Source organism: Streptomyces sp. NBC_00536, from assembly GCF_036346295.1.
In the GTDB taxonomy this organism is placed as follows: domain Bacteria; phylum Actinomycetota; class Actinomycetes; order Streptomycetales; family Streptomycetaceae; genus Streptomyces.
In genome coordinates this window covers 7,202,896-7,433,581 of sequence record NZ_CP107819.1, presented here as the reverse complement: position 1 = coordinate 7,433,581, position 230,686 = coordinate 7,202,896, and the positions used below count along the sequence as shown (strand labels likewise).

Below are 230,686 nucleotides of genomic sequence, written 5' to 3'. Positions count from 1 at the left end.
ATCGCCCTGCTCGTGTACCGGGAGGGCGGTTCCGTGACCCTCGACGTGGTGGGGTTCGCACTGACCCTGGCGGGGGTCGCGTACTCGATCCGCCGGTGGGCCGCGAGGGAGCGCCGGGCCCGCAGGATCCGCCGGGAGCACGCCCCGCGCCGATAGCTCCCGACCGCCGTCGCCGTCGCTCCGGCGGTCCCCCGGACCGCCGGACGCCTCGCCGAACGACAACTGCCTCCGCGCGCCCCTGTTTTCCACACCTTCAGGTGACGGCGCGCGATCCACTTCCTCTCTAACATGGTCAGTTGTGACCGGCACAACTCTTGGGGCAGGGTTGAGGGGGACGGATGCACCACGGTGTGCGCACGCCGAGCGTCGCGCGGATCTACGACCGGTTGCTCGGCGGGGTCGACAACCATCCCGTGGACCAGAAGGTCTGCGAAGACCTGCTCGGCATCGCACCCGGCTCCCGCACCCTCGCCCTCGCCAGCCGGGCCTTCCTGCGCCGCGCGGTCCGCGTCCTCGCCCGTGACTACGGCATCCGGCAGTTCCTGGAGCACGGTTGCGGCCTGCCCGCCCGGGACAATGTGCACGAGGTCGCCCAGACCGTCGCCCCCGGGTCCCGCGTGGTCTACATCGACAACGACCCGCTGGTCCTGGCCCACGCCCGGGCCCGGCTGGTCGAGAACCCGTGGACCGCCGTGGTGTCGGCCGACGTCCGCGACACCGCGGCCGTCTTCGCCGCTCCGGAGGTCCGCGGGCTGATCCGGCCCGGCGAACCCACGGCCGCCCTGTTCGTGGCCGTCTCCCAGTGCCTGCCCGACCAGGACGTCCTGCCCATGCTGGAGCGGGTCAAGGAGCGGCTGGCGCCGGGCAGCTTCCTGGTGGTGTGCCAGTACACGAGCCGGTGCCCCGAGGTCCGCGACCGGGTGACCTCGCTGATCAGGGATGCCACGCTCGGCGGCTGGGGCCGGGTGCGCGAGGAGCACGAGGTCCGCGGTTTCCTGCACGGGCTGGAGATCATCGAGCCCGGGCTGGGGGACGTCGCCGACTGGCGCCCGGATCCGGTCCGCCCGGCGCTCCCCCGCGCCACCGACCTGATCGCGTGGGGCGGGGTGGGGCGGATCGTCTGAGTCAGTCCCCGGCCGGGGCCGTTCCCGGCGGGTCCGAGGCCTCCGCCTTGGCCGCGTACTCCCGGATCCGCTCGTCGAGGAAGTCGACGCTCTCCTGCCACGGCAGGGCGCGTTCCATCAGGTGGTCCATGACCTCGCGGTAGCGCCTGACGCGGGCGGGGGCCGTCACATAGTCCGCGCTCTCCAACTGCTCGACGTACACCAGCTCGGCCGGGCCGCCGTCCACGAACTGCAGGTGGGTGACCGGGAATCCGGGGGCCGTGCCGACCTCGTTGTGGTCGAAGCGCAGGATCCGGATGTGCGCGTCGGTGGACCCGTCCGAAGCGAAGCTCTTCAGGTGCCGCATCTGGTCGCGCATCACCCGCGGGCCGCCGACGGGCCGGTACAGCACGCTCTCGTCCAGGATCATGATGAGTTCGGGGCGGTGCGGGCGGTTCAACAGCCGCTGGCGCTCCTCGCGCACCCGTACGTGCCGGCTGATCTCCACCGGGTCCGCCTCCGTGGCCAGGCCCACGAGCACCCGGGCGTACTCCTTGGTCTGCAACAGCCCGGGGACCACGTGGGTTTCGTAGGCGCAGATCCGTTTCGCCTGTGCCTCCAGCGAGATGAGCCTGCGCAGGAAGTCGGGGGTCAGGTCCTCGTACTTGCGCCCGCGCCGCTCCAGCCGTACCTGGTCGAGGAGTTCGTGGATCTCGTCGTACTCGTCAGCAGGCAGGCCGTAGTGGCGCACCAGGTCCCAGACGTCATTGGTCTTGGCCGGGCTCTCGCCCCGTTCGAGTCTGCTGAGCTTCGACGCGGACCCCCGGATGAGGGCCGCCGCGTCCACGAGGGACAGCTGCTGGTCCTCCCGCAGTCTCCGCAGCCGCTCGCCCAGCAGCCGTGAGGCGGGGCCCCGTTCGGCCGGGGCCCCGGCGGCGGGTGGACCGGGGGGCGCGGGGGTGGTGACCCCGCGCGGTGGTCGCGGACGACCGGACATGCGAGCTCCTTGCTGACTGAAAAGCGCCATCAGCGGCCCAGTCTGGATCTCGCATGCCCGTTTCATCAAGCATTGGCCAGGAATTTACCCTAGGCATCCGCTCCGTGCAGGTGATCGAACTCCCCGGCGCCCGCTCCCGCCACGAACGCCGTCATCTCGTCCCGGGTGAACACCAGGGCCGGGCCGCCGGGGAACCTCGAATTGCGCACCGCGAAATCACCTCCCGGCAGCGCCGCCACCTCCACGCAGTTCCCGATCCCGCTGCTCGCGCTGCTCTTCACCCAGCGCACCGATGTGATGCCGTCCGCCGCCATGCCGTTCTCGAATCCCACGGGCCACCTCTTTCCGAATCCCATGACCGACACTCCCTCCATCCCATATGCAATTGCATGTGAGTGGATTCAGGGACGAGCGTAGTCAGCGACCCCCGCGAAGTAAGTCCCCCTAAAGGGTGTCCCGGCGTCGGGCAGGGTGACCCGGACCCCGTAAAATGTGATGAATGCGCCAGCCGACCGACCCCTCCGCCCGTGATTCCTTCGTTCGCGTGCGCGGTGCCCGGGAGCACAATCTGCGCGGGGTCGATGTGGACATCCCCCGTGACGCCCTGACCGTCTTCACCGGAGTGTCCGGATCCGGGAAGAGTTCGCTCGCCTTCGGGACCCTGTACGCCGAGGCGCAGCGCCGGTACTTCGAGTCCGTGGCGCCGTACGCCCGTCGGCTCATCCACCAGATCGGCGCCCCGAAGGTGGACTCCGTGACCGGGCTGCCGCCCGCCGTCTCCCTGGAGCAGCGGCGCTCCACGCCCGGTTCCCGCTCGTCCGTCGGGACGGTGACCCTGCTGTCCAACTCCCTGCGGATGCTGTACTCCAGGGCCGGCAGCTATCCGCCGGGCGCGCCGTCGCTCGACTCGGACGCCTTCTCCCCCAATACGGCGGCCGGCGCGTGTCCCTCCTGTCACGGGCTCGGGCGCGTCCACCGCACCAGCGAGGAACTCCTGGTGCCCGACTCCGGTCTGTCGATCCGTCAGGGTGCGATCGCCGCCTGGCCGGGGGCCTGGCAGGGCAAGAACCTGCGGGACATCCTGGAGGTGCTGGGCCACGACGTGGACCGGCCGTGGCGGGAGCTGCCTGCGAAGGACCGCGAGTGGATCCTGTTCACCGAGGAGCAGCCGGTGGTCACCGTGCACCCGGTGCGGGACGCGGACCGGATCCAACGCCCCTACCAGGGCACGTACATGAGCGCGCGGCACTATGTCATGAAGACCTTCGGCAGCACGAAGAGCGCCACGCTGCGGGCGCGGGCCGAGAAGTTCCTCGCCGATTCCCCCTGCCCGGTCTGTGCGGGCAGCAGGCTGCGCCCGGAGGCGCTCGCCGTGACCTTCGCGGGCCGGACGATCGCGGAGCTGGCGGCGCTGGCGCTGACCGACCTGGACGCCGTACTGGCCTCCGCTCCCCCGGCCGGTGAGGCGGCCCGGGTACTGGCCGCGGACCTGCGGTCGCGGATCGGCCCGGTCACCGAGCTGGGCCTGGGGTACCTGAGCCTGGACCGCACCGCGCCGACCCTGTCGGCGGGCGAGCTGCAGCGGCTGCGGCTGGCGACGCAGCTGCGGTCCGGGCTGTTCGGGGTGGTGTACGTACTGGACGAGCCGTCGGCGGGGCTGCATCCGGCCGACACCGAGGCGCTGCTCGGCGTACTGGACCGGCTCAAGGAGGCGGGGAACACCGTCTTCGTGGTGGAGCACCACCTGGACGTGGTGCGCCACGCGGACTGGCTGGTGGACGTCGGGCCGCTGGCCGGGGAGCACGGCGGCCGGGTGCTGTACAGCGGGCCGCCGCGGGCACTGGCCGGAGTACCGGATTCGGCCACCGCGCGGTTCCTGGCCGGTCCGGCAGGTCCGGCCGAGGGGGCCGGGCGGGCGGAGCGGGCGCCGCGTGCGGCGACCGGCGAGGTACGCCTGTCCGGGGTCACACGGCACAACCTGCGGGACCTGTCGGCCGCGTTCCCGCTGGGGGTGTTCACGGCGGTCACCGGAGTCTCCGGATCGGGCAAGTCCACCCTGGTCGGCCAGGTTTTGGCGGACACGGTCCGGGAGCGGATCGCGGCGGCGGAGCCGGACTTTGCGGTCCGGCGGCTGGTGGAGGTCGACCAGAAGCCGATCGGCCGGACCCCGCGGTCCAATCTGGCCACCTACACGGGTCTGTTCGACGCGGTCCGCGCGCTGTTCACGGCCACCCCGCAGGCGCGGGCGCGCGGCTGGAAGGCGGGCCGGTTCTCCTTCAACGTGGCGGGCGGGCGCTGCGAGACCTGTCAGGGCGAGGGTTTCGTCTCGGTGGAGCTGCTCTTCCTGCCCAGTACGTACGCCCCGTGTCCGGCGTGCGCGGGCGCCCGCTACAACGACGAGACCCTCCAGGTGCGGCACGCGGGCCTGAACATCGCGGAGGTGCTGGGGCTGACGGTGGAGGCCGCGGCGGTCTTCTTCGCGGAGGTCCCGGCGGCCGACCGTGCGCTGCGCGCGCTGGCGGACATCGGCCTGGGCTACCTGCGGCTCGGGCAGCCCGCGACGGAGCTCTCGGGCGGCGAGGCGCAGCGGATCAAGCTGGCGAACGAGCTGCAGCGGGTGCGCCGGGACCACACCCTGTACCTGCTGGACGAGCCGACGACCGGGCTGCATCCGGCCGATGTGGAGGTGCTGCTGGACCGGCTGCACGGGCTGGTGGACGCCGGGCATTCGGTGGTGGTCGTGGAGCACGACATGGCGGTGGTGGCGGGCGCGGACTGGGTGATCGACCTGGGTCCGGGCGGCGGCGCGGACGGCGGCCGGGTGGTGGCGGCCGGCCCGCCGGACCGGGTGGCCCGGTCCGGGGAGGGGCGTACGGCGGCCTATCTTGAACGGGCTATGCGTCCCCGGTGAGCAGGTGTTGCGGGAGTTCGCGGAAGCTCCACTCCCCCTTGCGGCGGTCCAGGAGCCACACGAGGTCGTAGCGGTCGGGCCAGCCCGCCGGGATGCCGAGCACCCGGTCGGCGCCGAGGGCGTGGACCAGGCGCGGGATGCCGGTGTGTTCCCAGCAGATGAGGACGGGGGCGCGGGCGGCGAGCGCGGCGCGGGCCAGGTCCGCTTCGCGGCCGACGGCGAGGTCGGCCCGTACGGGCGTGCGCAGCGCCCCGGCCAGTGGGGCCACGGTCTGGCGGGACCTGGCGGGGCCGGCCGGGCCGGGCGCGAAGATCACCGCGGGCCGGGGCAGGGCGGCCCCCGGGGTGGGCGGGAAGAGCTGGGACAGGGCCTCGGCACGGCGGCGGCCGCGGCCGGCGAGGGATCCCGCGTCGTCGTTGCCCTCGTCGTCCTCACCGGTGTCCCCGGCGTACGGTTTCTCGGCGTGCCGGATCACCATGATCAGGGCGTCATGGGCGGGCGGCTGCGGTCCCGGGGCGGGGGCGGCCGGGCGCTCGTCGGCGGCGCAGCCTGCCAGGAACAGCGGGGCGATCGGGGTGAGTGCGGCGAGCACGGTCCGGCGCCGTGGTCCGAGGCCTCTTGGTGCTTCTGCCATGCCGGACACTGTCACCCATGACGGTTCCCGGTCACGTGTACGGCACGGCCCGCGCCGCCGCGGTCAGCCGATCGGCGCAGGCTCCGGTGCCGCTCCCCCGCTGAGCGGGCATGAACGCGCACTTCTCGTAGGGCGAGACGACCGGGAAGTACGCCTCCAGGAACGCGGTGACCGCCCGGTGCTGTTCCTCGGGCGACAGCTGCGTACCGCAGTCGTCGGCGAGGCAGAAGGCGTCGGTGCGGCGGTCGTGGACCAGTTCCGGCAGCCGTTCGATCTCCTCCGGGCGGTCGGTGGAGACGTAGGCGAGGGCCAGTTCCCCTTCGACGGCCCGGCCTTCGGCGAGCGCGAGGTGCGCGGCCAGGGTGATCGGGGCGAGGTCCGTGGCGCTGCGGAAGGCCGAGCGGCTGGTGGCGGCGAGGCGTCCGGGGAGCCGTTCCTCGGCCTGGGCGAAGAGGGAGCGGCTCATCGGGTACGGCGCGTGGGCCAGGATGCGCGGGTAGGTGCGGCGGGCGACTTCCTCGACGGCGCGGCGGGTGGCCCGCTGCGAGGCGGTGAACACGTCGTCGCGGATGTCCGGCGAGCTGGGCGGGACGGCCCGGGTGTCGTGGAAGACCTTGGGCAGCCCGGAGGGGAGGAAGTAGCTCTGCGGCTGCTGCGGACGGCCGAGGAAGATGTCGTCGTTGAAGTAGAGGTAGTGCTCGGCGAGGCCGGGTATGCGGTGCAGCTGCGTCTCGATGGCGTGCGAGTTGAAGACCGGCAGCGAGCCGGGGTCGGCGAACAGCTCGCGGTGGGAGACGACGGTGACCTGCGGGTGGTCGGTGGCCAGCCAGGTCGGCACCTGGTCGTCGGTGACGAGGAAGATCCGGCGGATCCAGGGGGCGTGCGCGGCGATGGAGCGCAGGCAGTAGCGCAGTTCGCCGCGGTCGCGGTAGCGGTGGTCGGCGTCGTCGACCGCGGGGACCCCCGTCGCACCGGCGGCGCCGGACCCGGCACGGCGGGTGTCTTCGGCGTACTCGGCCTGGGCCCGGTCCCTGCGGCGGCGCCAGACGGGGTCGTCGGCGTCCACCCAGGTGATCACGGCGTCGATCGGGAAGTCGATGTCGTCGGGGAAGCGCCGGGCGAGGGCGTCCACGACCGGGTACTCGCGGTCGCCGACGCGGCGCGTGAGGGTGGCCGCGAGCGAGGGCACCCACCAGCCGAAGGGGGTTTCGCGGATGGAGGCGACTCCGCCGGAGCCGGACTCCGGCGGATCCCAGAACTCCAGGTCGCAGCCGTGGTCGGCGCCGAGGTAGAGGGTGCGCCCGGAGGTCACCACGGGCTGGTGCAGGCGGACGCCCTTGACCTTGTGGTACGGGTCCTCCTCGTCGGCGGCCGCGTCGTGGCGGCGCTCGGCCTCCTGGGCGGCGACGGCCGCGGGGAGGGCCTCGGCGAGGGTGACGGCGAGGGTTCCGCCCTCGCCGAGCAGCTCGGCGTAGACCGGCCGTCCGGTGAAGGCTTCCGCGCACGCGGCGAGCGCGGTCGCCCGGGCGCCGGGTGCGATGGCGACGCGGTGCAGGAGTCCGCCGTCGGGGACCAGCCCGTAGCCGATCCCGGCGCCTTCGAGGGCCTCGGCCGCGGCCCGGAGGTTCGCGGCGCGCAGGTCGGCGGGCATCAGGTCGTCCCGTACGAGGGCCAGCCTGCCCCGGTAGCGGACGGCGCCCTCGCTCTTCGCGAGGACGGCCAGCAGCTCTTCCTCGCGGTCGGGAGGGCGCGGGTCCGGCGTCCCGGTGGGCGCGGCGTCGAGCCGTTCGCGCTCCGTGCGCCCGGGCTGACCGGGGACGCGGGCGGACGGCCGCAGGACCCGGGCGAGCCGGTGGAGGCCGGTCCAGCGCAGGCGTCTGCGGAATCCGCTCATGCCGCTCATGGTCACACCTCGGGGGTCGCGATCGTTTTTACCCTCGGCCGTGAACGGCAGTTCCGCCCAGGTCAACATCACAATATGCCGGGATGGCTGAATGTTGAACAGGACCTTGGACCTTTGGCGGTCCGTACAAGTCGATGCAGGTCACAGGCCCCTCACAGGAATCCGCGACCGGTCCGTCGACAAACCGGACTTTCCCGAAACGATCCTCGGAAAAGCCCGGCGTCGAATGTCCGGAGGCCCTCAGCGACCGCCCTTGCGGACGGCCCGGAGCCATTCCTTGTTCATCGCCGCGATCGACGGCAGCGGGATGCCCTTGGGGCAGGCGGTGGCGCACTCGCCGGTGAGGGTGCAGCCGCCGAACCCCTCGCCGTCCATCCGGGCCACCATGTCCAGCACCCGGGTCTCCCGCTCCGGCGAACCCTGCGGGAGCACGCCCAGATGGTTGACCTTGGCCGCGGTGAAGAGCATCGCCGAGCCGTTGGGGCAGGCGGCCACGCACGCGCCGCAGCCGATGCACTCGGCGTTCTCGAAGGCGTGGTCGGCGACGGGCTTGGGCACTGCCGTGGCGTGCGCCTCGGGCGCGGCTCCGGTCGGGGCGGTGATGTAACCGCCCGCCTGGATGATCCGGTCGAAGGCGCTCCGGTCCACCACCAGGTCACGGACCACGGGGAAGGCCGCGGCCCGCCAGGGCTCGACGTCGATGGTGTCGCCGTCGGCGAAGGAACGCATGTGGAGCTGACAGGTGGTGGTGCGTTCCGGTCCGTGCGCGTCGCCGTTGATGACGAGGCTGCACGCGCCGCAGATGCCCTCGCGGCAGTCGTGGTCGAAGGCGACCGGGTCCTCACCGCGCAGGATGAGGTCCTCGTTGAGGGTGTCGAGCATCTCCAGGAAGGACATGTCCTCCGAGATGCCGTCGACCTCGTAGGCCGCCATGGCGCCGGGGGCGTCGGCGTGCTGCTGGCGCCAGACGCGCAGGGTGAGCTTCATGCGTAGCTCCGCTGGGTGGGGTGGACGTACTCGAAGACGAGGTCTTCCCTGTGCAGGACGGGGGCGGCTCCGGTCCCGGTGAACTCCCAGGCGGCGGCGTACGAGAACTCCTCGTCGCGCCGCTCGGCCTCGCCGTCCGGAGTCTGGGACTCGACGCGGAAGTGGCCGCCGCAGGACTCGGCGCGGTGCAGTGCGTCGAGGCACATCAGCTCGGCCAGTTCCAGGTAGTCGACGACCCGGTTGGCCTTCTCCAGGGTCTGGTTGAACTGCTCGCCGCTGCCCGGGACCTTGATCCGCCGCCAGAATTCCTCGCGGATCTCCGGGAGCCGGGCGAGGGCCTTGCGCAGGCCCTCCTCGGTGCGGGCCATGCCGCAGTACTCCCACATCAGTTCGCCGATCTCCCGGTGGAAGGAGTCGGGGGTGCGGTCGCCGTCGACCGCGAGGAGCCGCTCGATGCGGTCCCTGGTCTCCCGTACGGCGGCCACGGCCTCGGGGTGGGTGTCGTCCAGGGCATCGGTACGGGGATGGCGGGCGAGGTAGTCGTTGATGGTGGACGGCAGGACGAAGTAGCCGTCGGCGAGGCCCTGCATGAGGGCGGAGGCGCCGAGCCGGTTGGCCCCGTGGTCGGAGAAGTTGGCCTCGCCGATGGCGAAGAGGCCCGGGACCGTGGTCGCCAGGTCGTAGTCGACCCAGAGTCCGCCCATCGTGTAGTGCACGGCGGGGTAGATCCGCATGGGGACCTCGTACGGGTTCTCCGCGGTGATCCGCTCGTACATCTCGAAGAGGTTGCCGTACTTCTCCGCCACCTTGTCCTTGCCCATGCGGCGGATGGCGTCGGCGAAGTCGAGGTAGACCCCCTGGCCGCCCGGACCCACGCCGCGGCCCTCGTCGCAGACGTTCTTGGCGGCGCGGGAGGCGATGTCCCGGGGCACGAGGTTCCCGAAGGACGGGTAGATCCGCTCCAGGTAGTAGTCGCGCTCCTCCTCGGGGATCCGTGCGGCGGGACGGGTGTCGCCGTGCGCCTTGGGCACCCAGATCCGGCCGTCGTTGCGCAGCGACTCGCTCATCAGGGTCAGCTTCGACTGGTGGTCGCCGGTGCGCGGGATGCAGGTGGGGTGGATCTGGGTGAAACACGGGTTGGCGAAGTGGGCGCCGCGGCGGTGGGCCCGCCAGATCGCGGTCGCGTTGGAGTTCATGGCGTTGGTGGAGAGGTAGAAGACGTTGCCGTAGCCGCCGGTGGCGAGGACGACGGCGTCGGCGAAGTGGGTCGAGATCTCCCCGGTGACCAGGTCGCGGGCCACGATGCCGCGCGCCTTGCCGTCGACCACGACGAGGTCCAGCATCTCGGTGCGGGCGTGCATCTCGACGTTTCCGGCCGCGATCTGCCGCGAGAGGGCCTGGTAGGCGCCGAGCAGCAGCTGCTGGCCGGTCTGGCCGCGGGCGTAGAAGGTCCGGGAGACCTGGACCCCGCCGAAGGAACGGGTGTCGAGGAGGCCGCCGTACTCGCGGGCGAAGGGGACGCCCTGGGCCACGCACTGGTCGATGATCTCCACGGAGATCTGGGCCAGCCGGTGCACGTTGGACTCGCGGGCGCGGAAGTCGCCGCCCTTGACCGTGTCGTAGAAGAGGCGGTGTACGGAGTCGCCGTCGTTGCGGTAGTTCTTCGCGGCGTTGATACCGCCCTGCGCGGCGATGGAGTGGGCCCGGCGCGGGGAGTCCGAGAAGCAGAACTGGACGACGTGGTAGCCCTGTTCGGCGAGGGTGGCACCGGCCGCGCCGCCCGCGAGGCCCGTACCGACGACGATGACGGTGTGCTTGCGGCGGTTGGCCGGATTGACCAGCTTGGCCTCGAAGCGGCGGCGGTCCCAGCGGTCGGCGACCGGGCCGGCCGGGGCCTTGGCGTCGGCGACCGGGGCGCCGGTGCGGTAGTCGGCGTAGGTGGTCGTGGCGTCTTCGGCGGCCGCGAGGCTACCGGTGGTCGCGGCGTCTTCGGTGGTCGTGGTGTCTTCGGTGTTCATGGTCAGCCCACCAATCCGGTCATGACGGAGACGGGGACGGAGACGAATCCCGCGAAGAGGACGAGGGCCAACAGGTTGGCGAGGGCCTTGAGCGCCCGGTCGCGGCGGGCGTTGCCCGCTCCGAGGGTCTGGGCCGCGCTCCAGAACCCGTGCCGGACGTGGAGGGCGAGGGCGGCCATCGCGGTGATGTAGATGACGTTGCCGTACCAGGTGGAGAAGGTCGCGACGACGTTCTCGTACGGATGCCCCTCCAGCGCCCGCTCGTTGACCGTGAGGGTGGTCAGGTCGAGGATGTGCCAGACGATGAACAGGCCGAGGATCACCCCGCCCCAGCGCATCGTGCGGGTCGCGTAACTGGCGCGCCGCCGCTTGTGGGCGTACTTGACGGGGCGCGCCCTGATGTCGCGGCGGCTCAGCTGGTAGGCGGAGACGGCGTGCGCGACGACGGCCGCGAGCAGGACGATCCGGGCGATCCACAGTCCCCAGTGGCTGTGCAGGACGGGCGCTCCCATGTGGCGCAGCCAGGCCGCGTAGCCGTTGAACTCCCCGGCCCCGAAGAAGATCTTCAGGTTGCCGAGCATGTGGACGACGAGGTACGCGAGCATGATCAGCCCGGACACCGCCATGACGGTCTTCTTGCCGACGGAGGAGTCCCAGAGCGTGCGCGTGGTGGACGGCCGTCGGCCCGTCCGCGTTGCCAGAGCCATGGGTCCAGACGTTAGGGACCAAGGACCTCAAAGGTCCAAGACATGATGAGGCTCATCTTGATAGGTGGCGACTATCAGGTGGTCTAAGCTGGGACGATGCAATTCCAGCAGCTCGTGTACTTCGTGGCCGTGGCCGAGACCCGGCACTTCACGCGGGCGGCGGAGCGGGTGCACGTCGCCCAGCCGTCGCTCTCCCAGCAGATCAAGGCCCTGGAGCGGGAGCTGGGGGCGGAGCTGTTCAGCCGGGCGCGGGGCAACATCGCGCTGACGGACGCGGGCGAGACCCTGCTGCCGCTCGCGCGGCGGATCCTGGCGGACGCGGACACGGCCCGGCTGGAAGTGCAGGAACTGGCGCAGCTGCGGCGCGGACGGGTGCGACTGGGGGCCACGCCGAGCGTGTGCACGGGCCTGCTGCCGGACGTCCTGCGCGCCTTCCACACCGCGCACCCGGGGATCGAGCTGCTGATCGAGGAGAGCGGCTCGCTGGACCTGGTGCGCGAACTGGCCCGTGGGGCCCTGGACCTGGCCCTGGTCACGCTGCCGCTGCCGCCGTCGGCGCCCGCGCTCACGACGGTCGAGCTGCTGACGGAGGACCTGGTGGTGGTCTCCTCGGCGGAGCTGCCGCCCCCGGGCGATGGCGGGCCGCTGCGGATCCGGGATCTGCGGCAGGAGCCGATGGTGATGTTCCGGCACGGCTACGACCTGCGGGAACTGACGGTGGCCGCCTGCCGGGCCGAGGGGTTCGAGCCGGTGTTCACCGTCGAAGGCGGTGAGATGGACGCGGTGCTCGGGTTCGTCCGGGCCGGGCTGGGGATCGCGGTGGTACCGGCGATGGTCGTCGACCATGCGGGTCAGGGGCTGCGCACCACCGCGCTGGCGGGCTCACCCCTGCGCCGGACGATCGCCCTGGCCCACCGCACGGACGTGGCCCCGCCGCGCGCGGCCCGGGAGCTGAAGCGGATCCTGGTGGGCTGAGGCGGATCCCGGTGGACTGAGGCGGATCCTGGTGGACTGAGGCGAATCCCGGTGGACTGAGGCGGATCCTGGTGGACTGAGGCGGATCCTGGTGGACTGAGGCGAATCCCGGTGGGCCGAGGCGGGGGCCGGGCGGCGGTCAGGGGAAATCGGGCTGCCCGGGGCCGGATCGCGCCCGTAGTGTCCCCGCATGAGCACCCCTTCACGTCCGATTGCCGAGCCACCCGTTCCGTCGTATCCGCCCAAGCCCGCACCGGGCGACCGCATCGCCGTCATCTCCCCCTCCTCCGGCCTGCCGGGGATCCTTCCGCTCCCCTACGAGTTGGGGCTGGCGCGGCTGCGGGAGGAGTTCGCGCTGGAGCCGGTGGAGTATCCGGCGACCCGGAAGATGGGCTCCACACCCCGGGAGCGCGCCGACGACATCCACGCCGCGTTCGCCGATCCGACCGCCAAGGCGGTGATGGCGAGCATCGGGGGCGATGACCAGCTCACCGTCCTGCCGCTGCTGGACCGGGAGTTGATCCGCGCCCACCCGAAGCCGTTCTTCGGGTTCAGCGACAACACCTGCCTGCTGCTCTTCCTGCGGAACCTCGGCATCGTGGCCTACCACGGCGCCTGCGTGATGACCGAGCTCGGGCGGCCGTACGCGCTCCACCCGGTGACCGCCGCTTCGATCCGGGCGGCCCTTTTCACCTCCGGCCCCCATGAACTCCGGCCCGCCGCACGCTTCCGGGACACCGACCGCGACTGGGCCGATCCCGCCACCTTCGAGGCCGAGCCCGAGGACCGTGCCGGGGCCGGCTGGATCTGGCACCGGCCGGACCGAGTGGCCGAGGGGCGGGCGTGGGGCGGCAATCTGGAGATCCTCTCCTGGCTGCTGATGGCCGACCGGGAGGTCGCGGCGGCGCCGGAGGCGGCCGAGGGCGGCGTGCTGTTCCTGGAGACGTCCGAGGAAATGCCCCGGGCGGAGGAGGTGTTCCGGATCCTGCGCTGCATGGGTGAGCGCGGACTGCTCGCCCGGTTCTCCGCTCTGATGATGGGCCGCGCGAAGGCGTGGTCCTTCGACCAGCCCCACGACATCGAGGGCAGGCTGCGGTACGCCGAGGAGCAGCGGGAGGCCGTACTGCGGGCGCTGAAGACCTACGCCCCGGACCTGATGGCCGTCTTCGACGTGGACTTGGGGCACACGGATCCCCAGGTGGTGATTCCGTACGGCGGGGTCGTGCGGGTGGACGGCCCCGCACGGCGGATCACCGTGACCTACTGATCCGTTCCGGAGGGGGTGGAGGTCGGGGCGGGGGTCGGGGCGGGGGTCGGGGCGAGCGGGGTGCGGCCGGGCAGGGTGCGGTTCAGCCCCTCGGCCAGCATGGCGAAGGCCGCGTCGGCATCGGCCACCGCGGCCGGGAGCGCCTCGGCCGCGCTCTGCCCGGCGTCCATGCGGAGCCAGTTCGCGCGCCCCAGCTCACGGCGGGCGGTCACCAGATACAGGGCGGCCAGCCGGGCCGGGAGCGACGGCGCCCCTACCGCTCCCGTCGCCACTGGTCCCGCTTCCACTTCCGCTTGCACTGCTCCTCGTGATTCCGCTTCCGTCTCCGCCTCCGCCTCCGCCGCCAGTACGGCGGCGAGCAGTTCCACCTCGCGCGCCGTGTAGTTGGCCAGGCGCGCTTCGAGGCTCGCGGTCGAGTAGAGCAGCCGCTGGAAGACGACGACGTTCGGGTGATCGCAGAGGCCGGTGATCGGGTCGTGGGCGGCGAGGCCCGCGATGAAGTGGGCGTGCAGGGCTTCGACCGGCGTCTGCCCGGCGGGCCGCTCGCGCACGACACGTGCCGCCTCGTCCTGGTGATCGGCGAAGCGGTCCAGCAGCAGGTCCTCCTTGCTCGGGTAGTACCGGAACAGGGTGGGCTTGGAGACCTCCGCGGCGGCGGCGACGTCCGCGACCGAGACGGCGTCGAAGCCGCGCTCCAGGAACAGCTCCAGCGCGGTCGCGGCGAGCAGCTGCCGCGTGCGCTGCTTCTTGGCCTCGCGCAGACCGGTCGCTTGGGGGGCACTCGTGTTGTCCATGCCCACAGGCTAGCAGATATTTCGCAACCAAGTTATTTTTGTGACCGGGTTGCTTTTTCTGCGAACGGCCGCTTCACTGGAGTCACGCCGACAGCAGCGACCAGACCGACGAAGGAATCTCCGATGACGGACGTAGTGGACGTAGCAGATGTAGCGGACGTGGCAGACACAGCGGACGCGGCAGACGCAGTGGACGTACTGATCGTGGGCTCCGGGCCGACGGGCCTCACCCTCGCCTGTGACCTGGTCCGCCGGGGCGCCCGGGTAAGGGTGATCGACCGGCGGTCCACACCGCACCGAGAGTCGCGTGGCAAGAGCCTGCACCTCGGCAGCCTCGAAATCTTCGAGACCCTCGGGGTCGCCGATCGGATGACCTCCACGGGCGGCACCGGCCTGGTCTTCCGCAAGTACTTCGACGGGGAGCACATCAACGACACCCCCCGCGACGGCTCCTCGGTCTTCATAGGCCAATGGCAGATCGAGGAGATCCTGCGCGACCGGCTGGCCGAGTCCGGTGTCCTGGTCGAATACGACGCCGAAGTCGAGGCCGTGGGCCAGGACGCCGCCGGGGCGTGGGCGACCCTCACGGACGGGCGGACGCTGCGGGCCGCCTATCTGGCCGGCTGCGACGGGGGAGGCTCCACCGTCCGCAAAATGCTGGGCATCCGCTTCGACGGACGCACCGACGACGAGCAGGCGATGGTCATCGGAGACGTGACGGCGGCCGGGCTGAGCCGGGACCACTGGCACCAGTGGTTCACCTCGGACGGCGGGGCGATGATGCTCTGCCCGATACCGGGGACGGAGGTCTTCCAGTTGCAGGCCTCACCGGAGACGGACCACCGGGGCGAGCGGGTGGCCCCTTCCCTCGAAAGCTTCCAGCGGCTCTTCGACCGGCACGCCCGGATGCCGGGGATCCGGCTGGCCGAGGTGACGTGGGCCTCGGCCTGGCGGGTCAACGTGCGGATGGCCGACCGGATGCGGCAGGGCCGCTGCTTCCTCGCCGGAGACGCGGCACACGTCCACCCGATAGCCGGCGGGCTCGGCATGAACACCGGCATCCAGGACGCCGCCACCCTCGCCCGTGTCCTCGGCGCCGCCCTGGCGGACCCCGGCGCGGAGCACATCCTGGAGACCTACGAAGCCGAACGGCTCCCGGCCGCGGCCCACTTGCTGGCCGACACCTCCGCCCGCCAGGCACGCGTCCTGGCAGCCGTCCGCGAGCCCGGCCGCGGCATCGAAGCGGGGCTCGACTGACCCCGTACCGCCGGACCGAACCCGAACCCCGACCCGTTTCTGGAGCTCGGAGGCGCGGCGCCTGATTCCCGACCTGGCCGACCAGGACGGCGCCCGGTCGGTGGCGGTGGCGCGTCGAGGGGCACTCCCCCGTGCGGGGGAGCCTGATCGTTCGCGGGGACGACGCCCTGTCGTCGGGGCTCGGCGACGGTGGAGTCGTGACGACGATCGAGCATTCATTGGACAGGCCGGTACGTCCGGCCACGAGCCGGCCGCTCCGCCTCCGTATGGGCAGGTGGCCCGGGTTTGCCGCTGGGGCGTGGGGAGTTCTGTTCGCGGTACCCAGTTTCATCTGGGCTCTGGGCAGCACCTTCGGCGCGCGGTCCACGGTGGCTCCGTCGCTGGTGAAGCTTGCCGAGGACCGGGTGACGTGGTTCCTGGCCGTCTTGTGGGTGACCGGTTTGCTGAAGCTCTTCGGGGCGTTGGTCGGCATCGGCCTGACGCGGCGCCGCGGCACGTGGACGGGCCGGCTCACGGTGTTCTGTGGCGCCGGCGCGACGGTGCTCCTCATCTGGCACGGCTGCCTGTTCGTCGTCCACGGGGTGCTGGTGGAGGCCGGAGCACGCGTCGTCGCGCCGGATCTGGCCGGGCTGACCCACTGGTACCTCTACCTGTGGGGACCCTGGTTCATCACCGGCGGCCTGGCCTTCGCCGCGGCCACCACCCGCTATGTCCGCCGATACGACGCCCGACCCGAGGTGCGGCTCTACGGCTGCGCGGGGGCCCTGGGCGCGCTGTTCCTGTCCGTTGCCTCGGTCGTCACCGGGATCGGCTGACCGCCTAGGGCGTGTTTTAAAAGTAGCGCCGGGCGCCCGGAGGGCGCGGCCCGCGGCGTCTGGCGCCGTGCATCGCAAGGCGGAGGATCGCCCGCCTACTGGACGTAATCGGGCGTTCCGACAACGCAGCGAGGCGCGGTGCCAGGCGTCGCGGGCCAGGCGGAACTTTTAAAACACGCCCTAGCCCGGGGTGGGGACGGCGTCGCGGAGGGAGAGGGCGTGGATGCGGTCGGGGGCGCCGGGGCGGGCGTAGTACCAGCCTTGGGCCGTGTCGCAGCCGAGGGCGCGGAGTTGGGCCGCCTGGACGCCGGTTTCTACTCCCTCGACCGTCACGGCCAGTTCGAGGCTGTGGGCCAGGGCGACGATGCCCTCCACGATCTTCACGTCGACCGGGTTCGCGGGTTCCTGCTGCATGCCCTGCGTGAAGGAGCGGTCCAGTTTCAGGACGCTCACCGGGAGACGGCGCAGGTTCGCCAGGTTCGAGTAGCCGGTGCCGAAGTCGTCGAGGGCGATGTCCACGCCGAGCGCGGCGAGCCGCCGCAGCGGTTCGAGGAGTTCGTCATCGGCGCCGATCAGGGCCGACTCGGTGACCTCCAGGCACAGCGCGCCGGGGGCCAGGCCGGAGTTCTCCAGCACCGCCACCGTGTCGGCGACCAGGCCGGGGTGGTGGAGCTGGGTCGGTGAGAGGTTGACGTTGATGCGCAGGGCGGAACCGCCGTGTTCGCGCTGCCAGTTGCGGGCCTGGCGGACCGCCTCTTCCAGGACCCAGCGGCCGAGCGGCACGATCAGGCCGGTCCGTTCGGCGAGCGGGATGAACCGGTCCGGTCCGAGCACCCCGTACTGCGGGTGCGACCAGCGCACCAGGGCCTCGGCACCGTGCACGCTGCCGTCGTGCATGTGCACCAGCGGCTGGTACTCGATGAAGAACTCACCGCGTTCCAGGGCGGCGGGCAGCGCGTTGGTCAGGCCGTGCCGGGTGATCGCCCGGGCGTCCGCCTCCTCGTCGGCGAACTCGAAGCGGTTGCCCCCGGCCGCCTTCGCCCGGTACATCGTGATGTCGGCGCTGCGCAGCACCTCGGCCGCGGTCCGCGAGCCCGCCGGACCCTCCACGATGCCGATGCTGCCCCGGACCGTCAGCTCGCGGCCCTCCAGGCGGATCGGGGTGGCGAGGACGGACAGGATCCGCATCGCCAGGTCGGTCACCTTCTCCTCGGTCTCCGGTCCGGTGGTCAGCGCCACGAACTCGTCGCCGCCCAGCCGGGCGACGACCTCCCCGGGCCCGGTGGCGCAGCTCTGCAGCCGGTCCGCGACCTCCACCAGCAGCCGGTCGCCCGCCGAGTGGCCGAGGCTGTCGTTGACCGTCTTGAAGCCGTCCAGGTCGAGGTAGCACAGGCCGAAGCGGGCGCCCCCCGCCCCGCCCAGTGCCTTCTCCAACCGTTCGAAGAAGAGGGTCCGGTTGGGCAGTCCGGTCAGTGCGTCGTGGGTGGCCTCGTAGCGCAGCCGCAGGTTCAGCAGCCGCCGTTCGGTGGTGTCCTCCATCAGGGCCAGCTGGTACTGCGGCGTGCCCTCGGCGTCCCGCAGCAGGGACACCGTCAGGTTCGTCCACAGGACGGTCCCGTCGTGCCGGTAGTACGGCTTCTCCACGCGGTAGCTCTCGCGTTCGCCGCGCACCAGCTCCCCGTACATCCGCCACACGTGGGGGGTGTCGTCCGGGTGGCTCCACTCGTTCACGTTGCGGCTGCGGACGTGCCCCTCCAGGCCGCCGAACATCTGCAGCAGCGTGTCATTGACCTCCAGGACGTTGCCCTGGAGGTCCGCGATGCCGATGCCGATCGCCGCGCCTTCGAAGACCGCGCGGAAGCGCGCCTCGCTGGCGTGCAGGGCCTGCTGGGCGTCGATCCGGGCGGTCAGCGCGGACCGGGCGATGGCCTCCTGCTCCTTGAGCGTGCGCTCCCGCAGCGCCCGGGCGAAGCCCGCCGCGATCCCGTGCTGGAGCCGGGCGCACCGGGCCCGGTACTCCTCGGACTCGTCCACCCCGCTGCCGTCCGGGCCGCAGTACAGGACAAGGTAGGCCTCGACCACGCCGAGGGTGCCCGCCAGTGCCTCGGGGTCGGTGCAGTGCACGGCGACGAGTTCGGTGCCGACGCGCTGGCCGACGGACGCGTCGAAGGGCCGGGCGTGCAGGGCCTCGGCCAGGGTGCGGGCGAGCGGCACGAGATGGCGTTCGAACTCCACCCGGGTGAGCGAGGTGGCGGTGACCGGGAAGATGGCCCGGCTCCAGATGGTCGCGAACCGCCCGATGCGGTCCTCCGGATCGGCGGGCAGCCCCGCGGCCGGTGCGGTCGGCGCCGCCGCCGTCACCGCACGGGGAGCCGCCGTCGCGGGAACGGGAACGGACGCAGGAACGGGAACGGGCGCCGGTACGGATGCGGGTGCGGGCGCGGGTACGCCCGCACCCGGCGCGGCCGTCGCCGGTGCCACCGCGTCCGCCTGCCCCGCCGTCTGTGCCGGGAGTCTCACGCCTTGCGTCCCACGCCCGCGAAGCCCGAGAAGGCGTACGGATCTTCCTGGACCTCGCCGTCCTGCGGGCCTTCCGGCCGCCACTCGGGCATGGAGACGAGCCCGGGCTCCACCCACTCCAACCCGTCGAAGAAGCCCGCGATCTCCGCACCGCTGCGCATGACCAGCGGGTTGCGGATGTCCCGGTAGACGCCGACGGCCCCGCCCGCGACCTCCTCCGCGACCGGAACCCCCTCGTACGAGGCGTGCGTGAGGACCAGCAGGCTGCCGGGGGCCAGCGCGTCGCGCAGCTCGGCGACGGCGGCGTACGGCTCGTCCGCGTCCTCCAGGAAGTGCAGGACCGCGACCAGGAGCAGGGCCACCGGCCGGTTCAGGTCGAGCAGCCCGGTCACCTCGGGGCTCGCCAGGATGTCCGCCGGCTTGCGCAGGTCGGCGGCGGCGATGCCGGTGCGTTCGGTGCCGGCCAGGACGGCCTGGCTGTGCGCGACGGCGACCGGGTCGTGGTCGACGTACACGACGCGGGCCTCGTCGCTGGCGGCCTGGGCGATCTCGTGGACGTTGCCGAAGGTCGGGATGCCGGACCCGATGTCGAGGAACTGGGTGACGCCCTGGGAGACGGCGTACCGGACGGCGCGGCGCATGAATGCCCGGTTGGCCTGCATGATCTTGGGGAGCCCCGGGATGAATTCCATGGCCCGGCGGGCGGCCTGGCGGTCGACCTCGAAATTGTGGGAGCCGCCGAGGTAGTAATCGTAGATGCGGGACACGCTCGGCACCGATATGTCGATGCCTGGCGGGGCCCAGGCGGGTCGCTCCATCGGGGTCTCCAAGCGTAGTCCGTCGGTGTCCGGGCGTCTCGGACAGCTGTCCGAGCCGAATGTACTGATCATTGCCCAACGGAGCGAGCGAAAGCGGAAATTGGCGGTCCGTTCTTCGTCACACACCAAACACACCAGGAGCCCCGTCCGCCGGGAATGATCGAAACCGACAAATACCTTTTGGGAATTGATCGACGCTCGATCGGACACCACCGTCCAGTGGCTCAAACCTCTACGGTCCCAACTCCGCCCGTTCGGAGGAACGGAGGCTGGTGCGGGAGTGCCGGAGGGCACGCGGCCCCATGCTCCCCGGGTGAACAGACCCTGTGCCCGGCGCCTGCTGGCGGTCCCGGTGCTGGTGTGGGCGGCGCTGTCCGCCACACCCGCCGTGGCCGATAGCCGCGCCCACGCGATGCCCGGCCCGGACGACGGCAGGACCGTCGTCGAGCTGGTCGCGGCAGCCCGGAGCGAGAGCCTCCGCGGTGGTGGCGGGGGTTCCCGGGGTGGCGGACATCACGACGACGACCACGACGGCCACGGCGGGAACCACTGCGGCCACCACGGCGGGCACCACTGCCTGCCGTGGCCCCCGCCCTGTCCGCCACCCCCGCCCCCGCCCCCGCCCCCGCCGTGCCCGACGCCCACCCCTGCTCCGACGCCCACACCGACACCGCCGAAACCCGAACCCACGCCCACGCCGCCCCCGAAGCCCACCCCGCCCGCGCCTCCCGCGCCGGCGCCCGAGCCCCCGCCGCCACCGCCCGCGCCCCCGAAACCGGCGCCGCCCGCGCCCCGGGTGTACCGGGCTCCCGCGCCGCCGCCCCCGCCCGCGCCGCCGCCTCCGCCGGCCCCGGTGGTGGCGCCGCCCGCGAAGAAGCCGGTGCCCAGGCCCGCTTACCACGCGCAGGCCCGTAAACCGGTGGCGCACCACATCTCACCGGTCACCTTCACCCTGCTCACGGCGGCCCCCGCCGTGCTCGCCATCGTCGCGCTGCGCTCGCGCTGACCCCGGCCCGGTGCGTTGACCGTTTCTTCGGCCCGCTGTGTCGGCCCTCTTCGTTGACCCGATTCGTTTCTTGTGGGAGTTGCCTTGTCGGAATGGCTCGTCCTGTCCCTCGCGATGGCAGCGGCCTGCGCCGTCGTCTTAACCATCGCTTTCTTCAACCACCGGCGGATCGGTGAGGACGACGATCCCAACGAGACCCCCGACGTCATCGAGTACATGACGATGATGATCGGGGTGATCTACGCGATCGTGCTGGGCCTGGCGATCGCGGGTGTCTGGGAGGGCCGCGGGGCCGCCCAGGAGTACGTGCGCCAGGAGGCCCAGGCGCTGCACGAGGTGAGCATCCGCTCCGAGGTCTATCCCGCGCCGGTGCGCACCAAGATCCGCGCCGACGTCGACGCCTACGTGTCCCTGGTGGTCACGAAGGAGTGGAAGGAGATGGCCGACAGCGGGGACGTCTCGGACGAGGGCGGCAAGCTGCTCGACCGGATCCGCCGGGACGTGACCGACTACACGCCGCAGACCGACCACGAGGGGCAGGCCTACCAGCCGCTGGTGGACCAGGTCGGGGCCGTGGACGACGCCCGCAGCGCGCGGCTGCAGAGCGCCGGGGCCACCATGCCGGGGGTGGTCTGGTTCGGCCTGATCGCGGGAGCGCTGGTGACCGTGGGGCTGATCTTCACCTTGCAGATCCGGCGGTCCTTCCGGGAGATGCTGCTCGCCGGGCTGTTCAGCGCGCTGATCGCGTTCCTGCTGTTCCTCATCTGGGACTTCGACGCGCCGTTCAGCCGGGGGGTCTCGGCCACGGCCGAGCCGTTCTTCCAGCAGTTCCCGCACCTGGGGCTCGGCGGCGACTGATCCGGCGGCGCGGCGCCGAAGGCCCACCCGCCCGGGGTTCCGGCAAACCGGGGGCGGGCCCTCCGTCCCCGGTTCGGCGTACCGGGATGCCCCATTCGCCCGTTCCTGATCGCGGGTCACCGCGGGCGCACCTAGCGTGGCGGACATCGAGGCGCACGACCCCCCACGTGCGGAAACCGTTCCGCAGCTGCTCCTCGGGGATCCGGAGAAGAACCATGGGCGCGATACGTACGTCAGTCACCGCTCTCCTCGTCGCCGGGGCCGCGGGCACCGTCCTCGCGCTCGGTGCGTCCTGCGCCGTCGCGGCGGGGGCCCAGCCGGTCACCTCGTTCGGGTTCGCCGTCGCCCCCTCGACGGTCGCGCCCGGCGGTTCGGTCGTGCTCTCGGTCACCGGCTGTACGGCGGCGAGCACCACCGTCTCCTCCGGCATCTTCGACACCGTGAGCGTGCCGAAGGGCAAGACCGTACGGGTCACGGTGGACCGGGACGCCCGGCGCGGGGCCCGTTACTCCGTCAACTTCACCTGCAACAACGAGACCGGTTCCACCGATCTCACCATCGCGGGCGGGACGAGCACCCCCACCACGAGGTCCACAGCCGCGTCGCGCGGTGTGCGCGGCGGTCTCGGTGGCAGCGTCGCCGGGATGGACACGGGCGAACTGGCCGCGGGCGCGGGTCTCCTCCTGGCCGCGGCCGCCGGGACCGGGTACGCGGTCCGGCGCCGTACGAACGCCCGCGGGCACTGAGCCCCGTATCGACTGTCGACCATCGACCGCCGGTCGCCCCGAGTCCTGGCCAGGACTCGGGGCGACCGGCGGTTCACGGGCTGCTGGGCACGACCGGGGAGGCTGCCGGTCAGACCCGCCCGTGGACCGGGCGGCGGCGGCGCATCACGTGGATGCCCGCGCCGAGGGCGGCCGTGCCCACGAGGCCCGCGCCGATGGCGGTCTCGGTGGCGGACGGGCCGATGGAGCCGCCGAGTCCGCCCTGCGCGCCCCGGCCCTCCAGGATCCGGAAGCGCTGGGTGGCGACGAGGCTGTTGTCGTGGCACTTGACCGAGAGGTTCTGGTCCCCGGTCCGGGCGTTGTGCCGGATGTGCACGGTGGCGAAGGCCGGGGACCCGCCCGACAGGTTCGCCTGCTCGAAGTTGCCGGGCGACCAGACCGTGCCGCCGCGGGTGCAGCCCTCCGCCTTGACCTCCATCGAGGCGCCCGGGTGCACCGAGTACGGGGAGACCGAGACGTTTCTCGGCCCGCCGCCGGGCCCGCCGCCGCCGGGTCCGCCGGCCGGGCCGCCGGCCGGCTCGTTGCTGCTCGCACTGGCGAACGGAGTGGCGAGTCCGACGACGGCGATGACCGCCGCGGTCATGGTGAGAGCGCGAGAAGCACGCATGATGGAACCTCCAGCGGGAAGCGCCCCGGAGCGGTGGTCGCCCGGGATCATCGACGAGAACGCCTCCCATGACGAACCCTCGGCCCGGTCCGCAACCAGCGCATTTCCGCCTTTGGGCCGCCCGGTTGAGCGACACGCCGAGGCGACGGGGGCTCATCTGACGGATCCGCAGGTCACGACCCGTCAGGCATTTATGTGACGATTACCTGGATGGGCGCATCCCGTACGGCCCCCCGCCCCGGCCCGGCCGGGGTCCGCCACCCGTTCGCGCCTCCCCCCTCGCCGTCCTGCGCGCACAGCCTTAGCGTGCGTGAAGCAGGGCGTACGAAGCAGTGCATGTGGGGTGGGAACGGAACGCGGGTCGGGACCCCCGCGTCGGGAAGGGAGAACCATGGGCTGGGACGAGACCGTTCCGTCGCGAAGACGCTCACCGTGGGGAGTGCTCGCCCTCGTCATGCTCACCGGCCTCGCCATGGTCCGGAACGGGGCGGAGTTCGAGGACGGACCGCCCCAGCCGGCCGCCGCGGCGGCCGTCGGGGTGCGCCCCGGGCAGCCGCAGCCCGCGCCGAGCACGCCCGTAACGGGGCAGGTGCCGGAGCAGCAGCCGGACCAGACGGCGCAGCAGCTGCCGGAGCAGCCGCCCGGGCCGCCGCCGGAGCCGCTGGAGCACTCCTCGGTGCAGCGGGTGCGGATCCCGTCGATCAAGGTGGACGCGCCGGTGATGACGGTCGGGCTGGACGCGGAGGGCTGGATCGACGCCCCGCCGCCGCAGGACCCGAACCTGGCGGGCTGGTACCTCAACGGCATCTCGCCCGGCCAGCGGGGCTCGGCGGTGATCGTGGGGCACGTGGACAACGCGAAGGGCCCGGCGGTCTTCTACGGGCTGGGCGCGCTGCAGAAGGGCAACCGGATCGAGGTGCAGCGCTACGACGGGCGCACGGCGGTGTTCGAGGTGTACGGCGTGGAGGTCTTCGCCAAGGACTCCTTCCCCGGAGCCCGGGTGTACGGGGACACCGGCCAGCCGGAACTCCGGGTGATCACCTGTGGCGGCGGTTATTCGAAGGCCCGCGGCTACGACGGCAACGTGGTCGTCTTCGCCCGGATGGTGGAGACGCGCTGAGCCGGCGCCCGCACCGGGCCGGCCGGGCCCGCGGTCCCGCTGAGGGAACGTATCTTCAGTGGGACCGCAGGCCCGGCAGGGTCATCCGGTAGCCGCGGGCCAGGAGTTGGGGCAGGTATTCGCCCAGCGCCTGGACGCTCTGCGTCCGGTTGCCGCCCGCGTCGTGCGAGAGCACGATCACCCCGGGAGCGGCCCCCTTGAGCACCCGCGAGACGATCGTGGGGGTGCCCGGCTCGGTCCAGTCCAGCGTGTCCACGGTCCAGGCGAGCGGCTCCATCCCCAGCTCCGCGCCGATCTCGAAGGCGGCCCGGTTCCACGCGCCGTACGGCGCCCGGAACCACTGCGGCGCCTCCCCCGTGACCTGCTGTACGACCTCGCTCGTGCGGCCGATCTCGGAGGCGAGGCCGGGCCGGGTGAGCGTCGGGATGAGCGGGTGGGTCCAGGTGTGGTTGCCGATGACGTGCCCCTCGTCGGCCATCCGCCGGATCAGGTCCCGGTTGTCGGTGGCCATCTCCCCGCAGACGAAGAACATCGCGCGGACCCCGTACCGGGCGAGGGTGTCCAGGATCCCGGGGGTGTAGCGGGGGTCGGGGCCGTCGTCGAAGGTGAGCACCATCTGGCTGCCGACGGCCGGGGCGCCGGGCGCGCCGGAGAGTTCCAGGATGGGACGGGTGCGGACGGCGGGCTTGGCCCGCTGGTACCGGGGCGGCGCGTCGGCGGTCATCGGGCTCAGCCGGTACGCGTTCGAGGGCGCGCCCTGCCGGTTCGGCGCGGGGGCTCCGGGCGCCCCCGCGCCGCCACCCGCGCCGGGAGCGCCGGGCCGGGCGGGATCCGCGGCCTCCTCCTCGCCGAGCAGGCCGGAGGCCGCGGCGGCGATTCCGAGGAAGACGGCGGAACGCAGGAGCACGCGTCGCCCTACTGTCGGCTCGTCAGTTTTCATTACTACTACGTATCAACGACACCGCCGCGGAGGGCCGGAGACGCGGACGCGCCACCGGCGCCCTCACCCGATCAGCTCTGGCGCACCAGCGGGAACGGAAGCGTCTCGCGGATCGTCAGACCGGTGAGGAACATGACGAGCCGGTCCACCCCGATGCCCAGCCCGCCGGTGGGCGGCATGGCGTACTCCAGCGCGTCCAGGAAGTCGTTGTCGATCTCCATCGCCTCCGGGTCGCCGCCCGCCGCCAGCAGCGACTGGGCGGTGAGCCTGCGCCGCTGCTCGACCGGGTCGGTCAGCTCCGAGTAGGCGGTGCCCAGCTCGGTGCCGAAGGCGACCAGGTCCCAGCGCTCCGCGAGCCGGGGGTCCTTGCGGTGCTGGCGGGTGAGCGGCGAGACGTCCGTCGGGAAGTCCTTGTAGAAGGTGGGGAGCAGGGTCCGCTCCTCGACCAGCCGCTCGTACATCTCCAGGACCACGTCACCGCGGGTGTTCTCCGGGGTGTGCGGCACTCCGGCACGGTCGCAGTGGCGGCGCAGCGTCTCCTCCCCGGTGTCCGCGTCCACCTCTTCGCCGAGCGCCTCGCTGATCGCCCCGTACATCGTCTTCACGGGCCAGGCGCCGGAGATGTCGTGGACGACGAGCGTCCCGTCGGGTCCCGCCTTGTGCGCGATCGGGGAGCCGAAGGCGGCGGTCGCGGCGCCCTGGATCAGTTCCCGGGTCAGGTCGAGCATGACGTCGTAGTCGGCGAAGGCCTGGTAGGCCTCCAGCATCGTGAACTCGGGGTTGTGCTTGTAGGAGACCCCTTCGTTGCGGAAGGTGCGGCCCATCTCGAAGACCTTCTCCATCCCGCCGACGCACAGCCGCTTGAGGTACAGCTCGGGCGCGATGCGCAGGTAGAGGTCCATGTCGTAGGCGTTGATGTGGGTGCGGAACGGGCGGGCGTTGGCGCCGCCGTGGATCTGCTGGAGCATCGGGGTCTCGACCTCCAGGTAGCCGCGCTCCAGCAGTCCCTGGCGCAGTGCCTGCACGGCGGTCGAGCGGGCCCGTACGACCTCGCGCGCCTCGGGGCTGGCCACCAGGTCCAGGTAGCGCCGCCGGACCCGGGCCTCGGGGTCGGCCAGGCCCTTGCGCTTGTCGGGCAGCGGGCGCAGGCACTTGCCGGTGAGCTGCCAGGAGCCCACGACGACGGAGAGTTCGCCGTTGCGGCTGCTGCCGATCTCGCCGCTCGCGACGACGTGGTCACCGAAGTCCACCTGGGTGGTGAAGGTGCCGAGCACCTCGGTCCCGGCCTCGTCGCGGGTGAACATCAGCTGGACGTCCCCGGTCCAGTCGCGGAGCACCGCGAAGACCACCCCGCCGAGGTCGCGCACGACCATCACGCGTCCGGCGACGGTGACCTGTTCGCCGGTGCGGGCGCCGGGCGGGTAGCCGGGGTGCGCGGCACGCAGCTGCGCCACGGTGTGGGTGCGCTGGCGGATGCCGACCGGGTAGGGGTCGGTGCCGCCGGCCCGGATCCGCTCCAGTTTGCGGTGCCGGACCCGGACCTGTTCGGGCAGCTTCTCGGCGCTGTCCCGGGTGTCCTCGCCCACGGTGTCGAGGTTCAGGGAGGCGATCGAGGGCAGCCCCGCGGTGGTGGCGGGGGCCGTCACCCCCTTGGGGTGCCCGTTGCCCCACAGGGTGCGCAGGCTCGGTACGGAGACGAACCCCTCGGCGATGCCGGAGGCCAGGCTGACCCGGGCGAGGGAGCCCGCGTCCTGGTAGCAGAGGAAGCGCGGGTACCACTCGGGGCCGTATTTGACGTTCGACCGGTACAGGGCCTCCAGCTGCCACCACTTGGAGAAGAACAGCAGGAGCTTGCGCCACAGCTTCAGGATGGGGCCCGCGCCGATCCGGCCGCCCTCCTCGAAGGCGGAGCGGAAGACGGCGAAGTTGAGGGAGATCCGGCGGACGCCCAGTTTCGGGGCGGCCGCGCACAGTTCGGCGACCATGAACTCCATGACGCCGTTGGGCGCGGCGCGGTCACGGCGCATCAGGTCGAGGGAGATGCCGTCCTTGCCCCAGGGGACGAAGGACAGCAGGGCGATGAGTTCGCCCTGTGCGTCGAAGGCCTCGACGAGCAGGCAGTCCCCGTCGGTGGGGTCGCCGAGCCGGTCCAGCGCCATGGAGAAGCCGCGCTCGGTCTCGGTGTCGCGCCACTTGTCCGCGCGGTCGACGATCCGCTGCATCTCCTCCTCGGTGAGGGCGGAGTGGCGGCGGATGACGGTGGAGGCGCCGGTGCGCCGGACCCGGTTGACGGCCTGGCGGGTGACGCGCATGTCGCGGCCGTCGAGGTCGAAGTGGGCGACGTTCAAGATCGCCTCGTCGCCGAGCTGGAGGGCGCTGAGCCCGGAGCGGGCGAAGGCGGTCGCGCCCTCCTCGGAGGCTCCCATCACGGCGGGCTGCCAGCCGTGGCGGCGGGCCACGGCGAGCCAGGAGTCGATGGCCGGGGTCCAGGCGCCGGGGTCGCCGACCGGGTCGCCGCTGGCCAGGCAGACGCCCGCCTCGACGCGGTAGGTGACGGCGGCCTTGCCGCTGGGGGCGAAGACGACGGCCTTGTCGCGGCGGGTGGCGAAGTAGCCGAGGGAGTCATTGCGGCCGTAGGCGCCGAGCAGGGCCCGGATGCGCGGTTCCTCGTCGCCGTGCAGGGCGGCGGTCATGCGCTGGGAGCGGAAGAGGGTGGAGGCGGCGTTCAGCAGGGCGACGGCGCCGAAGAGGCCGAGCAGGAAGTAGAGGGGCCGGGGCGGGTGGCCGTCGAACTGGCGGGCTGAGAAGAGCCCGCCGAAGACCTGTTTGGCGGCCCAGTCCAGCCGCTGCCCCTCCGGCAGGCTGCCGGGGAAGATCGCGACGAGCCCCCAGCCGACGAAGACGGCGGCGAGCAGCCCGAGGCCGAGGACGAGCAGGGCGCGCCACAGGGCGCCGGGCCGGGAGGCGGCGTAGAACTCCTGGCGGGCGGCGATCAGCAGGACCATCGCGGCGATGGCGATGACGCCCGAGACGATGGCGACCCAGTAGTCCCCGTCCACGAGGATGAGGACGTCGACCAGGATCAGCAGGGCCAGATAGGTGACGACGATCCACCAGGCGACCTTCTTGCGGGTGCCGAGGGCCGCGGCGAGCAGGAAGAGGAAGACGGCGTAGGCGAGGTTCTCGCTGACCGGGACGACGAACATGTCGAGGAAGCGGACCACGGGCCGCAGCAGCTTCCGCAGCGTCGGGGACAGCGCCAGTACGGCGCACACCAGGCCGAGCGTTCCGAAGAACGCGCCGAATCCGTCGGGCACCCGGTTCAGGAAGCGGTTCCGGGTCCCGCGGGTCTCCTCCACGGTGGCACTCATGGTTCGCACTGTAGGGAGGCGCGCGCCGGTCCGCGCGCCGAACGCACTAACCTCTGTGGGGTGACAGAGCACGTGAGCACGGGGTTCGAGCGGGGTACCGACGGTCCGAAGGTGATCCTCGCCGGGGTTGACGGATCCGATTCGTCACTGCGGGCGGCCGCCTACGCGGCGGGGCTGGCCCGGCGCCAGAACGCCCTCCTGGCGCTGGTCTACGTCCAGCCGGTGATCCCGGCCGGGGCGGCCATGGGCGCGCCGGTGGCCGGCACGACCGAGGAGATCGCGGAGGGGATCGTCGCCGAGATCCGGGAGTCCGCGGAGCGCCTGAAGGGCATCTTCGAGGTGCGCTGGCAGTTCCACACCTTCCGCGGGGACCCGTACGCGGGGCTGGTGAGCGCCGCCGAGGAGCTGACCGCGGACGCGGTGGTGGTCGGCGCCTCCGAGCAGGCCGGGCACCGGATCATCGGGTCCGTGGCGGTCCGGCTGGTCAAGGCGGGGCGCTGGCCGGTGACGGTGGTCCCGTAGCGGGAGGCGCCGGATGGCCGGGTCGCCGGTGGCGTCACCGCCGGCGCCGTGCCGGACCCGCCGGTGTCACTTTCCGAGCGTCAGACCGTCCTTGGCCGCGCCGCGGCTGAGCACGGCCTCGCTGATGGCCTCCTCGGCGCTCTTGTACCCCTCGTGGTCGGGGTCCTTGGCCAGGCCCGCCGGGAGGTTGACGACCCTGCCCGCCGCGAGGTCCATCATCTGCGGGACGTACTCGGCCTTGGTGACCCGCCAGGGCTGCCCGGGCGCGGCGGGGGGAGCGAAGGTGAAACGGCCGATCGAGCCGTAGTTGCCGCGCAGGTCGCGGGCGCCCTCGTCGTTGAACATCTCTCCCGCGACCTGGTCCCCCATGCCGTAGATGATCCAGGTGCCGTTGACCTTCTCGTACGCCTGCGGGATGTGCGCGTGCGTGCCGAGGATCATGTCGATGTCGGGCCGGCCGCCGCTCGTCGAGGCGGTGAGCGCCTTGCCGAGCGTGAGCTGGCGCTCGTCGGGCGCGGTCTGCCATTCGGTGCCCCAGTGCAGGCTGACCAGCACCACGTCCGCGCCCGCCTTCCGGGCCGCCCGGGCGTCGGCGACGATCTTCTCCTGTTCCATCAGGTTGACCGCCCAGGGCTGTCCTTCGGGCATCGGGTGGTCGTTGGTGTCGTAGGTGTAGGCGAGGTGCGCTACCTTGGCGCCGCCCGCCGCGTACGTCGTCACGGTGGCCGCCTCGGCGGCCGTCCGGGCCGAACCGGCGTGTTTCAGGCCCGCCTTGTCGAAGGTGTCCAGGGTCCGCTTCAGCCCGTCGGCTCCGTCGTCCAGGGTGTGGTTCGAGGCGGTCGAGCACCCGTCGTACCCGGCGTCCTTGAGTCCCTCGGCCACCTGCGGCGGGGAGACGAAGTCCGGGTATCCCGTGAAGGGACCGCCCTCCTCGCCGTAGACGGTTTCGCTGTGACAGAGCGCCAGGTCGGCGGCGGAGACCAGGTCCTTGACGCCCGAGAACATCGGTTTGAAGTCGTAGCCGCCGCCCCCGGTGGCGGCGGCGCTGATGATCGAGGTGTGCGGGAGCACGTCGCCGCTCGCGACCAGGGTGAAGCCCTTGCCGGCGGTCGGCGTGGTGCCGGGGGACGCCTTGGTCGCCGTGCTGCCCGTGCTTCCCGTGCCTCCCGTGCGCCCCGTGGTTCCTTTGGTTCCCGTGGGTCCTTTGGTCCCGCCGGTGTCCGGTGAGCCGGAGCAGCCCGCCGCGGCCGCGGCGGAGAGCAGGACGGCCGACAGGACCGCTACGGCCCGCCGCGTGCGCTTGGTCATCTGGTCCGGCTCCCATTCATAGGACAATCCGATGACCTGAATCCTTGAGTGCGGGCGTCACAAGTCAAGGAACGGCTCCGCCGGTCGCACCCGCAGTCACTCTCATGGCGGCGCCGCCCCGCCCCACGACGGCCTGCCGTTCACCGCGCCGTTCGACCGTTCACCGCCGAAGGGGGCCGCCCACCGGACGGCCCGGGTGCTTGGGCGCAGCGGCGCCACCCGATGGTTCCCGGGCGGCCCACCGCAGGTCAGGGTGGTGGTGTCGATCCGCACCCACCCCGGAAGGAGCCATCGGTGCCCCCCTCCCCCACCCTCTGCCGCACCGACCCCGAGGCGCTCGCCGCACTCCAGCGCGAGCACGGACGGGCTCTGTTCGGATTCCTCCTCGGCCTCTGCAACGGCGACGCGCAGCGCGCCGAGGACCTGGTGCAGGAAACCCTGGTGCGCGCCTGGCAGCACCCCGAGGTGCTGGAGAGCCCCCACGCCTCCATGCGGCCCTGGCTGTTCACGGTGGGGCGGCGGCTCGCGATCGACGCGCGCCGGGCCCGGCTCTCGCGCCCCCAGGAGGTCGAGCCGGAGGGCCTGGACCAGACGCCCGCGCCCCGGGACGGGGTCTCCCGCTCGGTCACCGCGATCGACGTCCGCCGGGCGGTGGGCAGTCTGGGCCCGGAACACCGCGAGGTGCTGATGCAGGTCTACTTCCGCGACCGCTCGGTCGCGGAGGCCGCCGAGGAACTCGGCATACCGGCCGGAACCGTCAAGTCCCGTACGCACTACGCGTTGCGGGCCCTGCGCAAGGGTCTCCAGGGGTACGGGTACGGGCTCGGCGCGTGAGGCCGCGCGCGGCCCCGGCCGAAGGCCCTGACCGAAGGCCCCGGCTCGCGAACTGGCCGAGAACCGCTCAAGGTATGACCGAAGTGGACGCACAGCGCATCCAATTCGCTGTTGGACCCTCCAAGTTGAGTAAACATCGCCCGTCCTGCGAGGCTCGGAGGGAAGGCTCTGACCGACGGCGGGAAGCTCGACACGCGGGAGAAGGTGGAACGGTGCAGCCCGAGGGTATGAACGGCACCAGTGACGGCGGGCTCGCGGTGCCCATGGCGTGGCTCTACGCCGAGTACATCGCGGACGAACTGCTGCGCACGGGACGGCTGATCCCGGTCAGCACCCTGGAATTCCGGGCCGGGCGGGACACCCTGGCCCTGACGATCTACCTCTCCGACGCCGCCGGTGAACTGTCCGGGATCCGGGTGGTCTCGCAGCTCGACGAGTGGCTCTCCCTGACGGCCTACGGTCATCCCTGGCGGGACTGGGTGCAGACCAGGTTCCTCCAGCTGGGCGAGGAGGCCCGGGAGCGCGGCGCGGGCGAGGATCCGGACCTGGAGCTGGCCCGGGACGCCTGGAGCTGGCTGGAGCGGACCGAACTGTTCGCCACCAACCTCGACCCGGGAGGGCACGGCCAGGAGGACGCTCCGCCGGAGCTGGACGAGAACGCCCGGGTGTGGACCCCGGCCTGGCAACTGGGCCTGCCCCTGGGGCATCTGGCGATGCACCTGTTCTGAAGGTGGGGCGAGCGGGCCGGTCGGTCGGGCCGGGTGGTCAGGCCGGGTGGTCAGGCCGGGTGGTCCGGGCTCACCGGTTCCGTGACCAGCCCGGTGAAGTCGGCCTCGTTGCGTTCGGCGCGTCCCACGTACCGGCGGGCGATCAGCCACATCACCGGGTACACCACCACCCCGAGCCCCACCCACACCAGCGGACCCGAGTCGGCGTGCGGCAGGGTGAACAGCAGGGGCAGCGTCCCGACCAGCGCCAGCAGCGCCGCGAGGGCGGCCAGCGCGGCCCTCAACTGGCTGCGCATCAAGGCGCGGACGTAGGTGGCCCCGAGCGAGGTCTGCTGGGAGATCTCCGAGCGCGCCGGAGTGTGCGCGGGCGGCCGTCCGCGCCCGCCGCGGGCCACACCGGTGACCGTCTCCCGGCGCGATCCGGGCCGGGCCGCCGGCTGCCGGGGCTGCTGCTCCTCGTCGGACATGGTCCGGCCAGTCTAGGGGGTGTCTGGTGGATCTCCGCGGCGTCGCGACGCCCGGCACGCCCTCTCGCTGCACCGGCCGAAAGCCCACGTACAACCAGTACGCGGACTCCCGGCCGGCACACCGAGAGCACGCGCCGGACGCCGCTCCTTCCCCACGGAGATCCACCAGACACCCCCTAGGCGGCTACTTCAACAGGCGGGAGAGGCGCCGGTCGGCGAGCGGCTTGCCCTGGGTCTGGCACGTGGCGCAGTACTGGAGCGAGGAGTCGGCGAAGGACACCGAGCGGATGGTGTCCCCGCACACCGGGCACGCCTCGCCGGTCCGCCCGTGCACCCGCAGCCCGCTCTTCTTCTCCGCCTTCAGGCTCCCGGCGGCCACGCCGTGCGTGCGCGCGAGCGCCTCGCGCAGGGTCGCCCGGACCGCCTCGTAGAGGTGGGACACCTCGGTCTCGTCGAGGGAGGAGGCGAGTTTGAAGGGCGACATGCGGGCATGGTGCAGGATTTCGTCGCTGTACGCGTTCCCGATCCCGGCCAGCACGCTCTGGTCGCGCAGGAACCCCTTCAACTGGCGCCGCTCGTCCGCGAGCAGCGCCGCGAACTCGGCCCTCCCGAAGCCCTCGGCCAGCGGGTCCGGTCCGAGCCGGGCGATGCCGGGGACCTCCCCCGGGTCGTGGACGACGTACACCGCGAGCCGCTTCTGGGTGCCCGCCTCGGTGAGGTCGAAGCCGCCCCCGCCCCGGAGCACGACGCGCAGCGCGAGCGGGCTCTTGCCGCCGGGCTTGGGGGGCCGCTCGGGGAAGGTGTCGTGCCAGCGCAGCCAGCCGGCCCGGGCGAGGTGGGTGACGAGGTACAGCTCGCCGATCCGCAGCGCGAGGAACTTGCCGCGGCGGCCGGTGGCTCCCGCGGGCTGCCCTTCGAGGGCGGTGAGCGGAGGATCGTAGGTCTTGAGCATGCTCACATTGAGCGGGAGGACGCGCTCCACCACCCGCCCGGTCAGGTGCTCGTCGAGGAACTCCCTCAGGGCCTCGACCTCCGGCAGCTCCGGCACCCTCCCAGGGTGCCGGGCCCTCAGCCGAAACGCGAGCCGGGGACCGGTCCCGGTGAGCCCATGTGGTCGCGGGCGCCGCCGAGCCAGCCGGGGGCCACCGCGGCGGCGTAGGCCCGGAAGGCCTCGTCCGGGTCGGCCGGGGTCTCCCCGTCGCCCTCGTCCGGCTCGGTGTCGGCGCCGATGATCTCGCGGGCGATGTCCGCCTCGGGGCGCTCGTCCGCGGGCCGGTCGCCGTGCGCCGCCCAGGGGGCGATGACGTACTGGCACAGGAGCCCGCTGGAGTCGGCGCTCACCGGCGGCGGGTCGGTCCAGCAGGTGAGGTGTTCGTGCAGGACCTGGCCGGTGGCCCGGGTGCGCAGGGTGCGCACCACGTCGGGGTCGCAGGCGTTCAGGTCGTAGGCGACGACGACCGTGTCCCCGCGGTCCGGTGCGTAGGGCACGACGGGCAGCCCGAGCACCCCGGCGGCGGCCAGGCCGAGGATCCGGTCGGCGCGGCCGGGGAGCAGCGAGACCGTCGTCGGGCGCTGCCCGGCGGCGGCCAGGGCGAGCGCGAGGCGGTCGAGGCCGCGCCGGGCCAGGGCGTGGCTGTCGCCGAGGAAGGCGTAGCGGCCGGTCATCCCCGCGCCGTAGCCGTACGGGGACAGCGTGCCCAGCAGTGCGCCGGTGAGCGCGAAGTGCCAGCCGCGCAGGTCCCGGCCGTCGAGCGGACCGGCCGCGCGGGCCAGTTCGGCGCGGCCCAGCATGCGACGCTGGCGCCCGTGGGCGCCGAGCCAGGTCTCGTCCTCGGGGGCGGGCAGCCGGATCGCGGCGGCGCGGGCGCCCTCGAAGTCCCCCGCGCACAGGGTGTTGTGGACCAGCAGGTAGGTCTCGGGCCAGGCGGGCAGGCGCTCGCCCCGCGCGGCGAGCAGGGCGGCGGCCTCGGCGTGCCGGTGACCGTCTTCGAGGGCGGAGACCAGTTCGGCGAGGAGCTTGCGGGAATCGGGCAGCAGCGCGAGCGCGTGGCGCAGCGGGGCGACGGCGAGGAAGGACACGCCGCGCTCCACGCAGGCGTAGCCGAAGTCGTAGAGCGCCTGGGGGTCCCGGGGGTTCTTGGCGGCGGTCTTCGCGGCCCGGGCGAGGTCGGCGAATCCGGCGGCGTCGGCGAGTTCCCGGGTGGCCTTGGCGAGATCGGCGGGTGAGGCGGTCTCGGCGTGGGGCCGCAGGGCCCGGAGCGCTCCGGGCAGATCTCCGGCCTTCAGCGACCGGCGGACGTCGTGCGTGGCGGTAGTCATCGCGTCGATCCTGCGTCACCGCCGCCGGGCGCCGCAATGGACTTTGGGGGCGCCGGGCGCCGGTGCGCGTTCCGGTTGCGCCTCCGTTCCGGGTTCCGTTTCCGCTGCTGCTGCTGCGGTCACGTCATCACGAACTCGCACCACACGCATTTGCCGCCGCCCCGGGACTCCACGCCCCAGACGTCCGCCAGCCGGTCCACCAGCATCAGCCCGCGGCCCGAGACCCCCGAGTCGCCCGCCTCCCGGCGGCGCGGGAGGGCGCTGGAGCGGTCCTCGACCTCGACGCGGATGCGGCGTTCGGGGCCGGTCAGGACGCGCAGGGTGACGATCGCCGGGCCGTCGGTGTGCATGAGGGCGTTCACGATCAGTTCGTCCGCGACGAGTTCGATCTCGTCGCCCCGACCCCGGGCGCCCCAGGCCCGGACGGCCGCGCCGATCATGTGCCGGGCGGAGACGAGGCCTTCGGGGTCGCCGGGGGCCACGTGCTGCTGGAGGCGGCCGCCGGCCTGCGGGGCGTCCTCGGCCTGGCGGCGCAGCAGCAGGAGGGCCACGTCGTCGTCGCCCCGCTCTTCGGCGACCTCGACCAGCCGGTCGGCGAGCAGCTGGAGGTCGGCCGGGCCGGAGCGGACCATGGCGGTGAGGTGCTGGATCCCATCGTCGAGGTCGGCGCCGGGCTGTTCGACCAGGCCGTCGGTGCACAGGAGAAGCGTTTCCCCGGGGTCCAGTTCCACCGTGGTCACCGGATACTCCAGGCGGCCGAACTCCGCCGAGAGGCCGAGCGGCATCCCGCCCTCCACCGGGAGCCTGCGGCAGTCCCCGTCGCGCGTGCGCAGCAGCGGGTCGAGGTGCCCGGCGCGGACCAGCTGGAGGACCCCGGTGGACAGGTCGGCCTCGACGTAGGTGCAGGTCGCGAAGCGGTCGGTGTCGAGTTCGTGGAGGAAGACGGAGGCCCGGGCGATCACGGTGGCGGGCGCGTGCCCTTCGGCGGCGTAGGCCCGCAGCACGATGCGGAGCTGGCCCATCACGGCCGCCGCGTGGGTGTCGTGTCCCTGGACGTCGCCGATGACGGCGCCGACCCGGCCCCCGGGCAGCGGGATGACGTCGTACCAGTCGCCGCCGATGTCGCGGCCCATCCGGGCGGAGCGGTAGCGCACCGCGATCTGCGCGCCGGGGACGGCCGGGATCCGGCGCGGCAGCATGGCCTGCTGGAGGCCCTCGGCGAGGTCGTGTTCCTGTTCGAGGAGCATCGCGCGCTGGAGGCTCTGGGCGATGCTGCTGCCGAGGGCGACGAGCAGGTTCCGTTCGTCCTGGGTGAAGCCGTCCTTGTCCTGGTAGAGGAGGCCGATCGCGCCGATCGGGCGGGCCTGGGCGATCAGCGGCAGATAGGCGGCGGCCGAGATCCGCATGTAGGAGATCTTCGACCACAGCTCCGGGTAGGACGTGGCGAATTCCTCCTGCGAGTCGATGAACCTCGGCTGGAGCGAGCGGACCACCTCGCTCATCGGGTAGTCCTCGTCGATGCGGGTGTACCGGGTGCCGGGGACGAAGCTGCCCTCGGGGCCCTCGGCGACCAGGTGGATGCGGCCCGCCTCGACCAGCCCCATCACCATGCCCATGGTCCCGAGGCGTTCCAGGCCGTGCGCGTCGCTGAGCGCGTCGATGACGTCCTGCACGGTGCGCGCGTGGGCGAGGGCCGCGGTGGTGCCCTCGACCACGGAGGTCTGGCGGCGGCGTTCCTCGTCCAGCCCGAGGCGTTCGGCGGAGTGGCTCAGCTCCTCGGTCGCGTCCCGGACGATGCCGATGATGCGGTACGGGCGCCCGTCCGCGTCGCGCATCACGCGGCCCTGGGTGTGGGTCCAGCGGAGCCGGCCGTCGCGGCAGCGGATGCGGAAGTAGGCGCCGTAGCTCTCCACCCCGCTCTTGAGGGCGCTGGAGACGAGCGCGTCGAGCCGGACGGCCTCGGCGGGCGGGACCCGGGGCGAGAGGGACTCGGGCCGCTCGTCGTAGTCCGCGGGGAGGGTGTCGAAGACGTCGAGGGCGGGCGCGTCCATGTGCATGAGTCCGGTGACCAGGTCCCAGTCGAAGCTGCCCATGCGGTTCAGGGTGAGCGACCGGTCCGGGTGCGCGGGCCAGTCGTCCGGCAGCGATACGGTGCTCGGCACCGGTCCACCATGACACACGGGCGGGTCAGACGCTCTCCAAGGAGTAGCCCGGATCCGGGGTGAAGTGCTGCCCGGGGACGGCGTAGGGGTCAGGGGGGTCGGTGGGGACCGTCGGGTCCGTGCGGTCACCGGGAGGCAGCGGGCTGGCGGGGTCGAGGGGACCGTAGGGGTCGTACGGGCTCACGCTCGGCCCGTCGGGACCGGGCGGCAGGTCCGGCGGGACGTCGGCGGGCGGGGGCTCGGCCAGCGGCGGAGCGGTGGGCCGCGGCGCGGTGGGCGGGGCGGGCTGGTCGGGCCGGTTCGGGGTGTTCGGGGTGTTCGGGGCGGTGTCCCGGGGCGGGGGCGGGACCGTGGCGGGCCCGGAGGGCGGGCAGTCGCCCGGGACGGGGGGCGGCGGCACCGCGGGCGGCTTGCCGGACGGTTTCGTCGACGGCTTCCCGGACGGTTTCGTCGACGGAGGGTCGGTGCGGGCCAGGCTGTTGGGGTCCCGGGTGGCGCAGGGCTGCGACGGTGCGGCGGGGTCGGCCGGGCCCGCCGGCTCGGCGGGCGCGATCCCGTCGGCCGGGTCGAAGGGGGGCGGCACCTGGGGGCTCTTGTCCTGGGCCCCGTCATCGCCGGTCTTGCGCTCGATCCAGGTGTTGTCGCCGAGGTTCGCGATGACGAAGCTGTCGATGACCTGGACGGTCGGTTCGATGACGATGACCTGGTGGGGGTCGTAGCCGGGCCACTGGTCGCCCTTGAGGACGGGGGCGCCGTTGGCGGCGCGCGGGGACTGGAGCGGGTTGCCGCAGGCGCAGCGGACCCTGGGCATGCCGTGGCTGTCGACGAGGACGGCGGTGCCGGCCTGGAGGACCGACTGGAAGCCGGTGGCGCGGCCGTCCTTGAAGCCGTGGCCGGTCACCCGGGTGTCGGCGCGCAGCACCATGGGGGTCAGGCCGCGCAGGAACTCGGGGATCTTCGGCCGTTCGATGCCGGAGGCCTCGGCGAAGGCCTTCGCCTTGGCGTCGTCGGAGGTGAGGTGGCCGACCTGGCGTTCGACGTCGCAGCTGCCGAGCCGCTGGGTGCCGCCGTAGAGGCCGGGGGTGGCGCCGCCGACGGTCCGGATGCCCTCGCCGGTGGCGTTGGGGAGGGGTGGTTGCAGCGGTGCGGACTCCGCCGTCGCGGTGGAGGCGCCGAAGGGGTCGGGGCCCGGGGCGGCGACCGGCAGGAGCTGGACGTCCTGGCTCTCGGGAGCGGCGGCGGGGGCGGCCGAGCCGTTCGCGGGGCCGCCGCAGGCCGCGGCGAGCAGGCCGAGGGCGGCGAGGAGGGCGGCGCCCGCCGGGGCGTGCCGGCGGGCCGGCCGTGCGGGGGCCCGGTGCGGCGAAGGGTCCGGCGGAGGGTGCGGTGCGTGCCGGTCGGTCCCACCCGTCTGATGCGTCAGACCCGTCTGATGCGTCCGGCCCGTCAGATCCGTCAGATCCGTCACGAAGTTCTCCCTGTCGGCCCCTGGTGTGCCCGGTTGCTCCCCTCTTGTCTGACGCATGTCCGGGGGCGCCGCAAGCGGAGCGTCACGATGGAGCACGCTGCGCGACCGGTCGGCGGCGCCGGGACGCCTCGGGTCTCACGCGGTCTTGAACATGTTCAAGGGAACCCCTAGGCTCACCACCGTGAGTTGAACGCGTTCAAAGCGTTCGCCGCACGGGGGGAGGGCTGTCCAGGGTGACGATACTGGTGAACCTCATCGTCACCCTGGGCATGCTCTACGTCGTGCCCGCCGGACTGCGCCTCATCGACCCGGCCCGGCTGCGCACGACCGCCCGGCTCTGGCCCCTGCTCGCCGCCCCCGGCGCCCTCTCCCTCTGGCTGCCCCGCGGCGCGGGCGCGGGCACGCTCGCCGCGCTCTACGCGATCGCCACCGTGGCGCTCGCCCTGCACGCCCCGGTCCGGCTGCGGCGCACCCGCTCGCTCGCGCCGCCCGAGATCGCGGTGCTCACCGCGCTCGTCACCCCCGGCGTCGCCGGGGCCGCGCTGGTCGCCGAACGGACGGGGCACCGGCTCTTCGGCTTCGACCTGGAGATCCTGGCCCTGACGGTGCCGCACTTCCACTTCGCCGGATTCACCGCGGCCCTGGTCGCGGGGCTCGTGTGCCGGGCCGCCGCGCCCGGGCCGTGGGCGCGCTGGGCGGCGTACAGCGTCCCGGGCGGAACCCTGCTGGTGCTCGCCGGGTACTTCGTGGACGACTGGGCGGAACTCGCCGGGGCGGTCGTCCTCACCTCGGGGATGTGGGCGGTGGCCCTGCTGACCTGGCGGGAGATCCGGCCCGCCGCGCGCGACCGGGTCACCCGGGCGCTGCTCGCCGGTTCGGCCGCCGTCCTCGGCATCACCATGCTGCTCGCCCTGTGGTGGGCGCTGGGCGAGGCGAGCGGCCTCGTCCACCCCACCCTGACCTGGATGGCCGCGACCCACGGCCTCGGAAACGCCCTCGGCTTCGCACTGTGCTCGGTGCTGGCCTGGCGCCGCCTGAAGGAGAACACCTCGTGAAGGAGAACGCCTCATGACCCGCATCATCAGCGAGGGCGCCCACCGGCCGCGGGGCGCGGCCGAACGGCCGGGCCGGGTCAGCTATCCCGACCGCGGGGCGACCCGGTTGCGGCCGCTGCCCGCCGGGTACCACCATCTGGAGCACCGGGTCCGGGTCGGCCACGGCCGGGCCGCCTTCGAGACGGCGGGCGCCGCCGTCGTCACCTTCCGCCTGCACCGCGCCACGGGGATGCGGATCCGGGCCGGGCACGGGGTCGTCCGGCCGGGCGGCCGGGTCGAGGTCGGCATCGGGTTCGGGCCGCTGCGGATCGACGCTCCGTGCGAGGTGATCTGGACGGCCTTCGAACCGGGCCGGGTGGGCTTCGCCTACGGAACCCTGGACGGGCATCCCGAATGCGGCGAGGAATCGTTCCTGGTGGAGCTGGCCGAGGACGGCTCGGTCTGGTTCTCGGTCACCGCCTTCAGCCGCCCGGCCGCCTGGTACACCCGGCTCGCCGGTCCGCTGATCCCGGTGCTCCAGCTCGGCTACGCCCGGCTGCTGGGCCGCACCCTGCGCGCCCTGGTGGCGCGCGGCTGACACCGCCGCGGCCGATACTGGAGGCGATGGACTGGTTCACGGCGCCCGGCTACTGGCTCGGCCGGCTGGTCTTCCAGCGGGCCCTGGCGGGCGTCTACGTCCTCGCCTTCGCCGGGGCCGCCCTGCAGTTCCGGGCGCTGATCGGCGCCCACGGCATGCTCCCGGTCCCGCGCTACGTCCGCCACCTCACCTTCCGGGAGGCGCCCAGCCTGTTCCAACTGCGCTACTCCGACCGGCTCTTCGCCTGCTGCGCCTGGTCCGGTGCGGCGCTGGCGGCGGCGCTCGCGGCGGGTGCGGGGGACGCCGTACCCCTGGGCGCGGCGATGGCGATGTGGGCGCTGCTGTGGGCGCTGTACCTGTCCGTCGTGAACGTCGGGCAGACCTGGTACGCCTTCGGCTGGGAGTCGCTGCTGCTGGAGGTGGGGTTCCTCGCGGTGTTCCTGGGCAATGCCCGGGTGGGACCGCCGGTGCTCGTGCTGTGGCTGCTGCGCTGGGTGGTCTTCCGGGTGGAGTTCGGGGCGGGGCTGATCAAGATGCGCGGCGATCCGTGCTGGCGGCGGCTGACCTGCCTGTACTTCCATCACGAGACGCAGCCGATGCCGGGGCCGCTGAGCTGGTTCTTCCACCGGCTGCCGCGGCCGGTGCACCGGGTGGAGTGCGCCGCGAACCACGTCACCCAACTGCTGGTGCCCGTCCTGCTGTTCACTCCGCAGCCGGTGGCGTCCGTGGCGGCGGGGGTGATCGCCGGGACCCAGCTGTGGCTGGTGCTGTCGGGCAACTTCGCCTGGCTGAACTGGGTGACGATCGCGGCCGCACTCTCCGCCGTGGACTTCACCGCGCTCGCGGGCCCGCCGCCCGCCGCCGCGGCGCGCCCGGCCCCGCTCTGGTACGTGGTGCTCGTGTGTGCGCTCACCGCGCTGGTGCTGGTGCTCAGCAGGCATCCGGTCCGCAACCTGCTCTCGCGGCGCCAGGTGATGAACCGCTCCTTCGACGCGCTCCATCTGGTCAACAGCTACGGGGCGTTCGGGACCGTCGGGCGGATCCGCGACGAGGTGGTGGTGGAGGGGACCGCCGACCCGGTGCCGCGCGCGGACGGCGACTGGCGGGAGTACGGATTCAAGGGCAAACCGGGCGATCCACGCCGGATCCCGCGCCAGTTCGCCCCGTACCACCTGCGACTCGACTGGCTGATGTGGTTCGCCGCGCTCTCCCCCGGCTACGCGCGGGGCTGGTTCGGCCCGTTCGTGGAGCGGCTGCTGGCGGGCGACCGGGACACGCTCCGGCTGATCCGCCACAACCCCTTCCCGGACCGGCCGCCCCGCTATGTCCGCGCCCGGGTGTACCGCTACCGGTTCACCACCTGGCGGGAGCTGCGCGCGACGGGCGCGTGGTGGCACCGCAGGCTGGTGGGCGAGTACCTCCCGCCCACCCGCCTGGGGGGTGCCCGGTCAGAGCCCGAGTAGCTCGGCCTCGCGCTCCGCCGTGATGCCCTTCTGCGGGCGGTCGGGCCGGTGCGGGGCGACTCCGCCGAGCGAGCGGAGCCAGGCCCAGGTGTCGGCGGTCGTCTCCTCGATCGGCCGACAGGTGAGCCCCGCCGCCAGGGCCTTGGAAACGTCCGCGCCGAACAGGTAGTCGCACAGCTCGCCCGGGGGCAGCCAGATCGGCAGCTCCGTCCAAGGCTCGATACCGGCCTTGACGATCACCGCCGGGTCGGTCCAGCGCTGCTCGACGCGGCCGCCGGTGGCGGCGGCGCAGGCATCCAGGAGGCTGCCCATGGTGGCGTGCCCGAGCGGGGAGACCAGGTCGTAGGGACCACCCAGTCCGGCCGCTGCGGCGTCCAGGGTCCAGCGCGCGAGGTCGCGGACATCGATGTACTGGAGGGCGAGGTCGCGCGGGCCGGGGGCGAGCAGCGGGCCGCCGCGGGCGACGCGGTTCAGCCACCAGGGCAGCCGCCCGACGTTTTCGTACGGGCCGATGATCAGCCCGGCGCGCACCAGCAGGGCATGGTCCTCGCCGAAGGCACCGAGGGCGGCCAGCTCGCCGCCCCGCTTGTCCTCGGCGTAGTCGGTGGCCTCCGCGTCGGGCGAGCCCTCGACCAGCGGGGCGTCCTCGCCGAGGCCGGCGGGCGACGGGTAGGTGTAGACGGACCGGCTGGATATGTACGTGTAGTGCCGGACCCGGCCGTGCAGCAGCCGGGCCGCGTCCCGCACCGCGGTGGGGGCGTGGCTCCAGGTGTCGACGACCAGGTCCCACTCCCCCGTGGCGAGGGCCGCGAGCCCGTCGGGCTCCAGACGGTCGCCGTGCAGGGAGACGGCTCCGGGCGGCGGGGCGTGCCGCCCCCGGTGGAAGACGGTGACGTCCCAGCCCCGCTCCAGGGCGTCCTCGGTGATCGCCCGGCCCACGAATTCGGTCCCGCCCAGCATCAGCAGCTTCATACCGGTCAGCCTGCCGGGCGGACCGGGCCGCGGGAAGCGGTGATCGCCGACAGCGATGACGCTGTCGGCGTACGCGGTTCGGGAACCCCGCGCCCCCGTGAGGCGATCGGCGCGGACGGTCAGCGGGCGTCCGGCGCGCGCACCGTGCCCCCGCCACCGGATCGGCGCGGGGGCACGGCGGAGCCTGCGGTCAGTCGATGCCGGGCAGGATGTGCGGTTCCGCCAGGTCCTCTTCGTACCCGGCGAGCCGGATCGGTGCGGACCTGGCCCACACCTCCAGGCTTCCCAGCTCATCCGAGCGGGTGCGGGAGCGGTAGTCCGTCCGCTCCATCAGCCCCTGGTCACGCTTGGTCAGTTCTGGTGTCACCGCGCACTCCTTTGTGTCGCGTAACCCGGCGGGCGTACCGCTGCCGGGCAGGGAAAAGGACATCCGGACGCGGTGGCGCCATGGTTCTCGATACGGAGCGTGGCCCTGGTGGGGCCGTCCGTGTGCTTCAGGGTACACATATGAGCGGGACCCCGCTCGATGGAAAGGTAAAATCCGCTTTCGACCTCTTGATTTCCCCCGGAATTCAGGACGCCGTATGCCGGTGTGCCGTATGGGGCTGATCTGCTCGGCGGGACTCGACGGGAGCCGTGCCTCGCGCACGGCGGCCGTGCGCAGACGGAGGGAGCCGTGGTGGAGGGGTCCGGAACGCCGGTGATGATCGGCAGTGTCGACGAGCTGATGGAGCTGCTGCGCGCCTGCCGCGGGGCCTGGGACGCGCCCGACCGCGGCGGCGATCCGGTCGATCTGCACGATCACGGACTGCAGACGGCGGCGCTGCTGCGCCGCTCGCACCCCTCCGACAAGGAACTGCAGGTCGCGGGCCTGGTGCATGACCTCGGGCACCTGCTGCGCCCGGGGGACTTCGCCGGTCACGCCGGCCTCGCCGCCGAAGCCCTGCGGCCGCTGCTCGGCGACCGGGTGGCCCGGCTGGTACGGCTGCACGTCCCCGCGCAGCGGCACGGGGAGCCCGGGGGCCGGTACGAGGAGACCGGGAACCGGTACGAGGCACCCGGGGCCGGGCCGGACGCGGCGGACGCCGTCACGCTGCGGCAGGCCGACGACGCGGGCAAGGTCGTCGGCCTGGACGCCGGGGTGATGGAGGACTGGCGGCCGGTCCTGGAGCTGGTGGCCGCCGGGGCGTACTACCAGTTGCCGGGCGCGTAGTCCTTGAGGAAGACGCCGAACAGGTCCTCGCCGGCCTCGCCGCGGACGATCGGGTCGTAGACCCGGGCCGCGCCGTCGACCAGGTCGAGCGGGGCGTGGAAGCCCTCCTCCGCGAGCCGGACCTTGTCCGGGTGCGGGCGCTCGTCGGTGATCCAGCCGGTGTCGACCGCGGTCATCAGGATCTGGTCCTTCTGGAACATCTCCTGGGCGCTGGTGCGCGTCAGCATGTTCAGCGCGGCCTTCGCCATGTTGGTGTGCGGGTGGCCGGCGCCCTTGTAGCCGCGGCTGAAGACGCCTTCCATCGCGGAGACGTTGACCACGTAGCGGCGCTCGGCGGCGGCCGCGGCCATGGCCGGGCGCAGCTTGCTGATCAGGATGAACGGCGCGGTGGAGTTGCACAGCTGGACTTCGAGCAGCTCGATCGGGTCCACCTCGGACACCGTCTGGATCCAGCTGTTGGTGTCGTGCAGGTCGGGGACCAGGCCGCCCGCGTCGATCGCGGTGCCGGCGGCGATCCGCTCCAGTGAAGCCGAACCGGAGACCAGCGCCAGCTCGGTCACGTCCTGGGCGGTGAGCTTCTCGCCCTGGCCGGTGGGCAGGGCGGCGACCCGGTCGACGGTTCCGCTGCCGAAGGTGCCGATGACCTCGGAGGCGGGCAGCTCACCGGCGGGCAGCGGGGCGTTCTCGGCGGCGACCAGCTCGCTGTAGGCGCCGGGGGAACGGCGCACGGTCTGCGCGGCGTTGTTGATCAGGATGTCGAGGGGACCCTCGCCGGCGACCGAATCGGCGAGCGCGACGACCTGGGCCGGGTCGCGCAGGTCGATGCCGACGATCTTCAGGCGGTGCAGCCACTCGTGGCTGTCGGGCATCGCCTTGAAGCGGCGGACCGCGTCGTTCGGGAAGCGGGTGGTGATGGTGGTGTGGGCGCCGTCGCGCAGCAGCCGCAGCGCGATGTACATGCCGATCTTGGCGCGGCCGCCGGTGAGCAGGGCGCGGCGGCCGGTGAGGTCGGTACGGGCGTCGCGGCGCGCGCGGTTGAAGGCGGCGCAGTCCTGGCAGAGCTGGTGGTAGAAGGCGTCGACCTCGACGTAGCGCGTCTTGCAGACGTAGCAGGAGCGCGGGCGCTGGAGTATTCCGGCGACCGGGCCCTTGGTCGCGGCGCTCAGGGCGTTGCCCTGGGTCTCGTCATCGATGCGGTCGGCGGAGCCGGTCGCGGTCGCCTCGGTGACGGCCTTGTCGTTGGCCGTCTTGGCGGCGCGGCGGTCCTGGCGGCGGCGCTGCTTGACCGTGCGGTAGATACCTGCGGTGGCACGGCGTACGGTGACGGCGTCGGGGTGGTCGACGTCGAGCTTGTCCAGCTCGTCGAGCACGGCGAGGCAGACGGCCAGGCGCTCGGGGTCGATGCCCGGGCCGTACGTCCGGATCTCTTCGATGTCTTCGGTCATCGTCATGGCCGTTGCCGTTCCTCGATCAACTCGTCCGCGTCCGCGTGCCGCGAACTCCCCAAAAGCAGAACTGTACGGATCCGACACGCCCGGAACCAAACCCGCTCCGGGGCACCTCACACGCAGCGGTCGGATCATCACGTTATGTACGTCGAGGCGGCGAATGGGGCGTCCCTCCACGGGGTGAGGGAGGGCTCCTCCACTACTCGTGAACTACACCTTTGCTAGGCGTGTACTACTCCAGGAGTACAGGCGATCACCACCTGTGGGACGAGGAATACTCAAGCCGGACCAGGCATTGTGGCCCTCATGAGTGCCCTAGCCCTGTCAGTCCTCCTCTGCCTGATCTCCGCGCTCGCCTACGCGGCCGGCGCGATCGTGCAGGAGCGGGTGGCGGAAAGCAGCCCCGGGCGGCCGTACGCGCCGCTCGCCAGGGGCGGATGGTGGCTGGCCGTGGGACTGAACGGACTCGGCGCGCTGCTGCACGTGGTGGCGCTGGCGTACGGTCCGCTCAGCCTGGTGCAGCCGCTCGGCGCACTCACGATCGTCTTCGCGCTGCCGATGGCCGCCGCCTTCGTGGGCCGCCGGGCCGGCCGGGCCGCCTGGCGCGGTGCGGTGCTGGCCACGGTGGGTCTGGCCGGGCTGCTGTCCCTCACCGGCGGTGACGGGCGCGACGGGCAGACCCTGTCGGGCGGGGAGCGCACCCTGCTGCTGGCGGTGACGGCCGGACTGTCGGCGTTCCTGTTCCTCGCCGCCCGCCGGGTCCGGCGGCCGGTGCTGCGCAGCGTGCTGCTGGCGACCGCGGCCGGTACGGCCTTCGGCATGGGCTCGGTGTTCACGAAGTCGGTGGCGGAAGGTTTCGAGCAGGGCGCGGGCGCGCTGCTCGGCCAGGTGCCGGAGCTGGCCTCGATCGCCGCGCTCGCGGCCGCCGGACTGGTGCTGTCCCAGGCGGCCTACCGGGGCGCCGGGCTGACCGCGCCGCTGGCCACGGTGACCGTGGTCAATCCGGTGGTCGCGGCGAGCGTCGGCATCACGCTGTTCGGCGAGGGCTTCCGCTACGGCTCCCTCGGCACGCTCGGCGCGCTGCTGAGCGCCGCGGTCGCGGCGGCCGGCCTGGTCCTGCTCACGGCCGTGCCGCCGCGCCTGCGGGTGTCATCCGCCGCCGCTGCCGCGGCGCCCTCAGATGCTGACCCCGTGCCCGCGCAGGTAGGCGAGCGGGTCGATGTCGGTGCCGTAACCGGGCCCCGTCCGGATCTCGAAGTGCAGGTGTGGTCCGGTGGTGTTGCCGGTCGAGCCGGAGCGGCCGATCCGCGCTCCCCCGCTCACCTGCTGACCGGCTTTGACCCCGAGGGCCGACAGGTGGGCGTACTGCGAGTACCGGCCGTCGGTGTGCCGGATCACGACCTGGTAGCCGTAGGCGCCGGCCCAGCCCGCCGAAACGACCTCGCCGGGAGCGACGGCCTTGACGGAGGTGCCGGTCGCCACCGGGAAGTCGACGCCCGTGTGGTAGCCGCTGGACCATGAGGAACCCGCGACGTGGTAGGCCGTGCCCAGTTCCGCTTCGACGGGCGCGGTGAATCCGCCCGAGGCCGGGGCGGGCTTCGGCTTGGCCGCCGCCGGTTCGACGGGCTTGACCGGGTCGGCGGTGCGCGGCGGCTTCTCGGGCGAGGGAGTGGGTTTGGGCGTGGGTGTGGGCGCGGGAGCCGGGGTGGCCGCGGGCGGCGGCGGGACCGGGGGCTTCGGCGTGACGGGCGCGGCGGTGATCCGCAGGGTGAGCCGCTGGCCCGGGAAGATCAGGTCGGGATCGCTTCCGACGGTGGCCCGGTTGGTCTCGTAGAGCGCCTGCCAGCCGCCTTCGACGTGCTGGCCCCGCGCGATCGCCGAGAGCGAGTCGCCCGGCGCGACGACGTACGGGTTGGGCAGGACGGTCGTCCCCGTCGGGGTGGGCCCGGCGGGCTTGGGCGCCTGCGGCGCGGGGGTCTGCGGCGCGGGGGTCTGCGCGGCCTGTGTCTTCGAGGGCTGCGCGACCTGCGTCTTCGGCGTCTGCGCGGCCTGTGTTTTCGGGGTCTGCGCCAGGGGGGTCACCGCGGGTTTCGCGCCGCCCCGGCTGAGGCCCGCCTCCTTGGAGCAGACCGGCCAGGCCTGCGGTCCCTGCGAGCCCAGCACCTTCTCGGCGACCGCGATCTGCTGGTCCCTGGTGGCCAGGTCGGCCCGGGCGGCGTAGGCCGTACCGCCGAAGGCCCGCCAGGTGCTCTGGCTGAACTGGAGCCCGCCGTAGTAGCCGTTTCCGGTGTTGATGTGCCAGTTGTTCGTGGACTCGCAGGCGGCGACCTTGTTCCACGTGTCGACGGTGGCGGCGTGGGCGGCGCCGGCGCCGATGAAGGGCAGCGCGATTCCGGCGCCGCCCGCGGTCACCACCAGCGAGGCCCGGTTGATGGTGCTCGGCTGGTACCGGCGGTGCCGGCCCCGTACGCCCATGGGAGCCCCCTTGAAGACATCAGGAACCGCACAACCTAACGCTGCGACCGGGCCATGACAAGGGGCGCAACAGGGCGCGCGGCAAAGGGTGTTGAGCCGCTCTCCGCGTGTGGGAGATCGATGAGCGGGTGTCCCGGGGTAGCGTCGGCCTCCTCCGTACCCAACGGGGCGCCGCAAGGTCTCCCCGGCACACCGAGGCACACCAGGAGCGCGACGATGAGCAGCACCGCCCAGATCGGCGTCACCGGGCTCGCGGTGATGGGCAGCAACCTCGCCCGGAACTTCGCCCGCAACGGCTACACCACCGCGGTCCACAACCGCACCGTCTCGAAGACCCGCGCCCTGGTCGAGGAATTCGGCCACGAGGGCACCTTCATCGCCGCCGAGTCGGCGAAGGAGTTCGTCGACGCGCTGGAGCGCCCCCGGCGCCTCATCATCATGGTGAAGGCCGGCGAGCCCACCGACGCCGTGATCCGCGAGTTCGCGCCGCTGCTGGAGCGGGGCGACGTCATCATCGACGGCGGCAACGCGCACTTCGAGGACACCCGGCGCCGCGAGCGCGAACTGCGCGAGCAGGGCATCCACTTCGTGGGCGTGGGCATCTCGGGCGGCGAGGAGGGCGCACTGCTCGGCCCGAGCATCATGCCCGGCGGCTCGCCCGAGTCGTGGGACGCCCTCGGCCCGATGCTGGAGAAGATCTCCGCGAAGGCCGCCGACGGCACGCCGTGCACCTCGCACGTGGGCCCCGACGGCGCGGGCCACTTCGTGAAGATGGTGCACAACGGCATCGAGTACGCCGACATGCAGCTGATCGCGGAGGCCTACCACCTGCTGCGCGAGGTGGCCGGGTACTCCCCCGCCCGGATCGCGGAGACCTTCCGCGCGTGGAACCGGGGCCGCCTGGACTCCTACCTGATCGAGATCACGGCGGAGGTGCTGGCGCACACGGACGCGGCGACCGGCCGCCCGTACGTCGACATCGTGGCCGATGCCGCCGAGCAGAAGGGCACCGGTCGCTGGACCGTGCAGATCGCCCTTGACCTGGGGGTTCCCGTCTCCGGGATCGCCGAGGCCGTCTTCGCTCGGGCCGTCTCCGGCCACGCGGACCTGCGCGCGGCGGCACGGACGCTGGGCGGCCCGGTGGCCTCGGCGCTGCCCGCGGCGGAGGCCGACGCGTTCGCGGCCCGGGTGGAGCAGGCGCTGTACGCGTCCAAGATCGTCTCGTACACCCAGGGGTTCCACCAGATCCAGGCCGGCAGCGAGGAGTACGGCTGGGGCGTGGACCCGGGCGCGGTGGCCTCGCTGTGGCGCGGCGGCTGCATCATCCGGGCCGCCTTCCTGGACCGGATCCGGGCCGCCTACGACGCCCGGCCCGAGCTGCCGAGCCTGCTGGCCGACGAGCGGTTCGCCGAGGAGATCGGCGCCGCACAGGACGACTGGCGCGAGGTCCTGGCCACCGCCGTCCGCCAGGGCATTCCGGTACCGGCCTTCGCGGCCTCGCTGTCGTACTACGACGCGCTGCGCGCGGACCGGCTCCCGGCGGCCCTGACCCAGGGCCAGCGGGACTACTTCGGGGCGCACACCTACCGGCGCACCGACCGCGAGGGCTCGTTCCACACCCTCTGGAGCGGCGACCGCTCCGAGGTCCGCACCGACGTTTAGCGGCCCGGCCCGGGCGCCCGGCTCAGCTGAGGGGTCCGGGCTGCGGGAGCGGCGAGGGCCCCGGCGGCGGCGGAACCGGGTCGGGCTCGGGCACCGGTCCGGGCACGGGCGGCGTGGGCCGGGGCATGGGCGCCGGGTCGGGCCCTCCCGGTTCCGGCGCTCCCGGGTCCGGCCTGCCCGGATCGGGGACCCCCGGGTCGGGCCAGGGGGTCGGGAACGGATCCGGGACACCGGGCTCCGGGACGGGCTGCGACCCGGACGGTACGCCCGGCACCGGGTCCGGCTCGGGCTCCGGCACGGGGTCCGGCTCCGGTACCGGTCCGGGCGGGTGGTTCTCCGTGTGCGGCTTGTCTTCTGCATGCGGCCGGTTCTCCGCATTGCACACCATGAGCGTGTTTCGCACCATGAACCCCACTTTCCCCCGATCCCGGCCCCTATGCCCGCCGGAGCGCTCCCACCGCCGCCGCGAGGCCGACCGAGGGGCTGGACAGCAGCGGGATGTCCGTCGTGGCCCGCTCCACCGCGCCCGCCATCGAGACCTGGGCCAGCACGATCACGTCCGCGCCGGTCACCGCGTCCGCCGCCGCGGCCACCAGGCCGAGGCAGCCCGCGTCGTCGCCCGCTTCGAACCGCTCCCAGGCCCCCGGCACCACCTGCGGCCGCAGCGACAGGGACGCCGCGTACCCGGGGCGTGCCCGGTCCAGGGCGTCGGCCTCTTCCCGGAGCAGGGCCAGGGTCGGGGCGAGGGTGCTCTCCACGGTGGCCAGGACCGCGATGCGGGGGCCCGTACGGACGGCGGCCGCGGCCATCGGCCGGTCGACCCGCAGCACCTGGCGGCCCAGCGCCGGGCCGAGGTCCTCCGCGACCGCGCCGATGGTCGAACAGGTGCAGAGCACGGCGCCGTCCCCGCTCCCCTGCCCGGCCAGCAGGGATTCGATCTCCCCGGCCACCGCCGCCGGGCCCGCCACCCGGGCCCGGGCCAGCAGCCCGGGCACGACCAGGTGCCGGAGCGCGGTTCCCGGGTGGTGCCGGTCCCGCAGCGCGTCGAAGACCGGGACGTGCACCGGGGAGGTGTGCAGCAGGGTCAGCCCGTCAGCGGCGCAAGCGGCGTCCGGGGCGTCCGGGGCATCCGGGGCGCTCACCACAGCGCCGAGTCGGAGTCCAGCTGCCGCTTCGCCGCGGCCACGACCTCGGCCGCCGGCTGCGGCGCCTCCTCGGGGTGACGGGCGGCCCAGCTCGCCGCGTACGGGCAGAGCGGAACCACGGCGACCTGCTCGGCGGCCGCGATGCCGTAGAAGGTACGGACGAGGTCCCCGGCGATCCCCTTGCCCTCGTGGCCCGGCTCGACCACGGTGTGCACCGCGACGAGGGCGCCCGCGCCCGGCCCGGGGCCAAGGACGAAGTAGGCGATCACGCCGACCGGCTCCGCGCCCTCGTACGCCTCCAGGCGCCCGGCGGCCCGGTCGTCCCTGATCTCGATCGCCATGCCCATCACCCTCTCGCCCTGTCTTTCCCGCGCCGTCTTCCCGCGCAGTCTTCCCACGCAGTCTTCCCGCGCCGTGGATTCAGATCGCGACCGCGTGCGGGCTGCGCCGCTGGTCCGTCCCCGGTACGGGGGCGGCGGGATCCGCGCCCAGTTCGACGATCCGGTTGTCCGCGTCGACGTGCACCACCCGCGGCACGAACGCGCGCGCCTCGGCGTCCTCGAACTGCCCGTAGCTGATGAGGATGACCAGGTCACCGGGGTGCACCAGATGGGCGGCGGCGCCGTTGATCCCGATCACGCCGGATCCGCGCTCGCCCTCGATGACATACGTCTCCAGCCGGGCGCCGTTGTCGATGTCGACGATGTGCACCAGCTCCCCGGGCAGCAGATCCGCCGCCTCCATGAGATCGGCGTCGATGGTCACGGACCCGACGTAGTGCAGATCGGCCTGCGTGACGGTGGCCCGGTGGATCTTGGACTTGAACAGAGTGCGCAGCACTGTGGACTCCTCGAAGACGGCTCCCTGCCTGCTTTCTGCAGGTCAAGGGCGGTCTTCACTGTACATCGGCACGCGTCAGATCGAAGATTATCGGGAACATCGATCCCCTCTGACGAGAAGGCTCCTTACCTGCACTTCCATGCGAACCAGCCTGTCGTGACGCCGCCGACCAGGCGTCCAATCGGTCAGCCACTCTGGAACGCTTGAGGACTGATCTCCCGGTCAGGACCGCACCGCCGCAATGGCCGCGGCAGGGGCCGACGGCCGGACGCGGGCTCACCCGTCACCGGCTCACGGTCACCCTGGCCGATCTCGAGTCTTCGGGTGGCGGTCTTGAAGACCTTGCGCAGATCGGCGACGCTGGAGAAGGCTGCCGACAGTGACCCAAAGGCAAGACCAGTGCGCTCGGCCAGGAGGCGGGCGATGGTGGTCTTTCCGCAGCCGGGCGGGCCCCCACAACAGTGGAGACCAGGCGCCGTCCGGCCACCATGCGGCCGAGCGGGGCATCCGGGGCCAGGAGATGGTCCTGGCCGACCACGTCGCCGAGACGTACGCGGGCGCAGCCGATCGGCCGGCGGGCGCGGCGGCTCGTCGCCGAACAGGGGCAGCGCGGGTTCGGTGTGGGTCATCGGATGCCCTGGCTCAGCGGGGCATTCTTGGGCGGTGGGCCGTGGACGAGGTCGTAGGAGTTGCTGACCAGGTACTCGATCAGGTCGGCCGTGATGTCGGGGCCCGCGCCGACCGAGACCCAGTGCGCCTTGCTGAGATAGCGGCCCGGCACGATGCTCTCGTAGCGCATACACAGCGAACTGCCCTGGTCCGGATCGCACTTGACGGTGATGATCTGGTCGGCAGGCTCGTCGGGGGCATCGGTGACGATCAGGAACACTTTGCCCGCCGTCTTGTAGACGTCGAGCTTCGGGGTGAAGGGGCGGTCGTGGCTGACGTCCGGGAGGCCGGTGGCCGTGCGGCGCGCGGTCCGCTGGATCCGGCACCGGTGAGGGTCACCGCGCCCCCGCGCGGATTTCGTGTCCGGTGGTTGAGCATCGCTTCAGTCGAGTACGACGACGTGCTTGCCCGGGAACGCGCCGGACTCCAAGTCGGCCTGCGCCTCGCGGACGGATTCCAGGCCGTGATGGACCTTCGCGACGCGAACGTTCAGGCGTCCGTCGGCGACGGCGCGCAGCTGGTGGTCGAGGACGTCGGCCGGCAGGTCAGTGGCCGCGCCGCCGTACGCGGTCAGCCGTACCCCGTTCGGGATGAAGCCGAAGGGGCTGAAGTCCGGGATGGTCCACTCGTCCGCCGACGCGCCGGTGAAGCAGACCGTGCCGTGGAGGCGGACCGCGCGCAGGGTGTCGTGCAGACGCCCGCAGCCGACCAGTTCCAAGGCCGCGTCAACCCCGCCCGGGCAGATCTCCCGTACGGCATCGGCGATCTCGCCGTCGTCGAAGACGGGGTGATCGACGCCGAGGTCGCGCAGCATGTCCGCGCGGTCGGGGCGGCGGGTGGTGGCCAGTACGGTGGCGCCCAGGTCCTTGGCCATGGCGGCGGCGGTCAGACCGACCGTGGACGTGCCGCCGCGGATCAGCAGAGTCTGTCCGGCACTCAGGTCCAGGCCGGCGGCCAGGGAGCCGTAGGCGGTCTGGACCATCTCCGGGAGCGCGCCGAGCGTGGCCCACGGCAGGTCCGAGGTGAAGGGGATGACCTGTCCGGCTGGGACCAGCACGTACCGGGCGTACGCCCCGTCGTAGGAGCGCCCCATCCCGCCCATCATGGTGGCCACCTGCTGGCCGGGGGTGAGGCCGCTGCCGGCGGGGGCCTCGTCGACCACCCCGGCGCACTCGATGCCGGGCACCCGCGGCAGCGTCACGTCGCGGCTGGACAGGCCCCGGCGGGTGGTCACCTCGGACTCGTTGACCCCGAACGCCTTGACCTTGATGCGGACCCGTCCGGGGCGTACCGGGGGCACGGGCAGGTCCGTGGCGACGAGTTTGTCAATGCCACCCGGTTCAAAGACGACGATGGCGCGCATCGTGCGGGGCTCGGTCTCCTCGACACGGTTGGCCGGTTCGTTCATGGTGATTCCCCGGTTCGGCAATGCGGCGGTCGTTGGTCGACCGGTGGCGCCGCCGTACGCGTGGACCTTGGTCGGGCGGAGCCCGACGATCTCGACGGGCTCAAGACCCCGGTCGAGGACGTCCGGCGGGGAACTGGGCGGGTGCGGTCATGCGCCTGGGTGCATGGCGTCGCGGACCAGGGCGGTGTCGACGAACTGCTCGAAGCGGACGATCTTTCCGCCGCGTACGACGAAGTGGTGGGCGACGCGCGCGTTGAGCGGTTTGTTGGTGGCCTTGTTGGTGGCGGTGTAGCGGGCGAGGACGACGACGTTCTCGCCGTCGACGACGTAGGTGTCGTCGTGGGCGGCCCAGCCGTCCCAGGACTCGCCGAGCGGTTCCATGACGGCGGAGGTGACGCCGGTGGGGGTGCGGTAGGTGCCGGCCAGGGGGAAGCCGGCCATCTCGGTCCACTCCACGTCGTCGGCCAGGGTGGCCCGCAGGGCTTCGAGGTCGCCGTTGGCGGAGGCGACGTACTGGCGGCGCACCACGACGGCAGGGGCGGCGGAGTCGTGGAAGTCGGTGGTCTCCATGGGGTACGGCCTTTCTCAGATGGGGTCGGGGGTGCTGGTGGGGCACAGGCGGTGGGTGGGTACGCGCCTGGGTCCTGCGTAGCGTTGAAGCAACTGGTGGATGCCCGCGCCGAGGGCGCTCCGAGGACCGGCGCGATCAGGTACGCGGCGAGGTGGCCGTAGGTCCCCAGGAGCGCGGGGCCGAACTGGCGGGCGCGGGGCCGGCGGCCTGGGTGTCGCGGGCGGTGGTGCTCAGGGGTTCTCGCCGGGCTCGGCGGGCACGGTCCGGCCCGCGTCCCCGGCCGGACCCGTGGTCGGGCGCTGGGTCAGCCCCAGGTCATTTCGCCCTTGGCGACCTTCGCGCCGAGCTGGGCCGCGATGAGCATGCCGGAGTCGGGGTAGCGGGCGACCAGCGCGTTCGTCAGGGCCTCACCGTTGTCGGCCTTGTCCAGCTCGTCCTCGAAGGCGGTGAGGTAGTCCCGGGTGTAGGCGATCGGGCTCGCGTCGAGGGTGGTGGTGGGCAGGCGGTGGCCGGGGACGGCGAAGGCGGGGTCCAGGGCCGCCATCTCATCCAGCAGCTCGATCCACACGGCGCGGTCCTGGGGCTTGCCGGTGTCGGCGACCCAGACGTGCTCGTTCTGGAAGAGCAGGACGCCGGCGACGATCGCCCGGTGTTCGGCCTGCCACAGGTAGTGGCGGTCGGGCAGCCCCGGGTGGCCGCCCTTGAGCTGGAAGACGTGCCCTTCGAAGGTGAGGTCACCGGTCAGCTCGGCCATCTCGACCAGGCGGGTGGGGCGGTTGGCGCCCACCGGCTCCCAGGCCTTGAGCTTGCCCTCGTACGCGGCCTTGATGTGCTCGATCACCAGCGGTGTCGCCAGGATCTCGGCATCCGGGAAGGCGTCGGCGATGACTTCGGCGCCCCAGTAGTAGTCGGGGTCTGCATGGCTGATGAAGACCTTGGTGAGGTTCTTGCCGGAGTCGAGGATCTCGGCGGCCAGCCGGTGGCCGTCGGCGCGGGTGAATCCGGTGTCGATGAGGAACGCGTCGTGCTCACCGGTGATGAGGGTGGCGGTCTTGTTCCTCGAGCCGACGGGGAAGTCCAGGTCGATGACCTTGAAGTCGAGAGTGCTCATCATCATGTCCTTTGCCGGGATCAGAGTGGGGGGTGCTGAGGGGTGAGGCTGGTTGCCCGCCGTGTGGGTTCAGGTTCGCGCCGCCGGGTGCGGGCGGCACCGACCGTGCCGGTGTGTCGGCCGGGATTCAGCGGCCGGACGCGGCCGACCGGGTGCGGGCGGAGCCGAACTGCTCCAGGAGGGTGTCGATCGTGTCGGGATGGGCGTGGCCGACGGCGAGCACCGCGGTGCGGTCGCCGTCCTGGACCAGGAGGGTCGGGTAGGCGTTCGCGCCCAGGGTTGCCGCCCGCCGGAAGTCGGCCTCGGCCGCCAGGGAGGCAGCCGGTGCGGCGAGCGCGGAGCCGACCTCCAGCGCATCAAGGCCGACTGCCGCGGCGATCCGGGCGAAGGTCTCTGGGTCGGACAGGCTCAGGCCGTCCTGGTAGAACGCGGCCTGCACGGCCGTGGCCAGCTCCGCCGCCCGTTCCGGGGCCGCCTGCCGCAGCGCCGCCATGCCCCGGGCGGCGTCCAGGGAGTCCATGACGAACGAGCCGTCGGCGATCAGCCGCTCGTACCCGGCCCCGAACCCGGCACCGGTCAGCTCGCTGATCTTGGCATTCGCGCCCTGGACGTAGCCGAACTCGCGGATCGGGACGGCCCGCGGCCCGGTGAACAAGCCGCCCGACACGACCTCGACGGGCAGTTCGGGGTGACGCCGGGTGACCTCGGCCAGGGTGGGGGCAAAACCGTAGGACCAGCCGCAGTAGGCGTCGAAGACGTAGACGAGTTTCATGGGGAGGCCTTCGCAGAGGGAGTCGCTCCGCACCGAAGCGATATACCTGCTTGAACAGTATCTGTCGCGTCAGGTATTCCTGCACCGTGAAGGCCCCCTCCCCTCGGGGCTTCCGCCCCTACCGCAGGCGGGGCAGGGCGTCCCGCGCCGAGTGGGACAGGATCCGCAGGCACTCCATGAACTGCTCCCGCGCCTCCTCGGGCAGCGGTGCCAGGAAGTGGCGGCGGATGTTCTCCACGTGCAGCCGGCTGGCCCGCACCACGATGTCCTCGCCCCGCGCGGTGAGCCGTACCAGCTTGCCCCTGCGGTCCGCGGGGTCGTCGGCGCGCACCACCAGGCCGGCCACCTCCATCCGGTCCACCAGGCGGGTCATCCCGCCCGTGGTCAGGACCCGCTCCTGCGCGATGGCCCGCATGGACATGCCCGCGCCGCCCGCCCGGCCCACGATCAGCAGCACCTCGTACATCAGGTGACTGATCCCGAACTCCTCCTCGATCGCACCGCCGAGCAGGTACTCCAGCCGCCCCGCGGCCCCCTGCAGCCGTCCGAACGCGAGCACCAGCTCGTCGTTCGCCGCCTCCTGCGCCGAACCGATCCCCGCACCTTCGCCCACCCGCCACACCCTTCGCTCGCCAGCTCCGCTCTCGGTACGATCATCACCCTTCCCGGCCACCCCGCACGCGGCCATGCCCTCCCTGGTGGCGGCGAGGCGGCTGGTTGGCATCGGGCAATGCGTCATTTATGAGAGCGGCACCCTGGAAGGCTTGGAGCCGTCCGGGACCCGGCTGACGATCGGCTTCGCGTGGACCTCGTGGAAGGTGATGCCGAGGGACTCCGGGGTGTCGAAGGTCCGGGTACGGACTGTGGCGGGGGGCGAAGAGTGCGGCGGGCCGGGCGACGTCGGTGAGGTTGTTGCAGCGCACGAAGTCAGCTCAGCGGGCTTGGGGTTCGGGTGCCGGGGCGAGATGGCCGGGCTGGGGTGCACGGATGGCTGGTGCGGTTTCCGGGAGGCGGCGCAGGACGGGCAGGACGGCCAGGGCAGTGGCGGCGACCAGGGCACCGGGGATCAGGGCCCAGCCGGTGGAGTCGACCAGGGCCTGGGAGGCGTAAGGGGTGAGTCCGCCGAAGAGGGCGGTAGCAGCGGTGGCGCCGAGCGCGAGGCCGCTGAGGCGCTGGGCGACGGGGAACTGTTCGGCGATCGCGGAGGCCGCGACCGCACTGATGCCGCCTGCCACGCAGGCCAGGACGACCGCGCCGGTCAGTGCGGCGGCGAAGCTGCCCTGGGTCATCAGGCCGAACATGGCCGGCGGCAGGATCACCGCCAGGGCACCGAAGAGCGTGAGTGCGGGGCGGCGGCCGACCCGGTCGGACAGGGCACCCGCGAACGGCGTGACGACGATGACGACGAGGGCCGCGATGGTCGACAGCCACAGGGCGTCGGACTCCCTGAAGCCGCTGACCGCGCCGAGGTAGGTGGGGACGTAGCTGATGCCGACGTAGTACGTCACCGAGCCGAGCGCCGAGATCGCGAACGTCCGGTAGAGCGCGGGGCGCTGGGTGCGCAGAGTGGTCATCAGCGGGCCCGCGCCCTTGGTGTCGGGCGGGGGCTGCTGCTCGAAGGCGGGGGATTCGCGCATGGTGGAGCGGGCGATCAGCACCGTGGTGGCGAGCAGCGCGCCGAACAGGAAGGGGATGCGCCACCCCCACGCGTCCAGGGCGGGACCGGGGACGAGGGTGACGGTGAGGGCAGTGACCCCGGCGGCGAGCAGCGCACCGACCTCACTGGCGGCGGAGGCCAGCGAGGCGACCAGGCCGCGCCGGTGGGGTGCGGTGCCTTCGACCAGGTAGGCGGTGACGCCGGTGTACTCGCCGCCGACGGCGAAGCCCATGACGCAGCGCAGCAGCAACAGCAGAACCCCGGCGGCGGAGCCGATCTGGTCGCGGGTCGGGAGCAGGGCGGTGGCCAGCATCGCGGAGGTCATCACCGCCATCGAGCCGAGCAGCACCTTGCGGCGCCCGAGCCGGTCCCCGATGTGGCCGAAGGCCATCGCGCCGAGCGGGCGCATCAGGTAGGCGACGGCGAAGACCGCCAGGGTGATCAGGAGCGAGGTGGAGCCGGTGCCGAAGAACACCCGGGACAGCACGGTGGTCATGTACAGGTACAGCGTGAAGTCGTACCACTCCACGACGGTGGACAGGGCCGCCACCAGAAGGGAGGACCGGGGCAGGACGGCTATCGCCTGAGCGGGCGGTGCGGGTGCGAGGGATTCCATGATGTGCCTTGCGGGAGGGCGGCAGCGCGGACCTGGACGGTTGCGCGGGAGGAGGAGGCGACTGTCTGCCTCACGGCGCCGGTAGGGCACCGATCTGCTGCATCACCCCGAGGAGGTCGGGCTGCCCCCGTTCGCCGACGATCCGGCCCTCGGCCAGGTAGTAGAAGTTCATGGCCTGCACCGAGATCTTGTTGCCGCTCGCCGGGATCCCGAAGAATTCACCGTCGTGGGTTCCCCGCATGGTGAACCGCGCGGCCACGGTGTCGCCTTCGGTGACCGTCTCCTCCAGCGTCCACTGAACGTCGGGGAAGGCGCTGCGCATCATCCCGAGGACTTCCATGTACCCATCGGGCCCCCGCAGTGGTTCCGGGTGGCTTGGCGCGTGGAACACCGCGCCCGGAGAAATGACCTCGCGGGCGAGGTCCTCGTTGCCCGTGTTGATGAACTCGACGAAGCGGTTCATCACTGACTCGGTGGACTGCGACGGCATCTTGCTGGGCCTCTCCAAGAAACGTTTGGGCGGGTGCCTACGAGCGTAACATCGAATCGATGTGCACATCGATTCGATGTGCCTGTGCGAAGATGGACTCATGCTGGAACTAGCGATACTCGGCTTCCTCGCCGAGGGACCCCTGCCTGGACACGAGCTGCGCCACCGCGTCTCACAGCTGACCGGCTATACGCGGCCGGTCAGCGACGGCAGCCTGTATCCGGCGATCAATCGCCTGACCAAGGCGGGCTTGATCGAGCGGCGCGCCGACCCGGCCGCGGGGGCGGCCCGGTACGTGCTCAGCCTGACCGCGGCCGGGCGGGCCGACATGCTTCAGCGCCTGCGCAAGCCCGCCGACCACGAGATCACCGACTTCACCCGGTTCTACATCGTTCTGGCCTTCCTCTCCCACCTGCCCGACGTGACCGAACAGCACGCGGTGCTGCGCAGACGGCTGGAGTTCCTGGAAGAACCGGCGAGCTTCTTCTACGACAACGAGCGGCCCCTGCGTGCCGAGGAGATCGCCGACCCCTACCGTCGCGGCATGCTGCTCACCGCCCGAGCCACCAGCGGCGCGGAGCGGACCTGGCTGTGCGAGGCCCTCGGGGACGAAGCCCCCGCATTCGACACCGGACGCGCCGACAGCGATCCGCACGCACCCGCCGCTCCCGCGAGCTGACTGTCCACGGAGGTACCCCCATGCTTGCTTCCTGGTACGACGACCAGGGGCCCGCCGCCGACGTCCTGCACGTCGGTGAACTCCCTGATCCTGTCCCCGGCCCCGGCGAGGTCCGCGTCCGTGTCACCGTCTCGGGCGTCAACCCCGGCGACACCAAGAAGCGGCGTGGCTGGCTCGGCTCGTCCATGCCCTATCCACGGGTGATCCCGCACAGCGACGCCGCCGGGGTCATCGACGCCGTGGGCGCCCACGGCGACGCCCGTCGCGTCGGACAGCGGGTCTGGGTGTACGGCGCCCAGTCCTACCGCCCCTTCGGTACAGCTGCTCAGTACACCGTCGTACCTGACCACCAAGCCGTACTTCTGCCAGACCATCTGACCGATGAGCTGGGGGCGAGCCTCGGCATCCCCGGCATCACCGCCCACCGCACCGTCTTCGCCGACGGCCCGGTCGACGGCCGGCTGGCCCTGGTCCACGGAGTCCTCGGCGGCGTCGGCTCCCTGGCCGCCCAGCTCGCCCACTGGGCCGGCGCGACTGTGATCGCCACCGTCCGCCGCACCGCGGACCTCGACCGCGTCGACCCGGCCGTCGTCTCCCACGCCGTCGCTCTGGATGCCGGCGCCCCCGCCGCGGCCATCCGCTCGTACGCGCCGCGGGGCGTCGACCGGATCATCGAGGTCGCGCTGTCCGACAACGCCGATCTCGACAACGCCGTCGCCGCCAACAACGCCGTCATCGCCGCCTACGCCACCCGCACGGACCGCACCGAGATCCCCTTCTGGCCGCTGCTGTTCAACAACGTCACCCTGCGACTGCTCGGCAGCGACGACTTCCCCGCCGAGGCCAAGGGCCAGGCCGCCCGCGACCTCACCTCCGCAGCCGCCGTCGGCGCCCTCACCGTCGCCGTCGGCGACCGTCACCCGCTGGACGACATCGCCAAGGCCCACGACCACGTCGACGCCGGCGGTGGCCACGGCCGCATCCTGCTCACCATCCCCCAATAGCGCAGACGGAGTGCTGGCCGGCCACCGGGGCAGGGCGTCGCGCTGGCGATGAAGCTTCTGGCGATCAGCTTCCCGCGTTCGCACGGCGTGCACTGGATGCGGGCCTTCCACCACCCGGGCAACGCTGCGGCCATCGGCATGAACCGGCGGCTGGACTTCGTCGAGGCCGACGTGCCCGTCCGGGACGACGGATCGGGTCGGGCCGCCATTCCCGGCCCGGCAGCGGGACGACCTTGCGCGTGACCTTGACGCGTTACTCGGGCTGACCCATAGTGATGGCCACCGAGCCGCTCTCATCTACCGCGCAACCTGGCTGAATTGATTGTTAGCGCTAACAATCGGTCCGGCTTCCACCGTCCCCGCACTCCCGACGGGCTGGGCTCCCCGGAACGGGCAGCAACCTCCCGCCCCGAGACGCAACATCCGCGACCACCCGCTGACCCGTTGCATCCGTGGTCCGGGCGCCCCCGCCCAGCACTGCGACGGTGCATGCCGTGACCGCCGAGAACGGCCGCCCGCCCCCACGCACCCTGGAGCGCACATGACCGCAACAACCGGCCCCGGCCCCCACCCGTCGCGACGCCTGTTCCTCGGTATGGCCGCCACCGTCCCGCTGGCCCTGTCCGGAACGCTGGCCCTGGGCGCGCGGCCCGCCTACGCTGCCGACGCGGCCTACGTCATGGGCTACTTCACCGAGTCCGCGACCATGCTGGACGCCAACTACGGCCTGCACCTGGCCGTCAGCACCGACGGCCTGCGCTGGATGCCGCTCAACCAGAACAACCCCGTGGTGACCCCGACCGCGGGTGCGGGCGGCCTGCGTGATCCGTTCATCATGCGCAGGCAGGACGGCACCTTCGTCGTACTCGCCACCGACCTCAAGGGCACCGACTGGGGCTACAACAGTCAGTACATCCACGTCTGGGACTCTGCGGACCTGCGCAGCTTCACGGGCTACCGACGCCTGAAGCTGCACGACATGGTCACCCACAGCTGGGCGCCCGAGTCGTTCTGGGATGCAGGCCGGGGCGCGTACGGGATCATCTACTCGTCCGTCAATGCCAGCGGCCACGGCGTGATCATGGTGAACTACACCACCGATTTCCAGACGGTGTCGTCCCCGCAGGTTTTCTTCGATCCCGGCTACGACATCATTGACGGCACTCTGGCCGTGGGCGTCAACGGCGTCAACGGCGTCAACGGCGTCAACTACCTCTACCACAAGAGGGACCAGACCCTGGTCGGCGCGCGGTCGACCACCCTCAATCCGGGCAGCTTCACGCCCTTCAGCACGGCGGTCGCCCACGGCGGCACCGAGGCGCCGACCCTGGTGAAGTCCCTGACCTCGGGATCCTGGTACCTGTGGGGCGACACCTACACGCCCAACGGTGTCTTCTACGCCTGGCAGAGCAACGACCTCGCCGCCGGCACCTGGACCCCGCTCGACCAGCGCCTCTACACCCAGCCGCTCAACTCCAAGCACTGCACCATCGCGACGATCACCACGAGTGAGTACGACAACCTCGTGGCGAAGTGGGGCAGTCCCGCCTGGAACCGGCTGAAGTCCTACAACTACCCCGACCGTTACGTCCGTCATGCCAACTCGGTCGGCCGGATCGATGTCTACCCGTTCGACCCGTACACCGAGTCGCAGTGGAAGCTCGTGCCCGGCCTGGCCGACAGCGCGGGTGTCTCCTTCCAGTCGGTGGACCTCCCGACCCGCTATCTGCGGCACTTCAACTACGACCTGCGGCTGGAAGAGAACGACGGCACCGCGACCTTCGCCGCGGACGCCACGTTCCACAAGACCGCCGGGCTGGCCGACTCCGCCTGGTCGTCGTTCCGATCGCACAACTTCCCGACGCGCTACATCCGGCACACCGGCTACGTCCTGCGCATCGACCCGATCTCCACCACCACGGACAAGGCCGACGCCACCTTCCACGTCGGCTACTGACGGGGGTCGGCTCGGGCCGTTGGCTTCACGGCCGTTGGGAAACGCCGGCCTGGTCCCTTCGGGGTGAACCCGAAGGGACCAGGCGGTGTCCGTGGGGAGATCGACACGGACGGGCCCGTCGACCGTACGCGGTGGGGCAGGGGGAAGTCCGTCGACAACGTGCTGCGGCGCTTCCGCGATGACAAGCCGCTGGAGTAGGCCACCCCTGCTGCCACCCCTGCTGTCGCGACCAGCCCGAACGGTTCGACCCGTGGAAAACCGACTATGAACGCCACCGGCTGTGGGCTGTCCGGGTTGTTCGTGGATGCCCGGGTGACCACGCCCCGGCAGGCTGCGCCGGGCCGCACGGAGGGTTTCTCCGTGCGGCCCGGCGGTGGGGTGGGGGGTCAGCCCCAGGGCTGGGCGACGAGCCAGCTGGTGTCGTCGGTCCAGAAGGTGGTGCTGTCCCAGGTGTTGGAGCCGCCGTTGGAGGCGGCGTCGAGAGTGTAGTTGTAATGGCGCAGGTACTTGTCGGGGTAGTTGACCGACCGGAAGGAGTAGCCCTGGCCGTTTTGCCCGGTCTGTGGGCAGAACGTGGCGTCCTGGGCGAACTGGGAGCTGTTGTCGTTGGCGTTCAGGTAGATCTGGAAGCCCGAGTGCCGCAGGTACTGTCCCGAGTTGTTGGCGGACTCGAAGGAGACGCAGGCACTGTTGGCCAGGCCGGCCCGGACGATCCAGGTGGAGTCGGCCTTGACGGTGGCGCTGCTGGAGGCGTCGACGGGGGAGATGACGACCTTGGTGTCGGCGTCGTCGTGGCGGATGTAGTCACTGTTGCAGCAGGAGGTGGTGGCCTGCAGGGAGATCCGCGAGCCGGGGGCGATGGGGCCGGTGCCCGAGGAGGAGTCGGCGTAGCCGGCGGCGGTGATGTTGGCCTGGACCGCGTTCTCGGTGGCGTCGCTGGGGTAGCCGGAGGTCATCACGCCTTCGTAGAAGGTGCCGGCGGAGCTGTTGCTGTTGTCACCGCCGATGCCGAGGATGATCGCGCCCTGCTTCTTCATCGGGTTGTAGCCCGAGACGTTGGGGCGCACACCACTGTAGGAGGTGGACAGCGCGCCGGACTGGGCGTTGCCGGAGCGGATCGCCCACTGGTTCGCGCCGCCCTTGACGATGGCGGTCAGGAAGCGGTTGTTCACGGTCGGGTCGTTGGCGTTGTAGCCGGCATTGACGCCGGAGAACAGGCCGTTCTCCAGGTCGGCCATGACCCACGGGCCGTTGCCGCTGCCCCAGCCCCAGCCCTTGCTGTTGCCGAAGTAGATGGCCTCCATGGTCCCGTTGCCGTCGTCGTTGCCGGTCGTCTCGGCGTTGCCGTAGTCGAAGCAGCAACCACCGTTGTAGTGCGTGCCGTCCAGGACCGCGTACATGCCCTCGGCCGCGTCGCCGGTGGCGATGCCGGAGGTGTTGTTGTTCCGGTAGCCGGTGCCGGGGGCCACGTAGACGCCGTAGGCCTTGTGGCCGCCGACGGTGACCGGGGCGGCGGTGGCGTTGGCCAGGTTGTCGTTGCCTCCGGCCGCCGGGCCGGGCCATTGGCCCTTGAGCGCCTGGGTGAGGTTGTTGCCCTTGCCTGACTGGTCGTAGATCACCGTGATCACGCAGCTGGTGCCGGAGCAGAAGGAGTCCTGGGCGGCGGCGTTGGCGTAGCCGCCGACGGCGAGCAGGCCGATGTTCGCGGTGGCATTGTCCGAGGCGCGTCGTACCTGGTACAGAGGGCCGTTGTACGCGGCGTACAGCGCCCGGGTGGTGGAGTGCGCGGCCACGCACGGGGCGCCGCCCGCGGCGTAGATGTCACACGCCTGCTGGGTGGCCGCCTGCGAGGTGGTGGCGGTGCCGACCAGTACGCCGGCGGCAAGGGCGAGAGTCGCCCCCGTCGCCAGCAGGGTGCGCCGAGCGTGGCGCATCCATCCTGAAATGATCACGTGCGAACTCCTTCGTCCGTCTGTGAGCGGAACCGGTGCGCCGATTGTTAGCGCTAACAATTCATTCTATGGAATTGCGCATGGAACGCCCAGGGTTGTGACTGTTTGAGCAGCGCGATTGCCAACTATGGAGGCGGGCACAGGTTGCGTCAAGGTTTCACACAGACCCGATTGTTAACGTGAACAACTGTCACAACACCTCTGCCGACTGTCGGTGCTTCCCGGTGCGCGAGCGTGATCGATGGGCATCTCGGGCTGCCTCGTCGACCGATTCAGCTGCCGAGGTGCCCGTTGTCGCTTCACCCTCGTTCTGGTGGACAGGTCCCGCCTCGGACCGCGCAGGTCGCCCGGGCGAGCAACCCGGGCGGCACGACGGCAACGTGAGTACGGGACCGGCTGGACAGCCGGTGGACGGCTGCGCGTGACACTCCATCAGGGGCTGTTGCCGACCCTGGCCGACGCGTGGATCCGCCCGTCTTCCAATGGTTTGTGCGGCGGTCGATGGGACTGTCGGGCGCCGACAGGACTCGCGTGCCGCTCGGGTGCTCGGCATCGGATGGCGAGGGCCTCGAACTCGGCGTTCATCGCGCAGGCACCGCGCCGACTGGTCGCGCGAGCGGAGGAGCTTCAGTGAAAAGGAGGTCAGTTGGTCCAACTGCGGGGCCCGTTCCAGTTCCAGCCGGGCAGCACTTCCAGCGCCTTGGTCCGTTCTAGGAAAATGCGCCCTCTTTGGTGGTTGTTCTGGTGGGTCCCGACCTCCAATCAGGCTCCTGGCCTGCGCGGGTGCCATCCTCGGCGGGCGCACCCGCGACCAGCAACTTCAGGATGAAGCGATCCCAGCCTTCACAGCAGGCTCCTTCCAGCATGACCCACCCGGGGGTCACCTCATCCGCCGGCCTCGCGGCAGCACCTGTCGCACTTCTTGACAGTGCATGGACGGTACGGGAGTGTCTCCGTGCCGAAGCTTCTCGGATATATCCCGCCATGGACATGATCCTGGCTGTCATGGATTGTTAGCGCTAACAATAAATGGATCTTGCTCAATGCAGAGCTGGGAGATCACATGAACATGCGTGTATGGGCATGCCGTTGGGCCGGTGCGAAGCGCCGGGCACCAGCTCCGCCCCGCGGCGTGGCAGGGTCGCGCACGCCGGATGCGGTCGCCGTCCGTCGGCCGACCCGTGGACCGGGCCGCACCCGGTTGGCCCGTCTGGGGGCCGCTGCGGCGGTGCTCCTTGGTGCACTGGCAGGCAACGCGGCAACGAGCGGTCCTCCGGCACAGGCCGCTGTCCAGACGGTCGCGTCGATCAGTACGCCGCCGATGGGTTGGGCGTCGTGGAACAGCTTCGCCGCGCAGATCAACTACGACGTCATCAAGTCGCAGACCGACGCCATGGTGGCTTCGGGGATGAAGGACGCCGGATACCAGTACGTCAACATCGACGAGGGCTGGTGGCAGGGAACCCGCGACTCCTCCGGCAACATCACGGTGGATCCCGCCGACTGGCCCGGCGGGATGAACGCCATCGCCGACTACATCCACAGCAAGGGCCTCAAAGCCGGGATCTACACCGACGCCGGCCGCGACGGCTGCGGCTACTACTATCCCACCGGCCGTCCGGCGGCGCCGGGCAGTGGCAGCGAGGGCCACTACGACCAGGACTTCCTCCAGTTCTCCCGGTGGGGCTTCGACTACGTCAAGGTCGACTGGTGCGGCGGCAACGCCGAGGGGCTGAAGGCACAGAGCACCTACCAGGCGATCAGCGACTCGATCAGTCGCGCCACCGCGACGACCGGCCGGCCGATGGTGCTGTCGGTGTGCGACTGGGGCAACGAGAGCCCGTGGAACTGGGCACCGGGCATGTCCAACCTGTGGCGCACCAGTAGCGACATCAGTGCGTCGATGACCAGTGTGCTGTCCAATTTCGATGCGGCACAGCATCCGAGCGCCCAGAGCCCGGGCCACTACAACGATCCGGACATGCTGGTCGTGGGAATGGGCGGGTTCACCCCGGCACAGAACCGCACCCACCTGAGCCTGTGGGCCGTCTCCGGCGCCCCGCTGTTGGCGGGCAACAACCTGGCCACGATGAACAGCGACGCGCGCAGTGTCCTGACCAACCCGGAAGTGATCGCTGTCGACCAGGACGCCCGCGGCCAGCAGGGCGTGAAGGTCGCCGAGGACCAAAGCGGGCTGCAGGTCTACAGCAAGACCCTGTCCGGCAGCGGCCGACGTGCGGTGGTCCTGCTCAACCGCACCGGCTCGGCGGCCACGATCACTGCCAACTGGGCCGACCTCGGCCTGACCGGCGCAGCGTCGGTACGCGATCTGTGGGCCGCCACCGACCGGGGCACCTTCACCGGCAGCTACGCCACCAGCGTCCCGGCGGGCCAGGCCGTCCTGCTCACCGTGACCGGCACCGACGCCGGTACGGCCGGCGCGAAGCAGATCGTCGGCGGCCAGTCCGGCCGCTGCGTGGACATCGACAACTACTCGGCCACCAACGGCACCCAGGCGCAGCTGTGGGACTGCAACGGGCAGGCCAACCAGAAATGGACGTACACCGCGAGCAAGCAGCTGATGATCTACGGCAACAAGTGCCTGGACGCCTACAACAACGGCGCCACCAACGGCACGGCGGCCGTGGTCTGGGACTGCAACGGCCAGACCAACCAGCAATGGAACGTGAACGCCGACGGCACGATCACCGGCGTGCAGTCCGGAATGTGCCTGGACGCCTACAACAACGGCACCACCAACGGCACGAAGCTTGAGCTGTGGGCCTGCCATGGCGGCAGCAATCAGCAGTGGGCCATGCGGTAGACGGCGGGCGGCGGGGACGCTGTCTGCGACCAGTGCCCCTGGACCCGGATGCCGTTCCCAGCCCGCTCTCCGCGCGACGTGCGGCGACTTCGCCCGGCTCGGCCAGCGCACGCAGCACCTCCTCGCAGGCAATTCGTGCAGGTTCCACACGCTGCCGGGCCGCAGCAACACGCTCCTCGGCCTCCCGCACCGCTCCAGCCAGTACTCGGGCTCTTCCCGCGCCAGCGCCTCACGGCACTCCAGCAAAGCGATCACCGACGGCACTGCGCGCCTCCTGGACGGACAGAACCAACCGTCCACTGGCTGCCCCGTCCAGCACTGAATGAAGTCCTCGTCGTGCCGCGCGCCGGCCGGGCGAACCCGTCCGGCGCGGCCACGGCGCTCCGGGCCGTTGGCCGAACTCACCCCCGTGAAGCTCGACCCCGACCCGGCCGTTGCCCCCACCACCACCGGCTCAACACTTCAGTGGCGGCGAAGCATTGGTAACGTACACCAGAGTGACTGTCCGGCGTCAACCAAAGTGTTGCCGGAGCCAGCCCCAATGGGCTTCGAGAAACACTGTGGTGGGCAAAGACTCGGCATCACATCAAGGAGGTCGTGTACATGGAGGATGACCAGTCACCCACCTTCGCCCAGCTCCTGGACCACCTCTTCCGCGAGGTGCACCCCCCTTCCCGGGGGCCGTACACCTACGCCGAGGTCGCCGAGGGAATCCTCAAGACCTCGACCGGGGAGGGGCGCGGGGTGACGGCGAGTGCCATCCAGCAGCTGCGCACGGGCGCCAAGCGGAACCCGACGCGGCACACCATCAAGGCCCTGGCCGACTTCTTCGGCGTCCCGGCGGGCTACTTCGTCGACAGCGCGGCGGCCGAACGCACCAAGGCGGAGATCGGCCTCCTCGCCGCCATGCGCGACCAGGACGTCCGCAAGGTGGCCCTGCGCGCCAACGGCCTGAGTGTCGACAGCCTGAAAATGCTGTCCACCGTGATCGAACAGGCCCGGAAGCTCGAAGGGCTCACCACCGACGACACCGCGCAGGACCTCAACCTGGACGACTGAACCGCGCACCGGGCGGCGGCGATCGCACCCCCGCCCCCCACTTCACCCCCCTGTGGCCGCTCCCGCGGCCGCTCGTCGACAGGGGGGCATCAGGCGTTTCCCGGAACAAGTCCGGCACGAGCCCGGCACCCGCGGCCGCGCGACCCGCCCGCGGTGGCACCCCGGCCTCGAATCGGAGTCGCGAACATGTCAGCATGGGGCGCGCGTACCAGGCTTCCAGGGCGAGGTCCGCCATCGCCGACCACCCCCGCCCGGCGTCACCAGAGTGAGGACATGGACCTTGAGCAGCTTCGCGCCACGTGTGAGGCGCGCGTCGAGGCACTTCGGCTCCCGCACCGCTTCAGCACCCGCGACCTCCGTGACGCCGTGGCCGAACAGCGCGGGCGCCCCATCATCCTGCGCCCGTTGAGCACCCTGGGCGCCATGGACGCACCGTGCGGCATCCGTCTGGAGACCCCGGACGCCGACCTGTTGTTCTACGAGGAGGCCACCAGCCCCCTCCACCAGAACCACATCCTCGCCCACGAGATCAGCCACATCATCTGCGACCACCCCGGCAGCCTGGAGCTGGACCAGGACACGCTGCGCGCGATCGGGTTCGACCCCACGCTCGTCCAGCGCATGTCCGGCCGGACCAGCTACACCAGCGAGGACGAGCGCGAGGCCGAGGTGATGGCCAGTGTGATCCGTCAGCTCATGTACCGGGGACGCGAAGGCCCGTCGAGCCGGCCCACCAGCGGCGCCGAGAGCTGGGACGCGCTGTTCGCCGAGCCACACAGGAAGAAACGCCACCGGAAATGATCAACATCCTCTTCACGGGCACGGCCGTCGTGCTGCTGTGCTTCGCCGCCTACTGGGTGCGCGGACGCGGCGGACACCGCCCCACGGGCACCTGGGCGATGGCGGCGCTGCTGACCTCGTTCGCCCTCGCCTTCGCCTCCTACACCCCCGCCGTGGAGGGCGCGGTCGAATCGGTGGTCCCCCACGTCGCCCGGCTCCTCAGCAACACCTTCACCCTGACGGCGGCCACCTCGGTCCTCGCCTTCCTCTTCCAGCTCAACCTGGACCGCGACCGGGCGCACCGGCAGATCCGGCTGCGCGTCATCGCCCTCGCGATCTCCGCGGCCGGTATGACCGTCTTCTTCGCCGCCGAACAACTCACCGGGCGGAACCCGGTGTTGTACGCGTGCTACGTGCTCATCTACATCTCCTACCTCGGCTACACGGCCAAGGACTTCCTGCTGCAGACCTGGGCCCAGTCCACGCGCTCGACCCGCCGCAGTCAGCGCTGGGGCCTGCGCACGACCTCGATCGGCTGTGGCTTCGCCCTCGTCTACTCCGCGTACAAGCTCTTCGCCCTGGTCTCCATCGGCCTGGGCCTGGGGTTCGTGCCCGAGAACGCCCGGTGCTCGGGCCCGCTGACCCCCTTCCGCTGCACCTTCAGCGTGACCGCGCCCGCCGTCGCCGTGCTCCTCATCACCGCCGGACTCACGCTGCCCGCCCTGCTGTGGCCGCTCAGCCAGCTGCGCCGCCGTCGCTGGGAACGGAACTCGTTCACCGCGCTGGAACCCCTGTGGCGGGAGGTCACCTCGGCGGTCCCCGAGGTCGTGCTCGACCCGGACCACACCGGGGCCGACACCCACGACCTCGACTTCCACCTCCACCGCCGGGTCATCGAGATCAACGACTGCGTACTGGCCCTGCGCCGGTACCGGCAGGCGTCGGTACGGGACGCCGCGGCCGCCGAGGTCGCCCGCCGGGGCACGGCCGACACCCCCGAGGGCGACGCCGAGGTGGAGGCGGCGGTCATCGCCTCGGCCGTCCACGCGAAGCGCGCCGGACTCCCCCTCGACGGCGACGAGGCCCCGCCCGCCGCCGGCACCCGTTCCCGCAAGGGCGACCTCCCGGCGGAGACCGCGTGGCTGCTGCTCGTGGCGGAGTCCTACGCGCGCCACCCGGCGCCCGAGCACGCGGGCGCGGCCTCGTGAGCGACCCGCGGCAGGATCCCCTGCGCGACCCCCGCTTCTTCGCCGACCCCTACCCCACCTACGACCGCCTGCGCGAAGGCTGCCCGGTCCAGCGCGTCCCCACCGGCTCCGGCGGACACCACTCGTACCTGATCACCGGCCACGCGGAGGCCCGCGAGGCGTTCACCGACCCCCGCCTGTCCAAGGACACGGCCCGCTTCTTCGCGGACCGGCCCTCGAACCGCGACCTGCACCCGGCGATCTCCCGCAACATGCTGGCGAGCGACCCGCCCGAGCACACCCGCCAACGGCGGGTGGTGACGCCCCTGTTCAGCACCGGACGCGTCCGCGCCCTGCGCCCCTACATCACCCGGGTCGTCGACGGCCTCACGGCCGCGTGGCAGCCGGACACGGAGGTCGACCTGGTGGCGGACCTGGCGGTGCCGCTGCCTGTCACCGTCGTCTGCGAGCTGCTGGGGGTGCCGGAATCCGACCGCGCCGCACTGGCCGGCTGGTCCCACGACCTCTTCGACGCGACCGACACCGGCCGCGTCGACGCCGCGTCACACCGGATCGGCGACTACCTGACCGGCCTCGTCGAGGCGGCCCGCGCCACCCCCGGCGACGGCCCGCTCCCCGCCCTCCTGCGCGACTGCGACGAGGGCGGCCTCGACCCGGCCGAGACCGTCTCCCTGGCCGCCCTCCTCCTGGTCGCCGGGCACGAGACCACCACCCAGTTCATCGGCAACGCCGTCCTGGCCCTGCTCCGGCACCCGGAAGCCTTCGACCGGCTGCGCCGGGACCTGGACCTGATCCCCGGCGCCCTCGACGAACTGCTGCGCTTCGACTCCCCGGTGAGCGTCGCCACCTTCCGGTACAGCACGGAGGACCTGCGCGTCGGCGGGGTCGACATCCCGGCGGGCTTCCCGGTGCTGATCGCCCCCGGAGCCGCGAACCGCGACCCCTCGGCCTTCCCCGCCCCCGACCGCCTCGACCTCGACCGCGACGCCGGCGGCCACCTCTCCTTCGGCCACGGCATCCACCGCTGCCCGGGCGCCCCGCTGGCCCGGGCCGAGGCCGAAATCGCCCTCCGCACCCTGGTGACCCGCTTCCCGAACACCCGTCTGGCCGTCCCCGAGGACTCCCTGACCTGGCGCCGGACCCGCCTCACCCGCGGCCTGACCGCCCTCCCCCTCACCCTGGCCTGACCACCCGGGTCCATTTCAGGACTGCCGCCGACCTCCGGCGCCGCGCCCTCCTATCCTGGAACGCGGCGAACGACCGCGTGTCAGGCGCTCGTTCGCCGCAGCTCTGTCCGCAGGAGTACATCCGACAGGAAGAGCAGGGGCCATGCGCGAGCAGTCGAAACGAACCCCTTCCCCGTCCCGTTCCCCGTCCGCTTCCGCATCCGCATCCGCTTCCACGGCGCGGGAGCCGGCCGGGGCCGAGGGGACGGCGCAGCCGGACTCACCGGGCCGGGTCCTCGCCTTGCAGCGTGGCGCCGGCAATGCCGCGGTGGCCCGGCTGCTGGGCGGGCGCGAGCACGGGGGCGGCAAGGTCAGGGACACCGTGCGGGAACTCGGGCGGCACCAGGCGTACGTGGCCACCCCGCCGCACGATGCGGACCGGCTGGTCGCCGAGTTGCCGGGGATGCCGGAGCCGGACCGGCTGGGGGCGCTCGACTCGCTGAACGGGGAGCACCGCCGCTGGCTGGCCAGGGACCAGGAGTTCGTCGCGTCGCTGCGCACGCGCTTGTCTCCCGGGGAATTCGCCAGGACGGCCGCGTACCTGATGGTCGACCTGGACGACCGGGTCACGTCCGCGCCATCGGCACGCCGGGAAGCCCGGGCCCGGGTCGAGGCGATGCTGCGGGACCCGGACACGACCGAGCGGTTGCTGACGCATCGCGCCACCGTGATGGTGGTGCCCAAGGACGTCCCCATGACCGAGGTGAGCGCCTTCCGGTATCTCGCGGGCACCCACGCCGAGTCCGGCGCGGGAGGCGGGCGCGGCTGGGACGACGTACGCGGTTCCGGTGGCCGGCATGCCGCCGTCACCGAGGAGAACCTCCTCGGTGACCACACGACCATCGGTGGTGCGACCCACTACGAGGACGGCTATTCGACCACCACGCACGAGTTCGCGCACACCCTCCACGACCACGGGCTCTCGGACGACGACCGCGAGCGGATCGCGCGCCGCTACCAGGAGAAACTCGCGGATCCGGCGGCGGTGTGGCCGGACGGATCGGATCCGCGCAACTACTCCCGGCGGGACGACCACGAGTTCTTCGCCCAGCTCACCAACGCCTACCTCGGTACCAACCACGGCGAGGACCCGTACTCCGGCGAACGCCGCAACAACGGTTCCGACTGGGTCCGCGCTCACGAAGCGGACCTGCTCCCCCTGCTGGAGCGGGTGTACGGCGCCCCCTCCGCCAAGGGCCGCTCCCCCTCGGCCAATCCGGTCGGGACCAACGCCGCCCTGTACGAGGGCTTCCGTGAATTCTGGAGCGGCGTCGGGGAAGAGCAGCACGCGGCGCGGAGCGGGGCCGTTCCACATCCCCCGCCCCTTCGGCCGGTTCGGAGCGGCACCGGCCCGCCGGGGGCACACCGGACCTCACCTCCTCCCCAGGCCCCCGGCTCGCCCGGTGCGGGAACGATCAAGCCCGGGGCCGAGGCTGAACTCATCGGCTCCCTCGACGGCACGGCCAACGCCAAGGGCCCACACCGCACGGCGTTCGTCGCGCTCGTGCCCACCACGGCCGACGGGCCGGAGCTGTCCGACATCGCCAACCGCTACCGGAAGGGCTTCGCGGGCGACGGACCGGACGGCAACCGGTTCGGGCTGGTGCTCGGCGTCAATTCCTGGGAGGGGAAGGACAAGGCCCTGGAGAAGGTGCAGGCGAAGATCGACACCTTCAAGAGGCAATGGAACAGCAGGGACTTCCCGGTCGGCGTCCTCGGATTCGTGTGGGGCAGCCACAAGGTCAAGGAAGCCAAGGACATCGGGCAGGACAGCATCCCCTATGGGGAGATCCGCCAGCACATCATGAAGCATCCCCTCGTCACACGGCTGGTGAACCACTTCACCGATACCGGCAGTTCGCATGTCTACCTGCACACCAGTGACAGCGACACGCTCTCCTTCGTGACTCCGGCCGGCCCGCTGTTCAGCGAAGCGGCCGCGCGTCATCTCGACGCGGACGATCCGCCGGACCTCCTCAGTGGCGGCTACACGGCGGGGGCGGACGACCGCAGGGTGGTCAGGCTCGCCGTCGCGATCGACCTCGCGGTCCGCAAGGCCATGGCCGGGGTCGACCCGAAGCTGGTCTATTTCCCGGAGCCGAACACGTTCGTCAAGGTACGGACCGACTGGGGAATGGACGGACTCGAAGACGGCATCGGCTTCGGCACCGGCAAGGGAGAAGGACAGAACCTGCTCGACTCGGTCGAGAAGGTGCGGAGCGCCCCGGTGACCCGCGTCTTCGACCCCGGCCTCGCGATCTCCACCCGCGCCGATCGCATCGGCGGGAAGGTCCAGGACTTCAGCGGCGGACCGGTCACCAAGGACGCGTTGCGGCAGCTCCTCCGGCTCGCGCAGACCCACGCCCGGCCCGAGGAGTGGAGCGACCGGATCGCAAGGGGGCACGGAACCGGGCGGGATGTACTGAACCCCCTGTCCAAGGCCGTTTTCGCCATCCCCGATCCCAGCAGCCTCAAGGCCGAAGCGAGCAGGCCGCCCCAGGACATCGCACAGGCTTGGGCCGAAAGGGTGGAGTTGCGGGAGGCGCTTCAGGCCATGGACAAGAGGTCCCGCAACACGCTCCTCACGATCGCGCTGAATACCAGGAAGGCATTGCTGACCGCTCTGCTCGACGCCTGCGACGAACTGTCCAACCCCGCCTAGGGCACCGTCAGTTTGGCCGGTTTCATCCGGGTCCGGTTTCCTCATTCACATGCGCGCACTGTGCGGCAAATGGAAGCCTTGACTGCGCCCCATCCCGGAGAGAAGGGCAAAGCCCCATGTCATCAGGACAGTTGGCCCCCGGCGTCTTCGTCAAGGAACTCCCGAGCGGTGTCCGCACGATCACCGGTGCGGGTACGTCCACACCCGCTTTCCTCGGCTACACCGTCCGGGCACCGAACGATGTGGGGTCCACGCCCCCGACGCTCATCAGGAGCTGGACGGAGTTCGTGGACGCGTTCCACTTCCGGTCGGCCCTGACGCCCGAGGCGGTGGCGGCGGAGCTGGACCGCGTCGGCGCCGCCGTGGTCGAGCAGTCCGGTGAACTGACCACTGCGGAAGGGGTCTTGCACACCAAGGCCACCACGGGTGAGACCCCCGACCTGACCGAGCCCGAGTTCCAGCGCCTCCTGGACGTCCGGACGCGGGAGTGGGAAGGCGAGAGCGTCAGCGATGCGGACAAGGCGGCGGCGGCCGCCCTCGTGCTGAAGATCTCGCTGGCCGCCGCGGAGTACGCCCGCTGGAACACGGCGGGGGAACAGCTGGCCCCCCTCCTCAGGCGCGAGGCGGAACTCACCGTGGTCCAGGGCCACCAGGAAGCCGCGAAGGTCATCCACCTCCCGGAATCCGTTTACGGATTCTTCGCGAACGGTGGCACCTCCTGCTACGTCCTGCGGCTCGACCGCGGGCAGGACATCCAGGCAGCGGTGGAGGGGGATGCCGCCCGGCGCACCGGTCTGGCCGGCCTGAAGAGCGTGCCCGAGGTCACCATGGTCGCCGTCCCCGACCTGTGGACCGGCGGGACGGCCGACGCCCTGGGCGGGACCGTGATCGGCCGTGTCGCGGGGCACTGTGCCTCGATGGGCAACCGGCTCGCCCTCGTCGAACCGCCCCCGGGCAAGTCGGCGAGCACGGTGAAGGCGTTCCTCGACCATCTGGCGTCACCGGATACGGACGACGCGGCGTTCACCACGCTGTACTACCCCTGGCTCGACGTGCCCGGCGTGGACGGAACACCCCGGACCGTCCCCCCGTCCGGACACATCGCCGGGATCTGGGCCCGCACCGACGCCGAACGCGGCGTCTTCAAAGCACCCGCCAACCAGAACATCCGCGGCGCCCTCACCATCCCCACCCTCCTCACCGACGACCAACACGGCGAACTCAACAACAAAGGCGTCAACTGCCTCCGCGTCTTCCCCGACCGCGGACTCCTCGTCTGGGGCGCCCGCACCCGCTCCACCAGCCGCGACTGGAAATACCTCAACGTACGACGCCTCGTCAGCCACCTCTCCGACTCCATCCGCCAATCCTCCACCTGGGCCGTCTTCGAACCCAACGACGACCGCCTCTGGGCCACCCTGCGCCACTCCACCACCAGCTTCCTCACCGACCAATGGCGCCAGGGCGCCCTCCTCGGCCGCACACCCGACGAAGCCTTCTACGTCATCTGCGACACCACCAACAACACCCCCACCACCATCGACGACGGCAAAGTCATCTGCGACATCGGCATCGCCCCCGTACGACCCGCCGAATTCGTCCACTTCACCCTCACCCAAACCGCCGGCGAAACCGGCAAGTAGCGCGACCCGAACCACCCGCACCACCCATCCATTCATCCATGGAGCCAGGAGGCACCACCTGTGTTGACCGGTGACACTTTCAGCAGCAATACGTTCGTCATCGAGCTGGGCAAGTTCCAGGTCGAGACGGTTCAGGACGTCTCGGGGCTGACCCTGGAGCAAGACGTGGTCGAGACCCGGCAGGTGTCCTCGACCGGTGAGCTGATCGTGCGCAAACAGCCCGGCTCCCGCCGCACCGGGGAGATCACCGTCACCCGGGGCATGGACAAGAGCACCGCGTTCACCGACTGGATCAAGGCGACACTGGTGAACGCCGACCTCGACAGCGCCCGGCAGAACGTCACCATCGCGCTGAAGAACGCGCAGAAGGAAACCGTTCGGCGGGTCCACCTCACCAACGCCTGGGCGTCCCGCTGGGAGGGACCGCAGCTCGGCGCCGCCAACTCCGGTACCGCCACGGAGACGGTGACGATCACGTACGAGGACATCAGCATCGAGTAGCTCCCGCCGCCGCACCGAGCCGGACACGTCAGGAAGCGGACCAAGGAAAAGGGGAGCATCGATGACCACGCCGAAGCCGCCGGGCGTCTACATCACGGAGCAGTCCAGTGGTGTGCGCATGATCGTGGGGGTGGGCACCTCCACCCCGGCCTTCCTCGGATACACCAAGGTGCCGGACGGCGGGACGGGCGGGACGGCCACTCCCCCGTTCACCGCTGAGGAACGTACGCACCCCCAGCTGATCCGTGGGTGGCAGGAATTCACCGACCGGTACAGCATCGAGGCGCTGCGCCAGAGGCTGGCCGCACTCCGGAAGAAGCAGGAGGCGGGGCAGGACCCGACTCCTGTGGAGCGCAAGGAAATCCGCGTGCTGGAGCGCTGTTTCCCGCTCGCGGAGGCGGTGTACGGCTTCTTCGCCAACGGCGGGCAGTCCTGCTACGTCGTGGGATTCACGGACCCCACGACGGCCGTCTCCGCCGCGCAGCTGGGCGGGAGCACCGAGACGCGTACGGGCCTGGGCGGGCTGGAGACCGTACCGGAAGTGACCATGGTCGCCGTGCCCAGCCTCTGGGACATGACCGCCGCCGCGTCCGACGCGCCGGCCCCGCCGCCGCTGGATCCGGCGCAGGGCAAGCCGCTGATGGACGCGGCCGTCGCCCACTGCGTGGCGATGCGCAACCGGCTCGCGATCCTGGACGCTCCGCCCGGCCAGCCCGTCGAACCCCTCAAGGCGTTCGTGGACGGTCTCACGTCACCGGATACGGAGGACGCGGCATTCACCACGCTGTACTACCCCTGGCTCGAAGTGCCCGGGGTGGACGGAATCCCCCGGACCGTCCCCCCGTCCGGACACATCGCCGGTATCTGGGCCCGTACCGACGCCGAACGCGGCGTCTTCAAGGCACCCGCCAACCAGAACATCCGCGGCGCCCTCGCCATCCCCACGCTCCTCACCGACGACCAACACGGCGAACTCAACAACAAGGGCGTCAACTGCCTCCGCGTCTTCCCCGACCGCGGACTCCTCGTCTGGGGCGCCCGCACCCGCTCCACCAGCCGCGACTGGAAATACCTCAACGTACGACGCCTCGTCAGCTTCCTCGCCGACTCCATCCGCCAATCCTCCACCTGGGCCGTCTTCGAACCCAACGACGACCGCCTCTGGGCCACCCTGCGCCACTCCACCACCAGCTTCCTCACCGACCAATGGCGCCAAGGCGCCCTCCTCGGCCGCACACCCGACGAAGCCTTCTACGTCATCTGCGACACCACCAACAACACCCCCACCACCATCGACGACGGCAAAGTCATCTGCGACATCGGCATCGCCCCCGTACGACCCGCCGAATTCGTCCACTTCACCCTCACCCAAACCGCCGGCGAAACCGGCAAGGGCAGCTGAAAATGCGGCAGCTCGTGGTCAGGGAAGGCGATGTGCTCCTCCCGCTGGCGCCCATCACGGCGGGTCCGGTCGCGGGGACGATCATTCCCCGGCCCGTGCCGTTACCGGGGTCCGCGGGGTTCCTCGTCGAGGGGCACCTCGCCTGTGTGCCGTCGGACATCGAGGGGCTGGTCATCCCGGGCATCGGTTACAGCGCGGCGGCGTTCGTCGGAGGGTTCGGGGAACTCCGCTTCCGGGTGCCCCGGCCGAACCGAGCGCGGTATGCCCGTACCCGCAACGGCATGGAGGTCGTCGTCGACGGCGGCCTCCTGGAGCTGACCTTCAAGCCGACCCTGCGTGCCACCGATCCCTCGGGTGTCCAGGACCCGACGCCCGAGTACGCCGGCACCGCACGGCTCACCTGCGTCCGCGTCCGGCCCGTGACCGCGGGCCCGGCCGCCTGAGCGGCGTCCGGGCCGGCCTCACCGGCCCGGCGCCGCCGGGAAGCGGGTCTCGTCCACATAGCGGCCGAGCTTGGCGTACTCCTCGCGGACGGCGGCCAGCAGATCGGCCATGGCCAGGGGCCGGCCGCCGTCCGCGGCACGGTAGGCGGCGGTGACGGCGCAGCAGCGGATCGCGCCGCCGGGGAGGTCGAAGGCGCGGGCGAGGGCCGCCAGGTCGAGATCGCCGGAGCGGGGGACGGCGGGTCCCAGGCAGCGGTCCCACAGAGCGTGGCGCTGTGCCTCGTCGGGGGCCGGGAAGTGCACGACGAGGTCGAGGCGGCGCAGGAAGGCGGGGTCGATGTTGGAGTGCATGTTGGTGGTGAGGAGGGCGAGTCCGTCGAAGGACTCCAGGCGCTGGAGGAGGTAGGCGGTGCCGGTGTTGGCGTAGCGGTCGTGGGCGTCCTGGGTGGCCGTGCGTTTGCCGAAGACGGCGTCGGCCTCGTCGAAGAGCAGGACGGCGTTGACGTCTTCGGCCTCGCTGAAGACACGTTCGAGGTGCTTCTCGGTCTCGCCGATGTATTTGTCGATGACCGTGGCGAGTTCGACGACGTACAGGTCGAGGCCGAGGTCGGCGGCGACGACTTCGGCCGCGAGGGTCTTGCCGGTTCCGGAGCCGCCGCTGAACAGCGCGGTGACGCCGCGGCCCCGGCCGCCGCCGGGCCGCATCCGCCACGGTCCGAGGACGAGGTCGCGGTGGCGGACGCGGCGGACGAGGTCGCGCAACTGCTCGTCCGGCCGCCCGGTCAGCACCAGGTCGGACCAGGTGACGGCGGGGCGTACGGGCCGGGCGAGGCGGCTCAGGGCAGTGCCGTTCCAGGTACGGGCGGCGGCCTGGACGGCCGCGGCCGTGACGGGGGTGCCCTCGGCGTCGGCCTGTCGGCAGGCGGCGGTGGCCGCGGCGCGGATGCGACGGGGACCGAGCCGGTGGCCGGCGGCGGCTTCCGCGGCCTCTTCCGTCGCGGCCGTCGGCTCGCTGAGGGCGTGGAGTTCGTGCCGCCAGAGCGCGGCGCGCTCGGCCGGGGTGAGGGGTGGGCTGACGGCCTGGACGACGGGCGTGGCGGTCAAGCGGGCGTCCCAGGACTCCTTGCCGGTGAGGACGGTGGGGACGGGCAGACCGGTGAGCGGTACGAGCAGCTCGCGTACGTGCCGGAAGTCGGCGGAGTCGACGGGTCCGGCGAGCAGTCCCCAGCCGCGCAGCCGGGCTTCGAGGACCGCCGCGCGGACCTGCCCGTCGGGGTGGTCCGCGCCGTCGAGGGCGGTGAGGTCGAGGCGCAGCGCGGGCCGGCCGAGTGCTTCCAGGGCGGCTTCGGCGAGGGTGCCGGCCGCGCCCCCGGGGCTGTCCCGGACGTGGACCAGCCGGTGGCGGCTCAGCAGCCGGGTGAGGTGATGCACGGACCGGGACAGCGGGCCGTCGCCCAACGGCGGTACGGGCTGCGGCGGGGTCACCACCCGGCGCAGGGCGGGTACCAGGGCGTCGTGGCCCAGCAGATGGCCGGTGACCCGGTCGGGGACGCGCAGCGCGCGGGTCAGGTACGGACGTACGGCGCCGTCGGTCTCCAGCAGCCCGGCGGCGTGCAGGCGGCCCTCCGGCGCGAGGGCCGCACGGGCGGCTGCGGAGGCGCTCGGTGTGCCGCAGAGGGCGAGGGCGAGGCCGGTGGTGGCGTGCCGGGCGGTGACGTCGTCGTTGAGGTAGCCGTAGCAGCGTTCGAAGCGGACGTCGGCGTCGGGGGCGAGAGCGACCAGCAGGATGTCGACGTCGAGCGGGGAGAGGGCGAATTCCTCGGCGAGGCGGCGCAGCGGCGGCGTGGCTCCGGCAGCCGCCGCCGCGTCCTCCTCGGCTCGCAGGGCGGCGGCGAGCCGTTCCTCGGCGGGGTCGGGGGGCAGGGGCGAGGGGGGCGGGTCGAGGAGGTGCGGGGCCATGTCGTCGGAGATGTACAGCCCTTGAAAGGGGTCGAGGGCGGAGAAGGGGCCGCCGGCCGGAGCGCCGTCGCCGGTGCGGACGGCGATGGCGCGCCGCACCCTGCTCTCCAGAAGGGCCAGCCGGGCGAGCAGCCACTGTGCGGCGGTGGGATGGTGACGCGGGGGCGCGGGGGGCGCGGTCACCGGATGTTCTCCCCCGCGCCCGCGCCCGTGCCCGTACCGGGGCGGTGGGGCCATCGGGGTGTGCCCGTGCGGGCGAACTCCACCTGGTCGTCACCGATGACCGGGGGATGCTCCACGTAGTGGCTGTAGGGCTGGGGGAGGAACGAGAGCAGCGGGAGGGTCACGGTCACATTGACGGCGGGCAGGAGGGTGTGGCCGACGGCGCTCCACAGCTCGGTGAGGGCGCGGTCCTCGGCGGGCGGGTGGCCGACGTCGAGGAGGGCCGAGAGTCCCATCTCCGCCAGTTCGTCGGGGAGCGGGAGGGGGAGCTCGCGGGAGCGGGCGAGACCGGTGAGGAGTTCACCGAGCATGCGGTGGGCACCGAGGGCGTCCGACGCCCAGGCGGTGACGAGGTAGGAGAGCCGGGCGTACCGGGGTGGATCGTGCTGCGCGGACTTCTTCGGTGGCCCGTCCGCGCCGGGTTCGACGGCGTACTGGTAGACGGTGCCGGTCTGCCGCCGGTCCAGGTCCTCGCGGATGTCGTACAGATAGATGCCGACGGCTTCCGCGCCCACGGTCTCGCCGTGGCCCGTTTCGCGGCCGGGGGGCTGGAAGGTGACGGTGAAGCCGGGCGGCGGCCACGTCAGGTCCTGCCGTACCCGGTCCTCCAGTGCCTTGTCGACCAGTTCGATCATCGTGTGCCTCTGTCCGCGCGGAGTCGTGTGGGCGGGGTGCGGGGGTGCGGGGGTGCTTGCGGTCAGGCGGTGCCCGGTGCCCGGACCACCTGCCGCGGGTCGAGCCCGAGCGCGGTGGCGCCCACGCGCGTGAGCGGCGTGGTGTCGACGAGCGGGACGGTGGCACCGCCCTGGTCGGCGAGGTGGACGCGCTGCCGCTCGGGGTGCGGGGCGATACCGGCGAGCGCGGTGCCGGCCGGGACGGTGAAGCGCAGTGTCCCGGTCCGAGTGTCGAGCATCAGGAGGGTGCCGCTGGTCTCCGTCGCCTCGGCGGTCTCCGCGTTCCCCGTGGTCACGAACAGCCAGGCCCCGTCAGCCGACACCGCCACCGACCGCGGCCGTACGAGGCGCGGGTCGCGCCAGGTGGCGACCACGGCCGGTACCCCCAGGGCGAGTTCGGCGAGGACGTCCCCGGCGAGGCACAGCGCACCGCGGCCGTCCGGCCGGTGGGCCGGCACGGCGCGGGCGCCCGGGCCCCGGGTGGAACCGGCGAGCCGCGGCCGGGCCGGGTCGGCGAGGCCGAGCACGTGGACGGCGCCGGATTCCGTACCGACGAGGGCGTGGCCGCCTCCGGGGTGGACGGCGATGTCCCGTGCGTCGGCGGGGAGTTCGATGCCGGGGCCGGGGAGCGGGCGGGGCTTCGCGGGATCGTCGGTGAGGGCCAGGACGCGCAGGCGGCGGACGCCGTCGGACCGGGTGAGGAGGTAGAGGTGGCCGGGGGTCCCCGGATGGATCGCCAGTGCGTCGATGGCCGGGAAGGGCTGCTCGACGGCGCCGGTCACCGAAGGGCGTTGCGGAGAGGCGGTGTTGAGCACCCAGAGCGCCCCGGTGGACCCCGGCCCCTGTGCGCCGCTGACGTATCCCCATGGCTGACCGGAGCGCAGCGCGATGCCCGTGGGCCGTGCGCCGCCGGTCAGTTCCACAGGGGGCACCGCAGCGCGTGCCGGACGGGCGGGCAGGGCCAGGTCCACCACGTGCACCGCCGGTACGGAACCACCGGCGTCCGCCGCGTAGGCGTACGCCCCGGCCGGGTGCACGGCGACCGCGCACAGGGCGGTACCGAGGTCCAGGCCCGCTCCGGTCCGCGCTCCCCCGAGGTCGATCGCGTCGAGGCCGCCGTCCCGGGCCAGGTAGGCGACGTCGCCACCGGGGTGCACCGCGAGGGCGTGCGGACCGCCGGTGACGGGCAGCGTCACACCGGTCGGTTCGAGGGCCCGTCGCAGGACGGAGACGCTGTCGTCCCCGTGGTTGGCGACATAGGCGTGGATGCCGTCCGGGCCGCTCGCCACGCCCGTCGGATCCTCGCCCACCACGACGGAGGTCACGTCGTGGTCGGCGATGCGGACGCACCGCAGCGCCCCCGCGGCCCGGTCGGTGGCGTAGGCGTGGACGCCGTCCGGGGTGACGCAGACGTCCCAGGGCCGGGACGGCCCCTGTCCGCCGACCGGGACGGGGGTCACCTGCGTGCCGAACACGGTGACCGTCTTGCCGTCGAAGTTGGCGACGCACAGGGTGCCGTCGGCGGAGACCGCGGCCGCATAGGGGAGGTCGGCCCCGGCGAGCGGCGTGGTCTTGGCCTCGGCCACGCCGAGCCGGGACGCGTCGAGCGTGATCACGGACAGACAGGCCTGCCCGACCGAATCGCCGCTCCGGCCCCTGTTGACCACGCACAGCGTCGTGTTGTCCGGGCAGACGAGTCCGCTGGGGCCGAAGATGCCCGCCTCGGAAGGGGCGACGACGAGCTGCATCTGCGCGGGCGGGGCGTCTCCCATCACCCGTACGCCGTACACGCTGCCCTTCCCCTGAGCGCTCCAGTCCTCCGGGTCGGCAGCGTAGAGGAACTGCCCGTCCGGGGAGAGCCCGAGTCCGAGATAGATGTCCGCGTTCGCCGGGCCCCTCTTGACCATGACCGTTCGCTGGAAGACCGCCTCTTCCGCGGATACGCCGAAGACCTCCACGGTGCCGTTGGAGTTGGCCGCGTTGGACACGTACAGCGTGTGTCCGTCCGGCGAGAGGGCGACGCCGTAGGGCCGCGTCATACCGCTCTTGGTGACTGCGGTACGGAAGGTCCAGGTGTCGCCGCCCGAGTCTCGGTCGAGGACCGACACCCCGCCGCGCTCGTAATTGACCACGTACAGGCGCTGTTCGTCCGGGGACAGGGCCAACTCGTGCGGGCCGTAGAACCGGCCGACCTCCGTGGTGATGACGCCCACGTGCTGCCACTGCGACGGGCCCGTCCTGCGCAGTACCGCGATCTGTCCGCCCGCTTGCCCGCTCCCGGTGTGACCGAAGTCGGCGACGTACAGCGTCCGGCCGTCCCCGGAGAGGGCCGCGCCGCTCGGCTGCTCGCAGTCCACCGTCCGCTGACCGATCATGTACGAGCCGCCCCGGGGATCGACGAGGGACACCGTGGCGGTGCCGGCGTCGGCCGTCACCACGAGGCGGCTGTCGGGGGTGACGGCCACACCCCGTGGCTGCGCCCCCTGCGCCAGGGCGACGGGCCGCACGCGGACGGCTCCGGCGCCGTCCAGCACGTCTCCCGGGGCGGGTTCGATGACGAGGAGGTGCGCCGAGCCGGGGCTGGTCGCGCAGGCGAGGGAGCGGTCCGGCGCGATGGCGACGCCCCACGGCTGGTGCGGGTCCCCCAGCCGGACCGGATCACCCGGGGTCTGTCCGCCGAGGTCCAGCAGCGCGACCCGGTCCGTGGCGGAGTCGGCGGCGTACGCCCACCGGCCGTCGGGTGACACGGCGAGGCCGACCGGCCGTGACCCCGCTCCCGTCCCGGTCTCGCCGGTCCGGCGGGGGGCGGCGCGTACGGCGATCAGCTGGCCGGTGGCCTGGTCGGTGACGTACGCGTGGCGGCCGTCGGACCCGCAGACCACCGCGGAGGGCACGGCGCCCACGGGGAGGTCCGTACGGTCGCCCGTGTCCAGGTCGACGGCGGTGAGGGTGCCGGCGGTCCGGCTGACGACATGGATCGTCCCGCCGTCCGGGGCGAAGGCCACCGCGACCGGATGCGGGCCGACGTCGAGGGTGTCCGGGGAGCCCAACAGGCCGGTGTCCGGGGCGACATCGGCGATCGTGACCGAGGCCGAACCGTGGTTCGCGACGCAGATACGGTCACCGGCGGGGCTCAGCGCGATCGCACGGGGTTCGGCCCCGACGGCCACCGGGGCGCCCACGGGCGAGGCGCCGCCGTCCAGGGCGAGGACCGTCACCGAGCCGGCCGTGCCGTCCCCCCGGCTCGCGACGTAGGCGAAGCGGCCGCCCGCGGACACGGCGAGCGCCCGCAGGACCCCGGGCACGGGGACGGTCGCCGTCACGCACGGGGCACCCGGCACGTCGACGTCGACCACCGCCACCGTCTCGTCCGTCTCGTCGACGACACAGACGAACCGCCCCGAGGGAGCCGCCGCGAGCGCGCACGGGCCTGCGCCGACCTGCAGTTCGACCGGCCGGTGCCCCTCCTTGTCGAACACCACGACCGTGCCTCCCGCCCGGTCGGCCACGCAGACCTGGTCGTGGGCGAGGCCCGCGACCACCGCGCACGGCGTGTTCCCGGCCTCGACGCTCCGCAGCACCGCCGGAGCGCCGCCGGCGGCGAGGTCGACCACCGAGAGGGTTCCGGAGCCGTGGTTGGCGACGTAGGCCCGTGTACCGTCCGTACTGACGGCGACGGCGCGCGGATTGCGCTCGACCGCGGTGGCGAACGAGCGGGGTTCCTCCGGTGTGGTGAGGTCCACGGTGGCCAGGCTGTCCGCGCCCCAGTCGACGGCGAGCAGTCGGGGATCTGCGGCCGTGTGCGGGCGGTTCATGTCCGGGTGGTTCAGGTTCGGGTGGTTCACGTTCGGGTGGATCATGAGGGCACCTCCGCGACGGTCACGCGGTGTTCGACGGAGTAGACGGTCTCGGCGGGCCCGCAGTCGAGGCGCGCCACGGGGGCCGTTTCGGCGCCGGTGCGCGGATCGACCGGGGTCAGGTGCGCGGTGGCGACCCGGGCGACGCCCGGCACCTGTTCGAGGACCCGGAACGCCTCGCCGACGTGCACCGGGCGCCCCAGCGGCCATCCGGTACCGTCCGGGCCACCGCCGACGGGGCTGAAGTACCGGTACAGGGCCTGCTCGGCGGCCGCGCCGAGTTCCGCGCGCTCGGTGGCGGTCCGGTAGTCGGCGGGCACGATCCTGGCGTCGATGCGGATGCCGTGGTAGCCGGGCTGTTCCAGCCACACCGGGACGCCTTCCGGCTGGCCGGTCCGCAGGGCGCGCCGCAGCGTGTCACCGGCGTCGCGGCCGGGTGTCAGCATGTGGAAGGGGAACCAGCCGCGTGCGTCGGCGGTGACCGAGGGGATCACCATCAGCCGGACCCCGGCCTGGGTGCTGCCTCCGCTGGTGTCGGTGTAGCCGTCCTTGCCATCGTGCGTGGGGGTCGTGTTGCGCACTCCGATCCGGTCGTCCCCGCTGACGAGGCGGTCGATGCCGCCCTCGGGCACGCCGTTCCCGGCGGCGCCCAGGGTGACGCGGTACGGGCCCGCCACCGTGACGGCCGCGCCCCGGTCGGGGACCGCACCGTACCGCCGGGTGCCGGAGGGGCCGCCCGTCACCTCGGGCCCGAAGTGGACCCGTCCCGTGCTCGCGTTGATCACCACGTGCTCGTCGCCTTCGCCGGATCCGGCGAAGGAGGTGACGGTCGTCCACGCCTCGCCGTCGACCAGGATCCGCGGCAGCGGGCCGGACGTCCTGGGGCTCAGGAGCGTGCAGGACTGGCCCGGCTCGCCGGTGGATTCGTACGACGGGTGGCCGTCCACGGTGCGTTCCTCGTACTGCTCGGCGGGCACGGGCGCGGTGCTCCCGGAGTCCGCGTGGACCGTGTACGTGGTGGTGGGGGTGGCCCCGGGGTCATGGATCTGGACCGCGATCCAGCACGCCCCTTCCTCCTCGGGGAAGTGGTCCCCCCGGTCGGCGACGGCGTCCCGGGCCGTGCCGGCGAGTTCACCCCGGTCGACGGCCGTCAGCCACCGCTGGGATTCGCCCAGCCGGACGCCACCGCCGCTCGCCTCCGGGGTGAACGACTGGGCGGGCCCCGACGCATAGGCGAGCGGGTCGTCGAGGTCCCACCAGAAGGCTCCTGCCCGCGGCGCGAAGACCGACACCGCGATGCGGTCCTCCTCCGACTCCTCCCCCGCTCGCCCACGCTGCCCTCCGATGGTCAGCCGAAGGGTGAGACGGCGCGGGTCGTGCGGCTTCTTGATCTCCACCAGCCCCAGGACGAGCCCGCCTCCTTCCCTGAACGGCCCGGAGAACCCCGCGGTCCCGTAGTCGCCCGCGGCGAACATCCCGTTCGCAGCGCTCGCTCCGGGGACAAGGCACAGGGAGGCGCTGCCCGCCGCGTCCGGCGCCAGGCGCACGGCCTCGCCGAGGGTGGTGAACACCTTGGTGCCGTCCGCCGTCGTGACCTGCGTACCGGCGGGCACGGTGTCCGTGCCGGCCGGCAGGGTGAACCGGATCTCCGTCTTCGCCGGCAGCCAGGGCACGTGGTTGCGTGCCGGGTCGAGGGCGTCCCCGGGCACGGACCGGACGTGGTGGATGCGGGCCATGCCCGCCGAGGCGGCCAGCGCGAGCTGTTCGTAGTCGTGCGGGACCACGGCCCGTTCGGGCACCGGCGAGCCCAGGGGCCTGCGCGTCGCACAGGCGGCGGCGCTCTCGCGCTCGGTGCCGCCGACGGCGGGGGCGGGGTTGGTCACGGAGGAGATGTAGGGCAGGGGTGTCCGGAGCACGGTGACGGTGCGGGCGGGTACGTTGCCGCGGGCGCCGCCGCCGGTCAGATAGCGCCGGATCCGTACGGCCGCGCCCGCCGGCAGCGGCGCACCGTGCCGGCGCGGCCCCCGTGCCCCGGCCACGACGAACGCGAAGACCGCCTCGCCGGTGCGCGGGTCCAGGGTGAAGTGCCGTTCGTCGGGCCCCGATCCGGCGAGGGTGACGACATGGGTCCACCGCTGGGTGCGGCCCGCGAGGGTCGCTTCGACGACGAGGGGGTCGGTGGCCCGGGACATCGGGGGGTGGGCGAAGCGCAGGCGTTCGCCCGGGGCTCCGGTCGCGGTGCCGAGGGCCTCGTCCTGGACGAGGCGGGCCTGGACGACCGGGACGGGGACGGTCAACACGGGGCTGAGTGCGAGGGCCGTCAGCGGGCTGCCGCCCGGGGCGGCGCGGTAGCGGATGAGGCCCACGTCGCGCAGGCGCCAGAGGGAGTCGTGCTCCGGGTCGGCCCCTTGGCGCAGCAGGAGCCGGGCCGGCGCGTGGGCGGGCGGGAGGTCGAGGGTGACGCGGCCCGGGCGGTCCGCCCCCGCGATGGACTCGGTCTCGGATGTTTCGGTGACGACGTGGCAGCCGGTCCAGTGCATGCCCTGCCAGGCTTCCCAGCGGCCCGGGACCGTGTCCTCTCCGGCGCCCCTGGCGATGTCGAGGGTCACGCGCGCGTTCGGTACGGGCACGGAGAGGACGGCCAGGACGTAGGAGCCGTCGGCGCGGCCCTCGGCGCGGCCGCCCGGTCGGGTGGCTCCCGGGCCGGGGCCGTCGCGGCCTTCCCCCGGGAGGGGAAAGTCCCCGGGGTAGGGCAGGTTGAGGTGGAGGGGCGGTCCGGCGAAGGGCAGTCCGCCCGGTTCGACGGCCCGGCCCGCACGGGGACCCAGTGCCGTCAGCGTGCCCTCCAGGGCGCCGCCGCCCGTCCCCCGCTCCGTGAACTCGCCCGCGGCGACCAGCACGCAGGGGTTGAGCACAGCCTCCGTCAAGGTGCTGAAGACGACCGGCTCCGCCTCGCCCACCGGCCGGGTGGCAACCTCCAGACCGGCGGGGACGACCACCGGTTCGGGTGGCGGCGCGGCGAGCTGGAAGACCACGTCGGTCTGCGCGGGCGCGGGCCGGTACGGCCGCACGCCGAGCAGGCGCAGCGTCTGCAGCCGGCGCTGGTCGACGGCCAGGTTGAGCCGGTCGCGGGCCGCCGTGACCATGTCGGCGCAGGTGTCGATCAGGCCGCGGCCGGGGTCCGTCCGGTCCTGCCCGCTCCAGGCCCGTGCGCTCCGGCGCACGGCGGCGACGGCGGTGGCGACGATCTCGTCGCGGGTGCGCCCGTCGTACTCGGGTGTCGGCAGACTCATCCCTGCTGTGACCTCTCGTCAGGAGTGGCTGATGACCGTGACGCTGAAGGGCAGATGGGCCGGGCAGTGTGCCCGGACGAGGCGGGTGAGCCTGCGTTCGAGCGCCCGCTGGTCCTCCCCCGCGCCGGCGGTCAGCGTGACGGTGAGCATGCGGCCGGCCGGCGCCGGCGGGTCGTCGGTCGTACGGACTCCACCGGGGTCGCCGATGTCGAGGTCCCAGCCGTGGATCTCCTTGGCCTCCAGCCGGAGTCCGTACGGGGTCCCCCGGTGGGCGGCGAGCCGGGGGGCGAGGTCGATGGCCTTGCGCCGCTGGTCCGCGGTCCAGCCCGGCTCGACCCGGGCCCCCGTGATCCGGACGAGCCAGTCCAGGAAGGCGGGCGGGGCGCGCCAGGGGTCGAGCAGCGCGTCGAGGCCGTCGAGCAGCTCCTCCGCGGGGGCGAGGGCCTCGCCGATGGCCATGGCGAACGCCCGCACGACGGTGTCGTCGTGGTAGACGGCCGGCAGGGCCAGCGGGACGGGGCCGCGGACGGCTGCGGGGGCTGTGGGGTGCACGGCGGTCTCCTTCAGTCCTCTTCAGTCCTCTTCAGTCCTCGGCGGGGGCGACGGTGATGGTCAGGGCGGCACTGTCGAGGAGGACGAGCCCGCCGTCGGAGACCTCGACGGACGACTCGGCCACGGTCCGGCCGGGGAGGGTCAGGGCGACCTCGGTGGTGCCGTGGATCTCGGGCACCGGCTCCAGCGCGGCGAGGACGTCACCCGCGTGGACCCGGCGGCCCCATGGCCAGCCCCGCCCGTCGGGCCCGCCGGCCGTGGGGTGGAAGTAGCGGCGCAGGGCCCGTTCGGCGGCCCTCTGGGTGTCCCCGCCGCCTTCCGGGGTGTTGCTCCAGGTCCGCACGGTGGCCCGGACGCCGAAGGAGTGGTAGCGGGGCGCGCCGACGCGCAACCGGGCGCCCAGCAGCCGGGAGGCTTCCACGACTCCCCTCACCCGCAGCAGCACGTCCGCGGGGACGTCGAACTCCCCGGGCGGCACGGCTTCTTCGGGGTCCCCGGCGGTGCGCGGCACGAGGAGGACGTGGAGCGGGGCGTCCTCGGGACGCCACAGGGCGGGCTCGGTCCGCGCGGCCTTCATGAAGAAGAAGACGCCGTCGAGGACGGCCACCGCGTCCGGGGAGTCCTGGAGTTGCGGGGAGAGGCCGGGAAACGATTCGGAGATCAGGGACCGCACACCCCGGCCGCCCTCCTGCGGGGTGAACGTCCGGTCGTGGTAGGTGTAGGCGCGGTGGTGGAAGACTCCGGCCTTGAAGAAGAACAGCTCGCAGGTGGCGGGCGAATCGGCCAGCACGGCGACCTCGTCGAGATCGGCGCAGAACTCCTCGGGCAGGCCCGGGAATTCGACGCTGATGGGCTTCGCTTCCACGGCGCCGTCCCAGAAGCACCGGTCGCCGAAGAACCACAGCCTGGGCTCGTCCTCGCCGAGCCGGATGACGGCGTTCAGCCGCGCGTCCACCACGGGCGGTACGGCGTCGTCGCCGAGCTCCGGTGACCGCGCCCCGCCACCCGTGTCCGGCGGCTCCAGGGGCAGCCTGACGGCAGTGACCGTTCCGCCGTCGTCGTGGTAGTGCACGGCCCATCGCGGGTCCCGGGCGGCGACGGCGCAGGCGAGCACCACGGCCGGGCGCGGCGGTGTTTCGAGGGCGGCCGGTACCCGCGAGTCGGTGGGCCGGGTCAGTGCCGTCACCCGTACCCGGGCGAGTCCTTCGACGTGTTCGTCGATGAGCTGCTCGTGGTCGGCGGCGGTGACCGCGCGCCGTATCGGCGCCAGGCCGAGCCCGGCCCGCTCCAGCGCCTGTTCCCGGGTCTCGGCGTCCCGCGCGGGGACGGACACGCTGTGGACGACGGCGCTCAGCCCACCCGGCGAGTCGACCACGAGGGGTGTGCCGGCCGGCAGACCGGCGCGCGTACCGCGGTAGGCCGAGTACGCGAGGGTGATCCTCGCTCCCTCCGGCGGAAGGGCTCCGCGCTGCTGGCCGCCGCCGCCCTCGGCCGGGACGAACGGTCCGAAGACGATCTCACCAGCGGCCTCGTCCCACCAGTGCACCGGGTCCTCGCAGGTGGCCTCGGCGAAGGTCCTGACGGCCTGCCACTCGCCGCCGTCGACACGGACCGTGAGCGGCGGGCCGAACGGCGGGTCGGTCTCCGGCGCCGCGGGGCGCCACGGGCGGCGGCCGGTCGCGAAGCGGGCGCCCGGCAGGCCGTCGGCGGCACCGGGCGTCTCCGTCACCGCCTCGGGTTCCTCGAGGGCCTGCGCCGTCCCGGCGCGCTGCCCGTCGGGGAGGACCAGCGGTTCGGTGGTGCGCAGGACGACGGGGTCCTGGCCCTGGGTGCGCACCTCCGTGCCGGTCGGGATGACGCAGGGTCCGGCCGTCGCCTCCCGCCGGAAGCCGACGAGGATCCGGGCCGGCGACGCGGGCACCGGCGCGATGCCCATCAGCCGCAGCACAGCCGATCGTTGACGGTCCGTCATGCGGCCGATGCGGTAGAGGAGTTGGTCGACGCGTTCGGCGCAGGCTTCGATCAGGGTGATGCCGGGATCGGAGACGTTGTGGTCGGTCCACTCCGGTGCGCGCGTCGGCAGGGCGCGCTTGGCGGCGTCGACGAGCGGCTGGAACCGCAGGTCGTCGAGGTCGGGTACGGGCAGGTCGGGTACGGGCAGGTCGGGTACGGGCAGGTCGGCCACGGGGTCACGCACCCGGGGCGGCGCCGGACGCGGTGGCCGTGGCCGGGGCGCCGGGCAGGGTGTAGAAGGGGAAGACGAGGTTGCGGGGCTCGTTGGTGGCGCGCAGCCGGTAGCGGAGGTCGATGTAGAGCACGCCGGTGTCCACCGTGTCCGTGCTGAACAGCAGGTCGTCCAGCTCGATGCGCGGCTCCCACCGGTCGAGGGCCCGGCGCACCTCCACGTCCGCGCGGGCGACGGTGGTGGCATCGAGCGAGTCGAAGACGAGCCGGTGGATGCCGCAGCCGAACTCGGGGCGCATGGGGCGTTCGCCCGGGGCGGTGGCCAGGATGATGCGGACGGCCTGCTCCACGTCGTCGGCGCCGGTCGCCAGGCCCACCCGGCCGCTGCCGGTGATGACGGCGGGGAAGGCCCACCCCGCTCCGATGATGTCCACGGTCTCTCTCCCAGGGGGACGGGACCGCCTCGCCCGAGGCGGTCCGCTGTGGCTCAGTTGATGTCGACGGTGTTGCCGGTGATGGTGGTCCGCGCGCCCGCGAGCCGGAGCTCTCCGGCGCTCTCCACGGTGACCGTGGCGCCCTTGAGGGTGAGTTCGCCACCACCGCTTCCGGCCGCCTCGACGGTCACGGTGCCGGCCTTGAGGACCAGGCTGCCCGCCGGCCCGGCGTCGATGGTGAGGGTGCCGTCGCCGCGGGCGTCGAGCGCGATGCGCACGGTCCGTTCGCCCTCGCCCGCCGTGAAGGCGATGGTGGTCTCCTTCCGGTCCAGATGGGTGGTGAGCCTGCCGTCGCCCGTGGTGAGCCGGACGCCCTGCGGGCCGTCGTCGGCACTGAGCAGTTCGAGGCGGTCGCCCGTACGGGACGCCAGGGAGCGCCGGTTGGCGCGGCCGGTCCGCGCGTCGATGAGCGGCAGACCGTGGTCGGTGGGGGCGTCGACACCGTTGTAGAGGCCGCCGAGCACGTACGGCCGGTCCAGGCGGCCGTGTTCGAAACCGACGAGCACCTCGTCCCCGGCCTCCGGGACGAAGACGCCGCCTCCGCCGGTCCCGCCCCACTGGGTGGTACGGACCCAGTCGGTCACGTAGTCGGGGGACAGCCAGGGCAGCCTCAGCCGCACCGCACCGCGCTGGCCCTGGCCCGGCTCCTTGGTGTCCGTGACGACGCCGACGGCGACGCCCAGGCCGGTCAGCGGCGGCGGGTAGGGCGCGACGGGCGGGGGCAGCGGGCCGACCCGGAGCCAGGTCCGGTAGCCCTGCTCACCGTCGAAGGTGTGCCGGCAGGAGGTGGCGGTGTACTTGCCGGTGAAGGGCTCCCCCACACCACTGAGGGCGACCGGCACACCGGCCCGCAGTTCGGGCGTGCCCGCGAGTTCGGCGTCCAGTTCGGCCATGGCGGCGGCCGTCTCGGCCGCCACCGCCCGGGCCACCGCGTCCACTTGCCGGGCGTCCGTGCAGCCCGGTCCGCTGACGAGCAGCCGGGCGGGCGGGCCGCCGAACGCCGTGCCCAGCCGCGCGGGCGTCGTGCCCAGCCGCAGGCGTTCGCTGTCGCCCGCGCCGGCCCTGGCCGAGAGCCCCGCCTTGCCCTCGGGATCCCAGCCCCGTACCTCCACCTCGGCCACCTGGCCCTCGGAGGACACCGCGGCGCGCAGCGCCAGCAGGTTCTCCCCGTACTCCAGGACGAACGGGCTGCGGTCCGCGCCCGTCGTCGGCGCGGGTGCGCCGCTCGCGGCCTCGGGGCGGCTCATGTGCAGCGTGCTCCCCACGACCGCCAGCCGCAGACCGCGCTGGTCGGCCAGGTGGTTCAGCAGCTCCCAGTCGGTCAGGTTGGGCTGGGCGAGGTGCGCGATCCTCGTGCGGTCCGCCTCGATCCGGCCGGTCGTGAGTCCGTGCCGGGCCGCCGCCCGCTCGGCGACCTCGGCGACCGTGGTGTCGACGTACGCGGCCACCCGTCGCCCGCGCATGAGCCGGTGCCCGCGGTCCGTGGCCCGTACGGTCGTGAAGGTGCCGTCCGTGTCCACCTCGGTCTCCAGGCCGGTGACCTCCCCGTCGAACAGGACGGCGCGCGCCTGGCGGCGCACGGCGGCCACCGACACCGTCAGCGGCGCCCCGACGGCGATCCGCGCGGCGGCCAGGAGCCGGTGCTCCGGATCCCGGAACCGCAGCCGGGCGCGGGCCGGACGGCCCATCTGCGTGTCGACGGCCGCCTCGACGAGCCGCTGCGCCCACAGTTCCTCCAGCGTGGCGCCGAACGCTATGACCGGCTCCGCCGCGTACAGCCGCTCACCCATGCGCCATCGCCTCCGGTCGCGCCTCCGGTCGCGCCTCCGGTCGCTCCTCCAGCACGGGCAGCACCAGCAGCGTGCCCACGGGCACCCGCGCCGGGTCGTCGACGTCGTTCGCCCGCGCGATCGCCCGCCACTGCGTCGGATCCCCGTACGCCTGCCACGCCAGCCCGGCCAGGGTGTCCCCGGCGACCATCAGGTGGGTGGCGACCGGCCCGTCGCCGCCCGAGGTCGGGTTCTGCCGGGGCGTCGACCCGCCCACTTCCTCCAACGTGACGTTGCACGTGGCGCGCAGTGGCATCCCGTCGTGCCCGAACCGCGTGTACACCGCGTCGACCTGCGTCACCAGCGCCAGGAACGCGGTGGTCCGGGACCGGCCCCACTCCAGCCGCACCCACGGCGCGGACGCCGGCTTCGCGGTGGTGCTCCGTGCGGTCGGGGCGCAGCAGTCGAGCAGCTTCTCGACCTGTTCCTGCACGTTCGACCGGAAGTCACCGGCGTCGAGGAAGACCTCCAGGCTCATCGTCCGCGGCTGCGCGCCCACGAACTGGGCCCGGGCCGCCTCGCCGTTGGACGGCGAACGGCTGCGGTCCCAGTGCGCCCGCTTGCCGACCTGGACGCGTTCGGGATTGAAGTGCATACGGACCCGCCCGCGTTCGGGTCCCGGCGCGTTGCCGGTGCCGGTCGGCGGATCGTGGATCACGAGGGCGGCGCGTACGGGCGCGCCTCCGAGCAGCTCGGACAGCATGCGGTCCTCTCGAAGGGTGGCGGGACGGACGGGGGCGGCGCCGGTGCGGGCGCCGGTGCGGGCGCGGTCAGAGGGTGATCCCCAGGAACCCGTTGTGCGTGATCTCCAAGGTCTCCCGGGCCGGCTGCGACTGGTCCACATCGAAGGCGGGCCCGCTCCAGCGCACCGGCAGCACCCCGTCGAGCAGCCACCGCACCAGGGGCCGCCGGTCCGGGCCGAGCGCCACCAGCTGTCCGGGAAGGCGCACCGGCTCCCGTACCTGCTGCTGGAGCCAGGCCCAGATCAGCACCGTCTGCTGGGACAGCGGCCGGGTGAGCGTGACGTTCGTGTACCGCAGCCGGGTCGGCAGGTGCCAGACGTGCCCGTTCATTCCGCCCTCGACCCGCTCCTCGACCTCCATCGTGCAGCCGAGACCGTCGCAGGACGTGAACGATCCCAGGGCGTGCATCCCGATGGACAGCTGGAAGTGGGAACTGATGGCGAACGGCTGGTCCAGCATGCGAGGGCACTCCGTGTGGTCGGTCGGTCGGCCGGTCGGTCCGGGTCCTTGCCGAGGTCGGTCGTCACCGCGCCGTCACCGGGGCGCGGACGTGTCCCAGCCGGGTTCCGGCGGGGGTGGCCGCCGCGGTGTGTGGCGCCCGTACGGCTCATCCGCCCGCGACAGCGCGAGGGCCGGAAGCACCGCCTCGGCCAGGAGGTCGGCGTGGTGCCGGGCGATCTCACGGGCGAGCGCGGAGGCGGTGGGGGCGGGCTGTACGACGGGCCCCGGAGCGCCGGTCGGAAAGGTGAACGGGGGTGCGGACGGAGGGGATCCGGACGGCTGCGCGCCGCGTTGTGGGGCGGGCGGTGGTACGAGCGGCATCGCGGTGTCGGGAGCGTGCCGCATCGGGCGGCCGATGCCGAGCCTGCGGGGATGATGACCGTCCCGCTCACTGCGGTCGGGGCCGGCGGCGGGCTGTCCGTGGGACGACGGATCGTCCCAACGGGCGCCGCCCGATGGCGGGGAGGGAACCCCGTGACCGGACCGGGGGCCGGCGGGTGGCGGCGGGCCGTACGGTGCGGGTCCCCCGTCCGGGGGGCGGCCGGGCACGCCGGATCCGGCGAACGGCATCGGCGGCGGGGCTTCGGCAGGGCCGAATCCGCCCCCGGTGCGGGCCGCCGGACCGAGCCCGTGAGCCGGACCGGACCCAGGGCCGCCCCCGACTCCCGGCCGGGGTCCGGGATCCACGCCGAGCAAGGCTTCGCCCCCGGAACGAGCCGCCGGACCGAGCCCGTGAGCGGGACCGGGTCCAGGACCGCCCCCGGCTCCGGCCCGGGGTCCCCGATCCACACCGAGCACGGCTCCGCCCCCGGAGCGAGCCCCCGGACCGGGCCCGTGAGCGGGACCGGGCCCAGGGCCGGGATCCACGCCGTGCACGGCTTCGCGCGCTGGCCGCGGGCCCACTTCATGGTCCGGTACGGATCCGGGGCCACGTCCGGCACCGGGCGCGGGTTCGAGCCGGTCGGCGTGACCCGGCCGGTCCCCCTGGGGACCGGGCTCGGGCCAGGATCCGGTACCCGGGCCGAAACCGTCCACGGGACGTACGCCGAGCACGTGCCCCGGCCCGGCTCCCGTCCCCGGCCGAGGTACAGGGGCCGGGTCGGCCCCTGAGGGAGAAGCGACTCCGGATCCGGCCCCGGGCCGTTGGCCGGGGCCGACTCCACCGGGACCGGTGTCCGCACCGGGGCCGCGACCGGCCCCGGCAGCCGGGCCGGGGACGGGAGCCGGGCCGGATGCGCGCCCGGTAGCGCCGGCAGCGCCCCCGCCGGATCCGGGCATCGCCCCGGACCCCGTTCCCCGTCCAGGGCCCTCTCCGGAACCGGAGCCGGAACCAGGCCCACGCCCGACTCCGCCTCCCGAACCGGACCTTGCTCCAGGACCGGGGACACTCCCCGGCACGGGGCCGGAGCCAGGCACAGGCCCGTATCCAGATCCGGGCCGGGGCCCGGCCCCCGCAGCAGGTCCCGGACCGGGACCAGAGCGACGGCCGTGCCCGGGACCCGTACGCACCACGTCCCCGTCCCTCTCCGCGGAGGCAGCGGACAACGACGCCCGCGGGTCCCCGCGGGGACCCGTACGACCGGACGCCATGGCAGGCGGCGGCACGGCGATCGGGATGCCGGGCGTCCCGCCTCCCGGGCCAACCGAGAGACCACGCACGGCCGTTGTGGCACGGGCCGGAGCGACAGAGCCCGACCCGTACCCCCCGCCGTCCGGGACCTCGGTACGCGCACCGGAGCGCGAGGCCCCCTCCGTGGGCACCCCGCCCGGAGCCCGCCGGACGCCCATCGCCTCGGCCACCGACCGCAGGGCGCCGCGCCACCACACCCGGCGCGTGGCGGCAGCCGGCTGCGGCGCCGCGGGCGCCGACGGGCCGAGCAGCCCCGGCCCACCCGCCATCGGCACGCCTCTCGGCAAGGGCCGACCGGCGGCCGTGACGGCCGGGGCCGGGCGCCAGGCCGTGAGGTCCCGCCGGAAGGTGCCGAGCCCGCTGGTCGCCACGGCGTGGATCCGTATCAGACCCGTGGGCGGCACGGCCCGCCAGCCCTCGCGCGAGGTTTCCGGCCGGGCGTCCGGGACCTCCGGCGGCACACGGCGCCACCACCGTGTCGCGCTCACCGCGCTCACCGGCCTTCGGTGTGCGCGGTGTTGATCCTGGCTATCTCCCGCACCCACGCGCGCCGTTCTCCGTGTGGCATGGAGACGATGTCCGCGTACGACCAGTGGAAGTGGTAGGCGATGTACGCGGTCTCCTCGCGGAGCCGGCCCGCGGGGTGCGTCACGCTTCCCCCAGGCGGGTGCTCGCCGTCGGGCCCGGTACGGCGAAGCTCGTGCCGCAGGACGGGCAGGCGACGGTGCTGTGCCCGGATTCCAGGCCGTTGATCTGCCGGTAGAGGTCCTGGAGATGGGCGAGGTCGGTGGCGAAGAGCTGTTCCACCACACCGGCGTGGATGTCGGTCACGGTCCCGAGGCGGGTGATGACCAGGCTGAGCAGGACGACCCCCAGATAAGCGGGGTTCTGCCTGACCCGCTGATCGATCAGGGGCGAGAGTTCGTCGCGGGCCGTGGCGAGCCGCATGGTGCCCTGACGGTGCACGGTCCCACGGGCATCGACGTAGCCGTGGGGCAGTTCGAAGTCGAACTCGGTGAGCAGCCGGGATCCGTTGTCCTGCGGTCCGTTGTCGGGCATGGCGGGGCGGTTCCTCCAAGGGTCGCGGTCAACCAGGGTCGGTCAACGTTCAGTTGACGGTCAGTTCGAGGAGGAGACTCACCGACGTGTCCGCCACCCGGACCTTCACCGAGAACGTGCCCGCCGTTTCCCCGGCCGTGAGGACCGGGGACGCGGCCGAACCGTCGGCCGCACTGGGCACCTTGGCGGTGTCCACCTCTCCGGGGAACGTGGCCATGTGCTCACCGAGGATCTCGAAGATGGTCTCGACGCCTTCGAGGGGGTTGCCTTCGACGTCCTCCACGATGACCGTCAGCGGGCTGTCGAAGGACTTGCCCGCGGGTACGCTCTGCCCGGCTCCCGAGACGTAGCGGACGCGGTCCGCGGCACCCGGCTCCGGGGTGATGTCCAGGCGCGTGAAGGAGGCCACGGCGTCCGTCTCGGTCCAGACCGCGGTGACGACGCAGGTACCTTCCTTGACCGCCTTGAGCAGCGAACTGGTCGCCACGCCGAGCTTGTCGCCCGCGTTCCCGGTGGTACGGGTCTCGGTCGGCCGGCCGTTCTCGAAGACGGCGGATCCCCCCTCCACCGTGAACTTGATCCGCTGCCGCCCCACCGCGCTGCCGTCCAGCTGGAGCGCCTTGACGGCGAGCGGTTCGGTGAAGCGGGAGCCGACGACGGCCGTCTGCCGGTCACCGGATTCCACGGCCAGGCTGTAGCGGGACACACCCCGCAGGGCCTTCTCCCCGGACAGCGCGGCCCACAGCCGGCTGTCCCCGGAAACGGCGAGACCCGAAGGACGGGACCGCGCTCCCGTGGGAATCGTGACCGCCGTGTCCGCCCCGGGCAGCACGTACCCGATGGCGTCCCCGGCGACGCTGGCGAACCAGAGCGTGCCGTCCGCCGCCGCCAGCAGACGGTGTGCCGGAGCGGGGATGTCGATGCGTGAGAAGCGCTTGTCCTGGACGGTGTACTTGTAGATCCTGTTGTCGGTGGTGGCCACCCAGACGACATCGCCCGCCGGGGTGATCGCCAGATCTCCGGGCTCGGCACCGACGTTGACGGGCGTGGAGAACCGGCCGGTGGCCATGTCGTAGCTGACCAGTGAGCGGCCTTCCGGCGAGCTGAGCCAGCAGAGGGTCGGATCCTGCTCCGCGACGGCGATCCCGTACAGGTTCGTCGAGTGGCCCTGCGACTGCGAGATGCCACCGCTGAGATCGAAGAAGGCCAGCGAATTCCAGTCCGCCAGGGGGGCCACGATCTGAGTGCGGCCCCGCTCGTCCTGAGCGAAGGCCAGCGACCGGACCTGCGTCCTGCCGCTCAACGTGTGGGTCTGGTAGATGCCGTCGCTGTCACATCGGACGAACGCGGAGTCGCTCTGCCCGGTGACGAACGTCCACACGCCGTGGCCCGGCCACGCGAGGATGCAATCGGCCCGGCCCGCGGGTACCGGTACCTGTGGGAAGACGGTACTGCTCCACGGACTGCGGGGCTCGAAATAGCCGAGGCTTCCCTCGGCGGTCACGAACCACACGTTCCGGTCGTCGCTGCTCCATGTCAGATCGACCGCTGAGGCCTCGATCGCGAATTTTCCGCTGTCGCTGGATGATGGCACGGGCGGCATGCTGTTCTCCCTCCGAAGGGGTGGAACGGTCCGGCTGGGGCGGGGAATTCGCTACGCCGGGTTGATGTGCAGCAGGGTGGCCGCGTGCGGCTCGGTGTCGCCGAGACCCACGCTCAGGACCGCCTCTTCCTCGATCTCACCGGCGTACACGGCGGGGAGGGCGACGCGGCCGCGCTGGTCGGTCAGGATGATCCGCTCCTGGGTGCCGTCGTCGAAGGCCGCCCCTTCGGCCTTGACCCGGCAGGTGAGCGGGATCCCCGGTACGGGCCGGCCACCGGCCACGTACTCGGCGATGAGCGGCCGGTCGACGTGCTCCTTCGCGTGCACCGCGGATGTGCTGTGGGACACCACCTGGGTCCGGCCGAGGAGCGAGGGCGCCCCCAGGGCGGCGAGCGAGGTGAGGTACCTGCCCAGGGTCTTGTTCGTGGGGTTGGTGTACCAGATGTTCCCGTCGCTGCCGACGCAGATCCCCTTGGCCGTGCCGGCGTTGGGGAGCCGGACCATGAAGCCCTCGTCCGCCATCGCGCTGTCGAACACGTGGATGCCCTGGCTGGACGTCACCCACACCTCGCCGTTCGGCGTGAACGCCAGCTGCTGTGGCACGGCGGTGCCCAGGTCCCGGGTGATCCACGTGCCCCTGTTCAGGTCGAAGCGGCCCACCTGGTTCGGACCGGTGAAGGTCACCCACACCGCTTCCGTGTCCGCCTTGACGTAGAAGGGCTTCTGGTCGTTCCCGCGGGGCGGCGGGATGCGCTCCCAGGTGTGCTGCCCGGGCTCGCGGCGGAACAGGCCGTTCACCGTCCTGGGCGGGTTGTTGACCCGCTTCTGGCCCGTGAGCCAATAGGTGTGCTTCTTCTGCTCCTCGTCCGAGGTGACGGCGACGTCCCAGAGCCAGGTGCTGGGCTCGACGGTCATGCGCTGGATCTGACCGGATCCGGATTCCGGAATGTCGAGGATTCCGACGTAGCTGTGTTCGGGCTCGGCGAAGAGCAGGCTGTATTCCGTCTTCTTCGTGCCGCCGGACCCCGTCACCCTGGTCTCCAGAGCGATGCTCTGGGCCTTCGCGTCATCCTCCAGCGGAAAGAACCTCAAGGGATATCCCGCCGTGGTGTCCATTTCCACGATCGGGTCCTCCGCCCGCGGCGGAGCCGGTGCCGCGAACCACATCTTGGACCGATTGTGCGGGTCCTTCATGATTCCCGCCGAGAGTTGCGGCATCACCGAATGATTGACATAGCCCATCTCTCCGGGCCGGGCGGGATTCACACGGATCACGCACTTGCTGTCCGAGGTCACCCACAACTTGCCTGCATTGCCCACACCCACCGAGTGCGGCACATAGGGGCCGAGATCAAACTCCCTGATTTCTTCGGACACGACGATCCCCTTCCGCTTTCTGCGATTCACGCGGGAAGTCTTCGACCGGTCGAGATTATGCCGACGGCACCCTCACCACACCCGAGCGAACCGGCCACGGCCGACCGGGGCCGTCGATATCCGGACAGCACACCGGCACCGCGGCGCCGAACCGCGGATTACCCCTGCCCAAGGAATCAACCGGAATCTCCCGGTCCGAACCACGCTCCGCCCCACCCCCACAACCCTCCGGATGTCAAGAGCGCCCGCGCCCGGCAATCACCGCGGCACGCCATGGCCGGAATTCTCCGGAAGTCGCATTCCACTCTCGGACAATCAGCCCAATGGCCAGAAATAACCGCACAAATACCATGGTCATGAGGGGAGTTGCCGAAGCCGCTCGCACAATTGCACGAAAGTCGCCACTGAATTTGGCCGGGGCAGGGCAGCCCGCGGCCGGCCGCCGGGCTCCGCGCGTCACCCGGATGAGCCCGCGTCGAAACGGCGGAGCGCGCGTTCCTTGATCGAGAAGATTTCCGTGGCCCGGAGGAGGCACGGTCGCAGTGCCCCTGCCGGACGTGATCACCCCGAACGCCGTCCCCGCCCCGCGCCGACGGGCCGGGAAGGTGCTCGCCCCGCTGTCGCACCGGGGCTTCCGGCTGTACTTCCTGGCCCGGCTGCTGAGCTGGACGGGGACGGGCGTGGCCCCCGTGGCGCTCGCCTGGGCCGTGCTGCGGCAGGGCGGCGGGCCGACCGGGCTCGGGCTCGTGCTCGCCGCCGGGACCGCCCCCCAGCTGCTGTTGCTGCCGGTCGGCGGGGTGAGCGCCGACCGCTGGCCGCGCACCCGTGTGCTGGCGGTCACCAACGGCGCGTGCGCCTGCGTGCAGGCGCTGGCCTGTGTCCTGCTCTGGTCGCGAGCGGGCGGGATCTGGTGGCTGGCCGTGCTGTCCGCCCTCTGCGGCGGCGCGGCCGCCTTCTCGGTGCCGGCCGGCGCCGGGGTGCTGCCGGAGCTGGTGCCGGACGGGCTGCGCGGTCAGGCGAACGCGCTGCTCAAGCTCGTTCAGACCACGGTCAAGGTGGGGGGCCCGGCCTTCGGGGCCGTACTGGTGGGACTCTCCTCCCCGGCCTGCGTGATCGGCTGGGACGCGGTGAGCTTCGCCGGGGCGGCGCTTCTGGTCTCCCGGCTGGCACCGTCCTGCCGTACGGGCGACCGGAGCGCCGACGGCTTCCTGCGGCAACTGTCCTGCGGGTGGCGGGACTTCCGGTCGCGCCGCTGGCTGTGGGTGCTCGTGCTCCAGTCCGCCGTGGTGGTGCCGCTGTGGCTGATCGGCTACCAGGTGCTCGGGCCGGTGTACGCGCAGCGCGAGCTGGGCGGCGTGGCCGGCTGGGGTCTGGTGGCCGCGGGCTTCGCCGGGGGGCTGGTGGCCGGATCGGCCCTCGGCCTGTGGTGGCAGCCGGTCCGGGTGGGTCCGGTGAGCTGTGCGGGGACGGCGGCGATGGCCCTTCCCCCGGCGCTGATGGCGGCGGGCGCCCCGGCCGGAGCCCTGGCGGTGGCGGCCGCGGTGACCGGCGCCGCCGGTGCGCTCTCGACCCTGCTGTGGACCACCCTGGTCCAGGCGCGGATCCCGGCGGACCGGCTGAGCCGGGCGCTGTCGTACGCGGCGCTGGGCCAGCTCGTCGCCGTACCCGTCGGCTACCTGCTCGCCGGTCCCGCCGCGGAACTGCTGGGGCTGCGCGCGACGCTGGGCGGCGCGTCGCTGCTCATCGGGGTGGCCGCCCTGCTGCCGCTGGTCCTGCCGGACGTCCGGGGGCTACGGGTTCACGACTGAGCGGCGCCGGGCGGTTCGCCGTGGAGACCGTCCGCGGCGAACGCCAGCGCGTGCCACTCGGGCACCAGCGCGGTCCGGATCAGCTCGTCGATCCCGTCGGTCTGGGACCGCGTCAGGTAGTCGCGGAATCCCCCGATGATCCCTCGGCGCGTCTTGAAGGACTCGGGCTCGCCGGGTTTGCCGGGCCGCAGGCGCTCCGAGTCGAAGGCGTCACTGAGTTCCATCGCGCGCATGCTGGGGAAGCTGGCGAAGGCCACCGCTTCGGCCAGCGCCCGCGGTCCGACGTCCGGGAGGCCGCAGAAGTCCATGATCCGCCCGAGTTCACCGGCGGTGTCGCTCGCGAGACGTTCGTAGGAGGTGAGGAGGAAGGCGCGGGGCACGTCCTGGCGGGCCTGCCAGATGTTCCAGAACTCCACACAGGTGCGCAGGCTCCCCTCGGCCTCACCGATGAACTCTCCGAGCGGGCCCGCGTACGGGTTGTCCGGCCGCAAGCTGCGCTGGAAGTAGTAGGAGACCGTCGTGTCCCGCAGGTCCCGGGTCAGGAACACCACCCGCGAGCCCCGGTAGGGCTCCTTGTCCGTGGACAGCTGGGCGGGTGTGCGCCAGCCCACCCGGTCGTCGTGCCAGAAGGTGATCGTCGGAATCCGCGGATCCACGGCGCTGAACTCCTCCAGCCGCAGGTCGCGGCACAGCTCCATCGGAAGTCCCCAGTGCAGTGAGATGGCCTTGGCCATCAGGACCCGCAGCCAGGTGCGCCCGCACTTGGGGAAGGAGAGGACGTAGACATCGGATGCCGGTGAGGACGCGGGGGTGGATCCGCGAAGGGGCGAGGGGTCCGTCGTCATCAGTGGTGTTCACCGCCTTCGGGAAAGAGCGTCAGCCCGCTGTCCAGCTCGACGACCGAAATGGCCTCCACCGGACAGGTGAAGGCCGCGTCCAGCACCGCGTCATCGGAAGGGACGCGCGGGGCGGTCGGCCGCGACCTGCGGGTTCCGTCGGCCGCGGAGTCGATCACGAAGCGGCCGGGGGCCGCGCTCGCGCACACCCCCGAACCGATGCAGCGCCGCGTATCGACGTCGAGCTGCCAGTCCCCCGTCATGCGTTCCCTTCCCTCCCTGTGAAGTCCCCGCCATGGACTCCCCCGCTCGTGAAAGAACACGGGCGTACGGCGCCCGTGGGGCGCAGGAGGATTCCGTCAGCCCACTACCTGCCCCTCCCGCCGGGCGATAGGCCGTGTCATCCGGACATCTTCACCCCGGCCCGGCGTACGCCGGGAGGCCGGAACCGGACCGTGGACCGGTTCCGCACCCGGTCGCCGCCACCGGCGCCCGGCCGACCGGGGCGTAGCAGCTCGCAGGGGTACGACGGCCGGGCGGCGCGGGGCGCCGAGCGGCCGGTCCCGGACCACGGCGACGGCCGCGCGGCATGGCGGCAAGCCGGATTCCGGACTCGGTGAAGGCGTCCGGATACCCCGTGTGGCCGCCCGGTCACCCTTGGCCGCGCCCACCGCGCCCCACACGATGACGCTGCCGGTGGATCCGACCGAACACGGCCGGGCCGGTGAGGTGAAGGGAGCGTCAATGAACGAGGAGATCGAACAGCTCGCGGACGAGGACCTTCCCGAACTCGCGCTGATGATTGACATCCCCTCCCGCGACTAGCGACGGCGCATCTGCACTCAGTGCGGCGGGCCCTGCGGCCCGCCGCACTTCGCTGCCGAAGACCCGGGTGAGAGCGGGAGAAAGCAGGAGAGAGCATGCGTGTCCAGCCGGATGCGGAGGAAGCCGTCCGCGAGCGGACCGAACTGCTGCGCCGCGTGGGGCGCGTGCTCGAACGCGCCGGGCTGCCGTCGCCGGGCCCCGACGGCCTGCGCCGTCCGGCGGTCGCCGAGGTCGCCCACCTCGCGGCGCGGGCGCTGCGGACCGGCCCGCTGGACCCGGAGCGGCGACGGACGTTGACGGACCGGCTCGACGGCGCGTCACCGTCCGCCCTCGGGCCCGCCGACCCGCAGGGCCACCTGACGCGCAGTGTGGCCCGCGCGCTGCGGAGCATCCCGGCCCGTCTGGACGCGGACGGCCAGGTGGTCACGGCGGAGGTCGTCGCCTGGCGCGCGTCCGAACGGGAGGCCCTGGCCCGGGCCGTCGCCCTGCTGACGCGGGTCTGGCCCGCGGCGGCCGCGGAGGTACGGGAGACGGTCACCGAGATCGCGCTGCTGGACGGCGAGGCGATCGACGGCTTCACGGACTTCACCGTGCACGGCGCCGTACTGGTCCACCGCGCCCGCCTGACGACGAGCGGCGCCGGACTGCCCGGCCCGGTGCGGTTCGCCGAGGCGCTGGTGCACGAGGGGGCGCACACGCGGTGCAACGCGGCGGCCATGACCGAGCCCTTCCTGCTGCCCGACGGCCCCCGGGGTACGGACGCCACTGACCGCGGCGCCTCGGAGCACGGTGGCTCGGAGCGCGGTGGCTCGGAGCGTGGTGGCGAACTGCTCGTCGAGACACCGCTACGGGCCGACCCGCGGCCGCTCACCGGCCTGTTCCAGCAGACCGTGGTGCTCGCCCGCAGCGTGTTGCTGTACCGCCGGCTGGTCGGGCCCGAGGGACCGGGCGGCCCGGCGGTCGGTGCCCGCCACGATGCGCTGCGGGGATCGGCGTACCAGGCCGTCGACGCCCTGAACGCCCACGCGGACCAGCTGAGCGACCACGGGAAAGAGCTGCTCGCGCAGTGCGCCGACGTCCTCGGAGGAAGCGCGTGACGGCATGGGCGCCCCAGGTGTTCACGCCCCATCCCGCGCATCCACGGATCCTGTTCGCCCGGGTCGCGGCCCGCTCGGCGGCCTTCGAGCCGACGAGCGCGGCGGGCGGATCGCCGGTGCTGGTCGGCAGCGCCGCCGGGCACGACCGGGCCCGGGTGGCCCTGGGTGCCCGCGGGGAGCTGCTGGAGCGGCTAGGAAACGTGATGGCGGGCCGGGAGGCCGAGGCGGTCCCTGAACTGGTGGGCACCTTCACGGAGTTGAAGCGCGGGGGGATCCCCGCCGTCGAGCCCCGGCCGCAGCCGGGGGAGCAGCCGCGGGCGGACACCCGGCGGCTGTGGGTGCGGGGCCGGACGGCCGGGGGCGCGGAGGTGTTCGTCCCGGCGGGCTCGGCGTTCCTCCACCACCGGCCCCCGGCCGGTTGCGACGCCGCGCAGTCGTCCGGTTCCACCGGCATCGCCGCGCACCCCGACGCGGCGGCGGCGATCCGGCACGCGGCGTGGGAGGTACTGGAACGCGATCTGATCCGCCGCAGCTGGTACGGCCTCGCGGACCGGCCGCCGGGCCCGGTCGCGGCCGCCCTGCCGCCGCCGCTGGCCGGGTTCGTCCGGGAGCGCGGTCTGACGGCGACCGTCTTCGCCCTGCCCGCCCCGGCCAGAGCCGCCTGTGTCGTCGTGTGCCTGCACCGGCCCAACGGCACCGGCCAGGCGTTCGGGGCGCGCTGCGGGCCCTCGGACGGCGCACCCGCCCTCAACTCCCTGGTGGAGAAGGCCGCGTACGAGGCGCTCATGGTCCGGTGGAGCATGGGGACGGAGGTCGCGCGCCGGGCCTGGCAGCGGTGGCGGGGCGCCACCCCGCCCGCGTCCGCGGTCCAGCACGCGCTGTGGGCCTACCACCGGCAGGACAGCCTGCGACTGTGGGGCGTACGTCCCGGCGCGGGGCCCGGTCCCGGGGACGCGGCCGGGGCCGCGGGCGCGACGGACCCGCCAGGCTCCCCCGGCCCGCCCGCGGCCCCCGACGCGCCCGACCCGCTCGATGTGCTCTCCGGGCACACCGGGCAGGACGTGGTCCTGGTCGACACCACCTCCGCGCCCGCCCGCGAGGCGGGGGTGCGGGTGGTCCGCGTACTCGCCCCCGGAGCCCTTCCGCTGCCGTCCGGTGGCGGCGCCGGTCACCCCCACCCCTTCGGTTAGGAGCCACCCGTGCACGCCGACGTCCCGGAGTACCGCCCCGGCTATGCCACCGAGTTCGCCGACGACTACGACCGCTGGTTCGCGAAGCCCGGCATCACCGGAGCGACCGTCGAAGCCCTCGCCGCCCTCGCGGGCGCCGGGCCGGTCCTCGAACTCGGCGTCGGCACCGGCCGGTTGGCGCTGCCCCTGCGCGAACTCGGCATCGAGGTGCACGGCGTCGACGGGTCGGAGTCGATGGTCCGCCGCCTGCACGCGAAGCCCGGCGGCGCCGGGACGCCGGTGACGATAGGGGACTTCGCCGACGTTCCGGTGAGCGGGACCTTCAGCCTGGTCTACCTCGCGGGCGGCACCTTCGCCGAACTGCCGGACCAGGCGGCACAGATGCGCTGCGTCGCCAACGCCGCGGCGCGGCTCGCCCCGGGCGGCCTCTTCGTCCTGGACGCCCACGTGCCCGAGGCCCTGGCGACGGCGGCCGGCCCCGAAATCGTCGCCGAGGGCCCAGGCCACCTGGTGCTGTGCCACCGCACGCTCGACCCGTCCACCCAGCGCTACCGCTCGCACTACGTCATCCACGAGGACGGGCGGACCCGGCACCTGCGCGTGGAGTTCCGGTACGCGGGCCACGGGGAACTCGACCTGATGGCGTTCCGGGCCGGGTTGCGGCTCAAGGAGCGCTGGGGCGGCTGGACCGGAGCGCCCTTCACCCGCGACAGCGGCTACCACGTCTCCGTCTACGAAAGGGCGGAGGGCGCGTGAACCAGGCCCAAGAGATCCGGGCGTTCCCCTTCCCGCACCGGGACGGGCTCGACCCGGTGCCCGAGTTCACCGAACTGCGCCGCACCGACCCGGTGATCCGGGTCCGGCTGCCCAGCGGTGACCCCGCGTGGCTGGTGACGCGGCACGCCGATGTCCGCCGGGTCCTGGCGGACCCGTGCTTCAGCCGCGCCCGGGCCACCCGGGGCGAGGGGCCGCGGATCAACCGGACGACCACGCTGCCGGACTCGATCCTCGCCGCCGACCCGCCCGACCACTCCCGGCTGCGCAGGCTCGTCGCGCCCGCGCTCAGCGGACGCCGGGCGGAAGCGATGCGCGGCGGCATCGCCCTGCTGGCCGGGCAGTTGCTGGCGGATATGAACCGCGGTCCGCGGCCCGCCGATCTCGTCGCGTCCTTCACCCGCCCGCTCCCCCTGACCGTGATCTGCGACCTGCTGGGCACGCCGCGGATCGACGGCGATCAGCTGGACGCCTGGAACGACGCGATGCGCAGCGTCACCGCCGTGTCCGACGCCGAAGTACTGGCGGCCGTCGCCGACATGACCGACTACCTCACCCGTCTCATCGCCGCCAAACGAGCCCACCCGGGCGATGACATGCTGAGCGCGCTGATCGCGGCACGCGACGCGGGTGACCGGCTGAGCGAGGGCGAGCTGATCTCGTTCTGCGTCGTGCTGCTCGCGGGCGGCTACGGCACCACCGCCGACCGGCTGGCCGGGCTGGCCCATCTGCTGCTGGACCGGCCCGAGCGGTACCAACTCCTGTGCCGTGAACCGGAGTCGGTTCCGGCCGCCGTGGAGGAGCTGCTGCGGTACGCGCAGGCCACCGTCGGCGCCAACCTCCGGGTGGCCACCCGGGACGTGGTGCTGAGCGGGGTGGAGATCAAGGAGGGCGAAGCGCTGATCCCGCTCACCTCCTCGGCCAACCACGACGAGGACGTCCACGACGCGCCCGACCTGCTCGACCTGACCCGGGCCGCTCCGGCGCACCTGGCCTTCGGGTACGGCGCCCACTTCTGCGTGGGGGCGCAGCTCGCCCGGGTCCAGCTCCAGGAGGCACTGGCCGCCCTGGTGGGGCGTTTCCCGGGGCTCCGCGCGGCGGGCCCGCCGGACTGGAAGCGCGGCCAGATCACCCGGGCCCCGCGCACGGTGCCGGTGCGCTGGTGAGGGCCGGCGCGCCCGGCGACGTACGACACACCGCACCGCCCTTCACCCACTGACGACCGCATGCGGCCACGTGCACGCACGTGCGCCCGCGGGCCCACCACGAGGAGATCCTGACGACATGCGCATCGCGTACCTGCACGGCGGAAGCATCCCCTCGTTCTTCGCGAACGGCGTCCATGTGATGCGCATGTGCGACGCGTTCACCGAGGCGGGGCACGAGGTGACCCTCCACTCCCTGCCCGGCTCCGCCACGGAGGACCCGTACGCCTATTACGGCGTCCGGCACCGGTTCCCGATCCGGCTGGTCCCCGCCCCCGACCACACCCCGGACGGCTACCGCGCGCGCGGCGAGGCCATCCGTGAGCTGCTGACCGGCGACGGCGCACCCGACCTCATCTACGCGCGCGACCCGTACGCCCTCGCCGCGACCGCCGATCTGGCGCCCTTCGTGTACGAGGTCCACCAACTGCGCCGTGACCTGCCGCCCGGGGCCGAGCGCGAGCTGCTCGGACATCCCCGGCTCGCGCGGGTCGTGGTCATCACCCACGAACTCGCCCGCGACCTGCGCGGCGCGTACCCGGACCTGCCCGGACTGCCGGTCGTGGTCGCACCCGACGCCGCGGACCCGCCGGAGACGCACGCGGCGGCCGCCACCCCGGTGCTGCCGGGCCGCCCGGACGCGCCGAGGATCGGCTACGTCGGCCACCTCTACGACGGGCGCGGCATCGACCTCATCCTGGACCTGGCCGGGCGGCTCCCGGCCTTCGACTTCCATCTGGTCGGCGGCACCGCCGAGGACCGCGCCCGCTGGGAGGACCCCTGCCCGCACCCCAACGTGTACTTCCACGGGCATCGGCCGCCCGCCGCCCTGCCCGGCTACTTCCCCCTCTTCGACGTGGTCCTCGCCCCGCACCAGCCCAAGGTGTACACGTGGGGCCGGCTCGACGAGATCGGGCGGTGGACCTCCCCGATGAAGCTGTTCGAGTACATGTCCCACGGCCGGGCCATCGTCGCCTCGGACCTGCCGGTGCTGCGCGAGGTCCTCGAAGACCGGGTCAACTCCCTGCTGCGGCCGTCCGGTTCACCGCAGGCCTGGGTGGACGCCCTCACCGAACTCGTCGCCGACGAGGCGTTGCGCGGGAAGCTCGGTGACGAGGCGCGGCGGCAGTTCCTGGAGCGCCACACCTGGCGCCGCCGGGCCGACCGGGTGGTGGCGGGCCTCGGCCTGCCGGATTCCGCGGGCACCGGAGGAGCACGGTGAGGGGCCACACGATGTCCCGGGCCGTGGTCACGGGCGCCGCCGGTTTCATCGGATCGCACCTCGTCGACTCCCTCCTCGCCGACGGGACGGCCGTCGTCGGCGTGGACCGCCGCGCTCCGCACCCGGACTCCGTCGCGGCGGCCAACCTTGCCGGAGCCCTCGGCGATCCCAACTTCACCTTCGTGACAGGGGACTTGAAGACCTGCTCGCTGGTACCGCTCTTCCGCCGGGCCGATACGGTCTTCCACCTGGCGGCGCTGCCGGGGGTCCGCGGCTCCTGGGGCGAGCGGTTCGCCGAGTACACGGCGTGCAACGTCTTCGCCACCGAACGCGTGCTGTCCGCCTGCGAGGAAGCCGGCGTCCCCCGCCTCGTCTATGCCTCCTCCTCCAGCGTCTACGGAACCAGCGCGGGCGCCACGCGCGAGGAGACCGCGCCGAGCCCCGAGTCCCCCTACGCCGTCAGCAAGCTCGCCGGGGAACAGCTCTGCCTGGCCCACGCCGGCCGGGCCGCGTCCACGGTCACCGCGGTCGCGCTGCGCCTGTTCACCGTCTACGGGCCCCGTCAGCGTCCGGACATGCTGATCGGCCGGGCCCTGACGGCGGCCCTCGGGGGGCCGGCGCTGAATCTCTACGGGGACGGCAGCCACACGCGCGACTTCACCTACGTCGGTGACGTGGTCCGCGCCGCCGTCGCCGCCGGGACCGGCCGGATCGGCACGACCGTCCTGAACGTCGGGGCGGGGGTCAGTACGAGCGTACTCGACCTGCTGGCCACGGTCGAGGAACTGACCGGCCACGCGGTGCCGGTGAACAGGCTCCCCGCCCAGGCCGGTGACGTGGACGCCACCCTCGCCGACCGTTCCAGGGCGGCGGCCCTCCTGGACTGGGCGCCCCGCACCCCTCTCGCCGAGGGCGTCTCCCGCCAGCTCTCCCACCTCACCGCCCACGCGGTGCGGCCGTAGGACCCACGGGAGGACGCGGGACCTACGGGAGGACGTAGATCTCGTCGAGGGTGTCGATGACCCCGCCCGCACCCAGGTGGTACTTGAACGGGAGGGCGCGGTTCGGGTGGGCGACGAGCCACTCGGTGAGTTCGTGGGTGGTGACCGGGTGGCTCGACGGGCCCGAGAGGATCGGGGCCGTGGCGGTGATCTTGGCCGTTTCCGCGATCGGGATGTACGTTTCCTCGCCCATCGGGACGAAGGTCTCTCCGTGGGCGGCGCCCTTCGCGCCGTCGCAGGTCCAGGCGCCGTGCTTGACGATGAGGTTGTACGAACCCCCCTCGGGTGTGTAGCGGTAGAGGGCGATCGTGTCCGTCGACTCCGGTCCGACGGATGCGCAACTGGGCTTCGGGGGCGACGGAACGGGCTTCTTCGCCGGGGTGGTGGCGCTCGCGGAGGGCTTCGGCGCGGACTTCGCGGGGGTGGGGGCGGCGGCCGTGGGGGGTGCGGAGGGGGAGCCGGGCGGGGTCGCGCCGGGCGTCGAACCCGGCGCTCCCCCGGCGCTCTCGCCGTCTCCCTGACAACCGGTCAGCGCCAGCATCCCGCACACGGTGAGGGCGGCCAGCGCCCCGTGGGCCCGTCTCCGGCTTCGTACAGCTCGCATCGTCGTCTCCCTCTGCCAGGTTCACCCGTCAGCGGGACCGTAGCGGGCGGCATCCGCCCAGGTCGACGGCCGGATCCGGTTCGTCACCGGGCCGGGATCGCGCTGTTGCGGAGTGCGGACGTCCGTAACCCGCAGGGATCACCTCACGCGTGCCCGGCGTGGGAGCCCATGTGGGTGGCGCCGGACTCGATGGTCCCGCCGAGGCGCTCGCGGGCCGGGGCCAGGGCTTCCGGTGAGGCGGCGGTGACGATCCAGCGGGCGCCCACGAGGTAGGTGCCGCCGTAGGCCTGCGATTCGGCCAGCCAGGCCGTCTGGCCCGCGTCGGCGGTGAAGGTGGCGATGCGGTAGGCCTCTTGGCCCGTTCCGCAGGCGCCTTCGCGCAGTTCGTCCGCCTCGACGGTGACCTCGGCCGTACAGCCGAGGGCGGCGGCCAGCTCCTGGATCGTGCGGGAGCCGGGCGCGGTGGCCGTCGGCCGCGCCGCGGGCCGCCCGGCGCTCTGCCGCGCCCCCGTCCCCGCCCCACCACAGGCGGCGCACAGCAGGGACAGGGCCAGGGCCAGGGCGGCCACCGGCAGGAGGGCGCGACCGGTGGCGCGCGGTGGGGTCGGCACGGCTCAGCCCGCCGCCGGGGCCTTCTTGCCCGCGTCGGTGACCGCGAACCAGAGCCCCTGCTTGTTGTGTCCGTTGGTCTGGCCGGGTGCGGTGTCACCGGTGAAGGTGTAGACGGGCCAGCAGTCGATCGTCAACTGCATGGTGCCGTCGGGCCGTTTCACCGATCCCACCAGGGCTTCGGGAATTCCCTTCACCTTCTTCTTGTCCACGGGTGCGGCGGGCTTCCACGTGTCGAGGCAGCCGCCGAGGCAGCCGAATTTCATCGGCCACGCACTGTCGTTGTTGAACCGGTAAAGGGTGCGGCTCTGGCCGTCCACGAGAATGTTCCCGAGCTTTCCGTCATTCGTGACGGAAAGCTCGGATCCTTTCTGGTCCGCGCCCGTCTGGCCCTGGCCCATCTGGCCCGAGCCCATGTCCATTCCCTTCATCTTCTGGTCGATGGCCTTCTTGCCGTCGGCCGCCAGGGCGTGCCAGGTGCCGCCGACCCCCTCGCCCTTCGCCTCACCCGCCCGGGCGTCCTGCGCGTACCGGTAGACGGGCCAGCCCGCGAGGGTGAGCTGGCGGGTGCCGTCGGGGCGGACGACCGCGCCCAGGAGGTTCGCGTCGATGCCCGCCGAGGCGGTGGCGTCGTCCGCCGGTACCGCGGGCCAGGTCGTGGCGCACGTACCGTCGCAGGCCGATTTGGGCGGCTGGGCGGTGTCCTTGTCGAACCGGTAGAGGGTGGCTCCGGCGCCGTCCGTGACCACGTTGCCGACCGCCTGGACGGCCCGTACGGCCAGTTGCCCGGCCGGGCCGCCCTTCGCTCCGGCGGCGGCGTTCCCGGTACCGGCGGCCGGGTCGGCCGCCGCGTCCGCCCCGTACCCGGAGCCGGCGCCGGATCCGTACCCGGAGCCGGAGCCGTATCCGTCGGCGTTCGTACCCCCGCCGCCCGGGGATTTGCTCGCTGCGGGCTGCTCCGCATTCGCCGTACGGAAATTCTCCGTACCGCTTCCGCATCCGGCCGCCAGCAGTACGACCGCGGCCACCGATCCCAGCATTGCCCCACGACGCCTGTTGTTCACGGTCACTCCCTCTGATGAAGTACGGCGCTTTCACGCCCTGCCCCATTCATAGGCTCCGGCGACCCTGTTCCCTTCGGATATTCCGGAATTTGTCAGATCGCGCCAAACGGTGAACTGCCCTGAACTCCGGACGGGCTACTCCTGAATACGCAGAGCGAGCGCGGGACAGCGCCGCACCGCACGCAGGGCTTTGGGGCGCAGTGCCGTGGGCACCTCCATCACCCCCTGGGCCGGATAGCCGTCGCCGTCCAGGCGGACGACGTCGGGCAGCAGGTCCACGCACAGGCCGTGGCCCTTGCACAGGGTCCAGTCGACGACGAGCCGTTCGGGGTTCGCGTCGGCGGGCAGCGGAAGGGCGCCCAGGACCCGGCGCCCGCAGCCGCTGCCCACGGCGTGGTCGCGGAACTCGTCGGGGAACACGGCGAGCGCGGAGGCAACGAAGGACGACGTGCCGTCGGGGTGGCTGCACGCGCCGCGGCCGCGCACGGCGCGCATCCGGGCCTCCACCGCTTCGAGGGCGGCCCTGCCGCCCCCGCCCACGAGGTCGGCGACGGCTCCGGCGAGGGAGGGCAGCCCCCGGACGCACGGACCGCACTGTCCGGCGGACTCGTCGGCCATCCAGCGGACCACCCGGGCCACTTCGCCCGCCGGGCAGGTGTCCTCGGGCAGCGGCAGCACGGCGCCCGCGCCGAGGACCGCGTCGAAGGCGGCGAGGGACTCCCGGGAGAGCGCGGCGGACAGCGCCGCGCCCGGGGTCAGCCACCGGCCGTGGTAGCCGCCGACGAGCACGCCCTGGCCGGGTCCCGTGCCGCACAGCCCCAGGACGTAGGCCAGCGAGGTTCCGGTGGGCACTTCGACCACGGTGGAACCGGCGACCGTCAGCAGGATGGTGCCCGGTTCGGCGGGCAGCCCGACCTGCCGGTAGTCCAGGGCGCCGAGCCGTGCGGCGACGGCGAGCTGGGCGTACGTCTCGGTGTTGGACAGCAGGGTCGGCACTCCGCCGAGCCCGCGTTCGCTCGTCCGTACCTTCTGCCCGGAGGGGAGCGCCTTGCCGCCGTCGAGTCCGGCGATCAGCGCGGTCCCCTCGCCCGTGACGAACCGTTCGGGGAGGCGGACGACGCGCACCCGGCTCCCCGAGGGGCCGCGTTCGGCCACGGCGGCGCGCGCGGAGCGTTCCACGTCCTCCCGGGTCACGCCGACGACCACGTCCTCCGCGCCCAGGGCGGCGGCGGCCAGCAGCGCGCCGTCGAGCACGAGGTGCGGGGCGTGCAGCCACAGCGCGGCGTCCTTGAGGCAACTCGGTTCTCCTTCCGTGCCGTTGACGACCACGGCGGTCCGCCCCTCGCGGCCGCGGGCGGACCGGGTGACGGCCCGCAGTTTGCGGGCGAAGGGGAAGCCCGCTCCGCCGCGCCCGCGCAGGTCCGTGTTCTCGGCCAGGGCGAGGAGTTCGTCGGGACGGTACCGGGGCAGGCTGCCGTGGACGGCGAGGTGGCCGATCCGGTCGAGCCGGTCGACGACGTCGAGCCCGGCCAGCAGCCGGGGCTGCCCCACGCAGCCGAGGGCCGGGTGAGGCGCGTCCGTCACTGCCGGCCCCGGATTCCGTCGCGCGGCCCGGCGGGCCGATCGGCGCCCGTACCGTATCCGCCGACACCCAACACCGGGTCGTACGGCCGCGGTTCGGGCCAGGGCAGTACGGACATGGGGTCCGGCGGCGCCGAAGGCACCGGGACCGGCGCGGACCGGCCCGCCACCACCGGCGCGGCCGCCATCGTCGGAGCCAGCGGGGGATCCGCCGGGACCGGGGGCACCGCAGGCGGGGCGGCCGGGGCCGCCGGGGTTCCCGCCGACCCGGCGCGCCGGTCCAGCTGGCGCGCCAGGCGGGCCGTCAGCCGGGCGGCGGGCGCCTCCACCGGCTGGTGGACGAACGACCTCACGGCGGCGTGGCGTTGGCCCGGGACCCGGGCGGCGGCCGGCGGCTGAGCGGTGGCCCGGGCGGGCTGGGCGGGTGCGGCGCGCAGCCTGCTCCGCAGCCGCAGGGCGAGCACTCCCGCGACCCCGATCAGGCACAGCGCGTACGAGAGCGTCACCCAGCCGCTCGCGGGGCGGCCCGACTTGAGCCCGTGCACCAGGGACGCGCCCCAAGCCGGGTAGGCGCCCATGTGCAGGGCCCGCCACCACAGGGACCGGCCCTTGGTGGCGAACGCGCTGCGGACCGCGCCGGAGACCGCGACGGCCACGAAGAGGTACCCGGCCAGCGTGCCCAGCCCGATCAGGAGGGCCTGGTCCGGATCGGCGAAGGGGACGACGACCGCGGCGGCGGTGGTCCGTGCCTCGGCGACCTTGACCCAGACGTGCAGGGCGAGGAAGCCCAGTCCGGCGACGGCGAGGCCGCGGTGCGCGCCCTGTGCGGCGATCCGGTGGCCCGAGGCGAACAGCGTGCGGTCCGTGGCGGCCAGGCCCCACAGGACGGCGGAGGTGAGCGAGACGAGCGAGAGCACGCCCGCCCCGTAGTCGAGGAAGTCCCACAGGTGGGAGAGGGCGCCCGCGCGGGCGGCCACCCCCAGGGAGACCAGGGCCGCGAGGGCGGCGGCGGCCAGGGCGCCGGGGTGCGGGCCGCCCCCCGCGGAGAGCAGGGGCGGCCGTCGCAGGGCGCGTCGGCCGACCGCGGCGGCCGCGGCGGCGCCGGCGTGGCGTCTGGTGCGGTGGGCCCGGTGCGAGCGGGGCGCACGGATCTGGGACAGGGGCATCGAGTTCTCCCATACGCCAGGACCGAGCACTCCACGTCACGCGCTCGGCGCCCGGGGTGATCGTCGGAACTGCTCGGCAGCGGGCGGCAGATGGGTGCCTCGCCGACCGGGAGCGGGGGCCGGAGTGCAGAAGCATCGTGGAGCTTCGCAACGTCTCCACAGGATTTATCGAAACGTGACAACTTCTGGTGCCCACAGCGTCATCGCATCGAGTATCCCCGGAAGATTCCCTTCCAGTGGTGCGGATGTGACCGGGTTGACGCCCGGTTCACCGCTACACAGGGGGAGGCGGGCCCCGACGGGGCGTGCCACCCTCCCACGGGACAGGCCGTACCCCGGCATGAACGAGGTAACAATGTGCGAACTTCTCAACCGCATCTGGTCCCGCCCGCGCGGCGAATGGACCCGGGTCCTGCGAAAGGAACTGCCCGCGCTGGCCGCCGGTATAGTGGAGGAACTCCGCGACGGGCTGCCGGAGTTCTCCACACTGGTCGAGGACCTCGGCGACGAAGCGGTCAGACAGCAGGTGGAGGCGGCCCTGCTCACGGTCCTCGGTTACCGCGAGTCCGTCACGCCCGCGTCCGGCGCCGACGCTGCCGGTCCCGCACCGGACCAGGAGCCGACCCCGGACCACCAGCGGGTTCCGGACCACCAGCGGATCCCGAAGCAGCGCGACGACGAGCCGGGCGCGCGTCCGCAGCGCCCCGCCCTGACCGCCGTACCCGCCCAGGGATCCGGCAACGCCCCCGAACGCGCCCGGCGGGAACTCTTCGCCGCCCTCACGGGTGACATGGCCATGGCTGACGCAGCCCTCGGTGAACTGGCCGAGGCGGCGCACTGGCCCCTCCCGGCCACCGTCCGGGCCATCGTCCCGGCCACCCCCGGCGAGCCCCAGCAGCTGGCGGCCGTCCTGGACGACGCCCTCGCGGGCATGGTCGGCGGCCAGCCGTGCCTGCTCGTCCCGAGCCCCGAGCCGGACGCCCGCGGCGCCCTGGAAGCCGTCCTGCGCGGCCGGTGCGCGGCCGTCGGCCACCCCGTCCCGCTCCGTGACACCGCCTCCTCGCTGCGCTGGGCGCTGCGGCTGCTGGCGCTCACCCCGATCCGCGCCGGGCTGGACGCGCGGGCCGTCTTCGTCGACGACCACCTCTCGACCCTGTTGCTGCTGCAGGACGAGCCCCTGGCGCACGCGCTGGCCGCGCGCTGGCTGCGGCCCCTGAACGACCTCACCCCCCGCCAGAGCGAGCGGCTCGAAGTGACCCTCCTCGCCTGGCTGGAGGGCGGCGGCGCGCCCGAGGCGGCGAAGGCGCTGAGCGTGCACCCGCAGACCGTCCGCTACCGCATGCGCCAGCTGGAGAAGCTCTTCGGCCCCGGGCTGCGGGACCCGCGCACCCGCTTCGAGCTGGAGATGGCCCTGCGCAGCCGCCGGCTGATGGCCCAAGTCCGGCGCCAGCACTCCCGGGTGGGCCGCAGGGCCCGTACCGTCGCGGCGGACTTCCGCCCGCTGGACGTCATGGCCCGCGTCAACGGCCTCTGATCCGGCCGTCTCCCCCACTTCGCCACTGGCGCCAACACACACCACAGGCTCCGGCCCCTCTCCCGCCGATACGGCGGAGGAGGGGCCGGAGCCGCGCTCGGGGCGGCGCTGGGGAGGGGGAGGGGGGCGCCGCCCCGAGGGTCGGGGGGTGGGCGTCAGCGGCAGGCGCGCGCGCCGTTGATGCAGCGCACCGCGTTCGCCATCAGGGCGTCCGACATCACGTTGATGAAGTCGCCGTGGTCGGTGACCGGCTTGTGCAGCTGCTCCGGGAAGCTGTCCACCGCGAAGCGCGCACCCGCGGGCACCCCGTAGACGATCCGCTGGACCAGCTGCGGGATCGCCTTGAAGCCCGCGGGGCAGGCGCCGTTGTTCCCCGCGAAGGCCACGTGGGTGCGGTGGTTGGCGCTGTCGGTGTTGCGGCCGTCCCAGCAGCTCTGGAAGCTGAAGGTCCGTACGACGTCACTGCCCTTGGGGCAGACCGGGTACTTGTCCTTGAGCTGACGGTTCTCGAATCCCGTGCAGCTCCAGGACGCGTTGGCGTTGGCGGTGCCGTTGGTGAAGGCCTTGGCGTCACCGGTGATGATCCGCAGGAACCGGGGCATGGCGGTGACCTTGTCGGCCGGGCTGCCCTTGAACTCGGTGGTCACCTGCTTCGGTTTCAGGATCGTGCCCACATTCGCGTCCTGGCCGCCGCCGGGCGCCTTCGCGTCCTGTTCCGCCCGGCCGTCGCGCAGCCGCAGCACCGGCCAGTAGTAGGTGGACTGGTCGCCGTTGGTGCAGGTGGTCCCGGCGGCGGCCAGGCTGTTGTTGGTGGAGAAGGCGTCCGTGGTCTTGTTGCCGACGTAGTCGTGCATGTGGTGGGCGCCGTTGCCGACGCCGGGCGCGACGATCACGTTGTCGGGGTTGAGGTGGCGGTTCTCGTTGCGGCCGCAGTTCACCGTGAGGGATCCGGTGGAGGCGCGGGAGGAGGGCGCGGGGGTGCGCACGTTCGGCCGTACGGTGTTGATGGCGACGAAGTCGCTGCGCGCCGGGCCCCCGCTGCCCGCACCGCCCTTGCGGGCCGCCACGTCCGGGGCGTTGCCCCCCGCGCTCCCGGCGTCCGCCGCGGCCGCTGCGGCTGCCGCCGGATCGTCCGCCGGGTCCGCGGCCGGGGCCTGCTTCATCGTGCACGTGCCGAGCGCCGCCAGCCCCTCGGGGCGTACGGACGCCCGCCCGAGCGCGTCGGTGAGGCGGCCGATGGTCGCGCCGCGCTGCTCCTTCAGGCCGGCCAGCAGGGCGTCCGCACGGGCGCGGCCCGAGGCGAGCTTCGCGTAGGCGTCGGCGACCTGGGCGTCCAGCTGCGCGAGGTTGTCGTCCACCTCGGACCGGGCCTGTTCGGGGACGTCCCGGAGCGTGTCGCCGACGTCGGGACAGTCGATGGTGGCGGTCACCGGGGCGCTGCGGGCGGAGTCCTGGCCCGCGGAGGCCTGCTGGGTGACGATCACGACTCCCCCACCGCCCAGGACGAGGGCGCCGACCAGGGCGAGGGCCTTGTGCGTCGGCCGGAGACGGCGTTTGTGGCCGTTCTTGCTCATGCGATCACTTCACTTCACTTCGTCGGTCGGGGACCGGTGGAGGGGGTGGGCGTCGGGGTGGGCGTGGCGTCGGCGAGCCCGTCGAAATCGACCAGACCGCTCGCCTCCAGGACCGTTATGTGGTCCAGCACCGTGGTGTTGGCGTCGGTGGCCAGGCCCCGGACCATGGAGTTGCGGGTCTGCGCCCGCACTTGGGCGACCAGGGCGAAGACCTTGCCGTGCGCCCGGCGCAGCAGCTGGATGAAGAGCCGTTCGTACTCCGCTCCCTGGGCGCGGTCGAGCTGGGTGAGCCAGCCCTGCTGCTGCTCGGTGGGGCGGTCGGGAAGGTCGATGCCGAGTGCCTCGCCCACCTCCAGGACGCGTCGGTCGAGTTCGGTGTGGCCCTCGACGAGGTGCTCTCCGGCGGTGCGGACGGTCGGCCGGGTGCCGCGCTGCTGGGCCTGGCGCCCGGCGGGCAGCTCCCACAGTCCGGCGAGCCGCACCTTGCGGACGAAGTCCCGGTCCTGGGGGCTCAGCGGACCGAAGGCCGTGCTCAGCGTCCCGGAGCCGTCGTCGTCGGGGGCGGGCACCTTGGCCGCCGCGGCGGCCGCGGCGGCGGTCTTGCCGCCGAACTTCTGCACCGGGATCAGCAGGGCGATCAGGGTGAAGGCGAGGGCCCCGATGACCACGCCCGTGCCGATCACCTGTCGCGAAGCACGCGACAGACCGGCAAGGGACGATCGGCGGAATGACAGCACTGTGCCTCCTTGTGCGGGTCCGGTAAGCCGCGCCGTGTCTGCCCGTTCGGCGCGGTGCTCCCGGGTGCCAAGGGACGCTAGGCGAGTTGGGGGGTCCGTACGGAAGGCCCATCACGAACGGACAAAGATCCGGGCGGCGGCGCGGGCGGATGGTACGGTTCCGCCCGGTCGCCGCCGGGCCGGGCCGCCAATCCGCCGGTTCTCAACTCCCGTGCAGCGCGGCGTGGTTGAGTGTCACGCGAGCCTTTGACAGGAGATTCGCGATGCGCCGGTACGGACCCGCCCGCTCCACCCTGGCCGCCGTGGCCACCCTCGCGCTCGCCCTCGCCGCGACCGGCTGCGGCGGCGGCGACGGGGCGGTCAAGGAGGTCTCCCAGGAGGGCAAGGGCGGCTACCCCTGGGTGGCCACCGACGAGATCTGCAACACCCTGCCCTACGAGAGGCTCGCCGACCCGCTCGGCAGTCGTGCGGAGGTCGCCGACCGGGCGAAGCGGACCAGCGGCGGCTCCCCCGGCTTCAGCTGCACCCAGCCGCTGGCGGAGAGCGGCGCCGCCGCGTACGGGGGCGTCAAGGTCGAGGTGGACTTCGCCTTCACGGAGAGCGTCGCCTTCGCCCAGCAGGTCTTCGCCACCGGAAGGAACGACACCCGCACCACCGTGCCGGACGGCGGTCAGGTCGACGTCAAGGACGTCGGCCGGGAGGCGATCCGCTTCGGCTACGACAAGCCGAAGGACCTGCACCAGGTGCGCGAACTCCAGCTGCGGGACAGCAACCTGCTGCTGACCGTGACGGTCACCGCGGACGCCCGCACGGAGCCGACGCCGGAGAGCCTGAAGAAGCTCGACGGGGCGGTCGACTCCTTCGCCCGGGGCGTTCTGGACGCTGTCCGGAAGTAGTCCGTTCCTCGCGGCCGGATGGGAAACACTTGACGCAAGGTTGACCACTTCTTTCGACTGCCGGGGCGGGGCGGGCCGTTAGCGTCCCTCCCATGCCCCCACGACCTACCGCCCTCCCCGTCCTCCCCTACCGCAAGCCCACCCGCGGCCGCGACTACTGGGTGTTGGACGACGTGCTGCCCGACCCGGACGCGGTGCGCGAGCGTGCGCTGGCCAGGGACGACTGGACCGAGGGGTACCCGCACAAGCCCGAGAGCTGGCCCGGGCTGCGCGCCATGCCCGGGCTGGACCCGGGCGAGCTGGAGCGGGTGGAGAAGCTGGTCCGCAAGGCGACCGGCGCCCGCGAGATCTGGGCCGAACGGCCCGCCGGGGGCGGTACCTTCAACCACAACTGCGTGCAGGTCGTCGGCGCGGGCGAGTGCGAGCCCCGCCCCCACACCGACTCGCGCAGCCTGTGCAAGTACGCCGCCGTGCTGTACCTGAACCCCCTCGTGCCCAAGGGGTGCGGGACCAGCTTCTACCGCCAGAGCCTGCCCGGCGGGGGCGTCGGCGGCAATCAGGTGATCGCCCCGCACAACACCCTGGTCGACGCGCTGGGCACCCGGTTCGTGTCGCCGGACTCCTTCGTCCCCGACATCGAGGTCCCCCACCGCGCCAACCGGCTGCTGCTCTACTCCGCGAACATGATCCACAGCGCCACGGACTACTGCGGCACCACCCTGGAGGACAAGCGGATGACCGCCGTCTTCTTCTGGAAGGCCTGATCCCGCCCGCGGCCGCCCCCGCCCGGGGGCGGCTCAGCCCAGCCCCGCCGGGAGCCGCCCGGTGTGCAGCACGCCGAGCGTCTGCGTGGCGCGCGTCAGCGCCACGTACAGGTCGCTGGGCAGCTGGTCGGCGGGCTCGGCCACGATCACCGTGTCGAACTCCAGCCCCTTGGCCTGGCGCGGGTCGAGCAGCACGACCGGCCGGGTCAGGTCCGGCTCCTCCCCCGCCCGCACCTCCACCCGCACACCGGCCAGCGCCGCCGCCAGCCCCACGTGCAGCGGCCGCGGCGCGATCACCGCGAGCCTGCCCTCCGCCCCGAGGTGGTCCGCGACGGCGCCGGCGACGGCGCGGGGCAGGTCGTCGGTCTCCCGGATCCACGGCGCGACCCCGGTGGAGCGCACCGAGCTGGGCGGTTCGAAGCCGGGGTGATGGGCCCGCAGTACGGCCGCCGCCAGCTCCATGACCTCGGCGGGCGTACGGTAGTTGACCCCGAGCCGCGCCAGTTCCCAGCGGTCCCCGACATACGGCGCCAGGATCCGTTCCCAGGATCCGCAGCCGGCCTCGTCGCCGGTCTGCGCGGGGTCGCCGACCAGGGTCATCGAGCGGGTGGGGCAGCGCCGCATCAGCAACCGCCAGGCCATTTCGGACAGTTCCTGCGCCTCGTCGACGATGACGTGCCCGAAGGCCCAGGTCCGGTCGGCGGCCGCGCGCTCGGCCGCGCTGCGGTGGTCCTCCTCCTCGTGGCGCTCCGCCATCCGCTCGGCGTCGATGAGGTCGTGCGCGGCGAGGAACTCGCTCTCCTCGTCCTCGAATTCGTACGACTCCGAGCCCTGCGAGAGGTCCAGCACGCCCTGCGCGTACGCGACGCGCCGCTCGCGCTCGCGCTCCTCGGCGGCGCGCAGCGCGCTGTCGTCGGTCCCGAGCAGCTCGGCGGCCTCGTCCAGCAGCGGCACGTCCGCGGGGGTCCACCCGCCCGTGGTGCGCCGGATCAGCGCGGCCTCCTGCGGCCCGAGGTGCGTGGGCTCGGCGAGGAAGTCGGCGATCAGCCGCTCCGGGGTGAGGGAGGGCCACAGGGTGTCGATGGCGGCGTGCACCGCGCCGCTGGTGGCGATCTCCTTGCCGAGCTGGGCGATGTCGTCGGGGCCGAGCAGGTTGGGGCCGCCGTACGGGTCCGCGCCGAGCCGGTCGGCGAGCTGCTCGGTGAGCGCGTCGATGATCCGGAAGGCGAAGTACGGCCGGGCCAGGTTGTGCGGCAGGCCGGTGCCGCGGGCCCGGTCGCGGGCCTCGTGCGCCATGGTGCGGTGGAGCAGCAGGGTGCCGTAGTCGTCGTGGTCGATCTCCAGGGCGGCCTCGGGGACCGTGTCGGTGTCCTCGCCGAGCCCCGCGGGCACGTGTTCCGGCAGCGTCTGGCGGTCGGCGACGACCCGGGCGAGTACGTCGGCCATCGCGGCGCGGCCCTTGACGGCCGCGGAGCCGGGGCGCTCGGCGGCGGTGGCGTGCACCCCGGGGAAGAGTTCACCGAGGGTGGCGAGCAGCACGCCCGTCTCGCCGAGGGCGGGCAGCACCTGGCCGATGTAGCCGAGGAAGGCGGGGCCGGGGCCGACGATCAGGACGCCGCGCTTGGCGAGCAGCTCGCGGTGCGCGTAGAGCAGGTAGGCCGCCCGGTGCAGGGCGACGGCGGTCTTGCCGGTGCCGGGGCCGCCCTCGACGACGAGCACCCCGCGGTGCGGTGAGCGGATGATGCGGTCCTGCGCGGCCTGGATGGTCCGCACGATGTCGTGCATGCGGCCGGTGCGCGCGGCGTCGAGGGCGGCGAGCAGGACGGCGTCCGCGTCGGCGCCCTCGTGTCCGGTGCGCTCGGCGTCGGTGAGGTCGAGGATCTCGTCGTGCAGGGCGGTGACCGTGCGGCCCCGGGTGGTGAGGTGGCGGCGCCGCCGCAGCCCCATGGGGTGGTGCCCGGTGGCGAGGTAGAAGGGGCGTGCCACGTCGGCCCGCCAGTCCAGGACGAGGGGGGTGCGTTCCGCGTCGTCCTGGCGGATTCCGAGGCGGCCGATGTGGTGGTCACGGCCGTCGGAGAACTCCAGCCGGCCGAAACAGAGGCCGTTCTCGCCCGCGTTCAGGGCGGAGAGCAGTCCGGATTGTTCGGCGACCATGACATCTCGCTCCAGCCGGGCCTGGAAACCGGTCCCGGCGTCGCGCAGTGCGCCCCGTACGGTGCGTTCGGCCTGTTCGCGCAGGTCGTCGAGGCGGTCGTACAGCTCCGTGATGAATTGCTGCTCATTCTCGAATTCCGCGGTTGACAATTCCACTCCCGACGCGATACAGTGTTCCCATAAGCTTCTTCACGACATTCCAACGCATTGCGTCATCGCGGAGTCGTGAATCATCAAATATACGCAGAGAAATACCCCGGTCGTCAATCCGACCGGGGTATTTCTTTTGTGCGCGCATCCGATCGGGTGAACCCGGCCGGATGCGGGGTTTCCGGCGCCGCACCGCCCGGAGGGCGCACCGAAGATGGGCGGACGCGGACCGGGAGGCGGACGTCCATGGACTGGCTGCGCGAGCACATCTTCGAGCCGTACCCCGAGCTGCTGGTCTTCCTGACCGTCGCCGTCGGCTTCCAGATCGGCCGGATCCGCTACCGGACCTTCGCCGTCGGGGCCGTGACCGGCTGCCTGGTCGCCGGGCTGATCATCGGCTCGCAGACCCGTGTGGAGATCACCGGGCCGATCAAATCCGTCTTCTTCCTGATGTTCCTCTTCGCCCTCGGCTACGACGTGGGGCCCAAGTTCTTCCGCTCCCTGCGCAAGGACGCCGTCCCCCAGGTCCTGCTCACCCTCGTCGTCTGTGTCAGCGGCCTCGCCGCCTGCTGGGGGCTCGCCGCGCTCCTCGGGTACGGGCCCGGGCTGGCCGCCGGGCTGCTCGGCGGGGCCCTCACCCAGTCCGCGGTGATCGGGGTCGCCGCCGACACCATCGGCCAGCTGCCCGGCCTCGGCACGGACGCGGCCCAGGAGCAGGCGCACCTCGTCGCCGTCGCCTACGCCGTCACCTATCCGCTGGGCACCGTACTGCCCGCGATCCTGCTGCCCACCGTGTTCCCCCGGCTGCTGCGCCGGGACCTGGCCGCCGACAGCGCCCTGCTGGGCGCCGACCTGGAGAGCGCCGAACCGGAACCGGACCTCGACGCCGGGAAGGGCTACTACCAGCACGTGCTGCGCGCCTACGACGTGGACGTGGACGGTTTCGCGGGCCGCGGCGTCGGCGAGTTCGAGGCGGAGCAGCGGGAGTTGGACCGGCGCATCTACATCACCCGGGTGCGGCGCGACGGGAAGGTCATCGACCACGACGCGCAGACCCTGCTGCGGCTCGGTGACACCGTCGCCGTGAGCGCCGTACGCGGGGACCTGGTCGCCTTCGACGCGCGGACGCACATCGGCATGGAGTCCGACGACACGGAGCTGCTGGGCTACCGCACCGAGACCCTGCACATCGTGCTGACCGGTCACGCCTACGACGGCACGACGATCCGGACGCTGCGCCACGCGCACTTCATGACCGGGGTGTTCATCGTCAGCCAGGAACGCGCGGGCGCCGAGCTGGCGATGGGCCGGGGCAACACCCTCCGGCGCGGGGACACCCTGGTGATCACCGGGCCGGAGCCGCTGGTGGAGCGGGCGGCGGCGCACCTGGGCACGGCGGTCCCGACCACCTTCGCGACCGACATGGTGTGGATCGCCAGCGGGCTGTTCGTCGGCGGCTGCATCGGCATTCCGGCCCTGCACGCGGCGGGCGCGCCGCTGTCGCTGTCCACCTCGACCGGGGCCCTGCTGATGGGGCTGGTCTTCGGCCACGTCCGCAGCAAGCGGCCGACCTACGGGAACCTGCCCTCGGCGGCGCAGTGGCTGCTGGGCACGCTGGGGCTGTGCATGTTCGTCACCATCGTGGGGCTCAACGCCGGACCGAGCTTCGCGAGCGGGCTGGTCCGGGCCGGGTGGCCGCTGCTGGTGGGCGGGGCGGTGGCGACCTCCCTGCCGCTGCTGGCCGGTTTCCTCTTCGGGCACTTCGTGCAGCGCATTCCGCTGCCGCTGCTGATGGGGGCGCTGTCCGGGGCACTGACCACGACGGCGGCGATCGGTGCGCTGAACGAGCGGGCGCGCAGCCAGATCCCGGGGCTGGGGTGCACCGTCCCGTACGCGCTCGGCAACGTGCTGCTGACGCTGTGGGGTTCCGCGATCGTCCTGCTGACCGGCTGAGGGGCCATTACGCGGGTACGTCGACCGGGGCGCCGAGGGCGCGGGCGCGCTCGGCGGCCCACACCAGGCGGTGCGTGGCCAGGCTGGTCCGCGGCCCGGAGAGCAGGAGGTCCCCGTCGCCGGTCGCCACGGCGGCCAGGAAGGCCTCGGTCAGGGCCAGGTCACCGCCCCCGTGACCGCCCTCGGGCGTCCCTCCCGCCGGTGCGACCAGCTCCTCGCGGCCGGTGCGGAAGTCGGTGATCCGCAGAGTGGCCCCATCGCCCTCGATGTGGCCGTGGGTGCCGAACAGCCGGGTGCGCCGGTCCGACATGGGGGTGAAGGCGCTCACGGTGAAGGTGGCGGTGGCTCCGTCGGCGAACTCCATGGCGACCACCTGGTGGTCGGCCGCGTCGTTGTCACAGGCGTACACGCAGCGGCCGTACGGTCCGGTGCGCAGCGCCTCCCGCACCGCGGCCTCGCTCGGTTCGGCGGTCACCGCCGACAGCGGCCAGAACTCGCGGCGCGGATCGCCGAGGCAGCCGAGGTAGAGGCGGGGCGCGGAGTAGGGGCAGTCGGGCTCGACGGCGCAGTCGGTGCAGCGGGCCGCGGAGCCGGGCGGGGCCCCTTCGGGCCGGAAGTGGGTGCGGCGGCCGTAGGACATGACGGTGCTCGGGGCGCGGCCGAAGAGGTGCACGAGCCAGTCCAGGTCGTGGCAGGCCTTGGTGAGCAGCAGGGGTCCGGAGGTGTCGGAGCGGCGCCAGTTGCCGCGGACGAAGGAGTGCGCGAAGTGCCACCAGCCGACGGGTTCCAGGTGTTCGGCGCCGACGAGGCGGCCGATCCGGCCCTCGTCGAGGAGGGCTTTGAGGGTGCGGGTGTAGGGCGTGTAGCGCAGCACGTGGCACACGGCGAGGAGGACCCCGTACCGCTCGGCGGCCTCGGCGATCCGCTCGGCCTCGCTCTCCTCGGCCGCCATCGGCTTCTCCACCAGGAGGTGGTGGCCGGTGGCCGCGAGGGCGACGGCGGGCGCGGTGTGCATCCGGTCCTGGGTGGCGATGATCGCGGCGTCCGCCTGCCGGCCCGCCGCCGCCAGCGCCCGCCAGTGCGGGTGGACCCGTTCGGGCGGTACGCCGAACTCGGCCGCGGCGGCGGCCCGGCGGCCCGGATCGGGCTCGGCGAGCGCGGTGATCCGTCCGGCCCCCGTCGCGTGCGCGTGCCGGGCGTACGTGAGCCCGCGCAGCCCGGCGCCGACGAGGGCCAGGGTCACCGGTGCGGCGGCGGGTGAGGGGTGCGTGGTCATACGGGCCTCCCTGCCCCGCCGGGCCCGGCCCGAAGCGCGGCGCCGCGCACCGTTTCGCGCGGCGGGTCGCTCGGCGGAGTCTCCCGGCGCGGTGTGGGGAGGGCCCGTGGGCGGGCGTCTAGTGCTGTGGCCGGGGAGGTTTGCCGGGTCGCGGTGTCCGGTGCCCTGGGGTCTCCCCAGGCCCGAAGGGCCGAGGGGACGCATCGCAAGGCGGAGGGCCGCGACTCGTACTGGACGTACCGTCGTGGTCCGACAACGCCGGGGGCACCTCCCAGCGGTAGCTGGGGGAGAGGTGCCGTGCCGGGCGCCGTGACACGGTGAATCTTCCCGGTCACAGCGCTAGAGTCGGCGCGGGGAGGGTCCGGGGCCGTCCGGCCGCGGGAACGTACAGCGGTCACACCCCCAGGAGCAGCAGTGGCGCCGACCGACTCCCCCACCTCCCTCGCCTTTCCCAAGGACCCGGCCGGTCCGCCCGCCGCGGGCCGCGAGCCCCTGCACGTGTTCGTGCTGTCGGGTTCCTCGCGCACCGGATCGGTCAACGCCCGCCTCGCCGCGCTCGTCGCGGGGCTGGTGGTCCGCGCGGGGGCGACCGCGGACCTGGCGTACATCGGGGACTTCCCGATGCCCCCGTACGACGGGGACGACGAGGCCGGTCAGGGCCCGCCCGCGGCGGCCGGGGCGCTGCGCGACCGGCTGGAGGCCGCCCAGGCCCTGGTGATCGCGTCGCCGGAGTACAACGCGTCGGTGCCCGGGGTGCTGAAGAACGCCGTCGACTGGGTGTCGCGGCTGCGCCCGCAGCCCTTCAAGGACAAGCAGGCCCTGCTGGTGTCGGCGTCCCCGTCGATGGTCGGCGGCAACCGCGGCCTGTGGGCGCTGCGCGTGCCGCTGGAACACCTCGGGGCCCGCGTGTATCCGGACATGTTCAGCCTGGCCATGGCGCACCAGGCGTTCGGTGCGGACGGCGCGCTGGTGGACGCGGGGCTGGGCGAGCGGCTCGGGTCGACGGTGGACGCGTTCCTCGCGCTGGTGGAGGCCGACACCCGGTACCTGTGTCTCCAGCGGCGCTGGTACGAGTTCCTCGGTGACCGCACCGACGCGCCGGTCACCGCCCGCGCGCAGGACTGAGCACGGGGGGGGCGATGGGCCCTTCGCGCCGGGTCAGGTGACGGTGATCGCGTCGAGCTTCGCGCGCAGGTAGTGGTGGGAGTCGACCGGTTCGTGGACCACCCGGCCGGTGGGCGCGGGCAGGGACTCGACCCGGGTGTGCGGGTCGCACTCGTAGAAGTAGACGAGGGAGACCAGTTCCTCGGCGGGTGCCTCGGCGGGCGGCGGCAGCACCCGGTGGCGGCCCGCGCGCCAGCGGTCCCCGGTCCAGCGGGCCATGAGGTCACCGATGTTGACGGTCAGCGCGGCCGGGTCCCAGGGCGCGTCCTGCCAGCCGTCCGCGTCCGTGTGGATCTGCAGCCCGCCCGCGCCGCGTTCGCGGTCCAGGACGGTGACGGTGCCGAAGTCGGTGTGCGCGCCGATGCGGAACTGCCCGGGCAGCGGCGGACCGGTCCGCTCGGTGCCCGGGTACCAGTTGACGTTGAACCCCCAGGTGGGGTGCGCCGTGTGCCGGGTGAAGAGGTCCGGGGCCGCGCCGAGGGCCTCGGCGAGCAGCTCCAGCAGTTCGTCCGACAGGGCGCGCATCCGGCCGAGGTACTCGGTGACCAGGGCGTGCAGTGCGGGGACTTCGGCGGGCCACGTGTTGGGGCGGAACCACTCGGCGTCCACGGCGGGCCGGCCGGTGGGCTCGTCGGCCGCGCAGGACCAGGACTCCTTGAGGTCGGGCGGGGACGGGGCGCCCTCGGCGTAGCTGTTGGCCTCGGCGCCCGGGCCGAGCCAGCCCCGGCCGCCGACGGTCACGGCGTACGGTTCCTTGACCTCGGCGGGCAGCCGGAAGAAGGCGCGGGCGGCCTCCCGGATCCGGGCGGGCAGGCCGGGGTCGATGCCGTGTCCGGTGACCAGCAGGAACCCGGCCTCCTGGAGCGCCCGGTCGACCCGGGCGGCCGTACGCGCCCGGGCCTCGGGGTCGCCGGAGCGCCAGGGCCCGAGATCGATCACGGGGACGGAGGAACGCGTCATGTGCGGCCTGCTTTCCGGTCGGTGACGGGGCGTCACTCGGGCGGGGCATCTCGGGGACGGGTCTCGCGGGGCGGGACGTCTCGGGATCGGGACGTCACCGGGGCGGGGGACGGCGGGTGCGGGTCCATGTTCGCAAGTCCTCCGCCGTCCAGGTGTTGACGACCCGCTCGGCGCTCACCCCGCACTCCACGGCGCGTTCGCAGCCGGTCCTCTGCCAGTCCAGCTGGCCCGGGGCGTGCGCGTCGGTGTCGATCGCGAACAGGGCGCCCGCGGCCACCGCCCGGCGCAGCAGCCTGCGGGGCGGGTCCAGCCGTTCCGGCCGGCTGTTGATCTCCACGGCGGTGCCGGACTCGGCGCAGGCCGCGAAGACGGCGGCCGCGTCGAAGGTGGACTCGGGGCGGGTCCGGCCGGTCACCAGGCGTCCGGTGCAGTGTCCGAGGACGTCCACGAGGGGGTTGCGTACGGCCGTCAGCAGCCGGTGGGTCATGGCGGGCGCGTCCATGCGGAGCTTGGAGTGGACGGAGGCGACGACCACGTCGAGGGCGTCCAGCAGCTCCGGTTCCTGGTCGAGGGAGCCGTCCGCGAGGATGTCGCACTCGATGCCGGTGAGCAGCCGGAACGGCGCCCAGGCCGCGTTCAGTTCGGCCACGGCGTCGAGCTGTTCGCGCAGCCGCTCCGGGGAGAGCCCGCGGGCGACGGTCAGGCTCGGCGAGTGGTCGGTGAGGACCGCCCAGGAGTGTCCGAGACCGGCCGCGGCCCGTCCCATGTCCTCGATGGGACTGCCCCCGTCGGACCATTCGGAGTGCAGGTGGCAGTCGCCGCGCAGGGCCGCGCGCAGGGCGGCGGCCGCGGGGCTGGGCGGCGGTTCGCCCGCGGGGTGGGCGGCGACCTCGTCCTCCAGCCCCTGGAGATAGCCGGGGACGGCCCCGGCGAGGGCCTCCTCCACGACCCGGGCGGTCTTGGGGCCGATGCCCTTGACGGATTCCAGGGTGCCCGCGGCGGCCCGCCGGGCCGTCTCCTCCCCGCCCATCGCGGTGAGGGCCGCGGCGGCGCCGCGGAAGGCGCGTACCCGGTAGGTGGGGGCCTGGGCGCGCTCCAGCAGGAACGCGATCCGGCTCAGCGCCGCGACCGGGTCCATGCGCGCCACCTCCTGCCGTCACCGCCGTGCGGGGGCCCGTACCCCCCCCCAGTCTGGCGACGTACGCCGGGTCGGGCACCCCGAGCGCGCGTAGGCTGGAACGTGGACTCGGGTGCCCTCCATCAGGAGGCGGTGGATCATGACCGGACTGATCGCCCGGAGCTTTGACTCCGCGGACGAGACGAGGCCGTTCGAGGACGGCAAGGGCAGGCTCGACCTGCTGACGACGGACGGCGGCCCGGTGGGGCGCGCCGTGTTCGAGCCCGGCTGGCGCTGGTCGCAGCACATCAAGCCACTGGCGGGCACCGAGAGCTGCGAGTCGGCGCACACCGGGTACGTCGTGAGCGGCCGGATGAAGATCGTGATGGACAGCGGCGAGAGCGGCGAGATCGGCCCGGGCGACTTCATTCAGATCGCGCCCGGGCACGACGCCTGGGTGCTCGGCGATGAGCCGTGCGTGGCCTTGGACTGGACCGGCTACGGAAACTACGCCAAGCCCAGCAGCGCGTAGACCGTGGAGGCGGTCGCCGAGGGTTCCGCGGCGCCCTCGGGGGTCATGGTGACGTCCGCGAACGCCATCCGCTTGCCCAGTTTGGTGACGCGCACGCTGACGAGCACGTCCGCGCCGATGACCGGGCGCTGGAAACTGGTGGACTGCTGGACGGTGGTCATCGGGCCGTACCCGCCGCGCGCCGCGGAGATCGCGATCACGGTGGCGGTGTCGGCGGCCGCCATCAGGGCCTGGCCGCTGAGGCCGCCGCCGTCCCGGGCGAGCCGCTCCGACCAGGGCAGGCGCAGCACCGTGCGGTCCGGTCCGGTCTCCTGGACGACGAGGCCGAGGTCGAGCACCCAGGGGGCGAAGTTCTCGGCGAGGATCTTCGCGCCGTCGGCCGGGGTGAGGGCTGTCGTGGTGAGGGGAGTCTGTGTCACAGGGTGATTGTGGCGGCCGTCCCCGGCCGCCACAACACCCTGTTCCGTGGGTGAACCGTCAGAGCGTCGCCGCGAGTTCGGTGCCCTGGCGGATGGCGCGCTTGGCGTCGAGTTCGGCGGCAACGTCGGCGCCGCCGATGAGGTGGGCGCCGACCCCGGCCGCGACCAGTTCGTCGAACAGGCCCCGGCGCGGCTCCTGTCCGGTGCACAGCACGACGGTGTCGGCGGGGATCAGGCGCTGTTCGCCGTCGACGGTGATGTGCAGGCCCTCGTCGTCGATGCGGTCGTAGGCGGCGCCGGCCACGGAGACGACCCCGCGGTGCTTCAGCTCCGCGCGGTGGATCCACCCGGTGGTGGTGCCGAGCCCGGCGCCGACCTTGGTCGTCTTGCGCTGGAGCAGGTGCACCTGGCGCGGGGAGGCGGGGCGCTCGGGGGCGGCGAGGCCGCCGGGCCCGCTGTACGTCGTGTCCACGCCCCAGTGCCGGAAGTAGACGGCGGGGTCCTGGCCGGCGCCCTCGCCGCTGTCGGTGAGGTATTCGGCGACGTCGAAGCCGATGCCGCCCGCGCCGACGACGGCGACGCGCTCGCCGACGGGAGCGCCGTCGCGGAGCACGTCGAGGTAGCTGACGACGGAGGGGTGGTCCACGCCCTCGATGTCGGGGGTGCGGGGGGTGACGCCGGTGGCGACGACGACCTCGTCGTAGCCGGTCAGCGCTTCGACGTCGGCGCGGGTGCCGAGGCGGACCTCGACCGCGAGGTCCGCGAGCCGGGTGGCGTAGTAGCGGATGGTCTCCGCGAACTCCTCCTTGCCCGGGATGCGGCGGGCGATGTCCAGCTGGCCGCCGATGTGGCCGGAGGCCTCGTACACGGTGACGGCGTGGCCGCGTTCGGCGGCGGAGACGGCGCAGGCGAGTCCGGCCGGTCCGGCGCCGACGACGGCGACGCGCTTCTTCGTCCGGGTCGGGGAGAGGACGAGTTCGGTCTCGTGGCAGGCGCGCGGGTTGACCAGGCAGCTGGTGATCTTGCCGCTGAAGGTGTGGTCGAGGCAGGCCTGGTTGCAGCCGATGCAGGTGTTGATGGTCTCGGGGCGCCCGGCCGCGGCCTTGGCGACGAAGTCGGCGTCGGCGAGGAAGGGGCGGGCCAGCGAGACCAGGTCGGCGCGGCCGTCGGCGAGCACCTCTTCGGCGGTCTCCGGGGTGTTGATGCGGTTGCTGGTGACGAGGGGGACGCTCACCGCGCCCATCAGCTTCTTCGTGACCCACGTGTAGGCGGCGCGCGGGACGGAGGTGGCGATGGTGGGGATGCGGGCCTCGTGCCAGCCGATGCCGGTGTTGATGATCGTGGCACCGGCCGCCTCGATCTCCTTGGCGAGGTGGACGACCTCGTCCAGGGTGGAGCCGCCGGGGATCAGGTCCAGCATCGAGAGCCGGTAGATCAGGATGAACTCCTCGCCGACGGCCTCGCGGGCGCGGCGGACGATCTCCAGCGGGAAGCGGACGCGGTTCTCGTACGAGCCGCCCCAGCGGTCGGTGCGCCGGTTGGTGGCGGCAGCGGTGAACTCGTTGATCAGGTAGCCCTCGGAGCCCATGATCTCGACGCCGTCGTAGCCCGCGACCTGGGCGAGGCGGGCCGCGCGGACGAAGTCCTCGACGGTCTGCTCGACCTCGTCCTCGCTCAGCTCGTTCGGGACGAAGGGGCTGATGGGGGCCTGGAGGGCGCTGGGGGCGACCAGGTCGGCGTGGTAGGCGTAGCGGCCGAAGTGGAGGATCTGCATCGCGATCTTCCCGCCCTCGGCGTGCACCGCGTCGGTGATCACCCGGTGCTCGGCGGCCTCGGCCTCGGTGGTGAGGCGGGCGCCGCCCTCGAAGGGGCGGCCCTGGTCATTGGGGGCTATGCCACCGGTGACGATGAGGCCCGCGCCGCCGCGGGCGCGCTCCGCGTAGAAGGCGGCGAGGCGCTCGAAGCCGCGCTCGTGCTCCTCCAGGCCGGTGTGCATCGAGCCCATGATCACGCGGTTCGGCAGGGTGGTGAAGCCGAGGTCCAGCGGGCTCATCAGGTGCGGGTACTGGCTCATGCGGGGGCGCCTCCTCGCGCGGGGGTGATGCCCCCTGTTGTAGCGAGCCGCGGCGTGCTTTGCAACTAGGTGCATAATCGGGGCCGAGGGCCACAGGGGGTGTCTGGTGGATCTGCGCGGGGAAGGAGCGGCGTCCGGTGCGTGCTCTCGGCGTGCCGGCCGGAAGCCCGCGTACTGGTTGTACGTGGGCTTTCGGCCGGTGCGGCGAGAGCGCGTGCCGGGCGTCGCGACGCCGCGGAGATCCACCAGACACCCCCTAGCCCGCCGTCCGGGCCTTCCGGGCCCTTCGGGCGGGACCTGTGGCGGACCTCACGCCCCACTGCGAGGCCGGCCGGAGGCCTCAGGCCCGGCGCAGGCGCACCGTGAGGATCTGGAACGGGCGCAGTACGAGGGCGACCGCTCCGTCCGCGCCGGGCCCGGTGACCGCCGCGGTGACGGGCAGCGGGCGCTCCAGCAGATCGCTCTCGACGGCGGCTCCGATGGCGAACCCCGGGGTCAGGGTGGCGCTCGCGCGCCCGCCGCGGGACTCGTAGAGGCGCACGATCACGTCGCCGCTGCGGTCCTCGGCCAGCTTGACCGCCTCGACGACCACCGCGTCGTCGTCCACCGCGACCAGCGGGGCGACCGGGGCCGCGCCGGTCAAGGTGCGCTCGGGCAGGTTCAGCCAGTGGCCCTCGCGCACCGCGTCCCCGACCGCCGCGCCCGGGGCCAGCGAGTAGCGCAGGGTGTGCTGGCCCTGGTCGGTCTCCGGGTCGGGGTAGCGGGGGGCGCGCAGCAGGGAGAGCCGGACCGTGGTGGTCTGGCCGCCGTCCGCGCGCACGTCGCGGGTCACGTCGTGGCCGTAGGTGGAGTCGTTGAGGACGGCGACGCCCCAGCCGGGCTCCTCGGCGTGGATCCAGCGGTGGGCGCAGATCTCGAACTTCGCCGCCTCCCACGAGGTGTTGGTGTGGGTGGCCCGGTGGACGTGCCCGAACTGGGTCTCGGACGCGGTGCGTTCGGCCTTCACGTCGAGCGGGAAGGCGGCCTTGAGGAACTTCTCCGTCTCGTGCCAGTCCACCTCGGTGACGATGTCGACGGTCTTGGACCCGGCCCGCAGGGTCAGCGACTGGACCGCCCGGGAGGCGCCGAAGGAGCGCGTGACGCGGACCGTCACGGCGCGCGGACCGTTCTCGGACAGCTCCATCGCGTCCAGTGCGACCAGGTCGGTGACGTTGTTGCGGTAGAAGGAGTCGATGTCCCAGGCGTCCCACATGTTGGGGAAGTCGGGGTGGATCTGGAGCAGGTTCGCGGCCCCGCCCGGCGCGACCGCCTCCCGGTCCGCCTCGATGTCGTAGGCCGAGACGATCAGCCCGCGGCCGTCGACGGCGACCCGCAGCCGCCCGTTGTCGAGGACGTGGCCGCCGCCGTCCCGCTCCCGCGCGGTGACCGGCGTACGGTCCGTGGCGGCCACACCGGCCGTACGGGCCTGCTCGGCCGGAACCGCGCCACCGGCCGGGACGCCGTGGCGGGCGTGCGGGGCGCAGTTGAAGACCAGCTCGGTGCTCCCGGGTCCGGCCAGGGCGCGCTGGGCCGCGCCGGTGATCGCCTCCAGTTCCGCCCGTACCTTCGCATAGGTCGCGCGGGCCTCGCGGTGCACCCAGGCGATGGAGGAGCCGGGCAGGATGTCGTGGAACTGGTGGAGCAGCACGACCTTCCAGATCCGCTCCAGGTCCGCGTGCGGGTACGCGAATCCGGGGACCCGGACGGCGGCCGTGGCCGCCCACAACTCGGCCTCCCGCAACAGGGATTCGCTGTGCCGGTTGCCCTGCTTGGTCTTGGCCTGCGAGGTGTAGGTGCCGCGGTGCAGCTCCAGGTACAGCTCTCCGGCCCAGACCGGCGCGTCCTCGTATTCGGCGTGCGCCTTCTCGAAGAAGGCGTCGGGGCGCTCGATCTCCACCCGGGGCGATCCCTCCAGGTCGCGCTGGCGGCGGGCCCGCGCGAGCTGTTCACGGGTGGGGCCGCCACCGCCGTCGCCCCAGCCGAAGGGGGCCAGGGAGCGGGAACCCCGGCCCTTCTCCTGGTAGTTGCGGGCGGCGTGGGCCAACTGCTCGCCGCCGAGGTCGCTGTTGTAGGTGTCGACGGGCGGGAAGTGCGTGAAGACGCGGGTGCCGTCGATGCCCTCCCACCAGAAGGTGTGGTGGGGGAACTTGTTCACCTGGGACCAGGAGATCTTCTGGGTCAGGAACCACTTCGAGCCGGAGAGCTTGACGATCTGCGGCATCGCGGCGGTGTAGCCGAAGGAGTCGGGCAGCCAGACGTTCTGCGTATCGATGCCGAACTCGTCCAGGAAGAACTTCTTGCCGTAGAGGAACTGGCGGGCCATGGCCTCGCCGCCGACCATGTTGGTGTCGGACTCCACCCACATGCCGCCGACCGGCACGAACTGGCCGTCCGCGATCTTCTTCTTGATCCGCTCGAACAGCTCGGGCCGGTGGGTCTTGATCCAGTCGAGCTGCTGGGCCTGTGACATGGCGAAGAGGAACTCGGGGTGTTCGTCCATCAGGCCGAGCATGTTGGAGGTGGTCCGGGAGACCTTGCGGACGGTCTCGCGCAGCGGCCACAGCCACGCCGAGTCGATGTGCGCGTGCCCGACCGCGCTGATCCGGTGCGCCGAGGCGTGGGCCGGGGCGGCGAGGACCGCGGCGAGCCGCGCACGGGCGGCGGGCGCGCTCGCGGGGACGTCCGTGAGGTCCACCGCGTCCAGGGCCGAGTCGATCGCGCGCAGGATCCCGTACCGCCGGGCGTCGCCCTGCGAGAGCTGCACCATCAGGTCGTAGAGGACTTCGAGGTCCTGGACCAGCTCCCAGACCTCGGTCTCGAAGACCGTGAGGTCCATCCGGGCCAGCCGGTAGAGGGGCTGGTCGCCACTGGTCTGCAGGTCGCCCTCGTAGGTGACGCTGTGGTCGACCAGGACGGGGTTGGAGGCCCCCTCGACGTACCACTCGACGCGCTCGCCGCCCTCGGCGCGGTCGGCGACGCGCACCCAGTCGTTGTACGGGTTGAGCGCCTTGACCTCGGCGCCGTCCGCCGTGTGCACCAGGCCCTCGCACTGGAAACCGGGCATCATCCGGTCGAAGCCGAGGTCGAGGACGGCCTCGACGGTGCGTCCGGCCCACTCGGCCGGGACGGTGCCGGTGAGCTTGAACCAGGTGGTGCCCCAGGCCGGCCCCCACGCGTCGCCGACCGCGCAGGGCCCGTACGCCGCGGCCAGGCCCTCGGCCACGGGGACGGGCTCGCCCGGGGCCTCCCAGCGCTCCACGGTCAGCGGGACGGAGCGGGAGCGGACGGCGGGCTTGATGCGCTCCTTGAGGACACGGCGGAGGCGGTGTTCGGTGATGCTGCGGTCGTCGTGCATGACGGCTGCTCCAGGAGAGGGGGTGAGGTGGCGGGTGCGGAGAAGGGTTCGTGCCTCGGGTCTCGGGGCTCAGGTCTTGACGGCTCCCTCGCCGACGCCCTTGAAGAAGAAGCGCTGGAGGGCGAAGAACAGGAGCATCATCGGGAGCAGCGCGGCCATCGCGCCGGCGGCGATGATCCGCTGGTCGTTGACGGTGGTGGCGCCGGCCAGCGTCTTCAGGCCGAGTTGCAGGGTGTAGTGGTCACTGTTGGTCAGGACCAGCAGGGGCCACAGGAAGTCGTCCCACGCGCCCATGAAGCTGGTGATGCAGACGACGGCGAGCGCGCCCTTGGCGGCCGGGAGGAAGACCCGGGTGAAGCGGGTCCACTCGTTGGCCCCGTCGAGGACGGCGGCCTCCTCGACCTCCTTGGGCACGGAGAGGAAGGACGCGCGCATGATCATGATGTTGAGGACGGAGACCGCGCCGGGGAGCCAGACCCCGATGAGGGTGTCCACCAGGCCCATCTCACGGACCGTGAGGAACATCGAGATCATCACGGACTCGAAGGGGAACATCAAGGTCGCCACGAGCACCGTGAAGACGGCCTTGCGGCCCTTCCAGCCGGCCCGGGAGAGGGCGTAGCCGCCCATCGCCGCGAACAGCGTGTTCGAGGTGATCGCGAGGGCCGCGACGATGAGGGTGTTGCCGACGTACTGCAGGAGCGGGAACGAATCCGCGACCCGGAGGTAGTTGTCGAGCGTGGGCTGTGACGGCAGGACGCCGGCGTAGACGTTCTCGGTGCGGCCACGGATCGAGGTCAGGAACTGCCAGACGATCGGCCCGAGCATGACGACGAGCATCAGGAGCAGCGTCAGATAGCGGGCGGTCAGGCCGAGCACATGGCGCCTGCGGTCGGCGCCGACGCGCTTGACGGGCTTGACGCGCTTGGCGCGCGTGGCCGGCTTGACGGACTTGACGGGCTCGGTTCCGCGGGAGGCCAGGGTGCTCAATTCTCGTCTCCCTTCGACAGACGGCGGCCCAGCAGGCTGAAGACCAGCGTCAGCAGGAACAGCAGGATGGAGATGGCGGCCGCGTAACCGGTCTCGCCGGAGAAGCCGAGGCCGACCTGCCGGATGAGGAAGGGCAGGGTGCGGGCGCCGCCGCCGGGACCGCCGCTCTCGCCGCCGAGGATGTAGATCTCGGTGAAGACGCGCAGGGCGGAGATCGCGGAGAGGGTCCCGACCAGCAGCATCATGGGCTTCACCTGGGGGACGGTGATGCTGAAGAACCGCCGGACCGGCCCCGCGCCGTCGATCGCGGCCGCCTCGTAGAGGGAGGTGGAGACGTTCCCGAGGGCTGCTAGGTAGAAGACCATGTAGTAGCCGAGGCCCTTCCAGACGGTCACGATCATCGCCGAGAACAGCAGCATGGCGCTGTCGGTCAGGAACGGGATCGGACCGGAGAGGAAGCCGGTCTTCTGGAAGACCGTGTTGACCAGGCCGTCGCTGCGCAGCACCCACTGCCAGATCAGGCCGACGACCACGGCCGAGGCGATCACCGGGGTGTAGAAGGCCGACCGGAAGAAGCCGATGCCCGGGATCTTCGCCTGGACCAGGACCGCGAGGGCCAGCGGCAGGAAGACCAGGCACGGGACGACGACCACCAGGTACAGCACGCTGTTTCCGGTGGCGACCCAGAAGTCGGGGTCGGCGAAGGCGCGGCTGTAGTTGTCGAAGCCGACGAAGCCGCCGCCGCGCAGGATCTGGGCGTCCGTGAAGGAGAGGATCACGGTGTTGACGAAGGGCCAGAGGCTGAACAGCACGACCATGACCAGGCCGGGCGCGAGGAAGAGATAGGGGGTCCACCACCGGCGGTGGATCAGTCCCGGCTCGGCACCGGCGTCCCGCTTCGCCGTCATTTCTGCGCCGACTTGGCGAGCAGCCGGTTCGCTTCCTCCTGCGCCTTCTTCATCGCGGTACGGGCGTCCTGCTCCCCGTTGATCGCCTTCTGCACCTCCCGGACCACCGCGTCGCCGACCTGGTTGGTCCACTGGACGGGGGTGTTGGCGTCGAGCTGGGCCGTCTTCAGCGATTCGGCGCCGACCGCGCGGGCCGTCGTCTCGGCGTCCGTGCCGTCGCCCCGGTCCGCGAAGTACGGGTCGGCCAGGCCCTTGGCGTTGGACGGGTAGATGGTGGCGTTCTTCGAGAAGGCGACCTGATTGGGCCCGTTGGTGACCCACTTGGCGAACTCGGTCGCCGCGTCCAGGTGCTTGGTGTCCTTCTTGATGCCGAGGGACTGGGCGTAGATCCCGATGTGGCCGAGGGTGCCGGTGACCGCGCCCGCGACCTGGGTGTGCGCGTAGACCTGCGGCGAGTTCTGCTTGACGTCCTTGATGAAGCCCGGGGAGCCGGGGCCGAAGACGAGCTTGCCCGCGCCGTAGAGCTGGCTGATGTCGTCCGACTTCAGCAGGGACTCCTTGGGCATCGCGCCCTTGGCGTACAGGTCCTTCATCCGTTCCACCCAGGCGACCGCCTTGTCGGTGTCGAAGACGAAGGCGTCCTGCGGGGCGTTGAGGATCGGGATGCCCATCTTCTGCCAGTCCCCGGGCAGACGGCCCTTGGGGTCGGCCATGAAGGCGGAGTACTGGCCGCCCGACGTGGCGGCGATCCGCTCGGCGTAGTCGAAGAACTGCTCGACGGTGGTGGGTGGCTTGGCCGGATCGAGGCCGGCCTTGACGAACAGGTCCTTGTTGTAGGTGAGGACCTCGGGGGTCACGTACCACGGGTAGGCGAACACCCCGTCGCCCTTGCCCGGGAGCTTGAACTGCTCCCAGGAGCCGGGCACGTACTCCTTGGCCACCTCGCCGTCGAGCTTCGCCACATCGGCGAGCATTCCGCGGTCGCCGAGGAGCTGGAAGGAGTCGGTGGAGAGGTTCACGACGTCGGGGAGCGCCCCTGCCTGGGCGTCGGCGACGAGCTTCTCGTTGTAGCCGTCGCCGGGGACGTCCTCCCACTTCACCTTGACGTCCGGGTACTTCGTCTCGAAGGCGTCGATGACGCCCTGGACGTACCCCGTGAACTTCGGCTTCAGCTGGAGCGTCCGGAAAGTGATCTCACCGGCCACCTTGCCCGTCTTCTCTGCCTCCTTCACGTCCCCGCCGCCGCTCAGCCCGCACCCGGAGAGGGCGCCGGCCAGAGCCACGGCAATGGCCAAACGGGTCAGGTTCGAACGGGTCATCGTCGCCGCCTTCGGGGAGTTCCGGCCTCACTGCCGGAGAGCGATGCCCACGGTCGTCCGAAATCAAGATCGCGTCAATGAGTCCGAGGTCCCGGAGGCCGGATGGCCGTACGTACCGAATCGCGACGGGCAGGCTCCATACAGCTCCGCAGCCGTCGAATCAATAGGGCTCCGACCTGGACTGATGCGCTTTAGTTGGCATTCACCTCACAGTGGTATCGATTCGATAACAAAGGTCGTGCGACAGTTCAGGAAGGAGTGCACTAATGCGCTTTACCCAGCACACCGCAAAACCGCTTTACCCCTGCAGACCTCCACCGTCGCCCCCGGCTCGCGGACGGTGCGGACTTCATCGAACAGGAGCGTCCACTTCCGCCTGACGATGGCCATTTACTGCCGGTCTGGCTGATTCCCTGGCGGATCAGGCCGTGGCTTGCAAAGATCGTCGGGTCGCCCGCCAGTGCGACGCGACCGTCGAGGAGTCCTGCCGTGCCGACCCTGCCCTGGACCGTCCCCAACTCGCCCGAAGGACACGAGTCCGCGCTGATCATGGCGTCGCGCTTCGAGGTCCGCAGCCTCAAGGACGTGCCGCGGTTCTTCCTCAACTCACTCGCGGCGTGGCGTCAGGTCCGCAAGGCCCCGGGCGCCTTCGGCGCCTCGCTCGTCGCCCGGCCGTTCAAGCGGACGTTCCAGACGCTGTCCGCGTGGGAGAGCCGCGAGCAGCTCACGGCCTTCGTCACGACGGAACCGCACCGCTCGATCATGAAGGCGATGCGCCCCACGATGAGCGGTTCCACGTTCGTGTTCTGGGACGCCTCCGTCGCGGAGCTCCCGATCACCTGGGCCGAGGCCGAACGGCGGATCGGCGAGCAGGCGGTCAAGGACGCCCAGGGCTCCTGACCGGCCGCGGTGCCCGCCCGCCGCGCACGGGTTCCCGTTCCGGCTAGTCCCCGTCCCCGTCCTCGGTCCTGAAGGTGCGGAACCCGCGGCGGTGGTAGTTGGGCAGTGCGTTCGGGTTGTCCGCCGACGAGGTGTGCAGCCACACCCGGCGCACGTCCGGTACCAGGTTCCAGCCCTCCCGGATCGCGAGCGTCAGCGCGTGGCCGCCCAGCCCCCTGCCGGTGAACTCCGGCAGCAGCCCGAACGTCCTGATCTGGACGTCGCCGCCCGGGTGGAGGTCGTAACAGACCACGCCCGCCGGCTCGTCCGCCAGGGTCAGCAGCCTGCACGTCCGGCCGGGGTGCTCGGCGAACCAGGCCTGCCACTCCCGCGGGCCGCGGTGGGCGCTGCGCCACTGGTACGGCGCGCCGATCCTGGCCATCAGGTCCGGAACCAGAGACAGTTCCCTCTCAATGGCGACGAGCGCCAGTCCCGGGACCGGAACACCGGGAACGAGCCGGCCCGGGTCGGTCATCTCGACGTACGTCACGGTCTTCGTCACCTGAGGAAGGGTACGTGCGCCGCGATGAGTTTTCCCGGTCCGGCGAGTCTCACCCCTGTCGTCGACACCACAGGAGGAACACGTGTCCCAGCTCTTGAAGGTCCAGAACTTCACCGTCTCCAGTGACGGGTTCGGTGCCGGTGAGGACCAGACCCTGGAGAGGCCGTTCGGTCACGCCGATCCCGGAGAGATGTTCGCCTGGGCCGGAGCCACGGCGAGCTGGCCCATGCGCACGGATCCCGGCGGGAGCCGCGGGCTGGACGACCACCTCGTCCGCGACTTCGCGCACAACATCGGCGCCGAGATCATGGGCCGCAACAAGTTCGGCCCCCAGCGCGGGCCCTGGCAGGACCACGAGTGGCAGGGCTGGTGGGGTGAGGAGCCCCCGTTCCACACCCCGGTGTTCGTGCTGACCCACCACGAGCGGCCCTCCCTGACCCTGTCCGACACCACGTTCCACTTCGTCGACGGCGACCCGGACGCGGTCCTGGAGCGGGCCCGGGAGGCGGCGCGGGGCAAGGACGTCCGGCTCGGCGGCGGGGCCACCACCATCCGCGAGTTCCTCGACGCCGATCTCGTCGACACCCTGCACGTGGTGGTCTCGCCGGTGAAGCTCGGGTCCGGGGTACGGCTCTGGGAGTCCCCCGAAGAGCTGCTCGACCGGTTCCACCTGGAGGTCGTTCCCAGCCCGAGCGGGGTGAAGCACCACCTCTTCTGGCGGAAGTGAGCGGTCTTCCGGCGTGATGGGCGGCCTTGACGGCGGGGTGGGGTCAGAGGTCCGCGGGGTCGGTGTTCGCTCCGCACAGCACGACGGCGACCCGCTCGCCCGGCCGGGCGGGCAGGACCCGCAGCGCCGCGAGCGCGGTCGCCGCGCCCGCCTCGACCACGATCCGGTGGTCCTCCCACAGCGCCCGGCGGGCGGCGGTGATCCCCGCGTCGGGGACCAGTACCGAGGTGACGCTCTCGTGCCGGGCCGCCGCCAGGGCGTCCTCGGAGGCCCGGGTGGCGCCGAGCGAGTCGGCGGCCACCGACTCCACGGGTACGTCGACCACGTGACCCGCCGTCAGGGCGGCGTTCAGCGCACGGGAGTTCTCGGGTTCGGCCGCGATCACCCGTACGCCGTGCTCGCGCGCGGCGGTGGCGACACCGGCGAAGAGCCCGCCGCCGCCGACCGCGACGACGACCGCGTCCAGGCCCGGCAGCGCCGCCCGGATCTCGTCGAGCAGGGTGCCCGCGCCCGCCGCGATCAGCGGGTGGTCGTAGGCGTGGCTGCTCAGCGCGCCGGTGGCGGCGGCGAAGTCCTGGCAGGCGGCCAGCGCTTCGGCGTACCGGTCGCCGACGAGCCGGACCTCGGCCCCGTAGCCGCGCAGTCGCTCGACCTTGACCCGCGGGGCCGTCTCCGGGAGGAAGACGGTGGCCGGGACGCCCTGGGCGCGGGCGGCCCACGCGCAGGCCAGTCCGGCGTTGCCGCCGGAGGCTATGGTGACGCCCGCTCCCGGCAGGGTGCCCGCCGCGCGGTGGGCGGCGAGGAAGTTGCGGGCGCCGCGCGCCTTGAAGGAGCCGGTGTGCTGGAGGTACTCCAGGGCGTACCAGATGCCCTCGGCGGCGGGGACGACGGCGGCGGGGCGGACGGCTCCGGCGATCCGGTCGGCGGCGGCCCGGACGGCGGCGTAGTCGAGCTGGGTTTCCATGCTGGTGGTGCTCCGTTCGTTGCTGTCGGAGGTCAGGGCCGCGGCGCGCCCCCCGGGTCGGCCGCCGCGATCAGCTGGCGCAGGGCGCCGTAGTACACCTCGTGGTCGGTGAGGGAGGGCAGTACGTCGGCCACCGCGCCGCTCAGCGCGGGGAAGCGGGCCGGGTCGAGCGCGGCCAGCGCGGCCCGGGAGGCCTGGGTGGCGCCTTCCGGGTCGCGGTGGTCGACGAAGGCGGCGCTGCCGAGGGTGAGCAGGTACATCCGGCGGTAGCAGGTCATCGCCTCGGCGGCGGTCATCCCGGCGGCGATGCTGTGGGCGATGGCCGGTTCGACGAGCCGGGCCAGCAGCTGCCGGCCGAGCCACGGGCGGCCGCCGCGCAGCACCAGCAGCCCGGGGTGAGCGGTGAGCAGCTGGTAGAAGCGGGTGAAGCGGAGTTCGGTGGCCTCGGCCCAGCCGGTCCCGTCCGGCACTTCGGGCAGTTGGGCGGCGAGGTGTTCGGTGCACAGGTCGAGGAGGCCCGCGAGGTCGTTGCAACGGCGCTGGACGGTGGCGTGCGAGACGCCGAGCCGGTCGCCGAGGGCGCGGAAGCTCAGGGCGGCGGGTCCTTCGTCGTCGAGGATCCGCAGGGCGGCCACGGCGATGACTTCGGGAGTGGCCCGGTCCAGGGCCATGGAGCGTCTCGGCATGCGATACACCGTAACATACGATGTATCGCCAGTGCGGTGACACGTGCCGCGCCCGCCGCCGACTGCGGCCATATTGCTGGTCATTGAGCCGCACCCATCGGCTTGTGTTGACACTGGGTAATCGCACCGCTGCACTGGGCGCACGACAGTCCCTGTCGGTACGCCCCACGTCAAGGAGTCTCCGTGCCGCCTCGCCTGCGTGCGTCGCTCCCCTGTCTCATCGCGGCCGCCCTGCTCGCGCTCCCGCTCGCGTCCGTTCCCGCCGCGGCCCTGTCCGCCGGGCCCGCCCGGCCCGCCGAGCCCCGCGCGACGTCCGAAACCCCGCTCGCGCTCACCCCGCCCATGGGCTGGAACAACTGGGCGCACTACATGTGCGCCATCGACGAGCGGACCGTCGTCGCCAACGCCGACGCCCTCGTCACGACCGGACTCGCCGCCAAGGGCTACGACACGGTCACCGTCGACGACTGCTGGATGACCAAGGCCCGGGACAAGAACGGCGACCTGGTCACCGACCGGGCGAAGTTCCCGCACGGCATGGCCTGGCTCGGCGAGTACCTGCACGGCAAGGGGCTCAAATTCGGCATCTACGAGGACGCCGGGTACCTCACCTGCGAGCGCTACCCCGGCAGCGGTACGCCGAAGGGCGGCGGCCCGGACCACTTCGCGCAGGACGCCCGGCTGTTCGCGTCCTGGAAGGTCGACTACGTCAAGATGGACGGCTGCAACCTCCACGTGCCGACCGGCACCACGAAGGAGCAGGCCTACCGCGACGCGTACGCGGCCGTCGCCCGCGCCCTGCGCGCCAGCGGCCGCGCCATGGTGCTCTCGGCCTCCGCCCCCGCCTACTTCCAGAAGGGCGAATGGGGCAGCGCCGACTGGCACAAGGTGCTCGGCTGGGTCGGCGAGAGCGGACAGCTGTGGCGCGAGGGCAAGGACATCCAGGTCTACAAGCCGGCCGCACCGGCCACCTCGCGCTGGGCCTCGGTGCTGGGCAACTACGGCTACAACCGCTGGCTCACCCGCTACGCGAGCCCCGGCAACTGGAACGACCCGGACTTCCTGCTCGCCGGGGCGCCCGGCCTCACCGACGCGGAGGGGCGCAGCCAGGTGGCGCTGTGGGCCATGATGGCGGCGCCGTTCATCGTCTCCTCGGACGTCTCCAAGCTGACGCCGGGCGGACTGGACGCGCTCGGCAACGACCGGCTGATCGCGCTGGACCAGGACCCGATGGGCCGTCAGGGAGCCGTCGTCTCCTCGGGTGACGCCTTCGACGTCCTGGTACGTCCGCTGCAGGACGGCGACCGCGCCGTGGCCGTGCTGAACCGGTCGGGCGGCGCGCGGGAGGTGTCGCTGCCGCTCGCCGACCTCGGAACGAACGGGTGCGCGGTGACCGCCCAGGACCTGTGGTCGGGGGCGCGCAAGCAGGTCGCGCACACCCTGACCGGCACGGTGGAGGCGCACGGCACGGCGGTCTGGCGGCTGACCCCGGGCGCGGGCTGCGGCGACGCGGTGCCCACCGGGCAGATCACCGGTGACGGCGCCCGCTGCCTGGACGGGGTGAACACGGCGGGCGTGGGCGCGGTCGTGATGTCGCCCTGCACCGGTGGCGACGACCAGCGGTGGGTGGTGGGCCAGGACGCGACCCTGCGGCTGGCGGGCAAGTGCCTGACCGCGGCCGGGCCGGGCGCGCCGGTGGAGCTGGCGGCCTGCCCGGCCGAGGAGCCGGGGGAGGCCGCGGAGGCCGGGGTGACGGCCCGGAGCGCCCGGCACTGGATGGCGCAGCACGACGGCTCGCTGGTCGAGAGCGGCACCGGGCAGTGCCTCCAGGCTCCGGCCGCCGCCGACGCCACCGGGCGGCTGCGGCTGGCCGACTGCGGTGACCACCGGATCGACCAGACCTGGGCCATGCCGGTCTGACGCGTGTGACGCTCCCCGCGCGGGAGGAACTTCGGGCCCACGGGTACACCACCGGACCCTGCGGTGATCACCTCATACGGTGATCGTCACCCTCCCGTGGGAATCTCGGAACACGTGCGAGGGAGAGGGCGGGATCCGGTTGGCCGCGCGGGCCGCCGTCCGGGTTCACTGGCCCGGAACGACCAGGGGCGGTCGTCGGAGAGATCCGGCGGCCGCCCCTTGCGACGCCCGAGCATCACCTTCCCCGCCACAGGAGTGAACCCACCATGTCCGAGACCGAGCAGGAGCGGCCGGGGCCGACGGATCCGGCCGCCGACGGGGCCCGCAAGCCCGCCGCGGCCCTGGAACTGCTGACCTTCCTCGCCGCCGGAGTCGCCGACCTGGCGCTTGACCAGTTACGCCAGTCCAGCGAGCGGGCCCAGGACGTGATGCGCCGCTCCGATCTGCGCGAGCTGCTCACCGACGGTGTCGTCGAACTGCGCAAGCGCGGCGAACTGGCCACCCAGCGGGCGACCGCGGGGTCCGAGAACTACCTGGAGACCATGGCCCGCCGGGCCGCCGAGCGGGCCGGTCACCCGCGTGCATGACCACACCGGGTTCAAGGTGCGCATCGACGAGGTCCTCGTCCGCCTCGCCGACGAGGAGGAGGCCGCGCTCCTCGGACTGCACGTCGAACTCTCGCCTCTCTCCGAGCAGTTGCGCCGATCGCTGGCGCGGGGGAAGCGGATCCGGGCCGCGTTCCTCTACTGGGGGTGGCGGGCGGCGGGCCAGCCGGACTGCGAGGGGGTGATCCGGGCGGCGGCCGCGATGGAGCTGGTGCACGCCGCGGCCTGCACCCACGACGACATCATCGACGACAGCCGGATGCGGCACGGCCAGCTCACCGCGCACGCCGCCTTCGCCGCGTCCGGACAGCGCTCCACCGCGCTCGCGATGATCCTCGGCGACCTCCTGATGGGGTACGCCGGGCACGTGTTCACCTCGTGCGGGCTCCCCGGCGCCTACCTCGCCCGCACCGGGCCGCTCTGGTCCGCCCTGCTGCGCGAGACGATGGCGGGCGAGTTCCTGGAGGTGCTGCGCACCGACGCGCCCGCCCGCCCGCTCCAGGTCGCCGAATCCCTCGAAGTGGCCCGGTACAAGACGGCCAAGTACACGGTGGAGCGGCCGCTGCACCTGGGCGCCACCCTCGGGGGCGGCTCCCGGGCGCTGATGGACGCCTTCACGGCGTACGGGCTCCCCCTCGGCGAGGCCTTCCAGCTGCGCGACGACCTGCTCGGCACCTTCGGCGACCCGGCCGAGACCGGCAAGTCGAACCTGGACGACCTGCGGGACGGCAAACCGACCGCACTGCTCGCCCTCACCGCGGCGGCCGTCGACGAGGACGACCGCAGGCTGCTCGCCAAACACGTCGGCAACCCCGAGCTGGGCGAGGAAGAGGCCGCTGCCGTCCGGGAGTTGATGGAGCGCTGCGGTGCCCGTCAGCGGGTCGAGTCGATGATCGGCGAGCGCATCGCCCGGGCCGCGGGCGCGCTGGACGCCGTACCGATGCCGGCCGAGGCCCGGTCGGCGCTGCGCGGACTGGCCGACACGGCGGCGCGGCGGACGATCTGACGCCCGGGGCCGGCGGCCCGTCCGGCCCCCGCTCCCTCGCCCCGGCCCCCTCGCCCCTCCCCCACGTACCGAAGACAAGGACTCACGTGAACGCGAACACCACCGCTCCACCGCGCCCCCGTTACGACGACGCCGCCCTCGACGCCCTGCGCGAGCAGGGGGATCCGCTCGCCGACGAGACCGTCGCCGCGATGTTCCGGCGCAAGGAGGTGGGCGACCTCAACACCCTGATGCGGTTCTTCTCCACCACCGGGGACAAGCTGCCCGAGAAGCTTCCGGCCGCGGCCGCCGCGTACTTCGAGGCGACCGCCATGCCCCCCAGCTGGGTGGACTGGGACATCATGGAACAGGCCCGGATGTTCTTCATGGACAACGCGGCCCACATCAACACCGGTCTGTCCTTCGCGGCGATGCCCGCGACCTACGCGATCCCCCGGCTGTCCCGGCTGCTCTCCTCGACGCACTCGCTGTCGTACCCCTCGCGGCGGATGGCGAACACGGGCCAGTTCGTCACCTACCTCATGCAGACCAACTCCTTCGCGGAGGGCAGCAAGTTCATCCCGGCCGCCCAGAAGGTGCGGCTGCTGCACGCCGCGGTCCGCCACCACCTGCGCAGCGGCGGGCACTGGGACATCGCCCGCGACGGACTGCCCATCTGCCAGGAGGACATGATCGGGGGTCAGATCTGCTTCTCGATCCTGGTCCTCGACGCCATGCACCGGCTCGGGGTGCACATGAGCGAAGAGGGCGCGGACGCCTACTTCTACGCCTGGCGGGTCGTGGCGCACATGCTGGGCTGCGACATGTCGGCCGTCCCGGAGACCCTGACCGAAGCCCGCGCCTACTGCGACCTGTACCTGCTGCGCAACCTCGGCCCCTCCCCCGAGGGGGTCGCGCTCAACGCGCAGCTGATGCGGATGTACGAGGACGTGGTGCCGGGCACCTTCTTCGACCCGATGGTGCCCGCCACCATCCGTTTCCTGGTCGGTGACACCATCGCCGGCTGGCTGGAGATCCCGCGCAGCGGCTGGGACACGGCGGCGAAGGCCGTGCCCGTCGTCCTCGGGCTGCTGGAGACCATCGAGGACAGCAGCCCGTACGCCGAGTGGGCGCTCGACAAGGCGGGCTCCCTCCTCGCCGGGTTCGAGCTGACCACGCTCACCCGGGGCCGGGTCATGCACCACGCGATCCCGGCGGAGCTGAAGTCCGAGTACGACGTGAAGCCGCCGCGCACGGGCCGCTGGGTCCCGCCGCCGCCGACCGCCGTGGGCCTGTAGCGGCCCGGGGGCGGTGCCGCGGCGGATCCGCGCCGGAGCGGTGGGCGCCGCCACGGGAATCGGTGTCACCCTGGAACCGGGGGGAGTGCGCATCGCGCACCGAACCGGTCGGCGGGTGGTGGCGAATGACCCGGGTGGAGGCAGTCGGGCAGCGACGGCGACGCGTCTTCGCCGCCCTCGGCGGTGTGGTCGCCGGATGTGCGGGGCTGGGCCTGTCACAACTGGCCGCGGCGGCCGTGCGGCCCGAATCGGGCCCGGTCACCGCGGTCGGGGGCGCGCTGGTCGACCGTACGCCGGTGGCCGTCAAGGAATGGGCGGTCCGCCAGTTCGGCACCGCGGACAAGACGGTGCTGCTGGTGGGGGTGGTCGCCGTCCTGGCGGTCATGGCCGCCGCGGCCGGGGTGATCGCGCTGCGGCGCCGCTCCGCCGGTCCGGCCGTCGTCCTCGGCTTCGCCGTCGTCGGCGCGGTGGCCGCGCTGAGCCGCCCGGAGGCGACCTGGCAGGACGCGCTGCCCTCGCTGATCGGCGGGGCGGGCGCGGCCTGGGTGCTGTACCGGCTGACCGGTGCGCTGACGCTCCCCGTCCGCCCCGCGACGGCCGGACCGGGGCCGGAAGCGGCGGCCGCGGCGGACCGGGAAGTGGACCGGGGGATGGACCGGCGGGGCTTCGGCCGGATCGTCGCCGTCACCCTGGCCGTGTCGGCCGCGGCCGGGTACGCGGGCCGCAGGCTGACGGCCTACGGCTCGGCCGGTGCGACCGCCTCCCGGGCCGGACTGCGGCTGCCGCCGCCCGCCGAGCCCGCGCCGCCGGTCCCGGCCGGTGCCGACGTACGCGTCCCCGGCGTGTCGGCGTTCATCACGCCCGTGGACGGTTTCTACCGGGTGGACACCGCCCTGGTGGTCCCGCGGGTCGACGCGGACACCTGGCGCGTGGACATCCACGGCGACGGGGTCACCACACCGCTGAGCCTCGGCCTGCGGGAGCTGCTCGCCCGCCCGCTGGTCGAGCACGACATCACCCTCACGTGCGTGTCCAACGAGGTCGGCGGCCCGTACGCGGGCAACGCCCGCTGGCTCGGCGTACGCCTCGCCGACCTGCTCCGGGAGGCCGGGGTCCGGCCGCCGTCCCAGGGCGGCCGGGCCGACCAGCTGGTGGCGCGCTCGGTGGACGGGATGACGCTCGGCACCCCCGTCGAGGCGGTCATGGACGGCCGGGACGCGCTGCTGGCCGTCGGGATGAACGGCGGGCCGCTGCCCTTCCGGCACGGATTCCCCGTACGGATGGTCGTACCGGGCCTGTACGGGTACGTCTCGGCCTGCAAGTGGCTGCGCGAGCTGCGGCTGACCACCTTCGACGCCTACGACGCGTACTGGGTGCGCCGCTCCTGGGCGCCCCGGGCGCCGGTCAAGACCCAGTCCCGCATCGACACCCCGCGCGACTCCGCCGAGCCGCGCGCGGGCCGGGTGGCGGTGGCCGGGGTGGCGTGGGCGCAGCACCGGGGCATCGCGCGGGTCGAGGTACGGGCCGACGGCGGCCCCTGGCACGAGGCCCGGCTGGGGGCCGAGGACGGCATCGACACCTGGCGCGAGTGGGTGTGGCCGTGGGAGGCCACTCCGGGCCGCCACACCCTGGAGGTCCGCGCGACGGACCGCACGGGCGCCGTCCAGCCGGGGACGCGCTCGGACACCGTCCCGGACGGGGCGACCGGATGGCACGAGGTGGCGGTGCGCGTGCGCCCGGCGTGAGCGCCGACGGCCCGCGCGCCCGCCGCGCCGGTGGCCTGGGCCCGTCGTAAATTGGCCGGACAGGCGCGTCACGCACATCAGGAGCCGATGCCGTGGAACTGACCAGCACGTCGTTCCTCGTCACGCTGATCGTCGTCACCGCGCTCGCCATGCTGGCCGCGCTGCTCCTATGGAACCGGGTCCCCGGCCCCGGCTGGGTGCGGTGGCCCGTCCGGGCGCTGATGCTGGGGCTGTGCCAGCTGACCGCCATCTGTGTCGTGGCCACCTGGATCAACGGCAGCTACGGGCTCTACGCCTCCTGGGACGACCTGCTCGGCCCGGCGAACGGCCAGAACGCCTCCTCGATGACCGGGCCGCCGCCCGGGCGGGCCAAGTTCACGCTGGGCGGGGACGGCACCCGCAGCACCTACTTCCGGGGCACCCATTCCAAGCTGGCCGGCCAGGTGATCGTGTGGACTCCCCCGGAGTACGACGCCCCGGGCGCGGAGAAGACCCGCTTCCCGGTGCTGACGCTGCTGCACGGGTACCCGGGCTCGCCCCGGTCCTGGATCGAGCTGGGGTCCATGCCGGGCGAGCTGGAGCAGCTGGTCCAGCTGGGGGCGGCGCACCCGTTCATCCTGGTCATGCCGGAGATCTATCCCGGCGGCGTGAACACGGACTGCAGCGACGTCCCGGGGCACAAGGTGGCCACCTGGCTCGCGGACGACGTTCCGGCGCTCGTCGCGCGCAACTTCCGGACCCTGCCCGAGCCCAAGGGGTGGGGCCTGATGGGCATCTCGACGGGCGCGTTCTGCGCCGCGAAGCTGCCGTTGCAGTACCCGAAGGTGTTCGCGGCGGGCGCGGCCCTGGACCCGGACCCGCTCACCGGGGATCCGGGGGTGCTCACGGATCCCGTCCTGCGGGAGCGCAACAGCCCGCTGTGGCTCGTACGGCACGCCAAGAAGGCGGACGTCGGACTGTTCCTGGCCACCTCCGCCCAGGACAAGGACAGTCCGCCGCAGCAACTGGACGTCTTCGCCAAGGCGGCGGCGGGCACCGGCGTCCGGGTCAAGACCCTGATCCGCCCGGCGGGCGGGCACAACTTCCAGACCTGGACCGGGATGTACCCGGACGCACTGGGCTGGCTGAGCACCGAGATCTCCCCGCCGGGCGGCGGCTGAACCACCCGCCTCCCTTACGGCGCCAGGCGCACCGGGAGGGACTCGACGCCGTTGCCTATGAAGCTGCGCTGGTGCGCGAGTCGCGGCTCGGGAACGGCGAGGTCGAGGTCCGGGAAGCGGGCGAAGAGCCGCTCCAGGGCGATGGTGGCCTCCAGCCGGGCGAGCGGGGCGCCCACGCAGAAGTGGGCGCCGTGGCCGAAGGAGAGGTTGCGGGCGCCGTCGCGGGTGAGGTCGAAGCGGGCCGCGTCCGGGCCGTACGCGCGCTCGTCGCGCCCCGCCGCCGTGTACCCGGCCAGCACCGGGGTGCCCCGGGGGATCACCGTGTCCCCGATGGTGAGGTCGCGGGTGGGGTAGCGGAAGGGGAACCAGCTGACCGGGCCGTCCCAGCGCAGGGTTTCGTCCACCACGTCCGACCAGGTGGCCTCGCCCGCGCGGACCAGGGCCAGTTGGTCCCGGTGGGTGCACAGGGCGCGCACGGCGTTGCTGATCAGGTTGAGGGTGGTGTCGTGGCCCGCGACGAGCATCAGCCGCATCGTGCCGATGAGTTCGGCCTCGGTGAGCCGGTCACCGTCCTCCGCGCGGGCGGCGATCAGGGCGCTGGTGAGGTCGTCGCCGGGGCGCTCGGTGCGGGCGGCGGCGATCGCGCGCATCAGCTCGACGAGGTCGCGTACGGCGGCCATGGCCTCCGCCGGGGGGATGTCGGTGGCGATGATCACCTTGTGCGTCAGCTCGTGCAGGCGGCCCCGGTGCTGCGGATCCACGCCGAGCAGTTCACAGATCACCTCCATCGGGAGCGGCAGCGCGAAGTGGGCGCGCAGGTCGGCCACGCCGTCCGGGTCCTCGGCGGCGGCCCGGCCGAGGCCGTCGAGCAGTTCGGCGGTCAGGGCCTCGATCCGGGGGCGCAGCCGCTCCACCTGGCGGACGCCGAAGGCGTTGCCGACGAGCGAGCGCAGTCTGCGGTGGTCGGCGTCGTCGGCGGTGTGCATGCCCTGGGCGTTGGCGAAGGCCCGCAGCGGCCAGTCCGGGGCGATCCGGCCCTCCTGGAGGTCCGCGAAGTGCCGCGCGTCCTTGGCGACGTCGGGGTGGCCGAGAAACGCCTTGAGTTCCTCGTGGCCGAGTACGACGGCGCCCGGAACGCCGCCGGGGAGGATCACCTCGGCCACGGGCCCCTGGGCGAGCAGCCGGGCGTTGAGCGCGTGGGGGCAGCCGCCGGCCGGGTCGATCGGGTGGGGGGCCACCGCGGGGGACGCGGGGGGCTGGGGCGTGTTCACTACTGGCTCTCCTGATGACGGGGACGAATCCCGGCCAACAGTGCGGGTTCGAGCCCCGGTTGATCAAGCCCGTTCCGGCAGCCGGACCGGTCAGCGCCCGAGGTGGAGGCGGGTGTGGAACCAGCCCGCGCTCTCCTTGCCCGCCGGGTCCTCGCCGAGCGCGATGACGGCCTCGACGGCGTGCCGCTGTTCGCCCTCGTCCGTGAACCGGCGCTGCGGGTAGGTCTCCGCGCTCCGCTCGACGGTCAGCCCGTATGACTCCAGGCAGGCGACGACGCCCGTGAAGTCGCAGGTGCGCAGCACGAAGGCCGCCACCGGCAGCGGGTGGCCCACGGCGGAGAGCAGCCGGCCGAAGGTCCGCTCGGTGAGGAAGGCCGCCCCGCCGGTGACGGTGATCAGACCGGCTCCGGCGGCGGCCCGGCGCAGCTCGTCCCCCGGTTCGGCGCTCTCCAGGTTCTCGCAGTGGCCCTCGTCGAGGAGTCCGACGGCGAGCGCGTAGGACACGGCGGGCCGGGACACGTCGACCCCGATGGATCCGACGGCTTCGGGCAGCCGCCGTGAGGCGTAGAACTCCCGGTCCCATTCGATGAGTTCGGCCGTGCTCAGCTCGGCGGCCTTGGGCGAGGTGTAGCGCTGGTACAGCTCGTCAAGGGTCACGTCGTGGTTCACGAGCGCCGCGTTGATCCCGTACGAGCAACAGATGTCGAGCATCACCCTTTCCCCCGGCGGCAGTTCGGCAGCCAGCTCGCGGAAGACCCGCTGCGCGTGGTGCGGTGCCTGGTACTCGTACGGTCCGAGCTGGGCGAAGTAGCCGCGCGGGTCCGGCAGTCCGTAGACCTCGTCGAAGCTCGTCATGTCCGATGCAGTCATGGGCGCAGGTCTACCGGCGCACGCCGGGCGCGGAAAGACCGCCGTTCCGGCCACCCGGGCGCCCGCGGGATATTCGACAGGCAACCTTGTTAGTTTACCTGTCGATCGCCTACCGTAGGAGCATGGCAGACGAACAGCGGGAGCTGCGGGAAACCGCCGAGGACCTTCAGCTCGCCGTACGCATGGTGGTGCGCCAGATGCGGGTGGCGGCCTCCGGCGGGCTGTCGTTGTCGCAGGTGGCGGTGCTCAAGCAACTGGACCACCACGGCCCGGCGACCGCCGCCGAGCTGGCCCGGGCCGAGCGGATCCGGCCGCAGTCGATGATCGCCACGGTCAACGCGCTGCGCGCCGCCGGATACATCGAGCGGACCGCCGACCCCACCGACGGACGGCGCCAGATCGTCGCGCTGACCGAGAGCGGCATCGCATGCGTCCGCGAGTGCAGGGAAGCGGGATACGGGCGCCTCGCCGAGCTGCTGGCCGAGCGCCTGACCGAGGCCGAGCACGCGACCCTCCGCGAGGCCATCGGCCTGCTCAAGCGCCTGGCCGAGGGCTGATCCGAGCGGGGCCGCGCCGCTCCCCGCTCCCGGCACGCCGCACGCCGCACGCCGCACCCACATCCCACGAGAAGGAACCGAGATCCTGATGAGCGACCTGAACCTCGACGCGCACACCGCCCTGGTCCTGATCGACCTCCAGCAGGGCGTCCTGGCCCTGCCCACCGCGCGCCCCACCGGCGACATCTTCGCGAAGGCCGTCGAACTGGCCCGCGCCTTCCGCGCCGAGGGGCTCCCGGTGGTCCTCGTCAACGTCGCCTGGTCCCCCGACGGCGGCGACCTGCCGCCCGCCGCCACCGACCTCCCCGGCCCGCCCGCCGCGCTGCCCGCCGCCTTCGCCGAGATCTCCCCCGAACTCGCCGCCGAGGGCGACATCCGCATCACCAAGCGCCACTGGGGCGCCTTCACCGGCACCGAGCTGGACCTCCAGCTGCGCCGCCGCGGCATCACCCGGATCGTGCTCGCGGGCATCTCCACGAGCATCGGGGTCGAGTCCACCGCCCGCGTGGCCTGGGAGAACAGCTACGACGTGGTCTTCGCGGAGGACGCCACGACCGACATGGACGCGGACTCGCACGCGCACTCCTTCGGGAAGATCTTCCCGCGCATCGGCCGGGTCAGCTCCACCGCCGCGATCATCGAGGCGCTCGGCGCGTGACCGGCGGCCCGGGCCGGGCCGGTCGCAGCACTAGGCTCCCGGCATGACGGGATCACAGACATCGCTGACGGGAAGGGTCGCCCTCGTCGCGGGGGCGACCCGCGGCGCGGGCCGGGGCATCGCCGTGGAACTGGGCGCGCGCGGCGCGACCGTGTACGTGACCGGGCGCAGCACCCGCGGCGGGCGCTCGGAGTACGACCGGCCCGAGACGATCGAGGAGACGGCCGAGCTGGTCACGGCGGCGGGCGGGCGGGGCATCGCGATCGTCGCGGACCACCTGGTGCCGGAGCAGGTCGAAGCGGTGGTCGCCCGGATCGACGCCGAGCAGGGCCGGCTGGACGTGCTCGTCAACGACATCTGGGGCGGGGAGCGGCTCTTCGAGTGGGAGAGCACGGTGTGGGAGCACGATCTGGACAACGGGCTGCGGCTGCTGCGGCTCGCGGTCGAGACCCATGCCGTCACCAGCCACTTCGCGCTGCCGTTGCTGCTGCGCGAGCCGGGCGGTCTGGTGGTGGAGATGACGGACGGTACGGCGGAGTACAACGCGGACCGCTACCGGGTCTCGTTCTTCTACGACCTGGCCAAGTCGTCCGTGCTGCGGATGGCGTTCGCGCTCGGGCACGAGGTGGGGCCGCGCGGGGCGAGCGCGGTGGCGCTCACGCCCGGCTGGCTGCGCTCGGAGATGATGCTCGACGCCTTCGGGGTGACGGAGGCGACGTGGCGGGACGCCCTGGAGAAGGTCCCGCACTTCGCGATCTCGGAGACCCCGTCGTACGTCGGCCGGGCGGTCGCGGCGCTGGCCGCCGATCCGGAGCGGGCGCGCTGGAACGGGCAGTCCCTCTCCAGTGGTCAGCTGGCCGGGGTCTACGGGTTCACGGATGTCGACGGGAGCCGCCCGGACGCCTGGCGGTACATGGTCGAGGTGCAGGACCCGGGGCGCCCGGCCGACACCACGGGCTACCGCTGAGCCGTGCCCGTGGCCCGCGCCCGTAGCCCGCGCGCGGCTCAGCGGGCGTCGGCGGCCAGGCGCAGTTCGCGGTCGGCTCCGAGCGGGGCGAAGTACCGTTCCACGTCCTCGTCGCGGACGAGGGCGAGGTCGGCCGGGGACCAGTGGGGCGTGCGGTCCTTGTCGATGACCTGGGCCCGGATGCCCTCGACCAGGTCGGGCGAGGACAGCGCGGCGCAGGACACCCGGAACTCCTGCTCCAGCACCCGCTCCAGCAAGCCGAGGGCACGGGCCCGGCGGACGGCGGCGAGGGTGACCTTGAGGGCGGTGGGCGACTTGGACAGGATCGTTTCGGCGGTTTCCTTGGCCGCCGGGTCGCCGTGCCGGGACAGCCGGTCCACGATCGCCTCGACCGTGCCGGCGGCGTAGCAGTGGTCGATCCACTCGCGCTGCCGGGCCAGGTCGCCCTCGGGGGCGGGTCCGGCGTACCGGGGCAGCACGTCGGCCACGGGCTCGGCGGCGAGGGCGGCGGCGAGGTCCGCCAGCCGGACGGCGGGGACGAAGTGGTCGGCGAGCCCGCACAGCAGCGCGTCGGCCGCGCCGACCGCCGAGCCGGTGAGGGCGAGGTGGGTGCCCAGCTCGCCGGGGGCCCGGGCCAGCAGGTGGGTGCCGCCGACGTCGGGGACGAAGCCGATGCCGGTCTCGGGCATGGCCACCCGGGAGCGTTCGGTGACGATCCGGACGCTGCCGTGGGCGGAGACCCCGACCCCGCCGCCCATCACGATGCCGTCCATGAGGGCGACGTACGGCTTGGGGTAGCGGGCGATCCGGGCGTTGAGCCGGTACTCGTCGCGCCAGAAGTCCGCGGAGGCCGTCCCGCCCGCGCGGGCGTCCGCGTGGATGGCCCGGATGTCACCGCCCGCGCACAGCCCGCGCTCCCCCGAGCCGGTGATGAGGACCTGGGTGATCTCCGGGTCGTTTTCCCAGGCGCTGAGCGCCGCCGTCATCCGCAGCACCATGGGGCGGGTGAGGGAGTTGAGGGCCCGGGGGCGGTTGAGGGTGATCCGGCCGGTGCGGCCCTCGGTGGTCACCAGGACGGTGTTGTCCTCGTCGGCCTCGTCGCTCATCGCTGTTCCTTCCCGGCGTTCCCCGCATGGTCCGCACCGCATCGTGTCCGTACCCGCATTGTGTCCGAACCCGGGCCGTCGCCCCGCGGCCGGGTGACCACGGAGCGACGGCCCGCACCGGTCCGGGTCAGCCCTGGCTGTGGAAGTACACCGAACGGACCTTCAGCTTGTCGGTGGCCGGCTTGCCGTGGGCGCGGAGGTCCCACTCCGGACCCTCGCAGTCGGCGCCCAGGTAGACCGTCACCTTCTCGTTCGTGGCGTTGTGCGGGGTGTGGCCCGGCTCGACCCAGTCGTTGCCGACGTAGGGCAGGTTGACGCACTCCTCGCTCCGCGGGTCGTGCAGGGCGACGGTCAGGACCTCGCCCCGGTCGTCGGTGAAGGTGTAGCTGAACTCGCCGGTCGCGGCGAAGGCGGAGCCGGGTACGGCGAGGGCGAGCACCAGCCCGGCCAGGCCCGCGGTCACGGCGTTGCGAAGCTTCACGGAAGGTCTCCTCAAGATCGGCGAGGGGGTCAGGGGGACCGTATGCCGACCCCGCGGCAGCGAATCGGTTCTCCCCGCGCCGACCGGCCCGGTTCCACCAGGACGGGTGAAACCACCGCTGAATTCCGGTCAATTGTCCGGATCCGGGCTCATTCGTTCGGCGGAGACGGGCCGACGCTCCGGGATGATTCGCCCGGCCGGTCCGTACGCCAGGGTGACAAGGGATCGGACCGCCCGCCGAAAGGAACGGCTCCTCGTGCGCATGAAACGCCTCGCGCGTATGAAACGCCTCGCGCCCCTGCTCGCCGCCGCCGGACTCCTCGCCACCACCGTCCCGCTGCTGTCCGCGACCGGGGCCGCCGCGTCCGTCCCGTTGTCCCACCCTGCTTCCTCCGCCCCGGCCTCGGCCTACGGCGACGCCCTCGCCCGGCAGCCCTCGTGGCACCGCTGCGCCGCCGACCGCCCGGCCGCGTACGAGTGCGCGACCATCAAGGTCCCGCTCGACCACCAGCGCCCCCGGGGCCCGTTGCTCGACCTCGCGATCTCCCGGATCAAGAGCGAGAACCCCGCCAAGCGGCACGGGGTCCTGCTGCTCAACCCCGGCGGGCCGGGCGGTGCCGGGCTCGACCTGCCCCTGCAGATCCTCGACGTGCTGCCCCCGGAGGTGCGCGACCGGTACGACCTGATCGGCTTCGACCCGCGCGGCGTGGGCGCCAGCAGCCCCGTCAGCTGCGGCCTGGACGCCGCCGAGCAGAGCGTCGACCGGCCCTACCATCCCGAGACCTTCGCCGCCGACGTCGCCTGGGCGCGCACGGTCGCCGACAAGTGCCGCGCCCGGGCCGGGGCGGTCCTTCCGTACCTCACCACCCGCGACACCGCCCGCGACATGGACACGATCCGCTCGGCCCTGGGCGAGCGCCGGATCTCCTACCTCGGCTACTCGTACGGGACCTACCTCGGCGCGGTCTACACCCAGCTGTTCCCGGACCGCGCCGACCGCTTCGTCCTCGACAGCGGGGTGGACCCGGGGCGCGTGTGGCGCGACATGATGCGGACCTGGGCGACGGAGGCCGGGCCCGCCTTCGACCGGTGGACCCGGTGGACGGCCGGGCGCGACGCCGAGTTCCACCTCGGCGCCACCCCGGCCGCGGTCTCCGCGACGTTCTGGGCGCTGGTGGCGCGGGCCGACCGCGACCCCATCGAGTTCCAGGGCGAGAAGCTGACCGGCGACTCGATCCGGGCCGCCCGCCCGCTGTTCTTCTCCCCCGCCCGGGCGGCCCCCCTCATCGCCGCGGTCAAGGCGGCGGCCGACGGGACGCCCCCGCCCGCCGGCGTCCCGTCGCTGCGCGCGGCGCTCGGCGCCGCCCGGTCCGCGGCCGGCGAACCGGCCTCCGACAACGGCCTGGCCGTCTTCTGGTCGGTGGTGTGCGGGGACACGGACGACTGGCCGCGCGACCCGGAGCGGTACCGGAGCGACGCGGTCCGGGACAAGGCCGCGTACCCGCTGTACGGGGACTTCGCCTCCAACATCAAGCCGTGCGCCTTCTGGCAGCGGCCGCTGGAGCCGGTGACTGCGGTGCGGACCCGGGCGGACGTGCTGACCGTGCAGAACGAATGGGACTCGCAGACCCCGCTGGTCAGCGGGGAGGGGCTGCACCGCGCCCTGCGCGGGTCACGGATGGTGCTGGCGCTGGGCGGTGAGGGCCACGGGGTGTACCTCGCCGACCCCGGCTCCTGCGTGACCGCGACCGTGACCGGCTACCTGGCCACGGGGCGGCTCCCGGCGCGGGACGTGAACTGCCGGGCCGCCACACCGCCGCCGGGCGAGCGGCGGACCGGACCGGGCCTCCCCCTGCCGTCCGCCCCGGACCGCTTCTGACCGGGCGGTTTCGGAACCAAGGAGGGGACCAGCCCCCCGGGCTGGTCCCCTCCTTGTGCGCGGGCCCAGGGCCCGCCCTTCAGTCGTTAACGACTTCAGCAGCCGCTGAAGTGGATGCGACAGGCGGTGATGAGCGCGGCGGCGTGCTCCTCACCGAGGGCGTTCTCCGTGGCCAGGTCGGCGGGGAGGACCTGCAGGGCGTCGATGTCGAACTCCATCATGATGGACTCCTTCTGTTGGGAGGTGTACCGGTCCTGACGGACCGGCTGCCGGTGGCCGACGGCCACCGGAAGTTCAGAGGTGGGCGCTTTCGCCCTCGGGCAGCCAGGCACGCGGGCCGCCGGAGCGCATCCGCAGCAGCAGCGAGAGGCTGCCGGCCAGCCCGGTGGCGTACTCGGCGAGCACGCCCTTGCGGTTGTCGTCCGGCACCAGCAGCCGGCCGTCGCGCAGGACCGCCTGCGCCGCCATGTGCTCGGCCAGCAGTTCCGCACCCGCCCGGTGGCCGTCGTCGCCCGTCAGCGCGGCGGCGTCGAGCAGGAACTCGGCGTTGCCCGCCAGTCCGTGGCACGCGGCGGGCGAGTCACCGAACCGTCCGGCCCGTACGGCGAGGGCCGCGCCCTCCACCAGGCCGCGGGTGACGTCGTCGGTCCGGCCCGTCGCCGCCCAGAGGCGGACCAGGAAGGTGCCGGCCCCGGAGGAACCGTTGCACCAGTGCCGGGCGAGGTCGGGCGAGCCGGACAGGTGCCGGGCCCGGTCCACGGGCCACAGCGTGCCCGCCGGGCCGCCGCGGGCGGCGGTGGTCAGGGTGCCGCCCGCCTCGACGGCCGCCTTCAGGAAGCGGTCGTCCCCGGTGGCTTCGGCCGCGAGCAGCAGGAAGGTGCCGACTCCGGCGACGCCGTGGGCGAAGCCGTAGTGCCAGGCCCCCGCCAGCCCGGAGTCGAAGTCCTCCGGCACCGGCCAGAACACGCCCTCGGGGGTGTGCCGGGCCGCCGCGAGCAGCCCTTCGGCGACCTGCCCGGCCCGCTCCAGGAAGCGGGGGTCGCCCGTGGTCCGCCAGAAGTGCAGCTGGGTCAGGCCGGATCCGGCGGCGCCGTGGGTGACGTCGGGGTTGGGCCAGTGGACGGGGAGCCCCAGGGCGAGCGCGGTGGCCCGTCCGGCCAGGGCCGGGTCGTCGAGCGCGCCGGCGGCGTCGAGCAGCGCCCAGGCCGTGCCGGAGCGGCCGAAGTGCAGTCCCGGCAGGGTCCAGGGCAGGGCGTCCTGCCGGTCCGCCGTCCACAGCGCGGCGGTACGCAGCCCTTCGCGCAGGGCCTCCCGGGTGAGGGCGCCCGGCCCGTCGGGCGCACCGGCGCCGTGGTCGTCCCACTCGCCGAGGGCCCGTGCCAGTACGGCCACCGCGCCCGCCGAACCGTGCTGTACGGCCACGGGGTCGCAGGTCGAGCCGAAGGTGTCCGAGGGCCAGAGCCGGTCGGCGTCCCGCGGGCCCATGGTGGCCAGGAGGTGCGCGATGCCGTCGCGCACCAGGCGGTCCCGGACGTCCGCCGCACGGGCCGGGTCATCCGCGGCGCGGGACGAGCCGTCCGCCGCACGGGCCGGGGTGGGCGCCGCGGGCGCCGGGGTGGCCGTGCTCGGTGCGTCCTCGGCGCGCGGGGCGGGCCGGTCCGCGGTGAGGAAGTGCCGGGCCTCGTCCAGCGTCCAGCGCTCGGCGGGCTCGTCCCGCATCAGTGCGAGGACCAGCGGGGCGAAGTGCCGGAGCGGGCCGTGGTCACGGGCGAGCAGGCCGACCAGGTGGGCGAGGCGGTCCTCGTCCGGCCGGGCGTCCGCCGCGGGCCGGTCCTCGGCGAAGAGGGGGTCGGCGCCGCTCAGGGCATGCAGGACCGTCGCGCCCAGGGCGTACAGGTCGACCTCGGGCCCCATGGCGGGGGCCACCTGGGGGGCGGCCCGCAGTTCGGGGGCGGTGTAGCCGGGGGTGGCCCCGAGCATCCAGCGCTCGCCCACCCGGGCCGCCATCTCCAGGTCGATCAGGAGGAGCCGGCCGTCCGGGGTGACCATGACGTTGTTCGGGTTGAAGTCGTGCAGGGTGATGCCCAACTCATGGGCGGCGGCGACCAGTTCGATGAGCTGCCGGACCAGCGAGTCGGCCGTGGCGTCGTCGGGGCAGGCGGCGCCGCTCTGGACGAGGCGCTCGGCGACCGTACGGCGCAGGGTGGCGCCGGGGACGGTCTCCGCCGCGAGGAACACGCTGCCCTGCTGCTCGAACACCTCGGCCAGCGCGGGCACCCGGTCCGGGAAGACCTTGCCGAATCGTTCCAGCAGGGTCGCCTCCCGGCGCAGCAGGTCCCGTACGTCCAGCCCCTCCAGGCCTGCCGCCACATGGGGCCGGGCCTGCTTGACGACGACCTGCGCGCCGGTCTCGGTGTCCTCGGCGCGGAACACACCGCCCTTGTTGGAGTGCTGGATAGCGCCCCGCACCAGATACCGGCCGCCCAGCAGGACCGGCTTCGCGGTGGCGGCGCTGCGGACCGGCGCGGCCGTGCGCTCGGGGAACGGGTCGTCGGCCCAGGCGGGCGGACTGAACCAGGCGTTGCGCTCGTCGGCGACCCGCCGCCCCTCAGGGTCGGTCAGCAGGGTGGCGAAGCAGCCGTCGGCGGTCAGTTCCTGGACTCCCGCGAACACCCCGAACCGGTACGAGACCTGACTGTCCGGCAGATAGCGGCGGTCGGAGAGGACGGCGGGCCCGGGCAGCCCGAGCGTGGCGTGGTGGAGTTCCTCGGCGAGCAGCCGGAACTGGTCGTCGTCCGACGGGTACACGGTGATGAACTTGCCGCCTCCGCCCCGCTCGAAGCGCCCCGAGACCAGGGCCGCCACCCGCGCCGGGCTCCCCGCGAACTTGAAGGCGGCACGGTGGGCCACGAGCACCTCGGCGGCGCGCGCCAGGGCCACCGGCGCGGCGAGCGGGGTGGCCGAGACGTGCAGCTTCCACCCCTGGGTGCGCCGGACCGGCCGGCCTGCCGGGACCACGTGGCACCAGAACTCGCCCGGCGTCACGGACCAGTCGCCCGCCGCGCCGCCCGTACCACCCGTACCGCCCGTGCCGTCCCCGGCCGAGGCCCCCGTCGCGCCGTCCGCCCGCTCCGCCCCCCGTGCGGAGCGGGCGATGACGGCGCGTACCAGGTCCGGCAGGAGCGCGAGGTCCGCCGGACGCTCGGCCCGCTCTCGGGGCCCGTGTCCGGACCGGGAGGGGGTCACAGGCAGGGATGGCACGTTCTTCGGCCTCTCACTTCACGACGGACGGGCGGACGGGCGGCGGCGGGCGGCCTCAGTGCTGCGGCTTGATGTACTCGTCGCCCCAGCTGGTGTCCATGAGGCTGTCCGCGAGCGTGGTGGTGGCGCTGCTCCCGGAGCGGTGCCCGCCGTCGTCCGCCGAGGATCCGTGGCCCACCGCGACGGCGGACACCCCGCACGCCAGCAGGACGGAGAGGGCGAGGAAGCAACGGGTGGCAGCGGGCATGGTGCGACTCCTGAGTCGGGAGGTGGTGGCATGGTCCGCGAACTCCATCGATGAGGGGGTTCGCCATGCGATGTCCGCCTGATGGGGTTTGTGTGGCGGGACACCCAAATCTCCTCATGCCGCGACCTCTTGGTCCAGCGCTCCGATCTGGCAATACCCTGCAGAGCACGGAAGTAGCAGGGCCGCACAGTGGGGTATAAGCATGAATACCGGGACAGAATTTCTCGAGTTGCCGCGGCTGGACGCGGCGGCCGTGGCTGTTTTCGAGCACGTCCTGACGCGTGGAAGCCTCAAGCGGTACCCGCCCGACGTACCCCCTGACCTCGGTCTCAGTGCCGAAGAGGTGGAGCGGGCCTGCCACACACTGCTCCTCCTGCGGCTGCTCAGGACGGTTCCCGGCAGCCCCGAGGAGCTGATGGCGGTCAGCCCCGACGCCGCCGCGGCGGAGGCCGTCGGTCCGCTGGAGGCACAGCTCGCGCGGACCTCGGCGCACGCCCAGTCGGTCCGGGACGACCTGCACTCCCTGATGCCGCGCTACCGGGCCACCCGCCACGAGCAGGGCCGCCGCGAGGGCATCGACTCGCTGCCGGACCTGGCCGCCGTATCGGCCCTGCTCGCCGAGCAGTCGGCGCGGTGTCGGGAGGAGGTCTTCACCATCCAGCCGGGCGGCGGCCGCCCGCCCCACCGCCTGGGCGACGCCATCGAACGGGACCTGGCGATGCTCGGCCGGGGCGTGCGCATGCGCACCCTGTACCAGCACTCGGCCCGCTCCAACCTGGCCACCCAGGGGTACGTCGAGACGCTGACCGCGGCCGGGGCCGAGTACCGCACGGCCGCCGAACTCCCGGACCGGGCGGTGGTCTTCGACCGCAGCGTGGCCTTCCTGCCCCGGCGCGCGGACGGCGGCACGGGCGAGGGCGCCGTACTCGTCCGCGACCCCGACGTGGTGGCGTACCTGTGCCGGGTCTTCGAGCAGCACTGGTCCGCGGCGGACCCCTTCCTCGGCAGCAGCGGAGCCGCGTACAAGGAGGTCGGCACCAGCCTGCGCCGGGCCCTGGTGCGGCTGCTGGTCGAGGGCGGCAAGGACGAGGTGATCGCCCGGCGCATGGGCATGTCCCTGCGCACCTGCCGCCGCCACATCGCGGAACTCCTGGAGGAACTGGGCGCCGAGAGCCGCTTCCAGGGCGGCGCCCTGGCCGAACGCGCGGGCCTGACCGCCCCCCAGGGCGACCCCGGGGTCTGCCCGGGATCCAATCCCGGGGTCTGCCCGGGATCTACTCCCAGGGTCTAGCCGGCCGGCAGCACGATCCGTACGAGGTACGGCAGCACCTCGCCCACGCGGGCGTCGTGGTCCGGCAGGACCGCGACGGGGCAGTGGCCCTGGGAGCGCAGGGCGTCCAGGGGGTGCGACCACTGGGCGGCGGGCAGCGGCCGGCAGTCCGCCTCCTCCCGGTCCCGGCCGATGGCGGGGAACGCGTGCCGGACCGGCCGCCCGGCCGCGCGGGCGCCGCGGGCTGACAGGGCGCGCAGCACGGCGGTACGGGCCGCCTCGGTCAGGGTCGCGCCGGTGGCGACCACGGTGTGCGCGGCCGGGTCCGGGGCGCTGTCCGGGGCGCCGTCCGGGCCGCCGTCCGGGCCGCCGTCCGCGGCCGGTTCCGCGCGCGGGGCCAGCGTGACGGCGCAGGCGGGCAGGGAGAGCAGACCGGACAGGTCGTGCGCGACGAACCCGCCCGCGGCGCGCAGGGCGCCGAGCAGGGCGTCGGGGACACCGGGTCCGCCGGGGACCCCGTGCGCCCCGGAGCCGAGGTGCATCCGGGGCAGCCGGGTCCCGGGCGCGCCGAGGCGCTCGGCGAGGAGGGCCTCGCAGTGCTGGGCGAGGCCCGATTCGAGGGCGGCCACCCAGGTCAGACCCGCCGCGACGCCCACCGGGGAGCCGGGTTCGGGGACGGCCACCCGGCGCAGCGCGCCCGTGGCCAGGTCGAGGCCCCAGGCCGCGGGGGCGGCGGGGGCCGGGCGTCTCGTCGCGTGGGCGGCCAGCTCTGCGAGGGCCGTCTCGATGTCCGAGGCCGTGTCGACCGCGCCGGGCAGCAGCTCCGCCGCCCGCTCCAGCAACGCGCGCGCACCGAGGGCGGGGCCACAGACCCGTGACAGGAACGCGGCCCGTGCCTCGGCCTCGGTCGAAGCGACGGTCGGCTCTTCGGTGCTCATCTTCGGTTGTGTCCCTCTCCATCGGGTGATCAGTGGGGCCCATGGAAGCGAGGGCTGATATTCAGCGGATAGACGCACGATCTCGGGCCGCCCGCTCGCGGGGCCGCGGTCCCGCCCGACGCGCTCAGTGGGCGGACAGCACCAGGCGGCGGGCGTCGTTGCGGTACCCGACGCGTGCGAAGGCGGCGGCCATCGGAAGGTTCGTCAGATCGGTGTCGGCCCGGACCTTCTCCGGGCCGGTCTCGGCCACCAGGATCCTGGTGATCTCGGCCAGGATCTCCGCTCCGTACCCGTGGCCTCGGTGTTCGGGCAGCACGCCGAGGTAGCCGACCACGGGGAAGGAGTGGTTGCGGGAGGGGAGGCCGAAGCCGACGGGCTCGCCGTCCGGTGTCCGGGCGATCCGCCACCAGGACCGGTCCCCGGGCATCGTGTCGCGGTAGAACGCGACGTCCTCGCGGGCCTGGGCCTCGGGGCCGATGTGCTCGGCCTCCCTGCGGGTCGCCGCGTCGAGGGTGTCCGTCAGGACCCGGCGGAAGAGGCCGACGAAGACCTCGTCGTCCGGTTCGGCCGCGAAGAGCAGCCGCCCGGTGGGCTCGGGGAGCCCGTCCCCCGGTGTCCACTCGTAGCGCAGCCGCTCCAGGGTCACCGGGAGGCCGGCGCGCCGGGCCGCCTCCTGCCGCCAGGCCACGGCCTCGGCCGTGTCGGGCCGGTCGTGCCAGTCACCGGGGAGCGAGAGGTGGTATTCGGGGGCGGCGCTCGCACCCGCGGCGGCGTGGGCCGCGTGCCCGGCACTGAGCAACCCGGCGGCCAGGTCCGTACGTTCGGCCTCCGAGCGGACCGCGTCGTGGACGAACAGTCCGTCGAGGGCGCCGGGCAGGTCCTCGTCCGGGTCGCCCCACCAGACGGCGAGGGCGAGCGGCGTTGCGCCCGGCGCGTCTTCGGCGATCCAGGTCCAGTCGGGGCGGTACTCACCGGCGGCGAGCCGGGCCGTGTACGTGTCGGCCGTCATCCCGCCGGCCGCGTCGGCGCGGACGAGCGGCAGGAAGCGGTCGAGTTCGGACGGTGTGGTGGGACGGAAGATCACGGTGACTCCGGATCGGTGGAGGGCGGCGCGGCGCGGCCCGAACGGGCGGGGGGACATCACCCCCGAGGGTATGCAAATCCCACTGAAAGGGCGGGCGTTACGGGACGGGTTGTCCCTCAGGGACCTGTTCGGGGACGCCCTCCCGTGCGGCGGGTGGCGGGCCGTCGGCGGGCGGCGCGGGCAGGGCCGTGATCGTGTGGCGGCGTCCGGCCAGGGCGATGACCGCCAGGACCAGGCCCGTACAGCAGAGCAGCAGGGCACTGCCACGGTCCCGGGCCGTACCGAGGAGCCGGCCCAGGGTGGCGGCGAGCGGTCCGCCGGGATCCACCAGCGGGCTGAAGACCTGCGAGGCGAGCGGTCCCGCGAGCAAGTAGCCGAGCAGGGTGCCGCCTTGGGTGAACATGCGGCGCAGGGCGAAGACACGGCCCTGGGCCTCGGCGGCCACCGCGGACTGCCACAGCACCTGGGAGCAGCTGGTCACCACCGGCAGGCCGAGGAAGAAGGTGAAGGCGGCCGCGGCCAGCAGGACCGGGCGCGGGAAGAACCCGGCCAGGAGGACCGCGACCCCGCTGAGGACGGTGGCCGCGGTGACCCAGGGCAAGGGGCGGCGAGGGGTGGACCAGATGGACATGGCGACGCTGCTGATCGCGAGGCCGAGCCCGCCGGCGGTGCTGACCATGGCCACCGCGGCGTTCTGCTGGTCCGCGGGGGTGGCGGCCAGGACGAGCGGGAGCAGCAGGGCGGTGGCGGTGGCCTCGGCCGCGTTGAGGACGGTGACCAGGCGGAGCAGGTGCCGCAGTCCCGGCTGCCCGGTGAGCAGCCGCCGCCCCTCCCTCAACTCCGCGCGCCAGCCGGGGTGTTCGCCGGGACCACCGGTGTGTTCCGGTCGGGGCGCCGGCTCGGGGAAGCGGGCGATCACCAAGGTGAGCAGCCCCAGCCCGAACGAGACGACGTCGACCACCAGGACGGCGCGCAGCCCGCCCGCGCCCAGCAGCACGGCGGCGAGCATCGGGCCGAGCAACTGCGCTCCGGCCAGGGCGGTCTGGGTCATCGCGCTGGCCCGGCCGCGCTGTTCGGGCCGGACCATGCCGGAGACGGCGGCGGCGAGCGCGGGCCATTGGAAGGCCGCGCAGCACGATTCCACGACGATGACCGCGTACACCTGCCAGACGGCCAGGTGCCCGGTCGCCTGCGAGGCGGCCATGGCCACGGCGGCGAGCATGGCCGCCGCGTCCGCGCAGAGCAGCACGTTGCGGCGCCGGTAGCGGTCCACCAGGACCCCGGCGACCGGGGCGGCCAGCATGCCCGGGGCGAAACCGAGCAGCAGGCTGGTGGCGAACTGGGTGACGGATCCGGTCTGTTGGTAGATCCACAGGCCGAGGGCGAAGCCGGAGATGCTGGATCCGAGGGCGGTGACCAGCCGGCCCGCCCAGACGAGCACGAAGGTGGTCACGGCAGGTCCACGGGGGGCGGTGCGAAGGACGGGGGCGGTACGGGCATGGGACGGTTCCGTTCGCAGGCATGGCGGCATGACGGCGCGGCGGCAAGGCAGCACCGGCCGCGGCGGCGGGTCGGGAAGACGGGGGGCAGGGGCGGGGCGAGAGCGACAGCGGGGACGGGGGCGGGGCGGGCGCGGGACGGGCGCGGGGCGGGTGGCGCGGCCGACAGCGGGCCGGGCGCGCCACCCGCGTGCCCCCGGTCAGCGCAGGTGGGCGGCGAGCACGGGGCCGATCTGGGCCAGCGCCTCGGGAGTGGTGAAGCGGCTGTGCGGGATGTCCAGCGGGTGGTTCTCCACCGGGCCGTCCACGTGCGCGGCCCACAGTTCGGCCAGCGGGGTGCCGTCGGCGCCCCGGCCCGGCAGGGCCTCGAAGAAGAGCACGGGGCCCCGGTAGCGGCCCGGTTCCTCGCCCTGGGCCAGCGCGAGGTTGTTGGCGGTCACCTTCACCAGCCGGTCCAGGGCGGCCGGGTCCAGCCCGCCCAGCACGCTGCCGCGCTCCCGCAGCAGCTCCAGTACGGCCGCGGCGGAGGGGAGTCCGTCGCCCAGCGCGTCCGCACCGTCCGCCGGGGCGGCCGTGGCGAGCGCGTCGAGTTCTTCGAGGTCGAGCCCGTCCAGCGCGAGCGAGAGGATCTCCGCCTCGCTGGGCTGACCGGCGTGCCGGAAGCGTCCCGTCGGGTGCGAGTCGAGCATGGCCAGCAGCGCCACTTCCTCGCCCGCCTCCTGCAACTGGCGGGCCAGTTCGTGCGCCACCGTGCCACCGAAGGACCAGCCGAGCAGGTGGTACGGGCCGGCGGGCTGCACCGCGCGGATCAGCCGCAGGTAGTCGGCCGCCATCTCGGGTACCGATCCGGGGAGTTCGCCCGCGCCGTCGAGCCCGCGGGCCTGGAGCGCGTACAGCGGCCGGTCACGGTCGAGGTGGCGGGCGAGACCGGAGTAGCACCAGCCGAGGCCACCGCCGGGGTGTACGGCGAAGAGCGGCTGACGGGCGCCGCCTGTGCGCAGCGGCAGCAACTGCCCGAGCCCGTCGGAGGATTCGGTGTCACCGTCGGCGTCGATCCGCTCGGCCAGCAGGGCCACCGTCGGCGTCTCGAACAGGGCCCGCAGGCCGATCTGGACGCCCAGTTCCTCGCGGACCCGGGCGGTCAGCCGGGCGGCGAGCAGGGAGTGGCCGCCGAGGTCGAAGAAGTTGTCGTCGATGCCGACGTGCTCGACCGCGAGGGCCGTGGCGAAGAGACCGCACAGCACCTCTTCCCGCGGCGTACGGGCCGCCCGCGAGGCGGGCACCGTCGCCGCGGCCGGGACGGGCAGCGCCCGCCGGTCCAGCTTCCCGTTCGGCGTCAACGGCAGAGTCTCCAGCACGACCAGGGCCGAGGGAAGGAGATACGCGGGCAACTGAGCAGCGGCCTCCGCACGCAGTTCGGCCACCTCCGGCAGGACCGCACCGGCAGCCGGGACCAGATAGGCGACCAGACGCTGATCACCCGGATTGTCCTCACGCAGCAGCACCGCGGCCTGCGCGATGTCCGCCCGACTCGTGAAGTACGCCTCGATCTCCGCCGGTTCGATCCGGAAACCCCGCAACTTGATCTGGTCATCCGTACGGCCCAGGAACTCCAGCCGCCCCTCACCCCGCTCGTCGTACACCCAACGACCCAGATCACCCGTCCGGTACATCCGCCCACCCGGCTCACCGAACGGATCCGGCACGAACCGCTCGGCCGTCAGACCGGGCCGGCCGAGGTAGCCGCGGGTCACCAGGTCACCGGCGATGAAGAGTTCGCCGCCGACCCCGACCGGCAGCGCGCGCAGGGCCTCGTCCAGCGCGTACATGCGGGTGTTCCAGATCGGGCGGCCGATGGTGATCACGCCGGAGGGCGCGGTGTCACCGGGCTCGATGCGGAATTCGGTGCAGCCGACCGTGGTCTCGGTCGGACCGTACTCGTTGATCACGGTGGCGCCGGGGTGCTTGCGCCGCCACTCGTCCAGCACATCGCCCATCAAGGACTCGCCGCCGAGGACCAGTTGCTCGCTGGGCGAGAAGCGCTCGGGCAGCGCGGTGAGCAGGGCCAGGTGGCTGGGCGTGGCCTTCACGAAGGTCGGCCGGTCGAACTCGCCCGCCGTGGGCGCCTGGTCGTCCAGCTCGATGAGCTGAACGGTGCCGCCGCTGGTCAGCGGTGCGAAGAGGCCGGTCACGGTGAGGTCGAAGGAGACCGGCGAGTGGACCAGCGCCCGGCCCGCGACACTGCCGTAGGCCTCGCGGGCCCACGCCAGGTAGGCGTCCAGCGAGTAGTGCTCGACCACGACGCCCTTCGGGCGGCCGGTGGAACCGGAGGTGTAGATCACGTAGGCCGGGTTGCGCAGCGACAGGGGCGCGGACCGGTCATCGTCGGTGAGGTCGTGGTCGGGCAGGGCGGCGAGCGCGGCGGCCGTGTCCGGTGCGTCGAGCAGCAGGCGCGGGTGGTCGGTGACGGGCAGCCGGGAGGCCGCCCCGGTCGTGGTGACCACGCACAGCGGCCGGGCGTCGGCCAGGGTGTACGCGATCCGCTCGCCCGGGTGGGTGAGGTCGACGGGCAGGTACGCGGCCCCGGACTTGAGCACGGCCAGCACGGCCACCAGGGTCTCCACCGAGCGCGGCACGGCCAGGGCGACGAGCCGCTCGGGGCCCGCCCCCTGCGCCACCAGATGGCGGGCCAGCCGGTTGGCCGCGGTGTCGAGCTGGGCGTAGCTGAGGGTGCCGGTGTCGCAGACGACGGCGGTGGCGTCGGGGGTCCGGGCCACCTGCGCGGCGAACAGCTCGGGCAGGGTCCGGCCGGGCAGAGCGCGCGACGGGCCGTTCCAGTCGCCGAACAGGGCCTTGCGCTCGTGCTCGGCGAGCAGGTCGATCTCGTTGAGTGGGGTGTCGGGGTGTGCGGCGGCGCCGCACAGGATCCGCTGGAACTGCTCGGCGAGCCGGGCGATGGTGGCGGGCTCGAAGAGGTCGGCGGCGTACTCGATGGTGACGCCGAGCCCGGCGGGAGCGCCGTCGCCGGTGTGCAGCTCGGTGACGGTGACGGAGAGGTCGAACTTCGCCGCGCTCTCCGACGCCACATCGGTGCCGGTGTCGACCGGATCGGCACCGGTCACGACGGCGTTGTTGAAGGTGAGGATGGTCTGGAAGAGGGGGTGACGGTGGGGGGTGCGGGTGGGGTTGAGGGCCTCGACGAGCCGCTCGAAGGGGACGTCCTGGTGGGAGAGGGCGGTGAGGTTGACGTCCCGGGTGCGGCGGAGCAGCTCGGTGTGGGTGGGGTTTCCACTGGTGTCCGTGCGCAGGACCAGGGTGTTGACGAAGAACCCGATGAGCTGGTCGAGGTCACGGTGCGCACGCCCCGCGGTCGGCGTGCCGATGGGCACGTCCGTACCGGCACCGTTGCGCGTCAGCAGCACCGCCAGCGCCGCGTGCACACTGTGGAACAGAGTGGCCTGATGCGCGCGGGCATGGGCGGTCAGCTGCTCATGGACGGAAGCATCGGTGTACGTCGTGTGGACGCGCGCCCGGTGCGTCGGCTGAGCGGGCCGGGAGTGGTCGGCCGGGAGCGCGATCTCCTCGGGCAGACCGTCCAGTTCGGCGGTCCAGTGGGCGAGCTGCCGGTTCAGCGGAGTACCCGGGGTGTCGGGGTCACCGAGGTGCTCGTGCTGCCAGAGCGCGAAGTCCGCGTACTGCACCGCCAACGGCGCCCAGTCAGGAGTACGGGCGTCACTCCGGGCCTCATAGGCCGCGGTCAGATCCTCGGTCAGCGGACGCATCGACAGACCGTCACCCGCGATGTGGTGCAACACCAGCACCAACAGGTGCTCCTCCGGCGCCAGAGCGAACAGCGCAGCGCGCAAAGGGAGTTCACTCGCGAGGTCGAAGGGAAGAGCGGACAGCTCGGCGATCCGCTCCCGCGCACCGCCCTCATCCGTCCCGACGACACTCAACGGCACCAGCCCCGCAGCGGCCGGCACGATCACCTGGCACGGCTCGCCACCGGTCTCGGGAAACACGGTACGCAGCGTCTCGTGCCGCCCGACCACGTCGTCCAGCGCGGCCTGGAGCGCCACCGCGTCCACCGCCTCGGTCAGCCGCAGCACCACCGGGATGTTGTAGGAGGCCCGTTCGGTCTCCTCCATCCGGTTGAGGAACCACAGCCGGGCCTGTGCGAACGACAGCGGGACGCGCGCCGGGCGCGGCTCGGTGCGTACCAGCGGCGCCAGCGCGGTGGCGGGCAGGGCCCGGCCCAGCCGCTCGGCCAGCGCGGCCACGGTCGGCGCCTCGAACAGGTCGCGGACGCCCACCTCCGCGCCCAGCTCGGCCCGCACGGCCGCGACCAGCCGCATCGCGAGGAGGGAGTGGCCGCCGAGGTCGAAGAAGTTGTCGTCGATCCCGACGTGCTCGACGGCGAGGGCGGTCGCGAAGAGACCGCACAGGACCTCTTCCCGCGGCGTACGGGCCGCCCGCGAGGCGGGCACGGCCACCGCGGCCGGGACGGGCAGAGCCCGCCGGTCCAGCTTCCCGTTCGGCGTCAACGGCAAAGTCTCCAGCACGACCAGAGCCGAGGGAACGAGATACGCGGGCAGCTGAGCCGCGGCCTCCGCACGCAGTTCGGCCACCTCCGGCAGGACCGCACCAGCGGCCGGGACGAGATAGGCGACCAGACGCTGATCACCCGGATTGTCCTCACGCAGCAGCACCGCGGCCTGCGCGATGTCCACCCGACTCGTGAAGTACGCCTCGATCTCCGCCGGTTCGATCCGGAAACCCCGCAACTTGATCTGGTCATCCGTACGGCCCAGGAACTCCAGCCGCCCCTCACCCCGCTCGTCGTACACCCAACGACCCAGATCACCCGTCCGGTACATCCGCCCACCCGGCTCACCGAACGGATCCGGCACGAACCGCTCGGCGGTCGCGCCCGGTCGGCCGAGGTAGCCGCGGGCCAGTCCGGCACCGGCGATGAACAGCTCTCCCGCCACGCCGGGCGGCACCTGGCCGAGCGAGGGGTCGAGTACCTGCACGCGCATGTTGTCCAGCGGCCGGCCGATCGGCACGGTGCTGCCCAGCGCGTCCCCGGCGGTGATCGGGTGCCGGGTGGCGAAGACGGTGGTCTCGGTGGGGCCGTAGCCGTCGACCACCCGCAGCCCCGGGTGGGCGGCCAGCACGCGGCGTACCGCGGCGGCCGGGACCACGTCTCCCCCGGTCATGACCTCGCGGACGCCGGTCAGGCTCTGCGGCGCGTCCTCGGCGAGCAGCCGGAACAGACCGGCCGTCAGCCACAGGGCGGTGATCCGGTAGGTGGCGATGAGGCGCCCGATCCGCTCGGGGTCGAGGTCACCGGCGGGTGCGACGACGACCTGGCCGCCGCTCAGCAGCGGCACCCACAGCTCGTAGGTGGCCGCGTCGAAGGCCTGCGGGGAGTGGAACAGCACCCGCTCGTGGTGGCCGTCCCGCCGCCACCAGCCGTCGGCGGCCAGCGCGGCCACGTCCGCGTGGGTGACGGCGACGCCCTTGGGGGCGCCGGTGGAGCCGGAGGTGTACATCACGTAGGCCAGCTGGTCCGGCTGGACGGCCGGGACGGGCCGGTCGGGGGCGTCCGGCAGTGGGGCCGATACGTCGACCACCCGCACGCCCGCTGCGGCCCGCGCCCGGACGAAGGGAAGGTCACGGGTGGCCGCGTCCACCAGCAGCACGTCCGCGCCGGTGTCGGCCAGTACGAGGGCCATCCGCTCGTCGGGCCAGCTCTCGGACAGCGGTACGTACGCGCTCCCGGCCCGCACCACGGCGAGCGTGCTGACCACCAGCTCCGCCGAGCGCTCCTGGAGCAGCGCGACCCGGCTCTCGGCGCCCGCCCCGAGGGCGACCAGGTGGCGGGCGAGGAGCCCGGCGGCGGTGTCGAGCTGGGCGTAGCTGAGGGTGCCGGTGCCGCAGACGACGGCGGTGGCGTCGGGGGTACGGGCCACCTGCGCGGCGAACAGTTCCGGCAGGGCGGCCGCGGGCAGCGGACGGACGGCGCCGGTGGCGAGGGCGGCCAGCTCGGCCCGGCCGGACTCCCCCAGCAGGTCGATGGCGTGCAGGGGGGTGTCGGGGTGTGCGGCGGCGGCGCGCAGGATCCGCTGGAACTGGTCGGCGAGCCGGGCGATGGTGGCGGGCTCGAAGAGGTCGGCGGCGTACTCGATGGTGACGCCGAGCCCGGCGGGTGCGCCTTCCGCCGTGTGCTGCTCGGTGACGGTGACGGAGAGGTCGAACTTCGCCGCGCTCTCGAACTCGACGTGCTGCGTGCCGTGTTCGGCGACGGCGGCCGGTGCGCTGTTGAGGGTGAGGATGGTCTGGAAGAGCGGGTGGCGGTGGGGGGTGCGGGTGGGGTTGAGGGCCTCGACGAGCCGTTCGAAGGGGACGTCCTGGTGGGAGAGGGCGGTGAGGTTGACGTCCCGGGTGCGGCGGAGCAGCTCGGTGTGGGTGGGGTTTCCGCTGGTGTCCGTGCGCAGGACCAGGGTGTTGACGAAGAACCCGATGAGCTGGTCGAGGTCACGGTGGGCTCGGCCCGCGGTCGGGGTGCCGATGGGTACGTCCGTACCGGCGCCGTTGCGCGTCAGCAGCACCGCCAGGGCCGCGTGCACACTGTGGAACAGGGTGGCCTGATGCGCGCGGGCATGGGCGGTCAGCTGCTCATGGACGGCGGCATCCGTGTGCGTGGTGTGGACGCGCGCCCGGTGCGTCGGCTGGGCGGGCCGGGAGTGGTCGGCCGGGAGCGCGATCTCCTCGGGCAGACCGTCCAGTTCGGCGGTCCAGTGGGCGAGCTGCCGGTTCAGCGGAGTACCCGGGGTGTCGGGGTCACCGAGGTGCTCGTGCTGCCAGAGCGCGAAGTCCGCGTACTGCACCGCCAACGGCGCCCAGTCAGGAGTACGGGCGTCACTCCGGGCCTCATAGGCCGCGGTCAGATCCTCGGTCAGCGGACGCATCGACAGGCCGTCACCCGCGATGTGGTGCAACACCAGCACCAACAGGTGCTCCTCCGCAGCCAGAGTGAACAGTGCGGCCCGCAACGGAAGTTCACTCGCGAGGTCGAAGGGCAGGGCCGACAGCTCGGCGATCCGCTCCCGCGCACCGCCCTCATCGATCCCGACGACGACACTCAACGGCACCAGCCCCGCGGCCGCCGGCACGATCACCTGACGCAGCTCACCACCGGTCTCCGGGAACACCGTACGCAGCGTCTCGTGCCGCTCCACCACGTCGTCCAGCGCAGCCTGGAGCGCCATCGCGTCCACCGCCTCGGTCAGCCGCAGCACCACCGGCATCGCGTAGGCGCTGGCCTCGCCCTCCATGCCGTTGAGGAAGCGGAGACGGCGCTGGGCGAAGGAGAGCGGCAGTACGTCCGGGCGCTCCGCGCGGACCAGCGGTGCCACGGTGCCGGCGGGCAGGGCTCCGTTCAGCCGCTCGGCCAGCGCGGCCACGGTCGGCGCCTCGAACAGGTCACGGACGCCCACCTCCGCACCCAGCTCGGCCCGGACCACCGCGACCAGCCGCATCGCCAGCAGCGAGTGGCCGCCGAGGTCGAAGAAGCTCTCGTCGATGCCCGGCTCCCGTTCGGCGCCCAGCACCTCGGCGAAGATCCGGCACAGGGCGGCTTCGCGGTCGTCGCGCGGGGCCCGCCCCGCTTCGGCCTCCTGGCGGGGCGGGGCGGGCAGGGCGCGCCGGTCCAGCTTGTTGTGGGCGGTGAGCGGCAGCGCGTCGAGCACCACGAGCGCGGACGGCACCATGTAGCCGGGGAGTGACCTCGCCAACTCGCGTCGCAGGTCCGCCGGTTCGAGGGTGGCACCGGGCAGCGGGACGAGGTAGCCGACGAGCTGCCGGTCCCCGGGGCGGTCCTCGCGGACCACGGCGGCGGCGGCCGCCACCGGTGCCAGGGCGGCCAGGGCGGCCAGGGCGGCTTCCACCTCGCCCAGTTCGATCCGGAAGCCGCGGATCTTCACCTGGTCGTCGAGGCGGCCGAGGAACTCGATGGCGCCGTCCGGGAGGCGGCGGGTGAGGTCGCCGGTGCGGTACATGCGGGCGCCGGGTACGCCGGTCGGGTCGGGCACGAACTTCTCGGCGGTCAGGCCGGGTCGGCCGAGGTAGCCACGGGTGACCTGGGCGCCGCCGATGAACAGCTCGCCGGGCACGCCGACGGGGACGGGCTCGCCGCGGCCGTCCAGTACGTACGCCCGGACGTTGCCCAGCGGGCGGCCGATCGGGACGGTCGTGGTGGCGGCGAGTGCGGCCGCGCGCGGGCGGTGGGTGGTCACGCCGACGGTGGTCTCGGTCGGCCCGTAGTGGTTGAGGACCTCGCACTCGGCGCGGCCCAGCAGGTCGCGGACGAAGGCGCTGGTGGAGCCTTCGCCGCCGAGGATCAGGCCCCGGCGGGGCAGCACCCGGTGCACGGCGCCGGGCCCTTCCAGGGCCGCGAGGTGCGAGGGGCTGATCTTGAGGTAGTCGATCGCGTGCTCGGCGAAGTAGGCGGCGAGCAGCCGCCCGTCCGCGGCGGTGTCGGCGTCGACCATGTGCAGCGTGCCGCCGCCCAGGAGGGCGGAGGAGAGGACCGTGACGCAGGAGTCGAAGGTGAAGGGCTGCACCATCGCGTACCCGGCGGGTTCCAGGCCGAGCGCGGAGACCACCGCGGTGTGGTAGTTGAGCACCTGCCGGTGCTCGACCACGACGCCCTTGGGGCGCCCGGTGGAGCCGGAGGTGAACAGGACGTACGCCGCCTGGCCCGGGTCCACGGAGACGTCCGGGGCGGTGTCGGGCAGTGCGTCGAGGGCGAGTTCCTCCACCGTGACGGCCCGGACACCGGCCGGCAGCCGGTCGGCGAGGGCGGTACGGGTGATGACCACGGGGGCGGCGGTGTCTGCGAGCATCATCGCCATCCGCTCCTGCGGCTGGGCCGGGTCCACCGGCACGTAGCAGCCGCCGGCCTTGAGGACGGCGAGCAGCGCGACCACGGTCCAGGAGCCGCGTTCCAGGCAGATGCCGACGGGGGTCTCGCGGTCGACCCCGAGGGCGCGCAGGTGGTGGGCCAGCCGGTTGGCCAGCCGGTCCAGTGCGGCGTAGCGGTGGGTGCCGTCGGCGCCGGTCACGGCGACGGCGTCGGGGGTGCGGGCGGCCTGCTCGGCGAAGCGGCCGTGGAAGGTCCCGGCGGGCACGGCGAGGGCGGTCGCGTTCCAGGTGTCCAGCAGCAGGGTGCGCTCGCCGGAGGTCAGCAGGGGCAGGCGGCCGACGGGGCGGTGCGGGTCGGTGGCGGCCTCGCGCAGCAGGGTGGCGTAGTGGGCGAGCAGCCGCTCGGCGGAGCGCTCCTCGTAGCGGTCGGTGCGGTGGACGAGGGTGAGCGTCAGGGTGTCGCCGGTCTCCGACACGGTGAAGGTCAGGTCCCGCTTGGCGTCGGCCGGGCCGCCTCCGTCGAGCGGGCGCAGGACGAGTTCACCGGCGTCGGCCGCGGCCCCGGCGGTGTCGGGGGCGGCCTGGTCGAGGACCAGCATGGTGCGGGCCAGTCCGTCGGGCGAGCCGGCCCGCAGCTGTGCGGCCAGTTGCTCGAAGGGGACTTCCTGGTGCTGGAAGTCGCGCCGGGTCGATGCGGTGGCCCGCTCCAGCAGCTCCGCGAAGGTCGGGTCGCCACCAGGGGCATCCCCAGCGGAGCGAGGGGACAGGTCGCCGCGCAGCAGCAGGGTGTTGACGAAGCAGCCGATGAGGCCTTCCAGTTCGCTGCGCCCGCGTCCGCCGACCGGGGTGGCGATGACCGGGTCGGCGCCGCCGCCGTACCGGTGCAGGAGCACCTGGAGCGCCGCGAGGGACACCGTGAAGAGGGTGGTGCGGTGGTGTGCGGCCAGTGCGCGCAAGTCCGCGGCGACCCGGGCGGGCAGTTCCAGGGTGTGCGTCCCGGCGGCCGGGGCGCCTTCCGGCCGCCCGGTGGCGGTGGCGGGCGGCGGGGTGTCGGTCAGGCCGGACAGCCGCTGCTGCCAGTAGCCGAGGCTCTCCTGGTGGGCGGTGCCTTCGAGGCGGCCGCGCTGCCAGGCGGCGAAGTCGCCGTACTGCACCGGCAGCGGGGGCAGCGCCGCCCCGGCGGGGCCGTCCGCCAGCCGGTAGGCCGCGGCGGCCTCGGCGAGGAGGACGTTCACCGACCAGGCGTCGGAGGCGATGTGATGGATGGTCAGGGAAAGGACGTGCTCCTGGTCCCCGGTGCGCAGCAGCGCGGCCCGCAGCAGCGGTCCGGCCGCCAGGTCGAAGGGGACGTTCGCCTCCTGGGCCAGCCGGGCCCGTACCCGCGCCTCGGCCTCGTCCGCCGTCAGCGTCCGCAGGTCGGTCACCGGCAGGGCGAACAGCGCCTCGTCGTGTACCAGTTGGACCGGCGACCCGTCGGCTCCGGCGGCGAAGGTGGTGCGCAGCACCTCGTGCCGGGTGATCACCGTGCGGAACGCCCGGGCGAGGCGCTCGGCGTCGAGCGGGCCGGAGCAGGTCACCGCCATCGGCACGTTGTACGCGGCCGACTCCGGGGCGATCTGCTGGGCCAGCCAGATCTGCTCCTGGGTGAAGGACAGCGGCACCGGGCCCCCCGCCGTGCGGCGCGGCACGCCGGTGGGCGCGGCCGGACGCCGGGCGAGGCGCTCGCGCAGCCGGGCCTCCAGCCGGGCCCGCTGGTCGGGCGACAGCTCGGCGATGCGGCGGGCGGTGTCGGCGGCGGTGGCCCCGGCGGTGGCGGTCTGGGTGGTGCTCACGGTTCTCTCCCCGGAGAAGGTCGGGCGGGCCCCTGCGGGGGCCGTGGTGGAAGGCAAAGCCGAAGGTCGGCGGTGGACGGGCCGACGGGTCCCCGGTCAGAACAGGACGCGGGAGGCCGCGGTGGCCCGGGCATCCCGGGACTTGCGCAGGTCGCGGGCGATGTTGACCCGCTTGAGCCAGCGGTCGGTGCCGTCGAAGCGCGCCGCGAAGGAGCTGCGGCCGTGTACCGCGCGGTAGTTGTCGACGAAGACGATCTCGCCGGTGTCCAGTGCGGCGCCGCCGAGGCGGCGGTCGATCTCGTCCGAGAGCCGCTGGAGGGCGGCGCGGGCCTCGGGGTCCAGCCGGTCCAGGTCCATGAAGTACGGGTCCAGGCACAGGTACGGGTCGATCTCGGAGCCGAACAGCACCGGTACGGGCGCCGCGTCGTCGCGCATCCGCTTCAGCCGTTCGTACGCCGCGTCCAGCAGCCGGGCCCCGCCCTCCAGGGGGCGGCCGGGACCGGCGTCGAGCATCTGGAGGTGCGAGTTGTCGGGCAGCATGTAGAAGCGGGGCTCGGCCAGCACCCGCCGGTCCGCGGCGGAGATCTCCAGGTCCTGCACGCCGACGAAGGTGGTCGGCACCCGGTCCGGGTTGCGCAGGCAGAGCAGGCCCACGTAGTCACCGCGGTAGGGGTGGAAGGCGTCTTCGACGTGCCAGAAGATGGTCTGGTTGCTGCCGGTTCCGATCTGCTCGTCCTCGTGGCCCTTGACCGGCAGGACGTCGTGCACCAGGTAGCCGTCCTGCTGGGTGGCCCAGGCGACCGGCTCTCCGAGCAGCGCCCCGCACAGCAGCAGGAAGATCTCCTCGCGCAGCGCCGGGGAGACCCCGGTGCGCTGCTGCCAGTGCGCGGGGGTGGCGCCGATGCGGTCCTGGTCGACGCGGTAGCCGGAGACCACGCAGGCTCCCGCCGGTTCGTGCAGCCGGAAGTCGGTCAGGAAGCGGCGCAGCGCGAGGGGCAACCGGTGGGACTGGAGGGTGAGTTCGTCCTGGAGGGCCTGGGCTTCGACGCTGTCGTGGCGGTCGGCCAGTTCGTCGAGGAGGACGGCGATCGTGTCGGCGTCGGCGGGGTCAAGGGTGAGGGCGTGCATGGGGTGGATCACCTCGGTCATCGGGTCATCGGGTCTGCGGGGCCGCGGGACGGCAGGTCAGCGGGTCTACGGGCCTGCGGAGCGGGTCAGCGGGGTTCGGGCAGCAGCGCGGCGAGCCGGTCGAGCCCGGCGGTCAGCTCGTCGGCGGCGCCGCCGAAGCCGAGCCGGATGTGCCGCGGGGAGCCGAAGCAGACGCCCGGTACGACCAGCACGCCGTGTTCGCGGTCGAGCCGGTCGGCGAACGCGGTCACGTCCGCCACCGTGGTCAATTCGGGGAAGGCGGTGACCCCGCCCGCCGGGAGGTCGGCGCTCACCCGGTCGCGGTGCGCGGCCAGCCAGTCGGCCAGCACGGCCCGGTTGGCGGTGGCCTGGGCGAGGCGGGGCCGCAGCAGTTCGTCGGCGTGCCGCACCGCGTGCGTGGCCACCGCTTCGACGAGCGGGGACAGCGCGAGGCTGGTGTAGTCGCGGCGGCGCACGCAGCCGGCCAGCACCTCGGGCGCCGCCAGCGCCCAGCCGACCCGCAGGCCGGGCAGCCCGTACGCCTTGGAGAGGGTGCCGAAGGAGATCGCCCGGGGGTAGCGGACGGTCGGGTCGGGCAGCGGCTCGCGGTCGTAGACGAGGTGCTGGAAGGCGTTGTCCCAGGCCAGCCAGGTGCCGTGACGGGCGCAGGCGCCGATGATCGCGTCCTGCTGGTACGCGGTCACGGTGGCGCCGGTCGGGTTGTGCGGGAAGTTGACCACCACCATGGCGGTGTCCGGGCCGATCAGCGCGAGCAGTTCGTCCTCGTTGGTGACCACGCCGTGTTCGCTGCGCATCGACCACGGCACGATCCGGCAGCCCAGCGATGCGGCCACCTCGACCAGCGCGTGGTAGGCGGGGGCCTGCACCACGACCTCGTCGCCGGGCTTCAGCAGGGCGTGCATGACCAGGTAGATCGCCTCGCTGGAGCCCTGGGTGGCGATGACCGAGCCGGGGTCGGTGCCGTACCTCTCGGCGAGCGCGGCGCGCAGCGGCTCGCCGCCCAGGGAGTGGCTGTCGCGGAACATGACGTCGCCGAGCGAGGCGGCGCTGGTGCCGGCCAGTGCGAGGACCTGGTCGACGGTGTAGTTCTCGACGCCGCTGCTGCTGATGTCGTAGGTGGTGGTGAAGTACCGCTCGCGGAGCCAGTCCTCCAGCAGGGCCGGGGCGATGGGCATGGGGTTCCTTAAGAAGGTGAAGCGGTCCGGGAGGACCGGGCGGGGAGACCGGGCAGGCAGGGCTCAGGCGGTGGCGAGGCCTGCCTCGGCTTCCAGTTCGGCGAGGAGGCGCACCAGTTCGTCCGGGTCGGTCTCCTCGGCCTGGAGCTGCACCACCCGCAGGGCCAGCTCGGCCACGGTGGGGGCCTCGTAGAACACCCGCAGGGGCACCTCGACCCGGCAGGTCTCGCGCACCCGGGCGGCGAAGCGGGCGGCCAGCAGCGAGTGCAGGCCCAGGTCGAAGAGGTTGTCGTGGACGCCCACGGCCGCCAGGCCCAGCAGGTCCCCGGCCAGCTCCGCGATCTCCGCCTCGGCGGGGGTACGGGGGGCCACCGCGGCGGCGCCGGTCAGCTCGGCGCGGCCGGGCCGGGGCAGCGCGCCGCGGTCGAGCTTGCCGTTGCCGTTGAGCGGCAGCGCGGGGAGCAGGACGAGCGCGGCGGGCACCAGGTACTCGGGCAGCCGCTCGCGCAGCGCGGCGCGCAGCTCGAAGACGTCCGGCTCCGTCCCGGGGGCGGCGACCACATAGCCGACCAGCCGCTTCTCCCCCGGCTCGTCCTCGCGGACGATCACCGCGGCGGCGCCGACCTCGGGGCGTTCGGCGAGCCGTGCCTCGACCTCGCCGGGCTCGATCCGGTGGCCGCGGATCTTCACCTGCTGGTCCGCGCGGCCGATGAACTCGACCTCGCCGTCGGCGCGGTGGCGGGCCAGGTCGCCGGTGCGGTACAGCCGGGCGCCGGGCGCGCCGAAGGGGTCCGGGACGAAGCGTTCGGCGGTCAGGCCGGGGCGGCCCAGGTAGCCGCGGGCCAGACCGGCGCCGCCCAGGTGGAGTTCGCCCGGGGAGCCGATCGGTACGGGCGCTCCGGCCGGGTCCAGGAGGTAGACGGTGGTGTTGGCCAGCGGTCGGCCGATCGGCAGGCCGTCGCCGTCGACCGGCCCGGCGTCGACGCGCCGGGTGGTCGAGGTGCAGGTGACCTCGGTCAGCCCGTAGACGTGTACGAGCGGCACTCCGTACCGCTGCCAGGCGGCCAGCCGGTCGCGGCGCACCCGCTCGCCGCCCATCGCGACGAACCGCAGGCCGGCGGGGAGCGCGGCGCCGGTGCGCTCCAGTTCGGCGGTCCAGTCGTGCCAGTAGGCGGTGGTCAGTTCCAGGCCGGTGATCCGGTGCTCGGCGAGGTAGCCGGTGAGGTCGGTGCCGTCGGCCAGCAGCCGGGCGCCGGGCAGCACCACGGTGGCGCCGGCGGCGAGGGCCGGGAACAGCTCCTCCAGCAGGACGTCGAAGCCGGTGGAGGCGAGTTGCAGGAAGCGGTCGCCGGGGGCGAGGCGGAATTCCCCGGCCATCGCGAGGGTGAAGTTGACCAGGCCCCGGTGGGTGAACATCGAACCCTTGGGCACGCCGGTGGTGCCGGAGGTGAAGAAGACGCAGGCCAGCGCGTCGGGTTCGGTCGCCTCCCGATGCACCGCCTCGACCGGCGCCTCGTCGGGGGCCTCGATCGGGGCCATCGGCAAGGTGCCGTCCAGGACCCGGCCGGGCGCGCTGCCGTCGGTGAGCACCAGTTGGGCGCCGGACAGCTCCAGCAGCAGCCGGAGCCGCTCCTCGGGCAGCGCCGGGTCGAGCGTGGTGAACGCCGCGCCCGCCTTCAGCACCCCGAGCAGGGCGGTGACCAGCAGGGGCGTGGGGGCCGCGTGCACCGCGACCACGCTCGCCGCACCGATCCCCAGGCCGCGCAGCCGGGCGGCGCACCGCTCGGCGGCGGCCTCCAGCTCCGCGTAGCTGGTCGTACGGCCCTCGTGTTCCAGCGCCGGGGCGCCGGGGGTGCGGGCCGCGGCCGCCGCCACCAGGTCGTGCAGGCCGCCGGACGGGAGGGGGCGGGCGGTGGCGTTCCAGTCGGTGAGCGCGGTGCGGCGCTCCTCGGCGTCGAGCAGCGGGAGCCGGGAGAGGGCGGTGCCCGGCGCGTCGGCGGCGGCTTCCAGGAGCACGCCGAAGCGGTGTGCCAGGCGGACGACGCTCTCCGCGTCGAAGAGGTCCGTCGCGTACTCCACCGTGAAGGCGAGGCGGCCGTCCCGCTCGGCGGCGGTGAACATCAGGTCCATCAGGCAGGAGCCGGTCTGCGCGTCCACCGGTTCGACGTCGAGCCCGGCGAACCCGGCCCGGGGCGGGCGGGCGCTCTGCAGGGTCAGCATGGTCTGGAAGACCGGGTGCCGGGCGGGGTCGCGCTCGGCTCCGACGGCGTCCAGCACCTGCTCAAAGGGGACGTCCTGGCCGTCGAAGTCGGCGAGCGCGCGGTCACGGGTGCGCTCCAGCAGCTCGGCGAAGGCGGGGTCGCCGGACAGGTCGCCGCGCAGGGCGAGGGTGTTCACGAAGCAGCCGACCAGGCTGTCGAGTTCGCGCTGGCCGCGGCCCGCGACGGGGGTTCCGACGACCACGTCGTCGGCGCCGGAGAGCCGTCCCAGCAGGGTCTGGTATCCGGCGAGCAGCACCATGAACAGGGTGGCGCCGTGCCGGGCGCCGAGGTCGCGCAGCCGCTGCGTCAGCTCCGCGGAGAGGGTGAACTCGTGGACCTCGCCCGCCAGGCTCGGGGTGGCAGGGCGGGACCGGTCGGTGGGCAGTTCCAGGACGGGCAGGGGTCCGGTCAGCCGCTCGCGCCAGTGCTCCAGCTGGCCGGTCCAGCGGCCCTCGGCGGCCCTGTCCGCCTGCCACTGGGCGTAGTCGGCGTACTGCACGGGCAGCGGGGGCAGGTCGTGGCCGTCGTAGAGCGCGGCCAGGTCCTCGACGAGTACGCCCATGGACCAGCCGTCGAGCGCGATGTGGTGGATGACCAGGACGAGGAGGTGCTCGGCCGGTGCGGTGCGCAGCAGCAGGGCGCGCAGCGGCACCTGGGCCGCCAGGTCGAAGGGGCGGGTGACGAAGGCGTCCGCCAGCTCCTCGGCCCGCTCGCCGGGGGCGAGGTCGTGGACGGTCAGCGGGGCCTCGCCGATCTCACTGGCGGGCAGGACGCGCTGGACCGGTGCGCCGTCGGTCTCCGGCAGGACCGTGCGCAGCACCTCGTGCCGGGCCATCAGCGCGCGCAGCGCGGCGGCCAGCGCGACCGGGTCGAGGTCGCCGCCGATGCGGACGGCTGTGGGCACGTGGTAGGCCGGGTTGCCGGGGGCGAAGCGGTCGAAGAGCCACATCCGCTGCTGGGCGAAGGAGAGCGGCAGGGGGCGGGAGCGGTCGGCGGGGGTGACCGGCGGCAGCGGGGCGGCGGGCGCCGGGCCCGCGGCGGAGCGCAGCCGTCCGAGCAGGGCGGCCTGCGCGGCCACCGTGGTGGCGGCGAACACCTCGCGCAGCCGCACTTCCACGCCGCATTCCGTGCGCAGCGCGCTGACCAGCCGGTTGGCGAGCAGCGAGTGGCCGCCCAGGGCGAAGAAGTCGTCGAGGACGCCGACCTCGGGCAGCTCCAGCAGGCGCTGCCAGATCGCGGCGACGGCGGCTTCGTCGGGGGTGCGGGGGGCGATCCGGTCCGCGGTGCCGGCGGCCACGGCCGGTTCGGGCAGTGCGGCCCGGTCGACCTTGCCGTTGGGTGAGAGGGGCAGGGCCGCCAGCTCGGTCCACAGAGCGGGGACGAGGTGGCCGGGGAGCCGCTCGCGCAGCCAGGCGGCCAGCTCGGGACCGGAGACGGGGCCGGTGCCGGAGACCGGGGCGCCGTCCCGGCCGGTCGCGGGCACCCAGTAGGCGGCCAGGCGGCGCTCGCCGGGGGCGCTCCCGCGGGCCACCACGACCGCGTCGCTGACGCCCGGGTGCCCGAGCAGGACGCCGGTCACCTCGCCGGGCTCGACCCGGAAGCCGCGGATCTTGACCTGGTTGTCGGCCCGGCCGAGCAGCTCCAGTTCGCCGTCGGCCCGGCGGCGGGCGAGGTCGCCGGTGCGGTAGAGGCGCTCGCCCGGCACCCGGCCGTACGGGTGCGGCACGAAGCGTTCGGCGGTCAGGCCGGGGCGGCCCAGGTAGCCGCGGGCCAGGCCCTCGCCCGCCACGCACAGTTCGCCGGGGACCCCCGCCGGTACCGCGCGCAGCGTCGCGTCGAGGACCAGCAGCCGCTGGTTGAGCAGCGGGCGGCCGTAGTGCACGGGGCCGGGCCCGGCGTCCTCGGGGACCAGGTACTCGTTGTTGCAGAAGGCGGCTTCGGCCACACCGGCCGAGTTGACGACCCGGCAGCCGGGGGCGGCGGCGCGCAGCCGCGGCGGCAGCGCGGGCGGCAGGACGTCGCCGCCGATCATCGCGGTGCGCAGACTGTCGAGGGCCAGGCCGTGTTCCTCGGCGGCGGCGACCATCGCCTCGGTGCCGGCGGGACCCATCGACCACACGGTGACCCGGTGCCGGGCGACCAGCTCGGCCCAGTGCCGCGGGTCGCGTGCGGTGTCCTGCGCGGGGTAGACGACGGTGGCTCCGGCCACCAGCGGGGCCAGGCAGTCGTGCACGGCCGGGTCGAAACTCGGCGAGTGCAGCGCGATCATCCGGTCGCCGGGGCCGAATCCGTGCGAACGGGACAGTCCGGCGAAGGTGTTGACGATGGCGCGGTGCGTGACGGCGACGCCCTTGGGGCGTCCGGTGGAGCCGGAGGTGTACACGAGGTAGGCGAGGCTGGCCTCGCCCGCGGTCGTCGACTGCCCTTCCTCGTGGGCGAGTCCGTCGTCGGTACGGCCGAACTCGGGCCCGTCGGCGGGGATCTCCTCCAGCAGCAGCACCTCGGTGCCGGGCGGGAGCGCGGCCGCGGTGGACCGGTTGGCCAGCACGACGGCCGGGGCCGCGTCGGCCAGCATGTAGGCCAGCCGGTCGGCGGGGTAGGAGGGGTCCAGCCCGAGGAAGGCGCCGCCCGCGCGCAGCGTGCCCAGCATGGCGGCGCTGAGTCCGGCCCCGCGCTCCAGGCAGAGCGCCACCGGTGTGTCCGGCCCGACACCGGCCCGGCGCAGCCGGTGCGCGATCCGGGCGGCCCAGGCGTCCAGGGTCCGGTAGTCCAGGGTTCCGGCCGCGTCGGTCACAGCGTCCGCGCCGGGGGTGCGGGCCGCCTGGCGGGCGAACAGCTGGTCCACCCGCAGTCCGGCGGGGAACTCCCCGTCGGTGTCGTTCCAGCCGTGCAGCTCCCGGTCCAGCTCGGCCCCGGTCAGCATCGGAAGGCCGGAGAGCCGGGTCTCGGGGGCGTGGACGGCGGCGCTCAGCAGGGTGGTCCAGTGGCCGAGCAGCCGGGCCACCGTCGGGGCGTCGAAGAGGTCGAGGGCGAATTCCGCGAACCCGGTGAAGCAGCCGTCCTCTTCGGTCAGTTGGAGGTCGAGGTCCATGTGTGCGCTGTCGCGGTCGACGGGCACCGGCTCGACGTCCAGGCCGGTGAGCGCGGGCGTGGTGGCGGGGGCGTTCTGGAGGACGAAGCCGACTTGTGCGAGGGGGTTGCGCGACAGGTCGCGGCTGGGCGCCAGCTCCTCGACCAGCCGGTCGAAGGGCAGTTCCTGGTGGTCGAAGGCGTCCAGCGCGCTGCCGCGGACCCGCTCGACGAGCTGGGCGAAGGTGGGGTCACCGGCCAGCGAGGTGCGCAGCAGCACGGTGTTGACCAGCGAGCCGACGAGCCGTTCCGTGCCCGGGGCGCGGGTGGCGGGGCCGGTCGCCACCACGACGTCCGTGGTGCCCGCGTGGCGGCCCAGGACCGCCTGGAAGGCGGCCAGCAGCACCATGAAGGGGGTGGCGCCCGCGCTCTTGCACAGGTCGCGCACGGCCTGCGAGGCCGCCGCGTCGAGCCGTACGGGCACGCTCGCGCCGCGGAAGCTGCGCACCGGGGGCCGCGGCCGGTCGGTGGGCAGTTCCAACGCCTCGGGGGCACCGGCCAGTTGACCGCGCCAGTAGGCGAGCAGCCGGTCGCCGAGGCCGCCGTCCAGCAGGGCCTGGCGGCCGGCCACGTGGTCGGCGTAGCGCACGGGCAGTTCGGGCAGCCGGACCGGCCGCCCTTCGGCCAGGGCGGCGTGGCACTCGGAGAGTTCGGACATCATCAGGCCGAAGGACCAGCGGTCCACCACGATGTGGTGCAGCACGACGACGAGCAGGTGATCGCGCGGCCCGAGCGCGATCAGCTCGGCCCGCAGCAGCGGTCCCTTGGTCAGGTCGAAGGGCTCCTCGGCGAGCCGCCCGGCCAGGCCGCGCAGCTCGGTGTCGGTGGCTCCGCCGGCCTCGGTCAGGCCCAGCTCGAAGGCGCGGCGCGGCAGCACCAGCTGGACCGGGGAGCCGTCGCGGGCCGGGAACACGGTGCGCAGGGCCTCGTGCCGGTCGACCAGCAGCTGGAACGCGCGCTGCAGGTGCTCGGTGACCAGCGGTCCGCGCAGCCGCAGCGCGGCCGCGGTGTTGTAGACCCCGCTGGGGCCCTCCAGCCGGTCGACCAGCCAGAACCTGCGCTGGGCGGCGGAGGGCGGCAGCACCTCGGCGGTGCGGGGGGTGGTGGCCACGGGGTGCTCCTTCACGGGGGCGGGGGTGGGGGCGGTGGTGTCCGGCGGGGTCGCGGTGGTGCTCACAGCTCCCCGCCCATCAGTGCGGCCAGGTCCTCGGCCGACAGGTCGTCGAATCCCGCGTCCGTGGCCGGTACGGACTCCCGCACCGGTGCGGCGGGGGCGTCCGGGGCCGCCGCGGCCGGGGCGCGGCGCACGGTCTCGGCGTACTCGCCCAGGACCGGTGCCTCGAACAGCGCCCGTACGGTCAGCTCGCGGCCCAGGGCTTCGCGGACGGCGGCGGTGACCTGGACGGCGAGCAGCGAGTGGCCGCCGAGGTCGAAGAAGTCGTCGGCGAGGCCGATCCGCGCGACGCCGAGGACGGTGCTCCAGATCTCGGCGAGGGCCCGCTCGGTCTCGTCGCGCGGGGCGAGCAGGGCGGTGGAGCCGGTGGACCAGTCCGGCGCGGGCAGGGCGGCCCGGTCGAGCTTGCCGTTGGCGGTCAGCGGGAGCGCGTCCAGCGTGACGAAGGCCTCCGGGACCATGTACTCCGGCAGCCGTTCCCGCAGGTGGGTGCGGAGCCGGGGGACGAGGCCGCGGGCGGCGCGGCCGCGGTGCGGGTCGTTGGCCCAGTGCGGCCAGGGCAGGCCCGCGTCGTCCCCGGCGGGCGGCAGCGCCGTCAGCGGGTCGGTTCCGGCGGGCCGGAAGGCGGCGTCGAAGCGGCCGAGCGGATCGCCGTCCGCCCAGCTCAGCTCCACGGTGAGGCCGAACTCGGCGGCCAGCTCGCGCAGTTCCTCCGGGTCGAGGGCGGTGACGTCCTCGATGGCGGGGGCCTCGGAGGCGGCGAGCCGGGCGGCGGTGCGGGCGTCGGCGTACACCCGGGCGTTGGGGATGCCGGTGACCACCAGCGGGGAGCCGTCGGGCAGGCCCTGCTCCAGCAGGCTCCGGAGGTCACCGCCGGTCCACGCCAGGGTGCGGACCGGGGCGGCGGGGGCGGGCGCGGTGTCCAGGTGCAGCACCGCGTCGTAGCGGTAGCGGGTCATCTCGTTGGTGTCGCGGCCGGGCTTGAGCCGCACCTCGACGCGGCCGATCCGCGGGATCTCCCGGCGCAGTGCCTCGAAGAAGCGCGGGTCCAGCAGGAGTTCGTCCTCCTGGCGGACGGCGAGGCGGACTTGGCGGGCCAGTTCGACGTCCCCCGCTCCGGCGGGCAGGCCCGGCCGGAGCACCGAGACCTGGAAGGCTTCCAGCAGGGCCAGGTGGCGCACGTCGCCGACCACGATGCGGCCGCCCGGGGCGAGTACGGCGGCGGCCTTGGTGAGCACCTCGACGAGGTAGGCGGCGCTCGGCAGGTACTGCGCCACCGAGTTGACGATCACGGTGTCGAATTCCTCGCCCGCCAGGTCGTCCACCTCGTGCCCGGCCCGGCGCAGGAGCCGTACGTGCTCCCAGCGTTCCGGGAGGTGGCGGCGGACGTGGGCGACGGCGGTCTCGGACAGGTCGAGGCCGGTGTACTGCTCGCACGCGCCGGCCAGCCGGAAGAGGAGCAGGCCGGTGCCGCTGCCGATCTCCAGGATCCGGCGCGGGCCGGTGCGGCGGACCAGGCCGACGGTGTCCTCGACCCAGCGCCGCATCTCGTCGGCCGGGATCGGCTCGCCGGTGTAACTGCTGCTCCATCCACGGATGTTGAAGGTGGGGTCGTCCCCGCCGACCTGCTCGTACTGGTCGTAGGCGGTGTCGAAGACGGTGCGCCAGCGGTCCACCTGCTCGGCGTCGGCGTCGGCCGTACGGGCCGGCCCCTGGTCCGACGGCGGAGCCGGGACGGTCTCCTCGCCGGGGACCAGGTAGGCGACCAGGCCGGTGCCGCCGTCCGGGGTCTCGAGGGGCAGCACGGCCGCGTGGCGCACGCCCGGATGGGCGCCCAGCTCCGCCTCGATCTCGCCGATTTCGACCCGGTGTCCGCGGACCTTGACCTGCTGGTCGATGCGGCCCAGGTACTCCAGCGTGCCGTCGGGCAGCCGGCGGGCCAGGTCGCCGCTGCGGTACAGCCGCGCGCCGTCGCCGAGCGGGGAGGGGACGAAGCGCTCGGCGGTCAGGCCGGGGCGGCCCAGGTAGCCACGGGCCAGGCCGTCGCCCGCCACGCACAGTTCGCCGGGGACGCCGGGCGGGACGGGCTCGCCGCGCCGGTCCAGCAGGTGCACCGCCAGGTCGGCGAGGGGGCGGCCGATGACGCTGCCGGAGGCCGTGAGGTCAGCCGGGCCGAGGGTGTGCGCGGTGACGTGCACGGTGGTCTCGGTGATGCCGTACATGTTGACCAGGCGCGGGCCGTCGGGGTGCCGGGCGGCCCAGTCTCGCAGGGTGCCCGGCTCCAGGGCCTCGCCGCCGAACACCACGTGCCGCAGGGCGAGCGGCCGGGCGCCCGGCACATCGGCCGCCGCGTCGGCGTCGGCGAACTGGCGGAACGCGGTGGGCGTCTGGCTGAGCACGGTGACGCCCTCGGCGCGGACCAGCGCGTGGCAGGCGGCGGGGGTGCGCCGGGCCTCCTGCGGCACCACGGCGATCCGGCCGCCGTGCAGCAGCGCGCCCCAGATCTCCCAGACGGAGAAGTCGAAGGCGGCGGAGTGGTAGAGCGACCAGACGTCGTCCGGGCCGTAGGACACGTCCGCGGCGGCCGCCTCGAACAGCCGCAGCACATTGCCGTGGGTGAGCAGCGCGCCCTTGGGGCGGCCGGTGGTGCCCGAGGTGTAGATCACGTACGCGAGGTGGTCCGGACCCAGCGGGGCGGGTTCCAGCGGTCCACCGGTCAGTGGCTGGTCCGTCAGCGGCTGGTCGACGTCCAGGGCCGTGATCCCGTCGGCGAGCCCGGCGTGTTCGGGGTCGGCGACCAGCGCCACGGCGCCGGAGTCGGCGAGGGTGAAGGCGAGGCGCTCGGCCGGGTGGCGCGGGTCGAGCGGGACGTAGGCCCCGCCGCTCTTGAGGATGCCGAGGATCCCGGTGACCAGACGTACCGAGGGTTCGACGCAGATCGCCACGCGGCTCTCCGGGCCCACCCCCAGCGCGCGCAGCCGGTGGGCCAGGGCGTCGGAGCGCCGGTCCAGCTCGGCGTAGGTGAGCCGCTCCGGGCCGCAGCCCACCGCGATCGCGTCGGGCCGCAGCCGGACCTGTTCGGCGAAGGCCGCGGGCAGGCTGGGCGTGCCCGCCGCGACGGTGTGCCGGGCGGCGCCCGCGGCCAGTTCCGCGCGGCGCTCGGCGCCGGTCAGCAGCGGCAGGTCGGCCAGCCGGGTGTCCGGGTCGGTGACCGCCGCGTCCAGCAGGCGCAGCCACTGGTCGATGAACCGGCGTACGGTGTGCTCCTCGTACAGCTCGGTGCTGTAGTCGGCGAGGCCGGTCAGGCCCTGGGGGGTCTCGGTGACCTGGAGGTGCAGGTCGAACTTGGCGGTGCCGGTGTCCACCGCGGCCACGTCCATCCGCAGGCCGGGCAGCTCGATCCGGGACTCGGGGGTGTTCTGGAGGACCAGCAGCAGGTTGGCGAAGGGGGTGCGGCCGCCCGCGTCTCGGTCGGGGCGGACCTCCTCGACGATCCGTTCGAACGGCACGTCCTGGTGGGCGTACGCGGAGAGCGCGGACTCCCTGATGCGGCCCATCAGTTCGCGGAAGGTCGGGTTGCCGGAGAGGTCGGCGCGCAGCGGCAGCATGTTGACGAAGAAGCCGATCAGGCCCTCGGTCTGCGGGTGGTTTCGGTTGGCCACCGGCGAGCCGACGACCAGATCCTCCTGTCCGCTCCAGCGGTGCGCCACGGCCGTGAAACCGGCGAGGAGGGCCATGTACAGGGTGGCGTCGTGGGCGCGGGCCAGGGCGGTGAGCCGGGCGGCCAGGTCGCCGTCGAGGCGCCACGGGAAGCTGGCGCCGGCGAAGCTCTGCCGGGCGGTGCGCGGCCGGTCGGTGGGCAGGTCCACGGTGCTCGGGGCGCCCGCCAGCCGTTCGCGCCAGTGCGCCAGCTGGCCGTCCAGCACGTCGCCGGAGACCTTCTCGTGCTGCCAGAGCGCGAAGTCGGCGTACTGCACCGGGAGTTCGGGCAGCTCGGGCGGTCCGGCCGCGTCGGGCCGGTAGTGGTGGGCCAGTTCGCGCACCAGGATGTCCAGGGACCAGCCGTCCGCCACGATGTGGTGGATGGTGAGCAGCAGCAGGTGCTCCTCGTCGGCCGTCTTGACCAGCCCGGCGCGCAGCAGCGGTCCGGCGCCCAGGTCGAAGGGGCGGCGGCTCTCCTGTTCGGTCAGCTCGGCGAGCGCGGCCTCCCGGGCGTCGTCGGCCAGGCCTGAGAGGTCGGTGAGCGGCAGTACGACCCCGGCCGGGGCGTGGACGACCTGCTCGGGGCGGCCGTCCTCGACGCGGAAGGTGGTGCGCAGCGCCTCGTGCCGCGCCACCACCCGGCCCAGGGCCCCGGCGAGCGCGGCGGTGTCCAGGCGTCCGGTCAGCCGGACGGTGCAGGCGATGCTGTAGAGCGGGCTCGGACCGGCGAACTGCTCGACGAACCAGAGGCGCTGCTGGGCGAAGGACAGCGGCAGCGCGGCCCCTTCGGGGCGGCGGGCGATCAGGTCGGCGGGGGCGGTGCGGGCGAGGCCCTGCTGCTGGAGCAGCTTGGCGAGCAGGCGGCGCTTGTCGGAGGAGAGCGCGGTGCGCTGGGGTGACTGGCTCATTGGGTGGTCCCGGGGCGTCGGTGGCGTGGAGTGGGTCAGGCCGGCAGGTGGTGTGGGAGCGGGAACTCCCGGCAGAGCCGGGTCACTTCGCCGCGCACCTCGGCGCGGACGGCGGGATCGAGGGTGAACTCGCGCTCGCCCAGGGCCACCACGGCGGTGAGCACCCGGTCGATCAGTGCGGCGCAGCGGCGCATCTCGGCCGGGCCCATGGCGCGCAGCGCGAGCGTGTTGGTGCCGAAGCGGATGCCGCTGGTGACCCGGGGGCCGTGCGGGTCGCCGGGGATCCGGTTGCGGTTGACGACGATCCCGCAGTCGGCCAGCGCGGTCTCGGCCATCGCGCCGGTCAGACCGCTGGGGCCGAGGTCGAGCAGCACCATGTGGTTGTCGGTGCCGCCGGTGACCAGGGTGTGGCCGAGGCCGGTGAAGGCGTCGGCGAGTTCCCGGGCGTCGAGCACCACGCGCTCGGCGAGGTCGCGGAACTCCGGCTGGGCGGCGATGTCGAAGGCGCGCGCCTTGGCCGCGACCGAGCCCAGGTCGGGGGTGCCCTGGAGGAAGGGGAAGGTGCCGTGTGCGATGGCCTGGGCCAGGGTGCGGCGGGTGCCGGGCAGCGGCATGTCGGCGTCCCGGCCGAGCAGGATCAGGCCGCCGCGCGGCCCGTAGAGCTGCTTGTAGGTGCTGGTGGTGGTGGCGTGGGCGTGGTCCACCGGGCTGGGGTGCAGTCCGGCCGCGACCAGGCCCGCGATGTGGGAGATGTCGGCGAGCAGGAAGGCGCCGACCTCGTCGGCGATCCGCCGGAACCGGGCGAAGTCCACGGTGCGCGGGTAGGCGCTGGCGCCGCAGACGATCACCTTGGGCCGGTGGGTGCGGGCCAGTTCGGCGACCTGATCGTAGTCGAGCATGCCGTCGGCGTCGGTGCCGTAGCCGACCGCGTGGAAGAAGCGGCCCGACACCGAGGCCGGGGAGCCGTGGGTGAGGTGCCCGCCCGCGCTCAGCTCCATGCCGAGCAGGGTGTCGCCCGGCTCCATCAGGGTGCACAGCACGATCTGGTTGGCGGTGCTGCCCGAGTGCGGCTGTACGTTGGCGTACCGGGCGCCGAACAGTGACCGGGCCCGGTCCACCGCGAGGCGTTCGACCTCGTCGACCAGTTCGCAGCCCGCGTGGTAGCGGGCGCCGGGGTAGCCCTCGGTGGTGACGTTGGAGATGCTCGCTCCGGCGCAGGCCAGGACCGAGGGGTCGGCGCTGCTGGAGGCGGCCACCATGGCCAGGGTCTCGTTCTGCCGGGCGTGTTCGCGCTCCAGCAGGCCGCTGAGGTGCGGGTCGGCGGCGGCGAGGCGGTGCGCGCCGAGGCTCGCGTACTCGGCGAGGACACCGGTGCCGGTAGCCGTGCCGGTGACCGTTCCCGTGACCGCTTCCGTGGTCGTGGCGGCGGCGGTGGTGGTGCTCATGCGTTGCTCTCCTCGTGTTCGGCGAGCAGCCCGTGGGCCTCCTCGTCGGTCATCTCCAGCAGTCCGGCCACGACGTGGGCCACGGCCGCCACGTCGGTGCCGCTCTCGCGGCCCCGGGCGGTGAGGCGCACCGCCTGTTCGGCGAGGGTGGGTGCCTCGAACAGCTCGCGCAGCGGCAGTTCGACGCCGAAGGTCTCCAGCAGCGCCGAGGCGAGCCGGGTGGCGAGCAGCGAGTGCCCGCCGAGTGCGAAGAAGTCGTCCTCGGCGCCGACCCGGTCGGTGTCCAGGAGTTCGGCCCAGAGGGCGGCGAGGACCAGTTCGGTCTCGTCGCGGGGGGCCACGTAGGCGGCGGCGCCGTGGTCGGCCCGGCCGTCGGGCTCCGGCAGCGCGGCGCGGTCCACCTTGCCGTTGGGCGAGAGCGGCAGCGCGTCCAGCGTCACGAAGGCCGCCGGGACCATGTACTCGGGCAGCTCCGCCTTGAGCAGGGTGCGCAGTTCGGCGACGGAGGGGACGGCCTCGGGGGCTCCGTCCGGCACCAGGTAGCCGATCAGGCGCCGGTCGTCGCCGCTGCCGCGGGCGGTGACCACGGCCCGTTCGATGCCCGCCTGGCGGCGCAACACGGCTTCGATCTCGTCCAGTTCGATGCGCAGGCCGCGCAGTTTGACCTGGTGGTCGAGGCGTCCGATGAGTTCGATGACGCCGTCGGCGCGGGTGCGGGCCAGGTCGCCGGTGCGGTACATGCGCGCCCCGGCCGGTACCGGGCCGGTGCCGGCGCCGGGGTGCGGGCGGTAGCGGTCCGCGGTCAGGCCCGGGCGGCGCAGGTAGCCGCGGGTCAACCCGGTTCCGGCCAGGCAGAGTTCGCCGGGGACGCCGACCGGGGCCGGTTCCAGGGCGGGGGTGAGGATCACGGCCTGCTGGTTCACCATGGGGCGGCCGTACGGAATGCTCGTCCAGGCCGGGTCGGTTTCGCCGACCGGGTGGGTGATCGAGTGGATGGACGCCTCGGTGGCGCCGCCGAGCGCGATGAAGGCCATGTCCGGTGCGAGGCGGCGGAAGCGCCCGGGCAGGGTGACCGGGATCCAGTCCCCGCCGAAGAAGGCCGCCTTGAGCCGGGGCAGCCGCACGCCCCGCTCCTCCCCCGCCCGGACGAAGGCGTCCGCCAGGGCCGGGGCCGAGTTCCACACGGTCACCTTGTGGCGGCGCACGAGGTCCACCCAGTGGTGCGGGTCGCGGGCCCGGTCGGGGTGCGGCATGACCACGGCGCCGCCCGCCGCGAGGATGCCGAGGGTCTCGTAGACGAACATGTCGAAGCTGGGGGACGACAGGCCGAGCACGCGGTCGCCGGGCCCGATGCCGTAGGTGTGGTTGAGGTCGAGCAGGTTGTTGACGACGCCCCGGTGGGGTACGGCGATCCCCTTGGGCGTGCCGGTGGAGCCCGAGGTGTAGATGACGTACGCCAGGTGGTCCGGGCCGGGTCCGGCGGCCGGGCGCCGCCGGGTGGCGGGCCACTGTCCGGCGTCCTCCACCTCCAGCACCTCGGCCCCGACGGCCGGGAGCAGTCCGGCCAGGGCCCGTTCGGTGAGGACCACCGGCGGCGCCGCGTCCTGGAGCATGAAGGCGAGGCGCTGCGCGGGGTAGGCGGGGTCGAGCGGCAGGTAGGCGCCGCCCGCCTTCAGGACACCGAGGACGGCGGCCACCAGGGCCGGGCCCTTGGTCAGGCAGAGGCCGACGGTGGTGTCCGGTCCGACGCCCAGCCCGGTCAGGCGTCCGGCGATCCGCTCGGCGAGCGCGTCGAGTTCCGCGTAGCTCAGTTCGCCCGCGGGGCCGACGACGGCCGGTTCCTCCGGGCCCGAGGCGAGCTGCCGCTCGAAGAGTTCGTGCAGGCAGGAGTCGGCCTGGGGGTAGGTGTGTGCGGTGTCGTTCCACTCCACCAGGGCGCTGTGCCGCTCGGCCGCGGTGAGCATCGGCAGGGCGGAGAGCCGGGTGGCGGGGGCTGCGACGGCGGCGGCCAGCAGGGTGCGCCAGTGGCCGAGCAGCCGCTCGACGGTGGCCGCGTCGAAGAGGTCGCTCGCGTATTCGATCGTGCCGGTGTACGCGCCCCCCACCTCGCGGATCTGGAGGTTGAGGTCGATCTGCGCGCCGCCGCGCGGCACTTCCCGTACGGTCACGGCCAGGCCGGGCAGTTCGGGCGGCGCCAGCGGCGCGTTCTGCACCAGCAGCAGCGACTGGACCAGCGGGTTGTGGCTGAGGGCGGGGCCCGCCGCCCGCTCCGGGAGCATCCGCTCGAACGGCAGGTCCTGGTGCTCGAAGGCCGCGAGGGCGGCCGAGCGGACCCGGCCGAGCAGCTCGTCGAAAGTCGGGTCACCGGCGTGCGAGGTGCGCACCGGCAGGATGTTGATGAAGCAGCCGATCAGCCCTTCGGCCTCGGCCGGGCGCACCGCCGCGCCGGTGCCGACCACGATGTCCTCGCTGCCGCTGTGCCGGGCCAGTACGGCCTGGAAGGCGGCCAGCAGCGCCATGAACGGGGTGACCCCGGCCCGGCGGCACAACGCCCTTATGCCTGACGTCAGTTCGACGGGGAGTTCCACGGTCAGCGCGGCTCCGCGCAGCGACTGGACCGCCGGCCGCGGCCGGTCGCAGGCCAGCTCCAGCAGCTCGGGAGCACCGGCGAGCGCGCGGCGCCAGTACGCGTGGCTCGGCTGCTCGTCTCCGGCGGTGCGGGACTCGTTCTCCCATACCGCGAAGTCTCCGTACTGGAGCGGAAGTTCGGGCAGTTCGGCGGAGCGTCCGGCATAGCACCGGCCCAGTTCGGCGAGCAGGATGCCGATCGACCACATGTCGGCCACCAGGTGGTGCACGGTGATCGCCAGCACGTGGCGGTGCGGGGCCCGCCGGTGCAGTACGGCGCGCAGCAGCGGGCCGCGGGCGAGGTCGAAGGGGCGGGCGGCGTCGGCGGCCAGGACCGCCTCCAGCTCGGCGTCGGCGGCCTCGTGCGCCTCGCGGATCTCCAGTGCGAACGACGGCTGCTCGGAGACCAGTTGGACCAGTTCGCCGTCGGCCTGCTCGAAACAGGTGCGCAGCGATTCGTGCCGGTGGACCAGCTCGGTCAGCGCGCCCTCCAGGGCGGCGGTGTCGAGCGGGCCGTCCAGGTGCAGGGCGAACGGCAGGTGGTAGGCGCTGGTGCCGGGGATCAGCCGCTCCACCAGCCAGATCCGGCGCTGGGCCGAGGTGGCGGGAAAGGCGAACTGCTGCATGGTCTGCTCTGCTCTCTGCCGACCGGAGGGGGTGGGGTCGAAGTCGAAGGCGGGTGGGCGATCGGAAGCGGGGGCGGGGCCCGGAGCCGGGGCGGTCATGCGCCGGTCACCAGGTAGGCGGCGGCCTCGGCGCCCAGTCCGGCCGGGATCCGCAGGTCGGGGGTGACCGGGACGGGCGGGTGGGTGGCCGCGCGGCGGGCTCGGCCGCCGCCGGTGACGTGCAGCAGCACGGTGTCCCGGGGCCGGATCCGTCCCGCGGCGACCGCCCGGCGCAGGCCGGCCAGGGCCACCGCCGCGGCCGGTTCGATGTCGTTGCCCTCGGTCCGGGCGAACAGCGCCCCGGCGGCGGCCGCTTCGGCGTTCTCCACCGCGAGCAGCTCCCCGCCGCTCTCGACGAGGCACTCGCGCACCCCGCCGGCCACCGCGTACGGGGGCTTGCGGGTGGTGAGTTCCTGGGCGTGGGCGGCGGCCACCGCCGCCCGTACCCCGGGGCCGTCGCCGATGACCGGCTCCGCGAGGCCGGACTCCCAGGCGCGGACCATCGGCGCGAACGGGGCGCTCTGGCAGAGCGTCAGCCGCGGCAGCCCACCGGACACCATGCCCGGGTGGCTGCCCGGCTGGTGCGCGGCCGGGAATCCGGCCGCCCGCAGCCGCCGGGCCGCCTGGTGCGCGGCGATCGCCCCGGCCCCGCTGCCCACCGCCTGTACGTAGTGGTCGGGCAGCCGGCCGATGGTCTCGGCGGCGGCCAGCAGCGCGGTGCCGAGACCGTCGCGCCGGGCCACGTTGCGGGTGCCGCCCTCGGCCTGGAAGCCGGGCCGCGCGGCGATCGCGTCGGCCAGTTCGATGGCGTCCGTGTAGTCACCGGCCACCGTCACCAGCCGTACGCCGTCGGCGCGTTCCCCGGCGGCGGCGAGTGCGGGCAGCGCTGTCTCCGGCACCACCAGCACGCAGTCCACCCGCTGCCGCGAGCAGGCCCGCAGGAAGGCCGCGGCGGTGTTCCCGGCCGAGGCGACCACCAGGACCGGCGGGCGCTCGGGCAGCCGGGCCAGTACCGCCTGCGCCTCCAGCTCCTTGAAGCTGCCGGTCTCCAGGGCCGCGCCGCGCTCGGGCCAGTGGCCGCTGAAGGCGACCCACAGCTCGGTCAGTCCCAGCGCGCGGCCCAGCGCCTGGGCCCGGTAGGTGGCGCCGATCGCGCCCTCGGGCAGTTCCCGGCCCGCGGTCGGCAGCCAGCAGGCGTAGCGGAACGGGCCGCTTCCGGATCCGGGGGCGAACGTACGCGCGTACTCGGTGCTCAGCAGTCCGGGCCGGTGCCCCGCCGCGCAGTCCAGCCGCAGTCCGTCGTCCTCCCGGCTGTCGTGGCAGACCGGACATCGCAGGCGGTACGGGCGCTCCGGCGAAGCGGCGCCGGGGCCGGCTCCCGGCCGGTCGCTGCGACCGGCCGGGAGGTAGGGGACGTAGGTCATCGTGCGTCCCCCTCGGCGGCCGCGCCCGCGAGCACCGGGCGCAGCGCGCCGTCGGACCCGCGGCTGACGGCGTAGCGGGTACGGTCCACCCGGACCGGGGCGGTCCGGGTGGCCTGCGCTCCCCCGGGCCGCTGGGCCGCCGCGTCGACCAGGGCGGCCACGGCGGCCACCGTGGGCCGGTCGAACAGCTGGTGCAGCTGCGGTGCGGCGCCGAACTCGGACCGCAGGCGCTCGGCGAAGCGGGCCAGCAGCAGCGAGTGCGCGCCCCGGTCGAAGAGGTCCTCGTGCCGTCCGATCCGTTCGGCCCCCAGCAGTTCGGCCAGCAGGGCGGCGATCCGCTGCTCGGTCGGTCCGACGGGCTCCTCCACGGCGCCCGTCGTGCCGGGGTGCTCCGGCTCGGGCAGGGCCCGCCGGTCCACCTTGGCGTTGGCGGTCAGCGGCAGCTCGTCCAGGGTCACCAGCAGCGAGGGGACCGCGTAGCCGGGCAGCGTGCGGCGCAGCAGTTCGCGCAGCTCGGCCGGGGCGGCGGGCGTCCCGTGCTGTTCCAGGTACCCGACCAGGCGGGCCCGGGCGCCCTCGCCGTCGACGACGACCGCCGCGCGGCGGACGGAGGGCAGCCGCTCCAGGGCGGTCTCGATCTCGCCGAGTTCGATCCGGTGTCCGTGCAGTTTCACCTGCGTGTCGGTGCGGCCCACGAAGAGCAGCGCGCCCCCGGGCCCGCGCCGCACCAGGTCTCCGGTGCGGTAGAGCCGCGCCCCCGGCGCGCCGCCGAAGGGGTCCGGTACGAAGCGCTCGGCGGTCAGGCCGGGGCGGTCCAGGTAACCGTGGGCCAGGCCGTCGCCGCCGATCAGCAGCTCGCCGGTGAACCCGGCCGGGACCGGGTGCAGCAGTGGATCGACCACGTGGAGGCGGGTGTTGGCGACCGGGGTGCCCAGCGGCAGTTCCCCGTCGGCCGCGGTCAGCTCGCCGCGCGCCGACCAGACGGTGGTCTCGGTCGGACCGTAGACCTGCCAGAGCCGCGCACCGCGGGCCAGCAGCTCGGCGGCCTGCGGCGCGGGGAGCCGCTCGCCGCCGCACAGCGCGGTCAGTCCGGGCGTGCCCTGCCAGCCCGCTTCCAGCAGCAGCTGCCAGGTGACGGGGGTGGCCTGGAGGTGGCTGATCCCGCCGCCGTCCAGGCAGGCGCGCAGCCGCGAGCCGTCGCCCGCCGTGGCCGCGTCCGCCAGGTGCACGGTCGCGCCGTTGACCAGCGGCAGGAAGTACTCCAGCGCGGCGATGTCGAAGGCCGGGGTGGTGACGGAGAGCCAGCCCGCGCCGGGGGCGAGCGCGAGGTCCCGCTGGAAGGAGGCCAGCAGGTTGGCCAGGGCCCGGTGCGGGACGACGACGCCCTTGGGGCGGCCGGTCGAACCGGAGGTGTGCAGGACGTACGCCGCCGCCTCCGGGTCGGTCCGGGTGTCGGCCGTACGCCGCCACTCGCCGATGGTGTCCATGGCCAGCACGGTCCAGTCCCCGGCGGGCACCCTCGCGGCGGGCAGGTCGGTCAGTACCGCGGCGGCCGCGCCGTCCGCCAGCACCAGCGCCAGCCGGTCGGCCGGGTGCCCGGGGTCCAGCGGCAGGTAGGCGGCGCCGGACTTGAGCACGCCGAGCAGCGCGACGAGCAGCCGCGGGGTGCGCGGCAGCAGGACGGCCACGGTGCGGCCGGGGCCGATGCCCAGCGTACGCAGCCGGGCGGCGACCCCGTCGGCGAGCCGGTCCAGCGTCCCGTAGTCCAGCTCCTCGCCGCCCTCGGGGCCGGCGGCGCGGACCGCGACGGCCAGCGGGGTCCGGGCGGCCCGGGCCTCGAAGCCGCGCACCACCCCGTCGGCCGGGTCGTAGCCGAGGGCGGTGTCGTTGCCCTCGGCGAGAACGGCCCGCAGCTCGGCCGGGGCCAGCAGCGGCAGTTCGCCGGCCGGGCGGGAGGCGTCGGCCGCGATCTCCGCCAGCAGGGTGGCGAAGTGGGCGGCGAAGCGCTCGGCGGTGGCCGGGAGGTAGCGGTCGGTGTCGTAGCGGACCGCACCGGCGAGACCGTCCGCGGCCTCGCCCAGGGTCAGCTGGAGGTCGAACTGGCTCCCGCTGACCGGCAGTTCGATGGTCGAGCAGTCCAGGCCACCGAGGGCGAAGGGGACGTCGCCGCGGCCGGTGGCCATCGCCACCAGCGCCTCGGCGTGCTCGCCCGGGGCCTGCTGGAGGCTGAACAGGCTGCGCACCAGCGGCCGTCCGCCCTGGTCGCGGTCCGGGCGGATCAGCTCGACGAGTGCCGGGAACGGCACCTCGGCGCCGTCCAGCGCGAGCCGCGCGCCCTCGCGCACCCGCCCCAGCAGGGCGGTGAACGGCTCGGCGGACTCGATCCGGACGCGCAGCGGCACCGTGTTGACCAGGCAGCCGACCGTGCCCGCGAAGGCGGCGTCGTCCCGGCCGTGGGCCGGGGTGCCGACGACCACGTCCTGCTCGCCGGTGCTGCGGGCCAGCAGCAGCTGGAAGGCGGCCAGCAGCACCGTGTACAGGGTGCCGCCCTCGCGCCGGGCCAGCGCCGTCAGCGCCGCGGTGGTGGCGGCGTCCACCCGGAGCGGGACGGCCGCGCCGCGCAGCCGCTGGCGCCGGGGCGGCAGGTCGGCGGGGAGCGAGGTGCCGGACCGGACCCCGGCCAGGGTGGTGCGCCACTGGTCCAGCCGACGCTGTCCGGCCGCGGTGTCCGGCAGCCCGGTCTGCCGCCGGGCGAAGGCCGTGAACGGGGCGGAGCCGGTCTCCCCGTCGGGCAGGGGCTCCGCGCGCAGCGCCGCCGGGTAACCGGTGGCCAGCTCGTCCAGCAGCAGCGACAGGGACCACAGGTCGGCCACCAGGTGGTGGGCGGTGAGGACCAGCCGGTGGCCGCCCTCGGCGCCGGTGAACAGGCGGGCCCGCAGCAGCGGTCCGGTCTCCAGACCGAAGGGCTCCTCGGCCGCCTCGGTCAGCCGGGCGGCCAGCTCGGCCGCGCTCCAGCCGCGGGCGTCGGTCCGCTCGAAGGCGGGCGGCAGGTCGGCGTGCACCCGCTGCACCGGGCCCTGTTCGGTCCGGGGGAAGGTGCTGCGCAGTACGGCGTGCCGCCGGGTCAGGCCCGTCAGCGCGGTGTTCAGGGCGGCCGGGTCGAGGTCGCCGTGCACGCGGAAGGCGGTGGAGACCAGGTAGGCGGGGCTCTCCGGGGCGACCTGGTGCAGCAGCCAGAGGGCGCCCTGGTTCGGGGAGAGCGGGTGGTCTCCGGGCTCGGTGGGTGCGGTGGGCTCGGTGGGTGCGGTGGAGCCGTCCGCCGCGGCCGGTCCGGACGTCCCGGCGGCCTCCTCGGAGCGCTCGGCGAGCAGTGCGGCCAGTCCGGCCAGGTCCAGGTCGAGCGCCTCGGTCAGGGTCAGGTCCACGCCCAGGGCGGTGTGCAGTTCGTGCCGCAGCCGGACCGCGCCGAGCGAGTCCAGGCCCAGTTCGGTCAGCCGCTGTCCGGGCGCGAGGTCCTCCGTGGCCAGTCCGAGCCGGGCCGCGAGCAGCCCGTACAGCGCGGCCAGCAGCAACTCCGGGCGTGCGGCCGGGTCGGCGGCCCGCAGCGCGGCGGCGTCCAGCGCCACCGTCCGCTCGGCGGCGGCGCCCTGCGGGCGGCCGCTGTGGGCCAGCGCGGTGAGGTCGCCGTCCTGGTAGGAGGCGGCGCACACGTGGCGCTGGACCTTTCCGCTGGAGGTGCGCGGCAGCGTCGCGGCGCGGATCAGCACCACGGCGGCCGGTCGTACGCCGTGCGCCTCGGCGACGGCCTCGCGCACCGCGCGGGCCAGCGCGGGCAGATCGCCGTCCTGGTGGTCCCGGGACACTTCCTGGACGATCACCAGCTCGGCGTCGCCGCCCAGTTCGACCTGGACGGCCGCGCCGCAGTTGGCGCGCAGCGCGGGGTGGACGGCCGAGACGGTCTGCTCGATGTCCTGCGGGTAGTGGTTGCGGCCGCGGACGATGATCAGGTCCTTGAGGCGGCCGGTGACGTACAGCTCGCCCTCGTGCAGCAGGCCGAGGTCGCCGGTGCGCAGGAAGGTGGGACCGGCTGCGGCGGGCGTCCCCTCGGGCGTGCCGTCGGGCGTGCCGTCGGGCGTGCCGTCGGTGACGATGCGGGCGCCGAAGGTGGCCTCGGTGTGTTCGGGCCGGTTCCAGTAGCCCTGGGCCACGCTCGGGCCGGAGAGCCAGATCTCGCCGATGCCGCCGGGGGCCACCGGGCGCCGGGTGACGGGGTCGACGATCTCCAGCCGCTGGGAGTCGTCCGGACGCCCGCTGCTGACCAGCTCGGTGGTCCCGTCGGCCTTGTCGGCCCCGTTACCCTCTGCCGCCGCGTCGCCGGTTCCGGCGAGCAGCGCGTTCGGGGCCAGGTGGCGGGCCGGGGCCGTGCCGTGCGGCTTGCACGAGACGATCAGCGTGGCCTCCGCCAGCCCGTAGCAGGGGGTGAAGGCCTCCGCCCGGAAGCCCGCCGGGGCGTAGGCGGCGGCGAACCGCCGGAAGGTTTCGGCGCGCACCGGTTCGGCGCCGTTGAACGCCACCTCCCAGCTGCTCAGATCGAGTCCGGCCAGCACCTCGGGGGTGGCCAGGTCGGCGCACAGGTCGTAGGCGAAGTTGGGGCCGCCGCTGACCGTGGCGCGGGACCGGCTGATCTCGCGCAGCCAGCGCAGCGGGTCCTGCCCGAAGGAGGTGGGGGACATCAGCGAGCAGGAGCCCGCGTAGTACAGCGGCTGGAGCATGCCGCCGATGAGCCCCATGTCGTGGAAGAGCGGCAGCCAGGACATGCCGCGGGTGCTGCCGGTGGTGCGGAACGCCCGCTGGATCAGGGCCGAGTTGTGCAGCAGGTTGCCGTGCGTCAGCACCACGCCGCGCGGCGCCGAGGTGGAGCCGGAGGTGTACTGGAGGAACGCCACGGTGTCGGCGCCCACCGACGGGTGCGCCCACTCCCCCGCCTCCGACTCCGGCACCAGGTCGGTCGCCAGCAGCCGCAGTACGTCCATCACCGCGCCGTCCGGGTCATCGGGCAGCAGCCGGTCGCGGACGGCGGCGGTGGTCAGCGCCACCGTCGCCCCGCAGTCCGCGACGATGTCGACCAGCCGCTCCACCGAACGCGGGCGGCGGTTGGGCGGGTACACCGGCACCGCGACGGCCCGGGCGTACAGGCAGCCGACGAAGGAGACCACGTAGTCCAGACCCGGGGGCTGGAGCAGCAGCACCGGACGGTCGGTCAGACCGAGCCGCTGCAGCCGGGCGGCCACGGCCCGGGCCCGCCGGTCGAGCTGTCCGTAGGTCAGCCGCTCGACGGGCGCGTCCTCCCTTCCGGAGAACTCGAAGGCCGTACGGTCCGGATCCGCCGCCGCGGTGGCGGCGATCGCCGAGATCCAGTCCTGATGCTCAAGTCGCGGGTCCACGCGTTCTTCCCTCACCGTTCGGTGTCCGATGCCCTGTTCCTGCTGCCGCCGTCGGCGGCCGTTGACGTACCGGCGCCCGGGCTCAGCCCGCGGCCACCGGCGCGGCGGCCTGCCGCTCCATCGCCACGCGCAGGCTCAGCGGCCGCATGTCGGTCCACACCTCGTCGATGTGGGCCAGGCACTGCGCCTTCTCGCCCCGGGTGCCGTCGGCGCGCCAGCCGGCGGGCAGGTCCCGGTCGGCCGGCCAGATCGAGTACTGCTCCTCGTCGTTGATGACGACCTGGTACACGGTGGTGTCCTCGCTGCTGCTCATCACTGCGCTCCGATTTCGCTGGCTGGATGGATGGGTACGGGCCGTAGGGGCCGGCCGTTCGTTCTGTCTTCGATGCTGTCGGTCCGCCCTGACCGCGCCCTTGGCCCGTCCTGGGCGGGCGCGGATGCCCTTCCGGCGGCCGCCGGGCGGCGGACCGGCCCCGGGCTGACGGCCCACTGACCGCTCACTGAACGTCGGCTGACTCGGCCGAGGGCTCAGCCGAGGACTCAGCCGAGGGCGGGGAACAGCCGTACGTCGGCGGCCTCGCGGAGGTAGGAGGCGCCGGCGGTGCCGCCGGTACCGCGCACCTGGCCGATCACCTTCATCGTGACCCCCCAGTGGGTCCGCTTCATCGCACCCCAGGCGGTGTCCAACTCACCCATCACCGGCGCGAGTTCGGCCTGGTCGAGGGTGCCGCGCAGCAGGGTGCGGTGCAGTTCCGGTGAGGTCCGTTCGATGGTCCGGTAGGCCGTGGACTGCACCGCGCTGCGGCCGTCGGTGTTGGCCCGGATCACCGCGAAGGCGTCCTTGGGCATGGTGGTCAGCACCCGGAACACCCCCGAGGTACCGGCCACTTGGCGGGTCGCGTCCGCCAGGAGTTCCCGGGCCCGGTCGGCCCGGCCGGTGGCCACCGCCTCGGTGGCGGCCCCTATGGACCGGGCGACGGCGGCGAAGACGGCCTCGAAGATCTGGATGACCCGGATGAACATCTGCTCGTCGTGGCTGCGGGTGGTCGGCGTCAACGTCAGTTCGACCGCCCGCAGCACCCCGGCGGGCACCGCGTCCCGCGCCGCCCCGACCGCGTCGGCGCAGGCCCGTACCAGCTCGTCCGTGCCGTCCTCGGTGGCCGGGTCACCGGCGCCCGGGAGCCCGGCCGCCGCCGTGAGGGCGCGCAGGGCCGCCCGGGTACGGGCCCGCCCGGCCGGGGCCCCGGCCAGCGTGGCGGCCTCGATGGCCACGAGGTCGGCGAGCAGGGCGGTGATCACCGGCTCGGTGCCCGCGCCGGACCGGGCCAGGGAGGCGTAGACCGGGCTGCCCAGGTAACTGTCGTAGTCGCCCTGCGCGCCGTCCACCACCTGGGGCAGCCAGTCCGCGAGCAGCCCCTCCGGTACGGACGGCCGGAGCGTGCGCAGGGCCGTCAGCAGCTCGGCGCCGACGGCGTTCTTGCCGACGGCCCGGTAGTGGGCGAGGACCGCGCGGTACGGGAACCGGGCGGCGTCCCGCCCGTCGGCCCGCCAGTGCTCCAGCGCGCGCAGCGCCCGACGCGGATCCAGATCGGCCGGATCCGGCCGAGCGGCGGCCAAGCTGGGCCCGCCGACCCCGGGCGCGCGTCCCGGGTCGACGTCGGGTGCGGGTGCGGGTGCGGGTGCGGTGGCGGGGGCCGGGGAGAGGGCAGTAGTCACGGTTGACTCCGTTCGATGGAAACAGACGAATACGCGGGCGAGGGGGCACCCCCAGCCCCGCCGGCGTTTGAGGCGCGGGTCCGGGCAGAGCCCGGGGCGGCCCGCCAGGGCCGTCGTCCCCTGCGGGGCCCCTGGGGCTCCGCCCCAGACCCCGCGCCTCAAACGCCGGCGAGGCTGGGGGTTGCGGCAGCGCCCAGGCTCTGCCCGGACCGGCGCCTCAAACGCCGGCGAGGCTGGAGGTTGCGGCAGCACCCGGGCCCCGCCCGGGCCCCGCGCCTCCGCCGGCGAGGCTGGGCGTGGCGGCAGCGCCCGGGCTCCGCCCGAACCCCGCGCCTCAAACGTCGGCGAGGCTGGGGTGCCGGGGCGGCAGGAGCCTGGCGGGGCTGGAAAGGCGCGGCCCACCGGGCCACCCCCAGCCCCGCCGGCGTTTGAGGCGCGGGTCCGGGCAGAGCCCGGGGGCACCCCAGCCCCGTCGGCGAGGCGGCGCAGCCTGGGCGGCGGGGCCGCGGGGGCCGGGCCGACCAGGCTGCGGGGTGGGTGGGGGGGTCAGGCGCGGCGCCCGGCCGGGTCGGCCAGGACGTAGCCGTCACCCGCCCGGTGCGCCCGCGAGCGACGCAGATCGGCGAGGACGAAGGTCCGCTGGAGCCACCGGTCGGTCCCGTCGAAACGCGGGCTGAAGGCGGTGCGCCCGTGCACGGTGATCCGGTTGTCGACGACCGCGAGGTCACCCGGCTCCAGCCGCGCGGTCCTGGCGGTGCGTTCGAAGAGGACCCGCAGCTCGCCCAGGGCCGCCGCACCCCGCTCGGTGAGCGGCTCGGTGGCGGCCATGTCCACCCGCAGGTCGGGGTCCTCGTACGCACCGGTGAGCACGGGGTGCGGCTCGGCGCGGCCGTCCGCGGCGCCGAACGACGGCGGCGGCGCGGTGCGGAACTCCGGCCGCCACAGCGCCGCCCGGGTCTCCCCGTCCATCAGCGGCAGCACCTCGCGCACGCAGGAGGTGCGCAGTCCGGCCAGCCCCTCCGGGTCGGCCCGCAGGCACAGCAGCATGACGAAGTCCGGCCGGTGCGGGTGGAAGGCGTTCTCGTTGTGGAAGGTGAGCAGCACCGAGCCCGCGTTGCCCTGGAACTCCTCGCGTCCGGGCACCGGGACGACGTCCTGGACCAGCGCGCCGGTCTTCTCGGGGCGGAAGGCGGCGGGGTCGCCGAGCCCGCACGCGGCGAGCACCAGCACCGACGCCGGTACGGTCGCGGCGCGCTGCACCGAGCCGTCGGTCACGGGGGTGGCCCCGAGCGCGGCCCCGCCGACCGGCAGCCCGCGCACGAGCAGGGCGCCGCCCGTTCCGGGGTCCCGGCGGAAGGAGCGCAGGGTCCGGCGCAGCCGGGCCGGCAGTTCCTCCCAGTGGTCGCGGGCCGAGGCCACCCAGGCGGGGTCGTCGACCAGGGCCCCCTGCGGTCCGCCGCCGAGCAGCGCGACGACCCGTTCGGTGGCGGCGCTCTCGGCTCCGGTCAGCACCAGGTCCGGCGCCGATACTTCCATGTCCAGTGATACCGGCACGGGTGCCAGCCTTTCTCTCAGCATGCGGGGGTGGGCCGGTCAGTGCGCGTCGGCCGGGGCCAGCTGCCGGGCGACGACCGCCCAGAGGCTGCCGACGGTCTCGAAGGCCTCCGGCCCCAGCTCCTCGTCGGGGATGGCCACTTGATAGGCCTCCTCCAGCCGCACCAGCAGCTCGACGACGGCCATCGAGTCCAGCCCGGCGGCGCGCAGCCCGAACTCGGCGGGCAGGGGCCGCTCTCCGGCGGTGCGGGGCAGCAGCTCGGCCAGGACGCTCTCGTACCGGTCGTCCCAACGGTGGTGTGTGGTCATGCTGTTCAGCTCCTTGCGAGGCGACCGGTGCGGTCGCGGTGATGTGGGTCGTGGTGGCAGCGGTTCGCGCGTGAGGGTGATCCGGTCGGCGCTGACCACCCGGCCGTCGCGGACGGTGATCTCGGCCGGGGCGGGGCGGCTGAGGAAGCCGAGCAGGCTCGCGGTGGCGCCGTACGCGCCGACGTTCGGGACGGCCAGCAGCGCGCCGGGGCGGGGCGGGACGGCCTCGGTGGCCCGGCTGATCACGTCGGCGGGGGTGCAGAGCGGCCCGACCAGGGCCACCCGGCGGGTTCCGGGCTCCTCCGCGGCCCCCTCCGCGGGCTCCTCCGGCTCCGGCCCGGGGTGCGCCAGGTGCAGGGGTTCCGCGCGCAGTGAGGGAAGGCGGCCCACCCCGGAGAGCCCGCCGAGGTGGTTGATCCCGCTGTCGAGCACGCCGTAGGAGGTGCCGCGGCTCTCCTTCACCTCGGTGACGGTGCAGACGAGTCGCCCGCTGTCGCCGACCAGGTACCGGCCGGACTCGAAGGCCAGCTCCAACCGCCCCCGCCAGCCGGGCAGATACTCGTCCAGCGCGGCCTCCAGCGGCGCGCGCAGCGCGTGGTAGAGCGGCCGCTCGCCGGGCGCGGCGTACGGACAGGCGAACCCGCCGCCGAGGTCGAGCATCCGCAGCGGACGGCCCCAGTGGGCCTCCAGCGCGGCGGCGGTACGGATCGAGGCGACGGCTTCGGCGAGCAGCCCCTGCGGGTCGGCGGCGTTGGTGAGCGGGAAGAAGTGCAGCCCCCACAACTCCGTGCCGGGCACGGTGAATTCGTCGAGGCCGGGCAGGGCGTCCACGATGTCGTGGCCGAACTGCGAGGCCCCGCCGGTCATCCGCAGGCCGACGCCCGCGCCCGCCCCCGCGCCGTTGATCCGCAGCAGGCAGCGCGCGCTCACCCCGAGGGCCCGGGCCGCGGCGCCGACCCGGCGCAGATCGGCGGGCGACTCGACCGAGAAGGTACGCACCCCCGCGGCCAGCGCCTCGCGCAGCTCCTGGGCGGTCTTGCCCGGGCCGCCGTAGAGGCAGTCGGCGCCGTCGAAACCGGCCGCCAGCGCGGCGGCGAGTTCACCGGTGGAGCAGATCTCCGGGCGGCACCCGGCCAGCCGCAGGGCGCGGACCAGCTCGGGGTGCGGGTTCGCCTTGAGGGAGTAGTAGAGGTGGGACCCCCCGGGCAGGGCGGCGCGCAGGTCCGCGGCGGCCCGCTCGGCCCGGGCGAGGTCGTACACGTACAGCGGGCTGCCGTAGCGGCGTACCAGCTCGGCGGCCAGCAGGTCCTCGTCCGGCACCTGGGAGATCGGGCGTGGATCAGTGCTCATCGGTCTCCAGCGCCTTCCGGTCGGTCTTGCCATTGGGGGTGAGCGGCATCCGGGCGATGACCCGGCAGGCCGCGGGGACCTTGGCCGCCTCCAGCCGTTGTTCCAGGCCTTCGATGACCCGGTCGGCGCTCAGCCCGTCCTCGCCGGTGACGACGAGGCGCAGGTCGAGCCCGTCCCGGGGCGGCAGCGCGGCGGCCGCCCGTACGCCGGGGACGTCCAGTGCGGCGGCCTCGATCTCCGGGGTGCTCATCCGGACCCCGCGCCTCTTGAACTGGTCGTCGAGGCGACCGCTGATGCAGAGGTGTCCGTCGGCGTCCAGCCGGCCCTGGTCGCCGGTGTGCAGCCGGGTCCGGCCGGTGCGCGGGTCCGGGCGGTAGCGCTCGGCGGTCGGTCCGGGCGCGTTCCAGTAGCCGGTCATCACGTGCGGGCCGCCGACGACGATCTCGCCGACCTCGCCCGGGGGCAGGGTGCGGCCCCGCTCGTCGAGGACCTCGACCGTGGTCCCGTCCAGGGGCAGGCCCACCGAGCCGGGGCGCTCGCGGTCGGCGTCCGGCTCCGCGATGGTGACCCGCTTGCATTCGGTGATGCCGTACATCGCGACCACGGCCGCGCCGGGGAACCCGGAGCGCAGTGCCTCGATGGTCGAACCGGCCAGCGCGGCACCGGTGTTGGTGAACAGCCGGACGTGGTCCGGTGGGGTGCCGCGGGCCGCGAGGCGGCAGAGCATCTCGGCCAGCGAGGGCACCACCGGCATCACGGTGACCCGGTGCTCGCGCAGCACGGTGAGCACGCGCACCGGCGCGGCGGCGTCCGCCAGCACCACCTCGGAGCCGCCGATCGCGGCCAGCAGGAGCTGGTAGAGGCCGTAGTCGAAGGAGAGCGGCAGCGCGGCGAGCACCACGTCCCGCGGCCCGTAGTCCAGCCGACGGGCGATCGCCCGGGCGGCGAAGACCACCTGCCGGTGGGTGCAGACCACCCCCTTGGGGGCGGACGTGCTGCCGGAGGTGTAGATCAGCTGGGCGACCGCGTCGGCCGACGGGCGGCCGGGGCCGGTGGCCGCGGGCGCGTACGTGTCCGGGCCCGGGCCGTCGAGGAGTTCGGCGGGCGTGACCGGGCGGGCGCCGCAGGCGATGACCGCCGTGCGGACCGGGCCCGGCTCGGACGGGTCGAGGACGACCACCGCCGGAGCGGCGTCCGCCAGCACCCCGCGCAGGACGAAGGCCTTCAACTCCGGGTTCAGCGGCACCGCGACGGCCCCGGCACGCAGCACGCCGTAGTACAGCGCGACGAACTCCCGCCGGTTGCCGAGCCGCAGGACCACCCGGTCGCCCGGTGCGACTCCGCCGCAGCCGCGCAGCCGGGCGGCCACTGTCCGGCTGGCCTCGGCCAGTTCGGCGTAGCTCCAGGCACCGGAGGCGTCCCGGACCGCGGTCGCGGCGGGCCGGGCGGCGGCGGCCGCGTCCAGCAGGTCGATGACGAGCGTGCCGTCCTCGACCTCGGTGGCCGCGGGCGGGAAGGCGCCGCCCGGGACCGTCGGGGTGGCGGTGCTCATGCGCACCCGCCCGAGGTGTCGGTGATCTCGACGACCGCGCTGGTGCAGCTGTAGCCGGTGCCGCCGCCGACCAGGAGCACCCGGTCGCCCTCGCCGACCTCGCCGGTCTCCAGCAGCTCGTTCAGCCCGGCGAAGTGGTCCCCCGCGCCCAGGTGGCCCACCTCGCGGCAGAACTCCCAGTTGGAGAACTCCTCCTCGATGCCCAGCTGGTGTTCCAGCTGCCAGCGCAGCCGCTGCTGCCCGGTGGCGTTCAGCACCACCCGGTCGATCCGGTCCATCGGCGTACCGGAGTCGGCCAGCGCGACCCGGATCGACTCGGCCGCCACCTCGGCGGTGCGCAGGGTCGCGGCCCGCATGTTGCGCTGCGCCCGGAAGTACTCCTCGGCGCGCGCCCCCAGGTCCACCGGCCTGGGCTCCCGCTCGGGGCCGGAGCGGAATCCGGCGCCCCGGGCGAGGCCCTCCAGCGAGTTGTCCACGCGGGTCGCGGTGGCCAGCAGCCGGCCGGTCGCGCCCGCCGGGGAGGAGCTGAGCACCAGCGCGGTGCCCCCGTCTCCGTAGACCATGCCGCGTTCGGCCCGCCAGCGGTCGAAGGCGGGGGCCGCGAAGCGGTCGGCCGTGGTCAGCAGCACGGCCTCGCCACCGCCCGCCCGGTCGGACCCTCCACCCTGGAGCTGACGGGCCGCCAGCTCCACCCCGGCCAGTCCCGCGTTGCACTGCTGCAACAGGTCGAAGGCGGGTACCGCGGAGCCGACCGCGTGCTGTGCCACATAGGCGGCGGACGGCCACAACTCGGCTCCCTGGAACCATAGATAGCTGTGGAACACGTTCGTGATCCGCTCCGCGGCCGGGCCGGAACGGCGCAGCGCGGTGCGGGCCGCGCGGACCGCCATCTCCGGCGCGGACAGATCGTCCGGACCTCCGGCCGCGGCCGAGCTGACCGAGTGGATCTGGTTGACGGCGTGTTCCCCGGCGTCGTACGCACCGGCCGCGACGGCCGCCGCGGCGTTCGTGCGGTCGGCCAGCCAGACACCCGTGCCGGCCAGGTACACCTGCTCCCAGCGCATGTCTCTCCGATCTCCGGCCCCGCGGCAGGGCGCCCGGGGCGACTGTCGGTGACGATGCTTCCGTCCGGCGCCTGTCGCACGGTTGCCCTGGACTGACGCCCCGTCGGTGCCGCTCTGCCCGTGCTCGGGGCACGCTCTGGCCGCCGTCTGCCCGTGGACCGGCGCCCGGCTGCCGGGCCGCTGACGCACGACGGGCCGCCGGCGGTGACACCGCCGACGGCCCGCGTGTGCCGGACCGAAGCCCGGCTGGAGACCTGCTGAAAACGAACTGAAGACCTACTGAAGACCTACTGAAGAGGTGTTGGAGCCCTACGAACGGGGCGTCACGGAGTGAGCCGCAGCCGGTCGCGCGCCGCCGCGTCCACCGCCGCCGCTCCGTACGGCCAGGGCAGACTGCCGCCCTTGGCCCAGAGGCCCACCTGGTCGGTGTAGGTGTCCGCACCGGCATGGCCGGACGCTCCGGTCAGATTGATCCAGCGCGAGCGTTCGAAGTCCGCCAGGTCCACCACCATCCGCATGGAGGGCACCCAGATCACCTCGAAGCCCTTCTTCGGGTCCCAGCCGTTGGCGAGCACCGAGTCGGTGCCGCCGCCGACCCCGACCGGATCGGCGTTCAGCAGCCACTGGAGCGGGGCGGGGCCGCCGGCGCCCAGGGTCGGGTTCTCCAGCGTCAGGGTGTGCAGCGCGCCCCAGCGCCACGTGCGCGGATCATCGCCGAGCCGTCCCCGCAGGGTGGTGGCGGCCCGCTCCATCACCTGCTTGAGCAGGGCGTCCCGGCCGTGCACGGAGGGGTCGGTGGCACTGGTCCACCAGATGCTGTCCGGCTGGTCGAGCAGGCGGCGTACGACGTCGAACCAGCGACCGCCGCCGTCCGGGTGGGCGTATCCCTTGACTCCGGCGGCGCTCAGCCGGTCGGTGAACGCGCTCTGGAGCAGTTCGCGCCAGACGGCGTTGAAGTAGGCGGCCTGGGGCGAGTCCGCGCCCTGGGTGAAGTCCCAGCCGCGCAGCAGCTCCTGGGCCGGTTTGGCGTCGGCGCCGACCTCGACCTGGAGCAGCCGGGGCACCAGGGTGGCGGCGTTGCCGTTCCAGCTGTCCTGGGTGATCCGTTCCATCGCCGCGACGTCCAGCTTGCGGCCGCCCGACGACGACTGCTCGATGAGCTGGGCGATCCGCTGGCTGCGGTAGCCGGTGCCCCAGCTGCTGCCGATCAGGTGCGGGTAACCCGGCCCGACCACCGCGTTGTTGGCGGTGACGATGTAGCCCTGCGGCGGGTTGAAGCTCGTCGGCAGCTGGTCGAAGGGCAGGTAGCCGGTCCAGTCGTAGGCCCCGGTCCAGCCGGGCACCGGGTGGCGGCTGTCGCCCGCCTTGCGGACGGGTATCCGGCCCGGCGTCTGGTAGCCGATGTTCCCCGCCGTGTCCGCGTAGATCATGTTCTGCACCGGCGAGGCGAAGACCGCGGCGGCCGCCCGGAATTCGTCCCAGTTCCCGGCCCGGTCCAGCGCGAAGAGGGCGTCCATGGTGGGGGCCGGGTCCAGCGCGGTCCACTGCATCGCGACCGCGTAGTCCTCCTGCGGGCCGCGCGGAGGTACGTCGGGTTCCTTGCCGTCGTCGGCCACTTCGTCGGCGGACTTGAGCACGTCGGAGATCAGCGGGCCGTGCAGGGTCGATCGGACGGTCAGGTCCACCGGCGGGGCGCCCGCCACCTTGATCTTCTCCTGACGGATGGTCAAGGGCTTCTGCTGGCCCTGGTGTTCATAGCCCGAGGCGCTGACCTTCTCCACGAACAGGTCCGAGTCGGCGGCGCCGAGGTCGGTGAACCCCCAGGAGATCTTGGCGTTGTGGCCGATCACCACGCCGGGCATGCCCGCGAAGGTGAAGCCGCTGACGTCGTACGGGCACTCCGCGCTGAGCCGCGTGCAGTGCAGGCCGACCTGGTACCAGATGCCCGGCAGCGAGGGGGTCAGGTGCGGGTCGTTCTCCAGCAGCGGCTTCCCGGTCGTGGTGCGACTGCCCGCCACCACCCAGGAGTTGGAGCCGATGCCGATGCCCTGCGGGCCGAGGACGGCGGCCAGTACGCCCCGCACTCCCGCGCTGTCGGCCAGCGCGGCCGAGGCCGCCGCCGGGACCACCGGCGGCGCTCCGGCGGAGGCCGCCGCGGGAACCGGAGCCGGGGCCGGAGCCGAGGCCGCGGTCGCGGTCGCGGCGGCGGGTGCGGGCGCGGAGGCGGGCGCGGATACGGGCGCCGGGGGGCTGCCCGGGGTGCCGTCCGGGACGATCGGCTGCCAGCGCTGGAAGTCGTAGCCGGGGAAGAGGTCATCGGCCCGGCCCGCGGGCAGCTTCGCCGCCAGCATCGCCTGCTGGAACTGGTCGATCATGCCGGTGTTGAGGTTCCAGGCCATGGTCTTCAGCCAGGACACCGAGTCGGCCGGGGTCCACGGCTCGGGCCGGTAGTCGCCGGACACGAAGCCGAGCACCGGGTACTCCACCGACAGGTCGGCGCCCTTGTTGCGGGCGAGGTAGGCGTTCACACCGTCGGAGAAGGCCCTCAGGTACGCCTGGGTCTCCGGCGACAGCATGGCCACCTCCTGCTCGGCCACCCGGTACCAGCCGAAGGTGCGCGCCACCTTGTCTGTCTGCACCTGGCTCGGGCCGAACATCTCGGCGAGCCGCCCCGCGGTGACGTGCCGCTGGGTGTCCATCTGCCAGAAGCGGTCCTGGGCCTGGGCGTACCCCTCGGCCATGAACAGGTCGTGCGCGTTGTCGGCGTAGATCTGCGGGATGCCGGAGGCGTCCCGGACGATCCGGGCCTCGCCGCGCAGCCCGGGCACGCTGGTGCTGCCGGACAGCTGGGGCAGCGACTGCTGGACCGTCCAGTACGCGTACCCGGACAGGCCGCCGACCGCCAGCAGTACCAGGGCGGTGAGGCTGACCGCGGTGCGCACGAGGATCCGCCGCAGGCGTCGGCGCCGTCCGGGGGGCGCGGCGGCCGGGGTACCGGGTTCGGACGCGTCGCGGTCGGACGCACCACCATCGGGGGCGTCGTGGCCGGACGCTTCGGGATCGTCCGGCGGGGCCGTATCGGTCTGGACTGTCATGGGGGTGGCGCTTCCTTGTCTCGACGGGGGCGGCCATGGCGGACACCGCCGCGCACGGGCCGGAGGGCACGGGCGCACGGCGGTGCGGCGACGGACGGGCGGGCGGAAAAGAATGAAGAGGGGGTTGGAGAGGGAGTTGGTACGTGGAGCGGTCGCTCAGCGGGCCAGGAGGGCCGCGGCGCCGGACCAGGGGCCGCGGGTCGCGGTGCGCGCCGTGGTCCGGGCGGCCGGGGCCGGGTCCGCCGGGCCGACCAGGCTCAGGTGGGGGCGGCCGGGTTCGGGCGCCGCGCCGTACGGGGCGGCGGGTGCCCCGCCGTGGGCCAGCGGGTCGGGGCGCCCGGCGAGGATCGCCTCCTCGATCCCGCGCAGCTCCGGGCCGGGCAGCAGGCCCAGGTTCTCCGTGAGGGTGTGCCGGGCCCGTTGGTAGGCGGCCAGCGCGTCGGCCTGCCGGCTGCCGCGATAGAGCGCGATCATCAGCAGCGCCCAGAGCCGTTCGCGGTAGGGGTGTTCGGCGGTGAGGACGAGCAGCTGCGGCACCAGGCGGGCGTGGCCGCCGAGTTCGAGCGCGAGTTCGGTGTGTTCCTCGACGACCGCCAGCCGCAGTTCCGCGAGCCGGGTGCGTTCCATGTCGAGCAGCGGGCCGCTCACGCCGGTGAGCGCGGGGCCGGACCAGGAGGCGAGCGCGGCGGCCAGGGTCCCTTCGGCGGCGGCGGGTTGACCGGCGGCCCGTAGCGCCCGGGCTTCGGTGACCGCCTGCTCGAACCGGCCGAGGTCGCACTGGCGGGGGTCGACGGAGAGCCGGTAGGAGCCGCCGACCCTGGTGAGCACCCCGCCGGCGGTGCGCGGAGCCCGGTCGGGCTCGAACAGCTTGCGCAGCTTGGATACGTACGCCTGCACCAGGTTGGCGCCGTCGAGCACGGTGGTGTCCCCCCAGATGCCGTCGATGAGGTGCTCGCGGCCGACGGGCGAACCGGCGCGCAGCAACAGGACGGCCAGCAGCGCGCGTTGGCGGGGCGCGCCGAGCGGGAGTTCCACGCCGCCGCGCCAGCCCCGGACCTCGCCCAGCAGCTCGAAGCTGAGGTCGGCCGATTGCACGTAGGGAGCCGGGTGCACGTGCGGAGCCGATTGCACGTGAGGAGCCGGGTGCACGGCGGAGGAGGGGTGCGCGGTCGAAGGAGACAGAAGGTCAGTCATGGCAACCTCCGCTGGCCCGGTTCCATCGTGTGGCGGTTCGGGAACAGCTGTGGGAGAACGGTGCGTGGTCGGTTTCGGCCTGGGCCGGGGTCGGCCGGGGGCCGGAGTGGTGCGGTGCGCGGTCCGGACGGACCGGGAGGCGGGTCCGGCGCGAGGCACCGGCCCAGTGGCCGACCACCGCACGGTTCACATGCTGCACGGGGCGCATATACGGAAGATCCTCGGCGCCGCGGGCCGTGGACGGGGCCTCGGCTATCCGGCGTATATCCGTCGTAGAGCGGGCTGGATCAGTCTTGTTCCAGAGCAGCCGGAACGCACAGTCTCACCGGCTCTCACTCACAGGCAGTCATCGATCCACGAAGCGGACGGCACCCCCATGAAGCACTCCATGAAGACCCTGGTCCTGCGCAAGGCCGCCATCATCGTCGCCGTCGGCTGCGCCGCCGCCTCGCTCTTCTCCGTCTCCGTCGCCCACCACGACGCTCCGGCGCCGGGTCACTCCGTGACCGTCCTCGCCGATGGCAAGGACACGAACGAGTGGAACAGCCAGGGCTGAGCCACGGCCCCCGGCCGGTGTCTCCCCCGGCCGCCCCCCCCTTCTCAGCCGTTCGCGCCCACGGGCCCGCCGAGGAGCCGTTCCAGGTCCTCGGCCTGGTCGGCGTCGGGCAGCCCGAGGAGGACGAACATGTCGCGCGCCTGCCCGGCGCGTGCCAGCGCCCCCGCCCCGTCCCCGGTCTCGGCCAGGGCCCGGGCCAGGGCGAGCAGGCAGTGCCCGCGCTCGCGCTGGGAGCCCAGTTCCTCGCTGAGGGCCAGGGCCCGCTCGGCCTCCGCCAGTGCCTCGCCGAAGCGGCCCATCTCCCGCAGGCTGTCCGAGAGCCGGAACCGCGCCTGGGTCTCCCGGCCCCGCAGCCGGGCCGAGGCGCAGACCTCCAGGCAGGCCGTGTAGCTCACGACGGCGTCCGTGGGCCGGCCCAGTTCGTGCAGCGCCATGCCGTGGACGTACCAGGCGTACGAGGTCACGTGCGGGTCCTGTTCGGTGCGCAGCCGGGCCAGCGCGGCCTCGCACACCTCCACCGCGTCGGCGGGGCGGCCGCTGCGCAGCCGGGCCTGGGCGGCGTTGAGTTCCGTGGTCAGTTCCCCCGAGCGGTGTCCCAGCCGGCGGGCCAGCTCCAGCGCCCGGTCGTAGAAGACCACCGCGTCCGTGAAGCGCCGCTGCCACTGCGCGATGAGGCCCCGGTCGTTGAGGATCTGCCGCAGGATGACCTCGTCCCCGGCGCGCGTGCAGGCCTCGGTGGCGAGGCGCGTGTGCAGTTCGGCCTCGGCCAGCCGGGTGTGCTGGAGGGCGGCGTTGCCGCACACGAAGCGCGCCCGGGCCTCGGCCTGGTCGTCGCCGCGCGCGGCCGCCGCGTCGGCCACCTTGCGGGCGGCCAGGGCCAGTTGCAAGTAGGGGATGTCCCGCCCGAACGGGCTGAGGGCGACCAGCAGGTCGCTCGCGGTGCGCAGGATCCCGGTGTCGGCGCCCGGAGGGCCCTGGGCGGCCAGGGCCGCCGCGTTGGCGGCGCAGTCGAATTCCTCGGTCACCCAGGTGCGCGCCTCGGCCAGCGAGGCGAAGCGCGGCCCCGACTCGGGCCTGCCGCCGAGGATCGCGCCGACCGGGTCTCCCGGCACCATCGTCTGGAAGGCCGCACACGATCCGTCCAGCAGGAAGTCGAGGAGCCGCCCGAGCGCCGCGGCGCCGTCGTCCCCGTCCGCCTCTTCGGCTCCCGGCTGCTCGGACACGACGAGCTGGAGCGCGAAGGAGCGCACCAGGTCGTGGTAGCGGTAGTGGCCGGGCCGCGGTGCCTCCAGCATGGCCGCGTCGACCAGCGCCTCCAGCAGTTCCTCGGCGTCGTACTCGTCCAGGCCCAGCGCCGCCGCCGCGGCGGCCGTGCCGATGCCCTGCCGGGTCACCGGTGCGAGCAGCCGGAACGCCCGCGCCTGGGCCCGGGTCAGCTGGCGGTAGCCGAGTTCGAAGACGGCCGCCACGGCCAGGTCTCCGGCGCGCAGTTCGCCTATGCGCAGCCGTTCGTCGGCGAGGCGGCCGGTCATGGTCGCCACCCGCCAGCGGGGCCGGGCCGCGAGCCGGGCCGCCACGATCCGCACGGCGAGCGGGAGGTGGCCGCACAGGGCGACCAGTTCGGCGGCGGCTTCCGGTTCCTCGTCGATGCGGCCCGCTCCGACGATCGCCCGCAGCAGGGCGGTCGCCTCGGCGGTGTCGAAGACGTCCAGGTCGCTCTGGATGGTGGTGGAGAGCCCGGCGAGCACGGCCCGGCTGGTGACGATCACTCCGCAGTCGGCGGAGCCGGGCAGCAGGGGCCGGATCTGTGCCGGGTCGCGGGCGTTGTCCAGGGCGACCAGGATGCGGCGTCCGTCGAGGGTCGTACGGAAGAGCAGCGCCCGGTCCTCGGTGGAGGCGGGCATGCCCTGGCCGGGGACGCCCAGCGCGGTGAGGAAGCTGCCGAGGACGGCTCCCGGGTCGGCGGGCTCCAGGCCGTTGCCGCGCAGGTCGGCGTAGAGCTGGCCGCCCGGGAAGTCCGGTTTGGCCTGGTGGGCGACCTGGAGGGCGAGGGTGCTCTTGCCGATGCCGCCCATGCCGGTGACGGACACCACCGCGAGGGAGGGGCGGGCCGGGTCGGTGAGCGCCCGGTAGAGGTCCTGGACCTGCTCCCGGCGGCCGATGAAGTCGGCGATGTCGGCGGGCAGCTGGGCGGGCCGGGTGGGCGCGGGGGCTTCCTTGGGCGCCCCGGCAGCCGGTTCCGGTTCGGGTCCGGGCGCGCCGGAGTCGCCGGCCGGCTCCTCCCGCGCCTCGGCCAGGTGGCCCATCAGCAGCGGGTCGTTCGCGAGGATCCGCTCGTGGAGCGCGCTCAGTTCGGGCCCGGGGTCGATGCCCAGCTCGTCGGCCAGGACCCGGCGGGCCCGGCCGAACACCGCGAGCGCGTCGGCCTGGCGTCCCATCGCGTACAGGGCGCGCATCAGGAAGCCGTAGGGACGCTCCTGGAGCGGCTGCTCCTGGGTGAAGCCGATGAGGTCCGGGATGACGAGGGCGTGCCGCCCCTGCCGGAGGTCGTGCTCGAAGCGCTCCTCGACCAGCGCGAGGCGCAGCGCGGTGAACCGCGAGCGCTGCTGCTCGGCGAAGGGTCCCGGGACGCCCGCGAGGGGCTCGCCGCTCCACAGGGCGAGGGCTTCGGCGAGCAGCCTGCCGCACTCGTCCTCCTGCCCGGCGGCCCGGGCCCGCGCGGCTTCGGCCGCCAGTTGCTCGGCGTGCAGCGCGTCCACCGAGCGGGGCGGCACCTGCAGCTGGTAGCCGTCGCGCAGGGATACGAGGACCTTGGGCGCGGCGCGGTCCTCCTCGACGATCTGGCGCAGCCGCCAGGCGTGGGTGCGCAGGCTCGACAGCGCGGATTCCGGTGCGTCCTCGCCCCAGATCGAGGCGAGCAGCTCGTGCGCGGGCGTGGCCCGGCCCGCCCGGAGCAGCAGCGCCGTCAGGAGCGCCTGCTGCTGGGGTGATCCGGTGGTCAGGACGGCCCCGTCCCGGATGACCCGAACGGCTCCGAGCACGGTGAACCGGATGCCGTCTTCCCCCATGAGTCCCGCTTTCCTTCCCCGCTGGTCTGTGATCACGGTGGGGCACCCCCCGGAAACCCCACCGCTCATGGCCTGGTTGTCACACCAGCATGTGAGACGGAAGCATCGCCGAAGCGGTTGCCGACGTCGCCACCCCATGAATTTTCGGCTCGTACTCGCCCCCGGGCGGTTCTGGTCGGGCGCGCCCGGACGTCTCGGGAACCGACGCGCGCGAGTCACCGCGCCCCGGCCCCGGGCGGACCCCCAAGAAGGCCCGCAACCGTACCGAATGATTCCGGTACGACGCTGACCTGTGCAAGGAACGATACGACAGCCCACCACGCCCCCGGGCCGATCGCCCCGCCGCCTCAGCTCACCGCAGGCACTCGGAATTGCGTTGCCGAGCATGACGCCGGAAAGAACAATGTCGCTTTATGGGACATGTGGAAGCCGCACATCTGGAGTACCACCTGCCAGACGGGCGGATCCTGCTCGGGGACGCTTCGTTCCGGGTGGGTGAAGGCGCTGTCGTGGCGCTCGTCGGTGCGAACGGCGCGGGCAAGACGACGTTGTTGCGGCTGATCTCCGGAGACCTCACACCGGACTCCGGCACCGTGACGACCGGCGGCGGTCTGGGCGTGATGCCGCAGTTCGTCGGATCGGTGCGGGACGAGCGGACCGTACGGGACCTGCTGGTGTCCGTGGCCCGGCCGCGGATCCGGGCGGCGGCCGCCGCGGTCGACGAGGCCGAGCACCTGCTCATGACGACCGACGGCGAGGCCGCGCAGATGGCGTACGCGCAGGCCCTGAGCGACTGGGCCGAGGCGCGCGGGTACGAGGCCGAGACCGTCTGGGACATGTGCACCACCGCCGCGCTCGGCATGCCGTACGAGAAGGCCCAGTGGCGTGAGGTGCGGACGCTCAGCGGCGGTGAGCAGAAGCGGCTGGTGCTCGAAGCGCTGCTGCGCGGTCCCGAGGAAGTGCTGCTGCTCGACGAGCCGGACAACTACCTCGACGTTCCCGGCAAACGGTGGCTGGAGGAGCAGCTCGCCGAGACCCGCAAGACCGTGCTGTTCATCTCGCACGACCGCGAACTGCTCACGCGCGCCGCCGAGAAGATCGTGGCCGTCGAGCCCAGCCCGGCCGGGTCCGAGGTGTGGGTGCACGGCGGCGGCTTCGGCACCTTCCACGCGGCGCGGCGGGAACGCTTCGCACGGTTCGACGAGTTGAAGCGGCGCTGGGACGAGAAGCACGCGCAGTTGAAGCGGCTCGTCCGGGACCTCCAGCAGTACGCGGCCCGCAGCGATGTGATGGCCTCCCGCTACCACGCGGCGCAGACCCGTCTGCGGAAGTTCGAGGAGGCGGGCCAGCCGCCGGAGCCGCCGCGCGAGCAGGAGATCCGGATGCGGCTGCGCGGCGGCCGTACCGGTATGCGGTCCGTGACCGTCGAAGGCCTTGAACTCACGGGTCTGATGAAACCGTTCGATCTGGAGGTCTTCTACGGGGAGCGGGTCGCGGTCCTCGGTTCGAACGGCTCCGGGAAATCGCACTTCCTGCGGGTGCTGGCGGGGGATCCCTCGGTCGCGCACACGGGTGCCTGGAAACTGGGCGCACGGGTCGTGCCGGGACACTTCGCCCAGACGCACGCCCATCCGGAGCTGGCGGGCCGCCCGCTGGTCGACATCCTGTGGACGGAGCACGCGCGGGACCGGGGCGGGGCGATGTCGGTGCTGCGCCGCTACGAGCTGGAGCGCCAGGGCGACCAGCCGTTCGACAAGCTCTCGGGCGGCCAGCAGGCCCGCTTCCAGATCCTGCTCCTGGAACTGGCCGGCACCACGATGCTGCTGCTCGACGAGCCGACGGACAACCTCGACCTGGAGTCGGCGCAGGCCCTGCAGGAGGGACTGGAGGCGTACGAGGGCACGGTGCTGGCCGTCACGCACGACCGCTGGTTCGCCAGGTCCTTCGACCGGTACCTGGTCTTCGGCGCGGACGGGGTCGTCCGCGAGACCTCCGGCCCCGTCTGGGACGAGCGAAGGGTGGCCCGCGACCGCTGACGCGGTCCGGGGCGGGGGGCCGGGAGCAGGACGCCCGTTCCCCCGGGTGGAGTCCGGACATGGGAAAGGCCGTCCTCTCATGGATGAGAGAACGGCCTCCGACCTGCGTGAAGCAAAGTCGGGACGACAGGATTTGAACCTGCGACCCCTTGACCCCCAGTCAAGTGCGCTACCAAGCTGCGCCACGTCCCGATGCCCTGTCACCTGGGGTTTCCCCCGGGCGGCGGTGCATGGGCAACATTACCCCACGCCGAGGGGTGGGCACGCATCGGTGACCTGCCGGGGGGAGGATGGGGGCGTGGACGTGGATGCGAGGGACCGGGACGGTGAGGGGCGGGCGCGCAGCGCGCGGCCCCGTGACGGGCTGGGGCGGCCCCTGCCCTACGGGGCGGACGGGGTCGAGCGGCAGCCCGAGGGGGTGGTGCGGACCCCGGCCGAGACGGTGCGGGAGGCACAGCGGCTGCTGGACGCGGGGATGCCGTTCCACGCGCACGAGGTGTTCGAGGACGCCTGGAAGTCGGGTCCCGCGGAAGAGGCCCCGCTGTGGCGGGGGCTGGCGCAGCTCGCGGTCGGCCTCACCCATGCGGCGCGCGGCAACGCGGTGGGCGGGGCCCGGCTGTTGCGGCGGGGCGCGGCTTCCCTCGCGGAGGTGGAAGGGGCGTACGGCATCGACGTACCGGGCCTGGTCCGGTGGGCCGGTGAGCTGGCCCACCGGGTGGCGGCCGGACCGGCCGACGGTCCGGGAAGCGTCCCGGGCGAGGGCACGGGCCCGGCCGTGGACGCCGCGCGCGAGGCGCCGCGGCTACGCGGCGGCGGGCTGGAGTAGGTCCCAGCGGTTGCCGTAGAGGTCCTCGAAGACGGCGACGGAGCCGTACGGCTCGTGGCGCGGCTCCTCCAGGAAGCGGACGCCCTCGGCGGTCATCCGGGCGTGGTCGCCCGCGAAGTCGTCGGTGTACAGGAAGAAGCCGACGCGGCCGCCGGTCTGGTCGCCGACCCGCGCGCGCTGGGCGTCGTCCTTGGCCCGGGCCAGCAGGAGCGCACCCTCGGCGGCGCCGGGCGGCCGGACCACGACCCAGCGGGAGCCGTCGGGGCGGGCGGTGTCCTCGACCAGGTCGAAACCGAGGGCGCGGGTGTAGAAGTCGATGGCCTCGTCGTAGTCGTGGACCACGAGGGCGGTGAGGGCGATGTAGGCGGACATGGCCCCTATTGTGCGGTGAGGAGGACGACCTCCAGGGTGCGGGGGCCGTGCACGCCCTCCACCCGGTCCAGTTCGATGTCGCTGGTGGCCGAGGGGCCCGAGATCCAGGTCAGCGGGCGGGTGGGGTCCAGCAGGGCCACCGCCTGCGGGACCGAGTCCACCACCTGGTCCGGGACCCGCACCACACAGATGTGGTGGTCCGGGACCAGGCTGATCCGGCGCCGTCCCTGGCCGGGTCCGCCGTCGAGGACGATCGTCCCGGTCTCGGCGATCGCCAGGGCGCAGCCGGTGACCACGCTGTCCACGGCGTCCAGTTCGTACGGGGTGGAGTCGGAGCGGTCGTCGATCCGGACTTGGTCCGCCGCCGCGAGCCAGTGCGGGGGCAGCCCGGCCGGTACGAGGACCGACCGCGCGCCCCGCTCGGCGAGGAGCCGGGCCAGCAGCGGCGCGACGGCGTCCCCGGCGGCCCGGTGCACAGTGGCCCGGTATTCGGTGAGGTGGGCGGCGAGGAGGTCGGCCGTCGCGTCCGGGGTGCGGTCGCCGTGCGTCCGGAGGTAGTCCCGGGGGATCTCCGGCGCGGGCCCGGCGTCCGCCAGCGCACGGCGGATCCGGCCCAGGATCTGTTCCCTGCCGCTCATGCCCGGCCTCCCCGCTCGCGCGCCCACCAGTCCCGGAACGGCTCGGCCGGGACCGGCGGCAGTTCGCGGCTGTCCGTCCAGGCCCGCCCGGGCCCCGGCAGCCGGCGCGGCCGCAGCCTGCGGGCCCGGGCCAGCAGCCGCTCCCCCGCCCGCAGCGCTCCCGGATGGTCCAGCAGCAGCCGGGCGGCCCGCATCGCGGCCCGTTCGGCGGTGTGCCCGCGGGCCGGGCGGATCCGTACCCGGATGCCCTCGCGGGTCACCGGGCCGCCCTGGGCCACCCGTTCGCGCAGGTGGACCAGGACCTCCGGGATGTCGATGGCGACCGGACACACCTCGTAGCAGGCTCCGCACAGGGTGGAGGCGTAGGGCAGCGAGGCGTCGATCTCGCTGGCGGTGCCCCGGAGTTGGGGGCTGAGGATGGCGCCGATCGGGCCCGGGTAGACCGAGCCGTAGGCGTGGCCGCCCGCGCGCTCGTAGACCGGGCAGACGTTCAGGCAGGCGGAGCAGCGGATGCACCGCAGGGCCTGACGGCCGACCTCGTCGGCGAGGGTGTCGGTGCGGCCGTTGTCGAGCAGGACGAGGTGGAAGGCGGTGGGTCCGTCGCTTTCCGCCCCCTGCGACGGGCCCAGCCCCGTCCACATCGTCGTGTACGGGTTCATCCGCTCGGCCGTCGAACTGCGCGGCAGCGTCTGGAGGAAGACCTCCAGGTCGCGGAAGGTCGGCACGACCTTTTCGATGCCCACCACCGAGATCAGGGTCTCGGGCAGGGTCAGGCACATGCGGCCGTTGCCTTCGGACTCGAAGACGACCATCGTGCCCGTCTCGGCGACCATGAAGTTGGCGCCGGACACCGCGACCTTGGCGCGCAGGAACTTCTCCCGCAGGTGCAGCCGCGCCGCCTCGGCGAGTTCGCGCGGGTCGTCGCCGAGCCCGCCGGGCGCGGGGCGGCCCCAGCGGCCCATCTCCGCCGCGAAGACGTCGCGGATCTCGCCCCGGTTGCGGTGGATGGCGGGGACCAGGATGTGGGAGGGCCGGTCGTGGCCCAGCTGGACGATGAGTTCGGCGAGGTCGGTCTCGTAGGCGGCGATCCCGGCGGCCTCCAGGGCCTCGTTCAGGCCGGTCTCCTGGGTGGCCATGGACTTGACCTTGACCACCTCGCGCTCCCCGGTGGCCAGGACCAGGTCCGTGACGATCCGGTTGGCTTCGGCCGCGTCCACCGCCCAGTGGACGGTGCCGCCCGCCGCCGTGACCGCGGCCTCCAGCTGGATCAGGTACCGGTCGAGGTGGCGCAGCGTGTGGTCCTTGACCGCCTTCCCGGCGGCGCGCAGCTGCTCCCAGTCGGCGAGTTCGGCGACGGCGCGGGCGCGTTTGTCGCGGATGGTGTGGGTGGCGCGACGGAGGTTGGCGCGCAGGGTGTCGTCGCGTACGGCCTCCCGCGCGGCGGCGGGGAACGGCGGGAAGCCGGGCATCCCCAGGTCCGTGGGGGCTCCGGGCCCCGTGCCGCCCGTACCGGTCATCGCGCGGGTTCCTCCTCGGTGGCGGCCAGGATCTCGGCGAGGTGCAGGGCGCGCAGCGGGGCCCCGGCGCGGCGCAGGGTCCCGTCGAGGTGGGCGAGGCAGGAGTTGTCGGCCCCGCAGAGCACCTCGGCTCCGGTGGCCGCGGCGGCGCGGATCTTGTCGGCGCCCATCGCGGCGGACACGTCGGGGTTCTTGAGGGCGAAGGTGCCGCCGAAGCCGCAGCACTCCTCGGCTCCGGGCAGTTCGGTGAGTTCGAGTCCCCGGACCGCGGCGAGCAGCCGGCGCGGCCGCTCGCCCAGCCCGAGGGAGCGCAGGCCGTGACAGGAGGGGTGGTAGGTCACCTTGTACGGGAAGTACGCGCCGACGTCGGTCACCCCGAGCACGTCCACCAGGAACTCGGTCAGCTCGTACACCCGCGGGGCCAGGTCCGCGGCCAGCTCCGCCAGCTCCCCGCCCCGGCCCTCCCCCGCCGCCTTCCGCCCGATCCGCGGGTAGTGCTCGCGGAGCATCGCGGCGCAGGATCCGGACGGCGTGACCACGTGTTCGTACCCGGCGAAGGCCGTCGCGGTGCGCCGCAGCAGGGGCTCGGTCTCGCGGCGGTAGCCGGTGTTGTACTGGGGCTGGCCGCAGCAGCTCTGCCCGGCCGGGAAGTCGACCTCGACCCCCAGGCGCTCCAGCAGCCGCACGACGGCGATCCCCGTCGAGGGGTACAGCGCGTCGTTGACGCAGGTGACGAACAGGGCGACCCGCATGACCCGCACAATAGCGGGGTGCAGAATGGCCCGGTGAAGAAGTTCTCAGTGATCGGTATAGGCGCGGGCGACCCGGACCACCTCACCCTCCAGGCGGTGAAGGCGATCGGGGCCGCGCACGCGTTCCTCATCCTGGAGAAGGGCGAGGAGAAGGCGGACCTGACCGGGCTGCGGCGCGCGATGCTCGACGCCCACGCCCGCCCCGGCCACCGGCTCGTGGAGGGCCGCGACCCGGACCGGGACCGCACCCCGGCCGATTACGCCCCGACGGTGGACGGCTGGCGCAGCGCGCGGGCCGAGCTGTTCGAGCGGTTCGTCGCGGAGGACCTGGCCGACGGCGAGACGGGCGCGTTCCTGGTGTGGGGCGACCCCTCCCTGTACGACTCCACCCTCGCCATCCTCGACGAGGTGCTGGAGCGGGGCCGGGTGGAGTTCGAGCACGAGGTGGTCCCCGGCATCAGCAGCGTGTCCGCGCTGCTGGCGCGGCACCGGACCAACCTGAACCGGGTCGGCCGGCCCGTCCAGATCACCACCGGCCGGCGGCTCGCCGAGGGCTGGCCCGCGGACGACGTGGACGACGTGGTCGTGATGCTGGACGCGCGGCACGCCTTCACCCACCACCTCGACCAGGACCTCTTCATCTACTGGGGTGCCTACGTCGGCACCGAGGACGAGATCCTGGTCTCGGGGAAGCTGGCCGAGGTGGCCGGGCGGATCGAGGAGCTGCGCACGGAGGCCAGGGCCCGCAAGGGCTGGATCATGGACACGTACCTGCTGCGCCGGAACTGACGGACGGGGCCGGGGTGGGCCGGAGGGTACGGGCCCCCGCCCCCGGCCCCGGTCAGCCCAGCAGGGCGCCCAGCCCGGCCGCGAGGCGCTCGTACTCCTCGGGCCGGTTGTAGATCTGGCCGCAGACCCGGATGCCGCCGCCGCCCTTCCAGGGCCAGATCAGGACCCGGATGCGCAGCCGCGCCGCGATCTCCTCGCGCAGGGCCCGGGCACCCTCCTGGGTCTCCGCGGTGCCCGGCGGCAGCCGCAGCGCGCGCATGGCGAGGCCCTCGGTGTGCGGCAGCGGGACCAGCCCGGGCAGCCGGGCGAGCAGCTCGGCCCCGTACCCGGCCAGCGCGCTGTTGTGGGCCCGTACCTTGACGGCGTCGAGACCGGCCAGCAGGTCCAGGCCCGCGGGGGCGGCGAGCCAGCCGGTGTAGTCGACGGTGGCCCGCCCCTCCAGGGAGCGCGGGAAGCCGTGGTGGTCCTCCCAGGAGGGCACCAGGGGCCGGATCGCGGCTCGGTGGCCGGCGTCCGGGACCGCGATGATCGCGCTGCCCGAGGGCGCGTACCCCCACTTGTGCACGTTGCCGAACCAGAAGTCGGCGCGTCCGGCGAGCGGCTCGGCGAGCATGCCCAGCGCGTGCGCGCCGTCGACGATCGTGGTGATCCCGCGCTCGGCGAGGTCGGCGAGGAGCCGCGGGGAGGCGATGACGCGGGCGGTGGGCGAGCTGATGTGGTCGAGGACGGCCACCTTGGTGCGCGGGGTGAGCCCGGCCAGTACGGCTTCGCGCACGGCGTCCTCGTCGGGCAGCGACGGGTCGACGGCGACCCGGACGAGCGGGGCGCGGCGGGCGGCGGCCTCGACGACGGTGCCGTAGCCGTGGTCGGTGACCAGGATCTCCTCGCCGTCGGCGAGCCGCAGGGCGCCCAGGGCCAGGTTGGCGCCCTCGGTGGCGTTGGAGACGAAGGCCATGGTCTCCGGGTCGGCGCCGGGGGCGAGGTGGGCGGCGATCCGGGTACGGGCCTCGGCCACCCGGTCGGGGGCGCCGATGAAGAAGGAGTCGGGGTCGGCGTGCGCCTCCTCGCGCAGGGCCCGCTGGGCTTCCTGGACGGGTATCGGCACGGCGCCGAAGGACCCGTGGTTGAGGTGGGCGATGTCCGGGTCCAGACGGAAGAGTCCGGCCCCGCCGGGGAAGACGGACGGGGTGGTGGGCTCGGTCACGGATGCCTCCGGGTGTGCGGCGCGGCGGACGGGTGCGCGGGTGCGGCGGTGCTGCCCTTCCGGATCATGCGGGGTGACCGCATGGTCCGGAAGGGCCAATTACGCCACGGCGGACGGCTGCGCGGGTGCTTCGCCGACGGCGTCTACGGCGTACGGCCGCTGGTGGCCCCGTAGTACTGGAGGTCCTGCACCCCGGCCCCGCGGTCCACCGCGTACGGCAGCGTGACCGCCGTCCGCGTGGTCCCGTCCCGGACCGCTTCGGCCGAGCTGGTGCCGGGGCGCAGCGTCAGCAGCTGTGCGTGGACCCCGCCCGGGGCCCGGTACGCGCCCCTGGCGCCGCCGGTGTCGGTACGGACGGTCGCGGGCGCGGTCAGGAAGCTCAGCACCTCCACCGCGTCCCGGGGCGCGGCGCTGCCCTTGCGCGGGGACATCAGCAGGGACTGGCCCCCGGTGGGGTCGGCCGCGGCGAACTGGGTGCGCGAGGTCAGGTAGAGGGTGTCCCGGACGATCTCCGGCCAGGCTCCCGTCTTGAACCTGGCCAGGTAGTAGGAGCTGATGTCCAGGTAGGTGTGCCCGTTGTGCAGGGAGGGCGCGAACTGGCTGCCCTCCGAGTAGTCGTTCCAGGTGGTCAGCTGCACCCAGTCGGCGCCGTCGTCGATGGCGTGGGCCCAAGTGGCCCGCAGGGTGGCGGTGTTCCCGGCCTCGTCGTAGATCCCCTGGTTGGGGCGGGCGTCCTGGACCGAGACCGGCTGCATCCAGATCTTGCCCGTGCCGTGGGCGCGCCGGACGTCACCGGTGGCGCCGTCCTGGCCGACGTAACTGCGGCTGCCCCACTCGGAGAACCCGTAACTGATGGGTGCGAACCGCGCGTTGTTCGCGCCGAAGTCGAGGAAGAGGGGAACGAACGCGGTCCGGATGCCGTGCTTCGACTCCAGCAGACCCAGCACCCCGGTCCACCAGGCGACGTCCCGCGCTTCCGCCTTGAACGGCGAGACGACCAGGCGGCCGTCGCCGAGCCTGTGCGCGGCCGGGGCCTTGCCGAGCGCGGCGAGCGCGTCCGCGAGCACGGCCGGGTCGTCGGCGTTCAGGGAGGTCATGTCCGGCATCAGCATCACCTTGAAGGCGGGATCGACCGAACGGGCCGCCTCCATCAGCAGGTTGGCGCGGTCCCAGTTGGGGCCGGAGAGGGAGAGCAGGTCGAGGGTGAACCCGTCGATCCCCGCGGCGCGGGCGGTGCGCACCTCCTGGCGGAGGTCGGCGAGCTCCCAGTCGCCCTCCTGGGGGCGCACGGGCAGGGGCCGGTCCCGCAACAGTCCGCCGTATCGCTCGTGCTTGCCGTTCTCCCCCGCCGGAGTGAGGTAGTTGCGGGTGTAGTAGTCGGTGTCCGCGCTCGCGTTGTCGAGGGAGAGCGGGTATGGAGTGAAGTAGTGGGCGAAGACGAGCTTCCCGCCGGAGCGCAGCTCGGCGGCGGCGGGCAGGTCGAAGGGCAGGGCGCCGGTGGGCCGTTGGGCCGCAGCACCCGCGTCCGTGTCCGTGTCCGGGGCGGATCCGGTGGCGAAGGGGTCCCGGGCGATCCCCGTCGCGGCGAACACCCCGACGAGGAAGAAGACCGAGAGGAGCGCGGCCGCCAGGACGCGGCCGCGGCCGCGGAAGCCCGAACGGCGCCGGTGCGACAAGGGCCGTCTCCGTCGCTGCGCACTCATCACAGCAGTAGAGCCGATTCCCGCCATCCGGACAACCGTTCCCCGGGCGGCCGGGCCCGACGCGGGCGGCAAAGGCCTTCTCCGGAATCCGAAATTCCCCTGGCCTTACGGCACAACTGGCGCATAATCGTCGGCACACGGCTCGATCCATCCCTTGGGCCGCGCTTGGCCACGCATGCAATGGGGGGCATCGTGCCGATGGGGGATCAGCATCACGACAGCAGACGCGAACCGGGGCACGAGGCGGGCCATACGGGGACCCTGCCCGCGACCTCCGCCGAACTGTCCCGGCTGCTCACCGCCGTCCGGCGGGGGCGGGTCCTGACCGTGACGGGAGGGTTCGGCGCGCCACGGAGCCTGCTGGTGCGGGACATGGCACGCCGGCTGACGTCCAACTTCTGCGACGGGGTGGCCGTCGTCACCCTCGAATACGCCTCCGGGGTCCGCGAATTGGTGGGCGCGCTGGGCTCCGTACCGGGAATTCCCTACCTGCCGCGGGGATCGGCCAACGCCGCCTCGTGGCTCGCGGAGCGGGACATGCTGCTGGTCCTGGACGGCTCCGACCGGCTCACGCCCGAGGCGGTGAACTGGCTCCGGGCGCTGCTCGCCCGCGCGCCGGGCCTGCGGATCCTGGCGGCGGGGCGGTACCCGCTCGCGCTGGAGCAGGAACGGGTCCACCGCCTCTGAAGCCTAGGGTCCGGCCTCCGCCGCGGCCTTGAGGTCCGGCTCGGTCCAGTCCTCGGCAAGCAGGCCGAGGACCACTTCGTCGACGAAGGCGCCGTACACCCAGGCCGAGCGGCGGAAGGTGCCCTCCAGGGCGAACCCGGCGGAGCCCGCGGCGCCGATCATCGCGGCGTTGTCGGCGAGGGTCTCCAGCTGGAGGCGGTGCAGGCCGCGCACGGTGAAGCCGTGGCGGCAGAGCAGCTGGACCACCTCCCGGCCCAGCCCCCGGCCGCGGTGGCCGGGCCGCAGGGACAGCCCGAGGTGGGCGAGGCGGTTGTGGGTGTCGATGCCCCAGAGCAGGGCCTCGCCCGCGAGTTCCCCGGTGGCCAGGTCGACCACCGAGAAGCAGTCGGCCCCGTCCGAGGGCGCGGCGGGTTCGTACGGGGAGTGCCCGCCCGAGACGGGCAGGGCGCGCCAGGGCCGGGAATCGGCCCGCGCGCGGGTGGGTACGTCTTCGTACAGCTCGGCGTGCAGGACGGCCACGTCGTCGGGGTGGCGGGCGCGCAGCCCGGCCAGGTGTCCTTTGATCACCCGGTATTACTAGCCGCTGCCCGGCCCGGTCCACAACCGGAATACGCCCGGGACGCCCGGGACGCACGACCGCCCCGGCCGGAGGAAATCCCGGCCGGGGCGGAGCGTTGCGGTACGCGGGCTGATCAGCCCGGGTAGGCGGATCAGCCCGGGTAGGCGATCAGCCCAGGATCGCGAGCGCCTGGTTCAGCGTCGCGGACGGACGCATGACGGCCGAGGCCTTGGCGACGTCGGGCTGGAAGTAGCCGCCGATGTCGGCCGGGGAGCCCTGGACCGCGATGAGCTCGGCGACGATCGTCGACTCCTGCTCGCCGAGGGTCTTCGCGAGGGCCTCGAAGGAGGCCGCCAGCTCGGTGTCCTCGGTCTGGCGGGCCAGCTCCTGCGCCCAGTACAGGGCGAGGTAGAAGTGGCTGCCGCGGTTGTCGATGCCACCGAGGCGGCGGCTCGGCGACTTGTCCTCGTCCAGGAACGTGCCGGTGGCGCGGTCCAGGGTGTCGGCCAGCACCTGGGCGCGGGCGTTGCCGGTGGTCTGCGCGAGGTGCTCGAAGGAGACGGCCAGCGCGAGGAACTCGCCGAGGCTGTCCCAGCGGAGGTAGTTCTCCTTGACGAGCTGCTGCACGTGCTTCGGGGCGGAGCCGCCGGCGCCGGTCTCGAAGAGGCCGCCGCCGTTCATCAGCGGGACGACCGACAGCATCTTGGCGCTGGTGCCCAGCTCCAGGATCGGGAAGAGGTCCGTCAGGTAGTCGCGCAGCACGTTGCCGGTCACCGAGATGGTGTCCTCGCCGCGGCGGATGCGCTCCAGCGAGTAGGCGGTGGCCTTCTCCGGCGACAGGATCTCGATGGTCAGACCATCGGTGTCGTGGTCGGCGAGGTACGTCTTCACCTTGGCGATCAGCTGCGCGTCGTGCGCGCGGCCCTCGTCGAGCCAGAAGACGGCCGGGACGCCGGTGGCGCGGGCGCGGGTGACGGCGAGCTTGACCCAGTCCTGGATCGGCAGGTCCTTGGTCTGGCAGGCGCGGAAGATGTCACCGGCGGCGACCTCCTGCTCCAGGACCGTGTTGCCCTCGGTGTCGACGAGGCGGACGGTGCCCGCGGCGGCGATCTCGAAGGTCTTGTCGTGGCTGCCGTACTCCTCGGCCTTCTGGGCCATGAGGCCGACGTTCGGCACCGAGCCCATCGTGGACGGGTCGTACGCGCCGTGCGCGCGGCAGTCGTCGATGACGACCTGGTAGACACCGGCGTAGCTGCTGTCCGGGAGGACCGCGAGGGTGTCGGCCTCGGCGCCGTCCGGGCCCCACATGTGGCCGGAGGTGCGGATCATCGCCGGCATGGAGGCGTCGACGATCACGTCGGACGGGACGTGCAGGTTGGTGATGCCCTTGTCCGAGTCGACCATCGCGAGGGCCGGGCCCTCGGCGATCTCGGCGTCGAAGGAGGCCTTGATCGCGTCGGCGTCGGGCAGCGCGCCCAGGCCGTTCAGGATGGTGCCGAGGCCGTCGTTCGGGGACAGACCGGCGGCGGCGAGGGTCTCGCCGTAGCGCGCGAAGGTCTTGGGGAAGAAGGCGCGGACGACGTGACCGAAGACGATCGGGTCGGAGACCTTCATCATCGTGGCCTTGAGGTGCACGGAGAAGAGCACGCCCTCGGCCTTGGCCCGCTCGATCTGGTCGTTGAGGAAGGTGCGCAGCGCGTCGACGCGCAGCACGGAGGCGTCCACGACCTCACCGGCGAGCACGGGTACGGACTCGCGCAGGACGGTGGTCGCACCGTCCTGGGCGACGAACTCGATGCGCAGCGAGCCGGGCTCGGCGATCACGGCGGACTTCTCGGTGGAGCGGAAGTCGTCGGCGCCCATGGTGGCGACGTTGGTCTTCGACTCGGGGGTCCAGGCACCCATGCGGTGCGGGTGGGCCTTGGCGTAGTTCTTGACCGAGGCGGGGGCGCGGCGGTCGGAGTTGCCCTCGCGCAGGACCGGGTTGACGGCGCTGCCCTTGATCTTGTCGTAGCGGGCGCGGATGTCGCGCTCGTCGTCGGTCTTCGGGTCGTCCGGGTAGTCCGGGAGCGCGTAGCCCTGGCCCTGGAGCTCGGCGACCGCGGC

The 230,686-nt window shown here is 73.4% G+C and carries 175 protein-coding genes, 1 tRNA gene and 1 pseudogene (2 of these 177 running past the window's edge); 67 read left to right on the top strand and 110 right to left on the bottom strand.

Annotation, left to right across the window (positions count from 1 at the left end; translation table 11 throughout):
* A protein-coding gene (locus OHS33_RS31700) for a hypothetical protein (RefSeq protein WP_330333844.1) crosses the window boundary here: on the top strand, nucleotides 1–156 show its 3' portion. 93 nt of this gene lie to the left of the window's left edge; only the last 156 of its 249 coding nucleotides appear in the window; its start codon lies beyond the left edge, outside the window; it ends in the stop codon at nucleotides 154–156.
* A 194-nt stretch (nucleotides 157–350) separates the two neighbouring features.
* A complete protein-coding gene (locus OHS33_RS31695; protein ID WP_330333843.1) occupies nucleotides 351–1,124 on the top strand; it encodes an SAM-dependent methyltransferase in 774 nt (257 codons plus the stop codon).
* A 1-nt stretch (nucleotide 1,125) separates the two neighbouring features.
* On the opposite strand, the gene OHS33_RS31690 is transcribed toward OHS33_RS31695, so the two are convergent.
* Nucleotides 1,126–2,100 (bottom strand): DUF5753 domain-containing protein, encoded by a 975-nt coding sequence (locus OHS33_RS31690; protein ID WP_330333842.1) that lies wholly within the window; start codon nucleotides 2,098–2,100, stop codon nucleotides 1,126–1,128.
* Nucleotides 2,101–2,189: 89 nt separating this feature from the next.
* Nucleotides 2,190–2,414 (bottom strand): DUF397 domain-containing protein, encoded by a 225-nt coding sequence (locus OHS33_RS31685; RefSeq protein WP_330335284.1) that lies wholly within the window; start codon nucleotides 2,412–2,414, stop codon nucleotides 2,190–2,192.
* Between the two features lie 185 nt (nucleotides 2,415–2,599).
* Between OHS33_RS31685 and OHS33_RS31680 the strand changes: the two genes are divergently transcribed.
* Nucleotides 2,600–5,011 carry an excinuclease ABC subunit UvrA gene (locus OHS33_RS31680; protein WP_330333841.1) on the top strand — a complete coding sequence of 804 codons (2,412 nt, stop codon included), beginning with the start codon at nucleotides 2,600–2,602 and terminating at the stop codon, nucleotides 5,009–5,011.
* On the opposite strand, the gene OHS33_RS31675 is transcribed toward OHS33_RS31680, so the two are convergent.
* From OHS33_RS31675 to OHS33_RS31655, 5 genes are all read right to left on the bottom strand, one after another.
* Nucleotides 4,995–5,645 (bottom strand): hypothetical protein, encoded by a 651-nt coding sequence (locus OHS33_RS31675; RefSeq protein WP_330333840.1) that lies wholly within the window; start codon nucleotides 5,643–5,645, stop codon nucleotides 4,995–4,997. The two genes, OHS33_RS31680 and OHS33_RS31675, sit on opposite strands and share 17 nt — an antisense overlap.
* Nucleotides 5,646–5,676: 31 nt before the next feature.
* Complete coding sequence (locus OHS33_RS31670) at nucleotides 5,677–7,548, bottom strand: stealth family protein (protein WP_330333839.1); 1,872 nt, start codon at nucleotides 7,546–7,548, stop codon at nucleotides 5,677–5,679.
* A 240-nt stretch (nucleotides 7,549–7,788) separates the two neighbouring features.
* Complete coding sequence (locus tag OHS33_RS31665) at nucleotides 7,789–8,535, bottom strand: succinate dehydrogenase/fumarate reductase iron-sulfur subunit (RefSeq protein ID WP_330333838.1); 747 nt, start codon at nucleotides 8,533–8,535, stop codon at nucleotides 7,789–7,791.
* Complete coding sequence (locus tag OHS33_RS31660) at nucleotides 8,532–10,553, bottom strand: fumarate reductase/succinate dehydrogenase flavoprotein subunit (protein ID WP_330333837.1); 2,022 nt, start codon at nucleotides 10,551–10,553, stop codon at nucleotides 8,532–8,534. Before OHS33_RS31660 ends, OHS33_RS31665 begins: the two co-directional genes overlap by 4 nt.
* Nucleotides 10,554–10,555: 2 nt before the next feature.
* Nucleotides 10,556–11,260: a succinate dehydrogenase gene (locus tag OHS33_RS31655; RefSeq protein ID WP_330333836.1), complete on the bottom strand. Its 705-nt coding sequence runs from the start codon at nucleotides 11,258–11,260 to the stop codon at nucleotides 10,556–10,558.
* 96 nt (nucleotides 11,261–11,356) lie between these two features.
* On the opposite strand from OHS33_RS31655, the gene OHS33_RS31650 reads away from it, so the two are divergent.
* Nucleotides 11,357–12,235, top strand: coding sequence for a LysR family transcriptional regulator (locus OHS33_RS31650; RefSeq protein WP_330333835.1), 879 nt, complete (start codon nucleotides 11,357–11,359; stop codon nucleotides 12,233–12,235).
* A 190-nt stretch (nucleotides 12,236–12,425) separates the two neighbouring features.
* A complete protein-coding gene (locus OHS33_RS31645) occupies nucleotides 12,426–13,502 on the top strand; it encodes a S66 family peptidase (protein ID WP_330333834.1) in 1,077 nt (358 codons plus the stop codon).
* Here the strand turns inward: OHS33_RS31645 and OHS33_RS31640 are convergent.
* On the bottom strand, nucleotides 13,496–14,296 hold the full coding sequence (locus OHS33_RS31640) for a TetR/AcrR family transcriptional regulator (protein ID WP_330333833.1): 801 nt from the start codon (nucleotides 14,294–14,296) through the stop codon (nucleotides 13,496–13,498). The two genes, OHS33_RS31645 and OHS33_RS31640, sit on opposite strands and share 7 nt — an antisense overlap.
* A 159-nt stretch (nucleotides 14,297–14,455) precedes the next feature.
* Here OHS33_RS31640 and OHS33_RS31635 point away from each other — a divergent pair, with 159 nt between their 5' ends.
* The gene (locus OHS33_RS31635) at nucleotides 14,456–15,553 is read left to right on the top strand and encodes an FAD-dependent oxidoreductase (protein WP_330333832.1); all 1,098 of its coding nucleotides are present in this window, start codon (nucleotides 14,456–14,458) and stop codon (nucleotides 15,551–15,553) included.
* 197 nt (nucleotides 15,554–15,750) lie between these two features.
* Nucleotides 15,751–16,368 (top strand): DUF3995 domain-containing protein, encoded by a 618-nt coding sequence (locus tag OHS33_RS31630; protein WP_330333831.1) that lies wholly within the window; start codon nucleotides 15,751–15,753, stop codon nucleotides 16,366–16,368.
* A 180-nt stretch (nucleotides 16,369–16,548) separates the two neighbouring features.
* Here the strand turns inward: OHS33_RS31630 and OHS33_RS31625 are convergent, their stop codons facing one another.
* Both OHS33_RS31625 and OHS33_RS31620 read right to left on the bottom strand, forming a co-directional pair.
* Nucleotides 16,549–18,729, bottom strand: coding sequence for a putative bifunctional diguanylate cyclase/phosphodiesterase (locus tag OHS33_RS31625; RefSeq protein WP_330335283.1), 2,181 nt, complete (start codon nucleotides 18,727–18,729; stop codon nucleotides 16,549–16,551).
* Between the two features lie 155 nt (nucleotides 18,730–18,884).
* Nucleotides 18,885–19,706, bottom strand: coding sequence for an SAM-dependent methyltransferase (locus OHS33_RS31620; RefSeq protein ID WP_330333830.1), 822 nt, complete (start codon nucleotides 19,704–19,706; stop codon nucleotides 18,885–18,887).
* A 582-nt stretch (nucleotides 19,707–20,288) separates the two neighbouring features.
* On the opposite strand from OHS33_RS31620, the gene OHS33_RS31615 reads away from it, so the two are divergent.
* From OHS33_RS31615 to OHS33_RS31600, 4 genes are all read left to right on the top strand, one after another.
* Nucleotides 20,289–20,621, top strand: a complete 333-nt coding sequence (locus tag OHS33_RS31615) for a hypothetical protein (protein WP_330333829.1) — start codon at nucleotides 20,289–20,291, stop codon at nucleotides 20,619–20,621.
* A complete protein-coding gene (locus tag OHS33_RS31610) occupies nucleotides 20,587–20,712 on the top strand; it encodes a hypothetical protein (RefSeq protein WP_330333828.1) in 126 nt (41 codons plus the stop codon). Before OHS33_RS31615 ends, OHS33_RS31610 begins: the two co-directional genes overlap by 35 nt.
* Before the next feature lie 84 nt (nucleotides 20,713–20,796).
* Nucleotides 20,797–21,570 carry a bestrophin-like domain gene (locus OHS33_RS31605; protein WP_330333827.1) on the top strand — a complete coding sequence of 258 codons (774 nt, stop codon included), beginning with the start codon at nucleotides 20,797–20,799 and terminating at the stop codon, nucleotides 21,568–21,570.
* Nucleotides 21,571–21,785: 215 nt separating this feature from the next.
* Nucleotides 21,786–22,316, top strand: a complete 531-nt coding sequence (locus OHS33_RS31600) for a hypothetical protein (RefSeq protein ID WP_330333826.1) — start codon at nucleotides 21,786–21,788, stop codon at nucleotides 22,314–22,316.
* Between the two features lie 109 nt (nucleotides 22,317–22,425).
* Here OHS33_RS31600 and OHS33_RS31595 read toward each other — a convergent pair whose 3' ends face one another.
* Nucleotides 22,426–22,962, bottom strand: a complete 537-nt coding sequence (locus OHS33_RS31595) for a hypothetical protein (protein WP_330333825.1) — start codon at nucleotides 22,960–22,962, stop codon at nucleotides 22,426–22,428.
* A gap of 391 nt (nucleotides 22,963–23,353) precedes the next feature.
* Here OHS33_RS31595 and OHS33_RS31590 point away from each other — a divergent pair, with 391 nt between their 5' ends.
* A complete protein-coding gene (locus OHS33_RS31590) occupies nucleotides 23,354–24,082 on the top strand; it encodes a class F sortase (protein ID WP_330333824.1) in 729 nt (242 codons plus the stop codon).
* Nucleotides 24,083–24,137: 55 nt separating this feature from the next.
* Here the strand turns inward: OHS33_RS31590 and OHS33_RS31585 are convergent, their stop codons facing one another.
* Nucleotides 24,138–25,022 (bottom strand): polysaccharide deacetylase family protein, encoded by an 885-nt coding sequence (locus OHS33_RS31585; protein ID WP_330333823.1) that lies wholly within the window; start codon nucleotides 25,020–25,022, stop codon nucleotides 24,138–24,140.
* Between the two features lie 71 nt (nucleotides 25,023–25,093).
* The gene (lysX, locus tag OHS33_RS31580; protein ID WP_330333822.1) at nucleotides 25,094–28,393 is read right to left on the bottom strand and encodes a bifunctional lysylphosphatidylglycerol synthetase/lysine--tRNA ligase LysX; all 3,300 of its coding nucleotides are present in this window, start codon (nucleotides 28,391–28,393) and stop codon (nucleotides 25,094–25,096) included.
* Nucleotides 28,394–28,453: 60 nt separating this feature from the next.
* Between lysX and OHS33_RS31575 the strand changes: the two genes are divergently transcribed.
* Complete coding sequence (locus tag OHS33_RS31575; RefSeq protein ID WP_330333821.1) at nucleotides 28,454–28,915, top strand: universal stress protein; 462 nt, start codon at nucleotides 28,454–28,456, stop codon at nucleotides 28,913–28,915.
* Between the two features lie 66 nt (nucleotides 28,916–28,981).
* On the opposite strand, the gene OHS33_RS31570 is transcribed toward OHS33_RS31575, so the two are convergent.
* Nucleotides 28,982–30,223 carry a CapA family protein gene (locus tag OHS33_RS31570; RefSeq protein ID WP_330333820.1) on the bottom strand — a complete coding sequence of 414 codons (1,242 nt, stop codon included), beginning with the start codon at nucleotides 30,221–30,223 and terminating at the stop codon, nucleotides 28,982–28,984.
* Nucleotides 30,224–30,517: 294 nt separating this feature from the next.
* On the opposite strand from OHS33_RS31570, the gene OHS33_RS31565 reads away from it, so the two are divergent.
* A complete protein-coding gene (locus OHS33_RS31565; protein WP_330333819.1) occupies nucleotides 30,518–31,057 on the top strand; it encodes a sigma-70 family RNA polymerase sigma factor in 540 nt (179 codons plus the stop codon).
* A 227-nt stretch (nucleotides 31,058–31,284) separates the two neighbouring features.
* Nucleotides 31,285–31,785, top strand: a complete 501-nt coding sequence (locus tag OHS33_RS31560) for a hypothetical protein (RefSeq protein WP_330333818.1) — start codon at nucleotides 31,285–31,287, stop codon at nucleotides 31,783–31,785.
* A 50-nt stretch (nucleotides 31,786–31,835) separates the two neighbouring features.
* Here the strand turns inward: OHS33_RS31560 and OHS33_RS31555 are convergent, their stop codons facing one another.
* The 5 genes from OHS33_RS31555 to OHS33_RS31535 all read right to left on the bottom strand — a co-directional run bounded on the left by OHS33_RS31555 (nucleotide 31,836) and on the right by OHS33_RS31535 (nucleotide 38,198).
* Nucleotides 31,836–32,252 carry a hypothetical protein gene (locus tag OHS33_RS31555; protein WP_330333817.1) on the bottom strand — a complete coding sequence of 139 codons (417 nt, stop codon included), beginning with the start codon at nucleotides 32,250–32,252 and terminating at the stop codon, nucleotides 31,836–31,838.
* A gap of 184 nt (nucleotides 32,253–32,436) precedes the next feature.
* Nucleotides 32,437–33,300, bottom strand: a complete 864-nt coding sequence (locus OHS33_RS31550; RefSeq protein WP_330333816.1) for an Fpg/Nei family DNA glycosylase — start codon at nucleotides 33,298–33,300, stop codon at nucleotides 32,437–32,439.
* 20 nt (nucleotides 33,301–33,320) lie between these two features.
* The gene (locus OHS33_RS31545) at nucleotides 33,321–34,571 is read right to left on the bottom strand and encodes a hypothetical protein (RefSeq protein ID WP_330333815.1); all 1,251 of its coding nucleotides are present in this window, start codon (nucleotides 34,569–34,571) and stop codon (nucleotides 33,321–33,323) included.
* A 119-nt stretch (nucleotides 34,572–34,690) separates the two neighbouring features.
* Nucleotides 34,691–36,751, bottom strand: coding sequence for a SpoIIE family protein phosphatase (locus OHS33_RS31540; protein WP_330333814.1), 2,061 nt, complete (start codon nucleotides 36,749–36,751; stop codon nucleotides 34,691–34,693).
* A 7-nt stretch (nucleotides 36,752–36,758) separates the two neighbouring features.
* Nucleotides 36,759–38,198 carry a DUF6777 domain-containing protein gene (locus tag OHS33_RS31535; RefSeq protein WP_330333813.1) on the bottom strand — a complete coding sequence of 480 codons (1,440 nt, stop codon included), beginning with the start codon at nucleotides 38,196–38,198 and terminating at the stop codon, nucleotides 36,759–36,761.
* 233 nt (nucleotides 38,199–38,431) lie between these two features.
* Between OHS33_RS31535 and OHS33_RS31530 the strand changes: the two genes are divergently transcribed.
* The 3 genes from OHS33_RS31530 to OHS33_RS31520 are packed head-to-tail and all read left to right on the top strand — an operon-like array spanning nucleotide 38,432 to nucleotide 41,293.
* Complete coding sequence (locus OHS33_RS31530; RefSeq protein ID WP_330333812.1) at nucleotides 38,432–39,253, top strand: YndJ family protein; 822 nt, start codon at nucleotides 38,432–38,434, stop codon at nucleotides 39,251–39,253.
* A 13-nt stretch (nucleotides 39,254–39,266) separates the two neighbouring features.
* Nucleotides 39,267–39,830, top strand: coding sequence for a DUF1990 family protein (locus OHS33_RS31525; RefSeq protein ID WP_330333811.1), 564 nt, complete (start codon nucleotides 39,267–39,269; stop codon nucleotides 39,828–39,830).
* A 26-nt stretch (nucleotides 39,831–39,856) separates the two neighbouring features.
* Nucleotides 39,857–41,293: a lipase maturation factor family protein gene (locus tag OHS33_RS31520; protein WP_330333810.1), complete on the top strand. Its 1,437-nt coding sequence runs from the start codon at nucleotides 39,857–39,859 to the stop codon at nucleotides 41,291–41,293.
* Here the strand turns inward: OHS33_RS31520 and OHS33_RS31515 are convergent.
* Complete coding sequence (locus OHS33_RS31515; RefSeq protein ID WP_330333809.1) at nucleotides 41,279–42,265, bottom strand: NAD-dependent epimerase/dehydratase family protein; 987 nt, start codon at nucleotides 42,263–42,265, stop codon at nucleotides 41,279–41,281. The genes OHS33_RS31520 and OHS33_RS31515 overlap by 15 nt on opposite strands.
* A 190-nt stretch (nucleotides 42,266–42,455) precedes the next feature.
* Nucleotides 42,456–42,632, bottom strand: a complete 177-nt coding sequence (locus OHS33_RS31510; RefSeq protein WP_330333808.1) for a hypothetical protein — start codon at nucleotides 42,630–42,632, stop codon at nucleotides 42,456–42,458.
* Between the two features lie 336 nt (nucleotides 42,633–42,968).
* On the opposite strand from OHS33_RS31510, the gene OHS33_RS31505 reads away from it, so the two are divergent.
* Nucleotides 42,969–43,478, top strand: coding sequence for an HD domain-containing protein (locus tag OHS33_RS31505; RefSeq protein WP_443065482.1), 510 nt, complete (start codon nucleotides 42,969–42,971; stop codon nucleotides 43,476–43,478).
* Here OHS33_RS31505 and OHS33_RS31500 read toward each other — a convergent pair.
* On the bottom strand, nucleotides 43,457–44,929 hold the full coding sequence (locus OHS33_RS31500; protein ID WP_330333807.1) for an SDR family NAD(P)-dependent oxidoreductase: 1,473 nt from the start codon (nucleotides 44,927–44,929) through the stop codon (nucleotides 43,457–43,459). The two genes, OHS33_RS31505 and OHS33_RS31500, sit on opposite strands and share 22 nt — an antisense overlap.
* 303 nt (nucleotides 44,930–45,232) lie before the next feature.
* Here OHS33_RS31500 and OHS33_RS31495 point away from each other — a divergent pair.
* A pseudogene (locus OHS33_RS31495) lies at nucleotides 45,233–46,018 on the top strand (DMT family transporter); the annotation flags it as partial.
* An 84-nt stretch (nucleotides 46,019–46,102) separates the two neighbouring features.
* Here the strand turns inward: OHS33_RS31495 and OHS33_RS31490 are convergent.
* On the bottom strand, nucleotides 46,103–47,401 hold the full coding sequence (locus tag OHS33_RS31490) for a transglycosylase family protein (protein ID WP_330333806.1): 1,299 nt from the start codon (nucleotides 47,399–47,401) through the stop codon (nucleotides 46,103–46,105).
* Between the two features lie 216 nt (nucleotides 47,402–47,617).
* Here OHS33_RS31490 and gndA point away from each other — a divergent pair, with 216 nt between their 5' ends.
* On the top strand, nucleotides 47,618–49,063 hold the full coding sequence (gene gndA / locus OHS33_RS31485) for an NADP-dependent phosphogluconate dehydrogenase (protein ID WP_330333805.1): 1,446 nt from the start codon (nucleotides 47,618–47,620) through the stop codon (nucleotides 49,061–49,063).
* A 434-nt stretch (nucleotides 49,064–49,497) separates the two neighbouring features.
* Here the strand turns inward: gndA and OHS33_RS31480 are convergent, their stop codons facing one another.
* The 12 genes from OHS33_RS31480 to OHS33_RS31425 form a co-directional block, all read right to left on the bottom strand.
* Nucleotides 49,498–50,205, bottom strand: a complete 708-nt coding sequence (locus tag OHS33_RS31480) for an arylsulfatase (protein WP_330333804.1) — start codon at nucleotides 50,203–50,205, stop codon at nucleotides 49,498–49,500.
* A complete protein-coding gene (locus OHS33_RS31475) occupies nucleotides 50,202–50,549 on the bottom strand; it encodes a GNAT family N-acetyltransferase (protein ID WP_330333803.1) in 348 nt (115 codons plus the stop codon). Before OHS33_RS31475 ends, OHS33_RS31480 begins: the two co-directional genes overlap by 4 nt.
* 79 nt (nucleotides 50,550–50,628) lie before the next feature.
* A complete protein-coding gene (gene panD / locus OHS33_RS31470; RefSeq protein WP_330333802.1) occupies nucleotides 50,629–51,048 on the bottom strand; it encodes an aspartate 1-decarboxylase in 420 nt (139 codons plus the stop codon).
* Between the two features lie 185 nt (nucleotides 51,049–51,233).
* On the bottom strand, nucleotides 51,234–51,677 hold the full coding sequence (locus tag OHS33_RS31465; protein WP_330333801.1) for an AAA family ATPase: 444 nt from the start codon (nucleotides 51,675–51,677) through the stop codon (nucleotides 51,234–51,236).
* The gene (locus OHS33_RS31460; protein WP_330335281.1) at nucleotides 51,674–52,036 is read right to left on the bottom strand and encodes an MmcQ/YjbR family DNA-binding protein; all 363 of its coding nucleotides are present in this window, start codon (nucleotides 52,034–52,036) and stop codon (nucleotides 51,674–51,676) included. Before OHS33_RS31460 ends, OHS33_RS31465 begins: the two co-directional genes overlap by 4 nt.
* Before the next feature lie 63 nt (nucleotides 52,037–52,099).
* Nucleotides 52,100–53,080 (bottom strand): zinc-binding dehydrogenase, encoded by a 981-nt coding sequence (locus OHS33_RS31455; protein ID WP_443065481.1) that lies wholly within the window; start codon nucleotides 53,078–53,080, stop codon nucleotides 52,100–52,102.
* A 192-nt stretch (nucleotides 53,081–53,272) separates the two neighbouring features.
* Nucleotides 53,273–53,695 (bottom strand): nuclear transport factor 2 family protein, encoded by a 423-nt coding sequence (locus tag OHS33_RS31450; RefSeq protein ID WP_330333799.1) that lies wholly within the window; start codon nucleotides 53,693–53,695, stop codon nucleotides 53,273–53,275.
* Between the two features lie 305 nt (nucleotides 53,696–54,000).
* Nucleotides 54,001–54,807, bottom strand: coding sequence for an MBL fold metallo-hydrolase (locus OHS33_RS31445; RefSeq protein ID WP_330333798.1), 807 nt, complete (start codon nucleotides 54,805–54,807; stop codon nucleotides 54,001–54,003).
* Nucleotides 54,808–54,934: 127 nt separating this feature from the next.
* Nucleotides 54,935–55,579 (bottom strand): DsbA family protein, encoded by a 645-nt coding sequence (locus OHS33_RS31440; RefSeq protein ID WP_330333797.1) that lies wholly within the window; start codon nucleotides 55,577–55,579, stop codon nucleotides 54,935–54,937.
* A 118-nt stretch (nucleotides 55,580–55,697) separates the two neighbouring features.
* Complete coding sequence (locus OHS33_RS31435; protein WP_330335280.1) at nucleotides 55,698–56,192, bottom strand: MarR family winged helix-turn-helix transcriptional regulator; 495 nt, start codon at nucleotides 56,190–56,192, stop codon at nucleotides 55,698–55,700.
* Between the two features lie 319 nt (nucleotides 56,193–56,511).
* Nucleotides 56,512–57,852: an MFS transporter gene (locus OHS33_RS31430; protein ID WP_330333796.1), complete on the bottom strand. Its 1,341-nt coding sequence runs from the start codon at nucleotides 57,850–57,852 to the stop codon at nucleotides 56,512–56,514.
* A gap of 70 nt (nucleotides 57,853–57,922) precedes the next feature.
* The gene (locus OHS33_RS31425; RefSeq protein ID WP_330333795.1) at nucleotides 57,923–58,315 is read right to left on the bottom strand and encodes an ester cyclase; all 393 of its coding nucleotides are present in this window, start codon (nucleotides 58,313–58,315) and stop codon (nucleotides 57,923–57,925) included.
* Nucleotides 58,316–58,442: 127 nt separating this feature from the next.
* Here OHS33_RS31425 and OHS33_RS31420 point away from each other — a divergent pair, with 127 nt between their 5' ends.
* The 4 genes from OHS33_RS31420 to OHS33_RS31405 all read left to right on the top strand — a co-directional run bounded on the left by OHS33_RS31420 (nucleotide 58,443) and on the right by OHS33_RS31405 (nucleotide 61,982).
* Entirely contained in the window at nucleotides 58,443–59,021 is a 579-nt protein-coding gene (locus OHS33_RS31420; RefSeq protein ID WP_330333794.1) for a PadR family transcriptional regulator, read from the top strand.
* 20 nt (nucleotides 59,022–59,041) lie between these two features.
* Nucleotides 59,042–60,025 (top strand): NADPH:quinone reductase, encoded by a 984-nt coding sequence (locus tag OHS33_RS31415; protein ID WP_330333793.1) that lies wholly within the window; start codon nucleotides 59,042–59,044, stop codon nucleotides 60,023–60,025.
* A 48-nt stretch (nucleotides 60,026–60,073) separates the two neighbouring features.
* A complete protein-coding gene (locus tag OHS33_RS31410; RefSeq protein WP_330333792.1) occupies nucleotides 60,074–60,268 on the top strand; it encodes a hypothetical protein in 195 nt (64 codons plus the stop codon).
* 298 nt (nucleotides 60,269–60,566) lie between these two features.
* Complete coding sequence (locus OHS33_RS31405; RefSeq protein WP_330333791.1) at nucleotides 60,567–61,982, top strand: glycoside hydrolase family 43 protein; 1,416 nt, start codon at nucleotides 60,567–60,569, stop codon at nucleotides 61,980–61,982.
* Nucleotides 61,983–62,368: 386 nt separating this feature from the next.
* On the opposite strand, the gene OHS33_RS31400 is transcribed toward OHS33_RS31405, so the two are convergent.
* Nucleotides 62,369–63,916, bottom strand: a complete 1,548-nt coding sequence (locus OHS33_RS31400) for an alpha-L-arabinofuranosidase B (RefSeq protein WP_443065480.1) — start codon at nucleotides 63,914–63,916, stop codon at nucleotides 62,369–62,371.
* A 1,339-nt stretch (nucleotides 63,917–65,255) separates the two neighbouring features.
* Here OHS33_RS31400 and OHS33_RS31395 point away from each other — a divergent pair.
* From OHS33_RS31395 to OHS33_RS31350, 10 genes are all read left to right on the top strand, one after another.
* Entirely contained in the window at nucleotides 65,256–66,758 is a 1,503-nt protein-coding gene (locus OHS33_RS31395) for a glycoside hydrolase family 27 protein (RefSeq protein WP_443065375.1), read from the top strand.
* A 603-nt stretch (nucleotides 66,759–67,361) separates the two neighbouring features.
* The gene (locus OHS33_RS31390; RefSeq protein WP_330333789.1) at nucleotides 67,362–67,817 is read left to right on the top strand and encodes a helix-turn-helix domain-containing protein; all 456 of its coding nucleotides are present in this window, start codon (nucleotides 67,362–67,364) and stop codon (nucleotides 67,815–67,817) included.
* Nucleotides 67,818–68,090: 273 nt separating this feature from the next.
* A complete protein-coding gene (locus OHS33_RS31385) occupies nucleotides 68,091–68,618 on the top strand; it encodes a regulator component (RefSeq protein ID WP_330333788.1) in 528 nt (175 codons plus the stop codon).
* Complete coding sequence (locus tag OHS33_RS31380; protein WP_330333787.1) at nucleotides 68,615–69,805, top strand: MAB_1171c family putative transporter; 1,191 nt, start codon at nucleotides 68,615–68,617, stop codon at nucleotides 69,803–69,805. Before OHS33_RS31385 ends, OHS33_RS31380 begins: the two co-directional genes overlap by 4 nt.
* Entirely contained in the window at nucleotides 69,802–70,992 is a 1,191-nt protein-coding gene (locus tag OHS33_RS31375) for a cytochrome P450 family protein (protein WP_330333786.1), read from the top strand. The genes OHS33_RS31380 and OHS33_RS31375 overlap by 4 nt, the downstream gene beginning before the upstream one ends.
* A 280-nt stretch (nucleotides 70,993–71,272) precedes the next feature.
* Nucleotides 71,273–73,693: a hypothetical protein gene (locus OHS33_RS31370; protein ID WP_330333785.1), complete on the top strand. Its 2,421-nt coding sequence runs from the start codon at nucleotides 71,273–71,275 to the stop codon at nucleotides 73,691–73,693.
* A gap of 116 nt (nucleotides 73,694–73,809) precedes the next feature.
* Nucleotides 73,810–75,336 carry a phage tail sheath family protein gene (locus OHS33_RS31365; protein WP_330333784.1) on the top strand — a complete coding sequence of 509 codons (1,527 nt, stop codon included), beginning with the start codon at nucleotides 73,810–73,812 and terminating at the stop codon, nucleotides 75,334–75,336.
* Nucleotides 75,337–75,396: 60 nt separating this feature from the next.
* Nucleotides 75,397–75,837, top strand: a complete 441-nt coding sequence (locus tag OHS33_RS31360; RefSeq protein WP_330333783.1) for a phage tail protein — start codon at nucleotides 75,397–75,399, stop codon at nucleotides 75,835–75,837.
* Nucleotides 75,838–75,898: 61 nt separating this feature from the next.
* Nucleotides 75,899–77,239, top strand: a complete 1,341-nt coding sequence (locus OHS33_RS31355; protein ID WP_330333782.1) for a phage tail sheath family protein — start codon at nucleotides 75,899–75,901, stop codon at nucleotides 77,237–77,239.
* A gap of 2 nt (nucleotides 77,240–77,241) precedes the next feature.
* Nucleotides 77,242–77,682, top strand: coding sequence for a hypothetical protein (locus OHS33_RS31350; RefSeq protein WP_330333781.1), 441 nt, complete (start codon nucleotides 77,242–77,244; stop codon nucleotides 77,680–77,682).
* Nucleotides 77,683–77,700: 18 nt separating this feature from the next.
* Here the strand turns inward: OHS33_RS31350 and OHS33_RS31345 are convergent, their stop codons facing one another.
* The 15 genes from OHS33_RS31345 to OHS33_RS31275 form a co-directional block, all read right to left on the bottom strand.
* A complete protein-coding gene (locus OHS33_RS31345) occupies nucleotides 77,701–79,824 on the bottom strand; it encodes an ATP-binding protein (RefSeq protein WP_330333780.1) in 2,124 nt (707 codons plus the stop codon).
* A complete protein-coding gene (locus tag OHS33_RS31340; protein ID WP_330333779.1) occupies nucleotides 79,821–80,498 on the bottom strand; it encodes a DUF4255 domain-containing protein in 678 nt (225 codons plus the stop codon). The genes OHS33_RS31345 and OHS33_RS31340 overlap by 4 nt, the downstream gene beginning before the upstream one ends.
* A gap of 62 nt (nucleotides 80,499–80,560) precedes the next feature.
* The gene (locus OHS33_RS31335; RefSeq protein ID WP_330333778.1) at nucleotides 80,561–84,397 is read right to left on the bottom strand and encodes a beta-propeller fold lactonase family protein; all 3,837 of its coding nucleotides are present in this window, start codon (nucleotides 84,395–84,397) and stop codon (nucleotides 80,561–80,563) included.
* The gene (locus OHS33_RS31330; RefSeq protein ID WP_330333777.1) at nucleotides 84,394–87,687 is read right to left on the bottom strand and encodes a baseplate J/gp47 family protein; all 3,294 of its coding nucleotides are present in this window, start codon (nucleotides 87,685–87,687) and stop codon (nucleotides 84,394–84,396) included. Before OHS33_RS31330 ends, OHS33_RS31335 begins: the two co-directional genes overlap by 4 nt.
* An 18-nt stretch (nucleotides 87,688–87,705) precedes the next feature.
* Nucleotides 87,706–88,239 carry a phage tail protein gene (locus OHS33_RS31325; RefSeq protein WP_330333776.1) on the bottom strand — a complete coding sequence of 178 codons (534 nt, stop codon included), beginning with the start codon at nucleotides 88,237–88,239 and terminating at the stop codon, nucleotides 87,706–87,708.
* A gap of 31 nt (nucleotides 88,240–88,270) precedes the next feature.
* Nucleotides 88,271–90,436 carry a hypothetical protein gene (locus OHS33_RS31320; protein ID WP_330333775.1) on the bottom strand — a complete coding sequence of 722 codons (2,166 nt, stop codon included), beginning with the start codon at nucleotides 90,434–90,436 and terminating at the stop codon, nucleotides 88,271–88,273.
* Entirely contained in the window at nucleotides 90,429–90,857 is a 429-nt protein-coding gene (locus OHS33_RS31315; protein ID WP_330333774.1) for a GPW/gp25 family protein, read from the bottom strand. Before OHS33_RS31315 ends, OHS33_RS31320 begins: the two co-directional genes overlap by 8 nt.
* 53 nt (nucleotides 90,858–90,910) lie before the next feature.
* Entirely contained in the window at nucleotides 90,911–92,707 is a 1,797-nt protein-coding gene (locus OHS33_RS31310; protein ID WP_330333773.1) for a VgrG-related protein, read from the bottom strand.
* Complete coding sequence (locus OHS33_RS31305) at nucleotides 92,700–93,449, bottom strand: CIS tube protein (RefSeq protein WP_330333772.1); 750 nt, start codon at nucleotides 93,447–93,449, stop codon at nucleotides 92,700–92,702. Before OHS33_RS31305 ends, OHS33_RS31310 begins: the two co-directional genes overlap by 8 nt.
* Nucleotides 93,450–93,516: 67 nt before the next feature.
* Entirely contained in the window at nucleotides 93,517–93,948 is a 432-nt protein-coding gene (locus tag OHS33_RS31300) for a phage tail protein (protein WP_330333771.1), read from the bottom strand.
* A gap of 75 nt (nucleotides 93,949–94,023) precedes the next feature.
* Nucleotides 94,024–94,335 (bottom strand): hypothetical protein, encoded by a 312-nt coding sequence (locus OHS33_RS31295; protein WP_330333770.1) that lies wholly within the window; start codon nucleotides 94,333–94,335, stop codon nucleotides 94,024–94,026.
* A gap of 1,778 nt (nucleotides 94,336–96,113) precedes the next feature.
* The gene (locus OHS33_RS31290; protein WP_330333769.1) at nucleotides 96,114–96,272 is read right to left on the bottom strand and encodes a DUF6760 family protein; all 159 of its coding nucleotides are present in this window, start codon (nucleotides 96,270–96,272) and stop codon (nucleotides 96,114–96,116) included.
* A complete protein-coding gene (locus OHS33_RS31285; RefSeq protein ID WP_330333768.1) occupies nucleotides 96,269–96,679 on the bottom strand; it encodes a hypothetical protein in 411 nt (136 codons plus the stop codon). Before OHS33_RS31285 ends, OHS33_RS31290 begins: the two co-directional genes overlap by 4 nt.
* 49 nt (nucleotides 96,680–96,728) lie before the next feature.
* Entirely contained in the window at nucleotides 96,729–98,273 is a 1,545-nt protein-coding gene (locus tag OHS33_RS31280; protein WP_330333767.1) for a Vgb family protein, read from the bottom strand.
* Between the two features lie 60 nt (nucleotides 98,274–98,333).
* Nucleotides 98,334–99,500, bottom strand: a complete 1,167-nt coding sequence (locus OHS33_RS31275; protein ID WP_330333766.1) for a Vgb family protein — start codon at nucleotides 99,498–99,500, stop codon at nucleotides 98,334–98,336.
* A 701-nt stretch (nucleotides 99,501–100,201) separates the two neighbouring features.
* On the opposite strand from OHS33_RS31275, the gene OHS33_RS31270 reads away from it, so the two are divergent.
* Nucleotides 100,202–101,467, top strand: a complete 1,266-nt coding sequence (locus OHS33_RS31270; protein WP_330333765.1) for an MFS transporter — start codon at nucleotides 100,202–100,204, stop codon at nucleotides 101,465–101,467.
* On the opposite strand, the gene OHS33_RS31265 is transcribed toward OHS33_RS31270, so the two are convergent.
* Entirely contained in the window at nucleotides 101,458–102,312 is an 855-nt protein-coding gene (locus OHS33_RS31265; RefSeq protein ID WP_330333764.1) for a sulfotransferase domain-containing protein, read from the bottom strand. The two genes, OHS33_RS31270 and OHS33_RS31265, sit on opposite strands and share 10 nt — an antisense overlap.
* A complete protein-coding gene (locus OHS33_RS31260) occupies nucleotides 102,312–102,566 on the bottom strand; it encodes a ferredoxin (protein WP_330333763.1) in 255 nt (84 codons plus the stop codon). Before OHS33_RS31260 ends, OHS33_RS31265 begins: the two co-directional genes overlap by 1 nt.
* A gap of 433 nt (nucleotides 102,567–102,999) precedes the next feature.
* Between OHS33_RS31260 and OHS33_RS31255 the strand changes: the two genes are divergently transcribed.
* The 7 genes from OHS33_RS31255 to OHS33_RS31225 all read left to right on the top strand — a co-directional run bounded on the left by OHS33_RS31255 (nucleotide 103,000) and on the right by OHS33_RS31225 (nucleotide 109,578).
* Complete coding sequence (locus tag OHS33_RS31255) at nucleotides 103,000–103,128, top strand: hypothetical protein (RefSeq protein WP_330333762.1); 129 nt, start codon at nucleotides 103,000–103,002, stop codon at nucleotides 103,126–103,128.
* A gap of 95 nt (nucleotides 103,129–103,223) precedes the next feature.
* Complete coding sequence (locus OHS33_RS31250) at nucleotides 103,224–104,225, top strand: aKG-HExxH-type peptide beta-hydroxylase (protein WP_330333761.1); 1,002 nt, start codon at nucleotides 103,224–103,226, stop codon at nucleotides 104,223–104,225.
* On the top strand, nucleotides 104,222–105,415 hold the full coding sequence (locus OHS33_RS31245; protein ID WP_330333760.1) for a YcaO-like family protein: 1,194 nt from the start codon (nucleotides 104,222–104,224) through the stop codon (nucleotides 105,413–105,415). The genes OHS33_RS31250 and OHS33_RS31245 overlap by 4 nt, the downstream gene beginning before the upstream one ends.
* Before the next feature lie 9 nt (nucleotides 105,416–105,424).
* Complete coding sequence (locus tag OHS33_RS31240) at nucleotides 105,425–106,171, top strand: class I SAM-dependent DNA methyltransferase (protein WP_330333759.1); 747 nt, start codon at nucleotides 105,425–105,427, stop codon at nucleotides 106,169–106,171.
* Complete coding sequence (locus OHS33_RS31235) at nucleotides 106,168–107,355, top strand: cytochrome P450 (RefSeq protein ID WP_330333758.1); 1,188 nt, start codon at nucleotides 106,168–106,170, stop codon at nucleotides 107,353–107,355. The genes OHS33_RS31240 and OHS33_RS31235 overlap by 4 nt, the downstream gene beginning before the upstream one ends.
* 118 nt (nucleotides 107,356–107,473) lie before the next feature.
* Nucleotides 107,474–108,616, top strand: coding sequence for a glycosyltransferase family 4 protein (locus OHS33_RS31230; RefSeq protein WP_330333757.1), 1,143 nt, complete (start codon nucleotides 107,474–107,476; stop codon nucleotides 108,614–108,616).
* Between the two features lie 11 nt (nucleotides 108,617–108,627).
* Nucleotides 108,628–109,578 carry an NAD-dependent epimerase/dehydratase family protein gene (locus OHS33_RS31225; protein ID WP_330333756.1) on the top strand — a complete coding sequence of 317 codons (951 nt, stop codon included), beginning with the start codon at nucleotides 108,628–108,630 and terminating at the stop codon, nucleotides 109,576–109,578.
* Nucleotides 109,579–109,600: 22 nt separating this feature from the next.
* On the opposite strand, the gene OHS33_RS31220 is transcribed toward OHS33_RS31225, so the two are convergent.
* The 5 genes from OHS33_RS31220 to OHS33_RS31200 form a co-directional block, all read right to left on the bottom strand.
* Nucleotides 109,601–110,221 carry a hypothetical protein gene (locus OHS33_RS31220; RefSeq protein WP_330333755.1) on the bottom strand — a complete coding sequence of 207 codons (621 nt, stop codon included), beginning with the start codon at nucleotides 110,219–110,221 and terminating at the stop codon, nucleotides 109,601–109,603.
* A 143-nt stretch (nucleotides 110,222–110,364) separates the two neighbouring features.
* Nucleotides 110,365–110,832, bottom strand: coding sequence for a hypothetical protein (locus OHS33_RS31215; RefSeq protein ID WP_330333754.1), 468 nt, complete (start codon nucleotides 110,830–110,832; stop codon nucleotides 110,365–110,367).
* 3 nt (nucleotides 110,833–110,835) lie between these two features.
* Complete coding sequence (locus OHS33_RS31210; protein WP_330335278.1) at nucleotides 110,836–111,870, bottom strand: SCO0930 family lipoprotein; 1,035 nt, start codon at nucleotides 111,868–111,870, stop codon at nucleotides 110,836–110,838.
* A gap of 159 nt (nucleotides 111,871–112,029) precedes the next feature.
* Entirely contained in the window at nucleotides 112,030–113,478 is a 1,449-nt protein-coding gene (locus tag OHS33_RS31205) for an NADH-ubiquinone oxidoreductase-F iron-sulfur binding region domain-containing protein (RefSeq protein WP_330333753.1), read from the bottom strand.
* Nucleotides 113,475–114,641, bottom strand: a complete 1,167-nt coding sequence (locus tag OHS33_RS31200) for a hypothetical protein (protein ID WP_330333752.1) — start codon at nucleotides 114,639–114,641, stop codon at nucleotides 113,475–113,477. The genes OHS33_RS31205 and OHS33_RS31200 overlap by 4 nt, the downstream gene beginning before the upstream one ends.
* Nucleotides 114,642–114,996: 355 nt before the next feature.
* Between OHS33_RS31200 and OHS33_RS31195 the strand changes: the two genes are divergently transcribed.
* Nucleotides 114,997–116,175, top strand: coding sequence for a PucR family transcriptional regulator (locus OHS33_RS31195; protein ID WP_330333751.1), 1,179 nt, complete (start codon nucleotides 114,997–114,999; stop codon nucleotides 116,173–116,175).
* Nucleotides 116,176–116,330: 155 nt separating this feature from the next.
* On the opposite strand, the gene OHS33_RS31190 is transcribed toward OHS33_RS31195, so the two are convergent.
* Together OHS33_RS31190 and OHS33_RS31185 are read right to left on the bottom strand one after the other, a co-directional pair.
* Complete coding sequence (locus OHS33_RS31190; protein WP_330333750.1) at nucleotides 116,331–117,749, bottom strand: DUF1996 domain-containing protein; 1,419 nt, start codon at nucleotides 117,747–117,749, stop codon at nucleotides 116,331–116,333.
* A gap of 14 nt (nucleotides 117,750–117,763) precedes the next feature.
* Nucleotides 117,764–118,417: a DUF4142 domain-containing protein gene (locus OHS33_RS31185; protein ID WP_443065374.1), complete on the bottom strand. Its 654-nt coding sequence runs from the start codon at nucleotides 118,415–118,417 to the stop codon at nucleotides 117,764–117,766.
* 332 nt (nucleotides 118,418–118,749) lie between these two features.
* On the opposite strand from OHS33_RS31185, the gene OHS33_RS31180 reads away from it, so the two are divergent.
* Both OHS33_RS31180 and OHS33_RS31175 read left to right on the top strand, forming a co-directional pair.
* The gene (locus OHS33_RS31180) at nucleotides 118,750–119,382 is read left to right on the top strand and encodes a hypothetical protein (protein WP_330333748.1); all 633 of its coding nucleotides are present in this window, start codon (nucleotides 118,750–118,752) and stop codon (nucleotides 119,380–119,382) included.
* A gap of 92 nt (nucleotides 119,383–119,474) precedes the next feature.
* Complete coding sequence (locus OHS33_RS31175) at nucleotides 119,475–120,146, top strand: DUF6445 family protein (RefSeq protein ID WP_330333747.1); 672 nt, start codon at nucleotides 119,475–119,477, stop codon at nucleotides 120,144–120,146.
* Nucleotides 120,147–120,179: 33 nt separating this feature from the next.
* On the opposite strand, the gene OHS33_RS31170 is transcribed toward OHS33_RS31175, so the two are convergent.
* Nucleotides 120,180–122,450, bottom strand: coding sequence for a HelD family protein (locus tag OHS33_RS31170; protein WP_330335277.1), 2,271 nt, complete (start codon nucleotides 122,448–122,450; stop codon nucleotides 120,180–120,182).
* 246 nt (nucleotides 122,451–122,696) lie between these two features.
* On the opposite strand from OHS33_RS31170, the gene OHS33_RS31165 reads away from it, so the two are divergent.
* Nucleotides 122,697–124,403: an aspartate:alanine exchanger family transporter gene (locus OHS33_RS31165; RefSeq protein WP_330333746.1), complete on the top strand. Its 1,707-nt coding sequence runs from the start codon at nucleotides 122,697–122,699 to the stop codon at nucleotides 124,401–124,403.
* A gap of 7 nt (nucleotides 124,404–124,410) precedes the next feature.
* Here the strand turns inward: OHS33_RS31165 and OHS33_RS31160 are convergent, their stop codons facing one another.
* A complete protein-coding gene (locus tag OHS33_RS31160; RefSeq protein WP_330333745.1) occupies nucleotides 124,411–125,679 on the bottom strand; it encodes a Gfo/Idh/MocA family protein in 1,269 nt (422 codons plus the stop codon).
* Between the two features lie 492 nt (nucleotides 125,680–126,171).
* Here OHS33_RS31160 and OHS33_RS31155 point away from each other — a divergent pair, with 492 nt between their 5' ends.
* On the top strand, nucleotides 126,172–126,804 hold the full coding sequence (locus tag OHS33_RS31155) for an NADPH-dependent FMN reductase (protein WP_330335276.1): 633 nt from the start codon (nucleotides 126,172–126,174) through the stop codon (nucleotides 126,802–126,804).
* Between the two features lie 33 nt (nucleotides 126,805–126,837).
* Here OHS33_RS31155 and OHS33_RS31150 read toward each other — a convergent pair whose 3' ends face one another.
* A complete protein-coding gene (locus OHS33_RS31150; RefSeq protein WP_330333744.1) occupies nucleotides 126,838–127,803 on the bottom strand; it encodes an isopenicillin N synthase family dioxygenase in 966 nt (321 codons plus the stop codon).
* Nucleotides 127,804–127,897: 94 nt separating this feature from the next.
* Nucleotides 127,898–128,941, bottom strand: coding sequence for a PHP domain-containing protein (locus tag OHS33_RS31145; RefSeq protein WP_330333743.1), 1,044 nt, complete (start codon nucleotides 128,939–128,941; stop codon nucleotides 127,898–127,900).
* Nucleotides 128,942–129,080: 139 nt separating this feature from the next.
* Between OHS33_RS31145 and OHS33_RS31140 the strand changes: the two genes are divergently transcribed.
* Nucleotides 129,081–129,452, top strand: a complete 372-nt coding sequence (locus OHS33_RS31140; protein ID WP_330333742.1) for a cupin domain-containing protein — start codon at nucleotides 129,081–129,083, stop codon at nucleotides 129,450–129,452.
* Here the strand turns inward: OHS33_RS31140 and OHS33_RS31135 are convergent.
* The 6 genes from OHS33_RS31135 to OHS33_RS31110 form a co-directional block, all read right to left on the bottom strand.
* A complete protein-coding gene (locus OHS33_RS31135; protein ID WP_330333741.1) occupies nucleotides 129,428–129,871 on the bottom strand; it encodes a PaaI family thioesterase in 444 nt (147 codons plus the stop codon). The two genes, OHS33_RS31140 and OHS33_RS31135, sit on opposite strands and share 25 nt — an antisense overlap.
* A 58-nt stretch (nucleotides 129,872–129,929) precedes the next feature.
* Nucleotides 129,930–131,945: an NADPH-dependent 2,4-dienoyl-CoA reductase gene (locus tag OHS33_RS31130; RefSeq protein ID WP_330333740.1), complete on the bottom strand. Its 2,016-nt coding sequence runs from the start codon at nucleotides 131,943–131,945 to the stop codon at nucleotides 129,930–129,932.
* 340 nt (nucleotides 131,946–132,285) lie between these two features.
* On the bottom strand, nucleotides 132,286–135,339 hold the full coding sequence (locus tag OHS33_RS31125; RefSeq protein ID WP_330333739.1) for an alpha-mannosidase: 3,054 nt from the start codon (nucleotides 135,337–135,339) through the stop codon (nucleotides 132,286–132,288).
* Between the two features lie 69 nt (nucleotides 135,340–135,408).
* Nucleotides 135,409–136,329, bottom strand: coding sequence for a carbohydrate ABC transporter permease (locus OHS33_RS31120; RefSeq protein WP_330333738.1), 921 nt, complete (start codon nucleotides 136,327–136,329; stop codon nucleotides 135,409–135,411).
* On the bottom strand, nucleotides 136,326–137,237 hold the full coding sequence (locus OHS33_RS31115; protein WP_330333737.1) for a carbohydrate ABC transporter permease: 912 nt from the start codon (nucleotides 137,235–137,237) through the stop codon (nucleotides 136,326–136,328). The genes OHS33_RS31120 and OHS33_RS31115 overlap by 4 nt, the downstream gene beginning before the upstream one ends.
* Nucleotides 137,234–138,556 carry an ABC transporter substrate-binding protein gene (locus OHS33_RS31110; protein WP_330333736.1) on the bottom strand — a complete coding sequence of 441 codons (1,323 nt, stop codon included), beginning with the start codon at nucleotides 138,554–138,556 and terminating at the stop codon, nucleotides 137,234–137,236. The genes OHS33_RS31115 and OHS33_RS31110 overlap by 4 nt, the downstream gene beginning before the upstream one ends.
* A 489-nt stretch (nucleotides 138,557–139,045) precedes the next feature.
* Here OHS33_RS31110 and OHS33_RS31105 point away from each other — a divergent pair, with 489 nt between their 5' ends.
* Nucleotides 139,046–139,456 carry a DUF3291 domain-containing protein gene (locus OHS33_RS31105; protein ID WP_330333735.1) on the top strand — a complete coding sequence of 137 codons (411 nt, stop codon included), beginning with the start codon at nucleotides 139,046–139,048 and terminating at the stop codon, nucleotides 139,454–139,456.
* 43 nt (nucleotides 139,457–139,499) lie between these two features.
* On the opposite strand, the gene OHS33_RS31100 is transcribed toward OHS33_RS31105, so the two are convergent.
* Nucleotides 139,500–139,997 (bottom strand): GNAT family N-acetyltransferase, encoded by a 498-nt coding sequence (locus OHS33_RS31100; RefSeq protein WP_330333734.1) that lies wholly within the window; start codon nucleotides 139,995–139,997, stop codon nucleotides 139,500–139,502.
* A gap of 82 nt (nucleotides 139,998–140,079) precedes the next feature.
* Here OHS33_RS31100 and OHS33_RS31095 point away from each other — a divergent pair, with 82 nt between their 5' ends.
* A complete protein-coding gene (locus OHS33_RS31095) occupies nucleotides 140,080–140,724 on the top strand; it encodes a dihydrofolate reductase family protein (protein WP_330333733.1) in 645 nt (214 codons plus the stop codon).
* A gap of 43 nt (nucleotides 140,725–140,767) precedes the next feature.
* On the opposite strand, the gene OHS33_RS31090 is transcribed toward OHS33_RS31095, so the two are convergent.
* Together OHS33_RS31090 and OHS33_RS31085 are read right to left on the bottom strand one after the other, a co-directional pair.
* The gene (locus tag OHS33_RS31090; protein ID WP_330333732.1) at nucleotides 140,768–141,688 is read right to left on the bottom strand and encodes a serine/threonine dehydratase; all 921 of its coding nucleotides are present in this window, start codon (nucleotides 141,686–141,688) and stop codon (nucleotides 140,768–140,770) included.
* A 32-nt stretch (nucleotides 141,689–141,720) separates the two neighbouring features.
* Nucleotides 141,721–142,374 carry a TetR/AcrR family transcriptional regulator gene (locus tag OHS33_RS31085; protein WP_330333731.1) on the bottom strand — a complete coding sequence of 218 codons (654 nt, stop codon included), beginning with the start codon at nucleotides 142,372–142,374 and terminating at the stop codon, nucleotides 141,721–141,723.
* Between the two features lie 183 nt (nucleotides 142,375–142,557).
* On the opposite strand from OHS33_RS31085, the gene OHS33_RS31080 reads away from it, so the two are divergent.
* The 6 genes from OHS33_RS31080 to OHS33_RS31055 all read left to right on the top strand — a co-directional run bounded on the left by OHS33_RS31080 (nucleotide 142,558) and on the right by OHS33_RS31055 (nucleotide 150,087).
* Complete coding sequence (locus tag OHS33_RS31080; RefSeq protein ID WP_330333730.1) at nucleotides 142,558–144,294, top strand: ricin-type beta-trefoil lectin domain protein; 1,737 nt, start codon at nucleotides 142,558–142,560, stop codon at nucleotides 144,292–144,294.
* 266 nt (nucleotides 144,295–144,560) lie between these two features.
* Nucleotides 144,561–144,881, top strand: coding sequence for a hypothetical protein (locus OHS33_RS31075; protein ID WP_330333729.1), 321 nt, complete (start codon nucleotides 144,561–144,563; stop codon nucleotides 144,879–144,881).
* On the top strand, nucleotides 144,874–145,905 hold the full coding sequence (locus OHS33_RS31070) for a polyprenyl synthetase family protein (RefSeq protein ID WP_330333728.1): 1,032 nt from the start codon (nucleotides 144,874–144,876) through the stop codon (nucleotides 145,903–145,905). The genes OHS33_RS31075 and OHS33_RS31070 overlap by 8 nt, the downstream gene beginning before the upstream one ends.
* Nucleotides 145,906–145,991: 86 nt before the next feature.
* Complete coding sequence (locus tag OHS33_RS31065; protein ID WP_330333727.1) at nucleotides 145,992–147,182, top strand: oxygenase MpaB family protein; 1,191 nt, start codon at nucleotides 145,992–145,994, stop codon at nucleotides 147,180–147,182.
* Between the two features lie 125 nt (nucleotides 147,183–147,307).
* Nucleotides 147,308–148,927, top strand: a complete 1,620-nt coding sequence (locus OHS33_RS31060) for a molybdopterin-dependent oxidoreductase (RefSeq protein WP_330333726.1) — start codon at nucleotides 147,308–147,310, stop codon at nucleotides 148,925–148,927.
* A gap of 92 nt (nucleotides 148,928–149,019) precedes the next feature.
* Entirely contained in the window at nucleotides 149,020–150,087 is a 1,068-nt protein-coding gene (locus OHS33_RS31055; RefSeq protein WP_330333725.1) for an alpha/beta hydrolase, read from the top strand.
* A 14-nt stretch (nucleotides 150,088–150,101) separates the two neighbouring features.
* Here OHS33_RS31055 and OHS33_RS31050 read toward each other — a convergent pair whose 3' ends face one another.
* On the bottom strand, nucleotides 150,102–151,358 hold the full coding sequence (locus OHS33_RS31050) for a cytochrome P450 family protein (RefSeq protein WP_330333724.1): 1,257 nt from the start codon (nucleotides 151,356–151,358) through the stop codon (nucleotides 150,102–150,104).
* 90 nt (nucleotides 151,359–151,448) lie between these two features.
* Nucleotides 151,449–152,228 carry a hypothetical protein gene (locus OHS33_RS31045; protein ID WP_330333723.1) on the bottom strand — a complete coding sequence of 260 codons (780 nt, stop codon included), beginning with the start codon at nucleotides 152,226–152,228 and terminating at the stop codon, nucleotides 151,449–151,451.
* Between the two features lie 122 nt (nucleotides 152,229–152,350).
* On the opposite strand from OHS33_RS31045, the gene OHS33_RS31040 reads away from it, so the two are divergent.
* The 3 genes from OHS33_RS31040 (at nucleotide 152,351) to OHS33_RS31030 (ending at nucleotide 154,410) form a co-directional block, all read left to right on the top strand.
* Nucleotides 152,351–152,785 carry a MarR family winged helix-turn-helix transcriptional regulator gene (locus tag OHS33_RS31040; RefSeq protein WP_330333722.1) on the top strand — a complete coding sequence of 145 codons (435 nt, stop codon included), beginning with the start codon at nucleotides 152,351–152,353 and terminating at the stop codon, nucleotides 152,783–152,785.
* Between the two features lie 88 nt (nucleotides 152,786–152,873).
* A complete protein-coding gene (locus OHS33_RS31035) occupies nucleotides 152,874–153,443 on the top strand; it encodes a hydrolase (protein ID WP_330333721.1) in 570 nt (189 codons plus the stop codon).
* A gap of 43 nt (nucleotides 153,444–153,486) precedes the next feature.
* A complete protein-coding gene (locus OHS33_RS31030; protein ID WP_330333720.1) occupies nucleotides 153,487–154,410 on the top strand; it encodes an SDR family oxidoreductase in 924 nt (307 codons plus the stop codon).
* A 38-nt stretch (nucleotides 154,411–154,448) separates the two neighbouring features.
* Here the strand turns inward: OHS33_RS31030 and OHS33_RS31025 are convergent, their stop codons facing one another.
* Both OHS33_RS31025 and OHS33_RS31020 read right to left on the bottom strand, forming a co-directional pair.
* Nucleotides 154,449–155,516, bottom strand: a complete 1,068-nt coding sequence (locus OHS33_RS31025) for an enoyl-CoA hydratase/isomerase family protein (protein WP_330333719.1) — start codon at nucleotides 155,514–155,516, stop codon at nucleotides 154,449–154,451.
* A 127-nt stretch (nucleotides 155,517–155,643) separates the two neighbouring features.
* Nucleotides 155,644–155,997, bottom strand: coding sequence for a hypothetical protein (locus OHS33_RS31020; protein WP_330333718.1), 354 nt, complete (start codon nucleotides 155,995–155,997; stop codon nucleotides 155,644–155,646).
* A 262-nt stretch (nucleotides 155,998–156,259) separates the two neighbouring features.
* Here OHS33_RS31020 and OHS33_RS31015 point away from each other — a divergent pair, with 262 nt between their 5' ends.
* On the top strand, nucleotides 156,260–157,876 hold the full coding sequence (locus OHS33_RS31015) for an alpha/beta hydrolase (protein ID WP_330335275.1): 1,617 nt from the start codon (nucleotides 156,260–156,262) through the stop codon (nucleotides 157,874–157,876).
* A 95-nt stretch (nucleotides 157,877–157,971) separates the two neighbouring features.
* Here OHS33_RS31015 and OHS33_RS31010 read toward each other — a convergent pair whose 3' ends face one another.
* The 3 genes from OHS33_RS31010 to OHS33_RS31000 form a co-directional block, all read right to left on the bottom strand.
* Nucleotides 157,972–158,097 (bottom strand): ALQxL family class IV lanthipeptide, encoded by a 126-nt coding sequence (locus OHS33_RS31010; protein WP_330333717.1) that lies wholly within the window; start codon nucleotides 158,095–158,097, stop codon nucleotides 157,972–157,974.
* A 73-nt stretch (nucleotides 158,098–158,170) separates the two neighbouring features.
* Nucleotides 158,171–161,122, bottom strand: a complete 2,952-nt coding sequence (gene lanL, locus OHS33_RS31005) for a class IV lanthionine synthetase LanL (protein WP_330333716.1) — start codon at nucleotides 161,120–161,122, stop codon at nucleotides 158,171–158,173.
* Between the two features lie 70 nt (nucleotides 161,123–161,192).
* Complete coding sequence (locus OHS33_RS31000; RefSeq protein WP_330333715.1) at nucleotides 161,193–161,384, bottom strand: hypothetical protein; 192 nt, start codon at nucleotides 161,382–161,384, stop codon at nucleotides 161,193–161,195.
* A 253-nt stretch (nucleotides 161,385–161,637) separates the two neighbouring features.
* Here OHS33_RS31000 and OHS33_RS30995 point away from each other — a divergent pair, with 253 nt between their 5' ends.
* Nucleotides 161,638–162,675, top strand: coding sequence for a hypothetical protein (locus OHS33_RS30995; protein WP_330333714.1), 1,038 nt, complete (start codon nucleotides 161,638–161,640; stop codon nucleotides 162,673–162,675).
* Here OHS33_RS30995 and OHS33_RS30990 read toward each other — a convergent pair.
* The 20 genes from OHS33_RS30990 to OHS33_RS30895 form a co-directional block, all read right to left on the bottom strand.
* Entirely contained in the window at nucleotides 162,672–163,592 is a 921-nt protein-coding gene (locus OHS33_RS30990) for a hypothetical protein (protein WP_330333713.1), read from the bottom strand. The genes OHS33_RS30995 and OHS33_RS30990 overlap by 4 nt on opposite strands.
* Before the next feature lie 124 nt (nucleotides 163,593–163,716).
* Nucleotides 163,717–164,733 carry a GNAT family N-acetyltransferase gene (locus OHS33_RS30985; protein WP_330333712.1) on the bottom strand — a complete coding sequence of 339 codons (1,017 nt, stop codon included), beginning with the start codon at nucleotides 164,731–164,733 and terminating at the stop codon, nucleotides 163,717–163,719.
* Between the two features lie 40 nt (nucleotides 164,734–164,773).
* Nucleotides 164,774–166,129, bottom strand: coding sequence for an MFS transporter (locus OHS33_RS30980; RefSeq protein ID WP_330333711.1), 1,356 nt, complete (start codon nucleotides 166,127–166,129; stop codon nucleotides 164,774–164,776).
* 246 nt (nucleotides 166,130–166,375) lie between these two features.
* Nucleotides 166,376–176,935: a non-ribosomal peptide synthetase gene (locus OHS33_RS30975; protein WP_330333710.1), complete on the bottom strand. Its 10,560-nt coding sequence runs from the start codon at nucleotides 176,933–176,935 to the stop codon at nucleotides 166,376–166,378.
* A 96-nt stretch (nucleotides 176,936–177,031) separates the two neighbouring features.
* Nucleotides 177,032–178,084 (bottom strand): guanitoxin biosynthesis L-enduracididine beta-hydroxylase GntD, encoded by a 1,053-nt coding sequence (gene gntD, locus OHS33_RS30970; protein ID WP_330333709.1) that lies wholly within the window; start codon nucleotides 178,082–178,084, stop codon nucleotides 177,032–177,034.
* 65 nt (nucleotides 178,085–178,149) lie between these two features.
* Nucleotides 178,150–179,259 carry a capreomycidine synthase gene (gene vioD / locus OHS33_RS30965; RefSeq protein ID WP_330333708.1) on the bottom strand — a complete coding sequence of 370 codons (1,110 nt, stop codon included), beginning with the start codon at nucleotides 179,257–179,259 and terminating at the stop codon, nucleotides 178,150–178,152.
* Between the two features lie 63 nt (nucleotides 179,260–179,322).
* Nucleotides 179,323–185,826, bottom strand: coding sequence for an amino acid adenylation domain-containing protein (locus tag OHS33_RS30960; protein ID WP_330333707.1), 6,504 nt, complete (start codon nucleotides 185,824–185,826; stop codon nucleotides 179,323–179,325).
* Nucleotides 185,823–190,433, bottom strand: a complete 4,611-nt coding sequence (locus OHS33_RS30955; RefSeq protein WP_330333706.1) for a non-ribosomal peptide synthetase — start codon at nucleotides 190,431–190,433, stop codon at nucleotides 185,823–185,825. The genes OHS33_RS30960 and OHS33_RS30955 overlap by 4 nt, the downstream gene beginning before the upstream one ends.
* Nucleotides 190,434–190,468: 35 nt before the next feature.
* Nucleotides 190,469–191,878: a serine hydroxymethyltransferase gene (glyA, locus tag OHS33_RS30950; protein WP_330333705.1), complete on the bottom strand. Its 1,410-nt coding sequence runs from the start codon at nucleotides 191,876–191,878 to the stop codon at nucleotides 190,469–190,471.
* Nucleotides 191,875–195,132, bottom strand: a complete 3,258-nt coding sequence (locus OHS33_RS30945; RefSeq protein ID WP_330333704.1) for a non-ribosomal peptide synthetase — start codon at nucleotides 195,130–195,132, stop codon at nucleotides 191,875–191,877. The genes glyA and OHS33_RS30945 overlap by 4 nt, the downstream gene beginning before the upstream one ends.
* Nucleotides 195,133–195,227: 95 nt before the next feature.
* Entirely contained in the window at nucleotides 195,228–196,595 is a 1,368-nt protein-coding gene (locus OHS33_RS30940) for a cysteate synthase (protein WP_330333703.1), read from the bottom strand.
* Nucleotides 196,592–202,039, bottom strand: a complete 5,448-nt coding sequence (locus OHS33_RS30935; RefSeq protein ID WP_330333702.1) for an amino acid adenylation domain-containing protein — start codon at nucleotides 202,037–202,039, stop codon at nucleotides 196,592–196,594. Before OHS33_RS30935 ends, OHS33_RS30940 begins: the two co-directional genes overlap by 4 nt.
* Nucleotides 202,040–202,121: 82 nt before the next feature.
* The gene (locus tag OHS33_RS30930) at nucleotides 202,122–202,352 is read right to left on the bottom strand and encodes an MbtH family protein (RefSeq protein ID WP_330333701.1); all 231 of its coding nucleotides are present in this window, start codon (nucleotides 202,350–202,352) and stop codon (nucleotides 202,122–202,124) included.
* 227 nt (nucleotides 202,353–202,579) lie between these two features.
* The gene (locus OHS33_RS30925; RefSeq protein WP_330333700.1) at nucleotides 202,580–203,755 is read right to left on the bottom strand and encodes a hypothetical protein; all 1,176 of its coding nucleotides are present in this window, start codon (nucleotides 203,753–203,755) and stop codon (nucleotides 202,580–202,582) included.
* A gap of 546 nt (nucleotides 203,756–204,301) precedes the next feature.
* Nucleotides 204,302–205,291, bottom strand: coding sequence for a TauD/TfdA family dioxygenase (locus OHS33_RS30920; protein ID WP_330335274.1), 990 nt, complete (start codon nucleotides 205,289–205,291; stop codon nucleotides 204,302–204,304).
* A gap of 57 nt (nucleotides 205,292–205,348) precedes the next feature.
* Complete coding sequence (locus tag OHS33_RS30915) at nucleotides 205,349–206,968, bottom strand: phosphopantetheine-binding protein (RefSeq protein ID WP_330333699.1); 1,620 nt, start codon at nucleotides 206,966–206,968, stop codon at nucleotides 205,349–205,351.
* Complete coding sequence (locus tag OHS33_RS30910) at nucleotides 206,958–208,520, bottom strand: class I adenylate-forming enzyme family protein (RefSeq protein ID WP_330333698.1); 1,563 nt, start codon at nucleotides 208,518–208,520, stop codon at nucleotides 206,958–206,960. The genes OHS33_RS30915 and OHS33_RS30910 overlap by 11 nt, the downstream gene beginning before the upstream one ends.
* Nucleotides 208,517–209,584, bottom strand: a complete 1,068-nt coding sequence (locus OHS33_RS30905) for a ketoacyl-ACP synthase III family protein (protein WP_330333697.1) — start codon at nucleotides 209,582–209,584, stop codon at nucleotides 208,517–208,519. Before OHS33_RS30905 ends, OHS33_RS30910 begins: the two co-directional genes overlap by 4 nt.
* A 323-nt stretch (nucleotides 209,585–209,907) precedes the next feature.
* The gene (locus OHS33_RS30900; protein ID WP_330333696.1) at nucleotides 209,908–212,679 is read right to left on the bottom strand and encodes a penicillin acylase family protein; all 2,772 of its coding nucleotides are present in this window, start codon (nucleotides 212,677–212,679) and stop codon (nucleotides 209,908–209,910) included.
* 156 nt (nucleotides 212,680–212,835) lie between these two features.
* Nucleotides 212,836–213,873 (bottom strand): AfsR/SARP family transcriptional regulator, encoded by a 1,038-nt coding sequence (locus OHS33_RS30895; protein WP_330333695.1) that lies wholly within the window; start codon nucleotides 213,871–213,873, stop codon nucleotides 212,836–212,838.
* A 376-nt stretch (nucleotides 213,874–214,249) separates the two neighbouring features.
* Between OHS33_RS30895 and OHS33_RS30890 the strand changes: the two genes are divergently transcribed.
* Entirely contained in the window at nucleotides 214,250–214,429 is a 180-nt protein-coding gene (locus OHS33_RS30890) for a hypothetical protein (protein ID WP_330333694.1), read from the top strand.
* 44 nt (nucleotides 214,430–214,473) lie between these two features.
* On the opposite strand, the gene OHS33_RS30885 is transcribed toward OHS33_RS30890, so the two are convergent.
* Complete coding sequence (locus OHS33_RS30885) at nucleotides 214,474–217,497, bottom strand: AfsR/SARP family transcriptional regulator (RefSeq protein WP_330333693.1); 3,024 nt, start codon at nucleotides 217,495–217,497, stop codon at nucleotides 214,474–214,476.
* Between the two features lie 413 nt (nucleotides 217,498–217,910).
* On the opposite strand from OHS33_RS30885, the gene OHS33_RS30880 reads away from it, so the two are divergent.
* Nucleotides 217,911–219,533 carry an ATP-binding cassette domain-containing protein gene (locus OHS33_RS30880; protein WP_330333692.1) on the top strand — a complete coding sequence of 541 codons (1,623 nt, stop codon included), beginning with the start codon at nucleotides 217,911–217,913 and terminating at the stop codon, nucleotides 219,531–219,533.
* Nucleotides 219,534–219,651: 118 nt separating this feature from the next.
* Here the strand turns inward: OHS33_RS30880 and OHS33_RS30875 are convergent.
* A tRNA-Pro gene (locus OHS33_RS30875) sits at nucleotides 219,652–219,725 on the bottom strand.
* Nucleotides 219,726–219,831: 106 nt separating this feature from the next.
* On the opposite strand from OHS33_RS30875, the gene OHS33_RS30870 reads away from it, so the two are divergent.
* Nucleotides 219,832–220,359, top strand: a complete 528-nt coding sequence (locus OHS33_RS30870; RefSeq protein WP_330333691.1) for a DUF309 domain-containing protein — start codon at nucleotides 219,832–219,834, stop codon at nucleotides 220,357–220,359.
* Here the strand turns inward: OHS33_RS30870 and OHS33_RS30865 are convergent.
* From OHS33_RS30865 to OHS33_RS30850, 4 genes are read right to left on the bottom strand one after another with little or no spacing between them, the layout of a single operon-like run.
* Nucleotides 220,336–220,731, bottom strand: coding sequence for a VOC family protein (locus OHS33_RS30865; protein ID WP_330333690.1), 396 nt, complete (start codon nucleotides 220,729–220,731; stop codon nucleotides 220,336–220,338). The two genes, OHS33_RS30870 and OHS33_RS30865, sit on opposite strands and share 24 nt — an antisense overlap.
* 5 nt (nucleotides 220,732–220,736) lie before the next feature.
* Nucleotides 220,737–221,369, bottom strand: a complete 633-nt coding sequence (locus OHS33_RS30860) for a LutC/YkgG family protein (protein ID WP_330333689.1) — start codon at nucleotides 221,367–221,369, stop codon at nucleotides 220,737–220,739.
* The gene (locus OHS33_RS30855; protein WP_330333688.1) at nucleotides 221,366–222,886 is read right to left on the bottom strand and encodes a lactate utilization protein B; all 1,521 of its coding nucleotides are present in this window, start codon (nucleotides 222,884–222,886) and stop codon (nucleotides 221,366–221,368) included. Before OHS33_RS30855 ends, OHS33_RS30860 begins: the two co-directional genes overlap by 4 nt.
* Nucleotides 222,883–223,638 carry a (Fe-S)-binding protein gene (locus OHS33_RS30850; RefSeq protein WP_330333687.1) on the bottom strand — a complete coding sequence of 252 codons (756 nt, stop codon included), beginning with the start codon at nucleotides 223,636–223,638 and terminating at the stop codon, nucleotides 222,883–222,885. Before OHS33_RS30850 ends, OHS33_RS30855 begins: the two co-directional genes overlap by 4 nt.
* 33 nt (nucleotides 223,639–223,671) lie before the next feature.
* Here OHS33_RS30850 and cobF point away from each other — a divergent pair, with 33 nt between their 5' ends.
* A complete protein-coding gene (gene cobF / locus OHS33_RS30845; RefSeq protein ID WP_330333686.1) occupies nucleotides 223,672–224,427 on the top strand; it encodes a precorrin-6A synthase (deacetylating) in 756 nt (251 codons plus the stop codon).
* 52 nt (nucleotides 224,428–224,479) lie between these two features.
* Here the strand turns inward: cobF and OHS33_RS30840 are convergent, their stop codons facing one another.
* A complete protein-coding gene (locus OHS33_RS30840) occupies nucleotides 224,480–225,631 on the bottom strand; it encodes an aminotransferase class V-fold PLP-dependent enzyme (RefSeq protein WP_330333685.1) in 1,152 nt (383 codons plus the stop codon).
* 143 nt (nucleotides 225,632–225,774) lie between these two features.
* Nucleotides 225,775–227,307 (bottom strand): glycoside hydrolase family 71 protein, encoded by a 1,533-nt coding sequence (locus OHS33_RS30835; RefSeq protein ID WP_330333684.1) that lies wholly within the window; start codon nucleotides 227,305–227,307, stop codon nucleotides 225,775–225,777.
* A gap of 225 nt (nucleotides 227,308–227,532) precedes the next feature.
* Between OHS33_RS30835 and OHS33_RS30830 the strand changes: the two genes are divergently transcribed.
* Nucleotides 227,533–228,021: a hypothetical protein gene (locus OHS33_RS30830; protein WP_330333683.1), complete on the top strand. Its 489-nt coding sequence runs from the start codon at nucleotides 227,533–227,535 to the stop codon at nucleotides 228,019–228,021.
* 3 nt (nucleotides 228,022–228,024) lie between these two features.
* Here OHS33_RS30830 and OHS33_RS30825 read toward each other — a convergent pair whose 3' ends face one another.
* On the bottom strand, nucleotides 228,025–228,588 hold the full coding sequence (locus OHS33_RS30825; RefSeq protein WP_330333682.1) for a GNAT family N-acetyltransferase: 564 nt from the start codon (nucleotides 228,586–228,588) through the stop codon (nucleotides 228,025–228,027).
* A gap of 160 nt (nucleotides 228,589–228,748) precedes the next feature.
* Nucleotides 228,749–230,686: the 3' portion of an NADP-dependent isocitrate dehydrogenase gene (locus tag OHS33_RS30820; protein ID WP_330333681.1), read on the bottom strand. 282 nt of this gene lie beyond the right edge of the window; the window shows 1,938 of its 2,220 coding nt (coding positions 283–2,220); its start codon lies off the right edge, out of view — the gene reads right to left on this strand; its stop codon occupies nucleotides 228,749–228,751.

Excerpts from the sequence above, each read along its gene's own strand:
- OHS33_RS31690 (WP_330333842.1), bottom strand. The coding sequence starts at position 2,100 with ATGTCCGGTCGTCCGCGACCACCGCGCGGGGTCACCACCCCCGCGCCC.
- OHS33_RS31685 (WP_330335284.1), bottom strand. The coding sequence starts at position 2,414 with ATGGCGGCGGACGGCATCACATCGGTGCGCTGGGTGAAGAGCAGCGCG.
- OHS33_RS31680 (WP_330333841.1), top strand. The coding sequence starts at position 2,600 with ATGCGCCAGCCGACCGACCCCTCCGCCCGTGATTCCTTCGTTCGCGTG.
- OHS33_RS31675 (WP_330333840.1), bottom strand. The coding sequence starts at position 5,645 with ATGGCAGAAGCACCAAGAGGCCTCGGACCACGGCGCCGGACCGTGCTC.
- OHS33_RS31670 (WP_330333839.1), bottom strand. The coding sequence starts at position 7,548 with ATGAGCGGCATGAGCGGATTCCGCAGACGCCTGCGCTGGACCGGCCTC.
- OHS33_RS31665 (WP_330333838.1), bottom strand. The coding sequence starts at position 8,535 with ATGAAGCTCACCCTGCGCGTCTGGCGCCAGCAGCACGCCGACGCCCCC.
- OHS33_RS31660 (WP_330333837.1), bottom strand. The coding sequence starts at position 10,553 with ATGAACACCGAAGACACCACGACCACCGAAGACGCCGCGACCACCGGT.
- OHS33_RS31655 (WP_330333836.1), bottom strand. The coding sequence starts at position 11,260 with ATGGCTCTGGCAACGCGGACGGGCCGACGGCCGTCCACCACGCGCACG.
- OHS33_RS31650 (WP_330333835.1), top strand. The coding sequence starts at position 11,357 with ATGCAATTCCAGCAGCTCGTGTACTTCGTGGCCGTGGCCGAGACCCGG.
- OHS33_RS31645 (WP_330333834.1), top strand. The coding sequence starts at position 12,426 with ATGAGCACCCCTTCACGTCCGATTGCCGAGCCACCCGTTCCGTCGTAT.
- OHS33_RS31640 (WP_330333833.1), bottom strand. The coding sequence starts at position 14,296 with ATGGACAACACGAGTGCCCCCCAAGCGACCGGTCTGCGCGAGGCCAAG.
- OHS33_RS31620 (WP_330333830.1), bottom strand. The coding sequence starts at position 19,706 with ATGGAGCGACCCGCCTGGGCCCCGCCAGGCATCGACATATCGGTGCCG.
- OHS33_RS31600 (WP_330333826.1), top strand. The coding sequence starts at position 21,786 with ATGGGCGCGATACGTACGTCAGTCACCGCTCTCCTCGTCGCCGGGGCC.
- OHS33_RS31595 (WP_330333825.1), bottom strand. The coding sequence starts at position 22,962 with ATGCGTGCTTCTCGCGCTCTCACCATGACCGCGGCGGTCATCGCCGTC.
- OHS33_RS31590 (WP_330333824.1), top strand. The coding sequence starts at position 23,354 with ATGGGCTGGGACGAGACCGTTCCGTCGCGAAGACGCTCACCGTGGGGA.
- OHS33_RS31585 (WP_330333823.1), bottom strand. The coding sequence starts at position 25,022 with ATGAAAACTGACGAGCCGACAGTAGGGCGACGCGTGCTCCTGCGTTCC.
- lysX (WP_330333822.1), bottom strand. The coding sequence starts at position 28,393 with ATGAGTGCCACCGTGGAGGAGACCCGCGGGACCCGGAACCGCTTCCTG.
- OHS33_RS31570 (WP_330333820.1), bottom strand. The coding sequence starts at position 30,223 with ATGACCAAGCGCACGCGGCGGGCCGTAGCGGTCCTGTCGGCCGTCCTG.
- OHS33_RS31560 (WP_330333818.1), top strand. The coding sequence starts at position 31,285 with ATGAACGGCACCAGTGACGGCGGGCTCGCGGTGCCCATGGCGTGGCTC.
- OHS33_RS31555 (WP_330333817.1), bottom strand. The coding sequence starts at position 32,252 with ATGTCCGACGAGGAGCAGCAGCCCCGGCAGCCGGCGGCCCGGCCCGGA.
- OHS33_RS31545 (WP_330333815.1), bottom strand. The coding sequence starts at position 34,571 with ATGACTACCGCCACGCACGACGTCCGCCGGTCGCTGAAGGCCGGAGAT.
- OHS33_RS31525 (WP_330333811.1), top strand. The coding sequence starts at position 39,267 with ATGACCCGCATCATCAGCGAGGGCGCCCACCGGCCGCGGGGCGCGGCC.
- OHS33_RS31520 (WP_330333810.1), top strand. The coding sequence starts at position 39,857 with ATGGACTGGTTCACGGCGCCCGGCTACTGGCTCGGCCGGCTGGTCTTC.
- OHS33_RS31515 (WP_330333809.1), bottom strand. The coding sequence starts at position 42,265 with ATGAAGCTGCTGATGCTGGGCGGGACCGAATTCGTGGGCCGGGCGATC.
- OHS33_RS31505 (WP_443065482.1), top strand. The coding sequence starts at position 42,969 with ATGATCGGCAGTGTCGACGAGCTGATGGAGCTGCTGCGCGCCTGCCGC.
- OHS33_RS31500 (WP_330333807.1), bottom strand. The coding sequence starts at position 44,929 with ATGACGATGACCGAAGACATCGAAGAGATCCGGACGTACGGCCCGGGC.
- OHS33_RS31490 (WP_330333806.1), bottom strand. The coding sequence starts at position 47,401 with ATGGGCGTACGGGGCCGGCACCGCCGGTACCAGCCGAGCACCATCAAC.
- gndA (WP_330333805.1), top strand. The coding sequence starts at position 47,618 with ATGAGCAGCACCGCCCAGATCGGCGTCACCGGGCTCGCGGTGATGGGC.
- OHS33_RS31475 (WP_330333803.1), bottom strand. The coding sequence starts at position 50,549 with ATGGCGATCGAGATCAGGGACGACCGGGCCGCCGGGCGCCTGGAGGCG.
- OHS33_RS31465 (WP_330333801.1), bottom strand. The coding sequence starts at position 51,677 with ATGACCCACACCGAACCCGCGCTGCCCCTGTTCGGCGACGAGCCGCCG.
- OHS33_RS31455 (WP_443065481.1), bottom strand. The coding sequence starts at position 53,080 with ATGCGCGCCATCGTCGTCTTTGAACCGGGTGGCATTGACAAACTCGTC.
- OHS33_RS31450 (WP_330333799.1), bottom strand. The coding sequence starts at position 53,695 with ATGGAGACCACCGACTTCCACGACTCCGCCGCCCCTGCCGTCGTGGTG.
- OHS33_RS31445 (WP_330333798.1), bottom strand. The coding sequence starts at position 54,807 with ATGAGCACTCTCGACTTCAAGGTCATCGACCTGGACTTCCCCGTCGGC.
- OHS33_RS31440 (WP_330333797.1), bottom strand. The coding sequence starts at position 55,579 with ATGAAACTCGTCTACGTCTTCGACGCCTACTGCGGCTGGTCCTACGGT.
- OHS33_RS31430 (WP_330333796.1), bottom strand. The coding sequence starts at position 57,852 with ATGGAATCCCTCGCACCCGCACCGCCCGCTCAGGCGATAGCCGTCCTG.
- OHS33_RS31425 (WP_330333795.1), bottom strand. The coding sequence starts at position 58,315 with ATGAACCGCTTCGTCGAGTTCATCAACACGGGCAACGAGGACCTCGCC.
- OHS33_RS31420 (WP_330333794.1), top strand. The coding sequence starts at position 58,443 with ATGCTGGAACTAGCGATACTCGGCTTCCTCGCCGAGGGACCCCTGCCT.
- OHS33_RS31415 (WP_330333793.1), top strand. The coding sequence starts at position 59,042 with ATGCTTGCTTCCTGGTACGACGACCAGGGGCCCGCCGCCGACGTCCTG.
- OHS33_RS31410 (WP_330333792.1), top strand. The coding sequence starts at position 60,074 with ATGAAGCTTCTGGCGATCAGCTTCCCGCGTTCGCACGGCGTGCACTGG.
- OHS33_RS31405 (WP_330333791.1), top strand. The coding sequence starts at position 60,567 with ATGACCGCAACAACCGGCCCCGGCCCCCACCCGTCGCGACGCCTGTTC.
- OHS33_RS31400 (WP_443065480.1), bottom strand. The coding sequence starts at position 63,916 with ATGCGCCACGCTCGGCGCACCCTGCTGGCGACGGGGGCGACTCTCGCC.
- OHS33_RS31395 (WP_443065375.1), top strand. The coding sequence starts at position 65,256 with ATGGGTTGGGCGTCGTGGAACAGCTTCGCCGCGCAGATCAACTACGAC.
- OHS33_RS31390 (WP_330333789.1), top strand. The coding sequence starts at position 67,362 with ATGGAGGATGACCAGTCACCCACCTTCGCCCAGCTCCTGGACCACCTC.
- OHS33_RS31385 (WP_330333788.1), top strand. The coding sequence starts at position 68,091 with ATGGACCTTGAGCAGCTTCGCGCCACGTGTGAGGCGCGCGTCGAGGCA.
- OHS33_RS31380 (WP_330333787.1), top strand. The coding sequence starts at position 68,615 with ATGATCAACATCCTCTTCACGGGCACGGCCGTCGTGCTGCTGTGCTTC.
- OHS33_RS31365 (WP_330333784.1), top strand. The coding sequence starts at position 73,810 with ATGTCATCAGGACAGTTGGCCCCCGGCGTCTTCGTCAAGGAACTCCCG.
- OHS33_RS31355 (WP_330333782.1), top strand. The coding sequence starts at position 75,899 with ATGACCACGCCGAAGCCGCCGGGCGTCTACATCACGGAGCAGTCCAGT.
- OHS33_RS31350 (WP_330333781.1), top strand. The coding sequence starts at position 77,242 with ATGCGGCAGCTCGTGGTCAGGGAAGGCGATGTGCTCCTCCCGCTGGCG.
- OHS33_RS31340 (WP_330333779.1), bottom strand. The coding sequence starts at position 80,498 with ATGATCGAACTGGTCGACAAGGCACTGGAGGACCGGGTACGGCAGGAC.
- OHS33_RS31335 (WP_330333778.1), bottom strand. The coding sequence starts at position 84,397 with ATGATCCACCCGAACGTGAACCACCCGAACCTGAACCACCCGGACATG.
- OHS33_RS31330 (WP_330333777.1), bottom strand. The coding sequence starts at position 87,687 with ATGAGTCTGCCGACACCCGAGTACGACGGGCGCACCCGCGACGAGATC.
- OHS33_RS31310 (WP_330333773.1), bottom strand. The coding sequence starts at position 92,707 with ATGGGTGAGCGGCTGTACGCGGCGGAGCCGGTCATAGCGTTCGGCGCC.
- OHS33_RS31305 (WP_330333772.1), bottom strand. The coding sequence starts at position 93,449 with ATGCTGTCCGAGCTGCTCGGAGGCGCGCCCGTACGCGCCGCCCTCGTG.
- OHS33_RS31300 (WP_330333771.1), bottom strand. The coding sequence starts at position 93,948 with ATGCTGGACCAGCCGTTCGCCATCAGTTCCCACTTCCAGCTGTCCATC.
- OHS33_RS31295 (WP_330333770.1), bottom strand. The coding sequence starts at position 94,335 with ATGCGGCACGCTCCCGACACCGCGATGCCGCTCGTACCACCGCCCGCC.
- OHS33_RS31285 (WP_330333768.1), bottom strand. The coding sequence starts at position 96,679 with ATGCCCGACAACGGACCGCAGGACAACGGATCCCGGCTGCTCACCGAG.
- OHS33_RS31275 (WP_330333766.1), bottom strand. The coding sequence starts at position 99,500 with ATGCCGCAACTCTCGGCGGGAATCATGAAGGACCCGCACAATCGGTCC.
- OHS33_RS31265 (WP_330333764.1), bottom strand. The coding sequence starts at position 102,312 with ATGACGACGGACCCCTCGCCCCTTCGCGGATCCACCCCCGCGTCCTCA.
- OHS33_RS31260 (WP_330333763.1), bottom strand. The coding sequence starts at position 102,566 with ATGACGGGGGACTGGCAGCTCGACGTCGATACGCGGCGCTGCATCGGT.
- OHS33_RS31250 (WP_330333761.1), top strand. The coding sequence starts at position 103,224 with ATGCGTGTCCAGCCGGATGCGGAGGAAGCCGTCCGCGAGCGGACCGAA.
- OHS33_RS31230 (WP_330333757.1), top strand. The coding sequence starts at position 107,474 with ATGCGCATCGCGTACCTGCACGGCGGAAGCATCCCCTCGTTCTTCGCG.
- OHS33_RS31225 (WP_330333756.1), top strand. The coding sequence starts at position 108,628 with ATGTCCCGGGCCGTGGTCACGGGCGCCGCCGGTTTCATCGGATCGCAC.
- OHS33_RS31220 (WP_330333755.1), bottom strand. The coding sequence starts at position 110,221 with ATGCGAGCTGTACGAAGCCGGAGACGGGCCCACGGGGCGCTGGCCGCC.
- OHS33_RS31210 (WP_330335278.1), bottom strand. The coding sequence starts at position 111,870 with ATGCTGGGATCGGTGGCCGCGGTCGTACTGCTGGCGGCCGGATGCGGA.
- OHS33_RS31200 (WP_330333752.1), bottom strand. The coding sequence starts at position 114,641 with ATGCCCCTGTCCCAGATCCGTGCGCCCCGCTCGCACCGGGCCCACCGC.
- OHS33_RS31195 (WP_330333751.1), top strand. The coding sequence starts at position 114,997 with ATGTGCGAACTTCTCAACCGCATCTGGTCCCGCCCGCGCGGCGAATGG.
- OHS33_RS31190 (WP_330333750.1), bottom strand. The coding sequence starts at position 117,749 with ATGAGCAAGAACGGCCACAAACGCCGTCTCCGGCCGACGCACAAGGCC.
- OHS33_RS31180 (WP_330333748.1), top strand. The coding sequence starts at position 118,750 with ATGCGCCGGTACGGACCCGCCCGCTCCACCCTGGCCGCCGTGGCCACC.
- OHS33_RS31175 (WP_330333747.1), top strand. The coding sequence starts at position 119,475 with ATGCCCCCACGACCTACCGCCCTCCCCGTCCTCCCCTACCGCAAGCCC.
- OHS33_RS31165 (WP_330333746.1), top strand. The coding sequence starts at position 122,697 with ATGGACTGGCTGCGCGAGCACATCTTCGAGCCGTACCCCGAGCTGCTG.
- OHS33_RS31160 (WP_330333745.1), bottom strand. The coding sequence starts at position 125,679 with ATGACCACGCACCCCTCACCCGCCGCCGCACCGGTGACCCTGGCCCTC.
- OHS33_RS31150 (WP_330333744.1), bottom strand. The coding sequence starts at position 127,803 with ATGACGCGTTCCTCCGTCCCCGTGATCGATCTCGGGCCCTGGCGCTCC.
- OHS33_RS31145 (WP_330333743.1), bottom strand. The coding sequence starts at position 128,941 with ATGGACCCGGTCGCGGCGCTGAGCCGGATCGCGTTCCTGCTGGAGCGC.
- OHS33_RS31140 (WP_330333742.1), top strand. The coding sequence starts at position 129,081 with ATGACCGGACTGATCGCCCGGAGCTTTGACTCCGCGGACGAGACGAGG.
- OHS33_RS31130 (WP_330333740.1), bottom strand. The coding sequence starts at position 131,945 with ATGAGCCAGTACCCGCACCTGATGAGCCCGCTGGACCTCGGCTTCACC.
- OHS33_RS31125 (WP_330333739.1), bottom strand. The coding sequence starts at position 135,339 with ATGCACGACGACCGCAGCATCACCGAACACCGCCTCCGCCGTGTCCTC.
- OHS33_RS31115 (WP_330333737.1), bottom strand. The coding sequence starts at position 137,237 with ATGACGGCGAAGCGGGACGCCGGTGCCGAGCCGGGACTGATCCACCGC.
- OHS33_RS31110 (WP_330333736.1), bottom strand. The coding sequence starts at position 138,556 with ATGACCCGTTCGAACCTGACCCGTTTGGCCATTGCCGTGGCTCTGGCC.
- OHS33_RS31090 (WP_330333732.1), bottom strand. The coding sequence starts at position 141,688 with ATGGAAACCCAGCTCGACTACGCCGCCGTCCGGGCCGCCGCCGACCGG.
- OHS33_RS31085 (WP_330333731.1), bottom strand. The coding sequence starts at position 142,374 with ATGCCGAGACGCTCCATGGCCCTGGACCGGGCCACTCCCGAAGTCATC.
- OHS33_RS31075 (WP_330333729.1), top strand. The coding sequence starts at position 144,561 with ATGTCCGAGACCGAGCAGGAGCGGCCGGGGCCGACGGATCCGGCCGCC.
- OHS33_RS31060 (WP_330333726.1), top strand. The coding sequence starts at position 147,308 with ATGACCCGGGTGGAGGCAGTCGGGCAGCGACGGCGACGCGTCTTCGCC.
- OHS33_RS31045 (WP_330333723.1), bottom strand. The coding sequence starts at position 152,228 with ATGACTGCATCGGACATGACGAGCTTCGACGAGGTCTACGGACTGCCG.
- OHS33_RS31040 (WP_330333722.1), top strand. The coding sequence starts at position 152,351 with ATGGCAGACGAACAGCGGGAGCTGCGGGAAACCGCCGAGGACCTTCAG.
- OHS33_RS31035 (WP_330333721.1), top strand. The coding sequence starts at position 152,874 with ATGAGCGACCTGAACCTCGACGCGCACACCGCCCTGGTCCTGATCGAC.
- OHS33_RS31030 (WP_330333720.1), top strand. The coding sequence starts at position 153,487 with ATGACGGGATCACAGACATCGCTGACGGGAAGGGTCGCCCTCGTCGCG.
- OHS33_RS31025 (WP_330333719.1), bottom strand. The coding sequence starts at position 155,516 with ATGAGCGACGAGGCCGACGAGGACAACACCGTCCTGGTGACCACCGAG.
- OHS33_RS31015 (WP_330335275.1), top strand. The coding sequence starts at position 156,260 with ATGAAACGCCTCGCGCGTATGAAACGCCTCGCGCCCCTGCTCGCCGCC.
- OHS33_RS31010 (WP_330333717.1), bottom strand. The coding sequence starts at position 158,097 with ATGATGGAGTTCGACATCGACGCCCTGCAGGTCCTCCCCGCCGACCTG.
- OHS33_RS31000 (WP_330333715.1), bottom strand. The coding sequence starts at position 161,384 with ATGCCCGCTGCCACCCGTTGCTTCCTCGCCCTCTCCGTCCTGCTGGCG.
- OHS33_RS30990 (WP_330333713.1), bottom strand. The coding sequence starts at position 163,592 with ATGAGCACCGAAGAGCCGACCGTCGCTTCGACCGAGGCCGAGGCACGG.
- OHS33_RS30985 (WP_330333712.1), bottom strand. The coding sequence starts at position 164,733 with ATGTCCCCCCGCCCGTTCGGGCCGCGCCGCGCCGCCCTCCACCGATCC.
- gntD (WP_330333709.1), bottom strand. The coding sequence starts at position 178,084 with ATGACCGAGGTGATCCACCCCATGCACGCCCTCACCCTTGACCCCGCC.
- vioD (WP_330333708.1), bottom strand. The coding sequence starts at position 179,259 with ATGCCCATCGCCCCGGCCCTGCTGGAGGACTGGCTCCGCGAGCGGTAC.
- OHS33_RS30955 (WP_330333706.1), bottom strand. The coding sequence starts at position 190,433 with ATGAGCCAGTCACCCCAGCGCACCGCGCTCTCCTCCGACAAGCGCCGC.
- glyA (WP_330333705.1), bottom strand. The coding sequence starts at position 191,878 with ATGAGCACCACCACCGCCGCCGCCACGACCACGGAAGCGGTCACGGGA.
- OHS33_RS30945 (WP_330333704.1), bottom strand. The coding sequence starts at position 195,132 with ATGCAGCAGTTCGCCTTTCCCGCCACCTCGGCCCAGCGCCGGATCTGG.
- OHS33_RS30940 (WP_330333703.1), bottom strand. The coding sequence starts at position 196,595 with ATGACCTACGTCCCCTACCTCCCGGCCGGTCGCAGCGACCGGCCGGGA.
- OHS33_RS30930 (WP_330333701.1), bottom strand. The coding sequence starts at position 202,352 with ATGAGCAGCAGCGAGGACACCACCGTGTACCAGGTCGTCATCAACGAC.
- OHS33_RS30920 (WP_330335274.1), bottom strand. The coding sequence starts at position 205,291 with ATGGAAGTATCGGCGCCGGACCTGGTGCTGACCGGAGCCGAGAGCGCC.
- OHS33_RS30915 (WP_330333699.1), bottom strand. The coding sequence starts at position 206,968 with ATGAGCACTGATCCACGCCCGATCTCCCAGGTGCCGGACGAGGACCTG.
- OHS33_RS30910 (WP_330333698.1), bottom strand. The coding sequence starts at position 208,520 with ATGAGCACCGCCACCCCGACGGTCCCGGGCGGCGCCTTCCCGCCCGCG.
- OHS33_RS30905 (WP_330333697.1), bottom strand. The coding sequence starts at position 209,584 with ATGCGCTGGGAGCAGGTGTACCTGGCCGGCACGGGTGTCTGGCTGGCC.
- OHS33_RS30900 (WP_330333696.1), bottom strand. The coding sequence starts at position 212,679 with ATGACAGTCCAGACCGATACGGCCCCGCCGGACGATCCCGAAGCGTCC.
- OHS33_RS30895 (WP_330333695.1), bottom strand. The coding sequence starts at position 213,873 with ATGACTGACCTTCTGTCTCCTTCGACCGCGCACCCCTCCTCCGCCGTG.
- OHS33_RS30890 (WP_330333694.1), top strand. The coding sequence starts at position 214,250 with ATGAAGCACTCCATGAAGACCCTGGTCCTGCGCAAGGCCGCCATCATC.
- OHS33_RS30885 (WP_330333693.1), bottom strand. The coding sequence starts at position 217,497 with ATGGGGGAAGACGGCATCCGGTTCACCGTGCTCGGAGCCGTTCGGGTC.
- OHS33_RS30880 (WP_330333692.1), top strand. The coding sequence starts at position 217,911 with ATGGGACATGTGGAAGCCGCACATCTGGAGTACCACCTGCCAGACGGG.
- OHS33_RS30865 (WP_330333690.1), bottom strand. The coding sequence starts at position 220,731 with ATGTCCGCCTACATCGCCCTCACCGCCCTCGTGGTCCACGACTACGAC.
- OHS33_RS30860 (WP_330333689.1), bottom strand. The coding sequence starts at position 221,369 with ATGAGCGGCAGGGAACAGATCCTGGGCCGGATCCGCCGTGCGCTGGCG.
- OHS33_RS30855 (WP_330333688.1), bottom strand. The coding sequence starts at position 222,886 with ATGACCGGTACGGGCGGCACGGGGCCCGGAGCCCCCACGGACCTGGGG.
- OHS33_RS30850 (WP_330333687.1), bottom strand. The coding sequence starts at position 223,638 with ATGCGGGTCGCCCTGTTCGTCACCTGCGTCAACGACGCGCTGTACCCC.
- OHS33_RS30830 (WP_330333683.1), top strand. The coding sequence starts at position 227,533 with ATGGGGGATCAGCATCACGACAGCAGACGCGAACCGGGGCACGAGGCG.